Origin of the sequence: Ewingella sp. AOP8-B2-18 (assembly GCF_052376015.1) — a bacterium.
Taxonomy (GTDB): domain Bacteria; phylum Pseudomonadota; class Gammaproteobacteria; order Enterobacterales; family Enterobacteriaceae; genus Ewingella; species Ewingella allii.
Map to the genome: position 1 here is coordinate 343,624 of NZ_JBQSVB010000001.1, position 230,686 is coordinate 574,309.

207 protein-coding genes, 1 other RNA gene and 1 riboswitch (2 of these 209 running past the window's edge) are annotated in these 230,686 nt (G+C 54.7%); of the genes, 112 read left to right on the plus strand and 96 right to left on the minus strand.

Features of this window, described 5'->3' with window-relative positions; genetic code table 11:
- From modB to ACT3RR_RS01655, 3 genes are all read left to right on the plus strand, one after another.
- Positions 1 to 486: the 3' portion of a molybdate ABC transporter permease subunit gene (modB, locus tag ACT3RR_RS01645; protein ID WP_278880010.1), read on the plus strand. Its footprint begins 204 nt before the window's first position; only the last 486 of its 690 coding nucleotides appear in the window; its start codon lies beyond the left edge, outside the window; the stop codon is at positions 484 to 486.
- Positions 486 to 1,547, plus strand: a complete 1,062-nt coding sequence (modC, locus tag ACT3RR_RS01650; protein ID WP_496199605.1) for a molybdenum ABC transporter ATP-binding protein ModC — start codon at positions 486 to 488, stop codon at positions 1,545 to 1,547. The genes modB and modC overlap by 1 nt, the downstream gene beginning before the upstream one ends.
- Positions 1,548 to 1,621: 74 nt before the next feature.
- Positions 1,622 to 2,986 (plus strand): Fic family protein, encoded by a 1,365-nt coding sequence (locus ACT3RR_RS01655; protein WP_496199606.1) that lies wholly within the window; start codon positions 1,622 to 1,624, stop codon positions 2,984 to 2,986.
- Positions 2,987 to 3,001: 15 nt separating this feature from the next.
- Here the strand turns inward: ACT3RR_RS01655 and ACT3RR_RS01660 are convergent, their stop codons facing one another.
- The gene (locus ACT3RR_RS01660; RefSeq protein ID WP_353501388.1) at positions 3,002 to 3,823 is read right to left on the minus strand and encodes a pyridoxal phosphatase; all 822 of its coding nucleotides are present in this window, start codon (positions 3,821 to 3,823) and stop codon (positions 3,002 to 3,004) included.
- Positions 3,824 to 4,016: 193 nt separating this feature from the next.
- On the opposite strand from ACT3RR_RS01660, the gene pgl reads away from it, so the two are divergent.
- Positions 4,017 to 5,018 carry a 6-phosphogluconolactonase gene (gene pgl, locus ACT3RR_RS01665; RefSeq protein WP_396130247.1) on the plus strand — a complete coding sequence of 334 codons (1,002 nt, stop codon included), beginning with the start codon at positions 4,017 to 4,019 and terminating at the stop codon, positions 5,016 to 5,018.
- Positions 5,019 to 5,289: 271 nt separating this feature from the next.
- Entirely contained in the window at positions 5,290 to 6,810 is a 1,521-nt protein-coding gene (locus ACT3RR_RS01670; protein ID WP_496199607.1) for a methyl-accepting chemotaxis protein, read from the plus strand.
- Between the two features lie 72 nt (positions 6,811 to 6,882).
- On the opposite strand, the gene ACT3RR_RS01675 is transcribed toward ACT3RR_RS01670, so the two are convergent.
- The 4 genes from ACT3RR_RS01675 to ACT3RR_RS01690 form a co-directional block, all read right to left on the minus strand.
- A complete protein-coding gene (locus ACT3RR_RS01675) occupies positions 6,883 to 8,196 on the minus strand; it encodes a putative acyl-CoA thioester hydrolase (RefSeq protein ID WP_485902854.1) in 1,314 nt (437 codons plus the stop codon).
- 106 nt (positions 8,197 to 8,302) lie between these two features.
- Complete coding sequence (locus ACT3RR_RS01680; protein WP_496199608.1) at positions 8,303 to 8,785, minus strand: kinase inhibitor; 483 nt, start codon at positions 8,783 to 8,785, stop codon at positions 8,303 to 8,305.
- 57 nt (positions 8,786 to 8,842) lie between these two features.
- Positions 8,843 to 9,535 (minus strand): type 1 glutamine amidotransferase domain-containing protein, encoded by a 693-nt coding sequence (locus ACT3RR_RS01685; protein ID WP_353501393.1) that lies wholly within the window; start codon positions 9,533 to 9,535, stop codon positions 8,843 to 8,845.
- A 56-nt stretch (positions 9,536 to 9,591) separates the two neighbouring features.
- The gene (locus ACT3RR_RS01690; protein ID WP_496199609.1) at positions 9,592 to 10,635 is read right to left on the minus strand and encodes an NADP-dependent oxidoreductase; all 1,044 of its coding nucleotides are present in this window, start codon (positions 10,633 to 10,635) and stop codon (positions 9,592 to 9,594) included.
- A gap of 233 nt (positions 10,636 to 10,868) precedes the next feature.
- Here ACT3RR_RS01690 and aphA point away from each other — a divergent pair, with 233 nt between their 5' ends.
- Entirely contained in the window at positions 10,869 to 11,582 is a 714-nt protein-coding gene (gene aphA, locus ACT3RR_RS01695; protein WP_353501395.1) for an acid phosphatase AphA, read from the plus strand.
- Positions 11,583 to 11,723: 141 nt separating this feature from the next.
- Here the strand turns inward: aphA and ACT3RR_RS01700 are convergent, their stop codons facing one another.
- Positions 11,724 to 12,503 carry an ABC transporter substrate-binding protein gene (locus tag ACT3RR_RS01700; RefSeq protein WP_353501396.1) on the minus strand — a complete coding sequence of 260 codons (780 nt, stop codon included), beginning with the start codon at positions 12,501 to 12,503 and terminating at the stop codon, positions 11,724 to 11,726.
- An 18-nt stretch (positions 12,504 to 12,521) separates the two neighbouring features.
- Positions 12,522 to 13,676 carry a methionine aminotransferase gene (locus ACT3RR_RS01705; RefSeq protein WP_441656078.1) on the minus strand — a complete coding sequence of 385 codons (1,155 nt, stop codon included), beginning with the start codon at positions 13,674 to 13,676 and terminating at the stop codon, positions 12,522 to 12,524.
- A gap of 135 nt (positions 13,677 to 13,811) precedes the next feature.
- Between ACT3RR_RS01705 and ACT3RR_RS01710 the strand changes: the two genes are divergently transcribed.
- Positions 13,812 to 14,774, plus strand: coding sequence for a LysR substrate-binding domain-containing protein (locus tag ACT3RR_RS01710; RefSeq protein ID WP_353501398.1), 963 nt, complete (start codon positions 13,812 to 13,814; stop codon positions 14,772 to 14,774).
- A 9-nt stretch (positions 14,775 to 14,783) separates the two neighbouring features.
- Here ACT3RR_RS01710 and bioA read toward each other — a convergent pair whose 3' ends face one another.
- Positions 14,784 to 16,061 carry an adenosylmethionine--8-amino-7-oxononanoate transaminase gene (bioA, locus tag ACT3RR_RS01715; RefSeq protein WP_496199610.1) on the minus strand — a complete coding sequence of 426 codons (1,278 nt, stop codon included), beginning with the start codon at positions 16,059 to 16,061 and terminating at the stop codon, positions 14,784 to 14,786.
- A 129-nt stretch (positions 16,062 to 16,190) separates the two neighbouring features.
- On the opposite strand from bioA, the gene bioB reads away from it, so the two are divergent.
- From bioB to bioD, 4 genes are all read left to right on the plus strand, one after another.
- Positions 16,191 to 17,228 (plus strand): biotin synthase BioB, encoded by a 1,038-nt coding sequence (gene bioB / locus ACT3RR_RS01720; RefSeq protein WP_185690230.1) that lies wholly within the window; start codon positions 16,191 to 16,193, stop codon positions 17,226 to 17,228.
- 3 nt (positions 17,229 to 17,231) lie between these two features.
- A complete protein-coding gene (bioF, locus tag ACT3RR_RS01725; protein WP_496199611.1) occupies positions 17,232 to 18,383 on the plus strand; it encodes an 8-amino-7-oxononanoate synthase in 1,152 nt (383 codons plus the stop codon).
- The gene (gene bioC / locus ACT3RR_RS01730) at positions 18,367 to 19,158 is read left to right on the plus strand and encodes a malonyl-ACP O-methyltransferase BioC (RefSeq protein ID WP_353501401.1); all 792 of its coding nucleotides are present in this window, start codon (positions 18,367 to 18,369) and stop codon (positions 19,156 to 19,158) included. Before bioF ends, bioC begins: the two co-directional genes overlap by 17 nt.
- Positions 19,159 to 19,316: 158 nt before the next feature.
- Entirely contained in the window at positions 19,317 to 19,997 is a 681-nt protein-coding gene (bioD, locus tag ACT3RR_RS01735) for a dethiobiotin synthase (protein ID WP_496199612.1), read from the plus strand.
- On the opposite strand, the gene ACT3RR_RS01740 is transcribed toward bioD, so the two are convergent.
- Positions 19,987 to 20,697, minus strand: coding sequence for an ABC transporter ATP-binding protein (locus ACT3RR_RS01740; RefSeq protein WP_496199613.1), 711 nt, complete (start codon positions 20,695 to 20,697; stop codon positions 19,987 to 19,989). The two genes, bioD and ACT3RR_RS01740, sit on opposite strands and share 11 nt — an antisense overlap.
- Before the next feature lie 1,149 nt (positions 20,698 to 21,846).
- Here ACT3RR_RS01740 and uvrB point away from each other — a divergent pair.
- Complete coding sequence (gene uvrB, locus ACT3RR_RS01745) at positions 21,847 to 23,853, plus strand: excinuclease ABC subunit UvrB (RefSeq protein ID WP_353501404.1); 2,007 nt, start codon at positions 21,847 to 21,849, stop codon at positions 23,851 to 23,853.
- Positions 23,854 to 23,936: 83 nt separating this feature from the next.
- The gene (locus tag ACT3RR_RS01750; RefSeq protein WP_353501405.1) at positions 23,937 to 24,314 is read left to right on the plus strand and encodes a VF530 family protein; all 378 of its coding nucleotides are present in this window, start codon (positions 23,937 to 23,939) and stop codon (positions 24,312 to 24,314) included.
- Here ACT3RR_RS01750 and yvcK read toward each other — a convergent pair.
- Positions 24,311 to 25,219, minus strand: coding sequence for a uridine diphosphate-N-acetylglucosamine-binding protein YvcK (gene yvcK, locus ACT3RR_RS01755; RefSeq protein ID WP_353501406.1), 909 nt, complete (start codon positions 25,217 to 25,219; stop codon positions 24,311 to 24,313). The two genes, ACT3RR_RS01750 and yvcK, sit on opposite strands and share 4 nt — an antisense overlap.
- A 302-nt stretch (positions 25,220 to 25,521) precedes the next feature.
- Positions 25,522 to 25,691: riboswitch (molybdenum cofactor riboswitch) on the plus strand.
- Between yvcK and moaA the strand changes: the two genes are divergently transcribed.
- The 6 genes from moaA (at position 25,681) to ACT3RR_RS01785 (ending at position 29,214) form a co-directional block, all read left to right on the plus strand.
- Entirely contained in the window at positions 25,681 to 26,667 is a 987-nt protein-coding gene (moaA, locus tag ACT3RR_RS01760; protein WP_353501407.1) for a GTP 3',8-cyclase MoaA, read from the plus strand. It overlaps the preceding riboswitch by 11 nt.
- 21 nt (positions 26,668 to 26,688) lie before the next feature.
- Positions 26,689 to 27,201, plus strand: a complete 513-nt coding sequence (gene moaB, locus ACT3RR_RS01765) for a molybdenum cofactor biosynthesis protein B (protein ID WP_396130261.1) — start codon at positions 26,689 to 26,691, stop codon at positions 27,199 to 27,201.
- 7 nt (positions 27,202 to 27,208) lie between these two features.
- Positions 27,209 to 27,688, plus strand: coding sequence for a cyclic pyranopterin monophosphate synthase MoaC (gene moaC, locus ACT3RR_RS01770; protein ID WP_034788614.1), 480 nt, complete (start codon positions 27,209 to 27,211; stop codon positions 27,686 to 27,688).
- Entirely contained in the window at positions 27,685 to 27,930 is a 246-nt protein-coding gene (moaD, locus tag ACT3RR_RS01775; RefSeq protein WP_353501410.1) for a molybdopterin synthase sulfur carrier subunit, read from the plus strand. The genes moaC and moaD overlap by 4 nt, the downstream gene beginning before the upstream one ends.
- A gap of 1 nt (position 27,931) precedes the next feature.
- The gene (gene moaE, locus ACT3RR_RS01780; protein WP_485902831.1) at positions 27,932 to 28,384 is read left to right on the plus strand and encodes a molybdopterin synthase catalytic subunit MoaE; all 453 of its coding nucleotides are present in this window, start codon (positions 27,932 to 27,934) and stop codon (positions 28,382 to 28,384) included.
- A 119-nt stretch (positions 28,385 to 28,503) separates the two neighbouring features.
- Entirely contained in the window at positions 28,504 to 29,214 is a 711-nt protein-coding gene (locus ACT3RR_RS01785; protein WP_353501412.1) for a Bax inhibitor-1/YccA family protein, read from the plus strand.
- Between the two features lie 114 nt (positions 29,215 to 29,328).
- Here ACT3RR_RS01785 and ACT3RR_RS01790 read toward each other — a convergent pair whose 3' ends face one another.
- A complete protein-coding gene (locus ACT3RR_RS01790) occupies positions 29,329 to 30,531 on the minus strand; it encodes a multidrug efflux MFS transporter (protein ID WP_496199614.1) in 1,203 nt (400 codons plus the stop codon).
- A gap of 393 nt (positions 30,532 to 30,924) precedes the next feature.
- Here ACT3RR_RS01790 and rhlE point away from each other — a divergent pair, with 393 nt between their 5' ends.
- A complete protein-coding gene (rhlE, locus tag ACT3RR_RS01795) occupies positions 30,925 to 32,355 on the plus strand; it encodes an ATP-dependent RNA helicase RhlE (RefSeq protein ID WP_353501414.1) in 1,431 nt (476 codons plus the stop codon).
- A gap of 70 nt (positions 32,356 to 32,425) precedes the next feature.
- Here rhlE and ACT3RR_RS01800 read toward each other — a convergent pair whose 3' ends face one another.
- On the minus strand, positions 32,426 to 33,076 hold the full coding sequence (locus ACT3RR_RS01800) for a helix-turn-helix transcriptional regulator (RefSeq protein WP_353501415.1): 651 nt from the start codon (positions 33,074 to 33,076) through the stop codon (positions 32,426 to 32,428).
- A gap of 107 nt (positions 33,077 to 33,183) precedes the next feature.
- On the opposite strand from ACT3RR_RS01800, the gene ACT3RR_RS01805 reads away from it, so the two are divergent.
- The 4 genes from ACT3RR_RS01805 to pbpG all read left to right on the plus strand — a co-directional run bounded on the left by ACT3RR_RS01805 (position 33,184) and on the right by pbpG (position 37,304).
- Positions 33,184 to 34,614, plus strand: coding sequence for an MFS transporter (locus ACT3RR_RS01805; RefSeq protein WP_496199615.1), 1,431 nt, complete (start codon positions 33,184 to 33,186; stop codon positions 34,612 to 34,614).
- Between the two features lie 64 nt (positions 34,615 to 34,678).
- Positions 34,679 to 35,608 (plus strand): tRNA dihydrouridine(16) synthase DusC, encoded by a 930-nt coding sequence (gene dusC / locus ACT3RR_RS01810; protein WP_034788633.1) that lies wholly within the window; start codon positions 34,679 to 34,681, stop codon positions 35,606 to 35,608.
- A gap of 60 nt (positions 35,609 to 35,668) precedes the next feature.
- Positions 35,669 to 36,094 (plus strand): VOC family protein, encoded by a 426-nt coding sequence (locus ACT3RR_RS01815; RefSeq protein WP_154147532.1) that lies wholly within the window; start codon positions 35,669 to 35,671, stop codon positions 36,092 to 36,094.
- Between the two features lie 268 nt (positions 36,095 to 36,362).
- Positions 36,363 to 37,304: a D-alanyl-D-alanine endopeptidase gene (gene pbpG / locus ACT3RR_RS01820; protein WP_496199616.1), complete on the plus strand. Its 942-nt coding sequence runs from the start codon at positions 36,363 to 36,365 to the stop codon at positions 37,302 to 37,304.
- A gap of 90 nt (positions 37,305 to 37,394) precedes the next feature.
- Here the strand turns inward: pbpG and ACT3RR_RS01825 are convergent, their stop codons facing one another.
- The 3 genes from ACT3RR_RS01825 to ACT3RR_RS01835 all read right to left on the minus strand — a co-directional run bounded on the left by ACT3RR_RS01825 (position 37,395) and on the right by ACT3RR_RS01835 (position 39,331).
- On the minus strand, positions 37,395 to 37,478 hold the full coding sequence (locus ACT3RR_RS01825) for a small membrane protein YohP (protein ID WP_019105993.1): 84 nt from the start codon (positions 37,476 to 37,478) through the stop codon (positions 37,395 to 37,397).
- Positions 37,479 to 37,554: 76 nt separating this feature from the next.
- A complete protein-coding gene (locus tag ACT3RR_RS01830; RefSeq protein WP_396130269.1) occupies positions 37,555 to 38,217 on the minus strand; it encodes an aspartate/glutamate racemase family protein in 663 nt (220 codons plus the stop codon).
- A gap of 73 nt (positions 38,218 to 38,290) precedes the next feature.
- Entirely contained in the window at positions 38,291 to 39,331 is a 1,041-nt protein-coding gene (locus ACT3RR_RS01835) for an aldo/keto reductase (RefSeq protein ID WP_496199617.1), read from the minus strand.
- 287 nt (positions 39,332 to 39,618) lie between these two features.
- Here ACT3RR_RS01835 and ACT3RR_RS01840 point away from each other — a divergent pair, with 287 nt between their 5' ends.
- Positions 39,619 to 40,209: a Yip1 family protein gene (locus ACT3RR_RS01840; RefSeq protein WP_496199618.1), complete on the plus strand. Its 591-nt coding sequence runs from the start codon at positions 39,619 to 39,621 to the stop codon at positions 40,207 to 40,209.
- A gap of 69 nt (positions 40,210 to 40,278) precedes the next feature.
- Here the strand turns inward: ACT3RR_RS01840 and dld are convergent, their stop codons facing one another.
- The gene (gene dld / locus ACT3RR_RS01845) at positions 40,279 to 41,982 is read right to left on the minus strand and encodes a D-lactate dehydrogenase (RefSeq protein WP_485902819.1); all 1,704 of its coding nucleotides are present in this window, start codon (positions 41,980 to 41,982) and stop codon (positions 40,279 to 40,281) included.
- Positions 41,983 to 42,167: 185 nt separating this feature from the next.
- Between dld and phnC the strand changes: the two genes are divergently transcribed.
- The 4 genes from phnC to phnE (ACT3RR_RS01865) all read left to right on the plus strand — a co-directional run bounded on the left by phnC (position 42,168) and on the right by phnE (ACT3RR_RS01865) (position 45,972).
- A complete protein-coding gene (gene phnC, locus ACT3RR_RS01850) occupies positions 42,168 to 43,001 on the plus strand; it encodes a phosphonate ABC transporter ATP-binding protein (RefSeq protein WP_034788717.1) in 834 nt (277 codons plus the stop codon).
- Between the two features lie 90 nt (positions 43,002 to 43,091).
- Positions 43,092 to 44,024 (plus strand): phosphonate ABC transporter substrate-binding protein, encoded by a 933-nt coding sequence (phnD, locus tag ACT3RR_RS01855; protein WP_496199619.1) that lies wholly within the window; start codon positions 43,092 to 43,094, stop codon positions 44,022 to 44,024.
- A 164-nt stretch (positions 44,025 to 44,188) separates the two neighbouring features.
- The gene (gene phnE / locus ACT3RR_RS01860) at positions 44,189 to 45,052 is read left to right on the plus strand and encodes a phosphonate ABC transporter, permease protein PhnE (RefSeq protein ID WP_100937705.1); all 864 of its coding nucleotides are present in this window, start codon (positions 44,189 to 44,191) and stop codon (positions 45,050 to 45,052) included.
- Positions 45,052 to 45,972 carry a phosphonate ABC transporter, permease protein PhnE gene (gene phnE / locus ACT3RR_RS01865; protein WP_353501424.1) on the plus strand — a complete coding sequence of 307 codons (921 nt, stop codon included), beginning with the start codon at positions 45,052 to 45,054 and terminating at the stop codon, positions 45,970 to 45,972. The genes phnE (ACT3RR_RS01860) and phnE (ACT3RR_RS01865) overlap by 1 nt, the downstream gene beginning before the upstream one ends.
- A gap of 82 nt (positions 45,973 to 46,054) precedes the next feature.
- Here phnE (ACT3RR_RS01865) and ACT3RR_RS01870 read toward each other — a convergent pair whose 3' ends face one another.
- Positions 46,055 to 47,434, minus strand: coding sequence for an NAD-dependent succinate-semialdehyde dehydrogenase (locus ACT3RR_RS01870; RefSeq protein WP_496199620.1), 1,380 nt, complete (start codon positions 47,432 to 47,434; stop codon positions 46,055 to 46,057).
- 320 nt (positions 47,435 to 47,754) lie between these two features.
- On the opposite strand from ACT3RR_RS01870, the gene ACT3RR_RS01875 reads away from it, so the two are divergent.
- The gene (locus ACT3RR_RS01875; RefSeq protein ID WP_100937941.1) at positions 47,755 to 48,084 is read left to right on the plus strand and encodes a DHCW motif cupin fold protein; all 330 of its coding nucleotides are present in this window, start codon (positions 47,755 to 47,757) and stop codon (positions 48,082 to 48,084) included.
- Positions 48,085 to 48,131: 47 nt separating this feature from the next.
- Positions 48,132 to 49,229 (plus strand): D-alanine--D-alanine ligase, encoded by a 1,098-nt coding sequence (ddlA, locus tag ACT3RR_RS01880; RefSeq protein WP_496199621.1) that lies wholly within the window; start codon positions 48,132 to 48,134, stop codon positions 49,227 to 49,229.
- A gap of 195 nt (positions 49,230 to 49,424) precedes the next feature.
- Here ddlA and ACT3RR_RS01885 read toward each other — a convergent pair whose 3' ends face one another.
- The 6 genes from ACT3RR_RS01885 to ACT3RR_RS01910 all read right to left on the minus strand — a co-directional run bounded on the left by ACT3RR_RS01885 (position 49,425) and on the right by ACT3RR_RS01910 (position 51,899).
- Positions 49,425 to 49,721, minus strand: coding sequence for a TM2 domain-containing protein (locus ACT3RR_RS01885; RefSeq protein ID WP_353501428.1), 297 nt, complete (start codon positions 49,719 to 49,721; stop codon positions 49,425 to 49,427).
- 186 nt (positions 49,722 to 49,907) lie between these two features.
- Positions 49,908 to 50,171, minus strand: a complete 264-nt coding sequence (gene bhsA / locus ACT3RR_RS01890; RefSeq protein ID WP_353501429.1) for a multiple stress resistance protein BhsA — start codon at positions 50,169 to 50,171, stop codon at positions 49,908 to 49,910.
- A 36-nt stretch (positions 50,172 to 50,207) separates the two neighbouring features.
- Positions 50,208 to 50,465 carry a multiple stress resistance protein BhsA gene (gene bhsA, locus ACT3RR_RS01895; RefSeq protein ID WP_353501430.1) on the minus strand — a complete coding sequence of 86 codons (258 nt, stop codon included), beginning with the start codon at positions 50,463 to 50,465 and terminating at the stop codon, positions 50,208 to 50,210.
- A gap of 128 nt (positions 50,466 to 50,593) precedes the next feature.
- A complete protein-coding gene (gene bhsA / locus ACT3RR_RS01900; RefSeq protein ID WP_353501431.1) occupies positions 50,594 to 50,851 on the minus strand; it encodes a multiple stress resistance protein BhsA in 258 nt (85 codons plus the stop codon).
- Between the two features lie 80 nt (positions 50,852 to 50,931).
- Positions 50,932 to 51,189, minus strand: coding sequence for a multiple stress resistance protein BhsA (bhsA, locus tag ACT3RR_RS01905; RefSeq protein WP_496199622.1), 258 nt, complete (start codon positions 51,187 to 51,189; stop codon positions 50,932 to 50,934).
- Positions 51,190 to 51,644: 455 nt separating this feature from the next.
- The gene (locus tag ACT3RR_RS01910; RefSeq protein WP_353501433.1) at positions 51,645 to 51,899 is read right to left on the minus strand and encodes a hypothetical protein; all 255 of its coding nucleotides are present in this window, start codon (positions 51,897 to 51,899) and stop codon (positions 51,645 to 51,647) included.
- 156 nt (positions 51,900 to 52,055) lie between these two features.
- On the opposite strand from ACT3RR_RS01910, the gene ACT3RR_RS01915 reads away from it, so the two are divergent.
- From ACT3RR_RS01915 to ACT3RR_RS01925, 3 genes are all read left to right on the plus strand, one after another.
- The gene (locus ACT3RR_RS01915) at positions 52,056 to 52,715 is read left to right on the plus strand and encodes a TetR/AcrR family transcriptional regulator (protein ID WP_353501434.1); all 660 of its coding nucleotides are present in this window, start codon (positions 52,056 to 52,058) and stop codon (positions 52,713 to 52,715) included.
- A 234-nt stretch (positions 52,716 to 52,949) separates the two neighbouring features.
- Complete coding sequence (locus ACT3RR_RS01920) at positions 52,950 to 54,059, plus strand: suppressor of fused domain protein (protein WP_353501435.1); 1,110 nt, start codon at positions 52,950 to 52,952, stop codon at positions 54,057 to 54,059.
- Positions 54,060 to 54,230: 171 nt separating this feature from the next.
- Positions 54,231 to 55,151: a chitinase gene (locus ACT3RR_RS01925; protein ID WP_353501436.1), complete on the plus strand. Its 921-nt coding sequence runs from the start codon at positions 54,231 to 54,233 to the stop codon at positions 55,149 to 55,151.
- Between the two features lie 296 nt (positions 55,152 to 55,447).
- Here ACT3RR_RS01925 and ACT3RR_RS01930 read toward each other — a convergent pair whose 3' ends face one another.
- Complete coding sequence (locus ACT3RR_RS01930) at positions 55,448 to 56,926, minus strand: MFS transporter (RefSeq protein ID WP_496199623.1); 1,479 nt, start codon at positions 56,924 to 56,926, stop codon at positions 55,448 to 55,450.
- Positions 56,927 to 57,272: 346 nt separating this feature from the next.
- Between ACT3RR_RS01930 and osmF the strand changes: the two genes are divergently transcribed.
- The 4 genes from osmF (at position 57,273) to ACT3RR_RS01950 (ending at position 61,156) form a co-directional block, all read left to right on the plus strand.
- Entirely contained in the window at positions 57,273 to 58,217 is a 945-nt protein-coding gene (osmF, locus tag ACT3RR_RS01935) for a glycine betaine ABC transporter substrate-binding protein OsmF (protein ID WP_396130280.1), read from the plus strand.
- Between the two features lie 82 nt (positions 58,218 to 58,299).
- Complete coding sequence (locus ACT3RR_RS01940; protein ID WP_496199624.1) at positions 58,300 to 59,466, plus strand: ABC transporter permease; 1,167 nt, start codon at positions 58,300 to 58,302, stop codon at positions 59,464 to 59,466.
- Positions 59,463 to 60,407: an ABC transporter ATP-binding protein gene (locus tag ACT3RR_RS01945; RefSeq protein ID WP_353501440.1), complete on the plus strand. Its 945-nt coding sequence runs from the start codon at positions 59,463 to 59,465 to the stop codon at positions 60,405 to 60,407. The genes ACT3RR_RS01940 and ACT3RR_RS01945 overlap by 4 nt, the downstream gene beginning before the upstream one ends.
- Positions 60,404 to 61,156, plus strand: a complete 753-nt coding sequence (locus ACT3RR_RS01950; protein WP_353501441.1) for an ABC transporter permease — start codon at positions 60,404 to 60,406, stop codon at positions 61,154 to 61,156. Before ACT3RR_RS01945 ends, ACT3RR_RS01950 begins: the two co-directional genes overlap by 4 nt.
- 40 nt (positions 61,157 to 61,196) lie before the next feature.
- On the opposite strand, the gene ACT3RR_RS01955 is transcribed toward ACT3RR_RS01950, so the two are convergent.
- Entirely contained in the window at positions 61,197 to 61,370 is a 174-nt protein-coding gene (locus ACT3RR_RS01955) for a YohO family small membrane protein (protein WP_185688239.1), read from the minus strand.
- A gap of 224 nt (positions 61,371 to 61,594) precedes the next feature.
- Here ACT3RR_RS01955 and yedA point away from each other — a divergent pair, with 224 nt between their 5' ends.
- Positions 61,595 to 62,518, plus strand: a complete 924-nt coding sequence (yedA, locus tag ACT3RR_RS01960) for a drug/metabolite exporter YedA (RefSeq protein ID WP_496199625.1) — start codon at positions 61,595 to 61,597, stop codon at positions 62,516 to 62,518.
- A 648-nt stretch (positions 62,519 to 63,166) separates the two neighbouring features.
- On the opposite strand, the gene ACT3RR_RS01965 is transcribed toward yedA, so the two are convergent.
- The 9 genes from ACT3RR_RS01965 to ACT3RR_RS02005 form a co-directional block, all read right to left on the minus strand.
- Positions 63,167 to 63,703 carry a DUF3833 domain-containing protein gene (locus ACT3RR_RS01965; RefSeq protein WP_496199626.1) on the minus strand — a complete coding sequence of 179 codons (537 nt, stop codon included), beginning with the start codon at positions 63,701 to 63,703 and terminating at the stop codon, positions 63,167 to 63,169.
- 15 nt (positions 63,704 to 63,718) lie between these two features.
- On the minus strand, positions 63,719 to 64,240 hold the full coding sequence (locus ACT3RR_RS01970; protein WP_396131932.1) for a chalcone isomerase family protein: 522 nt from the start codon (positions 64,238 to 64,240) through the stop codon (positions 63,719 to 63,721).
- Between the two features lie 168 nt (positions 64,241 to 64,408).
- Positions 64,409 to 65,638: a class I SAM-dependent methyltransferase gene (locus ACT3RR_RS01975; protein ID WP_496199627.1), complete on the minus strand. Its 1,230-nt coding sequence runs from the start codon at positions 65,636 to 65,638 to the stop codon at positions 64,409 to 64,411.
- A 3-nt stretch (positions 65,639 to 65,641) separates the two neighbouring features.
- A complete protein-coding gene (locus ACT3RR_RS01980; protein WP_496199628.1) occupies positions 65,642 to 66,358 on the minus strand; it encodes a DUF1365 domain-containing protein in 717 nt (238 codons plus the stop codon).
- Positions 66,355 to 67,668 (minus strand): NAD(P)/FAD-dependent oxidoreductase, encoded by a 1,314-nt coding sequence (locus ACT3RR_RS01985; protein ID WP_496199629.1) that lies wholly within the window; start codon positions 67,666 to 67,668, stop codon positions 66,355 to 66,357. The genes ACT3RR_RS01980 and ACT3RR_RS01985 overlap by 4 nt, the downstream gene beginning before the upstream one ends.
- A gap of 7 nt (positions 67,669 to 67,675) precedes the next feature.
- The gene (locus tag ACT3RR_RS01990) at positions 67,676 to 68,392 is read right to left on the minus strand and encodes an SDR family NAD(P)-dependent oxidoreductase (protein ID WP_496199630.1); all 717 of its coding nucleotides are present in this window, start codon (positions 68,390 to 68,392) and stop codon (positions 67,676 to 67,678) included.
- Positions 68,389 to 68,844 carry a nuclear transport factor 2 family protein gene (locus ACT3RR_RS01995; protein ID WP_496199631.1) on the minus strand — a complete coding sequence of 152 codons (456 nt, stop codon included), beginning with the start codon at positions 68,842 to 68,844 and terminating at the stop codon, positions 68,389 to 68,391. Before ACT3RR_RS01995 ends, ACT3RR_RS01990 begins: the two co-directional genes overlap by 4 nt.
- A complete protein-coding gene (locus ACT3RR_RS02000; protein WP_496199632.1) occupies positions 68,825 to 69,604 on the minus strand; it encodes a MerR family transcriptional regulator in 780 nt (259 codons plus the stop codon). Before ACT3RR_RS02000 ends, ACT3RR_RS01995 begins: the two co-directional genes overlap by 20 nt.
- 282 nt (positions 69,605 to 69,886) lie before the next feature.
- Positions 69,887 to 69,968: non-coding RNA, RtT sRNA (locus ACT3RR_RS02005), on the minus strand.
- Between the two features lie 143 nt (positions 69,969 to 70,111).
- On the opposite strand from ACT3RR_RS02005, the gene ACT3RR_RS02010 reads away from it, so the two are divergent.
- Entirely contained in the window at positions 70,112 to 70,681 is a 570-nt protein-coding gene (locus ACT3RR_RS02010; RefSeq protein ID WP_353501451.1) for a helix-turn-helix domain-containing protein, read from the plus strand.
- A 31-nt stretch (positions 70,682 to 70,712) separates the two neighbouring features.
- A complete protein-coding gene (locus ACT3RR_RS02015; protein ID WP_353501452.1) occupies positions 70,713 to 71,249 on the plus strand; it encodes a GNAT family N-acetyltransferase in 537 nt (178 codons plus the stop codon).
- Positions 71,250 to 71,472: 223 nt separating this feature from the next.
- Here ACT3RR_RS02015 and ACT3RR_RS02020 read toward each other — a convergent pair whose 3' ends face one another.
- Both ACT3RR_RS02020 and ompC read right to left on the minus strand, forming a co-directional pair.
- Positions 71,473 to 72,279 carry a 5'-nucleotidase, lipoprotein e(P4) family gene (locus tag ACT3RR_RS02020; protein ID WP_496199633.1) on the minus strand — a complete coding sequence of 269 codons (807 nt, stop codon included), beginning with the start codon at positions 72,277 to 72,279 and terminating at the stop codon, positions 71,473 to 71,475.
- Positions 72,280 to 72,475: 196 nt separating this feature from the next.
- Positions 72,476 to 73,576 (minus strand): porin OmpC, encoded by a 1,101-nt coding sequence (gene ompC / locus ACT3RR_RS02025; RefSeq protein ID WP_185688226.1) that lies wholly within the window; start codon positions 73,574 to 73,576, stop codon positions 72,476 to 72,478.
- Between the two features lie 303 nt (positions 73,577 to 73,879).
- Between ompC and dinG the strand changes: the two genes are divergently transcribed.
- The 7 genes from dinG (at position 73,880) to ACT3RR_RS02060 (ending at position 83,072) form a co-directional block, all read left to right on the plus strand.
- Positions 73,880 to 76,051: an ATP-dependent DNA helicase DinG gene (gene dinG, locus ACT3RR_RS02030; RefSeq protein WP_485902789.1), complete on the plus strand. Its 2,172-nt coding sequence runs from the start codon at positions 73,880 to 73,882 to the stop codon at positions 76,049 to 76,051.
- A gap of 99 nt (positions 76,052 to 76,150) precedes the next feature.
- Positions 76,151 to 76,792 carry an FMN-binding negative transcriptional regulator gene (locus tag ACT3RR_RS02035; protein ID WP_496199634.1) on the plus strand — a complete coding sequence of 214 codons (642 nt, stop codon included), beginning with the start codon at positions 76,151 to 76,153 and terminating at the stop codon, positions 76,790 to 76,792.
- Between the two features lie 76 nt (positions 76,793 to 76,868).
- Positions 76,869 to 77,831, plus strand: a complete 963-nt coding sequence (gene ybiB, locus ACT3RR_RS02040; protein ID WP_496199635.1) for a DNA-binding protein YbiB — start codon at positions 76,869 to 76,871, stop codon at positions 77,829 to 77,831.
- A gap of 174 nt (positions 77,832 to 78,005) precedes the next feature.
- Positions 78,006 to 78,347 (plus strand): zinc ribbon domain-containing protein YjdM, encoded by a 342-nt coding sequence (locus ACT3RR_RS02045; protein WP_353501458.1) that lies wholly within the window; start codon positions 78,006 to 78,008, stop codon positions 78,345 to 78,347.
- Between the two features lie 112 nt (positions 78,348 to 78,459).
- Positions 78,460 to 80,322 (plus strand): M3 family metallopeptidase, encoded by a 1,863-nt coding sequence (locus tag ACT3RR_RS02050; protein ID WP_353501459.1) that lies wholly within the window; start codon positions 78,460 to 78,462, stop codon positions 80,320 to 80,322.
- A gap of 172 nt (positions 80,323 to 80,494) precedes the next feature.
- On the plus strand, positions 80,495 to 81,463 hold the full coding sequence (rlmF, locus tag ACT3RR_RS02055) for a 23S rRNA (adenine(1618)-N(6))-methyltransferase RlmF (RefSeq protein WP_496199636.1): 969 nt from the start codon (positions 80,495 to 80,497) through the stop codon (positions 81,461 to 81,463).
- 313 nt (positions 81,464 to 81,776) lie between these two features.
- The gene (locus ACT3RR_RS02060) at positions 81,777 to 83,072 is read left to right on the plus strand and encodes a methyl-accepting chemotaxis protein (protein WP_353501461.1); all 1,296 of its coding nucleotides are present in this window, start codon (positions 81,777 to 81,779) and stop codon (positions 83,070 to 83,072) included.
- Positions 83,073 to 83,178: 106 nt separating this feature from the next.
- Here the strand turns inward: ACT3RR_RS02060 and ybiO are convergent, their stop codons facing one another.
- From ybiO to rhtA, 11 genes are all read right to left on the minus strand, one after another.
- Positions 83,179 to 85,338, minus strand: a complete 2,160-nt coding sequence (ybiO, locus tag ACT3RR_RS02065; RefSeq protein WP_353501462.1) for a mechanosensitive channel protein — start codon at positions 85,336 to 85,338, stop codon at positions 83,179 to 83,181.
- Positions 85,339 to 85,583: 245 nt separating this feature from the next.
- The gene (gene glnQ, locus ACT3RR_RS02070) at positions 85,584 to 86,306 is read right to left on the minus strand and encodes a glutamine ABC transporter ATP-binding protein GlnQ (protein WP_353501463.1); all 723 of its coding nucleotides are present in this window, start codon (positions 86,304 to 86,306) and stop codon (positions 85,584 to 85,586) included.
- On the minus strand, positions 86,303 to 86,962 hold the full coding sequence (glnP, locus tag ACT3RR_RS02075; RefSeq protein WP_353501464.1) for a glutamine ABC transporter permease GlnP: 660 nt from the start codon (positions 86,960 to 86,962) through the stop codon (positions 86,303 to 86,305). Before glnP ends, glnQ begins: the two co-directional genes overlap by 4 nt.
- A 104-nt stretch (positions 86,963 to 87,066) precedes the next feature.
- Positions 87,067 to 87,810: a glutamine ABC transporter substrate-binding protein GlnH gene (glnH, locus tag ACT3RR_RS02080; RefSeq protein WP_034788847.1), complete on the minus strand. Its 744-nt coding sequence runs from the start codon at positions 87,808 to 87,810 to the stop codon at positions 87,067 to 87,069.
- Between the two features lie 409 nt (positions 87,811 to 88,219).
- The gene (locus tag ACT3RR_RS02085; RefSeq protein WP_496199637.1) at positions 88,220 to 88,486 is read right to left on the minus strand and encodes a DksA/TraR family C4-type zinc finger protein; all 267 of its coding nucleotides are present in this window, start codon (positions 88,484 to 88,486) and stop codon (positions 88,220 to 88,222) included.
- 102 nt (positions 88,487 to 88,588) lie between these two features.
- Complete coding sequence (gene dps, locus ACT3RR_RS02090) at positions 88,589 to 89,092, minus strand: DNA starvation/stationary phase protection protein Dps (RefSeq protein ID WP_034788867.1); 504 nt, start codon at positions 89,090 to 89,092, stop codon at positions 88,589 to 88,591.
- 549 nt (positions 89,093 to 89,641) lie between these two features.
- Entirely contained in the window at positions 89,642 to 90,424 is a 783-nt protein-coding gene (gene tam, locus ACT3RR_RS02095) for a trans-aconitate 2-methyltransferase (protein ID WP_485902781.1), read from the minus strand.
- Positions 90,425 to 90,580: 156 nt separating this feature from the next.
- Positions 90,581 to 91,273, minus strand: a complete 693-nt coding sequence (locus ACT3RR_RS02100; protein WP_496199638.1) for an anti-sigma factor — start codon at positions 91,271 to 91,273, stop codon at positions 90,581 to 90,583.
- Positions 91,270 to 91,851, minus strand: a complete 582-nt coding sequence (locus ACT3RR_RS02105) for a sigma-70 family RNA polymerase sigma factor (RefSeq protein ID WP_396131948.1) — start codon at positions 91,849 to 91,851, stop codon at positions 91,270 to 91,272. Before ACT3RR_RS02105 ends, ACT3RR_RS02100 begins: the two co-directional genes overlap by 4 nt.
- A 65-nt stretch (positions 91,852 to 91,916) precedes the next feature.
- Positions 91,917 to 92,477: a fasciclin domain-containing protein gene (locus ACT3RR_RS02110; protein WP_353501469.1), complete on the minus strand. Its 561-nt coding sequence runs from the start codon at positions 92,475 to 92,477 to the stop codon at positions 91,917 to 91,919.
- A 177-nt stretch (positions 92,478 to 92,654) separates the two neighbouring features.
- Positions 92,655 to 93,641: a threonine/homoserine exporter RhtA gene (gene rhtA / locus ACT3RR_RS02115; RefSeq protein ID WP_485902778.1), complete on the minus strand. Its 987-nt coding sequence runs from the start codon at positions 93,639 to 93,641 to the stop codon at positions 92,655 to 92,657.
- A 402-nt stretch (positions 93,642 to 94,043) separates the two neighbouring features.
- Here rhtA and ompX point away from each other — a divergent pair, with 402 nt between their 5' ends.
- Positions 94,044 to 94,571 (plus strand): outer membrane protein OmpX, encoded by a 528-nt coding sequence (ompX, locus tag ACT3RR_RS02120; RefSeq protein ID WP_353501471.1) that lies wholly within the window; start codon positions 94,044 to 94,046, stop codon positions 94,569 to 94,571.
- A 98-nt stretch (positions 94,572 to 94,669) separates the two neighbouring features.
- Here the strand turns inward: ompX and ACT3RR_RS02125 are convergent, their stop codons facing one another.
- From ACT3RR_RS02125 to ACT3RR_RS02135, 3 genes are all read right to left on the minus strand, one after another.
- Entirely contained in the window at positions 94,670 to 95,434 is a 765-nt protein-coding gene (locus tag ACT3RR_RS02125; protein WP_496199639.1) for a molybdopterin-dependent oxidoreductase, read from the minus strand.
- Complete coding sequence (locus tag ACT3RR_RS02130; protein WP_353503928.1) at positions 95,427 to 96,074, minus strand: cytochrome b/b6 domain-containing protein; 648 nt, start codon at positions 96,072 to 96,074, stop codon at positions 95,427 to 95,429. Before ACT3RR_RS02130 ends, ACT3RR_RS02125 begins: the two co-directional genes overlap by 8 nt.
- 160 nt (positions 96,075 to 96,234) lie before the next feature.
- Positions 96,235 to 96,849 carry a hypothetical protein gene (locus ACT3RR_RS02135; protein ID WP_353501473.1) on the minus strand — a complete coding sequence of 205 codons (615 nt, stop codon included), beginning with the start codon at positions 96,847 to 96,849 and terminating at the stop codon, positions 96,235 to 96,237.
- 188 nt (positions 96,850 to 97,037) lie between these two features.
- Between ACT3RR_RS02135 and ACT3RR_RS02140 the strand changes: the two genes are divergently transcribed.
- The 5 genes from ACT3RR_RS02140 to ACT3RR_RS02160 all read left to right on the plus strand — a co-directional run bounded on the left by ACT3RR_RS02140 (position 97,038) and on the right by ACT3RR_RS02160 (position 103,107).
- The gene (locus ACT3RR_RS02140) at positions 97,038 to 97,709 is read left to right on the plus strand and encodes a heavy metal response regulator transcription factor (RefSeq protein ID WP_353501474.1); all 672 of its coding nucleotides are present in this window, start codon (positions 97,038 to 97,040) and stop codon (positions 97,707 to 97,709) included.
- Positions 97,706 to 99,154, plus strand: a complete 1,449-nt coding sequence (locus ACT3RR_RS02145; protein ID WP_496199640.1) for a heavy metal sensor histidine kinase — start codon at positions 97,706 to 97,708, stop codon at positions 99,152 to 99,154. Before ACT3RR_RS02140 ends, ACT3RR_RS02145 begins: the two co-directional genes overlap by 4 nt.
- A gap of 240 nt (positions 99,155 to 99,394) precedes the next feature.
- Positions 99,395 to 101,062 carry a kdo(2)-lipid A phosphoethanolamine 7''-transferase gene (gene eptB / locus ACT3RR_RS02150; RefSeq protein ID WP_496199641.1) on the plus strand — a complete coding sequence of 556 codons (1,668 nt, stop codon included), beginning with the start codon at positions 99,395 to 99,397 and terminating at the stop codon, positions 101,060 to 101,062.
- A 6-nt stretch (positions 101,063 to 101,068) separates the two neighbouring features.
- The gene (locus tag ACT3RR_RS02155) at positions 101,069 to 102,196 is read left to right on the plus strand and encodes an endonuclease/exonuclease/phosphatase family protein (protein ID WP_485902772.1); all 1,128 of its coding nucleotides are present in this window, start codon (positions 101,069 to 101,071) and stop codon (positions 102,194 to 102,196) included.
- Entirely contained in the window at positions 102,193 to 103,107 is a 915-nt protein-coding gene (locus ACT3RR_RS02160) for a LysR substrate-binding domain-containing protein (RefSeq protein ID WP_485902770.1), read from the plus strand. The genes ACT3RR_RS02155 and ACT3RR_RS02160 overlap by 4 nt, the downstream gene beginning before the upstream one ends.
- Positions 103,108 to 103,185: 78 nt before the next feature.
- Here the strand turns inward: ACT3RR_RS02160 and leuD are convergent, their stop codons facing one another.
- Complete coding sequence (gene leuD, locus ACT3RR_RS02165; protein WP_353501479.1) at positions 103,186 to 103,794, minus strand: 3-isopropylmalate dehydratase small subunit; 609 nt, start codon at positions 103,792 to 103,794, stop codon at positions 103,186 to 103,188.
- A 10-nt stretch (positions 103,795 to 103,804) separates the two neighbouring features.
- Complete coding sequence (leuC, locus tag ACT3RR_RS02170; RefSeq protein WP_496199642.1) at positions 103,805 to 105,214, minus strand: 3-isopropylmalate dehydratase large subunit; 1,410 nt, start codon at positions 105,212 to 105,214, stop codon at positions 103,805 to 103,807.
- 188 nt (positions 105,215 to 105,402) lie between these two features.
- Here leuC and ACT3RR_RS02175 point away from each other — a divergent pair, with 188 nt between their 5' ends.
- On the plus strand, positions 105,403 to 106,281 hold the full coding sequence (locus ACT3RR_RS02175) for an alpha/beta fold hydrolase (protein ID WP_353501481.1): 879 nt from the start codon (positions 105,403 to 105,405) through the stop codon (positions 106,279 to 106,281).
- A 79-nt stretch (positions 106,282 to 106,360) separates the two neighbouring features.
- Here ACT3RR_RS02175 and ACT3RR_RS02180 read toward each other — a convergent pair whose 3' ends face one another.
- Positions 106,361 to 108,418 carry a choline transporter gene (locus tag ACT3RR_RS02180; RefSeq protein WP_353501482.1) on the minus strand — a complete coding sequence of 686 codons (2,058 nt, stop codon included), beginning with the start codon at positions 108,416 to 108,418 and terminating at the stop codon, positions 106,361 to 106,363.
- A gap of 236 nt (positions 108,419 to 108,654) precedes the next feature.
- On the opposite strand from ACT3RR_RS02180, the gene betI reads away from it, so the two are divergent.
- From betI to ACT3RR_RS02200, 4 genes are all read left to right on the plus strand, one after another.
- The gene (gene betI / locus ACT3RR_RS02185) at positions 108,655 to 109,254 is read left to right on the plus strand and encodes a transcriptional regulator BetI (protein WP_353501483.1); all 600 of its coding nucleotides are present in this window, start codon (positions 108,655 to 108,657) and stop codon (positions 109,252 to 109,254) included.
- Positions 109,255 to 109,287: 33 nt separating this feature from the next.
- The gene (gene betB, locus ACT3RR_RS02190) at positions 109,288 to 110,760 is read left to right on the plus strand and encodes a betaine-aldehyde dehydrogenase (protein WP_353501484.1); all 1,473 of its coding nucleotides are present in this window, start codon (positions 109,288 to 109,290) and stop codon (positions 110,758 to 110,760) included.
- Between the two features lie 24 nt (positions 110,761 to 110,784).
- Positions 110,785 to 112,470 carry a choline dehydrogenase gene (gene betA / locus ACT3RR_RS02195; protein WP_353501485.1) on the plus strand — a complete coding sequence of 562 codons (1,686 nt, stop codon included), beginning with the start codon at positions 110,785 to 110,787 and terminating at the stop codon, positions 112,468 to 112,470.
- Between the two features lie 105 nt (positions 112,471 to 112,575).
- Positions 112,576 to 113,058, plus strand: a complete 483-nt coding sequence (locus tag ACT3RR_RS02200) for a GNAT family N-acetyltransferase (protein ID WP_496199643.1) — start codon at positions 112,576 to 112,578, stop codon at positions 113,056 to 113,058.
- A gap of 720 nt (positions 113,059 to 113,778) precedes the next feature.
- Here ACT3RR_RS02200 and ACT3RR_RS02205 read toward each other — a convergent pair.
- Positions 113,779 to 114,735 carry a LysR family transcriptional regulator gene (locus ACT3RR_RS02205; protein WP_496199644.1) on the minus strand — a complete coding sequence of 319 codons (957 nt, stop codon included), beginning with the start codon at positions 114,733 to 114,735 and terminating at the stop codon, positions 113,779 to 113,781.
- A 101-nt stretch (positions 114,736 to 114,836) separates the two neighbouring features.
- Between ACT3RR_RS02205 and ACT3RR_RS02210 the strand changes: the two genes are divergently transcribed.
- The gene (locus tag ACT3RR_RS02210) at positions 114,837 to 115,271 is read left to right on the plus strand and encodes a DMT family transporter (protein WP_034788958.1); all 435 of its coding nucleotides are present in this window, start codon (positions 114,837 to 114,839) and stop codon (positions 115,269 to 115,271) included.
- Between the two features lie 2 nt (positions 115,272 to 115,273).
- Positions 115,274 to 115,723 carry a DMT family transporter gene (locus tag ACT3RR_RS02215; protein ID WP_100937662.1) on the plus strand — a complete coding sequence of 150 codons (450 nt, stop codon included), beginning with the start codon at positions 115,274 to 115,276 and terminating at the stop codon, positions 115,721 to 115,723.
- Positions 115,724 to 115,734: 11 nt separating this feature from the next.
- Here the strand turns inward: ACT3RR_RS02215 and ACT3RR_RS02220 are convergent, their stop codons facing one another.
- Both ACT3RR_RS02220 and parS read right to left on the minus strand, forming a co-directional pair.
- Positions 115,735 to 116,193: an RES family NAD+ phosphorylase gene (locus ACT3RR_RS02220; protein WP_496199645.1), complete on the minus strand. Its 459-nt coding sequence runs from the start codon at positions 116,191 to 116,193 to the stop codon at positions 115,735 to 115,737.
- Positions 116,190 to 116,651, minus strand: coding sequence for an Xre family toxin-antitoxin system antitoxin (parS, locus tag ACT3RR_RS02225; RefSeq protein ID WP_353501490.1), 462 nt, complete (start codon positions 116,649 to 116,651; stop codon positions 116,190 to 116,192). Before parS ends, ACT3RR_RS02220 begins: the two co-directional genes overlap by 4 nt.
- A gap of 448 nt (positions 116,652 to 117,099) precedes the next feature.
- On the opposite strand from parS, the gene ACT3RR_RS02230 reads away from it, so the two are divergent.
- On the plus strand, positions 117,100 to 117,987 hold the full coding sequence (locus ACT3RR_RS02230) for a nucleoside-specific channel-forming protein Tsx (protein WP_496199646.1): 888 nt from the start codon (positions 117,100 to 117,102) through the stop codon (positions 117,985 to 117,987).
- Positions 117,988 to 118,046: 59 nt separating this feature from the next.
- Here ACT3RR_RS02230 and ACT3RR_RS02235 read toward each other — a convergent pair whose 3' ends face one another.
- From ACT3RR_RS02235 to ACT3RR_RS02260, 6 genes are all read right to left on the minus strand, one after another.
- A complete protein-coding gene (locus tag ACT3RR_RS02235) occupies positions 118,047 to 118,403 on the minus strand; it encodes a copper-binding protein (RefSeq protein WP_496199647.1) in 357 nt (118 codons plus the stop codon).
- Between the two features lie 13 nt (positions 118,404 to 118,416).
- Entirely contained in the window at positions 118,417 to 121,584 is a 3,168-nt protein-coding gene (locus ACT3RR_RS02240; protein ID WP_496199648.1) for an efflux RND transporter permease subunit, read from the minus strand.
- Positions 121,581 to 122,840: an efflux RND transporter periplasmic adaptor subunit gene (locus tag ACT3RR_RS02245; protein ID WP_353501494.1), complete on the minus strand. Its 1,260-nt coding sequence runs from the start codon at positions 122,838 to 122,840 to the stop codon at positions 121,581 to 121,583. The genes ACT3RR_RS02240 and ACT3RR_RS02245 overlap by 4 nt, the downstream gene beginning before the upstream one ends.
- Complete coding sequence (locus tag ACT3RR_RS02250) at positions 122,837 to 124,078, minus strand: TolC family protein (protein ID WP_496199649.1); 1,242 nt, start codon at positions 124,076 to 124,078, stop codon at positions 122,837 to 122,839. The genes ACT3RR_RS02245 and ACT3RR_RS02250 overlap by 4 nt, the downstream gene beginning before the upstream one ends.
- 89 nt (positions 124,079 to 124,167) lie before the next feature.
- A complete protein-coding gene (locus ACT3RR_RS02255) occupies positions 124,168 to 124,557 on the minus strand; it encodes a hypothetical protein (RefSeq protein WP_496199650.1) in 390 nt (129 codons plus the stop codon).
- 74 nt (positions 124,558 to 124,631) lie between these two features.
- Positions 124,632 to 125,777 (minus strand): ankyrin repeat domain-containing protein, encoded by a 1,146-nt coding sequence (locus tag ACT3RR_RS02260; RefSeq protein ID WP_496199651.1) that lies wholly within the window; start codon positions 125,775 to 125,777, stop codon positions 124,632 to 124,634.
- A gap of 242 nt (positions 125,778 to 126,019) precedes the next feature.
- Between ACT3RR_RS02260 and ACT3RR_RS02265 the strand changes: the two genes are divergently transcribed.
- The gene (locus tag ACT3RR_RS02265; protein ID WP_072009864.1) at positions 126,020 to 127,615 is read left to right on the plus strand and encodes an ABC-F family ATPase; all 1,596 of its coding nucleotides are present in this window, start codon (positions 126,020 to 126,022) and stop codon (positions 127,613 to 127,615) included.
- 190 nt (positions 127,616 to 127,805) lie between these two features.
- Here ACT3RR_RS02265 and moeB read toward each other — a convergent pair whose 3' ends face one another.
- Both moeB and moeA read right to left on the minus strand, forming a co-directional pair.
- Entirely contained in the window at positions 127,806 to 128,567 is a 762-nt protein-coding gene (gene moeB, locus ACT3RR_RS02270; protein WP_496199652.1) for a molybdopterin-synthase adenylyltransferase MoeB, read from the minus strand.
- A gap of 2 nt (positions 128,568 to 128,569) precedes the next feature.
- Positions 128,570 to 129,814 carry a molybdopterin molybdotransferase MoeA gene (gene moeA, locus ACT3RR_RS02275; RefSeq protein WP_496199653.1) on the minus strand — a complete coding sequence of 415 codons (1,245 nt, stop codon included), beginning with the start codon at positions 129,812 to 129,814 and terminating at the stop codon, positions 128,570 to 128,572.
- Positions 129,815 to 130,056: 242 nt separating this feature from the next.
- Between moeA and ACT3RR_RS02280 the strand changes: the two genes are divergently transcribed.
- Positions 130,057 to 130,287, plus strand: coding sequence for a DeoR family transcriptional regulator (locus tag ACT3RR_RS02280; RefSeq protein WP_353503929.1), 231 nt, complete (start codon positions 130,057 to 130,059; stop codon positions 130,285 to 130,287).
- 89 nt (positions 130,288 to 130,376) lie between these two features.
- Here the strand turns inward: ACT3RR_RS02280 and tsgA are convergent, their stop codons facing one another.
- A complete protein-coding gene (tsgA, locus tag ACT3RR_RS02285; RefSeq protein ID WP_496199654.1) occupies positions 130,377 to 131,576 on the minus strand; it encodes an MFS transporter TsgA in 1,200 nt (399 codons plus the stop codon).
- Between the two features lie 397 nt (positions 131,577 to 131,973).
- On the opposite strand from tsgA, the gene ACT3RR_RS02290 reads away from it, so the two are divergent.
- The 5 genes from ACT3RR_RS02290 (at position 131,974) to gsiD (ending at position 138,431) form a co-directional block, all read left to right on the plus strand.
- The gene (locus ACT3RR_RS02290; RefSeq protein WP_496199655.1) at positions 131,974 to 132,975 is read left to right on the plus strand and encodes an isoaspartyl peptidase/L-asparaginase family protein; all 1,002 of its coding nucleotides are present in this window, start codon (positions 131,974 to 131,976) and stop codon (positions 132,973 to 132,975) included.
- Positions 132,956 to 134,836 carry a glutathione ABC transporter ATP-binding protein GsiA gene (gsiA, locus tag ACT3RR_RS02295; RefSeq protein ID WP_496199656.1) on the plus strand — a complete coding sequence of 627 codons (1,881 nt, stop codon included), beginning with the start codon at positions 132,956 to 132,958 and terminating at the stop codon, positions 134,834 to 134,836. The genes ACT3RR_RS02290 and gsiA overlap by 20 nt, the downstream gene beginning before the upstream one ends.
- A 58-nt stretch (positions 134,837 to 134,894) precedes the next feature.
- Positions 134,895 to 136,445, plus strand: coding sequence for a glutathione ABC transporter substrate-binding protein GsiB (gsiB, locus tag ACT3RR_RS02300; protein WP_353501502.1), 1,551 nt, complete (start codon positions 134,895 to 134,897; stop codon positions 136,443 to 136,445).
- A gap of 136 nt (positions 136,446 to 136,581) precedes the next feature.
- A complete protein-coding gene (gene gsiC, locus ACT3RR_RS02305) occupies positions 136,582 to 137,502 on the plus strand; it encodes a glutathione ABC transporter permease GsiC (protein WP_100937647.1) in 921 nt (306 codons plus the stop codon).
- A gap of 2 nt (positions 137,503 to 137,504) precedes the next feature.
- Positions 137,505 to 138,431 carry a glutathione ABC transporter permease GsiD gene (gene gsiD, locus ACT3RR_RS02310; protein WP_353501503.1) on the plus strand — a complete coding sequence of 309 codons (927 nt, stop codon included), beginning with the start codon at positions 137,505 to 137,507 and terminating at the stop codon, positions 138,429 to 138,431.
- A 754-nt stretch (positions 138,432 to 139,185) separates the two neighbouring features.
- Here the strand turns inward: gsiD and ACT3RR_RS02315 are convergent.
- Positions 139,186 to 140,085 (minus strand): SDR family oxidoreductase, encoded by a 900-nt coding sequence (locus tag ACT3RR_RS02315; protein WP_353501504.1) that lies wholly within the window; start codon positions 140,083 to 140,085, stop codon positions 139,186 to 139,188.
- A gap of 314 nt (positions 140,086 to 140,399) precedes the next feature.
- Here ACT3RR_RS02315 and ACT3RR_RS02320 point away from each other — a divergent pair, with 314 nt between their 5' ends.
- Positions 140,400 to 141,311, plus strand: coding sequence for a dienelactone hydrolase family protein (locus ACT3RR_RS02320; protein ID WP_485902732.1), 912 nt, complete (start codon positions 140,400 to 140,402; stop codon positions 141,309 to 141,311).
- A 166-nt stretch (positions 141,312 to 141,477) separates the two neighbouring features.
- Here ACT3RR_RS02320 and fghA read toward each other — a convergent pair whose 3' ends face one another.
- Genes fghA through ptrR form a run of 3 tightly spaced genes read right to left on the minus strand, consistent with a single transcriptional unit; the run spans position 141,478 to position 144,444 of the window.
- The gene (fghA, locus tag ACT3RR_RS02325) at positions 141,478 to 142,329 is read right to left on the minus strand and encodes an S-formylglutathione hydrolase (protein ID WP_353501506.1); all 852 of its coding nucleotides are present in this window, start codon (positions 142,327 to 142,329) and stop codon (positions 141,478 to 141,480) included.
- A gap of 12 nt (positions 142,330 to 142,341) precedes the next feature.
- Complete coding sequence (locus ACT3RR_RS02330) at positions 142,342 to 143,466, minus strand: S-(hydroxymethyl)glutathione dehydrogenase/class III alcohol dehydrogenase (RefSeq protein ID WP_353501507.1); 1,125 nt, start codon at positions 143,464 to 143,466, stop codon at positions 142,342 to 142,344.
- Positions 143,467 to 143,523: 57 nt separating this feature from the next.
- Positions 143,524 to 144,444, minus strand: a complete 921-nt coding sequence (ptrR, locus tag ACT3RR_RS02335) for a putrescine utilization regulator PtrR (RefSeq protein ID WP_496199657.1) — start codon at positions 144,442 to 144,444, stop codon at positions 143,524 to 143,526.
- A gap of 229 nt (positions 144,445 to 144,673) precedes the next feature.
- Between ptrR and ACT3RR_RS02340 the strand changes: the two genes are divergently transcribed.
- From ACT3RR_RS02340 to mglC, 9 genes are all read left to right on the plus strand, one after another.
- A complete protein-coding gene (locus ACT3RR_RS02340) occupies positions 144,674 to 145,825 on the plus strand; it encodes a YbfB/YjiJ family MFS transporter (protein WP_353501509.1) in 1,152 nt (383 codons plus the stop codon).
- Positions 145,826 to 146,252: 427 nt separating this feature from the next.
- Positions 146,253 to 147,155: an omptin family outer membrane protease gene (locus tag ACT3RR_RS02345; protein ID WP_496199820.1), complete on the plus strand. Its 903-nt coding sequence runs from the start codon at positions 146,253 to 146,255 to the stop codon at positions 147,153 to 147,155.
- Between the two features lie 211 nt (positions 147,156 to 147,366).
- The gene (gene folE, locus ACT3RR_RS02350) at positions 147,367 to 148,032 is read left to right on the plus strand and encodes a GTP cyclohydrolase I FolE (protein WP_034789049.1); all 666 of its coding nucleotides are present in this window, start codon (positions 147,367 to 147,369) and stop codon (positions 148,030 to 148,032) included.
- Between the two features lie 118 nt (positions 148,033 to 148,150).
- Positions 148,151 to 149,326: a DUF418 domain-containing protein YeiB gene (gene yeiB, locus ACT3RR_RS02355; RefSeq protein WP_496199658.1), complete on the plus strand. Its 1,176-nt coding sequence runs from the start codon at positions 148,151 to 148,153 to the stop codon at positions 149,324 to 149,326.
- Positions 149,327 to 149,472: 146 nt separating this feature from the next.
- Entirely contained in the window at positions 149,473 to 149,637 is a 165-nt protein-coding gene (locus ACT3RR_RS02360; RefSeq protein WP_496199659.1) for a hypothetical protein, read from the plus strand.
- Complete coding sequence (gene galS, locus ACT3RR_RS02365; protein WP_353501512.1) at positions 149,621 to 150,667, plus strand: HTH-type transcriptional regulator GalS; 1,047 nt, start codon at positions 149,621 to 149,623, stop codon at positions 150,665 to 150,667. Before ACT3RR_RS02360 ends, galS begins: the two co-directional genes overlap by 17 nt.
- Positions 150,668 to 150,921: 254 nt before the next feature.
- Positions 150,922 to 151,920, plus strand: a complete 999-nt coding sequence (gene mglB, locus ACT3RR_RS02370; protein ID WP_353501513.1) for a galactose/glucose ABC transporter substrate-binding protein MglB — start codon at positions 150,922 to 150,924, stop codon at positions 151,918 to 151,920.
- A gap of 201 nt (positions 151,921 to 152,121) precedes the next feature.
- Positions 152,122 to 153,672 (plus strand): galactose/methyl galactoside ABC transporter ATP-binding protein MglA, encoded by a 1,551-nt coding sequence (gene mglA, locus ACT3RR_RS02375; protein ID WP_353501514.1) that lies wholly within the window; start codon positions 152,122 to 152,124, stop codon positions 153,670 to 153,672.
- A gap of 18 nt (positions 153,673 to 153,690) precedes the next feature.
- A complete protein-coding gene (gene mglC, locus ACT3RR_RS02380; protein ID WP_034789056.1) occupies positions 153,691 to 154,701 on the plus strand; it encodes a galactose/methyl galactoside ABC transporter permease MglC in 1,011 nt (336 codons plus the stop codon).
- A gap of 110 nt (positions 154,702 to 154,811) precedes the next feature.
- On the opposite strand, the gene sanA is transcribed toward mglC, so the two are convergent.
- The 8 genes from sanA to ACT3RR_RS02420 all read right to left on the minus strand — a co-directional run bounded on the left by sanA (position 154,812) and on the right by ACT3RR_RS02420 (position 162,849).
- Positions 154,812 to 155,750 (minus strand): outer membrane permeability protein SanA, encoded by a 939-nt coding sequence (gene sanA / locus ACT3RR_RS02385; protein ID WP_353501515.1) that lies wholly within the window; start codon positions 155,748 to 155,750, stop codon positions 154,812 to 154,814.
- Between the two features lie 284 nt (positions 155,751 to 156,034).
- A complete protein-coding gene (locus tag ACT3RR_RS02390; protein WP_353501516.1) occupies positions 156,035 to 157,732 on the minus strand; it encodes an NAD-dependent malic enzyme in 1,698 nt (565 codons plus the stop codon).
- 285 nt (positions 157,733 to 158,017) lie between these two features.
- Positions 158,018 to 158,902 (minus strand): cytidine deaminase, encoded by an 885-nt coding sequence (gene cdd, locus ACT3RR_RS02395; RefSeq protein ID WP_496199660.1) that lies wholly within the window; start codon positions 158,900 to 158,902, stop codon positions 158,018 to 158,020.
- A gap of 231 nt (positions 158,903 to 159,133) precedes the next feature.
- Positions 159,134 to 159,802, minus strand: coding sequence for an arginine ABC transporter permease ArtM (gene artM / locus ACT3RR_RS02400; protein ID WP_353501518.1), 669 nt, complete (start codon positions 159,800 to 159,802; stop codon positions 159,134 to 159,136).
- Positions 159,802 to 160,518, minus strand: coding sequence for an arginine ABC transporter permease ArtQ (gene artQ, locus ACT3RR_RS02405; protein WP_353501519.1), 717 nt, complete (start codon positions 160,516 to 160,518; stop codon positions 159,802 to 159,804). Before artQ ends, artM begins: the two co-directional genes overlap by 1 nt.
- Positions 160,519 to 160,530: 12 nt before the next feature.
- Positions 160,531 to 161,262, minus strand: coding sequence for an arginine ABC transporter substrate-binding protein (gene artJ / locus ACT3RR_RS02410; protein WP_353501520.1), 732 nt, complete (start codon positions 161,260 to 161,262; stop codon positions 160,531 to 160,533).
- A 20-nt stretch (positions 161,263 to 161,282) separates the two neighbouring features.
- Complete coding sequence (gene artP / locus ACT3RR_RS02415) at positions 161,283 to 162,011, minus strand: arginine ABC transporter ATP-binding protein ArtP (RefSeq protein ID WP_396132075.1); 729 nt, start codon at positions 162,009 to 162,011, stop codon at positions 161,283 to 161,285.
- 262 nt (positions 162,012 to 162,273) lie between these two features.
- Entirely contained in the window at positions 162,274 to 162,849 is a 576-nt protein-coding gene (locus ACT3RR_RS02420; protein WP_353501521.1) for a lipoprotein, read from the minus strand.
- 214 nt (positions 162,850 to 163,063) lie between these two features.
- Here ACT3RR_RS02420 and ACT3RR_RS02425 point away from each other — a divergent pair, with 214 nt between their 5' ends.
- Complete coding sequence (locus ACT3RR_RS02425; protein WP_496199661.1) at positions 163,064 to 163,909, plus strand: N-acetylmuramoyl-L-alanine amidase; 846 nt, start codon at positions 163,064 to 163,066, stop codon at positions 163,907 to 163,909.
- 11 nt (positions 163,910 to 163,920) lie between these two features.
- Here the strand turns inward: ACT3RR_RS02425 and ACT3RR_RS02430 are convergent, their stop codons facing one another.
- From ACT3RR_RS02430 to ACT3RR_RS02460, 7 genes are all read right to left on the minus strand, one after another.
- On the minus strand, positions 163,921 to 164,955 hold the full coding sequence (locus ACT3RR_RS02430; protein WP_353501523.1) for an NAD-dependent epimerase/dehydratase family protein: 1,035 nt from the start codon (positions 164,953 to 164,955) through the stop codon (positions 163,921 to 163,923).
- A 157-nt stretch (positions 164,956 to 165,112) separates the two neighbouring features.
- Positions 165,113 to 166,555, minus strand: a complete 1,443-nt coding sequence (locus ACT3RR_RS02435) for a DUF2867 domain-containing protein (RefSeq protein ID WP_496199821.1) — start codon at positions 166,553 to 166,555, stop codon at positions 165,113 to 165,115.
- Positions 166,556 to 166,645: 90 nt separating this feature from the next.
- Positions 166,646 to 167,662, minus strand: a complete 1,017-nt coding sequence (ltaE, locus tag ACT3RR_RS02440) for a low-specificity L-threonine aldolase (RefSeq protein WP_496199662.1) — start codon at positions 167,660 to 167,662, stop codon at positions 166,646 to 166,648.
- Between the two features lie 98 nt (positions 167,663 to 167,760).
- A complete protein-coding gene (poxB, locus tag ACT3RR_RS02445; protein WP_396131989.1) occupies positions 167,761 to 169,482 on the minus strand; it encodes a ubiquinone-dependent pyruvate dehydrogenase in 1,722 nt (573 codons plus the stop codon).
- 239 nt (positions 169,483 to 169,721) lie between these two features.
- A complete protein-coding gene (hcr, locus tag ACT3RR_RS02450; protein ID WP_496199663.1) occupies positions 169,722 to 170,735 on the minus strand; it encodes an NADH oxidoreductase in 1,014 nt (337 codons plus the stop codon).
- Positions 170,736 to 170,780: 45 nt separating this feature from the next.
- A complete protein-coding gene (gene hcp, locus ACT3RR_RS02455) occupies positions 170,781 to 172,433 on the minus strand; it encodes a hydroxylamine reductase (protein WP_496199664.1) in 1,653 nt (550 codons plus the stop codon).
- A gap of 171 nt (positions 172,434 to 172,604) precedes the next feature.
- On the minus strand, positions 172,605 to 173,504 hold the full coding sequence (locus ACT3RR_RS02460) for a LysO family transporter (protein WP_396131992.1): 900 nt from the start codon (positions 173,502 to 173,504) through the stop codon (positions 172,605 to 172,607).
- A gap of 164 nt (positions 173,505 to 173,668) precedes the next feature.
- On the opposite strand from ACT3RR_RS02460, the gene ACT3RR_RS02465 reads away from it, so the two are divergent.
- Positions 173,669 to 175,402: a DUF2813 domain-containing protein gene (locus ACT3RR_RS02465; protein WP_496199665.1), complete on the plus strand. Its 1,734-nt coding sequence runs from the start codon at positions 173,669 to 173,671 to the stop codon at positions 175,400 to 175,402.
- Here ACT3RR_RS02465 and ACT3RR_RS02470 read toward each other — a convergent pair.
- Together ACT3RR_RS02470 and cspD are read right to left on the minus strand one after the other, a co-directional pair.
- Positions 175,399 to 176,376: a VirK/YbjX family protein gene (locus ACT3RR_RS02470; protein WP_496199666.1), complete on the minus strand. Its 978-nt coding sequence runs from the start codon at positions 176,374 to 176,376 to the stop codon at positions 175,399 to 175,401. The genes ACT3RR_RS02465 and ACT3RR_RS02470 overlap by 4 nt on opposite strands.
- 327 nt (positions 176,377 to 176,703) lie before the next feature.
- Complete coding sequence (gene cspD / locus ACT3RR_RS02475) at positions 176,704 to 176,925, minus strand: cold shock-like protein CspD (RefSeq protein ID WP_034789106.1); 222 nt, start codon at positions 176,923 to 176,925, stop codon at positions 176,704 to 176,706.
- Positions 176,926 to 177,313: 388 nt separating this feature from the next.
- On the opposite strand from cspD, the gene clpS reads away from it, so the two are divergent.
- Positions 177,314 to 177,634, plus strand: a complete 321-nt coding sequence (gene clpS, locus ACT3RR_RS02480) for an ATP-dependent Clp protease adapter ClpS (RefSeq protein ID WP_034789108.1) — start codon at positions 177,314 to 177,316, stop codon at positions 177,632 to 177,634.
- A 27-nt stretch (positions 177,635 to 177,661) separates the two neighbouring features.
- On the plus strand, positions 177,662 to 179,944 hold the full coding sequence (gene clpA / locus ACT3RR_RS02485; RefSeq protein ID WP_353501531.1) for an ATP-dependent Clp protease ATP-binding subunit ClpA: 2,283 nt from the start codon (positions 177,662 to 177,664) through the stop codon (positions 179,942 to 179,944).
- A 231-nt stretch (positions 179,945 to 180,175) separates the two neighbouring features.
- Here clpA and infA read toward each other — a convergent pair whose 3' ends face one another.
- From infA to trxB, 5 genes are all read right to left on the minus strand, one after another.
- Entirely contained in the window at positions 180,176 to 180,394 is a 219-nt protein-coding gene (gene infA / locus ACT3RR_RS02490; RefSeq protein WP_002211347.1) for a translation initiation factor IF-1, read from the minus strand.
- Positions 180,395 to 180,487: 93 nt separating this feature from the next.
- Positions 180,488 to 181,222 (minus strand): leucyl/phenylalanyl-tRNA--protein transferase, encoded by a 735-nt coding sequence (gene aat / locus ACT3RR_RS02495; RefSeq protein ID WP_353501532.1) that lies wholly within the window; start codon positions 181,220 to 181,222, stop codon positions 180,488 to 180,490.
- 31 nt (positions 181,223 to 181,253) lie between these two features.
- A complete protein-coding gene (cydC, locus tag ACT3RR_RS02500) occupies positions 181,254 to 182,975 on the minus strand; it encodes a heme ABC transporter ATP-binding protein/permease CydC (protein WP_496199667.1) in 1,722 nt (573 codons plus the stop codon).
- A 2-nt stretch (positions 182,976 to 182,977) separates the two neighbouring features.
- A complete protein-coding gene (gene cydD / locus ACT3RR_RS02505; RefSeq protein WP_496199668.1) occupies positions 182,978 to 184,750 on the minus strand; it encodes a heme ABC transporter permease/ATP-binding protein CydD in 1,773 nt (590 codons plus the stop codon).
- A gap of 313 nt (positions 184,751 to 185,063) precedes the next feature.
- Positions 185,064 to 186,029, minus strand: coding sequence for a thioredoxin-disulfide reductase (trxB, locus tag ACT3RR_RS02510; RefSeq protein WP_353501535.1), 966 nt, complete (start codon positions 186,027 to 186,029; stop codon positions 185,064 to 185,066).
- Positions 186,030 to 186,765: 736 nt separating this feature from the next.
- Here trxB and lrp point away from each other — a divergent pair.
- The 12 genes from lrp to ACT3RR_RS02570 all read left to right on the plus strand — a co-directional run bounded on the left by lrp (position 186,766) and on the right by ACT3RR_RS02570 (position 203,676).
- Positions 186,766 to 187,260, plus strand: coding sequence for a leucine-responsive transcriptional regulator Lrp (gene lrp / locus ACT3RR_RS02515; RefSeq protein ID WP_013574775.1), 495 nt, complete (start codon positions 186,766 to 186,768; stop codon positions 187,258 to 187,260).
- Between the two features lie 121 nt (positions 187,261 to 187,381).
- The gene (locus tag ACT3RR_RS02520) at positions 187,382 to 190,855 is read left to right on the plus strand and encodes a DNA translocase FtsK 4TM domain-containing protein (RefSeq protein WP_496199669.1); all 3,474 of its coding nucleotides are present in this window, start codon (positions 187,382 to 187,384) and stop codon (positions 190,853 to 190,855) included.
- A 180-nt stretch (positions 190,856 to 191,035) separates the two neighbouring features.
- Positions 191,036 to 191,647: an outer membrane lipoprotein periplasmic chaperone LolA gene (gene lolA, locus ACT3RR_RS02525; RefSeq protein WP_034789137.1), complete on the plus strand. Its 612-nt coding sequence runs from the start codon at positions 191,036 to 191,038 to the stop codon at positions 191,645 to 191,647.
- 7 nt (positions 191,648 to 191,654) lie between these two features.
- The gene (locus tag ACT3RR_RS02530) at positions 191,655 to 192,998 is read left to right on the plus strand and encodes a replication-associated recombination protein A (RefSeq protein WP_353501537.1); all 1,344 of its coding nucleotides are present in this window, start codon (positions 191,655 to 191,657) and stop codon (positions 192,996 to 192,998) included.
- Between the two features lie 106 nt (positions 192,999 to 193,104).
- Positions 193,105 to 194,397: a serine--tRNA ligase gene (gene serS / locus ACT3RR_RS02535; protein ID WP_485902693.1), complete on the plus strand. Its 1,293-nt coding sequence runs from the start codon at positions 193,105 to 193,107 to the stop codon at positions 194,395 to 194,397.
- A 286-nt stretch (positions 194,398 to 194,683) separates the two neighbouring features.
- On the plus strand, positions 194,684 to 197,137 hold the full coding sequence (gene ynfE, locus ACT3RR_RS02540) for a selenate/tellurate reductase subunit YnfE (protein ID WP_496199822.1): 2,454 nt from the start codon (positions 194,684 to 194,686) through the stop codon (positions 197,135 to 197,137).
- A 95-nt stretch (positions 197,138 to 197,232) separates the two neighbouring features.
- Positions 197,233 to 199,680: a dimethylsulfoxide reductase subunit A gene (dmsA, locus tag ACT3RR_RS02545; protein ID WP_496199670.1), complete on the plus strand. Its 2,448-nt coding sequence runs from the start codon at positions 197,233 to 197,235 to the stop codon at positions 199,678 to 199,680.
- 11 nt (positions 199,681 to 199,691) lie between these two features.
- Positions 199,692 to 200,309, plus strand: coding sequence for a DMSO/selenate family reductase complex B subunit (locus ACT3RR_RS02550; protein WP_100937623.1), 618 nt, complete (start codon positions 199,692 to 199,694; stop codon positions 200,307 to 200,309).
- A 1-nt stretch (position 200,310) separates the two neighbouring features.
- Positions 200,311 to 201,168, plus strand: a complete 858-nt coding sequence (locus ACT3RR_RS02555; RefSeq protein WP_496199671.1) for a dimethyl sulfoxide reductase anchor subunit family protein — start codon at positions 200,311 to 200,313, stop codon at positions 201,166 to 201,168.
- A gap of 54 nt (positions 201,169 to 201,222) precedes the next feature.
- Complete coding sequence (dmsD, locus tag ACT3RR_RS02560) at positions 201,223 to 201,831, plus strand: Tat proofreading chaperone DmsD (RefSeq protein WP_496199672.1); 609 nt, start codon at positions 201,223 to 201,225, stop codon at positions 201,829 to 201,831.
- Positions 201,831 to 202,391: a ferredoxin-type protein NapF gene (gene napF / locus ACT3RR_RS02565; RefSeq protein WP_496199673.1), complete on the plus strand. Its 561-nt coding sequence runs from the start codon at positions 201,831 to 201,833 to the stop codon at positions 202,389 to 202,391. Before dmsD ends, napF begins: the two co-directional genes overlap by 1 nt.
- Positions 202,392 to 202,530: 139 nt before the next feature.
- A complete protein-coding gene (locus ACT3RR_RS02570) occupies positions 202,531 to 203,676 on the plus strand; it encodes an MFS transporter (protein WP_485902683.1) in 1,146 nt (381 codons plus the stop codon).
- Between the two features lie 73 nt (positions 203,677 to 203,749).
- On the opposite strand, the gene pflA is transcribed toward ACT3RR_RS02570, so the two are convergent.
- The 4 genes from pflA to ycaO all read right to left on the minus strand — a co-directional run bounded on the left by pflA (position 203,750) and on the right by ycaO (position 210,275).
- The gene (pflA, locus tag ACT3RR_RS02575; RefSeq protein ID WP_034789169.1) at positions 203,750 to 204,490 is read right to left on the minus strand and encodes a pyruvate formate lyase 1-activating protein; all 741 of its coding nucleotides are present in this window, start codon (positions 204,488 to 204,490) and stop codon (positions 203,750 to 203,752) included.
- Positions 204,491 to 204,802: 312 nt separating this feature from the next.
- A complete protein-coding gene (gene pflB, locus ACT3RR_RS02580) occupies positions 204,803 to 207,085 on the minus strand; it encodes a formate C-acetyltransferase (protein ID WP_353501544.1) in 2,283 nt (760 codons plus the stop codon).
- A 75-nt stretch (positions 207,086 to 207,160) separates the two neighbouring features.
- Positions 207,161 to 208,018 carry a formate transporter FocA gene (focA, locus tag ACT3RR_RS02585; protein WP_353501545.1) on the minus strand — a complete coding sequence of 286 codons (858 nt, stop codon included), beginning with the start codon at positions 208,016 to 208,018 and terminating at the stop codon, positions 207,161 to 207,163.
- Between the two features lie 493 nt (positions 208,019 to 208,511).
- Entirely contained in the window at positions 208,512 to 210,275 is a 1,764-nt protein-coding gene (gene ycaO / locus ACT3RR_RS02590; protein WP_496199674.1) for a 30S ribosomal protein S12 methylthiotransferase accessory factor YcaO, read from the minus strand.
- Between the two features lie 283 nt (positions 210,276 to 210,558).
- Between ycaO and serC the strand changes: the two genes are divergently transcribed.
- The 13 genes from serC (at position 210,559) to ACT3RR_RS02655 (ending at position 225,768) form a co-directional block, all read left to right on the plus strand.
- A complete protein-coding gene (serC, locus tag ACT3RR_RS02595) occupies positions 210,559 to 211,644 on the plus strand; it encodes a 3-phosphoserine/phosphohydroxythreonine transaminase (protein WP_353501547.1) in 1,086 nt (361 codons plus the stop codon).
- 94 nt (positions 211,645 to 211,738) lie between these two features.
- Positions 211,739 to 213,022 (plus strand): 3-phosphoshikimate 1-carboxyvinyltransferase, encoded by a 1,284-nt coding sequence (gene aroA / locus ACT3RR_RS02600; protein ID WP_496199675.1) that lies wholly within the window; start codon positions 211,739 to 211,741, stop codon positions 213,020 to 213,022.
- A gap of 215 nt (positions 213,023 to 213,237) precedes the next feature.
- Positions 213,238 to 213,936: a (d)CMP kinase gene (cmk, locus tag ACT3RR_RS02605; RefSeq protein ID WP_485902678.1), complete on the plus strand. Its 699-nt coding sequence runs from the start codon at positions 213,238 to 213,240 to the stop codon at positions 213,934 to 213,936.
- Positions 213,937 to 214,094: 158 nt separating this feature from the next.
- Positions 214,095 to 215,768: a 30S ribosomal protein S1 gene (rpsA, locus tag ACT3RR_RS02610; RefSeq protein ID WP_100935605.1), complete on the plus strand. Its 1,674-nt coding sequence runs from the start codon at positions 214,095 to 214,097 to the stop codon at positions 215,766 to 215,768.
- 63 nt (positions 215,769 to 215,831) lie between these two features.
- Positions 215,832 to 216,116, plus strand: coding sequence for an integration host factor subunit beta (gene ihfB, locus ACT3RR_RS02615; RefSeq protein WP_034789191.1), 285 nt, complete (start codon positions 215,832 to 215,834; stop codon positions 216,114 to 216,116).
- A 244-nt stretch (positions 216,117 to 216,360) separates the two neighbouring features.
- Positions 216,361 to 218,622, plus strand: coding sequence for a ComEC family protein (locus ACT3RR_RS02620; RefSeq protein ID WP_496199676.1), 2,262 nt, complete (start codon positions 216,361 to 216,363; stop codon positions 218,620 to 218,622).
- Between the two features lie 38 nt (positions 218,623 to 218,660).
- The gene (msbA, locus tag ACT3RR_RS02625; protein ID WP_353503933.1) at positions 218,661 to 220,409 is read left to right on the plus strand and encodes a lipid A ABC transporter ATP-binding protein/permease MsbA; all 1,749 of its coding nucleotides are present in this window, start codon (positions 218,661 to 218,663) and stop codon (positions 220,407 to 220,409) included.
- Positions 220,406 to 221,389, plus strand: a complete 984-nt coding sequence (gene lpxK / locus ACT3RR_RS02630) for a tetraacyldisaccharide 4'-kinase (RefSeq protein ID WP_353501551.1) — start codon at positions 220,406 to 220,408, stop codon at positions 221,387 to 221,389. The genes msbA and lpxK overlap by 4 nt, the downstream gene beginning before the upstream one ends.
- Before the next feature lie 503 nt (positions 221,390 to 221,892).
- Complete coding sequence (locus ACT3RR_RS02635; protein WP_441656179.1) at positions 221,893 to 222,105, plus strand: cold-shock protein; 213 nt, start codon at positions 221,893 to 221,895, stop codon at positions 222,103 to 222,105.
- A 94-nt stretch (positions 222,106 to 222,199) separates the two neighbouring features.
- The gene (locus ACT3RR_RS02640; protein WP_496199677.1) at positions 222,200 to 223,429 is read left to right on the plus strand and encodes a winged helix-turn-helix domain-containing protein; all 1,230 of its coding nucleotides are present in this window, start codon (positions 222,200 to 222,202) and stop codon (positions 223,427 to 223,429) included.
- Between the two features lie 357 nt (positions 223,430 to 223,786).
- Positions 223,787 to 223,969, plus strand: a complete 183-nt coding sequence (locus ACT3RR_RS02645) for a Trm112 family protein (RefSeq protein ID WP_034789208.1) — start codon at positions 223,787 to 223,789, stop codon at positions 223,967 to 223,969.
- Positions 223,966 to 224,715, plus strand: coding sequence for a 3-deoxy-manno-octulosonate cytidylyltransferase (gene kdsB, locus ACT3RR_RS02650; protein WP_353501553.1), 750 nt, complete (start codon positions 223,966 to 223,968; stop codon positions 224,713 to 224,715). The genes ACT3RR_RS02645 and kdsB overlap by 4 nt, the downstream gene beginning before the upstream one ends.
- 159 nt (positions 224,716 to 224,874) lie before the next feature.
- Complete coding sequence (locus ACT3RR_RS02655) at positions 224,875 to 225,768, plus strand: YcbJ family phosphotransferase (protein ID WP_496199678.1); 894 nt, start codon at positions 224,875 to 224,877, stop codon at positions 225,766 to 225,768.
- A 2-nt stretch (positions 225,769 to 225,770) separates the two neighbouring features.
- Here ACT3RR_RS02655 and elyC read toward each other — a convergent pair whose 3' ends face one another.
- Positions 225,771 to 226,541 (minus strand): envelope biogenesis factor ElyC, encoded by a 771-nt coding sequence (gene elyC, locus ACT3RR_RS02660; RefSeq protein ID WP_496199679.1) that lies wholly within the window; start codon positions 226,539 to 226,541, stop codon positions 225,771 to 225,773.
- A gap of 173 nt (positions 226,542 to 226,714) precedes the next feature.
- On the opposite strand from elyC, the gene cmoM reads away from it, so the two are divergent.
- The 4 genes in view from cmoM to mukB are tightly spaced (each overlapping or abutting the next) and all read left to right on the plus strand, a layout consistent with a single transcriptional unit that may run on beyond the window.
- Positions 226,715 to 227,500 carry a tRNA uridine 5-oxyacetic acid(34) methyltransferase CmoM gene (gene cmoM / locus ACT3RR_RS02665; RefSeq protein ID WP_353501556.1) on the plus strand — a complete coding sequence of 262 codons (786 nt, stop codon included), beginning with the start codon at positions 226,715 to 226,717 and terminating at the stop codon, positions 227,498 to 227,500.
- The gene (mukF, locus tag ACT3RR_RS02670) at positions 227,497 to 228,819 is read left to right on the plus strand and encodes a chromosome partition protein MukF (protein ID WP_034789221.1); all 1,323 of its coding nucleotides are present in this window, start codon (positions 227,497 to 227,499) and stop codon (positions 228,817 to 228,819) included. The genes cmoM and mukF overlap by 4 nt, the downstream gene beginning before the upstream one ends.
- On the plus strand, positions 228,800 to 229,528 hold the full coding sequence (gene mukE / locus ACT3RR_RS02675; RefSeq protein WP_496199680.1) for a chromosome partition protein MukE: 729 nt from the start codon (positions 228,800 to 228,802) through the stop codon (positions 229,526 to 229,528). The genes mukF and mukE overlap by 20 nt, the downstream gene beginning before the upstream one ends.
- Positions 229,525 to 230,686, plus strand: the 5' portion of a protein-coding gene (gene mukB / locus ACT3RR_RS02680; protein ID WP_353501557.1) for a chromosome partition protein MukB. It continues 3,287 nt past the right edge of the window; only the first 1,162 of its 4,449 coding nucleotides appear in the window; the start codon lies at positions 229,525 to 229,527; its stop codon lies beyond the right edge, outside the window. Before mukE ends, mukB begins: the two co-directional genes overlap by 4 nt.

Here is a 230,686-nt window from a genome sequence, read left to right on the forward strand (position 1 = left end):
GTGATGGGGCGGCGCGGCGTGGTGGGCGAATGGCTCTACAATTGGTTCGGCTTTAGCTTTAGCTTCAGTTGGCACGGCGCGGTATTGGCCTCGGCGGTGGTGGCCTTTCCGCTGATGGTGCGCGCTATCCGGCTGGCGCTGGAGGCGGTGGACACCAAGCTGGAGCTGGCCGCCCGCACCCTCGGCGCGTCGCCGTGGCGCGTCTTCTTCACCATCACGCTGCCTCTCTCGGTGCCGGGGATCATCGTCGGCATCGTGCTGGCCTTCGCCCGCTCCCTCGGCGAGTTTGGCGCCACCATCACTTTTGTCTCCAACATTCCCGGCGAAACCCGCACCATCCCACTGGCGATGTACACCCTGATTGAAACACCCGGCGCAGAAGGCGCGGCGGCGCGGCTCTGCGTGCTGGCGATTATTCTGTCACTGGCTTCCTTAATGATTTCCGACTGGCTGGCGAAACGCAGCCGCATTCGGCTGGGGGGCTGATGCTAGAACTCGACTTCAGCCAGCAGCTTGGCGACCTGACCCTTCAGGTGACGCAAAACCTGCCTGCGCAGGGGATCACGGCGATTTTTGGCCTGTCCGGCGCGGGTAAAACCTCACTGATTAACGCCATCGGGGGGCTGACAAAGCCTGAAACCGGGCGCATCGCGCTGAACAATCGGCCACTGTTCGACGCCGACAAAGGTCTCTGCCTGCCGCCGGAAAAACGCCGCATTGGCTATGTATTTCAGGACGCGCGCCTGTTCCCGCACTATCGGGTGCAGGGCAATTTGCAGTACGGCATGGCGCCTTCCATGCGCGGGCAGTTCGACAGCATTGTGGCGCTGCTCGGCATTGGGCCACTGCTCAACCGTTTCCCATTGACGCTGTCCGGTGGCGAAAAACAGCGAGTGGCGATTGGCCGTGCTCTGCTCACCGCCCCTGAAATCTTGTTGATGGACGAGCCGCTGGCCGCGCTGGATTTACCGCGTAAACGCGAGCTGATGCCTTATCTGGAGAGGCTGGCGAAAGAGGTCAATATCCCGATTCTCTATGTCACTCACAGTCTGGATGAGATCCTGCGTCTGGCCGAGAAAGTGCTGGTGCTGGATAACGGCAGCGTGCTGGCGATGGGCGATTTGGAAGAGGTGTGGGCCAGCAATATCATGCGCCCGTGGCTGCCGCGCGAGGAGCAGAGCAGCGTGCTCAACGTCAGCGTGCTGGAGCACCATCCGCGCTATGACATGACCGCCTTGGCTATCGGCGATCAGCGCCTGTGGATAGGCAAAGTTGACGCCGCCGAAGGTACATCAATGCGCGTGCGGGTGAACGCTGCCGACGTCTCGCTGGTGCTGCAACCCACCGCCAACAACAGCAGTATTCGCAACATTCTGCCCGCCAAGGTGCTGGAGTGTCTGGAGATTGGTTCACAGGTGGAAGTGAAGCTGGCCATGGCCGATCATATCATCTGGGCGCGCATCACCCCATGGGCCAGAGACGAGCTGATGATCCGCCCCGGCCAGTGGCTCTACGCGCAGATCAAGAGTGTGTCGCTGAGTCGATAACACCCAGATTGCTTGCAAATTAAGCCAAAGCAGAACATCATTCATCTCAATAATTCAATTTTTTGAGGTGAAAGATGAAGGTCAAACGTCCTCCAGAGCTGCTCGCCGTGGGTCAAATACCCGGCGATGCGCTTACCGCCACCTTTCCCCTCGTCTCTATGGTCAATGAAAAGGGCCAATATCTGCATTGGGATGCCCTAAGGCATCGCGTTCCTGCTGGGATTAACCCGCAAATCTTCTGGTCACTCACCACCATTGTGCGTCGCGCCAACGGGCGTTTGCTGACCCTTAATGGTTACGATTTCAACCAGTTGGCTTTCCTCAATATCACGCCGCAAATGCAGCAGACTATCTCGATGGTCGATAGGCTGGCGACGTCGGGCGGCGAGAGCGAACTGCTGGAGCCCCTGTTCGCCTCGCGCCACTTGCTTGAGGAGCTGCGTGCTGAAGAGTCGATTTCATCCAGCCAGTTAGAAGGGGCGGCCACCACCAGCCGCGTCGCGCTAGAGATGATTAAAGTCAATCGCGCGCCGCGAGATGAGAGCGAAAAAATGATCATGGGGAATTTCCACATGATGGAATACGTCAATGCCCATTGTTCAGAAGATCTCAGTTTGGCAAATTTTAAGGAGTTACACGCCATCGCCGTGGGGGAGATTAATGACCAAAAATATCGCCCGGGGGAGTTTCGCCATTCAGACGACGTGGTGGTGGCGGATATTCAAAATGAAATCATTCATAACCCGCCGACCTATACCGAGGTCGAACTCAGGCTGTCGCTATTATTCAAATGGGCTAACCAGCCCCACGAGCGGCTGGAGGGGAAAGAGTACCTTCATCCGTTAATCAAAGCCTGCATCCTGCATTTCATGATTGGGTTTATTCATCCGTTTAATGATGGCAATGGCCGCGCGGCAAGGGCGCTGCTCTATTGGTACATGCTGCGCTGCGGCTATTCGGCCTTTCGCCATATCTCAATCAGCAAGCTGCTGAAAAATGCCTCAACGGCCTACGCCAAGTCCTATTGTTATTCCGAGACGGATGACATGGATTTGACCTATTTCGTTGATTATCAATGCAGCATTGTTGGGCGGGCTTTGAATGAGTACGTGGATTACATTCACCACATGGTGAAGGTGCGGGATGAGCTGAATAGGTTTTTGTATGAGTCAGAAATTGGCGCAACATTAAACGAACGCCAGAAAAACCTGCTCAACGTGGCTTTTGCCCGGCCGGAAAATATCTTTACCGTGGCGGAAGTCAGGGAGCGGCTGGGCGTGTCCGACAACACGGCGAGGAAGGATTTAACTGTCTTGGCTGAGCTGGGTTTATTGCGAACCCATAAAGACGGTAAAGAGACGGTTTACGTTTCGCCAAAAAGTCTGCCGCAGGTCAGTCAGTGGAAAAATCAGGCACGGCCCAAAGGCAGTGCCTGGTAATAGTCTGGAGCGGGATTAACCCAACACCTTCGTGCGAATCACCTCGGCGATACCGGGCTGTTCGTTGTCGGCGATGACCAGACCGGCACGCTGTTTGATAGCGTCGTCGGCGTTGCCCATGGCGACGCCGAGGCCGACATTTTCTAGCATGCTCAGGTCATTGTAGTTGTCGCCGAAGGCGATGACGTCGGCCATGCTCATACCTTGCGACTCCACCCACTCCTGCAAGCGGCGGCCTTTGCTGTTGCCCTGTTTCGCGACGTCTACCTGATCGTGCCACGACCATTCGCAGGCCAGACCTAAATCATCTTCTACCTGCTTGGCGAAGGCGCGCAGGGCGTCGAGATCTTCATGGGAGGTGGCGAATTTCCACACCGAGTTAGCCTGATCGGCGGCGTCACGCAGGCTGTCGACTTTGACGATATTCGGCCGCTGGCCCTGCGGCAGCGCTTCACCCCAAACGATAGAGCGGCTGACGTGGCCGTTTAAATGCTGATACAGCATGGCATCGTCCACGTAGAGCAGGCCGTGGATGCCGTGATGCTCGAGCAGATCCACCACTTTTTTGGCTTTGATTTTATCCATTGGGTCAGAGGTGATGACTTTGCGCGCGTGGTAATCGTACAGGTAAGTGCCGTTACAGCAGATGGCCGGAGTATCGAGCTGCAAGGCCTGATAGAACGGGTGGATCGCCACGTGATGGCGGCCGGTGACCACAATCACTTTCACACCCTGTGAGCGGGCTTCGGCCAGCACGGCCAGAGATTCAGGGAGAATACGTTTTTGACGGTCCAGCAGGGTGCCGTCTAAATCAAGCGCAATTACGCGATAGGTCATAGTTAGCTCGTAAGGTTTTCAGAGAATTGAAGAAATTTCACCCATGTTACACCTTAAAAACCGCTGATAAAACCTTGGAGAAGAGCATAAAGGCCACCTCCACAGGCTGGGTTATCGTGGTAACCTGAGCTACGCTTGAATGACTTAACGTATGCCCGAATAAAAATTAATCCGGTGTTAATAAGGAGATGTAATGAAGCAAGTTGTCTACGTTGCCAGCCCTGAGAGCCAGCAAATTCACGTATTTCGTCTGGGCGAAAACGGCGAGCTGAGCCCGCTGCAAATCGTTGACGTGCCTGGTCAGGTTCAGCCAATGGTTATTCATCCTGATGGTCATCGTTTATATGTCGGCGTGCGCCCAGAGTTTGGCATTCTGACCTACCGCATTGACCACGAAGGCAAGCTGGAACAGGCAGGCATGGCGCCGCTGCCGGGCAGCCCGACCCACGTCGGCACTGACCTACAGGGCCGCTTCTTGTTCTCGGCGTCTTACAGCTTCAACAATGTCAGCATTCATCCCATCAATGAAGAAGGCATCGTCACCGCGCCAATTCACGTGCTGGAAGATATTCAGGCGCCGCACTCGGCCAATATCGACCCGACCAACCAGTTGCTGATGATCCCGGCGCTGAAAGAAGACCGCATCCGCCTGTTTGATTTCAGCCTGCAAGGCGCGGCGACGCCGCACCACGTGGAAGCGCTGAAAACCAAGACCGGCGCGGGCCCGCGTCATATGGCTTTCCACCCGAATCAGCACTTTGCGTACTGCATTAACGAGCTGGACAGCAGCGTCGATGTCTATCAGAAAGACGTGACCAGCGGCGAATACCACAATGTTCAGTCACTGAACATCATGCCGGCTGATTTCAAAGACACGCGTTGGGCGGCGGACATTCACATCACGCCAAATGGCAAATTCCTCTATGCCTGCGACCGTACCGCCAGCCTGATCTCCGTGCTCAGCGTGTCCGAAGATGGCAGCGTGCTGGAGCTGTTGGGGCATCACGCCACCCAGACTCAGCCGCGCGGCTTCAACATTGACCATCAGGGCCAGTTTGTTATCACGGCAGGTCAAAAATCTAACGGCATCGAAGTGGCGAAGATTGACCAAACTAGCGGTGCGCTGACCACGCTGAAAGAGTACCCGGTGGGCAAAGGCCCAATGTGGGTGAGCATTCTTGACGTGAGAAGTTAAGCCCGCTAATGAGTCGCCATTTTTTCGGCGAACTCAAGTGCTGCAAAAAACTGCCCCGACCCTGACAAGTCGGGGTTTTTTATTACTTTTTTGTTAAAAATACACTTCGTGCCATTGATTAGAATTATTTTCATCTCCCTCTAAACATTGTGGCCTCCTTGTCGATAACTCTCCCCGTTACCAACACCGAATGTTCCCATCATATTTCGTGTCACAGGATAGGTTGGGCGCAAACAGTTATTTATTAACAATAATAAACAGGGAGAGCAGGATGAGTTTATTTTCAGGGATCACCCGCATTTTCAATAACGCCAACATCGCTACCAAGCTAGCCGCAGGATTCACGCTGGTTCTGCTGCTCGGTTCCTCGATTGCCGCCTCAGGCATTTACCATCTCACCAGCATTAGCGAGCGAGCCGAAAAGGCCACGCTGCTCAAGAAAGTGAATGATTTACTGGCCGAAGCCAAATACACCCGGCTTTCGTATATGGCGAATCATGATCAGAAGTTTGTCGAGCAAAACCGTCAGGCGCTCGACAAGTTAGAAGTGCGACTGGCAGAAGTGGCAACCTACCACTGGCAGCCGGTCGATCAGGCGCAGGTTGACGCCATGCCGGAGAATATCCGCCGTTACCGTGAAAACTGGCAGCACACGCTGAACCCGCCAGCGGGCAGCGATCCGCAGCAAATCAGCGACAGCCTGGCGGCGGCCGGACTGGCCCTGACCTCGGCGTCGGACCAGCTTCTCAACCACGAAATGGCCTACACCCAAGAGGAAGTCAGCCGAACCATCAAAGAGATGCTGATCATCATCACCATTGCCATTCTGACCGGGGCACTGCTGTCGTGGCGCATGACGCGCCAAATCACCGTGCCGCTGCGTCACACGCTGGACGTGGCCCAGCGCATCGCGGCGGGCGACTTAACCGCGCACATTCTCAGCCAAAGCAATGACGAAGTGGGGCAGCTCACCCGCGCCGTGGAGGGGATGAACCAGAACCTGCGCGGCATCATTGGGGATATTCGCAACGGCGTGACCCAAGTGACCCGCGCCTCGAGTGAAATCGCGGCGGGCAACATTGACCTTTCTGCCAGAACGGAGCAGCAGGCGTCGGCGCTGGGGCAGACGGCAGCCAGCATGGAAGAGCTGACCGCGACGGTGAAGCAAAACGCCGAAAACGCCAGTCAGGCCAGCAAACTGGCTTCTTCTGCCGCCGACACCGCAGGGCGCGGTGGCAAGCTGGTCAGCGACGTGGTGGGCGTGATGAAGGATATCGCCGTCAGCTCGAAGCAGATTTCTGAAATCACTTCCGTCATCAACAGCATCGCCTTCCAGACCAATATTCTGGCGCTGAATGCCGCGGTTGAAGCCGCGCGCGCCGGAGAGCAGGGGCGCGGCTTTGCCGTGGTTGCCAGCGAAGTACGCAGTTTGGCGCAGCGCAGCGGGCAGGCGGCGAAAGAGATTGAAACCCTGATTGGCCACTCAGTGAGCAAGGTCAACAGCGGCTCGGCGCTGGTGGGCAAAGCGGGTGATACAATGGAGGAGATTGTCCAGTCGGTGGGCCACGTGACCAGTATTATTCACGAGATTGCGTCGGCGTCGGAAGAGCAGAGTCGTGGTATCGGGCAGATTGCGCTGGCAGTGGCGGAGATGGACACCGTGACCCAGCAGAACTCGGCGCTGGTTCAGCAGTCGGCCAACGCCGCTGCGTCGCTGGACGAGCAGGCGGTGAATCTCGAGGAGACGGTGGCTATCTTCCGCCTCGGCAATGAGCCTGTCGCCCAAGCCTAATTTCTTCTGAATTCTTGCCAATAAAAAAGCCGCTGAGCATCTACTCAGCGGCTTTTTTCGATCCTCGCGGGCTTATTTAGCCGGCGCGGTGATCACGTTGTTGAACTGCCACAGACGGTTGAAGTTCACGTCATTCAGGTCACGCGCCTGCTTCTCATCTTTCGGCACGTTACCGGCGAAGGCGCGGCCAGACACGGCTGCATCGCCCCACGGGTTGACTTGGTTGTAGCCGCTGTCGATTTGGCTGTCGCGGATAACAACCTGGCTGTTTGGCGTGGTGCCCGGCACATAACCGCCGTTTTCAGCGCCTTGATCCCATGCACGTCCCAGCTGGGCTTTCGCCGCCTGACCTTCAAAACCGCGATCAGAGGTCAGGGTGCTGTTGGTCACCAGGAAGCCGTAAGGCACGTTGGCCGGGGTGTTTGGAGAGAAGATGGAGGCTTGCTTCACGCCACGGCTGCTCACGGTGTGGAACTCAACGCGATCGAATACCGCGCTTGAGCGACCAATCACGTAATCCACGTCACCTTCAATCAGGCTGTTATGCACGTAAGCACGGCTATAACGGCTGTTGTTCGGCTGGTTTTTGATGTTCGCGGTGGTCAGCATCAGGGTGTTCTGGCGGCCAATAATATGTACGTTATCCAGCACGATGTTGTCGCCGTCGGTGCGCAGAGCCACCGCCGGATGGTCACCCGCGTCTACTGTATCCAACAGGCTGTTGGTCACGGTCAGGTTCTGCAATTGCAGGCTGCTGCTCTGTGCCCAGACGGTGGCCGTACAGCCCGCGCCAATGGTTTCAGACTGCTGATCGCTACAATCTTTGAACATGTATTCGCTGCGGTTGCCCGGAATGAACTGGCCATTCGGGTTGACCGTCGCGCGGTACACCGCAGGGGTAGCCGATGCTTCCAGACCTTGCTGGATCACCACGTCGCCCGCGCTGTTGCCAGCACCGAACAGGGTGATTGGCGGTGAGCCAGCCGGGATGTAAACCGCGCCGGTGTAGGTGCCTGGCAGGATTTTGATGAACACGCGCTCGCCGTGGTTACGCACGCGCAGGGCGGCTTCTACGGCTTGCTGAATGCTGGTGTAAGCTGCGCCGTCGGTGCCCATCTGGGTGCCGACCACGAAGTTAGTTTTCGCGGCAGAGATATCGCTGACAGATGGGAACCAACCCTGCTGCTGAACCTGAAGAGAGCGCCCGCCGAAGGCCAGATAGTTTTTGGCGGTAAAGTTCGCCGCTTCGTCTGGGCTAAGAATTGGGTTGGCGGCTGTGCCCGGAGCAACTTGGGTTGAAACACCTTCGTGACTGCTGCTACAAGCGGCCAGAACCAGGCTGGCTGACAAAATAGCGCAGGCGCGCGACAGGGTAGTTAATTTCACTGGGTCTGACTCCTTGATAAAAGTTACTCATATTTTCTACCCGTCAACCTTCAAACTGCCTGATGCAAGTCGAGTGATTCTGGGCAACAGCGCAATGTACCATAATTCAGCTATATAACACCGTCAGAGAAGATTTGCCTATTGTATGGAAGTGTATATTGAAGCCGAGATAGGCGCCGCTGGCGTTTTCGTCCACTTCGAGCGAGTCGACGTCTAAGGCATAAATCGTGAACTGATAACGATGGCTCTCGCCCTGCGGAGGTGCCGCGCCGCCGTAGCCCGCTTTGCCGAAGTCAGTGCGGGTTTGCACCGCGCCGTGAGGCAATTCCGCTTTGCCGGAACCCGCGCCTTGCGCCAGTTCGTTCACGTCGGCGGGGATGTTCGCCACGCCCCAGTGCCACCAGCCGGAGCCGGTAGGAGCGTCTGGGTCATAACAGGTGATGGCGAAGCTTTTGGTGCCTTCCGGTGCGCCGCTCCACGCCAAGTGTGGCGAGATATTTTGTCCCTGATAACCCATGCCGTTGAACACCTGAGCTTCCGGCATTTTCTCGCCATCTTTCAGGTCGTTACTGGTTAGAGTAAAGGTCATACTTTCCTCCCGTTCTTGATGATAAAAAGCCTAAAAATGGCATGAACCGGCCTTGGCTCATTTAGCGATTTCGCCACCCAGCAGCTTCAATAGCGCCTGCGCGACACTGGCCGAGGAGGCCGGATTTTGCCCGGTGATCAGATTGCCGTCAGTCACCACGTAAGGCCGCCAGTCGGCCGCTTTGCTGTAATCGCCGCCGTTTTTCTTCAATTCATCTTCGACCAAAAACGGCACGATGTCAGTGAGGCCAACCGCGTCTTCTTCACTATTACTGAAACCGGTGACGCGTTTGTCTTTCACCAGCGGCAGCCCGTGCTGGTCTTTTACATCACGCAGCACGCCGGGCGCGTGGCACACGCTGGCAACGGGCTTGCCCGCCGCCCAAAAAGACTCAATCAGCTTCACGGAATCAGCATCTTCAGCCAGATCCCACAGCGGGCCGTGGCCGCCGGGATAAAATACTGCGTCAAAATCATCGGCTTTCACCGTGGATAATTTCACCGTATTACCCAGCGCGCGCTGGGCTGATTTATCCTGACGAAAACGGTCGGTGGTTTCTGTCTGCGCATCCGGCTCATCGCTTTTTGGGTCTAGCGGCGGCTGACCGCCCTTAGGTGACGCCAGCGTCAGCTCGGCCCCTGCATCCAGAAACTGGTAGTAGGGGGCGGTGAACTCTTCCAGCCAAAAGCCGGTTTTCTTGCCGGTATCGCCGAGCCTGTCGTGTGACGTTAATACAATCAGTAATTTCATGTTACCTCCTGCGGGTCCGGTCACGCCGTGGCCCGGCTATGGTCATTAATTCGCTATCACGCTTTATCTTTCGCGACGCGAACCACGAGTTTGCCGAAGTTTTTACCTTCCAGCAGGCCGATAAACGCCTGAGGCGCATTCTCTAAGCCATCCACCACGTCTTCGCGGAATTTCACTTTTCCGGCTTCAAACCATTCGCCCATTTGCTTGGCAAATTCTGGGTAACGATGGCCATAGTCATCAAAGATGATGAAGCCCTGCATGCGAATACGCTTTCTTAAAATCGTGCTGGCGAGCAGTGAAACGCGGTCTTTGCCATCAGGCAGCTCCGTCGCATTGTATTGGGAAACCAGCCCGCAGACTGGAATGCGCGCTTTGGTGTTGAGCAGGGGCAGTACGGCGTCGAAGACCGCGCCACCGACGTTTTCGAAATAGACGTCGATACCGTCCGGGCAGGCGGCTTTCAGGCGTTTATCCAGATCCGGTGCGCGATGATCGAGGCACTCATCAAAGCCAAAATGCTCGACCGCGTAGCGACATTTATCCTCGCCACCGGCGATACCAATCACTTTACAACCCTTAATTTTAGCAATCTGGCCCACCAGTGAACCCACAGGCCCGGTGGCGGCCGCGACGACCACGGTTTCGCCGGACTGAGGTTGGCCAATGTCCAGTAACCCCATAAATGCCGTAAAGCCTGGCATACCCAGAACGCCCAGTGCCAGAGAAGGGTGCTTCTCTGCCGGGCCTTCGAGCTTTTTCACCTCTTTGGCTTTGACCACCGGATGGTCTTGCCAGCCGGTGCTGCCCAAAACGATATCGCCAGGTTTAAAGTCAGGACTTTTCGAGCTGACAACCTCAGATACCGCGCCGCCGGTCATTACCGCATCGATTTGTACCGGCGCGGCGTAAGAGGGGGCGTCGCTCATGCGGCCGCGCATATAGGGATCGAGAGAGAGGTAGAGGGTGCGCAGGACCAGCTCGCCTTCTTTGGCCTCAGGTACGGGTTGCTCTTCCAGACGGAAGTTATCTGGCGTCGGGGCACCTTTCGGGCGCGAAGCCAGCACAAAGCGGCGGTTTACTGCTGAATTCTGAGACATACAAACTCCTATTCTGATGATTGTTTGGTGAAAACCACTACCAAATGGCAACAGGTCATGAGGAATAAGTATAGGCAGCTAACTGAACCTTAGGCTGAGCGGTTTATGCTTTGTTAAAATGTGCTGTCACAAAACCGTCACAATGCCCTTCCGCTCTTGGCTTTTCACGCGTATGTTTTGAATCGATGATGTTGCGTTAACTCACCGATAAATAAGCATAAAAGGAAAATAAGATGCAGAAGATTAAATTGGCACTCGGGGCGGTTTGTGTACTGCTGAGTCTGAACCAGAGCGCGCTGGCGAAAGAGTCCACCCCCGCGCCGCTCTATCCGGGCGTCAATGTCGCGCAGCTGGCGCAGCAGTCGCCGGTACACTGGGTGTCAGTGGCGCAGATTGAGAACAGCCTGGTGGGTCGCCCGCCAATTGCCGTGGGTTTTGATATTGATGACACCGTGCTTTTCTCAAGCCCTGGCTTCTACCGTGGGCAGAAAGAGTTCTCTCCGGGCAAACAGGATTACCTGAAAAATCCGCAGTTCTGGGAAAAGATGAACAACGGCTGGGATGATTTTAGTATGCCGAAAGAAGTGGCGAAGCAATTGATTGATATGCATCTCAAACGCGGCGACAGCATCTACTTCGTCACCGGGCGCAGCGAGACTAAAACCGAGACCGTCACCAAGACCTTGCAGGGCGATTTCCAAATCCCACAAGACAAAGTGAACCCAGTGATTTTCGCCGGTGACCAGCCGGGTCAGAACACCAAAACCCAGTGGCTGAAAGATAAGCAGATTAAGATTTTCTACGGTGATTCCGACGGTGATATTACCGCCGCGCAGGCCGTGAGCGCCCGTGGTATCCGCGTTCTTCGCGCCTCTAACTCCAGCTACAAGCCATTGCCGCAGGCCGGGGCATTTGGTGAAGAGGTGGTGGTGAATTCGGAGTATTGATTAGTGTGAGTTTTCGCGCCTTCTCCCCTCAGCGGAGAAGGCTGGGATGAGGAGTGATTTGAATTGTACTCAATGCGGCATACCTCGCCTCAGCCCTCTCCTTAAAAGGAGAGGGCGCAAAGACAAAACCAAAATCAAAACTTACTTCACTGTCACATCGATATCGCCGAAATACTTCTTCGCCAGCTGCTGAATCACGCCTTCCTGCTTAATCTTGGCGATGGCGGCGTCCAGCTTCTGCTTATTGGCGGTGTCGCCTTTGCGCAGGCCGAAAGCGATGCCGCTGCCGAGGATTTTGTCATCGCGCACGGCGTCACCGGCGAAGGCGAAATCTTTACCGTCCGGGCGGTCAAGGAAGCCGGTTTGCCCAGCCGGAGCCAGCACCAGCGTGCCGTCGAGGCGGCCGGAGGAGAGGTCCAGATAGACCTGATTCTGATCCTGATAAGAGACCACATCGACCCCTTTCGGTGCCCAGTGCGCCTGCGCGTAGCTCTCCTGAATCGAACCTTGCAGTACGCCAACGTGTTTGCCTTTCAGCGACTCAACCGTCGGCAGCAGGCCGGAGGACTTCTTGGCAATCAGCTGGCTCGGTACGCGGTAGATAACGTCTGTGAAATCAATGGCCTGACGGCGCTTCTCGGTAACGTTCATCGCCGAGTTAATGGCATCGAATTTACGCGCTTGCAGCGCCGGGATCAGGCCGTCAAAGGCGGTATCAAACCACTCACACTTCAGCTTGGCGGCGGCACAGACCGCGTTGCCGACGTCGATATCAAAACCCTGCAACTCGCCGCTGGCGCTTTTGGATTCGAACGGCGGGTATTGCGCTTCCAGACCAAATTTAAACGCGGTGCCCTCTGCCAGTGTTGAGAAAGAGGCCAGTGCGCAACCCAACAGTAATGCGATCTTCATTTTTTTCATGTCATTTCCTCGGAGAGATTAAACCCGGCTCAGGCGGCGGGCACCTTCGTACAGTGTGTCATCGTCTTTGGCAAAGCTCAGGCGAATAAGCCCAGTCGGCTGGTTGTGGCTGTAAAACGCCGACAGCGGGATGGTGGCGACCTGATAATCACGGATCAAACTCAGTACAAACTCGTCATCGGTCAGCGGGCTAAAGTGGCTAAAGCGCGCCAACATAAAGAAGCTGCCACGGCTTGGCAGCAGCTCAAAACGCGAGCCGCTCAGGGCATCGGCCAGCAGGTCGCGTTTGTGCTGGTAGAAGTCTGCCAGCCCCAGATAGCTTTGCGGATCGGCCATGGCTTCGGCGAAAGCCACCTGCATCGGGGTATCGGCGGAGAACATCATAAACTGATGTACCTTGCGGATTTCATTCATTAATTCTGCCGGAGCCAGACAGTAGCCCACGCGCCAGCCGGTGACGTGGTAGGTCTTACCGAAGGAGGAGACAATCACGCTGCGCTCGGCCAACTGCGGGTGGCAGGCCATGCTGTGGTGGCGCTCGCCGTCGAACACCACGTGCTCATAGACCTCATCGGACAAAATCACGATATCGGTATCGCGGGTGAGGGCGGTCAGGCGCTCAATGTCCACGTCGCTGAAAATCGCGCCGGTAGGGTTGTGCGGGCTATTAATGATGATCATCCGCGTTTTGCTGTTAATGGCGCTGGCGACCTGATCCCAGTCGATGCTGAAATCTTCCAGCGAAAGGCTAATTGCGACCGGCGTCGCGCCCTGCAAACGGACAATCGGCGCGTAGCTGTCAAACGACGGCTCGAAATAGATCACTTCATCGCCCGGATGTACCAGCGCGCTGATGGCCGAGTACAGGCCTTCGCTGGCGCTGGCGGTAACCGTCACTTCTTCATTGGCGTCATAGTGGCAGCCATACAGCGCCTCGACCTTGGCCGACAGCGCGTGGCGCAGCGCGGCGACGCCGCTCATTGGCGCATATTGGTTATGACCATCGCGCATGGCTTTGGTTACGGCGTCAATCAGCGAAGGCTGGCAGGAGAAGTTAGGGGCGCCCTGAGATAAATTCAGCGCGTTATGCTCAGCACTTAACTGGCCAATGACGGTGAAAATCGTGGTGCCGACATCAGGCAATTTGGATTGAGTCGATAAAGGGCTTTTCATGCATCACCTCGGGAGGGCATAAATATTTATATATTATGAATGATTAAGCAGTAGTTTATTTGTGCAGACAATGGATAATTTGTCATACTCGCCATGATCTAGATGCATGGCTGGCAGCAATTCCAAGAGGTGATCATGGCAACTCCCCCAGACCTTTCCTATCTGACGGCGCTCAATCTTCCTTCGCTTAACCTGTTGAAAACCTTCAGCGTGGTGGCGAAAACCCTTAACTTGACCCACGCGGCGGAGCTGTTGCACATCACCCAGGGTGCGGTGAGTCGGCAGATCACCGGGTTGGAGAATACGCTGGGCTACCCGCTGTTTTTGCGTCAGGCGCGAGGGCTAACCCTGACCCCACGCGGCGCGCAGTTGCTGCCGCCAATTCAACAGGCGCTGGAGCAGATGGGCGAAGCGATGAAGCGCGTCGGCTCGCACCCCGATACCTTGCGCATCAAGTGCCCGACCTGCTCCATGCGCTGGCTGCTGCCACGGGTCATTCAGTTGCAGAATGATCGCCCGGAGCTGCGCATCGAGCTGACCGCCTCCATTGCTCACGGCGTGGATTTCAGCACCGAGCACTTCGACGCCGCCGTGGTGTTTGGCCGCGCGCCGGACTCGCCGCGCCGGGCGCATCATCTGTTTGATGAGATCTTAACGCCCATCTGCACACCGGACTTCTTCGGCAAGAGCGCGGAGAGCACCACGCTTGAGGATCTGGCGGAGAAAACCCTGCTGCACCCGACGCGCGACCGCCGCGACTGGCTGCTGTGGCTGCGGGAATCCGGCGTCAAAGGGCTACCGTCGGCCAAGTCTCAGCACTTCGACACGCTGGATCTGGCCATCAATTCGGCCTTGCAGGGGTATGGCATCGCGATTGGGGATTTGACGCTAATAGAAGATGACCTACAGGCCAAGCGCGTCATGGCGCCGTTCCCACTCTGCGTGGCGAGCGGCGCGTCTTACACCTTGCTCTATCCGGATAACCCGACTCCTGCGCTACAGGTCGCTATCGACTATCTGAACGAGCAGGCCAGAATCAGCCGGAAGAAGCTGAGCACGCTGCTTTCCACCTCCCACCGGCTGGTGACCAGCAATTAATTGCCGGGATTAATAGAGCGACTCGAGCGCGCTGGCAATCGCGCCGGTCAGCTGGCTGAGCTGGGCGGGGGAGATACCATAAGGCGGCATCAGGTAAATCAGCTTGCCAAAAGGCCGAATCCACACGCCCTGATTGACGAAGTGCTTTTGCAACGCCGCCATGTTTACCGGCTCGCGCATCTCCACCACGCCAATCGCGCCCAGCACCCGCACGTCGGCCACTGCGGAGTGCGCCGCCAGCGGGGTAAGCTCGCTTTTCAACTGCTGCTCAATGCCAGCAACCTGTTGCTGCCAGCGATTTTCCGCCAGTAAACTCAGGCTGGCGTTAGCCACCGCGCAGGCCAGCGGATTGCCCATAAAGGTCGGGCCGTGCATAAAGCAGCCCGCCTCACCGTCGCTGATCACCTCGGCGACGTGGCGGGTGGTGAGGGTCGCCGATAGGGTCATGTAGCCGCCGGTCAGGGCTTTGCCCAGACACATAATGTCCGGCGAGATCCCCGCGTGGTCGCAGGCGAACGGCTTGCCGGTGCGGCCAAAGCCGGTGGCAATTTCATCGGCAATCAGCAGCACGCCGTACTGGTCGCAAAGCTGCCGCACGCGTTGCAAATAGGTCGGGTGATAGATGCGCATCCCGCCCGCGCCTTGCACCACCGGCTCGAGAATGACGGCGGCAATGGCGGATTGATGCTGCTCCAGCAGGGCGGAAAACGGTGCGATATCTTCTTCATTCCACGCCTCGCCGAAGCGCGACTGCGGCGCATCGGCAAACAGATGCTGCGGCAAATAGCCCTGATACAGACTGTGCATCGAGTTTTGCGGATCGCACACCGACATCGCGCCGAAGGTGTCACCGTGATAGCCGTTGCGCAGCGTCAACAGGGTCTGGCGCTTCTCGCCGCGCGCCTGCCAGTACTGCATCGCCATCTTCAGCGCCACTTCCACCGCCACCGAACCCGAGTCGGCCAGAAATACGCACTCCAGCCCGGCGGGCGTCATCTCGACTAAACGCCGCGACAGCGCCACCGCCGACGGATGGGTTATGCCGCCAAACATCACGTGGGACATCTTGCCAATCTGATCAATCGCCGCCTGATTCAGCACCGGATGGTTGTAGCCGTGGATCGCCGCCCACCATGACGACATGCCGTCGATAAGCTGCCGCCCGTCTGCCAGTTGTAGCTCCACGCCCTGGGCTGATTCCACGGGATAGCACGGCAGCGGGTGAGTCATAGAGGTGTAAGGGTGCCAGATGTGGCGCTGGTCGAAATCGAGATCGGCAGGGGTCATTGCGATATCCTGAAAGCTAACTTGTAAACCAAAAAATAATTTTAACGTTGACGGTAAACCAAAACAAATGAAAAATGGTTTACAGAATAGGTAAAAAACAAAACTCAGAATATTTTGGAGATGGCAACGATGTCGACCCGCACCCACTGGACGCTGGAAAAAACCCAAGCTTTGTTCGATAAACCCTTCCTCGAGCTGATGTTCGAAGCCCAGCAGGTCCACCGCCAACACTTCGATCCGCGTCAGGTTCAGGTCAGCACCTTGCTGTCGATCAAAACCGGTGCTTGCCCGGAAGACTGTAAATACTGCCCGCAAAGCTCGCGTTACAAAACCGGGCTGGAAACTGAACGCCTGATGGAAGTGAAGCAGGTGCTGGAGTCTGCCCGTCAGGCCAAGGCCGCCGGTTCCACTCGTTTCTGCATGGGCGCGGCGTGGAAAAACCCGCACGAGCGCGACATGCCTTACCTTGAGCAGATGGTGCAGGGCGTGAAAGAGCTGGGGATGGAAACCTGCATGACGCTCGGCACGCTGGACACCTCGCAGGCGCAGCGACTGGCGACGGCGGGTCTGGATTTCTACAACCATAACCTCGACACCTCGCCAGAATTCTACGGCAGCATCATCACCACCCGAAGCTATCAAGAGCGTCTGGATACCCTGTCAGAAGTGCGCAACGCGGGGATTAAAGTCTGCTCCGGCGGCATCGTGGGTCTGGGCGAAACGGTCAAAGACCGCGCCGGATTGCTGATGCAATTAGCCAACCTGCCGGTCGCGCCGGAGAGCGTACCAATCAACATGCTGGTCAAAGTGAAAGGCACGCCGCTGGCTAACAACGACGACGTCGATCCTTTCGATTTTATTCGCACCATCGCCGTGGCGCGCATCATGATGCCAAGCTCCTATGTGCGCCTGTCTGCCGGTCGCGAGCAGATGAGCGAGCAGACACAGGCGATGTGCTTTATGGCCGGTGCTAACTCGATTTTCTACGGCTGCAAGCTGTTGACCACGCCAAACCCGGCGGAAGACAAAGACCTGATCCTGTTCGGCAAGCTGGGCCTCAACCCACAAGTTTTCGAAACCGAAATGGGCGACAACCAGCAGCAAGAGGCGCTGGCCGAGCAGTTGGTTCACGCCGACACCGACCAGTTCTACAACGCAGCCGTCTAAACCATGAGCTGGGAAAGCCGAATTCAGGACGCCCTTCAGGCACGGCGCGAGGCGGCGGCGTTTCGCGTGCGCCTGCCGAACGCCGGAGGCAGCGCCTGCTGGCTGATACAGGGCGAGCGCCGCTGGCTGAATTTCTCCGGCAATGACTATCTTGGGCTGAGCCAGCACGAGGAGATTGTGGCCGCTTGGCGGCAGGGCGCGTCGCGGTTTGGCGTCGGCAGCGGCGGCTCGGGGCATGTTACGGGCTATAGCGATGTCCACGCCGAGTTCGAGCAGCATCTGGCGCAGTGGCAGGGCTACCCGCGCGCGCTGCTGTTTATCTCCGGTTTTGCGGCCAATCAGGCGATTTTGGCCGCGCTGCTGCAAAAAGACGACCGCGCGCTGGCAGACAAGCTGAGCCACGCGTCGCTGCTTGAGGCGGCGACTCAGTCTCCGGCCCAGTTGCGACGCTTCGCTCATAATCAGCCGGACTCTCTGCAACGCCTGCTGCAATCCTCATGCGACGGCGAAACTCTGGTGGTGACTGAAGGGGTGTTCAGTATGGATGGCGATGCCGCGCCTCTGGCTGAGATCCACCAACAGGCTCGCGATAACCACGCGTGGCTGTTGGTGGACGATGCCCACGGCGTCGGGGTGATTGGCGAGCAGGGGCGGGGCAGTTGCTGGCAGCAAGGGGTTCGCCCCGAGCTGCTGGTGGTCACCTTCGGCAAGGCGTTTGGCTGTAGCGGCGCCGCCGTGCTGTGCGACGACGACACGGCGGACTACCTGTTGCAGTTCGCCCGTCATCTGATTTATAGCACCGCCATGCCCGCCGCGCAGGTCTGCGCGCTACAGGCCAGCCTGCGCTGTATTCAGCAAGGCGATGCGCTGCGTGATAAACTGGCGGCCAATATTGCCCGTTTTCGCGCTGGCGCGGCGGAGTTGCCTTATCGGCTAACTTCGTCAGCGACCGCCATTCAGCCGCTGATTGTCGGTGAAAACCAGCCGACGCTCGACTTAGCTCAGCGTCTGCGCGAGCGCGGCCTGTGGGTGAGCGCCATTCGCCCGCCGACCGTACCGCCGGGCAGCGCAAGACTGCGCATTACCCTCACGGCTGCTCATCAGCCGGAAGATATCGATTTTTTGCTGGAGTCCCTTCATGGGTGCAGTCACTGAATTAGTGAACAAACAAGCCGTAGCCGACGCCTTTAGCCGCGCTGCCGGTCATTACGAAAACGCCGCACAGTTACAGCGTGACGTGGGCGAACACCTGCTCAGCATGGTGGCAGAGCAGCATCAAAGCGCCGGTAACCGCGTACTCGACGCGGGCTGCGGCACCGGCTATTTCAGCCGCCGCTGGCGCGATATGGGCAAACAGGTGACGGCGCTGGATTTGTCGCAAGGCATGCTGGACGTGGCCAGCGCGCTGAATTCCGCCGAAAGCTATATTCCCGGCGACATTGAACGCCTGCCGCTGGCGGATCAGTCAGTGGACATCTGCTACAGCAATCTGGCGGTACAGTGGTGCAACGCGCTGCCGCGCGCGCTGGAAGAGATGCACCGCGTGACGCGCATTGGCGGGCTGGTGGTGTTTTCCACGCTGGCCGAAGGCTCGCTCGGCGAGCTGGCTGCGGCATGGATGAAGGTCGACGGGCGTCGCCACGTCAATCAGTTCCTCACCCCGGACAAAATCGCCGAAGCCTGCGCGCCTTATCGCCACGACGTGCAGTTCAGCCAGCAAACCCTGCTGTTTCCCGACGTCATGAGCCTGATGCGTTCACTGAAAGGCATCGGCGCGACCCACATCAAAAACGGTCGCCTTGGCGGTCTGGGCGGGCGCGAACGCCTCGCCAAGCTGGAAAAGCACTACGCCCGTCAAGACGGCATGCTGCCGCTGACCTATAAGTTGGTGTATGGAGTGCTTCAGGTCGAAGAATTAATCCCACGCTAAAATCCGTCGTCCTTGACGCTGTCTCTGCGTTGGCTGCGCGTGCTCACCCGAATCACTGACCTATGTCAGCTCATCGGGCTGAACCCGCTTGTCGCCTTGATACAGCGCCAATGACTTTGGATTTCGATTTTGTTCGAGAAAGACATTGGCTATTTAAAATGAAAAAAACATTCTTCATTACCGGCACGGACACTGAAGTCGGTAAAACCGTGGCGACCACGGCTTTTTTGCAAGCTGCGGCGCAGGCTGGATTTTCTACGGCGGGCTATAAGCCGGTGGCGTCAGGCAGTGAAATGACCGCCGAGGGCGCGCGAAATAGCGACGCGCTGGCCTTGCAGGCCAATAGCTCGGTGGCCCTGAGTTATGACGAGGTGAATCCGTGCACCTTCCTTGAGCCGACTTCGCCACACATCGTCAGCCAACTGGAACAGCGACCTATCGCGCTGGAAACTCTGTCGGCGGGGTTACGCCATCTACAGCCGAAAGCTGACTGGACGGTGGTTGAAGGGGCGGGGGGCTGGTTTACGCCGCTCAGCGAGCAGCACACGTTTGCCGACTGGGTGGTGCGCGAACAGCTGCCGGTGGTTCTGGTGGTGGGAATGCGTCTGGGCTGCATCAACCATGCGCTGCTCACCGCGCAGGCGGTGGCGCAAAGCGGCCTAAAATTGGTGGGATGGATTGCCAATGATGTACAGGAAACGGGGAAGCATCATCAGGCCTATCTCGCGACGCTCGCGCGTATGCTGCCTGCGCCCATGCTGGGCGAGATCCCGTTCCTTGATAACACCAGCGATACCGATCTAGGGCAGTATCTCGACCTTTCGCCTCTCACACGCTGAGATAGTCTTTCACTAAATCGTCGTTAAGCTGGGCCAGCGTGCCCTGTGCCACGTTGCGGCCGCTATCGAGCAGGCAGAAGCGGTCCGCCACGCTGCGAATAAAGGGTAGGCGGTGACCGACCAGCAGCAGCGTCAGGCCTAAATCGCGGTTGAGGCGGTGAATGATATTGCCCATGTTGGCCGCCATCGCCGGGCTGGTGTGCTCGGTTGGCTCATCAAGGATCAATAACTCCGGCTCCAGCACCAGCGCGCGGCTGATCGCCAGCTGCTGCTGCTCGCTTTCATCCAGCTCTCCGGCCTTGTGTGACCCCATCTCCTTCAATGCAGGGAAAAGTTCGTAGACCTGCTCGGGGATGCGGCGATTCTTGTTGCGCCCGGCCATCATGGCAATTTGCAGGTTTTCATCGACGCTCATTTGCGAAAAAATCTGCCGACCTTCAGGCACATAGCCAATTCCCACTAGGGCACGCCCCTCGACGGGTAAATCTAATAGGTTCTGCGGTTCGGCATCCGCCGACTGCCACGAGATGCTGCCGCTTTTCACCGGCAAATGCCCCATGATGCAGTTGATCAGCGTGGTCTTGCCGACGCCGTTGCGGCCAATCAGGAAAGTGCACTGGCCGCGATACAGCTCCAGATTGATATCCCACAGAATATGCTTCTGGCCGTAATACTGATTTACCGACTTTATACTCAACATCAGACCTCCCTAAACTCCTGCCGCTGGCTGGCCTCATGGCTTTAGCTTGGCGGAGTCACTGTTTAACTGACCGTCACTGTCATATTTCTGACATTTATGTTTCGCAATTTCCGTAATTTCACAGAATTTTATGCGGCAGGTTAGCGAGTTTGCTAACAGCATCAATTGGCAATAAATAGCCTTTAGCCAGTGATAAAAGGCTGAAACGGCGGTTTCTTACGGCTTAAGCTAGCGAGAGCGACCCAAAAATAGCGTTTTCGTAAAAGCTGCGTTTTTAGGGCGATGCGCTGTAAACGACCGATATGAATAATATTGCAACTCTTAGGCCAAGTTTGGCGGGATAACTCCTAAAGAGGTTGTAACCAGACTGTTAATGGTTTGAAAGAGTGCCAAAGAGGCAAAATCATTAAATTGGGCAATCAGTGTGACGGGGAAGTGGCGAAATAGTGCACTTTACCAGTGCTGAACAGAGAGTTTGTGGTGCAATACTGGTGTGTGGATAAGACAAATCCGACTGTCGATATACAAATTTTTTCATTTTGCAATATCTATGGCACAGCATATCTAGGCAAAATCGGCATATATAAAGAAGTAAAAAAGGCAAAAAATAACTAAAAACCTTAGCCCGAAACCCATCGCGGGTGAAACTGCCTTTTTTGACAGGTCGCGCTGCGTGGGGCGTGCTGTGAGTTATCCACCATTCCTGTGGATAACCATGTGCATGAGAGTAAGAAAAGTTGCTACAAGCGAGTCTGGACGCGGCCTGCGCTCGGTTTGTCGTTAATCCCACCTTTTTAATCATAATGATATTTTTCAATGAGTTATGATAAATCAAGCGTTGTCAAATTGTGATCTGGCGCTTGTGTCAATTTTCGTCAGTCTGTGGTCAAAAAGTTAATTCGTAAAAATAATTGGGGATAAATGTTCTCTCATGGGGAAAAGTGGGTTAATGGAATAACCTAAAAAAGTGCAGCTTTCTTCGCATCTTAGAAACCACGCTATGGCCTGCGAACAAATCAACAGCACATCGCCATTGGAAGCTGGTTTTATATCCAGTACTATATAGCTGGCAAAATTCATGGAGTCTTCCATACTGAGTCTCCGCAGCCCGTGTTATGCGATTCTTCTCTTCTGTCAGGTAGCCCGTTCATGAGCAAAGTATTCAAACTGCATTCCGACTTTAAACCGTCAGGCGATCAGCCTGAGGCCATACGCGCTTTGGAAGAAGGGCTGGAGAATGGTCTGGCGCACCAAACGCTGCTGGGGGTGACCGGCTCGGGGAAAACCTTTACCGTCGCCAACGTGATTGCCGACCTGAATCGCCCAACCATGGTGCTGGCGCCCAACAAGACGCTGGCTGCCCAGTTGTATGGCGAGATGAAAGAGTTTTTCCCGGAAAACGCCGTCGAATATTTTGTCTCTTACTACGACTACTATCAGCCTGAAGCCTATGTGCCTAGCTCTGATACCTTTATCGAAAAAGACGCCTCGGTGAATGAACACATCGAGCAGATGCGTCTTTCCGCCACCAAAGCCCTGCTTGAACGCCGCGACGTGGTGGTGGTGGCTTCGGTTTCGGCAATCTATGGTCTGGGTGACCCAGATCTCTATCTGAAGATGATGCTGCACCTGACCAAAGGGATGATCATCGACCAGCGCGCTATCCTGCGCCGACTGGCCGAACTGCAATATGCCCGCAACGATCAGGCCTTCCAGCGCAGTACCTTCCGCGTGCGCGGCGAGGTGATCGACGTGTTCCCCGCAGAGTCCGACGACATGGCGCTGCGCATCGAACTGTTTGACCAAGAAGTGGAGCGCCTGTCGCTGTTTGACCCGCTGACCGGGCAGATTCAGCAAGAGGTTCCTCGCTTCACCATCTACCCGAAAACCCACTACGTGACGCCACGCGAGCGAATCGTGCAGGCGATGGAAGAGATCAAAGTCGAGCTGGCGGATCGTCGCAAAAATCTGCTCGACAACAACAAACTGCTGGAAGAGCAGCGCATTAGCCAGCGCACCCAGTTTGATCTGGAGATGATGAATGAGCTGGGCTACTGCTCGGGGATCGAAAACTACTCGCGCTACCTGTCAGGGCGCGGGCCGGGCGAGCCGCCACCGACGCTGTTCGACTATTTACCCGCCGATGGCCTGCTGATTGTCGACGAATCCCACGTCACCATCCCGCAAATCGGCGGCATGTACAAAGGCGACCGTTCGCGCAAAGAGACGCTGGTGGAGTATGGTTTCCGCCTGCCTTCCGCGCTGGATAACCGACCAATGCGTTTCGAAGAGTTTGAAGCCGCCGCGCCGCAAAGTATCTATGTGTCCGCCACGCCAGGCACCTATGAAATGGAAAAATCTGGCGGCGACGTAGTGGAGCAAGTAGTGCGCCCAACGGGCCTGCTTGATCCATTGATTGAAGTGCGCCCGGTGGCGACCCAGGTCGATGACCTGTTGTCGGAAATCCGCAAACGCGTGGAGATTAACGAGCGCGTGCTGGTGACCACGCTGACCAAGCGCATGGCCGAGGACTTGACCGAGTATCTGGAAGAGCACGGCGAGCGCGTGCGTTATCTGCACTCTGACATCGACACCGTCGAGCGCGTAGAAATCATTCGTGATTTGCGTTTAGGCGAGTTTGACGTGCTGGTGGGCATCAACTTACTGCGAGAAGGTTTGGACATGCCTGAAGTGTCGCTGGTGGCGATTTTGGACGCCGACAAAGAGGGCTTCCTGCGCTCCGAGCGCTCTCTGATTCAGACCATCGGCCGCGCGGCCCGTAACCTCAACGGCAAAGCCATTCTTTACGGCGACAAAATCACTAACTCGATGCGTAGGGCTATCGACGAAACCGAGCGCCGTCGCGCCAAGCAAGAGGCTTACAACACCGAGCACGGCATTACGCCGATGGGCCTTAATAAGAAAATCTCTGACATTCTTCAACTGGGCCAGCCTAAGACCAAGAAGAACAAAGACAAGCGCGATGCCGAAGCTTTCGAAACCGCCAAGCTGCTTACGCCAAAAGCGCTGGAGCAGCGTATTCGCGAGCTAGAAAGCAAGATGTACACCCACGCGCAGAATCTGGAGTTTGAAGACGCGGCGAGAACCCGTGATGAGTTGCAGTCTCTGCGAGATCAATTTATCGCCTTGTCCTAATCCTTCCTGCCCATCCAACATGGTCGCGCGCAGTGAAAAGATGCTAGACTGCGCGCCCTGTAAAATCGACTTGCGAGCGAACCATGACTGACACACCTTCACCGAAACCCGCTGCGGCGAAAGACCCTCTGCACGGCGTGACGCTGGAAGCACTGCTGACTAAGCTGGTGGACAGTTTTGGCTGGCCGGCGCTGGCGGCGCAGGTGAACATCAACTGCTTCAAAAGTGACCCGAGCATCAAGTCCAGTTTGAAGTTTTTGCGTCGGACGCCGTGGGCGAGAAAGGAAGTGGAAACGCTGTATCTGGATTTCGTGGAAGGGCATTTGCGTCCTGACATGACACGGAGCAAACGCCGCACGCCACTGTCTGCCGAGAAGCCGCAAAAGCCGAAAGTCAGCACCGCCAAACCGGCAGCGGACAGCCCGTGGAACAACCATCCGCTGGTGAACAAAAAACCTTAAATCATTTTTTGCAGGGCTTCTTCCAGCGCTTTGCGCAGTAATTCGCGGTCGTGGCGATAAGGAATGTCGCTGGCTTCGAGCTGGGTTTGAATGATCAACCGCTCGCTGGCATCGTCGATATTCACCTTCGGCCCGACAATCGCCGCATCCACCGCGCGGCGGCCAATCTGGTTTTCAATTAGCGAAAGCTTGTCATGCAGGGTCAGCGATGCCGCCGCCACGCTAAGCTCTTTGCCCAAATTACCAATGTAGACGATGTGCGCGCGGCTGCGGCGCAGCGCCTGAGTTAAGTCTTTCATCAACAGGAGAGGCATCAGGCTGGTGTAAAAGCTGCCCGGGCCAATCAGCACTAAATCCGCTTCTTTAATCGCCAGAATGGCTTCGCGCGTGGCACTCACCTCGGGTTGCAGCATCAGCTCGCGAGGGATTTGCGTCAACTTGTCGACATTCACTTCGCCATGAACCCACTCGCCATTGGCATCCAGCGCCGCCAAATCCACAGGATGCTCTGACATCGGGATCAGCTCGGCGTCTACTTTCAGCAGGCTGCGCACCAAGTTGATCGCTTCCAGAGGGCGCACGCTCAGGTGATCCAGCGCGCGCAGCATCAAGTTGCCGAGGTTATGCCCGGCCAGCTCGCCTTGCCCACCAAAGCGGAATTCGAACATGGCGGACGCCACGCTTGGCTCAGTGATCAGCTGATTGAGACAGTTACGCATATCGCCCCAGGCGATGCCGCCCTCGGCGCTGCGAATGCGCCCGGTGGAGCCGCCGTTGTCGGTGGTGGTGACAATGCCGGTCAAACGCGATCCAAGGGAGGAGAGGGATGACATAACGCGGCCCAGGCCGTGTCCGCCCCCCAGTGCTACTACGCGGTCGAGATCGGCTAACGTGCGATTGCGCATAAAGATCCTTGAAGCTGTCCAGAGAAAATTAAACCTGCCACTCGCGCGGCAGCAAATTAGGGTTTTGATGTCATTTCTTCGGTTGATTTTACCCAATTTTGCAACAAGGTGTTATTCAACTTATGTCTGAAATGCGAGGTAAACCCGCAGCATTGATGAGGTTTCTTGTCGTTATCGTGCTGAGAATTGCCTTTAAAATCCGCTATATATATAAATACATAGCGAAAACCGCCTTGGAGTTCCTTCCCGCGCGGCGTTACAATAGCCCTCGTAACCACGTTTTTTCCCCTGCGCTTGCAGCTGAAAAAATCAAACTCCTAGCCTTGCCGCCTAAGTTATCTGCCCGAATTGGTGAACTTTCTCACTGATTTTGCACAATAATACGGCGTCCTGGCCGTGGCTCAGCCACCAGGGTGCAAGGTAGAAATGCCTGCATCTCCCGTATTTGGAAAGGTGTTAAGGTGCTTCAACTTACCGATGCTTTTGCTCGCAAGTTTTATTACTTGCGGCTATCAATTACTGACGTGTGCAATTTCCGTTGCACCTATTGCCTGCCCGACGGCTATAAGCCGCAGGGACACAGCAATAAAAGTTTTCTGTCGCTGGACGAAATCCGTCGTGTCAGCCGCGCTTTTGCCCATCTAGGGACTGAAAAAGTGCGCCTGACCGGGGGCGAGCCGTCCCTGCGCCGCGACTTCTGCGACATCATTGCCGCCGTGCGCGAAAACCCCACCATCAAAACGCTGGCTGTCACCACCAATGGCTATCGCATGGCGCGTGACGCTAAACAGTGGCGCGACGCGGGCCTGACCGCGATTAACGTCAGCGTCGACAGCCTCGACGCTCGCCAATTCCACGCCATTACCGGGCAGGACAAATTCAACGACGTGATGCGCGGCATCGACGCCGCGTTTGAGGCCGGTTTCAGCAAGGTGAAAGTCAACGCCGTACTGATGCGCGACGTCAACCACGCCAGCCTGAATACTTTCCTCAACTGGATCAAACATCGCCCAATCCAACTACGCTTTATTGAGCTGATGGAGACCGGCGACGGCAGCGAGCTATTTCGCAAACACCACGTCTCAGGCGAAGTCCTGCGCGAACAGCTGGTGCAGCAGGGCTGGCAGCTACAGATCCGTGCGCGCAGCGACGGCCCGGCGCAGGTGTTCAGTCACCCGAATTATGTCGGCGAAATCGGCCTGATCATGCCTTATGAGAAAGACTTCTGCGCCAGCTGCAACCGCCTGCGGGTATCTGCCATCGGCAACCTGCACCTGTGCCTGTTCGGCGAGCAGGGCATTCCGCTGCGTGATTTGCTGGCGGACGATATGCAGCAAGATGACTTAATGGATAGAATTCAAGGCGGCCTGCGGCAGAAAAAGCAGACCCATTTCTTGCATCAGGGCAACACGGGTATTACCCAGAACCTGTCGTTTATTGGTGGTTGAAGTCATTCAAGGAGCAACAAGATGAGCAAGGCCAGCAAAGATTTCCTTCCCCTTTCTTTGGCAATTCTGACCGTTTCTGACCATCGTACCGAGGCAGAAAACACCTCCGGGCACTATCTGAAAGAGGTGGCCGAAGAGGCAGGGCACCGCGTTGCGGCGCAAACCATCGTCAAAGATAACCTGTATAAAATTCGCGCGGTGGTCTCGCAATGGATTGCCGATGAGCAGATCCAAGCCATTTTGATCAACGGCGGCACGGGCTTCACGCAGGGCGACAATACGCCGGAAGCACTCAAACCGCTGTTTGACCGCGAAATCGAAGGCTTCGGCGAGCTGTTCCGTATGGTGTCTTTTGAAGAGATTGGCACTTCGACCATTCAGTCCCGCGCCTTAGCCGGCATGGCGAATCAGACCGTAATTTTTGCCGTGCCTGGCTCGACCAGCGCCTGCCGCACCGCGTGGGAACACGTTATCGAGGCCCAGTTAGACGCGCGCAACGGCCCGTGTAACTTCACGCCTCACGTCAAGAAATAAGCCCATTATGACCACTTTTACTCACATTAACGCCTCCGGCGACGCCCATATGGTGGATGTCTCCGCCAAAGCCGAAACCGTGCGCGAAGCCCGCGCCGAATCCTTTGTCACCATGGCCGCCGAGACGCTGGCGATGATTGTTAACGGCAATCACCACAAGGGCGACGTGTTCGCCACGGCGCGTATCGCGGGGATTCAGGCGGCGAAAAAAACCTGGGATTTGATCCCCCTTTGCCATCCGCTGCTGCTCACCAAGGTTGAAGTCAATCTGGAAGCCCAGCCGGAGCACAATCGCGTGCGCATTGAGTCGCGCTGTCGCCTGAGCGGCAAAACCGGCGTTGAAATGGAAGCCCTGACGGCGGCGTCCGTCGCTGCTTTGACCATTTACGACATGTGTAAAGCCGTGCAGAAAGATATGGTGATCGGCCCGATTCGCCTGCTGGAGAAAACCGGCGGCAAGTCCGGTGATTTCAAGGTGGAGCCATGATCGACATTCTGTTTTTTGCTCAGGTGCGTGAAATCATCGGCGTCGGTTCGCTGCAACTGCCTGCCGAATTCATCAATGTTGAAGCGCTGCGCCAGTCATTGTGCCAGCGCGGCGATCGCTGGGCGCTGGCGTTAGAGTCCGGCAAGCTGTTGGTGGCGGTGAATCAAACTCTGGTCGACATCGACCATCCGGTGAAGGCCGGGGACGAAGTGGCCTTCTTCCCACCGGTGACAGGAGGCTGATATGGAAAACACGCGGATCGTGGTCGACAGCGCGGCGTTTAGCGTTGGCGATGAATACCAGTGGCTGGCCCAGTCAGACGCCGACGGCGCGGTGGTGACTTTCACCGGCAAGGTGCGCAATCACAATTTGGGCGACAACGTCAGTGCGTTGACCCTCGAACACTATCCGGGCATGACCGAAAAAGCCTTGGCGGAAATTGTCGCCGACGCCCGCCAGCGCTGGCCGCTGCAACGGGTGTCGGTGTATCACCGCGTCGGGGCGATGTATCCCGGCGATGAAATTGTGTTCGTTGGCGTGACCAGCGCTCATCGCGGCATGGCCTTTGAAGCCACCGAATTTATTATGGATTATCTCAAAACCCGCGCCCCGTTTTGGAAGCGTGAAGCCACCGAGCAAGGCGACCGCTGGGTAGATGCCCGCGACAGCGACAAAGAGGCCGCCAAGCGCTGGTAAACTGCAACTAAACCTTACGCTTAGCAACCGCGCAAAGCCGTGGTTTTGTGATACTGTTATCCCACAGGCGGGCTGTGTTTACGGCCTAAATTTTGTCCTCCATGCAAGAGGTAATCATCATGGATCGATATCCACGCAGTAACGGCTCGATTGTTGAACGCGCTAACTCCGGCATTCAAGCCTACATGGCGCAGGTCTATGGTTGGATGACCTGTGGTCTGCTATTAACCGCATTTGTCGCCTGGTACGCATCTCGCTCACCAGCCATTCTCGGTTTTATTTTCTCCAGCCAAATAACCTTCTTTGGTCTGATCATTGCCCAGCTGGCGCTGGTCTTCGTAATTTCCGGCATGGTGAATCGTCTGAGCGGCACCGTCGCTACCGGCTTGTTCATGCTGTATTCGGCCCTAACCGGGCTGACGCTCTCCAGTATTTTCATCGTCTACACCGGCTCTTCTATTGCCAGCACCTTCGTGGTTGCCGGGGGGATGTTCGGGGCGATGAGCGTATTTGGTTATACCACCAAGCGCGACCTAAGCCGTATGGGCAGCCTGCTGTTCATGGGGTTGATTGGTATCGTGCTGGCGTCGCTGGTCAACATCTGGCTGAAAAGCCCGGCATTGATGTGGGCGGTGACCTACATCGGCGTGGTTATCTTCGTTGGCCTGACAGCTTATGACACCCAGAAGTTGAAAAACATGGGTGAGCAGCTGGACGTTAACGATAAAGACAGCTTCCGCAAGTACTCTATCGTGGGCGCGCTGACGCTATATTTGGATTTCATCAACCTGTTCTTGATGCTGTTACGCATTTTTGGCAACCGCCGGTAGGGTTTTTGATTTCAAATTGAGGGGGCCGAAAGGCCCCTTTTTTGTTTTTGGGCGGCGGCCCAATCCTGCTGACACCTTGGGCGGCAGCGCACGACCTTGACCTTGAATTTGAATTTAAAATCTCGTCTGGCGTGTCGGCACATGCCTAAAACTCCACGCTACCTGTATTAAGTTGAACAACACCAAAATCGCCGTCACGAGGAACACCCACCGGAAGCCCATTAACGCCGAGACGCTGGAGCCGAGCAGGGGGCCGATGACGTTGCCGAGATACATAAACGATTGGTTGTAGCCGAAGATGCGGCCGGTGGTTTGGTCGCTGCTGTATTTCACTAACAATGCCTGAATCGCCGGCATCAGCGCGCCGTCGCAGAAGCCAAGCATAAAGCGCAGGATGCCGAGCTGGGTGGGTGAGCTGATGGTCGACATCAGACAGAACAGCACGAAGCACAGCACCAGCGCGGCGATAAGGATACGGTGTGCGCCGATTCGGTCGCCCAGCTTGCCCAGCTTAGGCGCGGACATTAGCGCGGAAACCCCCGGCACGGCGGCAATCACCCCGCTGATAAAGGCGATATTGCTGGTGTCGGAAGAGAGATCGCGGATGAACAGCGTCAAGATGGGGCTGATCGAACCGTTGGCCAATTGCACCATTAGGGTGGTGACGAACAGGCTGACAATCAGCCACGGGTAGGGCAGCGCGGTGAAGACCGCTTTGCCGCTCAGGCGATCGGCCTTGGCGACCGGCACCACGCGCTCTTTGATTAAGAATAGAGTGATGAGGAAACTGGTAAACAACATGCCGCCAGTGACGAAGAACACCGTGCGCAGGCCGAGGTGGTCGGCCATAAAACCGCCGAGCAGCGGGCCGATAATCACGCCAGCCACTTGCCCGGTAGACAGCGTGCCGAGCGCCCAGCCGCTTTTATCGCGCGGAACCTGTGAGGCCACTAAAGCCATGGCATTGGGGATATAGCCTGAGGTTAAACCCATCAGCGTGCGCAGGATAAACAGCTGCCAGACGTTGGTGGCGAAACCCTGTAACACCATCACAATCGCCATACCCAGCGCGGCGCGCAGCAGCATCAACTTACGGCCTTTGCGGTCGGCGAGACTCCCCCATAGTGGAGCCACAATGGCAGAAACCAAAAAGGTGCCGCTGAAGACTAAACCAGACCATAAACTCAGAGATGCGTGGGACGTGACGCCAAGCTGTTCAATATAAAGCGGCAGGAAAGGCAGGATTTGGCTCATCGCCATTCCGGTGAAAAAACACCCAAGCCAGACGGAGATTAAATTGAGTTTCCAAGTTTCCATTATGCTGCGGGTTTACCTTAACCATGAGTGTGTTGACTGCATAAAGCATAGCAACTCAGGGCGTTAAGGTGACGGCAAAAAGTGGGAAGGTATTCATCAAATCAATAATTGATGCTCTGTATTAGCCTTTTTACCTAAGTCCACACAATCTGTCGTCAGCGTTGAAAACTCGACAGTTAATGTGCTTTTCATGCTCTTATTACACCTGCTTACACCGATGGATGGCAGATAATTTAACGCCTTGACGCGTCTTGTGTTAAAATCTCGCTAACTGGCGCACTGCAGTTTGTGCCGAATCCTCGTGGTAATGCCTCATTTGCCTCGTCTGATCATCCACTCTTGAAACTGCACCGAACCCCGTTCGGGTTAGAGTGGACTGGAGCTTTTCCCTATATGTCATTTGATACTCTCGGCTTAAGTGCCGAAATTTTGCGTGCTGTTGAAGAACAGGGCTATCGTGAACCTACGCCTATTCAGCGTCAGGCTATTCCTGTTGTGATGCAAGGCCGTGACTTAATGGCAAGTGCGCAGACTGGTACCGGTAAAACCGCTGGTTTTACTCTGCCGCTGCTGAACATGCTGAGCCACTCCAACCCGCAATTCAAAGGACGTCGCCCGGTCCGCGCGCTGATCCTGACTCCGACCCGTGAGCTGGCAGCACAGATCGGTGAGAACGTGCAGTCTTACAGCAAATATTTGACCCTGCGCTCGCTGGTGGTTTTCGGCGGCGTGAGCATTAACCCGCAGATGATGAAACTGCGCGCCGGTGTTGACGTGCTGGTTGCCACCCCAGGCCGCCTGCTGGATTTAGAACATCAGAACGCGGTGGATTTATCCAAAGTAGAAATTCTGGTGCTGGACGAAGCTGACCGCATGCTGGACATGGGCTTCATCCACGACATCCGTCGCGTACTGGCCAAGCTGCCCGCTAAACGCCAGAACCTGCTGTTCTCCGCGACCTTCTCTGACGAAATCAAAGCGCTGGCTAGCAAATTGCTGACCAACCCTGCGTCGGTTGAAGTGGCGCGTCGTAACACGGCGTCCGAGCAAATCGAACAGAGCGTTCATTTCGTTGATAAGAAACGTAAAAGAGAACTGCTGTCACAGATGATCGGCGAAGGCGACTGGAAACAGGTGCTGGTGTTCACCCGTACTAAACACGGCGCGAACCATTTGGCCGAGCAGCTGAATAAAGACGGCATCACCGCCGCCGCTATTCACGGTAACAAGAGTCAGGGCGCCCGTACTCGCGCACTGGCGGATTTCAAAGACGGCGGCATTCGCGTGCTAGTGGCCACTGACATCGCGGCGCGCGGTCTGGACATCGACCAACTGCCTCACGTCGTTAACTACGAGCTGCCAAACGTACCGGAAGACTATGTTCACCGTATTGGCCGTACAGGCCGTGCGGAATCCACCGGCGAAGCGATTTCTCTGGTGTGCGTGGATGAACACAAGCTGTTGCGTGACATCGAGCGCCTGCTTAAGCGTGAAATCCCACGCTTCGCGCTGGAAGGCTACGAGCCAGACCCAAGCATTAAAGCCGAGCCGATCATCAATGGTCGTCAGGGCAGCGGCGGTCGCGGTGCTCCACGTCAGGGCGGTCAGCGTTCTGGTTCAGGCGCACCTCGCTCAAGCGCTCCGCGTTCTGGCGCAGCACCGCGCACCGGCGGCAATGGTCAACGTAGCGGCAACGGCGGCGGCGAAAGCCGTGGCGCAGGCGCGGGTGAAGGGCGTCCAGCACGTCCGGCGCGCGCAGCCAATGCGGGCCAACGTCGTTCAAACCCGGCTAACGCAGGGCGTCGTAAACCGTCAGGCGAATAATCGCTCCGGTTGAATAAACAAAAACCGCCTCTTCGCAGGCGGTTTTTTTATGTCTATTGTTCAGGAAATTCTACAGCCAGATGCGATATGCGCAGCGACGCGCGCCTTGCAAAATGTGCTCGGTACGTTCAACATTCGCCTCCAGCGTGGCGCTAAACACCTCCCGTTCGGCGCGGCAGAAGCCCTGACAGGCAGTGGCGGCGGCGCAGATAGGGCAGTGGTTCTCAATCAGTAGATAACTGCCATCTTCTTCCTGCTGCCAGTCCGCCATATAGCCTTCGCGGGTGCGGATGGCGGTGAGCCTTTGCAGGCGCTCTTCCAGCGTTTCTGCCCCTTCCATCGCCAGATGATAGGCATTGCGAGTGAGTTCTTCACGGCTGGTGATCAGCTGTTCCAGCGCATTTTCACCCAGCGAGCTGCGGATAAGTGTCAGCAGTTGTACGGTGAGATCGGCGTGGGCGTCGGGGAAACGGGCATGGCCCTGTGCCGTCAACTGCCAGAACTGCGACGGGCGGCCTACGCCCTGCGAAACGGATTTCGGCTCCACCAGACCTTCTTTCGCCAGCTTAACAAACTGCTGGCGCGCGGCTTCGCCCGTGGTACCTAAAATGTGGCCCGCGTCGCTGGCCTGCAATTCTCCACGAGTTTTAAGCAGCATGAGCAGGCGTTCGGCGACGCTTTGCTTAACCTCAGACGTATTTTCCAAGTGTTTGCTTGACATATTGCCTCGTCAGATCTTAGATTACGGAACCGTTAAGTATTCCAAGTTAATTCTTGTTTAATCTTATCACAACCTTAATAGACTTTAAAAACAAAAGGGATATACCGATGTCGGACAACGAAACAGGCTGGGGCGGCTTATTCAGTACGGAAAATCGCGGCAGCGCCATTGCCCTCAGCGCGGGTGTGGCGCTGTATGCGACCAACAGCTATATCGTCATCACCATTCTGCCTTCCGTTGTACAGGATATCGGCGGGCTGGCGTGGTACGCGTGGAACATGACGCTATTCGTGGTCTTCTCGATTCTCGGCTCGGCGCTGTCTGCCCGGCTGATGCGCAAAGCCGGACCGCGCGGCAGCTATCTCACCGCGACCGGCATCTTCATGGCCGGTGCCGCCATCTGCGCCATGGCACCTAGCATGCCGGTACTGCTGCTGGGCCGCGCCATTCAGGGGCTGGGCGGCGGTTTCCTCTTCGCGCTCTCCTACGCCATGATCAACTTGGTGTTTAAAGAATCCCTTTGGCCACGCGCTATGGCGCTGATTTCCGCTATGTGGGGGATCGCCACGCTGATCGGTCCGGCGGTGGGCGGAATTTTTGCCGAGCTGCACGCCTGGCGCTGGGCCTTCGGCCTGCTGGTGCCGGTCACGCTGCTGTTTGGCCTGCTGGTTTGGCGAACGCTGCCCGCCCAGCAAAAGGAAAAACGCGCCGTCGAGCCTCTGCCTCTCTATCAACTTCTGCTGCTTACCGGCTCCGTGCTGGTGGTATCGGCGGGAAGCTTGTCCTCCCACGGCTGGGTTAACTTCGCCGGGATTGTGCTGGCGGTGCTGATGGTGATTGCTCTGCGCCAGCGCGAGTTCAGCTCTAACGTTCGCCTGTTGCCGCGCAACTCGCTGTCGCTCTCTTCGCCGATTTGCTGGCTATACATGACCATGGCAACCCTGATGATTGCGATGGGCTGCGAAATCTATGTGCCTTATATGCTGCAACACCTGCACGGCCAGACGCCTTTGGCCGCGGGCTACATCACGGCGGCCGCTGCGGCGGGCTGGACCCTGAGCGAAATGGTCAGCGCCAGTTGGACCGGGCGTCTTGCCAACCGGGCGATCATCTCTGGCCCACTGGTGTTAGGCGCGGGCTTACTGCTGTTGCTGATTTCCGTGCCGGTGGTGTTTGCTCTGCACGCGCTGAATATTAGCGGCATCGTGCTTGGTCTGACGCTGGCGGGTTTTGGTATCGGGCTGGGCTGGCCGCACATTTTGACCCGCGTTCTACAGCAGGCGGATGAAGCGGAGAAAGAGACCGCCGGGGCTTCGATTACCGTGGTGCAATCCTTCTCGGCGGCGCTGGGCGCGGCGCTATCGGGGACCATCGCCAATCTGGCCGGGATGAACACCGGGCCGGAAAATGCCAGCAACGTGGCTTTCTGGCTGTTCGTATTCTTCTTAATTCCCGTCGGTCTGGCCGTGTTAACCGCCATCCGTTCGGTACGAAAACGGCGACTGTCGCACCCAGAAACCTTGGTCTGTAAGGGATAACGGCATTGCCTTGACGCATCGTTCAACCTTATCATTGCCCGTCATTTTTTAAGGGTTGAACCACATGCGTGTATTACTGGCTCCGATGGAAGGCGTACTGGACCCTTTGGTCAGAGAACTGCTGACTGAAGTGAACGATTACGACTTATGCATCACCGAGTTTTTGCGCGTGGTAGATCAACTGCTTCCCGCCAAATCCTTCTATCGACTCTGCCCTGAATTACTCAATCAAAGCCGCACGCCGTCGGGCACGCGGGTGCGCGTCCAACTGCTGGGGCAATACCCGCAGTGGCTGGCCGAAAACGCCGCGCTGGCGGTGCAACTTGGCTCTTACGGGGTGGATCTCAACTGCGGCTGTCCGTCGAAAACGGTCAACGGCAGCGGCGGCGGGGCGACGCTGCTCAAAGACCCTGAGCTGATTTATCAGGGAGCCAAGGCGATGCGCGAAGCCGTGCCCGCCGAGCTGCCGGTGACGGTGAAAGTGCGGCTGGGCTGGGATTCGTTGGCGCAAAGTTTTGAAATTGCCGACGCGGTTCAGCAGGCCGGAGCCACCGAACTGACGGTGCACGGGCGCACCAAGGAAGACGGGTATAAGGCCGAGCGCATTAACTGGCAGGCGATTGGCGAGATCCGCCAGCGGCTGACCATTCCGGTGATCGCCAATGGCGAAATCTGGGACTATGCCAGTGCCCAAGCCTGTATGCAGACCACCGGCTGCGACGCGGTAATGATTGGGCGCGGCGCGCTCAACGTGCCAAACCTCAGTCGGGTGGTGAAGTACAACGAGCCGCGCATGCCGTGGTCTGGCGTGATGACGCTGTTGCAGAAATACACCCATCTGGAGAAGCAGGGCGACACTGGGCTATATCACGTCGCGCGCATCAAGCAGTGGCTGGGGTATTTACGCAAAGAGTACGACGAAGCGACCGAGTTATTTAGTGAAGTGCGCGTGTTGCAAACATCGAAAGAGATCGCCGAACGCATTAACCGCTGATCGTTTTCCCTGATTTCTCCACGCGCTGCTTCAAGCACAAAAGCAAAATGGAGAAATATCATGGATAACAAAGATAAAGGTCTGACCCACATCGCTTTTTCCGTCAAAGATCTCGATACCAGCATCGCCTTCTATGAAAAATTTGCCGATATGCAAGTGATCCACCGGCGCGGGGAGCGTGGGACAGATGTCGACCCGGTGGCTTGGATGAGCGATATGACCCGACCTTTTGCCATCGTTCTGGCGGAAGACCCTGACTCAAAAGACACCAAGCTCGGCCCTTTCGGCCATCTCGGCGTGGCCTGTAAAACCAAAGAATATATGGACGCCAAGCTGGCTCTGGCTCGCGCCGACGGCGTGTTGCGCACTGAGCCAAAACAGAGCGGGGCACCCGTCGGTTACTGGGCCCTTCTCGATGACCCGGACGGCAACACCTTCGAGCTATCTTACGGCCAAGAAATCCGCTACCTGATTGAAAATACCTAACGTTCGCCTGTCTCTGTGAGACCACTTTACTCAGCCACGGCATGCTCCGTGGCTGATGTTGTTCATCTCTCGCTCGCCTCTTATCCTTCCATTCTCTACACTTCGCGCAAGTGTTCACTTACTCGTCAGCCCCTGCCATCAAAGGCGTTGTGACAGACTTTGTGACAAATGCACAGGAAAAATCCGAGTGCCAAGCCCATCAGCCTAACTTATAATTCGCCGGCAGTTTTGATGCTCCATTGATGACAACCTTCTTAAATACAGAGCAATGCATGTGAAAATTCGTCTTTTGGTTGTGAGCCTGTTGGCTCTTAATGCAGGCATGATGTCTGCCACTTCCGCCGTAGCTGGCGAAAAACATGCGCCGGTTGTCGCGCCTATCGTGCAAATTGCCTCCGGCAGCGCGATGGTGGTTGATCTTAAATCTCATGAAGTGATTTATTCCCGAAATCCAGACCAAGTGCGGCCAATCGCCTCACTCACCAAATTAATGACGGCGATGGTGACGCTCGACGCGAAGCTGCCGCTGGACGAAGTGATTTCGGTTGATATTCATAACACTAAAGAGATGCGTGGCGTGTTTTCCCGCGTGAAGGTTAACAGTGAAATTAATCGCCGCCAGATGATCCAACTGGCGCTGATGTCTTCCGAAAACCGCGCCGCCGCCAGTCTGGCCGCGCACTATCCGGGCGGCTACGAAGCCTTTATCCGCGCGATGAATGCCAAAGCCAAGCAGCTGGGAATGACCCACACCCGCTACGTCGAGCCAACCGGCCTGTCGCCGCAAAACGTCTCTACGGCGCGCGATTTAACCCGCCTGCTGCTGGCTTCGCAGAAATATCCGCTGATTGGCGAGCTGAGTACCACGCAGGAGAAAACCGCGGTGTTCAGCAGCCCGGCCTACGCCTTGCCGTTCCGCAACACCAATCATCTGGTCATGAACCCGAGCTGGAGCATTCAGCTAACCAAAACCGGCTATACCGATTTGGCGGGCCACTGTCTGGCGATGCGCACCACCATCAATGGTAAGCCTGTGACGCTGGTGGTGATGGACGCGTTCGGCAAATACACTGCCTTTGCGGATGCCAACCGCCTGCGCACATGGATGGAAACCGGCAAGAGCGTGCCGGTGCCGCAGATCGCCAAAACTTACCGTAAAACCAAGGACCAGCAGCGCACCCAGCCGAGCGTTGAAGAGGCCGACGACTAAGGTTGCCGAAGCCCGATTAGCCATAAAAAAAGCGGCGTTGCCATCCAGCAACGCCGCTTTTTTGTTATCAATGTCTAGCAGAACTGACGATCAGAAAATCAGTTTAAATACGCCAGTTAGGGTCAATAGGCCGACGATAAAGATAATGGCGATGATCCACAGAATAATTTTCATGCGCAGTCCCTCAAAAAAATAATGAATGTAAAGAAATCTCTAAACCGCTGATATCTTTCATTCAGTATAGACAGGATTATGAATTTTGCTCTGTTTGCGCGGTGCGTAAAAACTGAATTGCGTCACGCAACGCGCAAATTGGGCTGGAAAGCGGCGCGCCGAGTTGAGTCAGATTCCCCGCGCCAGCCATGGAAGCCTGCGCCAACGCCACGCGCTCCACGCCCTGTTGAAAGGCCAGATCGGCCTGTGCCGCAATGCGTTGCAAATACCCGGCAATATTTCCCGCTAAAAAGATTTCCCACGCACCTTTCACCTGTTGGAATTCCACTTCGGCCTGCGGATGACGCTCCACCTGTTCGAACAGGCGCTGGGTTGGCTCGAGGGTAGTTGGCGCGGCATACAGCACCCGGGTTTTGCCCGGTGCAGCCATGGATTGCTCTGCCAAGGCGCGATCAACGCGCCAGACGGGAATCTCGAGCAACGCGTTGGCCTCGGTGGCGGCTGGCCCCAGCGTCGAGCAGGTGAGCAGGATCAGGTCGGCGCCCTCCGCCAAACTCAGCAGCATCTCGCGGGTTTGCTGCTGAATCTCTGGCGTCAGCCCACCGGCTTGTCCGGCGGCGGCCAGCAGGTCAGGGCGCGCGTGGTGTGAGAGTTGGTCGGGTGAGATCCCCAGCGCGTCGGCGGCGGCATCAAAAATAGCGATATTACTTTCGGCAGTGTGTAAGCAGGCGATACGCAATTGAGGCTCCGGGGTAGGCAATATAAAAGGGAAAACCCCACCCGCGGCAAGCCACGGAGCGGGGCAGTGGGGCTTATTTATCGGACGAGGCTTGCCACAGATTCAGCTCGCCATCGGCCACATGCTTATCAATAGCGGCGAGCTCCTCGGCGGTGAAGTGCAGGTTGCCGAGCGCCGCGACGTTCTCTTCCAACTGCTCTGGTCGGCTGGCACCAATCAGCACCGAGGTCACGCGGTCGTCTTTCAGCAGCCAGCTCAGGGCCATCTGCGCCATGCTTTGGCCGCGTTTTTGCGCCATGTCGTTGAGTAGGCGCAGGCTATTGAGGTTCTCCTCGGTCAGCATTTTCTCTGACAGGCCGCGCGCCTTTTTGCCTTCGGTCTGCATCCGCGAACCGTCCGGGATGCCGTTGAGATATTTGCCGGTCAGCAGCCCCTGCGCCAGCGGGGTGAAGGCGATGCAGCCAGTGCCGTTCTCTTCCAGCACGTCGAGCAGCCCGCTTTTATCTACCCAGCGGTTGAGCAGATTGTAAGAAGGCTGATGGATTAACAGCGGGATTTTCCACTCGCGCAGCAGTTCGGTCATTTTCTGCGTGCGTTCCGGCGAGTAAGAGGAGATGCCGACATACAGCGCCTTGCCGCTCTGCACCGCGTGGGCCAGGGCCGACGCCGTCTCTTCCATCGGGGTTTTTTCATCAACGCGGTGGGAGTAGAAGATGTCGACATACTCCAGCCCCATGCGTTGCAGGCTTTGGTCGAGGCTGGACAACAGATATTTACGCGAGCCGCCGGAGCCGTACGGGCCAGGCCACATGTCATAACCGGCCTTGGTGGAGATGATCAACTCGTCGCGATAGGGGGCGAAATCCTCACGCAGCAGACGGCCAAAGTTCTCTTCCGCAGACCCCGCAGGCGGGCCGTAGTTGTTGGCTAAGTCGAAGTGGGTGATACCTAAATCAAAGGCTTTGCGCAGCAGGTTGCGTTGGGATTCCAGCGCGCTGATATGCCCGAAGTTGTGCCACAGGCCGAGTGACAGCGCGGGCAGTTGCAGCCCGCTGCGGCCGCAGAAGCGATATTGCATGTTCTCGTAACGGGAAGGGCTTGCCTGATACGGCATGATGTCTCCTTATCCTGATAGGTTTTTTGTAGGGTAGATTTGAAACATTGTTCCTATCTTAACGCTCATCAAGACAACGGCAACCTGAGGACGTGATATTTCTGCCTTATCTTGTTACGGATTTGTAAAAGGATTTGTTTAACCAGCAGGCAGAAAAAACAGGGCGAACTATAATTAACTCAGGCCGCCACCTTCTTAATGCGTGTGACACGCCCTGTGACGCTGCATCCCGGAAGGTCATTATCACCCGCGCCGTTGGCGGTTTCCGGCGTTTATGGGGGTGTACCATGGTCAATCATGTCTGGGGACTGATGTCCCGTCCCGGTCCAGAATTGCAACAAATCCAGCGCGAGCGGGAAACCGTCTCACACGTCTATTTTCATCACGTATTGCTTATGGCGCTGATCCCGGTGGTGTGCTCCTTTATCGGGACCACCCAGTTGGGATGGAACTTTGGCGACGGTCAGCGCCTGATTGTTTCCATGTTCACCGCCTCTTATATCGCCGTAATTTTCTATGTGCTGATGCTCGGCGCGGTCGCGCTGATGGGGCGGATCATCTACTGGATGGCTCGCCGTTATGACAGCCGGCCTTCGCTCAATAGCTGTATCGTCTTCGCCGGGTATGTGGCGACGCCGATGTTCCTCAGCGGCGTGGTGGCGCTCTATCCGATGGTCTGGCTGTGCCTGTTCGTCGGGCTGATTGGCCTGTGCTACAGCGGCTATCTGCTGTATCTCGGCATCCCTAACTTCCTCAATATTGACCACCGCGAAGGCTTCCTGTTCTCCAGCTCGACGCTGGCGATGGGCGTGCTGGTGCTAGAGCTGCTGCTGGCCCTGACCGTATTGATGTGGGGTTATGGCGCGAAACTGTTCTGACCTGAGTTAACGCGTTGAGGCAGGGAGAGGCGAATCCTCATCCCTGCCTTTTTTATGCCTGCGAAATGACTACTCCCGCCAGCCTTTCAGCTTGCTGGTTTTACCAATGCCGGGGTTGAAGCTATTGGTCGGGTCGGCTTGCTGATAGAAGGCTTTCAGATGCGGCTTGGCGATATAGAGATGCCCGACGTTGTGCTCGGCGGGGTACTCAGCACCTTTCGCGTCGAGGATTTCCAGCATCTGGTGCTTGAGCTTCTTGCTGTCCGCCCCTTTCTTGACGATGTAATCCTGATGAAAAACGTGACACATAAAGTGGCCGTAGTAGAGCTTGGCGACTAACTGGTTGTCGATTTCAGCAGGCAGCGTTTCGAACCAGTCGCGGTCGTTGCGGCGCAGGGCGATGTCCAGTGCCAAAATGTCTTCCACTTCCTTCTCGTGCACCGCGTGATAGCGCACGGCGGCCCCGGCGGCGGCAAAGCGATGCAGAAAGGCCTTCTTGCCCTCTTCGTCAGTACAGACAAAGAAGTCGCCTTCGTGCTGTTTAAAGAATTCGGTGAGGAAGCTTTGCGCCTCGGCGATGCCGTCGCCGGACATTTTTAACAGCAGGTGATGCTCGTAGCGGTCGCGGAATTTTTTCATGCGCGGCGGCAGGTGGTTCGGCAGCGCCTTGCTGATGCACTGCATCACGCGGTCGCTAAAGTTCTTCGGCAGGAAAGGCACCTTGCTGGCGTGGGCGTCAAACTTGCCCTTGGCGCTGAACATGTCCGGCATTTTGTCGGTGCCGAGCTTGTCGATCATCATGAAGGTATCTTTGCCGTAGACTTCGGTGATATCAAAAATGTCGCGGTGCATGTACTCACCGGCCACCGGCAGGTTTTTGAAATCACCCAGAATCTGGCGTCGCAGCTCGGTCAACACCGCCGTGCTGTTGGTGCCGATATAGAAAACTTGCTGCTGGCTTTCCGCCGGGAAGGTGTCCAGACGCACGGCAAACACCGCCAGCTTGCCCGCGCAGCCGGAGGCTTCGAACAGGCGGCGCTGGTCGGCGTTGAAGCGAGAAGGGGTGTCGGCATCCACGTCGCGCACGCGCTCGGCGTAGTCATGGTCAGAGGCCAAGCGCTGGTCGTGATGCACTTCGCTGGCGGTGAAATTGCCTTTCTCCAGCCGGGTGAGGATCTGCTCTGGCGTGTCGCCCAGCTCAATCCCCAAGTGGTTAATCAACTGCAGCTGGCCCTGTTCGTCAATCTGCGCGTAGAGCGCCATTTCGGTGTAAGCCGGGCCGCGTTTGACCAGCGATCCGCCGGAGTTATTGCAGATACCGCCGACCACCGACGCGCCAATACAGGAGGAGCCAATCACCGAATGTGGCTCGCGGCCGTAAGGTTTGAGGATTTTTTCCAGCTTATATAAGGTGCTGCCGGGGAAGCCAATCACCTGATTGCCGCCGTCGAGCAGTTCAATATGGTCGAGCTTGAGGGTGCTGAAGATGACGATATCGCGGTCATAATCATCGCCGCTCGGCGTCGAGCCTTCGGTCAGTCCGGTGTTGGCCGCCTGCATAATGACAATCTTGTCAGCCTCGACGCAGGCCTTGAGCAGTTGCCACTGCTGGAGCAGGGTCTGCGGAAACACTACCGCTAAGGCTTTACCACCGCCGGAGCGAAAACCCTTGCGGTAGCGCTCGGTGTTGCTGTCGCCGGTGAGTACATGGCGGTAGCCGACGATCTCTTTCAGACGTGTGATCAGCGTCTGATTATCCTGATGAATGCTCATGTCCTATTCCTCACTTATTACCCAGAGGGCCAAAATCGCTGCCCTGAATAATCATAGGCTTAAATGATATTAAAGGAAGGGTTCATATTTGAGCGTCATGGGATGGTTATTAAAGCATCATCAATGTGTCACAAAACTCCCGCTTAATGATTGCCAGAATCTGTAGGCAACCGAGAGAACGCACCATGGCGCAAGCTCAACTTAAGCTGGCACAGGCCGAATATCCACAGGCCCGCACGCTGCAACAGAACAAAGTTTTAGACGTTAAAGGATTGGTGAAATCCTACAAATCAGGACAGCGCGTTCTGAATGACATCAATTTTGATCTGCACGCCGGTGAGTTCGTGGCGGTGATTGGTCGCTCTGGTGCCGGTAAATCAACCTTACTGCACGTGCTGAACGGCACCATCCCTCTGTCTGACGGTAGCGTTGTCTGCCATTACGAAAATGGCGAACAGCAGCAGTTAGCAGGTTTGACTGGCAAGGCGCTGCGCCGCTGGCGTTCAGGCTGTGGCATGATTTTTCAGGATTTCTGTCTGGTACCTCGTCTAGACGTCTTGACCAACGTACTCTTGGGCCGCCTCAGTCAGACTTCTACTTTCAAATCTTTCTTTAACCAATTCGACGACGAAGACCGCGCCCGCGCTATCTCCTTGCTGGAGTGGTTGCATATGTTGCCGCACGCCTTGCAGCGCGCGGAGAACCTCTCTGGTGGACAGATGCAGCGCGTTGCTATCTGTCGCGCATTAATGCAAAACCCCAAAATTCTGCTGGCCGATGAGCCGGTGGCCTCGCTGGACCCAAAAAACACGCTGCGCATCATGAACGCGTTGAAAAAGGTCAGCGAAGAGAATATCGCCGTGATGGTCAACCTGCACTCGGTTGAACTGGTGAAAGACTTCTGTACCCGCGTAATTGGTATTGCCAAAGGGCAGATTATTTTCGACGGGCATCCTGATGATTTAAATGATTCAATTCTTCATCAACTTTATGGTGAAGACGGCGAATCATCTCATTGATCTTATTTATTCGTCACAATAAGTAGTTTGTAATATTCATTGTTTTTATTTATTTCAACTTTCTCTCCATCTACACAAGGTCATTATTACATGAAGAAGTTATTACGTCTGGCGGTATTGGTGGCAGGTACTTTTACCGCAATGCACAGCATGGCAGCAGATGCGCCAAAAGAATTAAACCTGGGTATTCTGGGTGGTCAGAATGCCACTCAACAGATTGGCGATAATCAGTGTGTGAAAGATTTCTTTGATAAAGAATTAAATGTAGATACTAAACTGCGTAACTCTTCTGACTATTCAGGGGTTATTCAGGGCTTATTAGGCGGGAAAGTTGACATGGTATTAAGCATGTCACCTTCATCTTACGCTTCGGTGTATATTAATAACCCGAAAGCCGTCGATTTGGTAGGTATTACTATTGATGACACCGATAAATCTCGCGGTTACCACTCTATCGTGGTGGTAAAAGCCGACAGCCCGTACAAAAAATTGTCTGACCTGAAAGGCACGGCTTTTGGCTTCGCTGACCCAGATTCTACCTCGGGTTATCTGATCCCTAACCAAGCCTTCAAGAAAGAGTTTGGCGGCAACACGGATAACAAATACAACAACTTCTTCTCTAGCGTCACCTTCTCCGGCGGCCACGAGCAGGACATTCTGGGCGTGCTGAACGGCCAATTCGCTGGCGCAGTGACTTGGGCTTCCATGATTGGCGACCGCGAAACAGGCTACACCTCTGGCGCGTTCAACCGCATGATCCGTATGGATCACCCGGACCTGATGAAGAAAATCCGTATTATTTGGGAATCTCCGTTAATTCCAAATGGCCCAATCTTAGTGCGTAGCGACCTGCCAGCTGATTTCAAAGCGAAACTGGTTGCCGCTATTAAGAAATTGGACACCAGCGATCACGCCTGCTTCGTTAAAGCAGTGGGCGGCACGATGCATATTGGTGAAACGTCACTGGCCGAATATCAACAGATTATCGACATGAAGCGTGAATTGACTAAGGGTTCTCGCTAACAGGCTATTTTACTTGCCACTTTGAATGCGGGCAGTGCTCGGATTCCTCACGTACTTTATGTACGCTGCGGATCCTGCGCGCTGGCCGCATCCAAATTGCCTGCGACAATAACGCCTGCATATATTTTACTCTTTAATATCGATAGAAATACGGAATCATTATTTTGAATAAAGACTTCAATCGTTATTATCAGCAAATTCGCGGCAAACAAAAACGTGAAGCGCTGGTATGGTCGGGAATAATGCTGCTGCTCTATTTATGGTCCGGCAATGTTTCTGAACTCAATCTGAAAACCGTATTTTTCTCTGCTCCACACTTCTTCGATTATATTGGCGAAACCGTGCCGGTATTGCACTGGTCAAAACTGTTTGCTGATGGTCACACTGAAGGTTCGCTGGCTTATTGGGGATACCGTCTGAATATTCAGCTGCCGCTGATTTGGGAAACCATTCAACTGGCGCTCTCATCGACGATTTTATCCACCGCGCTCGCCACCTTGCTGGCTTTTATGGCCGCCAGTAACACCGACTCGCCGAAATGGCTCAAATTTAGTATCCGCACTTTTGTGGCTTTCCTGCGCACCATGCCCGAGCTGGCGTGGGCGGTAATGTGCGTCATGGCGTTCGGCGTCGGGGCTATTCCGGGCTTTATCGCCCTGACCCTGCACACCGTGGGCAGCCTGACCAAACTGTTTTATGAGTCGATTGAAACCGCCTCTGACAAGCCGGTTCGCGGCTTGAAGTCTTGCGGAGCCGGGCGTTTGCAGCGCATGCGCTTTGCTCTCTGGCCGCAGGTCAAACCGATTTTCCTCTCCTACAGCTTTATGCGTCTGGAGATTAACTTCCGCCAGTCAACCATTCTGGGGCTGGTCGGGGCAGGGGGCATCGGCCAAGAGCTGATGACGTCCATCAAACTTGACCGTTACGACCAAGTCAGTATGACGCTGCTGCTGATCATTTTGGTGGTTTCCATCATGGACTTTTTATCCGGCAAGCTGCGTAAACTCGCGGTAGAGGGCACGTTCTGATGCTGACTGAAGCTCTGGCACCATCGGCTATCGCCAATATCAAGCGCGATAACCCAACACTGTTTTCCGCCCAGCGTCGCTATCTGCGCTACCTCGGCACCTTCGCCGTGCTGATCACGCTGTATTACATCTACTTTTTCACCTTCTACGGCATTCCGTGGACCGCCGTGGTGCACGGCTCATCGGAGATTGGTCGTTATTTCCTGCGCATGTTTGTGTGGCATAACTTCTCCGAATGGCCGCTGATGTATTACTTCGAGCAAATTGTGATGACGCTGGCGATTGTCTTCGCCGGGACCATCACCGCCTCCTTCCTCGCACTGCCGCTGTCGTTTTTGGCGGCGCGAAATGTGATGTCCACGCCGGTGCTGCGGCCGATTTCGCTGGTGGTGCGCCGCATTCTGGATGTCCTGCGCGGTTTGGACATGGCTATCTGGGGGCTGATTTTTGTCCGCGCCGTCGGCATGGGCCCGCTGGCCGGGGTACTGGCGATTATTCTGCAAGATCTTGGCCTGCTCGGTAAGCTTTACGCCGAAGGGCACGAAGCCGTGGAACGCTCGCCAAGTCGTGGTTTACGGGCCTTGGGCGCGAATCCGCTGCAAACCCATCGCTTTGGTATTTTCACCCAGTCATTCCCGACCTTCCTCGCGCTGTCGCTGTACCAGATTGAGTCCAACACCCGTTCTGCGGCGGTATTGGGTTTTGTTGGGGCAGGGGGGATTGGTCTGGTGTATGCCGAAAACATGCGTTTATGGAACTGGGACGTGGTGATGTTTATCACCCTGATTTTGGTGGTGATCGTGATGACGATGGATAAGATTTCCTCCATCCTGCGCGCGAAATATATTCATGGCGAAGATATCGATTTGTTCGAAGCGCCGCCGAAGCCTAAGCCGCCAATTGAGCTGTACAAACCTTAATAAAAGCCACGTCATCAAGGTCTTAGGCATAAAAAAAGCCCCTTCTCCGCGCGGAGAAAGGGCTTTTTTACTGACTACTAAACTAGGATTTTGCAGCCAGTACTACCAGTTTCTGGTTCACAAACTCTTTGATCCCCAAATCTGATAACTCGCGGCCGAAGCCCGAGCGTTTCACCCCACCAAACGGCAGTTCTGGCGCGGTGTTGGACGGCGAATTGACATACAGCATGCCGGTTTCGATTTGCGTCGCCAGCTTACGGGCGCGTTTCATGTCTTTGGTAAACAGGGAACCGCCAAGGCCGTAGTTGGAGTCATTCGCCAACTTCACTAACTCTTCATCGTTTTTTACCACGTAAATCTGCGCCACCGGGCCGAAGAACTCTTCGAAGTAGGCCGGATTGTCGCGGGTGATGTGAGTCAGAATGGTCGCTTCATAGAAGTTACCCGGATTGTTAGCCACGGCTTTACCGCCGACGTGGACTTTCGCACCGTTTTTCACCGCTTGATCCACCTGCTTGGTCAGGGTTTTCAGCGCGTCGGCTGAAGAGAGCGGGCCAAGGGTGGTGCTGCTGTCGAGCGGGTCACCGATCTTCAGCGCCTTGAAGTGTTCGGTGAATTTCTTCAGGAACTCATCGGCGACTTTCTCATGGAGAATAAAGCGCTTAGCGGCGGTACACACCTGCCCGGCATTGGCCACGCGGGCCTGAGCACCGGCTTCGGCGGCATGGTCGATATCGGCATCTTCCAGTACGGCGAAGACGTCATTACCGCCCAGCTCCAAGGTCGATTTCTTCAGTTTGCTGGCCGCTTTGGCGGCTACCACGGCACCGGCTTTTTCCGAGCCGGTCAAGGCAACGCCCTGCACGCGGTCATCTTCAATGATATCGGCCACCTGATCCTGAGAAATAAACAGGTTGGTGTAAGCACCTTTTGGTGCCCCGGCTTCGCTGACCAATTTCTCAAAGGTTTCGGCACAGTGCGGAACAATACCGGCATGCTTGACGATGACGCTGTTACCGGCGGCCAGGTTCGGCGCCAACACGCGCATCAGCTGGTAGAATGGGAAGTTCCACGGCTCAACCGCCATGATAACCCCAATCGGGCTGTGCTCGACCCAGGCTTCGCCCAGGCTGGACTTGTAGGGAACGGGCTTGAGGAACTCTTCGGCGTTGTCGGCGTAATACTTGGCAATCTCCGCGCAGAGCTTCACTTCATCGCGGCTTTGCTCAATCAGTTTACCCATCTCAATGCTGACGATTTTCGCCAGCTCTTCCACTCGGGAAGACATAATATCGGATAATTTATGCAGCACTTTCAGGCGTTGCTGCATATCCCCTTGACCCCATTCGGACTTATACAGGTCATGGGCTGCACTCAGCGTTTGTTCAACCTGCTGATCATTATGTGTTTGATATTCTTTGATAAGCTTGTTGTTGAAAGGATTAATCGTTTGATAAGGCATAAATAGCTCCTTGTTTATAACGCTTTTGCGAACGTAACTTAAGCCTAGTTGATAAAAACGCGTTTTGGGACGGGAGTCACCTTTGGCAACACTCTAGAATCGGCAGTTTTTGCGCCAAGCCCCACAGCCCGCGCCGCGCCAGCCCTGTGGGCTGTCCTTCGGATAATTCGGCTTTACTTAACTTTGCAGCCACGGCATTGATAGACGCCATGAACTCTTTTTCAGCTCATATTCATCCCGCCAATCAACATTGATTGATAAAAACCGCGCTCACTTTTATGCTGGATTTCCTTTTTGATCTGACAGATAGCGAGAAGTCGATGAAGCTTGCTGCAATTCCGTTTTGCACCACCGACTGGAGCCAGATAGAGCCAACCGAGCACGCGGGAGAAACCGGCGTAGCCCTGTGGCGCACCCAGCATTTCGGCGATATTCGCGTGAGGATCGTCGAGTATTCGGCGGGCTATTTGGCGGACCACTGGTGTAGCAAGGGGCACGTGCTGTTTTGTCTCGAGGGCGAATTACAGACTCGTCTCGACGACGGCCGCACCTTCACCCTAACACCCGGCATGAGCTATCAGGTGGCGGATAACGCAGAGGCGCACCAATCCTCGACCGCGTTGGGCGCAAAGCTGTTTGTGGTTGACTGATTTTTCAGTCCTAACAACCCTTTAGATACTGTTTTTGAGGAGCTTTGGTGAGTAAATTACGCGTAGGCATCATTTTTGGCGGGAAATCGGCAGAGCACGAAGTCTCGTTGCAGTCGGCAAAGAATATTGTGGATGCCATAGATAAGCAGCGTTTTGACGTCACGCTGTTAGGCATTGATAAAACAGGCGAATGGCACATTAACGACGCCAGTAACTACTTGATCAATGCTGAAAATCCGTCACTGATTGCGCTGAATAAGTCCAACAATCAGGTGGCTCTGATCCCCGGCCAGACTGAAAACCAGCTGATTGAAACCCGCAGCGCCAGCGTGCTTTCCCAACTGGATGTCATTTTCCCGATTGTACACGGCACCTTGGGTGAAGATGGCTCGCTGCAAGGGCTGCTGCGCATGGCGAATATTCCCTTTGTCGGCTCTGGCGTGCTGGGATCGGCGGTCAGTATGGACAAGGATGTGACCAAGCGCCTGCTGCGCGACGCGGGCCTCAGTGTGGCGCCTTTTGTCACCGTGACGCGCAGTAACCGCGCCAATCAGACCTTTGAGAAAGTGGCGCAAGAGCTGGGGCTGCCGCTGTTCATCAAGCCTGCTAACCAAGGCTCTTCGGTAGGCGTCAGCAAGGTCAGCGATCAGGCTGGATATGCCCGCGCATTGGACTTGGCCTTTGATTTCGACCATAAAGTGCTGGTGGAGTCGGCCATTGTCGGGCGTGAAATCGAGTGTGCCGTGCTGGGTAACGCGCAGCCGCAGGCCAGCGTCTGTGGCGAAGTTATCCTGCACGATGAGTTCTACTCTTACGACACCAAATACATCAACGAGCAAGGCGCCTCGGTGGCGGTTCCGGCGGATTTATCCCCTGAAATCAATGATCGAATTCGCGCCATCGCCTTGCAGGCGTTTGAAGTCTTAGAGTGTCGCGGTATGGCGCGCGTGGACGTGTTCCTCACCCAGCAGGGCGAGGTGGTGATTAACGAAATCAACACCTTGCCGGGATTCACCAATATCAGCATGTATCCAAAACTCTGGGCCGCCAGCGGCTTAAGCTATAGCGATTTGATCACCAAATTGCTGGAACTGGCTCTAGAACAGCACCAGCAAGACAGCCAGTTGAAAAGCTCCGCCAACTAATTTTGCAGCAAAAACCTCCCCTGATGACCGGGGAGGTTTGCCCGACTTAGCGGCGATACTTCCACAAAATGCCAACCGCGGTGCTCAATATTAATCATTACCAGCGGCGCTAAAGGCCACGCGGACATGGGCGGGATCAGCAGAAAGCAAAAAGGCAGAAATCAGATTCTGCCTTTTCCATTTTTACCGCCGGTCTTAGCCATACTTTCTGGCAAAATCTTCGTCCGACATGCAGAGATAAATAATAAATTCTACAAATGCGACGATCGAAGGAATAAAGGTCCAGCAGAAGAGTAAGTACAGGAAACCTTGCCCGATTTTACCCAAATAGAACTTATGCACCCCAAAGGCACCGAGGAAGAAGGCCAGCAAGGCCGCCGCGATGCGGTTCTTCGAACCCGGCACGCTGTTGGTTGCGCCACAGTGAGGGCAGTTTCTGGCAGTTTCGTGGATCTCTTTGCCGCAGCCTCTACAAAAAACCATATTAGACATCGTTATTTCATCCCATGAAAATTCTTATAAATTGTGCAGCAGCATTATAGAGGCTGTTGATAGCGGCGATATAGCCTTTCTCTAAACGAGGGATGAAAATAATTACTTTAGCGGGGGATGGGCGAGAGGCAGGCATGAAAAAGGCGGCCAAAGCCGCCTCTTCTTCATATTTCTACTGCTTAACGCTTACTTGTACAACTCAGCCGTGCCGTAAGTGTGGTTATCGCCGTCACCGGAAGTGAAGATGATGCGATAAGCACTTGCCCCGCGGGCCTGGGCTTCATTAGCGAGTTCACTCTTCAGGCCAGATAAGTCGGTACCAGCCTGTGCGCTAATCACCCCGATGGACTGCGAGTTAGCGGGTGCAGATTGCACCTGAGTCGCCGCCAGCGTGGTAAAAGAGGCCGTTGCCAGTGCGATGGCTGCCAGAGTCTTTGTCAGGTTTTTCATGATGTCTTGCCCTCAGTCGTCGTATAGCTGCGACGATTATTTGTACAGCTCAGCAGTCCCGTACAGGCGGTTGTCGCCGGATGCGGAGATGATGCGATAAGAGGTAGCACCATTAGCTTCTGCTTTGGCGGCCAGTTTATTTTCCAGACTAGACAGGTTAGTGCCGGCCTGTGCGCTGATCACGCCGATTGGCTGTGAGTTAGCAGGAGCAGACTGAACCTGGGTGGCGGCCATGGTGGTGAAAGAAGCCGTTGCCAGTGCGATGGCTGCGAGGGTCATTGTCAGGTTTTTCATAATATATTGTCCTATTGATTCGTCGTTTATCAGACTTTGTTAGCTGGGCGCTCTTCGCGCGCTCTTTCTGGGCAACAAAGCCACTCTTCTGTCCGTTCGGTACCCTTTAAAACTCAATACTTCAGGACTTATTTGTACAGCTCGGCAGTCCCGTACAGGCGGTTGTCGCCGGAAGCGGAGATGATGCGATAAGAGGTTGCACCATTAGCTTCTGCTTTAGCGGCCAGCTGGTGTTCCAGGCTAGACAAGTTGGTACCGGCCTGCGCGCTAACTACGCCGATTGACTGGGCGTTAGTTGGAGCAGACTGAACCTGAGTCGCAGCCAGAGTGGAGAAAGAAGCCGTGGCCAGTGCGATGGCAGCAAGAGTCATTGTTACGTTTTTCATGATAAGTACCTTTAATTATGAATCATTATTATTAATCGTTAACTAATTTAGTGCGATAACGCTTTAAAAGCGGCTCGCTGTTATTTGTACAGCTCAGCAGTACCGTGCAGGTAGTTGTCACCAGAAGCACCGATGATGCGGTAAGAGCTGGCACCTGCTTCAGTGGCTTTGGCATTCAGTTCACGCTGCAAGCTAGACAGGCCATTGCTTGAGTTCGCGCTGATCACGCCAATTTTTTCTTGGTTAGCCGGAGCTGAATCAACCAGCGTTGCCGCCATGGAAGAGAAAGATACGGTAGCCAGAGCCAGTGCTGCGATAGTCATTTTTACGTTTTTCATGATGTTAGTTCCTTATCTCTATTTGTTTATCGTGCTGTCGAAAGTCTTTATGATTTGGTCAACGTTATTAATTAACGTTCGATAATTAAATGTTAGTCGTTGACAGAATCTTGTGCAACTTATTTTTTTAATAATCGTTAACTAAAAGTGCTGTGAGCCAGATCACGTTAACAAGAGGGATATGTATCTCAATTGTTAAATCTTCACGGCAAGTTAATTAATTAACGGTCGATAACTAAATGCTAGTGGGTTTTTATGACACAAGCAAGAATTATTTAATGAGTGATAACTTAATGGTTGGAGTGAAGGGCGAAGGATGGTAAAACCGTTGGGTGGTTTTCAGAAGTCTCGCTCTGCTGAGAATCAGAAAGGCGACCTTTATGTCGCCTTTCTATTACATCCCCTTTCTGCGTTGGCGTCTAAAGCGACGGTGCAATAAGGGGTCAGGTGATCACCTAGTAATAAACGGGAGGGTGATTGCCTGAGCCCGCTGGGGCAGGTGGCATGGTTGGAGAAGTTGGAATGCGCTGTTGTGACGATTTGCCGTTGACGAAGCGGGCAGGGTGACAAAAGTTACTGTCCCCAGTCACATTGACCATGGCAACTTCCTGACTCTGTGTTGGCATCATGATAACCTGCTGTGCGGCGACATTGGCAACCGGGGCAGCGGTTAAAGCCATAACGGCAAGAAGGATTTTTAAAGCACGCATGATGGTTTGTCCTGAGATTCTAGATGCTAAGAGTGATTTACTTATCGCTCGATAATTAAATAATAATCTCTGCTGGACTTGTGCGCAACTATTTTTAATAATGATCGTTAAATTATTCTGATAACCAGAACCAATAAGGTGATGGAAGGAGGGTGTATGAGCACTGAACACACGGCTTTGGTCCGGAAAAGTCGCGGTCGCCCAAAACAGTTCGATCGTGGAACTGCTCTGAGCAAGGCCCTGAATTTATTCTGGCGTCATGGCTATGAGGCCACTTCTTTAGCGGACTTGGTCGAAGCCACGGGTGCGAAAGCTCCTACCTTATATGCCGAGTTCGGCAATAAAGAGGGGTTATTCCGCGCGGCCGTTGAACACTATCTGGCAACCTTTTACGAAAAGAGTTTCTGTTTGCTGAGCAGAACAGATTTGTCCGTTGAACAGGCTATCGAACAGTATCTGCGCACCACGGCAGAGATGTTCACCGACTGCGATACGCCGAGCGGCTGCTTTATGGTTAGCGCCTCATCCGGCATGTCTTCCTCTTCGCAAGACATCGCGGAAATGCTGCGCAACCGCCACTTGTCGCAGGAACGCACTTTGTTTGAGTACTTCGAAAAGAAAAAACTCAGCAACGAGCTTCCACAAACGACTGACAGCGCGCTGTTGGCGAAATATCTGGCATGTACCGTTCAGGGGATGTCAGTACAGGCCCGCGATGGGGCCAGCACCGAGCAGCTTAATCGCTTGATTGATATGGTCATTCATCTGTGGCCAGAGCTGAATAAAGCCACGGCGGCGAAACCTCTGGCTCACTAAGCTCGATAGCCACGCCGTTATGCTATAAACCAACACGCCAGACGCCGAGATTCGGGTCTGGCGTTATTTTTCCCGCTGGTTGCCTGCTGTTTACTCAATTTCGCCTCTGTTTTCCCCGCTATCACAAGGATTTTTGGGACTTTTGCCCGTTATCCTCACTTGCTAATCGTTCTACACTGACTGGAAAGCGACCCAGACGCTTCAAATCCTATTGAGGCCCACCGTTGAGGTTTTATGCGCCAGTCAGACATTCTCGTCGAAGTCAGTAACGACAAACAAACCCTGACCGCGCTGGTCGAGCAGGATGACCGCGTGGCTTATCTCTATATTTACGCCCGCGAAGATTTACGCGATCGCTTCCCGCGCATGCGCGCCTGCTGGATCCGCAATCTTTCTCCCGCCCCGCAGCACGACGACCATGCCGCCATGGAGAGCGGGAAGGCGCCGATGCTCGCCGCGCAGTATTGCCGCAGCCTGGAGGCAGAAGCACCGCTGGATCCGGCACAAATTCAAATTTTATGGAATGAAAGCGACGACGGCGCGGCCCTCTGGTATCAAGGGTTGCTGCTGGCGGTGATCCCCGGCTGGAGCCTGTATATCGACCATTCGGTCTGCTATTCGGCGGGCTGTATCAAGCAAAACCCGCTGACTTTCCCATTGGGATCGGCGTCGACCAATACGCAATATGAGTTGGCCGACAAGACGCGCCAATTCTGGCGCGACTGGCAGCAGGAAGAGCACAACCCGTGGCCGAAAATTCAGCGTAAATTCCTCGCCAGCTATGAGGAGCGCTTCGGGCCATCGGTGAAATATTACGGCATTGATCAGGGCAACTGGCCGCCAATGGCCATTTCCCAGCACGAGGATGAGGAGAATTACTACTTCTTCACGCTGGGCATGAGCATCCGCCCAATGCCGCAAATCGACATTATTTTCAATGACGAAGCCCGCGAACACCGGCGCATCGAGCTGGCTTTCGCCGTCGGCAAAGAGTATGTCACCGAAGAGAACGCGGTGCAGATGGCCAGCGCGCTTTCTGGCTATGCGCAGCTGCCGTGGACCACGCTGAGCTGGCTGGGAGAAGGGCATACGCTGATTTCACCGATGGCGCCGCTGGGCTATGAGGGACACGTGGTCTCTTCCGCGCTCTGTTCGCCTTCCAGCAAAATGACCCTGCCAGATAACTATGGTGACCCGGTAAACCAGTTCTGGATCAGCCCGATTTTCACCGCCGAACGGGAGTTTGCGCTTTCCCGCCCCAATGGCGGATACGATTTGGTGGCGGCGATGATTGAGCAGGGGGCGCGTCACGTCTTTGCACCGCGTTCACCGGTAATGGGATAAATGTTTAAATCTATCTAACTGTTTTATATCGTTTTAATTTTGATGCTGTTGTGCCAGCGGTGCTACTACCCTGATCGAATGCATCAAAAAAGGTTGTAGGAGAAGATGACTTTGCCGCCGGAGAAGGCCCCGGCGTAAACGTTCTTACCTACATAAAAAAGGATATAAAACATGGCTACTTTATATACCCCTTATATTGATGTGTCCCTGAATGCGCTGTGGAGTGACTGGCAGAATTACCCTAACGGTCGCCCAAACCCGCTTTACTCTCAACAGGCTATTTCTTACGGCGTTGACGGTCTGGTGCTGGGCTTCCTGACACTTTCCCCGTCGAATAAAGCCTGCTGGGCCGCCTCCGACGCCATGCCGCTGGAATGGGCGCTGCCGCTGGCAAACGACCTGAACGCGGCAAACCGTCAGGTAATTGTCTCCTTCGGCGGCGCGTCCAACGCCGATATCTCCACCAAGTTCACTGTTGACCAACTGGTACAGACTTACACCGACGTGGTACAGAAGTTTAAAGCCAAACAGCTGGACTTCGACTTGGAAAACGGTCAATACGACTACGGTAAAATCAGCTCAGCCCTGGCGATTTTCCAGAAGAGCAACCCATCGGTTCGCATCAGCTTTACACTGCCAACCATGCCAGCAGGTTTGGTGACTGAAGGTCTGAACATCATTCAGAGCGCCAAAAATGCCGGTGTGAAGTTCAGCGTAAACGGTATGGCGATGGACTATAACGACGGCGTTTCCAGCCAAGATATGGGTAAAGCAGCGACCAACGCGGCAACCAGCATCAAAACTCAGCTGGGCAAACTCTATCCGGGCCAGACTGACGCGCAGCTCTACCCACTGGTAGCCATCACCCCGATGATCGGTCTAAACGACGACACCACCGAGATGTTCAAACTGCCAGACGCGACCACGGTTGCCGCTTTCGCCAAGCAGAAGAACATGGCGTTTATCGGTAGCTGGTCGTTTAACCGTGACAACCCATCGAGCTACACCTACGTTGATTTGCAGACCAGCAGTAACCCGGCGCAGAAAGCCTCAGGTGATTATGCGAAGACGTTCTTAGCGGGTATTCGCTAAGGGGAAATAGTGGGCAGGGAGGCCCACAGCTCCTTTAGATCTTTAAATTCAAAACCGTGGGCTCGCCGCCCACATTTAGGTCTTTAAATTCAAAACCGTGGGCTCGCCGCCCACACTGGCCCAAAGGGTTTTAAACGAAACCCTTTGGAATCCTGCGTTTTTTTGCTGTTGTAAGATCGAGGCTTCGCAGGGTTCCAAGGGAGGCGCGTTTACGCCTCCCTTGGTCGGTGTGGGCCGACGCCCACGACCTTGACCTTAAAAAAAAGGTTTGCTCAGCTTTCCCCAAAAGCTGCCCCCTAAAAATCTTCTGCATCAACATCATACCCTGAGGGTTCCCAGCGAATCGCCGTCAACACGATAAGCCCTGCCAGCGGCGCTAATGCGATCACCCAGAATACGCCGGTTCCGAGGGCGGCGGCTAATACGGGGAACAGGAACAGCGAAACCGTTGAGCTGCCGCGCATTAACGTTTGGTTGAAGCCTACGCCCATGCCGCGCAGCGAGGTCGGGTAGCTCAGTGAGGCGAAGGTCATGGTGTGGGAGCCGGGGCCGAAACCTTGGCCGAACAGGAATAGCGCCAACATGCCGATGGAAATCGCGGCTTCTGCGCCGTCGGTTGGGCGACCAATGGCAGCGAGGACCACCAGGGCGATCAGCTGACAGGCATATCCGGCGACGGTCATCTTCCATGCGCCGAACTTCGACACATAGCGCACCGCAATCAGCCCGCCGACAAAGGCAAACAGCAGATTAAGCGCCAGCGACACCAGAATGGTGCTGATCATCGACTGGGCCAAAAACGTCGACAGGATCACCGGCAGGCCGAAGGCCACGGCGTTATAGGCGAAGGAGGAGGCCACGGCGGTCACCGTCGCCAGCACGGTGCGGCGCAGATAAACCCCTTGCAGCAGCGTGCCGTAGTTGCGCCACGCGGCTTTGCGCACTTTTACCGCCGGTTCCAGATCGGCCTCGTCGGCCACCACGGCATTAATATTGTATGACTTACGCAAAATCGCGGCGGCACCTTGCAGGTCGCCCTGATTGGCGGCCCACACCGGCGACTCATTCATATAACGATGGCGGATGGCGATGATCAGCAGAGCCGGAACCGCGCCGAAGCCAAGGATTAAACGCCACAACCAGTCGGTGTGCGTGGCAGGCAATACCGCGTAAAGCAGCAGTACGAGCAGATAGGAGATGCTGATGGCGGCGTACCACGTCGGGCACCACATCGCCACGCGCGAGGCTTTATTGCCGCGCCCGGACAGCTTGGAGAACTCAGCTAAAAACGCCATCGCCACCGGCAAATCAATGCCGACTCCGAGGCCCATCACAAAGCGTGAGCCGCCCAGCACCCACTCGTTTGGGGCAAATGCACAGGCCAGCGCGGCAAAGACGAAGAAGAACATGTCGGCCATAAACACCCGGTAACGGCCAATTTTGTCGGTGAGATAGCCGCCGAACAGCGCGCCGATGATCGCCCCGAAGGTGATTGCGGAAGCCACCATGCCGGTACCCGACGGCGTCAGGCTAAATTCGCGCGTGATGTCTTTAATGCCGAAGGCCAGCGCGCCGAGGTCATAGGCGTCGAGGAAAACGCCGCCGAGTGCGATAGCAATCACGATGCGTGCGTCGCTGAGCTTCGCGGCCCCACGGTTGACGAGCTGGGTGATATCGGCGGCGGAGCGGATTAAAACCGGCGCGTCGCTGGAGGATGAACTGACTGAACCTGTATTCCCTGAACCGGCGGGAGCCGCCGCAAATGAATCTGACATAATTATTTTTACGCTTTTAGACAAAAAATCAGCATAGAAGGGGCGTGACCTTAGTCACAACTGATTTTTATTCATGAGGTAAATGAAATAGTTATAACTTAAAACATTTTCATCTGAGAGGAGGGGCGCGTCGGCTAGGCTAGCCCTGTTACTTTAGGCGCTGAGTGGCAAAGCTTTTCACAAATAAGCATTTTACTCAAAAATCCAGCCTTGGTGTGATGACCCGCCATTTTGTCCGAATTTGCAAAATTGAACTATTCTTTATCACACCGTATGTGTATACGAATTAATGTTGTTGGTGATATCAAAGCCTTAACATAAAAGTAACCCGATAAGAGGAAATAAGATGGCTTTCATGACAGGACGTGGGCGAGTGCGGGCAATAGCGGCAGCAGCGACGTTGGCAATGGTTTCTACTTTTAGTCTTTCTGCGCAAGCCGCAGACAGCGTGCGCGTCGGCTCGAAAATCGATACCGAAGGCTCGCTGCTGGGCAATCTGATTGTGCAGGTGCTGGAAGCCAACGGCATCAAGACCACCAATAAACTGCAACTGGGGACCACCAAAGTGGTGCGCGGCGCAATCACCGCCGGCGAAATCGATATCTACCCTGAGTACACCGGCAACGGCGCGTTCTTCTTCTCTGATGAGAAAGACCCGGCGTGGAAAGATGCCAAGGCCGGTTTCGAGAAAGTGAAAAAGCTCGACTATGACCAGAACAAAATTGTCTGGCTGGATGCTTCCCCTGCCAACAACACCTGGACTATCGCGGTGCGTGACGACCTCGCCAGTGCGCATAACCTGAAAAGCCTTGAAGATTTGGGCAAGTGGATTAAAAGCGGCGGCGACTTCAAACTGGCGGCCTCTGCCGAGTTCATCGAGCGCCCGGATGCTTTACCGGCGTTTGAAAATGCTTACGACTTTAAGCTGAAACAGAACCAGCTGCTTTCGCTGGCGGGCGGGGATACCGCAGTGACCATCAAGGCGGCGGCGGAAAAAACCTCTGGCGTGAACGCGGCGATGGCGTACGGCACCGACGGCCCGGTTGCGGCATTGGGTCTGGTAACGCTGACTGACCCGAAAGGGGTGCAACCGATTTACGCTCCGGCACCGATCATTCGTGAATCCGTGCTGAAGGCGCATCCCAACATTCCAGAACTGTTGAAGCCGGTCTTCGCCTCCCTCGATGGCCCGACGCTGCAAAAGCTGAATGCTAAAATCGCGGTTGACGGTCAAGATGCCAAAAAAGTGGCCGCGAAATACCTGCAAGACAAAGGTTTCGTCAAAAAATGATCCTTGCCATATCGGTGAGGAGATAACTCAAGCCCGCCCGGTTCGCCGCGCGGGCTGAACTTTTTAGATTTAGGTGACTTTTTTGACCCGGGACTTCGTTAAAAATCGCGTACTACTGACGCTGGTTATTCTGATTGTTGCCGCCGGAAGCGGCCTGGCCTTTCTGAGCCATGCCCCGAACCGACTGGTGTCTGGCAAAGGGATCTCCCTCGCCAGCCTGCTCGACGGGCAGAGCCTGTGGCTGCTGCTGCCGGTGCTGCTCCTGCTGCTGCTCTCCTTCTTTACCCCTTCGCGCCGCAACATGATTGTGGTGATGCTGCTGGCGGAAATCTTGCTGTTTGGCCTGACGGCGTTGACCGGCCACGCGGCTATTGCGCTGACCGGCGGAGATGAAGATAGCGTGGCGAGAACCTCGCTCGGCGGGGCATTCTGGGCCAGCGCGGCGCTCTCTCTGCTTATCGCCTCTGATGCCATTTCCCGCATTACCAAGAGCCCGACGTGGCGCATCCTGCTCAACGTGCAGGTGGTTATTCCGGTGATTGCGCTGATTGTCACCGGCCAGTTGAGCGAACTGTCGCTGCTCAAAGAGTATGACAATCGCTCCGACGTGTTCAATGACGCGCTGTGGCAGCATCTCGGTATTCTGTTTGGCACACTGGTTCCGGCCATTCTGCTCGGCCTGCCGCTGGGCATTATTTGCCATCGCTCGGCTCGCTGGCAGACGCCGATCCTCTCGGTGCTCAACATCATTCAAACGGTGCCTTCGATTGCGCTGTTTGGCCTGCTGCTGGCGCCCCTTGCCGGGCTGGCGAAGGCGCTGCCGTGGCTGGCGGAGCACGGTATCAGCGGCATCGGGCTGGCCCCGGCGATTATCGCGCTGGTGCTCTATTCGCTGTTGCCGCTGGTGCGTAGCGTGATTGCCGGGTTGGATTCGGTCTCTCCGGGCGTGATTGAGTCGGCACGCGGCATGGGGATGAACCGGCTACAGGTGTTTTACAAAGTACAAATTCCTATCGCGCTGCCGGTGATCCTCACCGGTATTCGTATCGTCGCGGTGCAAACCGTCGGCATGGCGGTGGTGGCCGCGCTGATTGGCGCAGGCGGCTTCGGCGCCATTATGTTCCAGGGGCTGCTGAGCAGCGCACTGGACTTGGTGCTGCTCGGGGTGATCCCAGTGGTTCTAATGGCAGTCATCGTCGATGGCATCTTTAAATTTTTAGTCTCAATGTTGGAAACCTCACGCAGATGATTCATTTCAATCAGGTAAGCAAACACTTCGCCGGAAAAGCGGTGGTTCGGGATCTGACGCTGGAGATGTCCAAGGGCGAGTTTACGGTGCTGATTGGCACCTCCGGCTCGGGCAAATCCACGACGCTGAAGATGATTAACCGTCTGGTGGAGCACGATCAGGGGCAGATCACCTTTGCCGGGGAGCCTATCAGTCAATTCCGCGCGCAGGATCTGCGCCGCCGCATGGGTTACGCCATCCAGTCAATCGGCCTGTTCCCGCACTGGACGGTGGAAGAGAATATCGCCACCGTGCCGCAACTGCTCAAATGGCCGAAGGCCAAAATTCGCGATCGCGTGACAGAGCTGATGGAGCTGCTGCACCTCGACCCAAACCAGTTCCGCCATCGCTATCCGCATCAGCTTTCTGGCGGCCAGCAGCAGCGCGTGGGCGTGGCTCGCGCACTGGCCTCTGACCCCGAAGTGCTGTTAATGGACGAACCTTTTGGCGCCCTTGACCCAGTCACTCGCGCCACTTTGCAGCAAGAAGTGGCGCGAATTCATCAGCTTACTAATCGCACCATTGTGCTGGTGACGCATGATATTGATGAAGCGCTGAGCCTGGCGGACCGCATTGTGTTGCTCAATGAAGGGCAGGTGATTCAGCAGGGCACGCCGCTGGAAATGCTCACCAAGCCCGCCACGCCGTTTGTGCGTGACTTCTTCGGGCGCAGCGACATGGGCATCAAGCTGCTCTCTTTAGGGCTGGTGGGCGAGCGCACCCGTCGCGGCGAAACCTTGCCAACTTCCCTTGAGCCGATTGCCGCCTCCATGACGCTGCGTGAAGCGCTGTCGGTCTTTGTCGCCCGCCACGTCGAGCAGCTGCCGGTGATTGATGACGCCGGGCAGCCGCTGGGCGTGCTGCACTTTGGCGATTTGGTGGCCGAAAGGAGTGAAGCATGACCTTGCGTTGGCTGAAAGATCCGCTGCCATGGGTGATCCTGCTGCTGGTCGCGCTGGTGTTCGGCATGACCTCGCTCGGCGGCTTATTCCACTGGATGTTTCCAGCGCTAGACCGCCCGGTGTATCTGCAAGAGAGCTTTGCCTCTCTGGTGCGTGCGCACTTGCTGCTGGTGGGCATCTCTAGCCTGATTGCCGTGGTGATTGGCGTGGCGGCGGGGATTGGCGTTACGCGCCACGCGGGTAAGGAGTTTCGCTCGCTGGTGGAAACCATTGTGGCGATGGGTCAGACGTTCCCGCCGGTTGCAGTATTAGCCGTGGCGGTGCCGGTGATGGGCTTTAGCGAGAAACCGGCGATTATCGCGCTGGTGCTGTACGGGCTGCTGCCTATCCTGCAAGGGACCATTGCCGGGATTGAGTCGGTTCCGGCCTCGGCGCGGGAAATCGCGCAGGGCGTCGGCATGAGCCGCTGGCAAATTCTGCGCAAGGTGGAGATCCCACTGGCCGCGCCGGTGATTGTCTCCGGCATTCGCACCTCGGTGATCATCAATATCGGCACCGCGGCGATTGCCTCAAGCGTCGGTACCCAGAGTCTCGGCTCACCGATCGTGATTGGCCTGAGTGGGTTTAACACGGCCTATGTGTTGCAGGGGGCGATCATTGTCGCCTTGCTGGCGATCATTGTGGATATGGCTTTCGAACGCTGGAGCCGTCGCCTGCAATGCTGGCAGGTGACTCCGCCGCAGGAATAGCGCGGCAGAAAAGCGGGGGAGTTTTGAATCGAAACGCGTCTTAGGACGCGTTTTGTGTAGCTGGTGCAGGAACCACGGAAGGAGCGGAGCTGGTATCTGGCGCTTTATCTTCCTGAATCACCACTGCGTAACCTGCCACCATCACGCCGCCGATTGCGCCAATAGCCATCAGGCCGAACAGGGCGATAAGACATTTTTTGCCGAACGTATTCATTTGCGAACCTCTTAAATAATTGCCCGGAATTATAAGTCGTTTGCCCCCACCTGCAACAGTCTATTGATGCGCTTGTTACCTCGCGGAGAGGTTTTCGGTGCAAACCGCGTGCTAAAGAAACTTTTTCGTAACATCTGGACGTAATAGCACATATTTACTTGCCGCTCTGCTGAGCAATAGCGTTAACTGTTCGCCTTCTAACTAATTCTAAAAAAGTACTTACCATGACCCGAACAGCCTTTCGCTCCCTGCTGCCTTTAATCGGTGCACTTTTCGCGTTGTATTTTATCTGGGGTTCGACCTATTTTGTCATTCGCATCGGCGTAGAGAGCTGGCCGCCGCTGATGATGGCCGGCCTGCGCTTTTTCATCGCGGGCTGCGTGATGTTCACCTTTTTGCTACTGCGCGGCTATAAGTTCCCGACGCTGAAACAGTGGCTGTCGGCGGGGGCCATCGGCATTCTGCTGCTGGCGGTGGGCAATGGCCTGGTGACCGTCGCCGAGCATTTGGACGTGCCCTCCGGCATTGCCGCCGTGATGGTCGCCACCGTGCCGCTTTTTACTTTATGTTTCAGCCGCCTGTGGGGGATGCCGAACAGCCGACTGGAGTGGACCGGCGTCGCCATCGGCCTGTTTGGCATTGTGTTGTTGAATACCGGCAGCAGCCTCGGCGGAAATCCCTGGGGCGCGGTACTGATTTTGATCGCCTCCATCAGCTGGGCTTTTGGCTCGGTATGGAGTTCACGCCTGACCTTGCCAACTGGCCTGATGGCCGGTGCCGCCGAGATGATTGTCGCGGGCGTCGTGCTGCTTGCCGCCAGCTATTTGAATGGCGAAAAGCTCGCTGCCACGCCGTCGCTGAGTGGTTTTCTGGCGCTCGGCTACCTGATGGTGTTCGGCTCGATGATTGCCATTAGCGCCTATATGTTCCTGCTGAAAACCGTCCGCCCGGCCATCGCCACCAGCTACGCCTACGTCAACCCCATCGTCGCCGTACTGATCGGCATCGGGTTCGGCGGCGAATGGCTATCCCCAGTAGAGTGGGTGGCGCTGGTAGTGATTTTGTGCGCGGTGCTGTTGGTGACCCTTGGCAAGTTTGTGTTTGGGAGGAAACCGGCGGTGATTCAGGAGGTTAAGACTAACCGGTGAGTCTTTAAATCTTCAAATTCTAGTTCAAAACCGTGGGCTCGCCGCCCACACTGGCCCAAAGGGTTTTAAACGAAACCCTTTGGAATCCTACGTTCTTTGCTGTTGGAAGATCGAGGCTGCGCAGGGTTGGAATGGACGTGTTTCAGCGGCCACGGTGATCGTCGCGAAGTGCCGCCGCTTAGGCGGTTCCCGAATTTCAGGCTTCGAGCCTTTGGTCTCGAACCGTTCATTCGGCGTCACTTCTGAACGCGACCTACTGGCATTTCAACCGTGCCGTTTCAGTGGGAGGCTGGGAGGGAGCAAGGCAAAACTAACTGAAACGGCTCGGTTTAGATGCCTCAAAACCGCGCTCAAAAATGGCGCTGAGCGAATGGTTCGAGACCAAAGGCTCGAAGCCTGAAGCGAAGGCACCGCCTAAGCGGCGACATTTTGCGGTGGATAATTGAAGTACCTGAAACACGTCCGCCCAACGAGCGGAGCGCGCAGTAAAGAGCCGGGGAGTCTTGAGGGGCGCGGCGATAGGCGCCCCTCAAGGCCGGTGTGGCGGCAGCGCACGGTTTTGACTTTAAAAACGGTGTGGGCCGACGCCCACGACCTTGACCTTAAAGATGCAATTGAAAAGAAAGCGCACATGAGTCGCTCAACTCATCATTTCTTCTCAAAAAATAGAGTCACCTTCGCCACTTCCACCCCGAATTTCTTCAGTGAAGTCACATTAAACAGATGCTTATCATCCTGCTGGAAAATCCAGTCGTCGAAGGTCAGGCGATAGGTGCTGCCGCTGGCTTTCACATCCATGACGTATTTCCAGTTGAAGGCGTTGCCTGCCGCGTGGCCGGTGGCGGTGCCGATGATATCGCCCGCGGTGCCGCTGTAGCTGCCATCGTCCAGTTTGCGGATATGCCAGACGCGGGTCTGCTTCTCGCCGTCGTCATAGACGAAATCTTCATGCAATGTCAGGGTAGGGCCGACCACGTCGCCGCGAATCTTCACCGAAAAGCGCCGAGTCTGCTTGTTGGTGTAGTCCTGCACCATCCCGTAAGCCACGCTGTCGCCCTGGAAATAGCTAAAGATATCCAGCTTGGGCTGGGACTGCTGGTAATCCTTGATATCGGCGCTACAGCCGGCGAGAAAAATCAGGGTGAGCAGCATCAATCCTTTCAGAGCATTGCTTAATCTGAGCATGATAAATCCTCAAGGTTATGGCGTGGTGTCGCCAATCAGGTCTTTGCGTAAATCGGGATATTGCGTAGCGGGCGACAACCAAATGGCGAGAAAGGCGTCGCGAAAATCTGCGCTGAAATGCTCGCCAAGAGGCTCGGTCAACACGCTGTCGGGGGCGCGATAGTAAAACTGTCCGCCATCGGCATCCGCCAGAAAGGTGATTTGGCTGCCTTCGCTGACGTCAGGCCAGGTTTTTGCCACCTGTTCAGACCAGCCGTTGTGCTGCGCCTTGGGCAATAACCCGAGTTTTTCCCACTGCTCGCCCGTCGCTTTTACCAACTCTTCCCGACTTATGCTGCGCAGATATTCAATGCTCAGCGCCTGCGGCCACTGCGCCGCCTGATAATGGCCATTCGGCGTGCGCAGCTGCGAGTGATAAACGTCAAACGGCCCCCAGGTCAGGGTGGCGTGACCCACCTCCGGCCATGAGCTCCATGCAGGCGTGGCCTGCGCGGCGAACGCCATCAGCGACAGTAAACAGGCAAAAATCAGCTTCATGCGTGATCCTTTGAGAGGAGTAAAATCAAATCCACACTGAAAGCAGTCCTGCTCCCTCCCCTATTTAGGGGAGGGTTGGGGTGGGGTATTTCTCACATAAGCCACTGAGTTTTCTGCAATACCCCCTCCCAGCCTCCCCCTTTTCAGGGGGAGGAGCGAAAAAGATAATTATCGCCTCTCAACCGTCATCTGTACCGTGCTAATGGTCCTCGCCCTGAACCCCGCCTCGCAGTAGCAGAGATAAAACAGCCACAGGCGGCGGAAGCGATCGTCGCTGTCGGGGACGGTTTGGCCATTCCAATAATTGACCACCCGCTCGCGCCATTCGTGCAGGGTGCGGGCGTAGTCGGAGCCAATATCGAACAGATCGCGAACCACTAAGCCGGTGTGGCGCGTCATGGCCTCGCTCATGGCGGTGATCGACGGCAGGAAGCCGCCGGGGAAAACGTAGCGCTGGATAAAATCGACGTTGCGGCTGTAATACTTGTAGCGCTGGTCGGCGATGGTGATGGCCTGCAAGGCCATGCGACCCTGAGGTTTCAGCAGCTCGTTACAGCGTTTGAAGAAGGTTGGCAGGTAGCGTTTGCCAACGGCCTCGATCATTTCGATGGAAACCAGCTTGTCGTACTGCCCGCGCAGGGCGCGATAGTCCTCGAACAGTACGGTGACGCGGTCGCTCAATCCGGCCTGTTCAATGCGTTTCACCGCAAAATCGAACTGCTCGCGGGAAATGGTGGTAGTAGTAACCCGGCAGCCGTACTCGCGGGCGGCGAATTCGGCCATCGCCCCCCAGCCAGTGCCGATCTCCAATAAATGGTCTTCGGCACGCAGCTGTAATTGCTCACACAGGCGGCGCATTTTGGCCTGCTGCGCCTGTTCCAGCGTCATCTGCGGGTCTTGAAACCACGCCGACGAGTAGAGCATTTGGCTATCAAGGAAGCCCTGGTAGAACTCATTCCCCAAGTCGTAATGGGCCGAAATGTTCTTACGCGCCTGCTTGCGGCTGTTACTGCGCAGCAGGTGAATCAGGCCGTTGACCGGCGTACTTAACCAACTCAGGCGGGCTTCGATTTTATCCACCAGACCCAAGTTCTCAGCCAAGAGTTGCAAAACGGCAGTCAGGTTGGGCGTCGTCCAGTCGCCATCGATAAAGCTTTCACCCGCCGCGATACTGCCACCGAGCAAAACGCGGCGATAGGCGCGCAGCCGTTGCACTTCAATCACCCCTTGTAAGGGCGCGTGCTCCTCGCCAAAGAACAGCGTCTGGCCGCCCGGCTCCTGAATAGTCAGGCCCGCGCCGCGTAGCTGTTTCAGCACGCTGAGGATCAAACCCCGCGCCGCTCGACTACGACGACTGTCTGCGCCCTCACGGGCAAGCTGCATATCTGGATGGCTCATGGGTCAGTCCTTATCAGCAGGAGGGTGAGCGTAAATAGGGGCGCGTTTCAGCCACAGTTTCAGGGCCTGCCAGTAAATGGTGACGGCGGTTTTCATCGTCATCAGCGGCAACTGCCATAGCTGTTTACGCAGAGTTTGTCGGGTCAGCGGCTGCGCCCTGAGAGTCAGGGTGGCGTCGAATTCCCGGGTTTTGCGATGGTTCTCAATATGCACCAACAACTGCTTGCCCGGCGGGGTTAGCCGCCAGTGGTACACCATGTCCATCGGGTTGAAAGGCGAAACGTGAAAGGCTTTCGCCACGGGCTGGCTGCCATCGGGTAGCACGGCGTAGGTATGGCGCTCGTTCCACGGCGTGTTGCGCACTTCGGCCAGCATCCAGCGCAGTTCACCCAGATGGTCATACAGGTAATAAAAGTTGACCGGATTAAAGTACAGGCCGAAGTAGCGCAGCTGGCAGAGCAGCATCACGCGGCCAGTCAGGCGTTCACTGGTCAGTTCGGCAATGCGTTCCTGCGCTTTGGTTTTGATGTCGCCGCCGCCCAGATAGTCGCTGCGCTTAAAGGTCGCAGAGGAGAACTTCTCCAGCCGAATCCCTGCCCGATGTAACTCATCCAGCTCATCGAGATCGATAAGCGGCATAAAGATCCCATAGTTGAATGCGTGATCGACCGGCGTAAACCGCCGATGACGCACATTGCCAACATACAGGGTGCTGTTCATGATGCGGCCCGCTCGGCGCGAGGTTGCAGCAGCGCAGGATGGGTTTTCAGCATCTCTTCCACCACGTCTTTGGCGCTGTTGACCCCATCTTCATGGAAGCCGTTGTACCAATACGCGCCGCAGAACCAGCTGCGATGGTGGCCGTTAATCCAGCCGCGTTGCAGCTGGGCGCAGTGGCTAGCGAGGTTCAGCACCGGGTGCATATAGTGGGCGCGGAACAGGATTTTGCTTTCGTCTACTGGCGTCGTCGGGTTGAGCGACACGCAGAAGGTGTGCGGCGCGTCCAGCCCTTGCAGAATGTTCATGTTGTAGGTGACGCTGGCGCGGCGGGTGTTAGCGTCCGGGAATTCAACTGGCAATTGATAATTCCAACTGGCCCAGGCGCGTTGCTGTTTCGGCAGATGGCGGCGGTCAGTGTGCAGAATCACCTCATTTGACTGATAAGGCAGCGCGCCCAGAATGTCTTTTTCATCCTCGGTGGCATTTTCCCCCAGCAGTCTCAGGGTTTGGTCGGCGTGACAGGCGAAAATCACCTGATCAAAATGCTCTGCCCCGCGCGAGGTTTGCAGGGTGACGCCCGCCCCGTGGCGCACCACGCTGTGAACCGGCGTGGAGGTCAATACCTCGACGCTGGCGGGTAACTTTTGCTGCATGCGGCGGACATATTCCCGCGAGCCGCCCGGCACCACCATCCACTGCGGGCGGTTGGTGACGTCCAGCAGGCCGTGATTCTCGAAGAAGCGCAAGAACAGCGACAGCGGGAATTTGGACATGTCGTCCAGCGACGATGACCAGATCGCCGCGCCCATCGGCAGAATGTAGTGCAGGGCAAAAAAGTCGGAAAACTGGTTTTGGTCCAGCAAATCGCCGAGTGTCACTTCATCATTGGCCGGGTTATTCAGGCGCATTTTGCACAGCTTGTTGAAGCGCAGAATTTCCCGCAAGAAGCGCCAGAACTTAGGCTTAAACAGATTGCGCCGCTGGGCAAACAGGGTGTTCAGAGTGTGGCCGTTGTACTCCAGCCCGCTGGCCGGGTTATGCACCGAAAAGCTCATTTCAGTTGGCTGGCCCTGAATGCCCAATTCGCGCAGCAGCGCGATGAAATTCGGATAGGTGCGGGTGTTGTACACGATAAAGCCGGTATCAATGGCGTAATCGCGCCCGTCGAGAGACACGTCCACCGTGGCGGTGTGCCCGCCCAGCGTGTCGGCGGCTTCAAACAGGGTGATATCACAGTTTTGGGACTGTTTGGACAGCATCCACGCGCAGCTAAGCCCGGAAATTCCGCTGCCGATAATGGCGACTTTCATCGGTTTTCTACCTCACCAGTCGTTGAGTCAGGCGCTTTTGCAGCGCCAGTGGCAGCAATGCGATAGTTTTGAGCAGCAGTGACAGGCGGGGAGGAAAAGCAATTTCACTCGCGCCTTTCGCCAGCCCTTTACGGATATAGGCCGAAGCTTGTTCAACGGTAATCATCATCGGCATTGGGAAATCATTGCGATCGGTGAGCGGCGTTTTCACAAAGCCCGGCAAGACAGTGGAAACGTGAATATTGCGCGGCCCTAAATCCAAAGCCAGCGAGCGGGAGAAGTAGGCCAGTGCGGCTTTCGACGCGCCATAGGCTTCGGCGCGAGGCAAGGGCACCAGCGAGGCGGTTGAGCCGACCAGCGCCACGCGGCTGCCCGCTGCCATGCCCGGCAAAATCGCATCCAGGCAGTTAACCGGGCCGATAAGATTGGTGTTAATAACTCGCGTCACGCTTTCGGCATCCACCACCCCGTTATCGAGATATTCGCAGGTCCCGGCATTCAGAATCACTAAATCGGCCTGCACCCATGCCATCGCCTGACGGGTGAGCGCCAGATCGGTCATATCAAAGCTCAGGGTTTCGATGTTGCTGTGCAAGCGCGTCAGGGCTTCCAGCTTTTGCGGGTCGCGCCCGCAGGCGGTGACTTTCCAGCCGTCGGCGGCGTAGTCCAGCGCAAGTTGTTTGCCAATGCCTGAACTGGCACCGGTTATCAGAACATGATTCATGCTTTTAACCTCGCCTTCAGCGCCTTAACGGCTCGCCCCAGAAGTGGCACGTGCTCATAGAGCATGGCCCCCAAATCGTAATAATCTCGCTGATAAATCACCTGATCTTCAGCCAGTTTTAAATGGCTAATGCCATCCAGATAGAGCGTCTCACCCTTTTTTAACGAGGGATGAGAGTAGGCCATACACCACACCAGCGTGGCTTCATCGCCACTCACTAAGGTTTGCTGAATATCGAAACGGCAGTCGTTAACGCTTTTTAGCAATTGGCGAAAGTAGCCCTCGAGGGCGGCAATGCCGTCGTGCTGGCCCACCGGGTCAATAAATATCACCTGCGGGTGGTAGATTTGCGCCAGTTGGGGCAGCGAGCTTTGGTCGAGCTGGCGATAAACTTCCGCCAACTGCGCTAGCGTTTTCTGTACCGATTCAGACTCAGTGACCTTCAGTGTCATGGGATTCTTCTGCCTCGTTCAATAGCACGCTGCTGCCGAGAAGTTGCACCGGGATCCCCTGTGCATGCCACTGCGCCAGCTTGTTTTTCTGCACGCGCGTCAGGCGGCCTTCCGACCACATTAAAATCTGATGCACGTTCAGGTTTTCCAGATAAGGCTCGTCCACCGGCTGCGGCAGCAGGTCTATCTGCACGCCTTCTTCGCTACGAATAATGGCTTCGAGCCACAGTTCGGTGCTGTCCATCTCGCCCCAGCCCATCAGCACTACGCGCACGCCGGGCTTTTTGCGCGCGGCGTTGAGGCACATTACCGCATGCTCGATCAGCATGCCGTCGAGCAAATGGCGCAGCAGGTGCAGAGAAGGGCCGCCAGAGCCGAGGCGTTTTCTCAATGGGCGAATGACGTTGTTGATGAGCGCCATTGCCGGATATTCACGGCCCAGTTCGGCCAGCAGTTGGCGCACCTTATGCATGCTGCTCTCTTGCAAGGCGGTGAGCAGGCGCTGTTCCGACTGAACCCAGCCGCTCGGCAGCGGCGCGACAGTGCCTTCGAGCAGCGCTCTGACTTGCCCGACCGGCACGCCGCGGTTAATCCAAGACAAAATGGTGCGAATGGTGTCGATGTCGTTATCGTCGAACAACCGATGACCACCTTCGCTGCGCTGTGGCTTGAGCAGCCCGTAGCGCCGTTGCCACGCCCGCAGCGTGACAGGGTTGATACCGCAGATACGCGCCACTTCCCCTATGCTGTACAGAGACATAGATCCCTCCTGAATATTCGTACTTCTTCTCTTCACTCTAGCCGTTATGGGGAAAGTTGTACAAGTTTATTATTGTTGTACAAGTTGAGGGCGGCTGCCCACACAAAACCTTGCGTTGCCACGCAAACTGGCCCAGAAGGCGCGAAAGCGCGCGCCCTCTGGACTCCCGCGCTTTTTATCGCTGCGTGTTCGAGGCTTCGCAGGGTCGGAATGGACATGTTTCAGCAACTCCAGTGATCGTCGCGAAGTGCCGTCGCTTAGGCGATTCCCTCAGTTCGGGCTTACTCGGCCTCTGGCCTCGCCCTTCGGGTCGTTGCTATGCAACGCTGTCTCGCTTCGCTCGGCTCGAGCCTCAGGTCTCGAACCACTCCCTCGGCGTCACTTCTGAATGCGACTTACTGGCTTTTCAACCGTGCCGTTTCAGGGGAGGATTTTTGCTTTATCCATATTGCTTAACTCCCATATATGGAATAAGTTCTCGATATTGAGAATTTAAGGTGCGTGGCGATGGACGATGAAAACCTAAATGATGATATGCGGTTGGCGGAGCGATTGGCTTGGCTAAGGGTGAATCAGGGCTGGTCGCTGGAGGTGCTGGCAGCGCAAACGGGGATCAGCCGCGCGACGCTCTCGCGCATCGAGCGGGGCGAGACCAGCCCAACGGCGTCGCTGTTGGGTAAGTTGAGCGCGGCTTATGGCTTGACCACTTCGCGGCTGTTAATGGCGTTGGAGGATAACCCGCCGGAGCTGATTCGCCACGGGCAGCAGTCGGTGTGGCGCGACACGGCGACCGGGTTTGAGCGGCGTTCTGTGTCGCCACCGGCTCATGGCTATCGAGTTGAACTCATGACCGGCAAGTTGCAGGCTGGCGCCACTATCTCCTATGACTCGCCGCCGGTGGCGGGCCTTGAGCAACATATTTGGGTGCTGGAGGGCGTGCTGGAACTGACGCTCGACCAGCGCCAGTTCAGGCTGGAGAAGGGCGATAGCATGCGATTCCTGCTGTTCGGCACCTCGGCTTTCCACGTGCCCGGCCCTGATGACGCCCATTACCTGATCGCTATTTCCCGGCCTTAACCTTTAAACCATCCTGAGGAGGAAGCTCTGTATGTCGAAAATTCACCAAGTGGCAGTGACGGAAGTGTTTGATGGCGCGTTGAGTGAAACGGACCTCGACCAATTGGCGGAAACCCTGAATTTGGCGGTAGAGCAGGGGGCGAGCATTGGTTTTGTTCCGCCGTTCGCACATCCGCAGGCTGTGGCGTTTTGGCACAAACTCATTCCGGCATTCATCTCCGGCGAGCGTCGGCTGCTGGTGGCCCGGCTGAACGGCAGGATTGTCGGCACGGTACAACTGGCGGTGAGCCAACCCGCCAATGGCGCACATCGGGCAGAGATCAATAAGCTGATGGTGCATCCCGCAGCCCGTCGTTTGGGGATTGCGCGTTCGCTGATGGTGGCGATTGAAGAAGTGGCACGCAGCGCGGGTAAGCAACTGCTGGTGCTGGATACCATCACCGACGGAGCCGCCGAGGGGCTTTATCGCTCGTTAGGGTATGAGGTGGCGGGGCAGATCCCACAGTATGCAATGTCAACGCAAGGACAACTTGAGCCGACCACGGTGATGTTTAAGGTATTGGGGTGAAAGAATTAACGAATGGTAGAGAACAAGCCTAAATCCAAAAGCCCACTGAAACGGCACAGCTGTAACAAGGGTGCCTGAAACACGTCCATCCCAACCCTGCGCAGCCTCGATCTACCAGCAAGAAAAAACGCAGGGTTCCAAGGGAGGCGCGTTTACGCCTCCCTTGGTCGGTGTGGGCCGACGCCCACGACCTTGAACTTGACCTTAAGGTAAACCTAAAAGGTTATTTCCCGTTCCACGCCTTCAAGTTTGTATCACGCACTTTCAGCTTCTGTTCTGGCGTCAGCTTGTTGTATTCCGCAGCCAGGCCGCTTTCCCAGTCGCCGTACAGTGGGTTTGGCAACACGATGAACTGGGTGCCGAACTGCTTGTAGTTCTGGTTTACGAAGGCGCGACGCTGGGTGTTGTCTTTGTGATAGGTCGCGGCACCGAAGTCGTTCAGGTTGTCACCGGCGTAAATCACGATGTTATAACCCGCGGCTTTGATGGAGTCGAAACGCGCCTGTTTGTTCGAAGTGTCGCTGCTCAGTAACAGGGTTTTCTCGTTCACGCCGGTGAAGCCCAGACGGTTCAGGTTTTCCAGCGTGGCGGCGTATTCGCTGGTTTTACGGTTTGACACATAGAACATGGTGCCGCCGTGGGAGTTAACATAGTTGGCGAAATTCACCGCGCCCGGCACGGCGGTTGCCTGCTTGGCGGCGGTCCATTCAGACCAGGTTTTGCTGTCGAATGGCTTGTTGGCTTTAACCTGCCACGCGCTGTAGGCGCTGTTATCAATCATGGTTTCGTCGAGATCGACTACCACGGCTTTAGGCTTGCCATCCAAAGGCTTAGCATTGTCAAAGGCGGCGGTTGCTGCGTTGAAAGCCTGATAAGTCAGCGCCTGATATTCACCAGACTGTTGGAACCAGTTGAGGGCCATCACCGATTGGTCGTTCAGCTTCTGTTGGTCTTGGGCAGCTTTTGGCGCACAGCCCGTCAGAGCCAGCATAACCAGCGCAGCGGTGGCGCACAGCGTCATCTTTTTCATTCACTATCACCTTTGATTTTTAGTATTAGTAAGAAAATCCTCCAAAACTGTAGCAGATTCATAGGATTAAGGAAGAGTGAAAAGTCAGTTACGGGAGACAGGCAATAAAAAAGCCGGGGGATGAGCCCGGCGAAGTGTTCACAGAGAATTTATGACAATGAGGTCTTATTTGATGAAGGTTACTTCTTACTACAAGTTAGAACTGGTAAACCAGGCCTAACGCAACAACATCGTCGTTGTTCAGTTTCAGTGTATTATTATCGTTCAGCTGGTTGATTTTATAATCAACAAAGGCTGACATGTTTTTGTTGAAATAATAATAGGTCGCTACGTCGATATATTTCGCCAAATCTGCATCGCCAATGCCTTCAATATCCTTAGCTTTGGTCTGAACATAACCCAATGATGGACGCAGACCCCAGTCGAATTGATATTGCGCAACGGTTTCGAAGGTCTGAGTTTTATTTGCGAAGCCGCTCACTGATGCAGGAGTACCAGCCAGGCTGCCCGGTACGGAAATAGCGTACAGGTTGCGAGTTTCAGCATAAATAGCTGCTAAATAAACGCTGTTATTGTCATATTTCAGACCGCCAGTCCACGCGTCAGCTTTATCGCCTTTACCGTAACGAACCGCAGTTTGTGCTGAAGTACGGTCAGAAGAAGAGTAGGCACCGCCGACGCTCACGCCTGAATCACCGAAGGCGTAAGTGGTAGACAGCGCGTAGCCGTCGCCGTTAGCCGTGTTCAGAGAGCGGCCGTCGTTTTCGTTCTTACCTTGGTACTGAACGGCGACGTTCAGACCATCAACCAGGCCGAAGAAGCCGCGGTTACGGTAGGTTGCCACGCCGTTAGCACGGCCTGTCAGGAAGCGGTCTGCCTTGGTGTAACCGTCGCCACCGAACTCTGGGAACATATCGGTCCAGGCTTCTACATCGTACAGCGCGCCGTAGTTACGGCCGTAGTCGAATGAGCCATATTGAGCGAATTTCAGACCGGCAAAGCCCAGACGCGTTTTGGTGTCTTGGGTGCCTTGAGCTTCTGAATGGTTTGCAGCGACTTGATATTCCCACTGGCCATAACCGGTCAGAATATCGTTAATTTGTGTCTGGCCTTTAAAACCGAAACGAACATAAGTCTGGTCGCCATCAACACCGGCATTATCAGAAATATAATGTTCGGCTTTAACTTTTCCGTACAGGTCCAGTTTGTTACCGTCTTTATTATAAACTTCGGCTGCGTGTGCCCCGGATGCAATCAGTAAACCAGGAATTAATAATGCCAGAATCTTATGTTTCATTTTATATACCCTGCTTTCCCATTATCTCTATTGATATAAAAAGAGACTAAAAGGGTTTTATTTAAAGGACGCGAGTCATCTCATGTACTGTGCTTTCAATGTGTGCCTGAAATTTTCACAGCGAGGATTTTTTACCTTATGTTTGTGATCGATTTATGACAGAAAAAAATGAACTTTCTTTTTGTTTTACAAATGCACCTAGATTTACATCTTCCGAAACAGGATTTGCAGGCTGATCCGCAGGCCGGTCTGTGGGACAATGGGTAGCAGAATTTCTCGATAACTCAATTTTATAAGGGATGAATGGCGCTTTCCCCCGCAGTAAAAGATCAGATAAGCCAGTGGTACAAAGCCCTGCAACAACAAATTCCGGATTTTATCTCCCGAGCGCCACAGCGACAAATGATCGCTGAGGTTGCCAAGGCGTTTTCTGGCGATGCTGCACGTCATTTGGCGATTGAAGCGCCCACCGGCGTGGGCAAAACCCTGTCCTATCTGATCCCCGGCATTGCTGTAAGCCGTGAGGAGGAGAAGCCGTTAATCGTCAGCACCGCTAATGTGGCGTTGCAGGATCAGATCTACAGCAAAGACCTGCCGCTGCTGAAAAAGATTATTCCTGACCTCAAGTTCACCGGTGCCTTTGGCCGCCGACGTTACGTCTGCCCGCGCAACCTGTCGATGATGAGCAACGAGAATGCGCAGGGCGATTTAGGGCTGTTCCTCGGCGACGAGCTGGCACCTTCAAACTCAGAAGAGCAGAAGTTTTCCAAGACGCTGGAAACCGCGCTGGCGCGCTACCAGTGGGATGGCCTGCGCGACCACTATCAGCAGATGATTCAGGACTCCTTGTGGGAAAAAATTAGTACCGACAAGGCTAACTGCCTGAACCGTAACTGCCATTACTATAAAGAGTGCCCCTATTTTGTGGCGCGAAAAGAGATTGAAACCGCCGACGTGGTGGTGACCAACCACGCGTTGGTGATGGCCGCGCTGGAGTCAGACATGGTGCTGCCCCCGGCCAAAGACCTGCTGTTAGTGCTCGACGAAGGCCACCACCTGCCCGACGTCGCCCGCGACGCCCTGGAGGTCGAGGCCAATATCTCGGCGGTGTGGAACCATCTGCAACTCGATAACTTTGTTCGCCAGATTGAGCAGTGCCTTGGGTTATTCACCCCGAAAAACCCGCCGCCGCTGACCAACGCCGAGCGGCTGCACAACCACTGCGCCGAGATGCGCGAGCTGTTGTTGTCGATTGAGCAGCAGATTAGCCAATATCTGCCGCCCGACGCGCCGGAGGCCGAGCACCGTTTCGAGATGGGCGCGCTCTCTCCTGAGCTGACCGAGCAGTGCGCGCGGCTGTTTAAACTGACCGACGCGCTGCGTGGTTTGGCCGAGTTCATGCTCAATGATCTCAGCGAAAAGACTGGCAAACACGACATTGGCCGTCTGCATCGGGCGATTTTGCACATGAGCCGCATGCTGGGTTATCTCGAAACCATGAGCAAGCTCTGGCGGCTGGCGGCGATGGAAAAAGCCTCCAACGCGCCAATCAGCAAATGGGTGACGCGGGAGTTTTTCGACAATCAAAGCCATCTGATGCTGCACTGCGTGGGCATTCGCGTCAGCGAACAGTTGGAAAAACTGCTTTGGCGCAAGGTGCCTCACGTGGTGATCACCTCCGCCACGCTGCGCTCGCTGAACAGCTTCTCCCGCCTGCAAGAGATGACCGGTTTGAATGAAAAGGCGGGCGATCGCTTCGTCAGTCTGGATTCGCCGTTTAACCATATTGAGCAGGGCAAGCTGGTAATTCCGCAGATGAAAAACGAGCCGATGATGGCCAATGAGGCGGCTCATTTGGAAGAGATGGCCGACTTCTTCCGCGCCGAGTTAGCCAAAGGTGAACACAAAGGCCAACTGGTGCTGTTTGCCAGCAATCGGGCGTTGCAGCAGTTTGTCAGCCTGATGCCCGACCTGAGACTAATGCTGCTGGTGCAGGGCGATCAGCCACGCTACCGTCTGGTGGAGGAGCACCGTCGGCGGGTCGAGGCGGGCACCACGAGCGTGCTAATTGGTCTGCAATCCTTTGCCGAAGGCTTGGATCTCAAAGGGGATCTGCTCACTCAGGTGCACATCCATAAAATTGCCTTTCCGCCAATCGACAGCCCGGTGATTTTGACCGAGGGCGAGTGGCTGAAAACCCTGAAACGCTATCCGTTTGAAGTACAGAGCCTGCCGAGCGCGTCATTCAACCTGATTCAGCAGGTAGGGCGTCTGATCCGCAGCCACGAATGCCGGGGCGAAATCGTGATTTACGACCGGCGGCTGATCAGCAAAAACTATGGCTCGCGGCTGCTGGCGGCGCTGCCGATTTTCCCTATTGAGCAGCGAGAAATGCCCGCGCCCGGCTCGGTTAAACGCCCGGACCGACTAAAAAGCACCACTAAAATGGTCAAACGCCGCCGCAAAGCGCGCTAACCAAGCTGTACCACGCCTTTTCCGCAAAACTGTGTCTTTACTGTTCTCTTAATCGTGGTTATCAATAGATTCATAACTGACGGTTAAGAGACTTCATCAATGTATTTACCCGCTGCATTTAAACAACAAGACGTTCAGGCTCAGGCGGAGCTTATCCGCCAGTATCCACTGGGACTGTTGATTTCCAACGGGCCTGAGGGTTTTGAAGCCAACCCGATCCCTTTTTTGGTGGATGTCGACGCCGACGGCCAGCTGACGCTGCGCGCCCACCTTTCGCGCGGCAATGCCCAGTGGAAGTCGCTGGCCGAAAACGGACATTGCATGGTGGTGTTTCAGGGCGTTGAGGGCTATGTCTCGCCGTCCTGGTATCCTTCGAAGCAGCAAAACGGCGGGAAAACGGTGCCCACCTGGAACTACGCCACGGTGCAGGTCAGCGGCGAAGCCAAGATTATCGACAGTCCCGGCTGGTTGCTAACCCTACTCAAAGGACTGACCACCCAGCATGAAGCGGGGCAGCGAGAGCCGTGGGCGGTGAGTGACGCCCCTGATAACTTCATCGCCGCGCAGTTGAAAGGCATCGTGGGCTTTGAGCTGGTGGCGCGCAAAGTCGAGGGGAAATGGAAGCTGAGCCAGAACCGTAGCGCCGAAGACGTTAATGGCGTAATCGATGGCCTGAAAGAGCTGCAAGGCGACGCCAGCCCGCTGGCGCAGGCGATGGTCAACGCCAAATCCGACAAATGACCGGCGCGTTGCCGTTTTCCCTGATTGCTGGCTGAGTTATGCTGGCCTTATTCGATTTTCATCACATGGCAGACCAATGGATTACACCAAACTGATTAAAGAAGTGGGCCGTGGAAAGAACCACGCCCGTGACTTGGACCGCGAGCAGTCGCTGGCGCTGTATCGCGAGATGCTGGCGGGCGAAGTGCCTGATTTACAGCTCGGCGGCCTGCTGATTGCTTTGCGCATCAAGGGCGAGTCGGAAGAGGAGATGCTCGGTTTCTATCAGGCGATGGAAGAGCAGGTGATGCAGCTGCAAGCCCCTGCCGACAGGCCGATGCCGATTGTGATCCCCACTTATAACGGTGCGCGCAAGCAGGCCAACCTGACGCCATTGTTGGCGATGCTGCTAAGCAAGCTGGGCTTCCCGGTGCTGGTTCACGGCGTCGATGAAGACCCGACGCGCATCACCAGCGCGGAGATTTTCCGCCAGCTCGGTGTCGAGCCCGCGCAGGACCAGCAGCAGGCGCAGCAGCAGTTGGATGCAGGCCAGCAGCCGGTTTTCGTGCCGGTTTCCGTGCTCTGCCCGCCAATGGACAAGCAGCTGGCACTGCGCTGGCAGATGGGCGTTCGCAACAGCGCTCACACCCTAGCCAAGTTGATCACGCCTTTCGGCAAGCAAGATGTGCTGCGGCTGTCGAGCGTGTCGCACCCGGAATATATTCAGAAAGTTTCATCGTTTTTCCGCCAGGTGGAAGGGCGCGCGCTGCTGTCGCAAGGCACCGAAGGCGAGGTGTACGCCAACCCGCAGCGCTGTCCGGCCATCTATCTTCTCGCTAACGGCGAGCAGCAGGTGCTGGCCGACAAGCAGGAGTTCACCGATGTCGATCTGCCTGACAGTAAAGACGTCGCCACCACCGTCGCCTTCACTAACGCGTGTTTGCGAGGGGAGCGTGCTATCCCGCAGGCATTGCTCAATCAGCTTATCTGTTGTCTGGTCGGGGCGGGGGTCTCGGCAGATATGGCGGAGGCCAAGATGATTATTGAACAGGTGTTTTAGGGGGCTTTTCTCCTCCCCTAATTAGGGGAGGAGCAGAACAGCTTTCGACTTAGATTTTGCGTTTCTGCCCATAAATCTACCCATCTCCATCCTGAAAAGGTAAAATACTCGTTATTAATCATTTCTCTTATGATTTTACTCATTTTTTTAAAAATAATTTAACGAGATAAATACATGGAAAAGTTACCCAATTGCCCGGCTTGTAGTTCTGAATTCACATGGCAGGACGGCGCGATGCTCAATTGCCCTGAATGTGGACATGTTTGGTCTTTGGAAGGGGATGCCGATGCTCAGGACGACGCGCTGGTGGTAGTTGATGCCAACGGTAACACGCTGGTGGACGGCGACTCGGTGACCGTCATTAAAGATCTCAAAGTAAAAGGCAGCTCGTCGATGCTCAAGATTGGCACCAAAGTGAAAAGCATCCGTTTGTGCGAAGGTGACCACAATATTGACTGCAAAATTGACGGATTTGGTCAGATGAAACTCAAATCTGAGTTCGTGAAGAAAAACTAAGCTTTCCTGCCTCACATCCTCGTAACAACCGCGGTTCTCTCATGTCGACAGAACCGCCGTCTAAACATACACTCAATGCATAATCTCGTTACCTATCAATAGAGAAGACTGCATGAAAAAGGCTCAAGACTATTTTAATGCCCTAAATCACGATTATCTGCAGGTGCACAAGGCCAAAGAAGAACTTTTCTGGCAGAACTACATGGGAACTGGCGATGAAAACGTGTCGGCAGACTTCGCGGCAGCAGAGACTGCTCACAAGCGTTTTATCTCTGAATCCCGCCGGTTGGGCGAATTGCGCGAGCATATTGCCTCGCTGGAAAAACTGACTCTCGACGAAGAGGGCAAGGCGCTGCTGCACGGCCTGCAGGGCTGGTATCGCTTCTTTGACTGCAACACTATTGAAGACCCACAGGCGCAGGCGCTGCTGGATGAAATCATTCAGGCCGAATCCGCGCTGTTCGCCAAGCGCAAGGCGCACCGCCTGACCCATATCAATGCCAAAGGCGAGCGGGTGAATGCTTCTCTCGGCGAGCTGTTAACCAATCAGGCTAACAACGAAAATGAGGCTTACCGCCGCAGTTCCCAGACCGCGCTGCGCGAGTTGGAAGAGTGGCTGCTGCACAACGGCTTCCCAGAGCTGGTTGGCCTGCGTAACCGTTTTGCCCGCCAGTTGGGCTACCGCAACTATTTCGATTATAAGGTGAACAAAACCGAGCGTATGACGCCGGAACAGCTGTTCGCCATTCTGGATCGCTTCGAAGAGCAGACCCGCGAAGGCAACGTGCGCAGCCTGAATGAGCTGGTCGCGCGTAAGGGCGATGGCGCCCTGCTGCCGTGGAACATTCGTTTTGCCAGCGCCGGAGACGTCACTCGCCAGCTTGACCCTTATTTCCCGTTTGCCGACTCGCTGCGCCGCTGGATTGATAGCTTTAAACGCCTGCATATCGACTTCCAGGGTGCCGAAATGCAGCTCGACCTGCTGGTGCGCGAAGGCAAGTATGAAAATGGCTTTATGCACAGCCCGGTGCCAACCTTCTATGACAACGGCGACTGGGTTTCTGGCGTGATCAACTTCACCAGCCTCGCCAAGCCAGACCAAGTGGGCAGCGGCAGCAGCGGCCTGAACACGCTGTTCCACGAGGGCGGCCACGCGGCGCATTTCGCTAATATTCGCCAGAACGCGCCGTGCTTCTCGCAGGAGTTCCCGCCGACCTCCATGGCCTACGCCGAAACCCAGTCTATGTTCTGCGACAGCCTGCTGGAAGATGCCGACTGGCTAAAGCGTTACGCGAAGAATGCTCAGGGCGAGTCGGTGCCGGATACCCTCATCCACGACAGCATCGCGGCCCGCCAGCCAATGCGCGCCTTTAATGAGCGTCACATTCTGCTGGTGCCCTATTTTGAATGGCAGCTCTACCAGTGGCCGGACGAAAAGCGCACGCCGGAAGCCATTCTGGCGCTGGCGCGCGATGTCGAAACTCACATTTTGGGTGTCACCGGCAGCCCGCGGCCTACCATGGCTATTCCTCACTTGTTATCGATGGAATCTGCCTGTTCCTATCAGGGCTACCTGTTGGCGCTGATGGCCGTCGAACAAACCCGCGCCTTCTTCCTTAAACGCGATGGTTATCTGACCGACAACCCGGCCATCGGCCCGGATTTAGCCAAGCACTACTGGACGCCGGGCAACAGCATTAGCCATGACGAAACCCTGCGTAACCTGACCGGCGAGGGTTTCAACCCTGATTATCTGGCTGAAGCTTGCAACCAAACCGTGGCGGCGGCGTGGGAAGAGGCGCAGCAGACCATGAAAGCCGCGGCGCAGCGCGAACAGCCGGCGGCGGATTTCGATCTGAATGCGCATATTCGCGTAGTGGACGGCAAACGCGTGTTAGCTGACAGCGCCGACGGCGACGAAGCCATGTGCCAGGACTTTGCCGATTTCGTGCAACAGACCTATTTTCATAAGTAAGGCTTCGCGATAGACAACCGCCATCGGTCGCTCGGCTGATGGCGGTTTTTTTACGTCCGGCAGAGAGGGGCAGTTTGTGGTATCTTACGCGCCAGAAATTTTTAATCCTTTGTGAAAGCCATTCGTTTTCAGAAATAGTTCGTTTATCAAACAATACCGGAGAGTCATTCAGGTGGAACAAAAGAAAATCTTCCCGCAGGAAAAAAGCGGCCTGCACCCGCGTAACCGCCACCGTAGCCGCTATGACTTCCCGGCCCTGATTGCCAGCAGCCCGGAGCTTGGCCCGTTCGTTTCTGAAAACAAATGGGGCGATTTGTCAGTAGACTTCGCCGATCCGCAGGCAGTCAAAGCGCTCAACCGCGCGCTGCTGCGTCACTTCTATCAGATTGAAAACTGGGATATCCCTGCTGATTATCTCTGCCCGCCAATCCCAGGCCGCGCGGATTACATTCACCATTTGGCTGATTTGCTGGCAAGCAGCAACAATGGCGAGATCCCGAAAGGCAAGGATCTGGCGATTTTGGATATCGGCGTGGGTGCCAACTGCATCTACCCAATCATTGGTTTGCGCGAATACGGATGGCGCTTTACTGCCAGTGAGATTGACGCCACTTCCATGGCCGCCGCCAAGAAGATTGTTGCTACCAACCCGCAGCTGACCAATCAGGTGCGTTTCCGCCTGCAGTCTAAGCCGCAGCGCATTTTCGATACCATTATTCGTCACGACGAGCGCTACGACTCGGTGCTGTGCAATCCGCCATTCCACGGTTCTGCCGAGGAAGCCGCAGGTAGCAGCCAGCGTAAACGCCAAAATCTTGGCCTCGATCGCCGCGCCGGAAACAAAGCTGAACTGAACTTCGGCGGCCAGCACAACGAGCTGTGGTGCGAAGGGGGCGAAGAAGCTTTCGTGGTGCGCATGGCGGAAGAGAGCGCCGAGAAGCGCACTAACTGCCTGTGGTTCACGGTCTTAGTGTCGAAGAAAACCACCTTGCCACTGCTGTATGAAGCTTTGGAAGAGCTGGAAGCGACGGACGTTCGCACCATAGAAATGACTCAGGGGAATAAAATCAGCCGCTTCGTGGCCTGGACTTTCCTCACCCCTTGGCAGCAAAAAAGCTGGGCAGGAAAGCGTTGGGGCTAATCTAACGCCTTGTTTCTTCCCCGCATTTAATTAGCCTGATACGGATTAATGTGTCAGGCTAAAAAAAATCCTAGCGACCCCTTCCTTTTTTAGTAGTTTAAATTATGATTAATTCATAATAAGAACAGTTCACTTTGTCACCAGTGAAATTATTCATCGCGTTAGGTTTTTACTTTTATCTTTTTTTCTAGCAGCCTCCCAATACACCGACCCAGGGCGAAGCTAAATGTAAATTTACAATCTTTGTAGATTTTAACGTTCAGCGCACGTGTTATTTCCTTATTCACGTAATCAGCCACAGGGTCTCTGCACTATGCAACTTTTCACTCATCAATTCAGCACGGCATGGCGTGATAAATTCTCTGCACTCTCGCAAGCCGTTCCCATGATCGTCTTCACCCCGCAGGGTATTGTTACCGAGGCAAATAGCCTATTTCTCAACACCATAGGTTATACCCGTGATGAGGTGGTTGGGCAGCCCCACAAGATATTCTGCACCCCGGAGTTCGTTGCCAGTGATGCTTATCGGCTGCACTGGCAAGGGCTACAGCAGGGCAAGTCTGTCAGCGGCAATATTAAACGCCTGCATAAAAACGGCTCTCTTATTTGGTTAGAAGCGACGTACGTCCCCGTTTTAAATAAACAAGGGAAGGTGGTTGAGATAATTAAAATAGCCAGTGATGTGACTGATCGTATTAACGAATCGCACGATCATCATGGCTTATTAGAAGCAATCGACCGCTCCATGGCTTTGATAACCTTTACCCCTGAAGGCAATATTCTTTCCGCCAATGCCAACTTTATAAAAGTCATGGGATATTCACTGAACCATATTCAGGGAAAATCCCACGCGATGTTTTGCCTGCCCGATTGGCGAGACTCCAACGATTACCGTTCACACTGGCAGCGCCTGAAAAAAGGTGAGTTTATCCTCGGCCGTTTCGAGCGAGTGAATAGCCGTGGGCAGAGCGTATGGCTGGAAGCCAGCTACAACCCGGTGATGGACGATGAAGGCAAAGTGGTGAAAGTGGTAAAAATCGCCCAAGACATCACGGTGCAAATGAACCAGCAGCGCCAGCAGGAAAATATGATGACTCACGTCCACGAGTTGTCGCTAAATACCGATAAAACGGCCGCGCAGGGCGTGACTATCGTGCAAAAAGCGGTAGAGGATATGCAGGAAGTTGAAGCACTTGCCAAGCGCACGGCGGACATTATCAGCCAGCTGGGTCAAACCTCTGAACGCATTGGTGAGATGGTCGATACCATACGCCGAATCTCTTCACAGACCAATTTATTGGCGATTAACGCCACTATCGAAGCTGCCCACGCCGGGGAACAGGGCCGCGGATTCGCCGTGGTAGCAGGCGAAGTCCGTTCGCTTGCCGACCAATCACGCAAAGCCGCCGTTGAAATTGATCAACTCACGCAAAGCATCCGCGACGGCGTGATGGCCGCCATCGACGGCATGGGGAACTGCGTGAGTCGCGCAGGTGGCGGAGTAACGCTAAGCCGCAACGCCGGTGAGGTCATCAATCAGGTGAATCTCGGCATGCAGGATTTGGTAAGGATGATGGCGGGAGTGGGGGCAAGCCCCAAAGCCCACTAATACCTCGTGTTGCCACACGATCTCAAGGTCAAAACCGTGGGCCGACGCCCACGGTTTTGACCGTGCCTTTAAGGCCAGTTTGCAAGCCTAAGAATAATAAAAGTTTCTATGGCTTTTCAAAGCCATCCCCCACAGCTTTAGGAGGCTCCTCCGTAAACACCCTCATTGCTTGCTTCGGCATGCTAATCCCCGCCTTCTGGAAGTGGATCTTCACCAGCCGGTCAAGCGCATACTGCACGTTCCACTGCTCCAGCGCTTTAGTGCGGATCAGCACGCGGACGCTGAAGGACTGGTCGCCTAGCTCGACTACGCCCTGATAGATTGGCTCGCCGAGCAGGGAGCCTTTAACACTCTCATCCTGCTTCAAGGCTTCTACGGCTTCGGCCAGTACGGCATTGACCTGGTCGACATCTTCATCGCGGCCTACGCGGTAGCTGGCGCGGTATACGCCGAACTCGCGCTCGTAGTTCGACAGCGTGGTTATCGAAGAGTAAGGGACAATGTGGTACACGCCATAAATGTCGCGCAGGCCGATGGAGCGAATGGTCATGCGCTCCACCGTGCCGCTAATCCCCATTACCGTGACGTATTCCCCAGTATTCATCCCATTCTCGAACTGAATGAATACGCCGGTGATCACGTCTTTCACCAATGTCTGGGCACCGAAGCTGATGGCTAAGCCGAGTGCCCCAGCACCGGCAAGCAGGGGCGCGATGTTTAACCCTATTTGCGACAGCATGATCATAATGGTGATGGTGCAAATTACTATGGCCAGCACGTTGCGGAACAGCGTCAGCAGGGTGCGTTCGCGGGCGCTTGGGCGTGAGCCGTTACTCAGCTCCAGCGCCAGGCGGTGCTCGATAATACTGGCGAGCAGGGTCCATGACACGATGGCGAAGAACAGAATAAACAGAATATGGGTCACGCCACCCACCACTTGTTGCCCGCCCTCGGTGGCCAGCCAGTGGTGAAGATTGAATATCTGCCACGCATCCAGCAGGGAGAGGGTGACGGACAGTACGACCAGAACGCGGAGGATTTTCAGCCCGCTGGGAATATAGGAGTTGATGCGCTTTTGCAGCATCGGGTAGCGGCGGTTGATGTCATCGGGCAGGGTGATACGTTTTAAAATCCAGCGCGACAGCAGGCCGGAGATTAAGGCACCCAGCGCGATGATAATCAGGCTCTTCACCGTGGCGGCCATCATAAAGGTCAGGCTGCCAGCGAAGTCGAACTGCGACAGGAAGAACAGCACCAAAAAGTAGCTGACGGCCAAAATATGCCAAATATGGCCCAGCGTTCTCAAGATCACGCTGAAAAAGGCCATCGAGCGTTCGGCCAGCAGATTGAATTCCTGATGAATATTTTTGCGATTGTGCAGAATCAGCCAGCTGGCGTAGAGAGTCAGAGCCAGCATCACGACAAAGTTCACCACGGCGGCGGCCGGGTAGTTAATCTGCGTGGCAACAATCGGCACGGCCACCATCAGAGCGTAACCAATCAGGCCGCTGACCCACGCCAGGCGGGTGTTCCAATAGCTGGCAGTCTTGTCGCGCAGCGGGAAGGGGCGCAGATAGTCGAAGTTGGGCGCGAAGAGTAAACGCAGTACCGCCTTGAAGAATTCAATTACCGCGAAGGCGCTGAGGAACAGCGCCTGCTGGCGAGCAATCAGCGCGCTGCCGCCATTCACATATTGAGTGAACAGGTTTCCGGCGGCCACGGTGAGCAGCAAAATGGCAATATCTATCGCAAAGGCACTCAGAATACTGGCAGGCAGTTGATACCAGTGCGCCTCTTTCAGACGAGCGTGGTGCCCCCATCGCCCCAGCCTTTTATACAGCGGGCTAACCAGAAAACGGATTAAGTGGAACAGGGCGAAGGTCACCACCACGGTCATCAGGAAATAGGAGAGCGCGTGAATAAAACGTTCGGCGTTGAAGGTGCGCTTTGGCCCGGAATCGATGGTTTCTTTGAGCTGCTCCACGCGCTGCATCACCTGTGAGGCATAGCGCTGGCTGGTGTCCACCAGACCATCAACCAGCGACACTTGCTCGGATTTTGGCTCGGCGGCGGGCTGTTGCTGCTCGCCAGACTGAGGCTTGGCGGCGTCGCGCAGGTGAGCAATCAGCTCGGCGCGAGATTTATCATCTTGCAAAATATCCGCCAGCGCAGCATAGGAGGCTTTCTGTTTATCAGCATCGCTGTTGGCAGCAGGCTGCGGGGCGGCGGCTTGTGTGGCGCTGCTGAACAGCGTCAACATCAGCATTAAGAAGGGCAAGACAAGCAATAAAGGGTTTTTATGTCTCTTGGATAATGGTCGTTGCGATAACGCGTTCCAGTCGTTATTCGGCATTGTTCCTCACTTTTAAAGCTGCGGTTTATCGATGGATCTCATACAAGGAGCCGTTGGTGTTACAACAGTGTAGGGAATTTATGTCGTAGAGGGGGAGAAAGGGGGTAAAAAAAACGGATATCCGAGGATATCCGTTTATTCATTGAGCTTTGGTTGAATCAGGAAACGTGCTGCAGGAACTCGCGCAGACGTTCGCTTGGCGGATTGTTCACCAAGTCAGCAGGTTTGCCATCTTCAGCAATGCGCCCTTTGTCGATGAAGATCAGGCGTGATGCCACTTTCTCGGCAAACCCAACTTCGTGGGTCACGATAACCATGGTCATGCCTTCGTCCGCAAGCTGCTTCATGACGGTCAGAACTTCATGACGCAGCTCTGGGTCCAGCGCCGAGGTTGGTTCATCAAACAGCATCAGCTTAGGTTTGACCGCCAGCGCACGGGCGATAGCCACGCGCTGTTGCTGACCACCGGAAAGCTCGGAAGGGTAGTGATGGGCGCGCTCGGACAGGCCGACCTTCGCCAGCAGCTCTTTTGCCAACTTGTTAGCTTCTTCCTTCTTCGCACCACGCACGCGGATCGGGCCAAAGGCCACGTTTTCCAGCGCGGTCATGTGCGGGAACAGGTAGAACTGTTGGAACACCATGCCCGCTTCTTGGCGGATCAGGCGCTCGTCGACTTTCGGATCATTGACCTTCAGGCCGTCGACAATCAGGTCGCCGGAGGTGATCTCTTCCAGCTTATTGATGCAGCGCAGCAGGGTAGATTTACCGGAGCCTGACGGCCCGATGATCACGACCACTTCACCCTGAGAAATCTGCAGATCGATGTCGTGGAGCACTTGGGTTTTACCAAAGTGTTTTGAGACGTTCTTAAATTCAATCATATAATTTTCAGTTTGCGTTCGAGGCGGCGCAGAACAAAGCTCAGAGCCAGCGTGATAATCAGATAAATAATGGCAACCGCACTCCAGATTTCCATCGCGCGGAAGTTACCGGCAATGATCTCCTGGCCCTGACGGGTTAGCTCGGCCACGCCGATAACGATGAACAGTGAGGTGTCCTTGATGCTGACGATCCACTGGTTGCCCAGCGGTGGCAGCATGCGACGCAGTGCCAGAGGCATGATGATGTAACGCAGCGTGTCACGACGCGAAAGACCCAGCGCCAGACCTGCTTCGCGAAAGCCGTTGTGAATCGACAACACGGCGCCACGAGTAATTTCAGCGATGTACGCACCGGAGTTGATGATGATAGTCACCACCGCGGCGGTAAAAGGATCGATACGTAAATCAGGAACCATCATTGGCAGGGCGAAGTAAATAAACATTACCTGCACGACAATCGGGGTGCCGCGAATAAGCTCAATAAATACCAGTGCAATGTGGCTGCTGAACCAGCCGCCAAACGCGCGAGCAAAGCCCGCAATCACACCGATAATCAGACCGCCAACCAGACCGAGGACCGAGATCCACAGGGTCATCTTGGCGCCTTCGAGCAGGATTGGCAGAGCGGGCCAAATAACGCTCCAATCAAACTGCATGTAATCTCTCCAGATAAATCTATTACTTTTAACGCCTGCTCAGCCTGTTGTGCTGGCAGGCGTTAACTTCTCAATCACTTAACGTCTGTTGCGCGCAACAGATATTATTTTGGCTCGGTATCAAACCATTTTTTGTAGATTTTCGCGTAGGTGCCGTTCTCTTTAATGGTTTTCAGAGCGGCGTTGGCTTTTTCACGCAGGTCGCTGCCCTGTGGGAAAGCGATACCGTATTGCTGGCCAGCCAGCGAGTCACCCACGGCTTTGAACTGGCCGTTACCGGCAGTTTTGATGAAGTACAGGATGTTTGGCGTGTCGTGCATGACCGCGTCAGCGCGGCCAGTGCCCAGCTCCATGTAGGCGCTGTCGATGTTCGGGAACTGGCGCAGATCTTTGGTCTGTACGTTGGCTTTCATGTAGTCAACGGAGCTGGTGCCGCTCTTCACTGCCACAGTTTTCCCTTTCAGGTCAGCGACGCTTTTGATGCTGTCGTTGTCTTTCTTAACCATTACCATCAGGCCGCTGTTGTAGTAGCCGTCAGAGAAGTCGATCGCTTTCTTACGCTCAGGGGTGATGGTGATACCCGCCAGCGCCAGATCGATGTTGTGAGTTTGCAGAGCAGGAATGATACCGCCAAAGTCCATTGGTTTCAGTTCGTAGGAGACTTTCATCTCTTTGGCGACGGCGTCCCACAGGTCAATATCGAAACCGACATATTTATCGCCTTGTTTGAATTCAAAAGGAACGAATGCGGTGTCAGTTGCAACGATTAATTTTTTGTCTGCAGCGTGGGAGCTAACGGCAAAGGCCAGCGTCATCGCGGCCAGGGAAACTTTCAACAGTGACTTCATCAGTTAATTTCCTTTATACGTATTATGGGAACGGCATTTGTTGCGTCGATTTTAATGCAATTAGCGTGCCACAGAGCAAGTCGTATAGAATTCAGTGGGTTAATATCTTGCTGAACCGTTAAGGCTTGCTTAATAACTCGGATCGCACTTTTTTGGTGCGTCGTTACAAATTGACATGGATCGTTATGGTGCAACGGTTCATCATTAACCAATTGGCGGCTGTTAAACAATCGCTAATTAACAGTTACGCTGCGTTATTGCTATCAAACTCTAACTTTTACAACTAAGTTCTGAAACAGTTGCCTAATAATGAAGCAATCGGTTGCTTGCTGGGGGGTAAATATGGCGGAGAAAAGGGGCGGGTTGTTCCAATTTGGTGCAATGCAATTGTGAGGCGATATATAAGATATTACCGCAGCTGGCTATCTTTACTCCCCCGACGGTTATAACCCGCACTGGCCTGATGTTTTTTGTCGAGCGCTGTCTGGCAGGCAATGCAATATTGCACTCCAGGCAGGGCTTTGCGACGCGCCTCGGGAATAGGTTCGCCACATTCGTGACAGAATTCTGCACTTTCGCCGTAGCCCAGTGCCTGACGCGCGCGGTTTACAGCGTCTTCGACGGTTGAGTCAATTTGATCTTGAACGGCGCCGTCTTGTGCCCATCCACTTGCCATAAATCCTCCAAATCAATAGAAAACGGGCCAATGATTTTCACCATTGGCCCGTTACGTTCTTAAAGGCTAGAAGTTGATTAAGTCGAAAGCTGGACCCTGATATTATTCAATATTGGATTCAATGAACCACAGGAACTTATCCAGATCTCGTGATGCCGCAGTCAGAATATCTGCAGTATCTTCATCTTCTACTTTGGTTGCCGCTTTGCGTGTGTCGTTGGCAACTTGCCCATAACGATCGGCCAAGGCTTTCAGATGCTCTTGAACGGTGTGAATGTTAGTTGGGTAGCTTTTCAGCGGAGTTTTGTCATTAACCACTTGCACTGTACCCAGTGCTACACCACCTAATTGCACCACGCGTTCTGCGATGTTGTCTTGATGCTCAGTGATGGCAGTGCGGAAACCGTCCAACATTTCGTGAACTGCGATAAAGTTCGCGCCGCGCATGTTCCAGTGAGCTTGCTTAGTGATCAGCGACAGGTCGATGTATTCAGCTACCAAAGGGTTCAGCACTTTGATGGTGTCCAGCTTCACGCCTTCTTCAACATCATTACGTGTGTAGAGAAGCTCAGAAGATTTCGTTTTTACCAATTTAGCGGTACTCATAATAGATATCCTCTTTAGTTATCTTTAGTTTAAGCGTTATACGAATTCGGTATGGGAATAAGTATAGCAACCTTTTTACATTCTGCCTTAAATCATCAGCTATCAATGAAATCGTTAAAATCTAATGGTGATAGCCAGCGTTTTAATATTTTTTTCTCTTTGTGTGCCTCATGCTTTTTACATGACCAGATATACACAAAGATAATTAACGTCGCATTGTCTCGTTGCTGTTAAATACACTAGGGGCGAGCAGGGGTGATTTCAACCCTAAAATTTTATTTAAATCACAACTTATTGTTTTAAATGAATTTTAATGGTGATTATTTGCGATGTAGCAAACTGATAATATTTATCATTTACATTTCCATTGCAGTTTTATGAGGTTTTTTAAGAGCTATCTTAATTATCCATTCAGTTTTACTTATCAGTGATAATAACCCCTAGTGACAGTTGGCCTTTAGCCAGTGAATGGCGGAAAAGGAATTGGTAATATTTTATTTCACGGCTGAGTGAATATATTCTCAGCCGTGAAAGGAAAGGAGTGAAAAATTAATGGCGCGCGCTTTTACGGGCGATTAAAAATAGCCGTGGGAAGGCCAGAAGCACGCTGCGGTCGGCGCGTGGCAGGTAGACCTTCTCCAGCTCTTGCAGGTAGCTGGCGAGAAAAGCTTCTTGCTGGGTTTCATCCAGCGGAGCCAGGAAAGGCCGCAGCCCGGTGGCACTTAGCCAGTCGACAATCGCCTTGGCCGAAGGCATCACGTGGTAATAGGTGGTGCGCCAGATATCCACCAACGCCCCCTGACTTGCCAGCAAATCATAATATTGTTCGGTGGTGAGCAGCTGCTTGCGCGAGTTATCCACCCCGGCAATCGCATTCCTCCACTCCGGCTGGTCGGCCACCTTTTGCATTAACTGGTGCGAGGGCTGGGACAGGTTGTCCGGCATCTGCACGGCAAATACGCCTTCGGGCGCGAGCTGCTGCATGAGATGGGGGATCAGCTCCTCGTGCCCTGTCACCCACTGTAGTGAAGCATTGCCATAGATAATGTCTTGCGGCTGGGTCGGCTTCCATTCGCGAATATCCACCTTTTCAAAGCGGCAGGAAGGCAGGCGTTCGCGCGCTTTTTCCAGCATGGCTTGAGAAGTATCGAGGCCGGTAAGCAGGGCTTGAGGGTAGGCGTGTTGCAGCAGTTCGGTGCTATTCCCCGGCCCACAGCCCAAGTCGGTGATGAATTTGGCGTTAGGATGCAGTACACGGGCAAGGAGTTCAGCGGCGGGGCGTGTGCGTTCGGCTTCGAACTGGCGATAGAGATCAGGATTCCAGTCTTTCATGGCGGTTCCTTAACAGCGTAGTCGGGGTGTTGCCCATAATCCTAGACCGAGTTGATGACGCTGGCGAGTCAGAGCGCAAAGATAAAAAAACGCCGGGCAAGCCAAGCCGCCCGGCGAAAAATGATGAAGACTTCTTTTCAAGCTAGAGGGTACTGATTAAAGCGCAATCGCGCCGCTGTAGAGAACAGCGCCGGTCGGTTGCCCGGTTGGGGAGCCGCCCTGAGGTTCAAGGCTGATAGCCAGCGTCGAGCCGGGGTCAGGCATTCTTGCCGCCAGTGAAAGCTGGGTTGGCGACGCCACATTTAACAATCCGAGCGAGCGCGGTTTGCCGCCCGCCGGAATGGTCCACAATTCCAAGCTTCGGTCCTTGGCTATCTCCTGCAAATGCAGCGGAGTGAGGGTCAACCGGTTGGCGTCTTTATCTACGCTGACCACCCATTGTCCGCTTCCAGCGCTGCTGTTAGCCAAAATGGCCACTGGCGTGATAGGCGAAGGCTGCACCAGCAGCTTAGGTACCAGCAGTAATGCAGCCAGCCCCGCCGCCAGCGCCCAGCCAAGATAGCCGCGCCACGGCATTTTGCTTGGTGTTGGAGCGTTGTCGGTATGCTCCGCTGCCTGAGGCACAGGCCCCAGTTGCAGCTGAATGCGTTTCCACACTGATGACGGCGGGCTGACCGGCGTGAGCCTGTTGTCGAGCTGGGTAAAGGCTTCCTGCCAGCGAGCCACTTCGGCCTGCAGCGCCGAATCATTTTGCATGGCTATCTCAAACTGGCGGCGCGCCGCACCGCGTAAGGTCCCCAGCGCATATTCCGCCGACAGAGCGGCATGGTATTCCCGTCTGTTTTTCATAGGCCCACGCAGCTCTTTAAATGCTCAAGGGCGCGACGGATCCAGCTTTTGATCGTGCCAAGAGGTTGTTGTAAATGGTCTGAGACTTCGCCATGCGAAAGTCCCTGATAGTATGCCAGCACCAAACTTTGCCGCTGTTCATTCGGCAGGTGCGCCATGCAGTCGGCAAGCACTTTGGCCTCGGCGTTGTGCTGCAAATGGCGCAGCGGCTCGTCATTATCCCCGGACAGGCTCTGTTGCAGGCTGTCGTCCAGTTCATCAAGTTGGTTGTCGCTGCCGCGCATCCAGTCAATGGCGCGGTTACGCACGATATGGGTCAGCCAGGTCATCGGGGAACTGAGTGCGGCATTATAAGACGCAGCGCGATTCCACGCGGTGATAAAGCTGTCATGCAGTACCTCTTCGGCCCACGCGTGGCGTCGCAGCATGCGAAGCGCGACGGCAAACAGGCGCGGCGAAGTTAAACGGTACAGTTTTTCGAAGGCCTGACGATCCCCGCCAGCCATGGCGTGCATCAGGTCGCGCAGGGGATCCTCGGACGGATCCGGCATCGTTTTTATTGTTAAATTCTCATGCATTCGCCAGCCCCAAAACCGAAAGTGTGCAGTGGGATTTTTCGCCACTGCACCCAGTATAGACGGTTTTATTTCGGCATCAGCACGGTATCAATCACGTCGATCACGCCATTTTTCTGCTGCACATCATAGGTACTGATGTTGGCCACGTCGCCCTTGGCATCTTTCAACTGAATATTGTGCGGACCATTGCCAATCAGCCACAGCGCCTGACCATTCACGGTTTTCAGCTCGGCTTTACCGCCACCTTTTTTGATCAATTTCTCCAGATCTTTCATCTCATATTTCCCGGCCACCACGTGGTAGGTGAGGATGCTGGTCAGCGTGGCCTTGTTCTCCGGTTTTACCAGATTAGCCACAGTACCTGCTGGAAGCTTGTTAAAGGCGGCATCGGTGGGAGCAAACACGGTAAACGGCCCTTTGCTTTGCAGAGTATCTACCAGACCTGCGGCTTTCACTGCCGCCACCAACGTGGTGTGGTCTTTAGAGTTCACGGCGTTCTCGACGATATTTTTCGACGGGTACATGGCCGCGCCGCCCACCATGGTGGTGTCGGACATCATTGCTGCCATTGACGCGCTGCTGAAAAGAATCGAAGCACAGATTGCGGTACGAATAAGCGTTTTCATGATGTGGTCCTTTTAGGGTAAGTAGACAAGGTCTTGTCTCACATCTGTACATACGAACCAGGGCGGGATTTGGATGCAGAAAAATCAAAATAAAATGCAGATATTTTTAACTGGCTGAATTTAGGCATAAAAAAACCACGCTCGGCGACGTGGTTTTAATGTGAAAGGGTCAGGAAGTCACTTCCCCGAGGGATTATTGCCCGGCACTTCTACCGTCTCCAGCTTGGTTTTGCGCTGAATAGTCAGCGTGGAGCCCGCCGATGCGGCAATAATCGCCGCCAGCGCCAGCCACTGTGTGCCGGTGAGGAACTCGCCGAGGAAGATAATGCCGGACAGCGCGGCCATCGCCGGCTCCATGCTCATCAGCGTGCCGAAGGTTTTGGCGGGAAGCTTGGTCATGGCGACCATTTCCAGCGAATACGGCACGGCGGAGGTTAGCAGGGCAATCAACAGGCCCAACGGCAGGATGGACAGCGAGAAGATTGAGCTATGAGCCTGAAACGCGCCAATCGGAAAGAAGATCAGGGCGCCAATCAATGAACCCAGCGCCGCTGTGCCGGGGCCGTAGCTGCTTCCAGCGCGCTGGCCCGCCAGAATATAGATGGCCCAGCAGGTGCCGGCAAACAGCGCCAGACAGGCCCCTTTCAGGTCGATGCTGTCAGTCGATTGTCCGAGCGGCAACAGGAACCACAGGCCGATCACCGCCAGAATCACCCAGACAAAGTCCACCGGGCGGCGCGAAGAGAACATCGCCACGGCCAGCGGCCCGGTGAATTCTAGCGCCACGCCGACGCCCAGCGGGATAGTTTGGATGGCCAGATAGAAGCTGTAGTTCATGCTGCCAAGCGCCAGTCCGTAAATCAGCAAGGCTTTCAGGTTGCCGCCGCGCATTTTAATCCGCCACGGCCGAAACCACGCCAGCAGGATCAAAGAGCCGATACCCAGACGCAGCGCGGTGACGCCCTGCGGGCCAACCACCGGAAATAAGGTTTTCGCCAGCGACGCGCCACCCTGTAACGAGAGCATGGCAATTAACAGCAGCAGTACAGCAACGAGTGGCGAAGCTGACTTAGCAATCGCGGGCAGGGCAGGTGCCGGGTCTGCAGAAATATGATGAGATGCGGTGTTTCCGTCCGCAGGTGAATTTTTATCTGACTCGGTCATCCTTCGCGCCTTAAATGTGATCCCGATTCCGCGGAATTCTTGTTTTATCACTAAAAACTGTGAGCGATGTGTTGTTGTGGGTTCAGTGTAGAGGGAAAAGAGGGGCGAAAAAATCCAAAAAAAATAATTTTTCGGGTCAGCTTTCGGAAAATCCTGCTCTTTTTTGATTGAAAAGTGCGCAAAACTTTAGGAATTTTCTGCTAATCAGAAAAAGTTCAATAAGTTTCACTTATACTTTTAGGGCCAAAAAATCATTAATAATCATTAAGATATATCGTATTGGAAACTTCTTGTTACACCATATGATGCTTTGGACATCTTATATCAGGCAGAGTTTCACACTGCTTTTTGTTATATTTTCGTGGTGAAGGTTACTTTTGTTTCCCATTTGAGGTGGTTGTTATGAAAAAAATTGCATGTCTTTCCGCATTAGCTTGCGTAGTAGCACTGGGCGCTTCTAGCGCATTCGCAGACACCAGCACCGTAACTGCAGGTTACGCGCAGGGTGATATGCAAGGCGTTGCTAACAAAGCAAACGGCTTCAACCTGAAATACCGTTTCGAGCAAGATAGCAACCCACTGGGCGTTATCGGCTCTTTCACTTACATCGAGAAAAACAGCTACCCAAGCGCTGACAACTACAACAAAGGTCAGTACTACGGTGTGACTGCTGGTCCAGCTTTCCGTCTGAACGACTGGGCTTCCATCTACGGTGTAGTGGGTGTGGGTTACGGTAAATTCGAAGGCACCAACGGTGTTAGCACTGTTGATCGTCAGAAATCTGACACTAGCGACTACGGTGTTTCTTACGGCGCTGGTATGCAGTTCAACCCAATGGAAAACGTTGCAATTGACGTTTCTTACGAACAGTCCCGTATCCGCAGTGTTGACGTTGGCACCTGGATCGCTGGCGTGGGTTACCGCTTCTAATTATTCGAAAAAGTTAGCGTTCAATCGCTACACGGTTTCGAAAATAAAAACCGCCTCTCGGGGCGGTTTTTTTATGCCTGCTTTTTAGCCATTCCTCGTCAAATCCCGCTATACCAGTTGTAACCCTGATCTTCCCAATATCCCCCCGGATATTCATTGGTGACGAATATCGCCCCGATGTGCTTGGCGTTCTTGAAACCGAGCTTGGTAGGCATGCGCAGACGCAGCGGATAGCCAAAGTCTGGGGGCAGGGGCTTACCATCGAAATCCAGCGCCAGAATGGTCTGCGGGTGCAGCGCCGTCGCCATGTCGATGCTCGAGTAATAACGGTCGTCGCACTTGAAGCCGACATATTTGGCCGTCAGATCCGCGCCAACGTGCTGCAAGAAGACTTTCAGCGGCACGCCGCTCCACTGGCCGATGGCGCTCCAGCCTTCAATACAGATAAGCCGGGTGATTTGGCTCTCCTGCGGCAGGCGCTGAAGCTGCTCTAGCGTCCACGGCGCTTTCTTCTGCACTAAGCCCGACACTTCCAGCCGATAGTTAGGAATATCGATTTCCGGCACGTTGTATTCGGGATAATAGGCATTGAAGCGGAACGGCGTGGTGATTTGGTCGGCGCGATAAGTTTGCGCCAGCTTCTGCCCGCCGAACAGCCAACCCTGCACGCGGTCATTCCAGCGCGACATGGCCCACAGCACCTTGTCCACATTGTCGCCATCCTGCAAATTGCAGCCGGTAAGCATCGACACCGCGCCAAGGGTCAGTCCCGAGCGTAACAGCAGGCGGCGCTGGATATTCACCAGCTGCTTGCGCTGATCCGGCTCAAGGATAATTTTCGGTTTGTCAGCGTTGTCACTCATCGGCGTGCTCCTTAAAGGCCGTTTTTTTGCCGCCGGTGACCATGGCGACAAAGGTTTTAGGCACCAGAAGCACCATCAAAACGTGGATCACCACAAACAGCATCACGCCGCTCATGGCAAAGAAATGCACATAACGGGCGATGTCGAAACCGCCGAACAGCCAGACCAGCCCGCTAAACTGCACCGGCTTCCAGATAGACAGCCCTGAGAGCACCAGCAGCGCGCCGAGCAGCAGCACCCCGACATACATCACTTTCTGCACCGCGTTATATTCACCCAGCTTATGAGGCAGCTTGAAGGTGATGGCTTTGACGATGTCACGCCAGATGGAAGCTGGCGTAAAAGGGAAAAAGTCGTGCTTGAAGTGTCCGCTAAAGGCGCCCCAAAGCAGATAAATCAGCGCATTGACGGCCAGCAGCCACATCACCGCCAGATGCCAGGCAATATTGCCACCCAGCCAGCCTCCCAGCGTGCTTTGCTGCGGGAAGGTAAGAAATTCGAACAGGGGGTCGGCGTTATAGATACCCCAGCCGCTCATCACCATGCCAATCATCGCCAGCAGATTAATCCAGTGGCAGAGGCGCACAGGCCAAGGGTGGATTTTTCGTGGCTTAGGTTGGGCTGACGAGAGAGGTTTCAGCGAAGGTTGATGGCTCACAAGAAAGCTCCTGTGCTATCAAGCAGAGTGAAAAAGAGTGAGGCCAAACGGCGCGAAAAGAGGGGGTTTCGCACCGCCTGGCCTCTTAGTATGGCGTTATCGTCAGTAAAAAGTTAGACACAGGAGACTGACGAAATCGCCGTTACATTGGTGGCGCGACGCCGTCTTTGCCAGCGGCGATACCACGAGCAACCAGGTTGCCTTTATCGTCTTTGGCGGCGAACAGCACGATTTTCACGCCTGGTTTCAGCAAGCTGCGGTCGCCCGGCGCTAACAGCACCACGGGTACATCATCTGGCACCACTACGGTTTTCTGTGCGTCGTGGTACTTCACGGTCAGCGTGCGGCCATTGCTGTTGACCAGCTTGCCGACGGTGCCGTTGGTCATGGTGTTGATTTTGCCATCGGCAGATTCAAACGGGTTGAAGCCTTCGCCGCTGCCGCGCAGGCTTGGTGCGAAGACGTGAACTTCCAGCGCTTTCAGCGTGCCGTCGGCCTGTGGAACGGCGGCGGTACCGATAAAGCTGTCAGCTTTAATATCGGAAATCTGGCCTTTAGACACGCTGTTAACTTTGGTTTGGTCATTGATTTGCACATCAAGCTTGTCACCTTGACGGGTGGTGATTTGCATGGATGAATCATTCACCGAGTCGATGGTTCCGCGCGTCGGTTTAATCACGTTATCTGCTGCGAATGCGCCGGTACACATCAGAAGCGAGCTGAGGACTAAGCCCGCCAGGCGTGTTGAAGTCGTCATGTTAACTCTCCATATTTTTGCAGGTTGATCAAAGTGATAGTGTTATTGCTATAGGGTATAGCTTAGTTAAGAGTGGACGATAAACCCGAACAGTGAGATGACAACTTGATGACAAAATTGTCATCAAACATGACAAACAAAACTGCTAAAGTATTCGCCCAAGAGTCTCTCATTGATAGGTAGCCCGCATGCGTATACTGGTAATTGAAGATGACGTCAGCACCGGCGACTACCTGAAAAAGGGGCTGGGCGAGGCGGGATATCGCGTCGATTTAGCCCGCAACGGCGCTGACGGCCTGTTTTTGGCGCTGGAAGAAGAGTATGACGCGGTGATCCTCGACGTGATGCTGCCGGGGCTGAATGGCTGGCAGGTGATGGAAGTACTGCGCAAGAAAAGCGACGTGCCGGTGCTGTTTCTCACCGCCCGCGATGAAGTGCAGGATCGCATTCACGGGCTGGAACTGGGCGCCGACGACTACCTAATTAAACCATTCTCTTTCACCGAGCTGGTGCTGCGCATTCGCACCCTGCTGCGCCGCCCGTCGGCCCGCGAGGCGGACACCTATTCGTTGGCGGATTTGCATCTCGACGTGCTGCGCCGCCGGGTCACTCGCCAAGAGCAGGTCATCCCTCTGACCAATAAAGAGTTCATGCTGCTGCATTTGCTGATGCGCCGCGAAGGCGAAGTGCTGTCGCGCAGCATGATTGCCTCGCAGGTGTGGGATATGAATTTCGATAGCGACACCAATGTGGTCGACGTGGCGGTAAAACGGCTGCGGGCCAAAGTCGATCGCACCTTCGATCTCAAGCTGATCCACACCGTACGCGGCATCGGCTATGTGTGCGAAGCACGTCCATGAATTTGAAAACTAATGCCAAAAGGCCGAAACGCCCGACCTCGCTAACCCTGCGCGCCACTCTGCTGTTTGGCCTGATTGCCGCGCTGGTGGTCAGCGCGGTGGGGTTCTACCTCTATTATTCGATTGAAAAAGAGCTGATTCGCCGCGCGGATTATCAAGTCAGCGGTCGCGTTCAGTATTTTCGCCAGCTGCTGGCGACAGACTTCCCGCTGACCCAGCTCAGCCATAGCCCGCAATTGTTTGAAAACATGCTCGGCAATGAGCAGGACGTGTTGCAATTCCGCCTGCAAAACAGCGCGCCGATCATCAACGTCAATCCGTCCCATCTGGCGCTTCCTGACACACCGCCGGTGGCCGACGGCACCCAGCTGACGCTGGCTGATATTCAGCGACTCACGGCGGCCGATGGCACGCCGGTGCGCTATATTTCTGCGGCGGTGCGCATGCAGGATGGTCGAACCGTCATCATCTCTGCGGCGCATTTTATGGATGCCGAATCGCAGATGCTGGCGGCGTTTCGCCTCGAAATCATGGGGGCGGTGCTGCTGGCTTACCTGCTGATTGCCGCCTTGGGTTATAGCGTGATCCGCCGGGGCCTGCGGCCGCTGCGTAAGATGGCGCAGGAGGCGGCCAGCATCCATCCGACCAGCCTGGGCACCCGTCTGAGTCGAGAGGGCGCGCCGCAAGAGCTACAGCCGCTGATCCTGTCGTTCAACGCCATGCTAGACCGTCTGGCTGACGGCTATGAGCGCCTGACCCAATTCTCCGCCGATTTGGCTCATGAAATCCGCACCCCGGTGGGCGCGGTGATGGGGCATTGTCAGGTGGCGCTGTACCAGCCGCGCAGCACCGAAGAGTATGAAACCCTGCTGGCCAATAACATGGAGGAGCTGGAGCGCATCTCGCGCATGGTAGAAAACATTCTGTTTTTGGCCCGCGCTTCTCATGCCCATTCCGTCCTCAACATTACGCCGCTGGCGCTCTCCTCCGAGACAGAGCGAGTGGCGGATTATTTCGAAGGTTTGGCCGAAGAGCGCGACATGCGGCTGGTGTGTCAGGGAGGGGGCACGCTCTACGCCGACGCTATCCTGTTCCAGCGCGCATTAAGCAATCTGGTGGCGAACGCCATTCGCTATGGCGACGAAGGCACGGAGATCCGCGTGCAGGTGGAGCAGGTGGCGGCCAATACCCTAATCCACGTCGAGAGCCAGGGGGAGCCGATCCCCGCCGAAAAACGCAGCAAGCTGTTTGACAGGTTTTACCGCGCCGATGCGTCGCGCAGCGAAGGGGGAAGCTCCAACGGGTTAGGGCTGTCTATCGTGCAAGCCATTATGGCGTTGCATCAGGGAAGTGTGTCAGTCAGCAGTATGGCCCAGGGCAAAACGCGGTTTACATTGCAATTTCCGACGGAATATCAGGAGAAAAAAGCACCACTTTCTCAATAATTCCTCAATAAGGTGAAAAAAATACGAAAAATATTTCTTTTCATCTTATTGAAATACATGGATTTAACTAATATTGTTACGTTATTACATTCACTGAAATGATTGAATCTGAACTAAAAGCATTTTTTGCCGGTCAGATTTAGTTATCGAAGTGCACTCTAACGCGTCATTTTTACTCTTCACTTCGGCACGCGCGGGCAGCATACGCATTTGATTATCTAAAAAGAGCTTCACAGACTGATGCAAAAACTACGTTCTCTTTCGCAACAGAAAATTTCACTGTTTATTGCGCTATACCTGGGGATACTACTTAACCTTCCTATTTTCTTCCGACGCTTTGGCCAACTCCATTACGACAATGTGCTATCCATTGCCGTCGAAATGGTGGCGTGTTTCGCGCTGGTTTACTTCCTGACTCAATTGCTCTCCTTTACAGGTAAAACCGTATTCCGCGTGCTGCTCAGCGTGATTGTGGTGTCGTCCGTCGCCGCCAGTTATTACATGATCCTGTTTAATGTCGATATTGGTTACGGCATTTTGGCGGCCGCGCTGGCGTCTGATTCCATCGACCTGTCGAAAGAGTCGATTGGTACCCATTTCGCTGGTTGGGTGGTGCTGTTCAGCCTGCTGCCGCTGGTACTGCTGTGGGCGAGCAAGATGCCGGGATCGGCTCTCAAAGAGACTCGCCCTAAAGGCGTGTTGAAGAAGGTCGTGCTGCTGATTGCGGCGGGATTAATGTGCTATCTGCCGCTGCGCCTGATGGGTAAAGTGCAGGACAAGCATGATGTGATGAACAACCGCATGATGGCAAGTTATGACGGCGTAGTGGCCGGGACTTACTCGCCGTCAAACTGGCTGTCGGCCTTTGGGCTGTTTGTTTATAGCTCTTACAGCCAGGCCGAAGACACCAAAAACCTGTTCGACCCCGCCAAGCATTTCACTTATACACCGCCAAAAGATGTCAAAGACCTGTACGTGGTGTTTGTGATTGGTGAAAGCGCCCGCCGCGACCACATGGGCGTCTATGGCTATGACCGTGACAACACGCCGAATCTGAGCAAAGAGAAGAACCTTGCCGTGCTTCAGGGCTACTCGTGCGATACCGCCACCAAACTCTCGCTGCGCTGCATGTTTGTGCGCGAAGGCGGGGCGTCCGAAGCGCCGCAGCGTACGCTGAAAGAGGCCAACGTCTTCTCCGTGCTGAAGAGCAATGGCTGGAGTTCTGAGCTTTACTCTATGCAGAGTGAGGCGTGGTTCTACAACAAGACCCGCGTCAACGACTACTCGCTGCGTGAAAACATTGCCTCTGAAAAGCGCAACGCCGGTAAGCCTGTGGACGACATGCTGCTGGTGGATGAGATGAAGGACTCGATGGACCATTATCCGCAGGGCCAGCATCTGATCATTCTGCACACCAAAGGTTCGCATTATCTCTATTCCGACCGTTACCCGCGCTCTTTCGCCAAATATCAGCCTGAGTGTATGGGCATTGATGACTCCTGCTCGACGCAAGAGATGATTAACGCTTACGATAACTCGCTGTTGTATACCGACTACTTCCTCGAGCAGGTGTTTAATCAACTGCGAGACAAGAACGCCATCGTGTTTTATGCTTCTGACCACGGCGAATCTATTTCAAAAAGCATGCATTTCCACGGTACACCGCGTGACCACGCGCCAATAGAGCAACGTACGGTGCCGATTATGGTGTGGGCTTCTGACAAGTTCCTGTCTGATGACCACAACCGTGCCGGTTTCGACCAGCTGCAAAAGCTGGCGGCAGATAAAACGCCGGTGTTCCATGAAAAGCTGTTTGATTCGATTTTAGGCTGTATCGGCTACACCTCGCCAAATGGCGGGATTGTCGAGCAGCGCAACTGGTGTCATGTGGCAGACGGGAAGGGCTAAGCATCAATGGATTCACTGCGAATTATCGTCAGCGTGCTGACCGTTATTATGGCACTGCTGACGTTACTGCCGTTGTCGAAGAATCAACGCTGGTGGGTGAGAGTTTGGGACTTCCCGCGACTGCAAATGGCAACCTTGTCATTGCTGTTTTTACTCACCGAACTGTGGGTTTTGCCATTTGGGGGCCCACTCGCCACGCTCATTATCCTGCTGTCGCTGGCCTGTATGGTTTATCAGGCATGGTGGATATTGCCTTACACCCGACTCTATCCGGTGCAGGTGAAGAAAACCGTGCCGAATGGCCATCCGCGCATCAAAATCATTAACTGTAATGTGTTAATGACCAACCGCAACAGCGCCAAACTATTGGAAATAGTCGAGAAAAACCGCCCGGACATTCTGGTGCTGTTGGAAACCGACCTGTGGTGGGAACAGCAGATGTCGCCGCTGGAAGGTGACTATCCGCACAGCATCAAATGCCCGCTGGATAACCTCTACGGCATGCACGTCTATTCTCGCTTGCCGTTGTTTGACGCGAAAATTCAGTATTTAGTGGCTGAAGGTATCCCTTCAATGCATTTCCGCGCTGAATTAACCTCTGGTCATCAGGTGGTGCTGCACTGCCTGCACCCGATGCCGCCAAGCCCGACCGAAGATGATGAATCCACCAATCGCGATGCCGAACTGGTGGCGGTGGGCCACACGGCTTCACGCGCCAGCTACCCGACCATTGTGACCGGCGACCTGAACGACGTGGCCTGGTCGCGCACCACGCGGCTGTTTATGAAGGTTAGCGGCCTGCTTGACCCCCGTCGCGGGCGCGGCATGTACAACACCTTTCATGCTAGCTATCCCTTCCTGCGCTGGCCGCTGGACCACGTTTTCCACAGTAAAGAGTTCACCCTGATTGACCTTCAACGCCTCGAGGCGATGGGTTCCGATCACTTCCCGATTATGGTGGAACTGGCATTAACGCCGGAGCAGGGGAAAGATCAGGAGAAGCTGCAAATCGACAGCGGCGACATTCAGGAAGCACGCGAAAAAATGGATAACGCCGGTGTTAAAAGCCGCGATGTCCACCACGCCGAGCACCTTAATGGGCAGCCTCAGCCCGATTTTGGGCTCTCCTCGTGACCAGCGAACGCGACAGATTGCCCTTAGCGGAAGACCTGCGAGTCTTTCTGGCGGTAGTGAATAAGCAAAGCTTTGCCGCTGCCGCCACCGAGCTAGGGCAGTCTCCCGCCTACGTCAGTAAGCGAATTCAGATCCTTGAAGAGGCGCTGAGTGCGCGCCTGCTGCACCGATCCACGCGTGGCATTCGCCTGACCGAGGAAGGGGAGCGCGCCCAGCGCTGGGCACTGCAAATCCTGGATAACTTCGACCAGTTTATCGGCGACCTGTCCGACTCTCGCACCGAACCGCGTGGCAATGTGCATATTTGCAGCTCGTTTGGCTTTGGCCGCTGCCACGTCGCGCCCGCCGTGGCGGAGCTGGCGGAACACTATCCGCAGCTTAATTTGCGCCTCGACCTGTACGATCGGGTGATTGATCTAGTGGCCGAAGGCGTGGATCTGGAAATTCTAGTCGGAGACGACATCCCCGAGCAGCACATTGGCAAAAAGTTAGCCCAGCATCAGCGCATTCTTTGCGCCTCGCCTGACTATCTCCAGGCCCACGGCGTGCCGGAGTCGTTGGAGGATTTAACCGAACATCAGTGTCTGGTGCTCAAAGAGCGGGATAACCCCTTTGGCATCTGGTCAGTGACGGCAGAGGGCGAAGAGCAGCGCATTCGCGTTAAAGGGGCGCTCTCGTCGAACAGTGGCGAAGTGGTGCTGCAATGGGCGTTGAAACACCACGGCATCATTCTGCGCTCGCAGTGGGACGTCCAGCCCTACCTCGACAGTGGCGAGCTGGTGCAGGTTTTACCGGCTTACTCGCAGCCTGCCAGCGTGTGGGCGGTCTATCCGACGCGTTTGGCGGAGTCCGCCAAGCTGCGGGTCTGTGTCGAATTCTTCCAGCAAAGATTCAGTCAGCTGCTCGGCTAGCGCCGCGATCGTCACGGCGCAAATCACCTGCTTAATTCAACATTCAACATTAAGAACTTAACACTCACCGAGAGTGCTTCACGCCAACCACGGATTGTTTTGCAAATGCCTCTGCTGGAACTGGCGAATGTCGTCGCTGTAGCGCAGGGTATTGCCGATAGCATCGAGACCGTTGAGCAGTGACAGTTTACTCAGCTCATCAATAGTGAAATCAATCAGCTCGCCGTTGCTCAGGCTAATTTTCTGCTCAGGCAGGTCAACGGTGATCTCATTGGTCTGCGGCTGTGCGACCCGTTCCGCGATTTTGGACCACTGCTCGGGCGAAAGTTGCACGGTCAGCACGCCGTTACGCTGGCAGTTGTCGAAGAAGATCCCGGCGAAGGTGGTGCCAATCAGCGCCCGAATGCCCAGCTGTTTCAGCCCCCACACCGCGTGCTCGCGGCTTGAGCCACAGCCAAAGTTTGGCCCAACTACCAGAAACTTGGCCGACTGCCACTCAGGCTGATTGAGAATAAACGCCGGGTCCGGCGCGCCGTCGGTCAAAAAGCGCAAATCAAAGAACACGCCTTTATCTAAGCCATTACGGTCAATGCCTTTCAGAAACTGCTTTGGCATGATCACGTCGGTATCGACGTTGGCCGCGGTAAGCGGGGCGGCAACGGCGGTTAATACGTTAAAAGCTTGCATGGTTCTCTCCTCACACTTCGCGAACGTCGGTCAGATGGCCGCGAATGGCGGCGGCGGCGACCATCGCCGGGCTCATCAGATGGGTACGGGCTCCGGCACCCTGACGACCTTCAAAGTTACGGTTGGTGCTCGACGCGCAGCGATCGCCCGGTGACAGCACGTCGTCGTTCATCGCCAGACACATTGAGCAGCCTGACTGGCGCCACTCGAAACCGGCCTGAATAAAGATCTCGGCCAAGCCTTCTGCTTCGGCCTGCGCCCGCACTTGGCTAGAGCCGGGGACAATCATTGCCCGCACTGTCGCTGCCACGCTTTTACCGCGAACCACCTCCGCCGCCGCGCGCAAATCTTCAATACGCGCATTGGTACAGGAGCCTATAAAGGCGTGGCTGATATTGATGCTATTGAGCGGCTGACCTGCGCGCAGGCCCATGTAGTTCAGGGCACGCTGCAAATCTTTGCGGCGAGAAGCATCCGGCTCGGCTGACGGGTCCGGCACTTGGCCGTTAATCGCCAGAGCCTGATCCGGGCTGGTTCCCCAGCTCACCATCGGGGCAATCTCAGCGGCGCTGAGTTCCACTTCGCGGTCAAACACGGCGTCGGCGTCGCTGTGTAACTCTTTCTTCCACAGGGCAACGGCGTCGAGCCACTGCTGGCCTTTCGGCGCGCGCGGTTTGTCTTTCAAATACTCGAAGACCTTTTCGTCTGGTGCCATAAATGCGCCACGCGCACCGGCCTCGACCGCCATATTGCAGATGGTCATCCGCCCCTCGACGCTGAGCATGTCGATGCCTTCGCCGCAGAACTCAATGGCGTAGCCGGTCGCACCCGCCGCGCCGATTTTCGCCACCAGCGCCATCACCACGTCTTTGGCGGTAATGCCGTTTGCCAGCTTACCGTTGACCGTCACGCGCATTGTTTTCAGCTTTTTGTACACCAAGGTTTGGGTCGCCAGCAGGTGTTCAATTTCTGAGGTGCCGATGCCGAAACCAAACGCGCCCAGCGCGCCATAGGTAGTGGTGTGGCTGTCTCCGGCGGCGATAACCATGCCCGGCAAGATAAAGCCCTGTTCAGGCGCCACCACGTGCTCAATGCCCTGACGTTTGTCTAAAATATCAAACAGCTCAATGCCAAACTCTTGGCAGTTTTCCGCCAAATAGGAGACCTGCCGCGCTCCGCCCGCGTCCGGCATTTGGCGGGTACGCACTGGCGCAGTTGGGTTGACGTGGTCAACTACCGCGAGAGACGTCTCAGGCCGCCACACGCGGCGCCCGGCGTCACGCAGCCCGCTAAAGGCCTGCGGGCTGGTGTACTCGTTAATCACCTGACGGTCGATGTAAAGCAGCACGTGGCCTTTGTTATCCAGCGTGCGCACGCTGTGACTGTCGATATGCTTTTCATATAGCGTTCTTGGTTTCATTTTATTGTCCTGAGAAACTATTATTGCCCTGAGAAACTCAGTGGATAACCCAGCGTCGCAACTTCCAGGTGTCCGAGCAATGGCCTAAGCGTGGTGCTTCAAAACACGATCCGTGAATAGCCGATCTCCAGTTGTGAGCTTGTTGCCAACGGGGCAAAGACTAAGATGGGTAAAAAAGGAGAAAACCCATGCTTGAACATTTTACCCAAGGTCGGATTGCCGTTAATGGAACTGACATTGCCTATCGAATAGCCGGTCAAGGCGAACCCTTGCTACTGCTGCACGGACACCCGCAAACGCAGGCCATTTGGCATAAAATCGCGCCGTACCTGACTTCACAATACACAGTGGTACTAGCCGATTTACGCGGCTACGGCGACAGTGGCAAACCTGAGCCGGACGCCGACCATTATCTCTACAGCAAGCGCGAAATGGCGCAGGACCAGTACGAGCTGATGCTAGCGCTGGGCTTCAAGCAATTTAGCGTGATAGCCCATGACCGCGGCGCTCGCGTGGCGCACCGTCTGGCCCTCGACCACCCGCAGGCCGTAAAACGCATGGTGCTGATGGATATCGCGCCGACGCTATCCATGTACCAGCAAACCAATGAAGAATTTGCTCGCGCCTACTGGCATTGGTTCTTCCTGATTCGCCCCGCGCCGCTCCCTGAAGCCTTAATCTCTCATGATGCTGACCTGTACCTGCGCAGCGTAATGGGTAGCCGCAGCGCCGGTATGCAGCCCTTCACCGACGAAGCATACGCAGATTATTTGCGCTGTCTGCAACTTGATGGCACGGCGCGTGGGATTTGCGAGGACTATCGAGCCTCGGCGTCGATTGACCTGCAACACGACCAGATTGATCTCGAGGCGTCTCGCAAAGTGCAATGTCCGCTGTTGATCCTGTGGGGCGAGCAGGGCACCGTCGGCAAATGTTTTAAGCCGCTGGAGGAATGGGCGAAGGTGGCTGAACAGGTAACAGGCGAGGCGCTGCCCTGTGGACACTACATTGCAGAAGAACAGCCGGAGCTTCTGCTGGAGAAGGTTTTGCCTTTCTTGCGCCAATAAACGGAGCAGGTTTTTGAATAGCCAACAAAAAACCCGCCGAGGCGGGTTTTTATTATCGTACTAACGGAGCGATTGAGGATTAAATCGTCTGCTCAGGGAAGGTCAGGGTGTTGCCCGGCGCTTCGCGATTAATGTGCAGGAAGTTCAGATGACGTTCGTACTGATCCAGAATGTCATTGATCACCTGATGCTTGGTGAAGTCCATCAGGTCATTACCCTGCGTACCTTCCAGCAGGAAGGTTTCCAGACGGTAGTAGTGCGATTTACCCGCACGAGCGCGATAGGTAAACGCCGGAACGGCATAGCGCACAGGCCAGATCTGATAGACAAAGTTCTGCTCTTCGCCCAGCGCCACGATAAGCTCGAGATGGTTGATTTTCTCATCGTCCTCCGGCTCATGCTCGCTGAACTCGACTTTGGCACCGCGCAGCTCCAGCTCTTGAGCCACGTCCAGCATTGCCGGACGGCAGACGTTATCCATCATTTTCTGCGTATGGGTGGTACCCGGATAGTTCATCACGCGTGATAAACGCTGTTTCCAGTTAAGCACCGCGTCGCCGCCGCTGACCGCAATCGGGGCCAGAGACTGCTGGGTACTGGCGCGGCGATAATCTTCCAGCCGCAGCGATTTATACAAACCGGCCATGATGAAGAAGATAACGAAGCTAAACGGCAAACCCATGATAACCGTGGCGTTTTGCAGCGCTGAGACGCCGTCGGTCATCAACATGCCCAGCGTTAACACGCCGATGGTGACTGACCAGAAAATGCGTAACCAGTTCGGGGCATCGTTGTTGATGTCCGCCAGCTTCGAGGTGAAGTTACCCAGCACCAGAGAGCCGGAATCCGCCGACGTCACGTAGAACAGCAGGCCGGTAATGGTGGCAACCGAAGCACTCAGGGTAAAGCCCGGATACTGCGCCAGCAGGCTGTAAACGCCGCGCTCAGGGTGGGCGATCACTTCATTGGCGAAGCCCAGATTACCGTGAATGATTTGGTACAGCGCGCTGTTACCGAAAATCGACAACCACAGCAGGGTAAACACAAACGGAATGATCAAGGTACCCAGCACGAACTCACGGATGGTACGGCCGCGTGAGATACGCGCCAGGAACAGGCCAACAAACGGCGACCAGGCAACCCACCATGCCCAGAAGAACAGCGTCCAGCTATTCATCCACTGGGTTGGACGGTCAAAGGCAAAGGTGTTGAGGGTCATGCCCATAAAGCGGTTGATGTAATCACCAATGTTGAGCACCAGCGCGTTAAGCAAGAATTCGGTATTACCGAAGAACAACAGGAACAGGATCAGACCCAGCGCCAGCAGCACGTTCAGCTCGGACAGAATTCGAATACCTTTGTTCACGCCAGAGGTCACAGAGACTGTCGCCATAATCACCGACAGCAGGATAAGCGAGGCCTGCACCGTCAGGTTTTCCGGGATTTTGAACAGCACGTTGAGGCCGTAGTTCAGCTGCACCACGCCGATACCCAGCGTGGTGGCGATACCAAAGATGGTGCCGACCACCGCCGCGATATCCACGCTGTGGCCGATGGGACCATTAATGCGCTTGCCGAAGATTGGATATAGCGCAGAACGAATGGTCAGCGGCAGGTTGTAGCGATAACTAAAGTAAGCCAGCGCGATGCCCATCAGCGCGTACATTGACCAGCCGGTCAGGCCGTAGTGGAACAGCGTCCAGGTCATCGCCTGACGCGCAGCTTCCAGCGTCTGGCCCTGACCTTCCGGCGGCAACATATATTGCGTTACCGGCTCGGCCACGGAGAAGAACATCAGGTCGATGCCTATCCCGGCGGCGAACAGCATCGCAGCCCAACTCATCATGCTGAATTCGGGTTTGGATTGTTCAGGGCCGAGTTTAATCGAGCCGAAGCGCGAACAGGCAATGAACACTACAAACACGATGTACAGCGTAGCAGCCAACATGTAATACCAGCCGAAAGTTGCTGATACCCAATTCAGTGCACTACTGAGCCATTTCCCCGACAATTCGGTATAAAAAATAGACATCAGCGTGAAGGCTAAAATTAAACCGGCGGACGTGAAAAACACCACGCCGTTCAATTTATCCCGTGGTTTCTCGGACAGTTTATCCGTCGTATCGACAGCAGCCATCGTTTCCCCTGTTAGGTTATTAATGAACTTATTTTCAGATAGTTAGCAGGTTACTTCATCCATTTATAATGCATTTCTCATACAAATTACTAACGTATTGGTAATAAAATATATGCATTTTTGATTGAACGTTCAATCAAAAAAAAGTTAAATAGAGTCAGCAACAAGGTTAAGAACGTCCGAAATCATGGTTAAAAAATAGGTTTCGGAAGACCGATTTTTCAGGAGTTGTACCCATGCCCAAAGTAGGAATGCAGCCAATTAGACGGCAGCAATTGATTGAGGCAACGCTGGCAGCAGTGAACGAAGTGGGGATGCATGAAGCATCGATTTCGCAAATTGCCCGCCGCGCTGGCGTGTCCAACGGCATCATCAGTCACTATTTCCGTGACAAGAATGGTCTGCTGGAAGCCACCATGCGTTATTTGCTCAGTCATTTGGGGGAAGGGGTGCAGGCGCGACTGGCGCAGCTGGACGACGACGCACCAACGGCACGTTTGCACGCAATTGCTCAGGCCAACTTCGACGACAGCCAGACCAATGGCGCGGCGATGAAAACCTGGCTGGCTTTTTGGGCCAGCAGCATGCATCACCCGCAGTTGCACCGCCTACAGCAAGTGAACAGTCGCCGACTCTATTCAAATTTATGTTCTGAGTTTAGGCGGTTTTTACCGAAAGACGCGGCGCGCGTTGCCGCGAAAGGTATGGCCGGATTAATCGACGGCCTGTGGTTGAGGTCAGCCCTGAGTGGCAAGCCGTTTAACCGCGAAGAAGCGCTACAAATTACTTATCGCTTCATTGAATCACAAATTTCGGCCCCCGCGCCGAAGGCCTAAATTCAGACCGCACTGACCGAGGAGAAGTTAATTATGTCCCGCTACGGCACACAAAAACTGTATATCGATGGACGCTATCAGGAAAGCACCGGCAACGAGACGTTTGACGCCATCAACCCGGCCAATGGCGAAGTCATTGCCACCTTGCCAAACGCGACTGCCGAAGACGTTGATCTGGCAGTTAACGCGGCGATTAAAGGCCAGAAAGAGTGGGCAGCAATGACCGCGATGCAGCGTTCGCGCATTTTACGTCGTGCAGTGGATATTCTGCGCGAGCGGAATGACGAGCTGGCAGCTATCGAAACCGCAGACACCGGTAAGCCGCTGTCTGAAACCACCGCCGTGGATATCGTCACTGGCGCTGACGTGCTGGAGTACTACGCCGGGCTTATCCCTGCGCTCGAAGGCCAGCAGATCCCACTGCGCGACTCTTCCTTCGTCTACACCCGCCGCGAGCCGCTGGGCGTAGTGGCAGGCATTGGCGCATGGAACTACCCGATTCAAATCGCACTGTGGAAGTCTGCTCCGGCGCTGGCTGCGGGTAACGCGATGATTTTCAAACCGAGCGAAGTGACTTCGCTGACCGCGCTGAAACTGGCTGAAATCTTCACCGAAGCGGGCGTGCCGAATGGCGTGTTTAACGTGGTAACCGGCAGCGGCGCGAGCGTCGGCCAGGCCCTGACCGACCATCCGCACATCGCTAAAGTCTCCTTCACCGGCGGCGTAGCGACCGGCAAGAAAGTGATGGCCAGCGCATCGGCCTCCACGCTGAAAGACGTGACCATGGAGCTGGGGGGTAAATCTCCGCTGATCATCTTCCCAGACGCTGATCTCGATAAAGCCGCAGATATCGCCATGATGGCGAACTTCTACAGCTCAGGTCAGGTCTGCACCAACGGCACCCGCGTGTTTGTGCCCGCAACCCGCAAAGCTGAGTTCGAAGCCAAAATTCTGGAGCGCGTACAGCGTATTCGCCTCGGCGACCCGACTGACGAAAACGTCAACTTCGGGCCACTGGTCAGCTTCGCACACATGGAATCCGTGCTGCGCTACATCGAAAGCGGCAAAAGCGAAGGCGCGCGTCTGTTAGCGGGCGGCGAGCGCATCATCATCGGCGATTACGCCAAGGGCGCTTACGTCGCACCGACGGTATTCACCGACTGTAAAGACGACATGAAAATCGTCCGCGAAGAGATCTTCGGGCCGGTAATGAGCATTTTGTCTTACGAGAGCGAAGAAGAAGTGGTGCGCCGCGCCAACGATACCGAATACGGTCTGGCAGCGGGCCTGGTGACACAGGATCTGAACACCGCACACCGCGTTATCCACCAGTTGGAAGCCGGTATCTGCTGGATCAACACCTGGGGCGAGTCTGACGCTGCCATGCCAGTGGGGGGCTACAAGCACTCTGGCGTAGGCCGCGAAAACGGCGTGAGCACCCTTGAGCATTACACTCAGATTAAATCCGTGCAGGTTGAGCTGGGCGAATACAGTTCGGTCTTTTAATCCGCCACCGCATAGGAGAATTGAATGGATTACGATTACATCATCATTGGTGCCGGTTCAGCCGGCAACGTATTAGCGACCCGTTTAACCGAAGACAGCAGCGTCAACGTGCTGCTGCTGGAGGCGGGCGGCCCAGATTATCGTCTGGATTTCCGCACGCAGATGCCTGCGGCGCTGGCTTTCCCGCTACAGGGGAAGCGTTACAACTGGGCCTACGAAACTGACCCAGAGCCATTTATGAACAACCGCCGCATGGAGTGTGGCCGTGGTAAAGGGCTGGGCGGCTCGTCGCTGATTAACGGTATGTGCTACATCCGTGGTAACGCGATGGACTTCGACAACTGGGCGAAAGCGCCGGGTCTGGAAGACTGGAGCTACCTCGACTGCCTGCCGTACTTCCGCAAAGCTGAAACTCGCGACATCGGGCCGAACGATTTCCACGGCGGCGATGGTCCGGTGAGCGTTGCGACGCCGAAGAATGGCAATAATCCGCTGTTCCACGCCATGATTGAAGCAGGCGTGCAGGCCGGTTATCCGCGCACCGACGACTTGAACGGCCATCAGCAGGAAGGCTTCGGCCCGATGGATCGCACAGTGACGCCAAAAGGCCGCCGCGCCAGTACCGCGCGGGGTTATTTGGATCAGGCGAAATCGCGCGCTAACCTGACGATTGTCACTCATGCGATGACCGACAAGATTCTATTTGAAGGCAAGCGCGCCGTGGGCGTGAGCTACTTCAAAGGCGACGAGTACAATGCCAAAACGGCGAAAGCCAAACGCGAAGTGCTGCTGTGCGGCGGGGCGATTGCTTCTCCACAGATTCTGCAACGCTCCGGCGTCGGCCCGTCCGAACTGTTAAATAGTCTGGATATTCCTGTGGTGCATGACTTGCCGGGCGTTGGCGAGAACTTGCAGGACCATCTGGAAATGTACTTGCAGTACAGCTGTACTCAGCCGGTGTCACTCTATCCGGCGCTGCAATGGTTCAACCAGCCGAAAATCGGTGCCGAGTGGCTGTTCAACGGTACTGGCGTGGGTGCCAGCAATCAGTTTGAGGCCGGCGGCTTTATCCGCAGCCGCGAAGAGTTTGAGTGGCCGAACATTCAGTACCACTTCCTGCCAGTTGCCATTAACTACAACGGCAGCAACGCGGTGAACGAGCACGGCTTCCAGGCTCACGTTGGCTCAATGCGCTCGCCAAGTCGCGGCCGCGTGCAGGTGAAGTCGAAAGATCCGCGCCAGCACCCGAGCATTCTGTTCAACTACATGTCGAGCGAGCAGGATTGGCACGAGTTCCGCGATGCGATCCGTATCACCCGTGAGATCATGGCCCAGCCAGCGCTGGACCCGTACCGTGGCCGAGAAATCAGTCCGGGCGCAGATGTTCAGACCGACGAGCAGCTCGACGCCTTTATCCGTGAACATGCCGAGACGGCGTTCCACCCATCTTGTTCATGCAAAATGGGTAGCGACGAGATGGCCGTGGTAGACGGGCAGGGGCGCGTGCACGGTATGCAAGGCCTGCGCGTGGTGGATGCGTCAATCATGCCGCAAATCATCACTGGTAACCTGAATGCGACCACCATCATGATCGCCGAGAAAATCGCTGATAAGATCCGTGGACGCGAAGCCTTGCCGAAGAGCACGGCGGATTATTATCAGGCCAACGGCGCGCCGGTAAGAAAAGAAGCGGCTAAACCATTACTCTGATAAATAGCTAGACTGTCTTTATCGTCTGGACATGATAAAAAGAGATAATCTTCGGGTTATCTCTTTTTTTTGGCTACGGCACTGTGCGGCAGGAGCGGGAATTTTATGACGGATTCAAACAAGGACATTCTTTGGCAGGATGTACACCACAGTAAACTCAATGTCGCCCAGCTTTACGCCATTCTGGCCCTGCGCAGCGACGTGTTTGTGGTGGAGCAAAACTGTATTTATCAGGATATTGATGGCCGCGATTTGGTGGGCGAAAACCGCCACATCATTGGCTGGCAAAACGGCCAGCCGGTGGCATATCTGCGCATCCTCGAACTGGACGGCGAAGTGGCGATTGGCCGCGTGATCATCGCCCCTGCCGCCCGAGGTTTAAAGCTGGGTTATCAGCTGATGGAGCGGGCGCTCAACTCCTGTAAAAAGCACTGGCCCGACGCCGAGGTTATCCTTTCCGCACAGGCGCATTTGCAGAAATTCTACGGCAGTTTCGGGTTTGTGGCTTACACGGATATTTATGATGAAGATGGGATCCCGCATATAAGTATGAGGTTAAAGGGGGGCGGCCTGAGCGGTGAACTTTAAAGTCAAGGTCAAAACCGTGGGCTCGCCGCCCACACTGGCCCAAAGGGTTTTAAACGAAACCCTTTGGAATCCTGCGTTTTTTGCCACTGGAAGATCGAGGCTGCGCAGAGTTGGAATGGACATGTTTCAGCAGCCATCGTGTTCGTCGCGAAGTGCCGCCGCTTAGGCGGTATCCTCGCTGCGGGATTCCAACCCGCGTAAAAAACACGCGGTTTTCCACCTCTTGCTCGGCGTCACTTCTGAACGCGACTTACTGGCATTTAGACCGTGCCGTTTCAGGGGAGTGATGCTCTGCTTCTCCCCCTGAAAATTGGGGGGTTATTGCATTAAAATCAGTAGCTTATGTGATAAATACCCCACCCCAACCCTCCCCTAAGTAGGGGAGGGAGCAAGACAAACCCCACTGAAACGGCTCGGTTGAGATGCCAGTAAGTCGCGTTCAGAAGTGACGCCGAGGGAGTGGTTCGAGACCTATGGCTCGAACCCGAACTGAGGGAACCGCCTAAGCGGCGGCACTTCGCGACGATCACTAAGGTGCCTGAAACACGTCCATTCCAACCCTGCGCAGCCTCGATCTCCCAGCAATAAAAAGCGCGGGAGTCCAGAGGGCGCGCGCTTACGCGCCTTCTGGGCCAGTTTGCGTGGCAACGCAAGGTCTTGAACTTGAACTTGAACTTGAAGCTGAACTTGAAGTTTAATTTAAAAAGGCCCAGTAATTCCTCAATTACCCCCCTCCCAATAAGGCTTCTCCCCATATTTCTCTACCAGAAAATCAATCACCGCCCGAACCTTCAGCGACAGCCGTTTCCCCTGTGGGTAGAGCGCGGAGATGGTTGGAGTTTCAAGCTGGGTTGAGACTTGATACTCCTCTAGCACGCTGACCAGTCGACCGTCGTGCAGTGCCTCACCAATGAGCCATGTAGGGAACACCACCAGCCCCATGCCGTTGATGGCTGACTGAGTCAGGGTCTCGGCGTTGTTGCCCGTGAGTACCCCGCGCAGGCTGTAGGCTTGCCATTCTGTAGACGAGCGTGCTGAAGAGGACTTAGGGCGGAAGAACCAGCGCTGGGAGCCTACGTAGCCTTTAAAAACCAAACAGCTGTGTTGCAGAAGATCTTCAGGCGAGGTGGGCATCCCGGCTTTTGCCAGATAGTCGGGGCTGGCGGCGAGACTGTATCGCTGCACGGCCAAGGTCCGGGCTTGCAGCGAGGAGTCAGCCATCACGCCAATGCGGATCAGCAAGTCCGTGGCGTCATGCAGTGGGTCGATAAAATCATCGGTCTGCATCAGCTCAATCTGCAACTTGGGGTAACGGGCGCACAGCTCGTGCAGCCAAGGGGCGATGTGGCGCTGGCCGAAGACAATCGGCGCGTTAATCTTAACCAGGCCGCTCGGCTCCAGATCTTGCTCCTGCAAACCGCGCTCGGCTTGGGCGATTTGGTCCAGCACCTGTCGAGCATGGTGGCCTAACAACTTGCCCGACTCGGTGGGGCTAACGGCACGGGTATTGCGGTAGAGCAACTGGGTTTGCAGGGCTTGCTCCATCTGCTGAATAACCCGCGATACGCTTGATGGCGAGAGGGCTTCGCGTCGCGCTACTTCTGAAAAACTCCCTAAATCCAATACGGCGACAAACAGCTTTAGAGATTTGAAATTGATCTGATTAAAACCTTCCATCTGTGCGTTTCTCGCAAAGGTATTTTCGAGATTGTCCTGTTTTTTGCAATGAAATGCCACGCTATAGTCCGCATCTTTGCCAATTGATTAACAGGAAAACCATGAATCTGTTGTTAATACCGCTGGTAGTGCTGGCGGGAATGGGGTTGTCGATGGAGGCGGGGCTGATTGGTCCGCTGGGGACAGAGGTGGGGCACCTATGGGCCACGCTGAGCATCTTTGGTGTCGGCACTGTGCTGACCGGCTTGTTGGTGCTGTTCTTCGGCCCGCGCAACGCGGTGTCCTACAACCAGCTGCCGGGCTGGCAAATGCTCGGCAGCGCGCTAGGGCCGGTTTACGTCATCGTGCTGACGCTGGCGACGCCGGTGATTGGTATCGGCTTAACCATGATTGCCGTGCTTTCTGGGCAGGTGGCGAAAAGCCTGTTAATTGATCATTTTGGCTGGTTCGGCACCACGGCCAAGAAGGTTGGCGGTGAGCGCCTGCTGGCGCTGGTGTTTATTGTCGCCGCGCTAATTCTGATTGCCTGGAGCTGAAGATGACTGAATTGATTATGATTGTGTTGGCGGTGATCGCCGGTGCTGCGCTGAGCATGCAGGCGGCGGTTAATGGCAAGTTAGGTGAGCAGGTTGGAGTATTAAAAAGCGCCTTTCTGACCTTCGGCGTGGGTGCCGCCATTACCGCGTTGCTGGTGCTGTTTTTGCAAACTCCGCAATCCGCCACGCTGCTGACCGTGCCGAAGTGGCAGCTTATGGGGGCGCTATTTGGCGTGCCTTACATCATCATCATGGTGATTGCCGTTCCGCGCATCGGCACCGCCGCCGCGACGGTGGCGGTGATCCTCGGCCAGCTGGCGATGGGGATGCTGATTGATAACTTTGGCTGGCTGCACAACCCCACCATTGGGCTTTCATGGCATCGTCTTGCGGCGATCCCTTGTCTGGCTATCGCGCTGTGGCTGATTTATCGCAGTGACCGTTCGCGTTAAAACCGTTTGCGTCAAATCAGGCGCGGATCGAAGGCCATCGGCTGCTTTTCAACACTCGCCAGCAGTGGCGAAAAATCAGGGTGCAGCGGATTCACAATGACGTTGAATTCGCTGGGCACGATCACCGACGGCACGCGCAAACCCACGCTGCTGGCAGACTGTAGCCACGCTTCGCCGAGGCTCTGAGTGCTGTCCGGTGGCGAAGGATCTTTCCAGTCTTCGCTCAGGTTGTCGAGATTCAGCTGCTCCAGTTTTTCATCAGGAATATCAATGCTCAGCAGGGTGTAAGACTGAAGTAATAGGCTGCTTTGCAGATGGACCATGATCTCAAGGATCGCCAGTGAGATGCTGGTGGCGAGATAGACCACCGGCTTGCCGGGAGGGTTCCAGCGCCCGCCGTAAAGTTGGGCGCCGGTTCCTGACCAGGCGGTGGAGAGGTGTTTGGTCTTGACGATGCGGTACAGCCTCACCCAAAGACCCCGTATTCCAGACGGCCAATCAGGCGGTTGACTTCTAACGCACCGGCTTCTGAAGCCAGCATCTCTACCGGCGGCACGCCGCCGAGTGCGGGAGCAGGGCGACGTATCCAATCAAGGGCGGCGCTGCGGTCGCCTTCGAAGAGATCGGTTGCTGCGTCAACGATGCGTATCAGGCGGGCTACGCGCTCACTTTCATCCGTTTTCAACAGCCCATTTTCGGCTTTACGACGAGCAAAACTGCGCTCGTTGATCCCCATTATTTCCAGTAGTGCCATTTTTGACCATCCCAGTTCGGCATTCAGACGGTTGATACTATCAACTGAAAAACCTTTCTGTATGGCGTTAATCAAACTGATTCCTCCACTTGCGGGAAGCCCCGCAGATTGCCACAAACGCATTGCAGGAAGTGGGGCGTTTTTGGAATGCAGCTCTGAAATTTTACTCTCCATAACAGACTCCTTTTATCATTCGGCTAATTGTCATTACTATAGCACGACAAATGGCAGGTGTACGTATTTGGCACAATTTGCGAAGCTTTCTTTGCACTCCCTTATCATCCATTTATGAACTTTGTGTGACGGCAATCACACAAAGTGTGTATGAAGATGAAACAGAAATTGACAAACATTGACCAAATCTATTTATTAGCTAACAAAATTTGAACCTGAACTGTGGCGACTGGAAATTTCAGCGCCTTTGTAATAAAGGCTCGCAATCGGTTGCGGATCACAGTTTTGAATTCTTTTTTATGCGTAGTGATGTGGCACGCCAATTACGGTTTTAAACATTTAGTCAGATATAGCAGGACAATAACCTGTAAATCCGACCTGACTGTTTCGTAAAAATTGTCTCCTTCTGGCAAAAGGAGTTGCTCTCTAACCGCTCCCTGGTAAATCAATGAACAATAAAATAATTGCAGCTGGCGCACTTTTAGCTTTGTCTTACAGCGCGACCGTACTGGCTGACGACACACAAGGCGAATTCGTTTCTGACTGGTGGCATCAAAGCGTTAACGTGGTGGGCAGCGCGGATACGCGTTTCGGACCAACCATCCGTAACGACGTCTACCTCGAATATGAAGCTTTTGCACACAAAGACTGGTTCGATTTCTACGGCTATATCGATATTCCTAAGACTTTCGGCGCGGGTAACGGTAACGACACCGGTATCTGGGATAAGAACGGTTCTCCGCTGTTTATGGAAATCGAACCTCGCTTCTCTATCGACAAGCTGACCGGCACTGACCTGAGCTTCGGTCCGTTCAAAGAGTGGTACTTCGCGAACAACTATATCTACGATATGGGCCCGAACAGCGATAACCGCCAGAACACCTGGTTCATGGGTCTGGGTACCGATATCGATACTCACCTGCCAATGAGCCTGTCCCTGAACGTGTATGCGAAATACCAGTGGGAAAACTACGGTGCGGCGAACGAAAACAGCTGGGACGGCTACCGTTTCAAAGTGAAATACTTCGTTCCATTGACCCCACTGTGGGGCGGTAACCTGAGCTACATCGGGTTCACCAACTTCGACTGGGGTTCAGATTTAGGTGACAACGACTTCACAGACGTGAACGGCCGTAAAGCGCGTTCAAGCAACTCTGTTGCGTCAAGCCACATTCTTTCTCTGAACTACACCCACTGGCACTACTCGTTCGTGGCGCGTTACTTCCACAACGGCGGCCAGTGGCAAGATGGCGCAGAGCTAAACTTCGGCAACGGCAACTTCGACGTGAAGTCTACCGGCTGGGGTTACTACGCGGTTATCGGTTACAACTTCTAATCAGATGCCTCGCGCACATTGTTAAAAACCCGGCCTTGCAGCCGGGTTTTTTTATGGGCTTATTTCTTGGCAGCAATCACCACCACCACCTGATTGCCGTTCTCCGGCTTCAGGCTGAAATCCACCTCTTCTCCTTCTTTAATATTGTTCAGCAGCGCCGGATCGGCGACTTTAAAGCCCATGGTCATGGCTGGCCACTGGATAGCCGGGATCGGACCGTGCTGCAAGGTCACCATGCCGTTAGCGGTGTCGATTTTCTTGACCACGCCGCTGGCTTTGGCGACATCACTTTTGGCGCTATTGCCCGACATATCCATTCCGGCCATGTCGCCCGACATGCTGGTAGCAGAAGCAAACTGCGGCGCAGCGGCGAAAATGACGGCAGAGAGTGCGAGGGTTTTGATGAGTTTAGACATGTTATTTCCTTCCTTATTTGTGTTGAATGATTGAGGTGTTTTCAGTTGGGGTGGTGCGTGCAAAGCGGCGCGCGGCAAGCAGGCGCCAGAGTGCGGGGATAATAAACATCGACAGCAGCGGGGCAGTTATCATGCCGCCGACCATCGGCGCGGCAATTCTGCTCATCACTTCAGAACCGGTGCCGCCGCTCCAAAGAATCGGTAGCAGGCCTGCAAGAATAACCGCCACGGTCATGGCTTTCGGCCTGACGCGCAGGGTCGCGCCTTCGCGGATAACTTCATCCATTTCTCGCGCTGAGATTGGCAAGTTGTTCGGGTTGTGGGCCTGCATTGCTTGGCGCAAATAAACCAGCATGATCACCCCAAACTCCGCCGAAACCCCCGCCAGCGCGATAAAGCCGATGCCGGAGGCAATCGACAAGTTATAGCCGAGCAGGTAGAGCAGCCAGATACCGCCGACCATGGCGAACGGCAGGGTGAACATCAGCAGCAGGGCCTCTTCGACCCGGCGGAAAATCAGATACAGCAGCAGGAAGATGATGGCTAAGGTGGCTGGAACCACCAGTTTCAGGCGCTGTACCGCGTGTTGTAGGTATTCGAATTGCCCGGCGTACTCAACGCTAAGCCCCGGCGGCAGGTGCAGTTGCTGGTCCACCGCGTGGCGCAGTTTTTCGACCACCGAGGTTACGTCGCGGCTGTTCGCGTCGATATATACCAGCCCCGACAGGCGGGCATTTTCAGTTTTCACCATGGTTGGGCCAGAGCTAATGCCCAGCGCGGCGACCGTGCCGAGGGTGATTTGCTGGCCGGACGGCGTGTAAATCGGCAACTCGCGCAGCCCGTTGAGCGAATCGCGGATCTCGCGCGGATAGCGCAGGTTGATGGGGTAACGCGCCAGCCCTTCGACGGTTTCGCCAATGTTCGCGCCGCCAATCGCCGAGGAGACAATCGCCTGCACGTCGGCAATGTTCAGCCCGTAGCGGCTGGCCTCGGCGCGGTTGATGTTCACGTCGATGTAGTGGCCGCCGTTCAGGCGTTCCGCCAGTGCCGAGTTCACCCCCGGCACGCTTTTCGCCAGCTTTTCGATGGCCTGCGCGGTGTGGTCGATGGCCTCCAGCGAAGGCCCCAAAATACGCACGCCGATCGGGCTTTTAATTCCGGTCGCCAGCATATCGATGCGGTTACGAATTGGCGGCACCCAGATGTTTGCCAGCCCCGGCACCTTCACCACGCGGTCCAGCTCTTGCACCAGTTTGTCCGGCGTCATGCCTTTACGCCACTGGTCGCGCGGCTTGAACTGAATGGTGGTTTCGAACATTTCCACCGGCGCGGGGTCGGTGGCACTTTCGGCGCGCCCGGCTTTGCCGAATACGCTTTGCACTTCCGGCACAGTTTTAATCAGCCGGTCGGTCTGTTGCAGCAGTTGCGAAGCCTTGGACACCGACAGCCCCGGCAGCGCCGACGGCATATACAGCAGGTCGCCCTCGTCAATGGCTGGCAAAAACTCCGAGCCAATCTTGTCTAGCGGCCATACCACGGTAAACAGCGTCAGCGCCGCCAGCAGCAGCGTCAGCTTAGGCCAGCGCAGCACCCAGTCGAGCATTGGCCGGTAGACCCGGGTCAGGCCGCGGTTAATCGGGTTGCGGGTTTCATCGGGAATTCGGCCACGGATCCAAAAGCCCATCAGTACCGGCACTAGCGTGATGGAGAGCAGAGCAGCCCCGGCCATGGCGTAGGTTTTGGTGAAGGCCAGCGGGCCGAACAACTTGCCCTCCTGCGATTCCAGCGTGAAGACTGGAATAAACGACAGGGTGATCACCAGCAGGCTGAAGAACAGCGCCGGGCCGACTTCCGTTGCCGCATCGCTAATCACCGCCCAGTGCGCCTGACCTTCCAGCTTCTCGCCGGGATGCTCGGCGCGCCAGTGCTCAATCTTCTTATGGGCGTTTTCAATCATCACGATGGCGGCATCGACCATCGCGCCAATGGCAATCGCAATGCCCGCCAGCGACATCATGTTGGCGTTAATGCCCTGAATGCGCATCAGCAAAAAGGCAAGCATAATGCCAAGCGGCAGGGAGATGATCGCCACCAGCGCCGAGCGGAAGTGCCACAGGAACAGCGCGCAGACCAGCGTCACCACCACAAATTCCTCAATTAATTTATGGGTGAGGTTGTCGATGGAGCGATCAATCAGCTTGCTGCGGTCATACACCGGCACCACTTCCACGCCGTCCGGCAGGCTGCGCTGCAACTCGTGCAGTTTCTGCTTCACGCTGGCAATGGTCGCCCGGGCATTTTCGCCGGAACGCAGCACGATCACGCCGCCGACGCTCTCTCCCTGACCATTAAGATCAGCCACGCCTTGGCGCAGCTCCGGCCCCACTTGCACCGTCGCCACGTCGCCCAGCGTAATTGGAATGCCGTTCTCAACGCTGAGCGGGATTTTCCTGAAGTCGTCGAGGGTCTTCAGGTAGCCCGAAGCCCGCACGATATAGTCGGTTTCCGCCAGCTCCAGCACGGAACCCCCGGCTTCCTGATTGGCCTGCTGCACGGCGTTAACCAGGGTTTGCTGAGCAATGCGATAAGCCGCCATCTTCACCGGGTCGAGCACAATCTGGTACTGCTTGACCATGCCGCCGATGCTGGCAACCTCCGCCACGTTCGGCAGGCTTTTCAGCTCGAAGCGCAGGAACCAGTCCTGTATGCCGCGCAGCTGGCTGAGGTCGTGCTTGCCGCTTTTATCCACCAGCGCGTACTCATACACCCAGCCAACCCCGGTGGCGTCTGGCCCGAGAGCCGGTTTCGCCCCCGCCGGTAAGCGTGACTGTACCTGGCTGAGATACTCCAGCACCCGCGAACGCGCCCAGTAGAGGTCAGTGCCTTCCTTGAAAATCACGTAGACGAAGGAGTCGCCGAAAAACGAATAGCCGCGCACCGTCTGCGCGCCGGGCACCGACAGCATGGTGGTGGTCATTGGGTAGGTGACCTGATTCTCGACGATTTGCGGCGCTTGCCCCGGATAGCTGGTGCGCACGATCACCTGCACGTCGGAGAGGTCCGGCAGGGCGTCGACCGGCGTGGTATTAATGGCCCAGATCCCGGCGGCGGCGATAAACAGCGTCGCCATTAACACCAGAAAACGGTTGGCGATAGACCAGCGGATCAGCAGAGCGATCATGGCTGCGTCCCTCCGTTTTGTGCCGTGTCCATCTTGTCCAGAACGCCCTGCAGGCTGGCTTCTGAATCAATCAGGAATTGGCCGGAAGCCACCACCTGCTGGCCCGCTTGCAGGCCGGAGAGCACCTGAGTGCGGCCTGCGGATTCAGCTCCAAGCTGGACTTCTACCGGCGCGAAGTGGTGGTTAGCCTCGCTGACAATCACCACGTTGCGCAGGCCGGTGCGAATAATCGCCTCGCTCGGCACTGACAGGCTGTCAGCCTGAGTGCTGCTTTGCAGGCTAACCTGCGCAAACATCCCCGGCCTGATCAGTTGCTGCGGGTTGGCAACTTCAATCCTGACGTTTAGGGTCCGGCTCGCCGCGTCGGCCACCGGGAGAATGGCGCTGACTTTGCCGCTAAAGGTTTTTCCGGGATAAGCCGGGAAGCTGATTTGCGCCATTTGCCCGTTTTGCACCTGTGCGGCCTGCGCCTCGGGAACCGCCACTTGCAGCCAGACGCTGGAGATGCCGTTGAGCTGCAACAGCGTGCTGCCGTTGGCGACCGTCATACCTTGGCGAATGTCGAGTGACTGGATCACGCCGCTGATGGGCGCGGTGAGGGTGTAGACCGGCTGGGCCTTGCCGCTGCGCGTGACCTGATTAATCAGCGAGGCGGGCATGCCGAGCAGCACCAGACGCTGTCTGGCTGCGGCGCGCAGTGCGCTGTCACCGCCGTGCAGCAGGGCCAGATACTCCCCCTGAGCGCCCGCCCAGTCTGGCATCAGTAAATCCACCAGTGGTGCACCGGCGGCCACTACGTCACCCGCCGCCAACGGGTAGCTGCGCTGCACAAAGCCGTTGCTGCGCGCCTGCACAATTGCCACGTCGCGGTCATTGAGCACCACGTTAGCCACGGCGCGAATGCTGGAGGTGATTGGCCCTTGGGCCACCGGCGCTAAACGAATCGCTAAGTTCTGCACCATGCCGCCGTCAATTTTCACGCCGCTGTCCGCAGTGGTTGCGTCTGCCGCGTCGGCGTATTTCGGCACCAGCTGCATGTCCATAAATGGCGACTTACCCGGCTTGTCGAAATGCTGGGCTGGAGCCATTGGGTCATACCAATAGAGGGCTTTCGGCTCGGCCGCCGTGGCGGTTTTGGCCGGATCTTGTTGCGCCGCCGAAGCTTGGCTTTTCGCCAGCCAATAGCCCGATGCGCCGCCAGCCGCGATGCAAAGCAGTGCCAGAGCCGCCAGCTTGAAGGATTTACTTGTCATCATTGAACTCCAGCAAAGGTGTAATAGAGGGCGGCGGCCAGCTGGTCGCGCTGGCTTTGCAAACCGGCTTTTCTCAGCTGCTGCTCAAGCACCGCGCTGCGGGCATTAATCAGGGCCGCGCCGTCGCTTGTGCCGCGCGAATAACCGGCGGTGAGCAGAGAGACTTTTTGCCGGGCGAGGGGCAGCCACTGCTGGTCGATGCGCGCGATCTGCCGTCCGAGGGTGGCGTAGTCGGCGAGATCGTTGTCCAACTGGTTGGTTAATTGGCGAATGGCGGCGTCGCGCAGTTCGCCGACTTGGGTGAGGTCGAGGGTTTTGGCGGCGATGATCGGGTCTTGGCGGCTGGCGGCAAACAGCGGCAGGCCGACGGTGAACTGCACCGACACCATGTTGCCGTACATCGGGTCACGACGCTGATAATCCAACTCCACGCTCCAGTCCGGCTTTTTCTCCGCCTCGGCGGCGCGCAGTTCGGCTTTAGCCTTGGCTGTGTCGCTGTTGAAAGCCTGAATTTTGGCGGTTTTTTGCAAGGACTTGAGGTAGCTCGCGCCATCCACCGGCAGGTCCGGGGCGTGGCCGACCAGCGGCTGCTCGGCATCCTGCCCGATATAGCGGCTGAGGGTGGCGGTGGCAACGCGCAGTTCGCGGCGCAGCTGGTCTTCGCGATCCGCCAAGTCTGCCCGTTTTTCATCGGCATTCAGCGAGTCGGCAAGGCCCGTGCGCCCAGAAACCACCTGAGCCTGTAGGGCTTTGCCCAGCGCGTCATTTTCATGCTCAAGCTGCTGCAATAGCCCGAGCTGTTCTTCGAGGTAATAGCGGGTTATCCATGCCACGGCCGCGCCCTGTGCCACGTCGACTTGCAACACATGGTGTTGTGATCCGGCTTGCTGGATTTGCGCGCTGGCGACATCTTCCCGCGCGTCGCGCTTGGCGGAGTTAGGGAAATCCTGCATCACGCCGAGCTTCTCCATGGTCATGGACTCTTCGGTGAAGGAGTTGGCGGCAGGGCCGGAGATGGGAAAGTTGTCGATGCCAGTCACCAGTTTCGGGTCAGGCAAGGCACCGGCCGGAATAGCCGAGGACTGCGCCGAGCGCACGGCGGTTTGGCTGGCAGAGAGTTCGGGTGATTGCTGTAACGCGCTGCTCACCGCATAGCTGAAGGTCAGCGGCGCGGCGTGAGCCAAGGGCGCAAGTCCCACCAGCAAAAGCTGGGCAGGAAGATAGAACGATTTGAAGGACATCGTGGTGATCCCATGAAAGTAACGGCACGCGCGATGGCATACCTATTCCGCCAAGCCACAGGCTGGACGGCGTTAACAGTCGTTAAGAATCACGCAAGCCGAGGAGGGCGCCACTGGCCTTCAAGAGGAGGAGAAAAGGGAGTTTCCGGGGTAGGTTGAGCCTCTGCGTGGTAAGGCGCAGATAAATTCAGCGGAGCAAAGGAGGTCAAAATGGTGTTGAGGTTGCAGTTAGAACCAAACTTACAGTTTTGGCCGCTCTGCTGTTTGCCGTGCGAAGAGGACAGGGCGTTTTTGCTCGCCATGCAGTCATCAGGCATCCCCTCCATGCCGCTCATGCCCGCCATGGAGGGCATAGTCGGAGCGCTGGACGAGGTTTCCGTCATCAGATTACATTGCGCCATCAAGTTCATCGACGCCAGCCCCAGAGAGGGCAGCGTAATGGACAAAATCAGCAAAATAAGCAGACGGATCTTTTTCATGAACCGGAGTGTAAGTTAAGTGTTTGAAATTTGCATCTGCTGATAATTAACAAAACGTGACAGCAGCTACCAAACTAGATCTTCCAGTTTTTCACTTTACTCATCAACGAATTATCCTGCTTTAACATCTGGGAAATCTCCGGGTTTTTATAGCGTTTTGCCACGTCGCGGGCCGTCTCACCCTGTCGATTCTTTACATTCAGATTGATATTTGGGTGGCTGAGCAGCAGGGCAATCCCTTGGCTGTTACCGGATTTGGCGCAGATGTGCAGCGCCGTGTCGCCCTTGTGATTGTCCTGCAAATTGACGTCAACGTCGGGGCGCGACAGCAGCAGCTTCATCGGTTTCATGTCGGGCTGGGAGAGGGTTTTCACATACTGATTGTGCATAAAAGTCACGCCGCTGAACCGGCTGCGCATATGCAGCGGCGACTGGCCGCTGGCGTTCTTCTGGTCGGGGTCGAGGCGTCGGTCGTTGAGCAGGCTCTCGGTCATGCTGCGGCTCGGCAAGTCCTTACTCAGCACAATATGCAGCGGCGTGTTGCCTTGGCGGTCGCCTTTGTTGACATCAATGTTGGGTGAGTTGAGCAGCGCGCTGACGCTCTGCTTGTCCCCGCGCTGAATCGCCCGGCTCAGCGGTGGCGTCTGGTTGCTATCCGCCAGCGTATTATTGATATCCACCCCGGCGTGTTGGATGAGCGACGAAATGAGCTCATGCTTCATCTGCCCAATCGCCGAGTTGAGCAAGCCGGTGCCTTCCTTCTGTAACAGGTTCGGGTTGGCGCTCAGGGCTTTGTTCAGCATGATGGGGAATAGGGATGAGTCATAATGCAGCAAAGCCTGACGCAGATTCTCCGCCGTCGGCACCGCGCCGGGGTAGGACGCCAGCATGTTGACGATCTCTTTCCGCGAGCCAGAGACCGCGCAGGCCCAGGCATTATGCGAGCCGTGCTGGAAATGCGTCGGCTTATTAATCAAGTCAGGATTAATGCGGCTGGAAAGAATAAAACGCACGGTTTTTTCATCCCGCCCCAGCACGGCTTTAAGCAACTGTTGCTGCTTCTCGCCCTCGGGGAAGGTGCTGAAGGTGTAGAGCGCGTTGGCGCGGCTGTGCTTGTCCGTCTCTGACATCGCCGCCAGCGACTTTGCATCATCTTTCAGGTTTGAAAAAACGTTGTGCAGCAGCTCGCTCGGCAGATGTCCGTGTTTTTGAACTTCCATGACGTCTCGCTTAGTTGACCAGTTAATGCCAATAGAACCCCGCCTGTCAGCAGGGGATTTCCCAATAAGTGGTCTTGAAACGGCTTCGGTTCCGAAAATAACGCAAATTAGCGCCGCGTCATGCCCTTCCTCGGACAAATACCTACCACCTGCCTGAAAAATGACCACGCCAGGAGGCGATCTCCTTGTGGCGTTGTGGCATAATGCGCGCCAAATCACATTCCTAATTAAGAGCGAGCGTTGTGTTAAGTACTTACAACATCACCATGCAATTCGGCAGCAAGCCGTTATTTGAAAATATTTCCGTGAAATTTGGCGGCGGCAACCGTTATGGCCTGATCGGCGCGAACGGCTGTGGTAAATCCACTTTCATGAAGATCCTCGGCGGCGACTTAGTGCCTTCCGGGGGTAACGTCGTGCTCGACCCGAACGAACGTCTGGGTAAGCTGCGTCAGGACCAATTTGCGTTCGAGAAATTCTCCGTTCTCGACACCGTTATCATGGGCCACACCGAGCTGTGGGCCGTGAAAGAAGAGCGTGACCGTATTTACGCCTTGCCAGAAATGAGCGAAGAAGACGGCTATAAAGTGGCCGATCTGGAAGTGGCTTACGGCGAGATGGATGGCTACAGCGCGGAATCTCGCGCCGGTGAGCTGCTGCTTGGCGTGGGTATTCCGGTTGAGCAACATTATGGCCCGATGAGCGAAATCGCCCCGGGGTTTAAACTGCGCGTATTGCTGGCTCAGGCGCTGTTCTCCGACCCAGAAATTCTGCTGCTCGACGAACCGACGAACAACCTGGACATCGATACCATTCGCTGGCTGGAGCAGGTGCTGAACGAGCGTAACAGCACCATGATCATCATTTCGCATGACCGTCACTTCCTGAACATGGTCTGTACTCATATGGCGGATCTGGACTACGGCGAACTGCGCGTTTATCCGGGCAACTACGACGAGTACATGACAGCGGCCACTCAGGCTCGTGAGCGCCTGACTGCCGACAACGCCAAGAAGAAAGCGCAAATCGCTGAGCTGCAATCTTTCGTGAGCCGCTTTAGTGCCAACGCCTCTAAATCTAAACAGGCGACCTCGCGTGCCCGTCAGATTGATAAAATTCAGCTCGACGAAATCAAAGCGTCCAGCCGCCAAAACCCCTTCATCCGTTTCGAGCAGGATAAGAAGCTGTTCCGTAACGCGCTGGAAGTGGAAAAACTCACCAAAGGTTTTGATAACGGCCCGCTGTTTAAAAATCTGGGTTTGATGCTGGAAGTGGGCGAGAAGGTCGCCATTCTCGGTGCCAACGGTATCGGTAAATCGACCTTGCTGAAAACGCTGGTAGGCGACCTTGAGCCAGACAGCGGCAGCGTGAAATGGTCCGAAAACGCCAAAATCGGTTACTACGCGCAGGATCACGAATATGAATTCGATGAGACGCTGAACGTATTCGACTGGATGAGCCAGTGGAAATCCGAGAAGGATGACGAGCAGGCAGTTCGCGGTATCTTAGGCCGTTTGCTGTTTGGTCAGGACGATATCAAGAAGAAAGTAAAAGTGCTTTCTGGTGGTGAGAAAGGCCGCATGCTGTTCGGGAAACTGATGATGCATCGTCCAAACATCCTGATTATGGATGAGCCAACCAACCACATGGATATGGAATCCATCGAATCACTGAACATGGCGCTGGAGATGTACGAAGGCACGCTGATCTTCGTTTCCCATGACCGCGAGTTTGTGAGTTCCTTGGCAACGCGCATCATCGAGATCACGCCGAACAAGATTGTCGATTTCTCAGGTACGTACGAAGATTATCTGCGTAGCAAGGGCATTGATAACTAAATCCTCTGCATCCTTCGCGCTGCCTCGGCGTTGGCTGCCCGCGCTCGCCCCGGTCACATACTTGTGTATGCTCCCGGGGTCTCGCTTAGTTGCCGCCTTGATGCAGCACGAATGATTTTGAGGATTACAAGCTAAATGCTCCACAAAAAACCGCCCCGAGAGGCGGTTTTTTTATGCGTGAAATTAGCGTTTATGGATTGCCGCAGACTTCGCATCCGGGGTGTTTGGTCAGTTTCATCTCTCTGAACTGCATGGTCATGGCGTCAAACATCAGTAATCGGCTGCGCAGGGTTTGGCCGAAGTGGGTGAGCAGTTTGATGGCCTCCATGGCTTGCAGGCTGCCAATGGTGCCGACCAGCGGGGCCATAACGCCGGCTTCGACGCAGGTCAGGGCGTTTTCGCCAAACAGTCGGCTGAGGCAGCGATAGCAAGGCTCGTCCGGCTGATAGGTAAACACGCTCAGCTGGCCTTCCATGCGGATGGCGGCCCCTGATACCAAAGGCGTTTTGAGCTGGAAACAGGCGCGGTTTAGCTGGTCGCGAATGGCCACGTTGTCGGTGCAATCCAGCACTAAATCACAGCGACCGATGACGTCCTGCAACTCGCTTTCGTCCAACTGGTGGTCAATCTGCGTCAGCGCCACGTGCGGGTTAATTGCCGCCAGAGCCTCGGCAGCAGAGGCTACTTTAGGCATGCCGATGCGCGCGTCGGTGTGCAGAATCTGCCGTTGCAGGTTGGAGAGCGACACGGTGTCGAAGTCCAACAGCGTCATTGAACCTACGCCCGCCGCCGCCAAATATTGCGCGGCGGCACAGCCTAAACCGCCCAGCCCAACTACCAGCACCTGGCTGGCTTTCAGCTTCTCCTGCCCGTCGAAATCAAAGCCCTTCAGCACTATTTGGCGGTTATAGCGCAGGGTTTCGGCGTCAGTCAGTTCAGGCAGTGTATTCATCGTTAGCCTCTCAGCAGGGCGTTAAAAGGTTCGACATCCACCCATTCGCCAGCGGCTACGCGGCCACGTTCGCGCTCCAATACCACAAAACAGTTGGCTTGGCTGAAGGAGCTAAATACGTGCGAACCCTGATGCCCCGTGCTGCGCACCTCTAATTCACCCGTGGCGCTGGTGGTGAAAATTCCGCGCTGAAAATCCAAACGCCCCGGCGATTTGCCAAACGGCGTCACGGCTTTGGCTTTAAAGCGCGGAGGCAGCGACCAACTGCTGTAACCACTTAGCCCGGCGATAAACGGCTGCACCATTTGATAGAAGGTGAGGGCGGCGGAGACCGGATTGCCCGGCAGGCCGCAGAACCAGGCATTTTTCAGTTTGCCGAAAGCGAAAGGCTTGCCCGGCTTAATCGCCAGTTTCCAGAAGCCAATCTCGCCCAGCTCGTCGAGCATCTTTTTGGTGTAATCGGCTTCGCCCACCGAGACGCCGCCGCTGGAAATCACCAGATCCGCATAGTCATCGGCCTGCTCAAACGCGTGGCGCAGCGCCTGCGGGTCATCGCGAATAATGCCTAAATCCAGCACCGCGCAGCCCATTTGCTCCAGCATCAGGCGAACCGCAAAACGGTTGGTGTCATAGATTTGGCCTTCCTGTAAAGGCGTGCCGACGGGCTGTAGCTCATCGCCGGTGGAGAAAATCGCCACTTTCAGCGGCTTGAATACCTCGACTTGCTCAATGCCCAGCGAGGCCAGCAGCGGCAGCTCCGCCGCGCCGAGACGCACGCCTTTGGCTAAGACGCTATCGCCCTGTTTGATGTCGTCACCAATCAGGCGGATGTTCTGGCCCGGCTGAACGTCGGCGGTGAAGCGCACGCCCGCATCGCTCACTTCGGCCTGCTCCTGCATGATGACGGCGTCCGCGCCTTGCGGCACCGGCGCGCCGGTCATGATCCGAATGCAGCTTCCCGCAGGCCAGTCGCCGTTAAAAGGCGCGCCGGCGAAGGCTTTGCCCGCCACCGGCAGCACCGCGTCATCGTGTAGGTCGGCGCAGCGCACGGCGTAACCGTCCATCGCCGAGTTATCAAAGGGCGGCACGAAGACCGGGGAGCGCACCGGCGCGGCGGTAATGCGGCCCGCGGCGGCGGTCAGCGGCACGGATTCAGCGTCTGACGGGGGTTTCGAGGCGATGTGCCCCTGCATTTTGTCCAGTGCGTCTTGCAGCGAAATAAGACCTGCGGTGTTGAATTCCATCATAAATTCCTTGTGTGCCTGCCGACGTGTTGACGGCTGAGTGGGGCAAAAGCATGGGATCATTATGTCAGACTACGCAAAGGAAGAGAAAATGGCGGGCAAAAAATCGATAGTTAGCGTGAATAACTTTTACAGAAAAATTGAGATCGATCCCGAAATTAATATGAAAACCTAGGTATTATTACCGACAGTTTTGTGATGTAGCGCACAAATTAATGTCTATTGCCGTTGGGAGTTGCATTGTGATGAAAAAAAACCGCCATCAAGCGATCCTTCGGTTGGTGGACGAACATGAGGTAGTTCAAGTCAGCGAATTGGCCGAATGGCTGAATGTCAGCTTAGAAACGATTCGCCGCGACCTCAGTGAAATGCAGGATCAGGGGTTAATCTTGCGCCGCCACGGCCGCGCTCGCCGCCTGATCCAGCAGCCGACCACCGGCTGGGTAAACAGCCTGCAACAGGCACCGCGGCTTTAACGCGAAAACCAAATCTGTTGCGCAGAATGCAAAAAGGGAAGACATCGCTGTCTTCCCTTTTTTATGCTTCATCCACGGTTAGCGGGCGATCAGTGCCCCGACGCGTTGTGGTGAATCTTTTCCGCTTTACTCTTAATCCCGGCAATCACCACCGCAATCACCAGCAGCACGTAGGAGATGCTGGCGATATTCAGCGCCCAGAACAGGCCGAATTCGCGGTGAATAAAGGAGGAGAAAGAGGCGAAGATCAAGGTGCCGACTGACGCCGTGGTCAGCAGCGCCGAGGTCAGCGTCGGTGGCGATTTCTTCACTTGCAGGCTGCCGTAGCTCATCAGGCCAGAGAACATGCCGGAGTTACAGAAGCCGAAGACGCCCACGCCAATCATCACCAGCGTAGTGGATTCGCTATGTGTTACGACGCTCAGGCTAATCAGGCCAACAATGGCGGAGATCAGCAGGAAGGTGCGCAGCTTGACGAAACGCACGGTGAACTGGTTGAGGAACAGGCCAATCGCCTTCACCGTCCAGTAAATGGTGATGTAAAACGCCGAGCGGTCAGCATCCAGATGGAAGTGCTCGAGCAGCCAGCTTGGCATCCACAGGGTAAATACCAGCTCGCTGAAAACAAACGCGAACAGCGCGAAGCACAGCACGTAGGCCGCGATGCCCCAAGGCTCTTTCGCCACATCTTGGTTAGAAACGCTTTTTTCCGGCTGCGGAACGGACGGGAATTTCTGCCCAACGCACAGCAAAATCATCAATAGGCTCAGCGTCCCCATGATGCCGTACATCGCCAGCCAGCTCGCGCCATGCTTGAACAGGAAACCGAGCAGCAGGGAGAGGGTCATACCGGAGAGGGCGAAGAAGAAGTCGGTGAAAATCAGGTTGGCAGAGCGCTTTTTCGGGTCGTCATTGATACGCACCACCAGATAGCTGCCAATCGACATCATCAGGCCCGCGGTGGAGCCAATCAGGAACACGCCAATGCCGAACAGAGTTATAGAAGGCATCAGGAATAGGGCGATACAGGTCAGCACGGAAATCACCGAGCCGGTGATCAGCTGCTTGCCCAAATCGAATTTACGCATCAGCAGGCCGCTGACCATAATCGGCAGGAACAGGCCGATGTTCATCAGGGAGAACATCAAACCAATAAACGCCGGATCTTTATTGAACGCGGTCGCAACCGGCCCGATAACAATACCTAGCGTGGAAACCAGTCCGCCGGTAAAAAAGTAACTCAGCCACGAGATAACGTTAATCCGGCGGCGGTTGTACACAGTATCCATAACCTATTTCCTAAGAGTACTCTTCATCCTTCGCTGTCCGGCGGGTTGCCATCCTACGAAAACTTGAGCATTTGAGTATGTAAAAGCCGTTTTAAGAGAGTGGGAAGCCTTGCCAGAGACACCTTGCACCACGAAATCCCCTCTATGCTACGCATCAGCGGGGCATTTGGCACCCAGCCGTAACGTAAATTATTTTGGGGATAGGACGTTTATTATTCCTGTTATTTAGACGTTTGTCTCGCCTGTTTATACGATCCCATTATTTAATTTTCCTAAATATTCTAAGCAATTAGCTTATTAATTCTGGTTATACATTTCTGCTTTACATACTGTAGCGGGCTAAATATAGTCAAAAAAAGCTCGATCTAACCTTTTATTAACACAGGGTACAGCGCGAATGAGTTCTACGACTCCTGCTCCTGATGCTTCTATTTTGGACAAAAAGCGTCCGGTTATTGCGATACATGGTGGTGCCGGGGCTATTACCCGATCCGCCATGAGTGCTGAAAAAGAGCAGCGCTATCTTCAGGCGCTGGAGAGCATTCTCGCCAGCGGACAGCAGATTTTGGCGGCGGGCGGCAGCGCTTTAGATGCCGTGACCGAAGCCGTGCGCCTGCTCGAGGAGTGCCCGTTATTCAACGCCGGAACCGGCGCGGTGTTTACTCATCAAGGCACCCACGAGCTGGACGCCAGCATTATGGATGGCCGCACTTTGGACGCGGGTGCCATTAGCTGCGTTAACCATATTCGTAACCCCATTCTTACCGCCCGCAAAATCCTTGAAGTCAGCCCGCACGTGATGTTCACCGGCGAGGGTGCCGAGCGTTTTGCGCGTAACCACGGGCAAGAAATGGTGGCAGCCGACTTCTTTTCGACCCAAGACCGCTATGACCAACTAACTCGCGCCATTGCCAGCGAAAGCGGCGTGGTGCTCGATCACGACGGCGCGGCGGCGGGATCTGACGATCCTCTCGATGCCGATCGCAAATTCGGCACGGTAGGTGCCGTGGCCCTCGACGCTGAGGGTAATCTGGCTGCCGCGACTTCAACCGGCGGCATGACCAATAAGCAGGCCGGGCGCGTGGGCGACTCGCCGATTATCGGCGCGGGCTGCTATGCCAATAACCAGACGGTGGCAGTCTCTTGCACCGGAACTGGCGAAGTCTTTATGCGCAGCGTCGCAGCCTATGATGTGGCGGCTTTGGTAGATTACGCGGGGCTAACCTTGCAGCAAGCAACCGACAAAGTGGTGATGGAAAAGCTGGTCGCCCTCGGCGGCTCCGGCGGCCTGATTGCCGTGGATAGCTTGGGCAACGTGGCTTTGCCGTTTAACAGTGAAGGGATGTATCGCGGCGTGGCTTACGTGGGAGAACGGCCAAATGCAGCCATCTACAAATAAGTCGCTAATTCTGCCGGACAACCAGGTGCTGTCCGCGCGCGACCTCAGCGTGCGCTTTCACCATGAAGGTCAGGCAATTGAAGCCGTGCGTAATCTCAGTTTCGACGTGCATCGTGGCGAAACGCTGGCGATTGTTGGCGAATCCGGCTCGGGGAAATCCGTCACCTCGCTGGCGCTGATGCGTCTGGTGGAGCAGGGCGGCGGGCAAATCACTCAGGGTCAGGTGCTGTTCCGTCGGCGCAATGGCGAAGTTGTGGACACCACCGCGGCGTCGCAATCGTCAATGCGCTCGCTGCGCGGTGCTGATATCGCGATGATTTTTCAGGAGCCGATGACCTCACTCAATCCGGTGTTCCCGGTGGGCGAGCAGATTGCCGAATCCATCCGTTTGCATCAGGGAAAAGATCACCGTACCGCGCGCGCCGAAGCCCTGCGCATGCTGGATTTAGTGCGTATTCCCGAAGCGAAAAACATTCTCGACAGCTACCCGCACCAGCTCTCCGGCGGGATGCGCCAGCGGGTGATGATTGCCATGGCGCTGTCGTGCAAACCGGCGCTGCTGGTGGCCGATGAGCCAACCACGGCGCTGGATGTGACCATTCAGGCGCAAATTTTGCAGCTGGTCCGCGTGTTGCAAAAAGAGATGAATATGGGAGTGATTTTTATCACTCATGATATGGGCGTGGTGGCGGAAATTGCCGACCGCGTGCTGGTGATGTATCGCGGTAATAAGGTGGAAGTTGGGGATGTCAGCACGGTTTTCCGCGCGCCCCAGCATCCTTATACCAAGGCGCTGCTCTCCGCCGTGCCTAAGCTGGGGGCGATGACCGGCAAAAACCTGCCGGCCCGTTTCCCGTTGCTGGTTCACGACGAGGCGGCTGGCGAATCGCTGGCGAATTTAACCCAAGACACGTTGAAGCCGGGCGCGCAGCCTGTGTTGCAAGTTCGCGACTTAGTCACCCGTTTCAACCTGCGTGGCGGCATCCTCAACCGCGTCACGCGTCAGGTTCACGCGGTGGAAAAAGTCAGTTTTGACCTCTACCCGGGCGAAACGCTGGCGCTGGTGGGCGAGTCCGGCTGTGGCAAATCCACCACCGGGCGCTCTCTGCTGCGGCTGGTGGAAAGTCAGGGGGGAAGTATCACCTTCAACGGCCAGACCATTACCGACCTGAAGGGCCCGGCGCTGCAACATTTACGCCGTGATATACAATTTATCTTTCAGGACCCTTATGCCTCGCTCGACCCGCGCCTCACCGTCGGCTACTCCATTATGGAGCCGCTGCTGGTGCACAACGTGGCGCGCGGCAAAGAGGCCGAGGCGCGAGTGGCGTGGTTGCTGGAGAAAGTGGGGCTGCTGCCGGAGCACGCGCAGCGCTACCCGCACGAGTTCTCAGGCGGCCAGCGGCAGCGAATTTGCATTGCCCGCGCCCTGGCGCTGAACCCGAAAGTGGTGATTGCCGATGAGTCCGTCTCGGCGCTGGATGTGTCGATTCAGGCGCAGATCGTCAATCTGCTGATGGATTTACAGCGCGAGTTTGGTATCGCTTTCCTGTTTATTTCCCATGACATGGCGGTGGTGGAGCGTATTAGCCACCGCGTGGCGGTGATGTATCTTGGGCAAATTGTTGAAATTGGCCCAAGACGCGCGGTGTTCGAGAATCCTCAACATGCTTACACCCGCAAGCTGATGGCGGCCGTGCCGGTCGCCGATCCTGCCCACCGCAGCAAAGAACACGCGCTGCTGGTGGATGATATTCCAAGCCCGATCCGCGCACTGCATGATGAGCCTGTGGTTTCGCCATTAGTGCGAGTCGCAGAAGGGCATTATGTTGCAAGGCACGCCGTTGGCGGCCTGTACTGATTCTGGTGTAGTCATAAAGATAAGTCACTTTGACAGCAATTATAAAAAGGAAAATTGGATGCAAACATTGAAGGGTAAGGCAGGGCTTCGCAAAGCCATCCTCGCGGTCGCCGTGGTTGGCGGACTGGCTTCCGGCTCTGCATGGGCAGCAAAAGACGTCACTATCGCCGTTGGGTCGAACTTCACTTCTCTTGACCCGTATGATGCTAACGACACCTTGTCGCAGGCAGTGGCAAAATCGTTCTATCAGGGCCTGTTCGGCTTTGATAAAAACCTGAAACTGGTCAACGTGCTGGCTGAAAGCTACACCGTGAGCAAAGACGGTCTGGTTTACACCATCAAACTGCATCCGGGGATCAAGTTCCAGGACGGCACCGACTTCAACGCCGAAGCAGTAAAAGTAAACCTTGATCGCGCCAGCAACCCTGACAGCCACCTCAAGCGTTACAACCTGTTCAAAAACATCGATAAGACCGAAGTCGTTGACGCCAACACGGTGAAAATCACCCTGAAGACGCCATTCTCGGCCTTCATCAACAACCTGGCGCACCCGTCTGCGGTGATCATCTCCCCGGCGGCGCTGACCAAGTACGGCAAAGACATCGGCTTCCACCCGGTGGGTACTGGCCCGTACGTGCTGGACCAGTGGAACCAGACTGACTTCGTAAAAGTGAAGAAATTCGACGGTTATTGGAAGAAAGGTGAGCCGAAGCTCGACTCTATTACCTTCCGCCCGGTGGTGGATAACAACACCCGCGCCGCGATGCTGCAAACCGGTGAAGCTGATTTCGCCTTCCCGGTGCCTTACGAGCAAACCGCGCTGTTGGAGAAAAACACCAAGCTTGATGTCGTGACCGCGCCGTCAATCCTGCACCGCTACATCAGCTTTAACGTGACCCAGAAGCCGTTTGATAACCTGAAAGTTCGTCAGGCGATCAACTACGCCATCAACAAAGACGCGCTGATTAAAGTCGCCTTTGCCGGTTACGCCGTGCCGTCTGAAGGCCCGCTGCCGCAGGGCATCGAGTATGCTGCCAAATTCAAACCTTGGCCTTACGACCCGGCTAAGGCTAAAGAGCTGCTGAAAGAAGCGGGCTACCCGAACGGTTTCACCACCACTTTGTGGTCTTCGCACAACAGCAGCACCGCGCAGAAAGTGATTCAGTTTGCTCAACAGCAGCTGGCTCAGGTGGGTATCAAAGTGACCGTGACCGCGTTTGACGCCGCGCAGCGTGCCGCTCAGGTGGAAAACGTCGGCCAGAAAGATGCGGGTGTTCGCCTGTTCTACACCGGCTGGTCAGCCTCTACGGGGGAAGCAGACTGGGCATTGACGCCGCTGTTCGCCACTCAGTCAGCACCGCCTAAGCAGTTCAACACCGCGTTCTATAGCAACCCAGCGGTGGATAAAGACTTGGCCGATGCCCTGAAAACTACGGATAAAACCGAGAAAGCCAAGCTGTATCAAGATGCGCAGACCAAAATTTGGGATGACGCACCTTGGGCCTTCCTGGTCACCGAGCGTCTGGTTTCTGCTCAGAACAAGCGCCTGAGCGGCTTCTACGTGATGCCGGATACCTCATTCAACTTTGACGATGCGGACGTGAAGTAATCACTTTCGACTAGCTCAGTTCATTAGGGGAAGCAGGGAGTGGGGTGCTCAAAGAGGGCCTCACGTCAGGCTTCCCCGTGAATTTGTTTCTTGCTAACGTCTCAGAGGTTTTTTTAATGGGCGCAGTTAATCTGTCATGCTGAATTACTTCCTAAAACGATTACTCGGATTGATACCAACCCTGCTCATTGTGGCAGTGTTGGTTTTTCTGTTTGTACATTTGCTACCAGGCGACCCGGCGAGACTGGCGGCGGGGCAGGATGCTGACCAGAGCGTTGTTGAACTGGTTCGCAAAGATCTGGGCCTCGATAAGCCGCTTTACCAGCAATTTTTCACCTTCTTCAGCCACGCTCTGCGCGGCGACTTCGGCCACTCAATGGTGTCGAAGCGCCCGGTGATTGATGAGATTGGCTCGCGATTCCTGCCCACCCTGTGGCTGACGCTCACCAGCATGGTCTGGTCGGTGATTTTTGGGCTGGTGATTGGCGTGGTGTCTGCCGTTTGGCGCAATCGTTGGCCTGACCGCGTGGGCATGGCGCTGGCGGTCTCCGGCATCTCCTTCCCGGCGTTTGCCCTCGGTATGCTGCTGATGCAGGTGTTCTCGGTGCAGCTCGGCTGGTTGCCGACTATCGGCGCAGACGGCTGGCAGCACTACATTCTGCCTTCTATCACGCTAGGCGCGGCGGTGGCGGCGATCATGGCCCGCTTCACTCGCGCTTCTTTTGTCGAGGTGATGCAAGAGGACTATATGCGCACCGCGCGTGCCAAGGGCGTGCGCGAAACGCTGGTGGTGGTGAAACACGGCCTGCGTAACGCGATGATCCCGGTGGTGACCATGATGGGCCTGCAGTTTGGCTTCCTGCTCGGCGGCTCTATCGTGGTGGAGAAAGTCTTCAACTGGCCGGGGCTAGGGCGTCTGCTGATTGATTCGGTAGAAATGCGCGATTACCCGGTGATTCAAGCCGAAGTGCTGCTGTTCTCACTGGAGTTCATCCTGATCAACCTGTTGGTCGACATGCTTTATGCAGTCATCAACCCTTCAATTCGTTACAAGTGAGCATGCGCATGAAAAACTGGCGGCGTAATGCCGTGCTGGCCTCGATGCCGGTGATAACCGCGGAGTCGGTGCAAAAGCAGCAGGTGCGCACACCCTGGAAGGCGTTCTGGCGGCGTTTTCGCCAACAGCACATTGCCTTGGCGGCGGGTGTCTTCATTTTATTGATGATTGCGGTGGCTGCGCTGGCCCCGTGGATTGTGCCATTTGATGCTGAAAACTATTTTGACTACGACCGCCTGAATGAAGGTCCTTCACTGATTCACTGGCTGGGCGTTGACTCTCTCGGGCGGGATATTTTCAGCCGTATTTTGATGGGTGCCCGTATTTCTCTGGCGGCGGGCGTGCTGTCGGTGGTGCTGGGCGGCATTATCGGCACGGTATTTGGGCTGCTGGCGGGCTACTACGAAGGCTGGTGGGATCGCATCACCATGCGCGTCTGCGACGTGCTGTTTGCTTTCCCCGGTATTCTGCTGGCGATTGCCGTGGTAGCCGTAATGGGCAACGGCATGTCGAACGTGATCATCGCGGTGGCGATTTTCAGCATCCCGGCCTTTGCCCGTCTGGTGCGCGGCAATACGCTGGTGCTGAAACGCCAGACCTATATTGAGTCGGCGCGCAGCATTGGCGCTTCTGACTTCACCATCCTGTTCCGCCACATTCTGCCCGGCACGCTGTCAGCCATTGTGGTCTATTTCACCATGCGCATCGGCACCTCAATCATCACCGCCGCCAGCCTGTCGTTCCTCGGCATGGGCGCCCAGCCCCCGACGCCAGAGTGGGGCGCGATGCTCAACGAAGCCCGCGCCGACATGGTTATGGCCCCGCACGTGGCGATTTTCCCCAGCCTGGCGATATTCCTGACGGTGCTGGCGTTTAACCTGTTAGGGGATGGGTTGAGGGACGCGTTAGATCCGAAATTAAAAGGGTAAGAAGGGAGGGCTTTTGGAAAAGCCCTTCAAAACCGTGGGCGCCGGCCCACACCGGGCAAAGGGGGCGTAAACGCGCCCCCTTGTGCAATCCCGCGTTTTTTCTGTTGGGAGATCGAGGCTGCGCAGGGTCGGAATGGACATGTTTCAGTAGCCACAGTGTTTGTCGCGAAGTGTCGCCGCTTAGGCGGTTCCCTCAGTTCGGGTTTCGAGCCATAGGTCTCGAACCACTCCCTCGGCGTCACTTCTGAACGCGACCTACTGGCTTCTCAACCGTGCCTTTTCAGTGGGTTTTGGTTTGTTTTGCTCCTCCCCCTGAAAAGGGCTGGGAGGAGGTATTGCAGAAAATTCAGCGGCTTATGTGAGAAATACCCCACCCCAACCCTCCTCTAAATAGGGGAGGGAGCAAAGCAAAATCTATTGAAACGGTACGGTCGAAATGCCTCAAAACCGCAGTCAAAAATGGCGCTGAGCAAGAGGTTCAAGACCTGAGGCTTGAATCCCGCAGCGAAGGCACCGCCTAAGCGGCGACATTTTGCGGTGGAGAACAGGTGTAACTGAAACACGTTCGCCCCACGAGCGGAGCGCGTAGTAAAGAGCCGGGGATTCTCAAGGGGCGCGGCGATAGGCGCCCCTTGAGGCCGGTGTGGCGGCAGCGCACGGTTTTGACCTTAAAACGGTGTGGGCCGACGCCCACGGTTTTGAAGTTGAATTGGAATTTAAAAGGCGAATATGGGTCGCCCAACCCATTAACCCATCAACTAATAGGTTTGCCGCCTGTTACCCCTATCACTTCGCCAGTAATGTAACTCGACTCCTGCGAGGCAAGGAAAACGTAGCTTGAGGCCAGTTCGGCGGGCTGCCCGGCGCGTTTGAGTGGGGTATCTGAGCCAAAGTCGGGGATGTTCTCCTGAAGCTGCCCGCCGCTGACTTGCAGCACTGACCAGATTGGGCCGGGAGCGACGACGTTGACGCGGATACCTTTCTCGGCGACCTGCTTCGCCAAGCCTTGGCTGTAAGTGATGATGGCGCCTTTAGTCGACGCGTAGTCGAGCAGGAACTCACTCGGCTGATAGGCCTGAATTGACGAGGTGGTGATGATCGTCGAGCCAGCGGGCAGATGCGGGATAGCCGCTTTGGTTATCCAGAACATGGCGAAAACGTTGGTTTCGAAGGTCTTTCTGAACTGCTCGGTGGTTAATTCCGTCACGTCAGTGACCGCCACCTGCTTGCCCGCGACCAGTGCTAACACATCTAAACCGCCCAGCTCGGAACGGGCTTTCTCCACCAGACGTTTACAGAAATCTTCATTGCTGATATCGCCCGGGATCAGCACGGCTTTACGGCCAGCCTCAATAATGTATTTCGCCACCTCTTCGGCATCCACCTGCTCTTCGGGCAAATAGGAGAGGGCGACGTCGGCCCCTTCACGGGCATAGGCAATGGCGGCGGCGCGGCCAATGCCGGAGTCGGCACCGGTGACCAAGGCTTTACGCCCTTCAAGTCGCCCTGAGCCACGATAAGTCTCTTCGCCATGATCGGGTTTTGGCTGCATTTTGGCATCAAGCCCCGGCGCGGGTTGCTTCTGCTTAGGGAAGCCATCGCTGCTGTACTGCGTCACAGGGTTTTGCATGGTGTATTGATCGCGCTTACTCATTATTCGTCCTCTCTTCACCGGTTGATGCATTAAATGTGCATGAATCATTAAGGCTAGTTGAGTGAGGTGAGATAACAACGCAGATTCATCTGATTCAAAGCTGAGGTGGGATCGAAAGTGTAATAACGAAAGAATAGAGGCGGATGTGGCGAATTTACCGCCGGTTACAATGCGGGGTTGTTAATCAATGTTTACCACTTGATCCAAAAATAACCCTCTCCTTATATAGTTGCGGGGCGTTATCTCATGCCTCACTCTGCGGCGTAAAACGCCAGCTGAAATTAATGAAAAATAATTGAGGTATAGAGCAGCTTATGGGGCCTTTCTTACCGAATTCCATCCAGCGTTTTTCTCTGACATGGCTTCCCGCCGCGGCGCTTTCTCTGGCGCTGGGCGGCTGTTCAATGGCCAGGGCCGTGCAGAGCAGCGCTGAACCGCCACTCGACACGCGGCTTAATGAGCAGGTGGTGATGCTTGCGGCGCACCTTGGCGATCGCACGGTTGAGCTGCAAACCACTATTTTCAAACCTTCGGGGCCGGGACCTTTCCCGATGGTGGTGCTCAACCACGGTAAAAACCCCGGCAAGGCCCGAGATCAAAAACGCTCGAGACATCTGCGAGTGGCGGCAGCTTTGGTGGAGCGCGGCTATGTTGTCGCCATCCCCATGCGCGAAGGCTTTGCGGGTTCAGGAGGGCGCTATCCAGATGATCACTGCGATACCTACAAGCATGGCTTAGACGAGGCGCGAGACGTTGCGGCGGCGATTAATGAATTGGTGAAACTGCCTTATGTCGACAGAAAACGCATGGTGATTGCAGGGCAGTCAGATGGCGGCTTGACCACTATCGCGCTCGGCACCCAGCAGATCCCCGGCGTGCTGGGCTTGGTGAACTTCTCCGGCGGGCTGCGGATGCGCACCTGCAGCGATTGGCCGCAAAGGCTGGTCGCCACCTACGCGGCCTACGGCAAACAGGCCCGCTATCCGTCACTGTGGTTCTATGGCGACAACGATCAAAACTGGCCGCAGCCTATGCCACAGCAGATGTTCTCGGCTTATTACAGCCACACGATAGGCGCCGCGCATGAAGCGAAGATGGTGGATATCGGCGTGTTCGGTAAAAACTCCCACGTATTCTTCGACACTAAAGACGGCGTGAAACTCTGGCTGCCGCAAGCCACGGTATTCTTCCACTCTCTAGGCCTGCCGTTTGAGCCTGTGAAGTGAAATAGTAATTAGAACGCATTCCCACCCTGCGCAGCCTCGATCTATCAGCAAGAAAAAACGCAGGGTTCCAAGGGAGGCGCGTTTACGCCTCCCTTGGTCGGTGTGGGCCGACGCACACGACCTTGACGTTGAACTTAAATAAAGCGGATTTGGACGCCTTCCGAATTTACCCGTGTAACCACTGCGCGTGGAACCTCAGATGCTCCTCGATAAAAGTCGCAATCGTGAAGTAGCTGTGGTCGTAGCCCGGCTGAATGCGGATCTGCAACGGCCAGCCTTGCTGACGCGCCAGCTCAACCAACTTGGATGGCTGGAGCTGATCGGCAAGGAACTGATCGTCGTCGCCCTGATCGATCAAGATCGGGAAGGGTTTCTGATCCTTGGGCAGCGTATTCAGCAAGTGGCAGCTGTCGTACTGCAACCATTGGTTCTCGTCATCGCCTAAATAGGCGCTGAAAGCTTTACGCCCCCAAGGCACCTGACAAGGGTTAACGATGGGCGCGAAAGCTGATACTGAGCGAAAACGCTGCGGATTGCGCAAGGCTAACACCAATGCTCCGTGGCCGCCCATGGAGTGGCCGCAGATTGACTGTTTATCACTGACGGAGAAGTGCCCGGCGATGATTTGCGGCAGCTCATCGATAATATAGTCATACATACGGAAGTGGGCATCCCACGGCGCGCGGGTGGCGTTGAGGTAGAACCCCGCGCCCTGACCCAAATCGTAATTTTCGTCATTGGGCACATCGTCGCCCCGTGGGCTGGTGTCTGGCATCACCAGCACCAGTCCCAATTCGGCGGCAATGCGCTGCGCCCCGGCTTTCATCGTGAAGTTTTCATCATTGCAGGTTAAACCTGACAGCCAATAGAGCACCGGCGGCGGATTATCATCACGCGGCGGCGGCAGATAAATGCTGAATGTCATGCTGCAATTTAAACTGCTGGAGGTGTGGCGGTAGCGCTGTTGCCAACCGCCAAACATTCGGTGTTCTTCGAGTAGTTCTATCGAGCTGCTCACCGTTAGGCTCCCTTATTTATTAAAGTGGATAACGGAACGAATGGACTTCCCATCGTGCATCAAATCAAAGGCTTCGTTAATGTCGTCCAGACCCATGGTGTGGGTGATGAAGTCATTTAAAGCAAACTCGCCGTCGAGATAACGCTGCACAATGCCCGGCAGCTGGGTGCGGCCTTTGACGCCACCGAAGGCAGAGCCACGCCATACGCGGCCTGTGACCAGTTGGAAGGGACGAGTTGAAATCTCTTCACCCGCGCCTGCGACGCCGATAATTACCGATTCACCCCAGCCTTTGTGGCAGCACTCAAGCGCAGAGCGCATTACATTGACGTTGCCGATGCATTCGAACGAGAAGTCCACGCCGCCGTCGGTCATTTCAACAATTACGTCCTGAATCGGCTTATCAAAATCTTTTGGATTGATAAGATCGGTTGCACCCAGTTTGCGCGCCAGGTCGAATTTGCTGGTGTTGAGATCGATACCGATGATGCGACCCGCGCCCGCCATCACGGCCCCAATAATTGCCGACAGGCCGATACCACCGAGGCCGAAGATAGCAACGGTGTCGCCTTTCTTCACTTTGGCCGTATTCATCACCGCGCCCATGCCGGTGGTGACGCCACAGCCCAGCAGGCAGACTTCTTCCAGCGGCGCTTCTTTGTTGATTTTGGCGAGGGAGATTTCAGGCACCACGGTATATTCAGAGAAGGTGGAAGTGCCCATGTAATGGAAGATTGGCTTGCCGTCTTTGAAGAAACGGGTGGTGCCGTCTGGCATCAAACCTTTACCCTGCGTGGTGCGAATCGCCTGACACAGGTTGGTTTTGCCAGATTTACAGAACTTACACTCGCCACATTCTGGGGTGTACAGCGGAATGACGTGATCGCCTACCGCGACGCTGGTGACACCTTCGCCCACGGCTTCGACTACGCCGCCGCCTTCATGGCCCAAAATCGCCGGGAATACCCCTTCAGGATCCTTGCCGGACAGGGTGTAAGCATCGGTATGGCACACGCCAGTAGCGACGATGCGCACCAGAACTTCGCCTTTTTGTGGCGGCATTAAATCCACTTCTTCAATGGAAAGTGGCTGGTTAGGGCCCCATGCAACGGCTGCGCGAGTTTTGATCATTTCCATGGTATTGCTCCTGTTTTATAAATTGTCGCCCTTGATACAGCTTCAATGACTGTGGGCTCATATTGCTGGTTGTTCTAACTCGCCAGCAATGGGGTGTTTGAGTAACGGCACGACGCCGCCGTTTTGCGCGATGATCAGCTCTTTAAGCGCCCGCACGTTAGGGGTGAAAGCGTCACGCCGCCAGATAAGCCACGTCGCGGTATCGGCGAAACTGTCTTCGATTTCATGGGCTTGCACCCGTTCATTGCCCGGCAGCTGATCCAGCACGCTGCGCGGTACCATGGCAATGCCCGCCCCGCTGGCGACGCAGGCCACCATCGAATGATAGGACTGAATTTCCATAATATTGCTGACAGCCAGCCCGGTGTGTTTAATCCACGACTGCAGGCGCGTGCGATAAGAGCAGGTGGCGCGGAAAGCAAAAACCGTATGGCCGCTGCGCCCTGGCGGAGTGTCGAAAGGGGATTCCCCCTGCGGCGAGATAATCACCAGATGTTCGCGAAAGGCGATACAGCCGTTGATGTCGTCATAATCAATCGGCCCATCGACCAGCGCGGCGGCCAGTTTGCCATCGCGCACGCCATCAATGGTTTCTCCCGACGTAGCGGTATTGAGTGATAACGACACCTGAGGGTAATGCTGATGATAAGCCGCCAGCAGGCTGGGTAGACGGGTCGCCGCCGTGCTCTCCATCGAGCCGAGCGCAAAACCCCCGGCAGGCTCACCGGCGTGGGTGATACTCATGGCTTCATCGCTCAGGGCCAAAATGCGCTGGGCGTAATTAAGAAAATTGTGGCCCATCGCCGACAGGCGAATTCTCTGCTTCTCGCGAATAAATAAGTCACAGCCCAACTCGATTTCAAGCTGGCGCAGGCGAGTGGTCAGGTTGGAGGGCACGCGATGCAGCTGCTCGGCAGCGCGCGCCAGCGAGCCGGTTTCCGCTACGCTGCAAAACATACGCAATTGTGTCAGGTCCATCGCCACCCTCTTGATGATGAAATGCCGAGATTGCCTTCTGAGTGAATTCTCTAAGAAGAAACAACTTGGTCATTATTATTCACTTTTCGTGATTGTATCCGCAAGGCATGATGATCCACAACTTAGTTTTAACACCTATGCACAAAAGAGGGTGTTTAGTCGTTACACTTTCTCTATGTTTGTTAGATGTTGCGAAATTGTAAAAAACAATAAAACAGGGCGGAACATTATGGCATTTCGTGTAGCACTCAGCGGTTTTCTGGCATTTGTCGTCGCCATGGGGATAGGCCGTTTTGCCTTTACGCCTCAGGTGCCATTAATGATAGCTGAACATCAGTTCACGCTAACGGGCGCGGGCTTGGTCGCGGCATTCAATTATTTGGGCTACCTGTGCGGCGCTTATGACGCCATGAAGGCGAGTCGGCATCTTGAGCGCCGCCTGTGGCTTGGGCTTTGGGGCGCGGTGGCGCTGACGCTTATTTCGGCGGCGGTCACTGGTGAAGTCTTCCACAGCGTGATTCGTTTTATGATTGGCTGGACCAGCGGCTGGGCGATGGTGTTGGTGTCCGCGTGGTGCAATGAGCGTCTGCACCACTTTGGCCGTCCGGCGCTGGGCGCGGCGGTCTTCGCCGGGCCGGGGGCGGGTATCTTCCTCAGTGGGATTCTGGCCGTGGTGATTCATAGCTTGCAGCTCAGCTCGGCCGAGGCCTGGGCGGTGTATGGCGTTCTGGCCTTTGTGTTTATTGCGTTGATCAGCGTCAACTTGCCGCGAACCGGCGAGTTGCACCGGACCCACGTGGCGACTGAGCCGTTGAAAATGACGCCGACCCTGAAGCGTCTGGTGTGGAGCTACAGTCTGGCCGGATTCGGCTATATTCTACCCGCCACCTTCCTGTCGCAGATGGCCAGCGCGCGTTTCCCCGAAAGCCTGTTTGCCCAGTTCGTCTGGCCGGTGTTCGGCGGAGCGGCGGTGATTGGGATTATCATCGGCATTCTGACCCGTCACTGCCTGACCACCCATACTCGTCTGGCACTCACCCTGTGGGCACAGGGGTTAGGGATTCTCTCTGCCGAAGTGATCCCAGGCGTCAGCGGACTGGTGATAGGTGCGGTGCTGGTGGGCGGCGGCTTCCTGAGCGTGGTGCAGCTGAGCCTGCAATATGGCCGCGAATTGGCGCCAGACCACAGCCGTTATCTGGCAGGGCTGTTAACCACCGGCTACGCGGTGGGGCAGCTGTGCGGGCCGATTCTTTCTGCTATTTCGACTGCGATGACTCACCGTCTTGAACCTGCGCTGTATGTCGCGCTGGTAGGCTTTATTATTGCTGGTGCATTAGTGGTCGGGCGTCCGGGGCAACGCGTTGCCAGCGCCAAAGCATAATATATATTAGGGGAATGTTTATTTATTAAATATTCCCCGTAATTATATAATTAGCTTTATCAGTAATAATTTATAAATCAAAGATAAATGATTGAGTAAAAATATACTAAGAATATATTTAGGTTTGAGTTTGGTTGTTCTGATTTTTGAGTTTATATAAGCGAATAGTCTAAGGTATTACCCCGGTAAATACTTTCTCGAAATAATTATCTACACATCCTCTTTTTTGTGGTTTTTCCCACACAGAAGAATCTTGGCTACTGGCTATTGAGTTGTGCCTTGGTGCCGATATAGTGATTAAAAGCCGCAAGGTTTTTAACAACGGGATATCACTATTTAGATGAATTAATAACGCGTTTGTTTATTTAATCTAATGCAAGGAGCAACAATGAAAAAGGCCACTTATTATACAGCTTGTGTTCTGTCTATGACTGCCGCCCCCTCTTTGGTGCTGGCAGAAACCGACCCTTCTTGGTTTACCCCGGAGAAGGTCACTGTTGGGCTTTCATTAGGCCAGCTACAAGGGGAAGCCAAAGAGCGGGTGTATGATCCAGAAGAGGGGGGACGCAAAGTGAGCCAACTGAATTGGAAATATAATAATGCCGGCATTGTTAAAGGGGATTTTGCGTGGGACTTCTCGCCATGGGCCTCTCTCGGCTTTAACGGCTGGACCACGCTGGCCTCTTCCGGCGCGTCAATGGATGACTATGATTGGCTGGATACCTCTAAATCACAGTGGACCGACTGGTCAAGTCACCCAAATACCAAGCTTAATTATGCCAACGAATTTGATATCAATATTAAAGGTTGGTTGTTAAATGAAGAGCAATATCGGCTGGGGCTGGTGGCGGGTTATCAACAAAGCGCATTTAGCTGGCTGGCGAAAGGCGGCAGTTACAATTACAACAGTGGTAAGGACATCGGCAATTGGCCTCGTGGAGAGCTCTCTATTGGTTACAAGCAGAAGTTTAAACTGCCTTATATCGGGCTGGTGGGCCGGTACCAATATGAGAAATTCGAAACTAACCTGGTGTTTAAATACAGCAATTGGGTCAGTGCCAATGCCAATGACGAACATTATTCACGAAATACAACATTCAAAGATGATGTCAATAATGCGCGCTATTACGCCGTCGTGGCAGATGTCGGCTATTACGTCACGCCACAGGCAAAGGTTTATCTGGAAGGAAGCTGGAATCAGTATCAAGAGAAGCGCGGCTCCGTGAATTCCCACGATCGCTCTGACGGGACCTACACGACATATAAAGATTCAGGCAGTATGGAAAACGAGTTTTATACTGTGACTCTGGGAGTAAAATACAGCTTCTGAGTTCCCAGTCCGTCCGGCTTCCCCTCTGGGTGCCGGACGGAATGCCTCGTCCTGCCCCCATTTGTGCAATATTGATAAGTTGCAGCTATTTCACTCATCATGAATCACAATCACTGGATTATGAATCCGCACTCCACTACAGTAAGCCACCTCATTTTGGTGTGATCTGCGTCAACTTGACGACACTTGCGGGACCTGCTGGAGAATAACTATGTCAACTTTGAGTAAAGAAGCCATTCTGGTACACGAGGCATTGCTGGCCCGTGGACTGGAAACCCCCCTGCGTGAGCCTCTGCCAATCGATAATGAAACGCGTAAACAGCGAATCAAAGAGCATATGACCGGCATCATGCAGCTGCTCAATCTTGACCTTGCAGACGACAGTTTGGCGGAAACGCCGCACCGCATCGCCAAAATGTATGTCGATGAGATCTTCTCCGGCCTGGATTACGCCAACTTCCCCAAAATCACCGTCATCGAAAATAAGATGAAAGTGGATGAAATGGTGACCGTGCGTGATATCACCCTGACCAGCACCTGTGAGCACCACTTTGTGACCATCGACGGCAAAGCCACCGTGGCTTATATCCCGAAAGATAAAGTGATCGGTTTGTCGAAAATCAACCGCATCGTGCAGTTCTTCTCCCAGCGTCCGCAGGTTCAAGAGCGTCTGACCCAGCAGGTGTTGTTAGCCCTGCAAACCCTGCTTGGCACCAACAACGTGGCGGTGTCGATTGATGCCGTGCACTACTGCGTTAAAGCGCGCGGTATCCGTGATGCGACCAGCGCCACTACCACCACGTCACTCGGCGGCCTGTTTAAGTCGAGCCAGAACACGCGTCAAGAATTCCTGCGCACCGTGAGACACGCCAGCTAATCGCGTTTTTACTCATTCGAAAGACAGTTGAAAGCTTTAAGTTGCGGCACCTTTTAGGTGCCGCTAGTCTATCTGGCATACTCATTTTCTGATGTCATCCACTTTGCAGCCAACTTTCATGACAAAACCTTCAGGAACCCACCCGCGCATTGCCACCCTCGATTTTGCCCGTGGCATCGCCATCCTTGGCATTTTATTGCTCAATATCAGCGCGTTTGGGCTGCCGAAGGCGGCTTATCTCAATCCGGCCTTTAACGGCCAGCCGTCGAGCAGCGACGCATGGACCTGGGCGGTATTGGATCTGCTGGCGCAGGGCAAATTCCTCATGATGTTCGCCATCCTGTTTGGCGGCGGTCTTTACTTGCTGCTGCCTCGCGGCAAACATTGGATTCAGGCGCGGTTGTCACTGTTGCTGCTTTGCGGCCTGTTACACGCGGCGTTCTTTTGGGATGGCGACATCCTGCTCTCCTACGGATTGATTGGTCTGGTGTGCTGGCGTCTGGTCAGAGAAGGGCGCAGTAGCCAGTCGCTGATTAATACTGGCATTATGCTCTATTTGATTGGCGTCGCGGTGCTGCTGATGCTGGGGTTTATCAGCAATCCACAGCCTGGCAGCTTCTGGTTGCCCGGACCGGCGCAGCTGCAATATGAGCAATATTGGAAGTTAAAAGGCGGGATGGAAGCTATCACTAATCGCCTCGACCTGTTGTCATCAAGCCTGATCGCCATTGCCGTACAGTACGGCTGGGAGCTGGCAGGCGCTATGCTGCTAGGGGCAGGGCTGATGCGCAGCGGCTGGCTGCGCGGAGCCTATAGCCAGCGTCACTACCGCCACCTTTCGGCGCTACTGTTACCGTTTTCATGGCTGATTCAAATCCCGGCCATCACCTTGCAGTGGCAGTTGCAATGGGACTATCGCTGGAGCGGCTTTTTGCTACAGGCCCCGCGTGAAGTGGGCAGCCTGATACAGGCGGTGGGCTATTTGTCACTTTGTTACGGCTTCTGGCCGCGGCTTTCTCGCTTGCGCCTGGCGCACTGGATTTCACAAATTGGCCGCATGGCCCTCACCAACTACCTGCTACAAACTCTGATCTGCACCACTTTCTTCAACGTATTTGGCTTCTACCAGCACTTCGACCGCCTACAGCTGGTGGCGCTGGTGCCTGCCGTGTGGGCCATTAACCTGCTAGTGACCTTAACCTGGCTGCGTTATTTCAAGCAGGGGCCGATGGAGTGGATCTGGCGCAAACTGGCGGTTCGCGCCTCCGGTGTTGAGGAGAACAGCCTGAGTTGATATTCACACAAATTATAAATATGAGAGAAACGTTGCAAAATTGTATGTAAACGTTTTCTTTCCTGTGACGAGATTCACGCAGGTGTTTTCACAAAATGTTTAGGATATCGCTCGTGCAGCGTTAGCCGATAAAAACAGGAAACACCATGATCACTGTACTGCTGTCTGTTTTCACCTCTTTGTTCTCCACCTGGGCACGAACTTTTTCATTTCCTCCTTATTCTTTTCAATCAGTTAGCTTAATTAATCTGCCCACGCAGGCGCAGCCATTATTGCCACAATCTGGAGCGACCCATGGTCACCATTCGTGATGTGGCGAAGCTGGCCGGTGTGTCAGTGGCGACCGTTTCCCGCGTGTTAAACAACCCCGCGATCGCCAGTAAAGAGGCGCGTGAGTTGGTGTTACAGGCCGTGGCTGCGTTGGGTTACAGGCCGAATGCCAATGCGCAGGCGCTGGCAACTCAGAGCAGCGACACTATCGGCGTGGTGGTGATGGACGTCTCCGATCCTTTCTTCGGCGCGCTGGTTAAGGCCGTCGATACCGTGGCGCAGCGCCACCAAAAATATGTGCTGATTGGTAACAGCTATCACGAGGCGGAGAAAGAGCGCCACGCGATAGAAGTGCTGATCCGCCAACGCTGTAATGCTCTGGTTGTGCACGCGAAAGCGCTGGGTGACGACGAGCTGTCCCACTTTCTCAATCAGGTGCCGGGCATGGTGCTGATTAATCGGGTGATCCCCGGCTATGAGCACCGCTGCGTGTCGCTCAACAATGTCACCGGTGCTGAAATGGCCACGCGATTACTGCTATCGCAGGGGCATAAGCGCATCGGTTACATCGGTTCCAACCATGGGATTGAAGATGATTTGCAGCGCCAGCAGGGTTATTTGACGGCGATGATGCAGGGCACGTCAGCCGTCTTGACGCAGACACGTCAACCGCCGCCGGAAAGCTGGCGTGCGCAGGGCTCACCTGACCTGCAGGGCGGTGAAGCTGCCATGGTGGAGCTGCTGGGGCGCAACCTACAGCTGAGCGCGGTGTTTGCTTATAACGACTCCATGGCCGCAGGCGCGCTGGCAGTGCTGAAAGAGAACGGCATCAGCGTTCCGCAAGATTTCTCATTGGTCGGCTTCGACGATATTCCCATTGCGCGCTACACCAGCCCAAAACTCACCACGGTGCGCTATCCCATTGTTTCCATGGCGACATTGGCCACTGAGCTGGCCTTAAAAGGGGCAGCCAACCAGCTTGAAACCGGCGTGTCGCACTGTTTTATGCCGACGCTGGTCCGGCGCCATTCGGTGGCACCTTGGCAAAATGTGGCACCGGTCACTTATTGACTAATTAGCGCTGTGTAACCGTTTTCAATCTGTGAGAACTTTCACAGATTATTAACATTGACGCCATTATGATTCATTCGTTTTCGACATGATTCATTTTGTGTCCTTGCTACAGGACAGGTTTTCACAGCGAGTCAGGAAGTCATACGTCAAGGAAGGCAGGCACCGTTTCATTGTTGAGGCGCGGACGCACTGCTCCCGCAGGATTGCCGGTGCCACACTCTGTACCACCCTACACAAAACCGGAGATATAAATGAATAAGAAGGTCTTCACCCTGGCTACTCTGGCTGCAAGCATGATGTTTGGCGCTGCTGCTCATGCTGCTGATACCCGTATCGGTGTCACCGTTTATAAATATGATGACAACTTCATGTCCGAAGTTCGCAAAGCCATTCAGGAAGATGCGAAGAAAGCGCCAAACGTACAGTTGCTGATGAATGACTCACAAAACAGTCAATCCACGCAAAACGATCAGGTTGACGTCATGGTAGCAAAAGGCGTGAAAGCGCTGGCTATTAACTTGGTTGACCCAGCCGCGGCTCCGGTGATCATTGCTAAAGCCAAAGGTGCTGGCATCCCGGTGGTGTTCTACAACAAAGAGCCATCACGTAAAGATTTGGACAGCTACGACAAAGCCTATTATGTCGGTACTGACTCTAAAGAGTCTGGCGTGATTCAGGGCGAGTTGATTGCTAAACACTGGAAAGCGACTCCAGCTTGGGACCTGAACAAAGACGGCGTGATCCAATACGTGCTGCTGAAAGGCGAGCCGGGCCACCCGGATGCAGAAGCTCGTACTAAGTATGTAGTGAGCACGCTGAATGACAAAGAAGGTCTAAAAACTCAGCAATTGCAGCTCGACACGGCCATGTGGGATACCGCTCAGGCTAAAGACAAAATGGACGCGTGGTTATCTGGCCCAAACGCTAACAAAATCGAAGTGGTTATCGCCAACAACGATGCAATGGCAATGGGTGCTGTAGAAGCGCTGAAAGCTCATAACAAAACCAGCATTCCTGTATTCGGCGTTGACGCCTTGCCAGAAGCTCTGGCTTTGGTGAAATCAGGCGCAATGGCCGGTACCGTGCTGAACGATGCTAAGAATCAGGCTCAGGCGACATTCGATCTGGCGAAGAACTTGGCTGACGGCAAACCAGCCGCCGACGGCACTAAATGGAAAGTTGAAAACAAAGTGGTACGTATTCCTTACGTAGCCGTAGACCAATCTAACTTGGCTGACTTTACTAAATAATCCAAAGATTACGGACAGACGAGTAAATAGCTAAATATATAGCTAAGCAGTGGCATTAATTAGCAGTGAAGTAATATCACGTTAATACCTGCATAACAGGAAGTGATGTCTTTATACCGCCGGTCTATTACTGACCGGCGGTATTCATGACGTCAGGTATTAATATAATCAGTTTCTCTTAATATTTAGCCAGGTATAATTATGGCCGATATTCCAAAGCCTGACATCACGCAGACTGACGCCGTGGCTCCCCAGCCGCGTGAGTTTCTGCTGGAAATGAGCAATGTTAATAAATCATTTCCCGGCGTTAAGGCATTAGATAATGTGAATTTGAAAGTTCGACCGCACTCTATTCACGCGCTGATGGGCGAGAATGGGGCGGGTAAATCCACCTTATTGAAATGTCTTTTTGGCATCTACAGCAAAGATTCCGGCACCATTCTTTTCCAAGGTCAGGAAGTTAATTTTAAAAGTTCTAAAGAGGCACTTGAGCAGGGCGTGTCGATGGTTCATCAAGAGTTAAACCTGGTGTTGCAGCGCACGGTCATGGACAACATGTGGCTGGGGCGTTACCCAACCAAAGGCTTCTTCGTTGACCAGGACAAAATGCTCAAAGACACGCAGGCTATCTTCGATGAGCTAGATATTGATATCGACCCGCGTGAGAAAGTCGCCAAGCTTTCTGTGTCCCAGATGCAGATGATTGAGATTGCTAAGGCTTTCTCCTATAACGCGAAAATCGTGATTATGGATGAGCCAACCTCGTCTCTGACTGAGAAAGAGGTGAATCATCTCTTCACCATTATCCGCAAGCTGAAAGATCGCGGTTGCGGCATTGTTTACATCTCTCACAAGATGGAAGAGATTTTCCAGCTGTGTGACGAAATAACCATTTTGCGCGATGGCCAGTGGATCATGACCCAGTCACTGGAAGGTCTCGACATGGATAAAATCATCTCCATGATGGTGGGGCGTTCACTGAGTCAGCGTTTCCCAGACCGTCAGAATGTGCCGGGAGAGGTCATTCTGGAAGTCCGCAACCTGACCTCGCTGCGCCAGCCTTCAATCCGCGATATCTCCTTTGATTTGCACAAAGGTGAGATTCTGGGCATTGCCGGTCTGGTGGGGGCGAAGCGTACTGATATCGTCGAAACCCTGTTTGGTATTCGCGAAAAAGTCGCCGGAACCATCAAGCTGCATGGTAAGAAAATTAATAATCACAGCGCCAACGAAGCCATTAATCACGGTTTTGCTTTGGTGACTGAAGAGCGCCGTTCCACCGGTATTTATGCTTATCTCGATATCGGTTTTAACTCACTGATTTCAAATATTCGTAATTACAAAAACAAGATTGGCCTGTTGGACGTCAACCGGATGAAAAGCGATACCCAGTGGGTTATCGACTCCATGCGGGTGAAAACGCCGGGGCATCGCACCAGTATTGGTTCGCTGTCCGGGGGCAATCAGCAGAAAGTCATTATTGGGCGCTGGTTATTAACACAGCCGGAAATATTAATGCTTGATGAACCTACGCGCGGTATTGACGTCGGGGCCAAGTTTGAAATTTACCAGTTAATTACCGAGCTGGCGAAAAAAGAGAAGGGGATCATTATTATCTCCTCTGAAATGCCAGAGCTGTTGGGAATTACAGACAGAATATTAGTTATGAGCAATGGGCAGGTTGCGGGTATTGTTGAAACAAAAAATACTTCGCAGAATGAAATTTTACGCCTTGCATCCTTGCACCTCTAATTTTTAAGGGTTCTTATTATGAAAGCATTAAATAAGAAAAGTATGCTCACTTATTTAAAAGAGGGCGGGATTTACGTTGTGTTGCTGGTGTTACTGGCAATTATCATTATTCAGGACCCGACCTTCCTCAGCCTGGTCAACTTGAGTAATATTTTAACTCAGTCTTCAGTACGCGTAATTATCGCCCTCGGCGTGGCGGGGCTGATTGTGACTCAGGGCACAGACTTGTCAGCGGGTCGTCAGGTCGGCTTGGCGGCGGTGGTTGCAGCCACCCTGTTGCAGGCGATGGATAACGTTAACAAGGTGTTCCCGCATCTTGAAGTCGTCCCTATTCCAGTGGTTATTCTGACCGTGTGCGTGATTGGCGCGCTGATTGGCTTGGTGAACGGTATTATCATCGCCTACCTCAACGTGACGCCATTTATCACCACCTTAGGCACCATGATTATCGTTTACGGTATTAACTCACTGTATTACGACTACGTTGGCTCCTCGCCGGTGGCAGGGTTTGACCCAGGATTCTCCAGCTTTGCGCAGGGCTTTATTCAGCTGGGCGGCCTGAAGATCTCCTACATCACCTTCTACGCGTTGATTGCCATTGGCTTCGTTTGGATCCTGTGGAACAAAACTCGCTTCGGTAAAAACATCTTTGCTATCGGCGGCAACCCAGAAGCAGCCAAGGTTTCCGGCGTAAACGTGCCGTTAAACCTGATTATGATTTACGCGCTGTCCGGCGTGTTCTACGCCTTCGGCGGCTTGCTGGAAGCCGGGCGTATCGGCAGTGCTACCAACAACCTCGGCTTTATGTATGAGCTGGATGCCATCGCGGCCTGCGTGGTGGGCGGGGTATCCTTCGCCGGTGGTGTAGGGTCAGTGGCGGGCGTGGTGACGGGGGTGCTTATCTTCACCGTGATCAACTACGGCCTGACCTACATCGGGGTGAACCCGTACTGGCAGTACATTATCAAAGGTTCGATTATTATCTTCGCGGTGGCGCTGGATTCACTGAAGTACGCCAAGAAGAAATAAGAGTGGGGAGCAGGAAGAACCAACAACTAAAAAATCAGCAGTAAACAAATCAGCAGTAAACAAATAAGTAGTACTAACAAGGGCGCTTCGGCGCCCTTGTTGTTTTATAGTCAATGAGATTCCCGCGACTGCGAGAACGGGTTGCGGCCCGGCACCATTGGCCGCGAAGGCGGTGGTGGAGGTGCGTCACCATCCACACTCTGTTCCTCGGTGTCGTTAGCTTCTTGCTCGGCTTTGAGTCTGGCGGCTTCATCGGCCGCCGCTTTGTCCGCCGCGGCTTTCTCTGCGGCTGCTTTAAGCTGGGCGGCTTTCTCTTCCGCCGCTTTCTTCTCATCGGCCAATTTCTGTTGCAGTACCAGCAGCTGCTCAGGCGTTACGGCCGGGTAGCCCTGCGCGTCATCCGGGATGTGATGGACGGCGGGGATCGGGATCAGCGGGCCAAGGAAGCGCGGCTCGCGTTTAAGGATATACAGGTCAGTCAGCGCACCAAGGCGGGCGAAGATTTCACGCACGCGAACGGTCATGATGTCTTTCGGCGACGGCACGGCGAAGCACTGGGCCTGAATCCCCATGTGCAGCGCAATATACAGGGCGCGCTCGCAGTGGAAACGCTGGGTGATGATCAGGAAATCATTAGTGTCGAACACCTTGCGGGTGCGCACGATAGAGTCCAGCGTGCGGAAACCGGCGTAGTCGAGCACGATATCGCTGGCCGGAATGCCCGCTGCCATCAGGTCACGGCGCATGGTCATTGGCTCGTTATAGCTTTGCTGGGCATTGTCGCCGCTCAACAGCAGGTATTTTACTTTGCCGCTGTTATAGGCATTGATGGCACCCTGAATGCGGTAGAGATAGTACTGATTGGGGACGCCGGTGCGGTAATACTTGGCCGTGCCGAGCACCACGCCGACCTGACGATGCGGCAACTCTTGCACTTCGTCATAGACATAATCTTTGGTTTTCCAGCTGATCCACCGGTCAAGCCCAATAGCGACAACCAACATCAATACTATGATGCTGATGAAGCCTACTATCAGTCGCTTAATCATAAACTCGTCATCCTTCAGGTTGCAGCGGCCTTAGCGGCTAACGCTATGCTCTCTCGCTTCCCTGAGTCGCTGCTGGAAATCAGGAATTCAAGGCTACTTGACCTATCGAAACCATGCAATAAGCACGGCTCCGTATCTCGGGGCTTCGCGGAATATTTCAGCAACAATGGGGTAATTACTTCGTGCTGTGGAAGCTGTATTCCAATTTTGGTGTAAAACAGCATAAAAAAGGGCCAGTGCAGAAGCTGCCTGGCCCGATGATCTCTAGCGTGAGTCCGCGAAGATTAGAACGACGTGCGTTTGTAATCGCGGTACTGCGGTGACCAGAAGTTATGCTCAATGGCTTTTGACAGCGCATCTTCAGAGGTCACCATCGCCACACCTTGCAACTGCGCGGCTTTACCCACTTCCATGGCGATGCACTTAGACACGCCCTGAATGTCATTGACGTCTGGCAGCAGGGAGCCCACGCCATCCGTCGCCAGCGGCGAACACTCTGCCAGCGCGCGGCTGGCGGCCATCAGCATCTCGTCAGTCACGCGGGTTGCACCCGATGCCACGACACCCAGGCCGATGCCAGGGAAGATGTAGGAGTTGTTGCACTGGGCAATCGGGTAGACAGTCTCTTTGTAGGTCACTGGAGAGAACGGGCTGCCGGTCGCGACCAGCGCGTTGCCGTCGGTCCAGGTGATGATATCCACCGGCTGGGCTTCCACGCGAGAGGTCGGGTTGCTCAGTGGCATCACGATTGGGCGCTCGCAGTGCTTGTGCATTTCGCGGATAAGCTCTTCGGTGAACAAACCAGGCTGGCCGGAAACGCCAATCAGCACGGTAGGTTTTGCATGGCGAACCACGTCCAGCAGGGAGATGCTGTCGTTATCCAAGCCCCAGCCGGAGAGGTCGGCGCTTTTTTGCGTCAACTTGCTCTGGAAATCTAACAGGTTTGGCAGTTTGTCGGTCAGCAGGCCGAAACGGTCAACCATGAAGATGCGCGCACGGGCTTCTTCGTCGCTCAGACCTTCGGCTTTCATGCCGGCGATGATCTGCTCGGCGATACCACAACCGGCAGAACCTGCACCCAAGAAGGTTACGGTCTGGTCGCGCAGGCGGCAGCCCGCGGCTTTACTGGCGGCAATCAGGCTGCCCAGCGTTACGGACGCGGTGCCCTGAATGTCATCATTGAAGCAGCAAAGCTCGTCGCGGTAGCGCGTCAGCAGCGGCATGGCGTTTTTCTGCGCGAAGTCTTCGAACTGCAACAGCACGTTCGGCCAGCGCACTTTCACGGCTTCGATGAACATGTTAACGAATTCGTAGTACTCGTCACCGGTGATGCGCGGATGACGCCAGCCCATGTACAGCGGGTCGTTCAGCAACTGCGGGTTGTTGGTGCCCACGTCGAGAACCACCGGCAGGGTGTAAGCCGGGCTGATACCGCCACAGGCGGTGTACAGGGAGAGTTTACCGATTGGAATACCCATGCCACCGATGCCCTGATCGCCAAGGCCCAGAATGCGTTCGCCGTCAGTCACTACTACCACTTTTACGTGCTGTTTGGTGGCGTTCTGCAACATATCGTCGATGTGAGCGCGGTTTGGGTAGGAGATAAACAGGCCGCGGGCGCGACGGTAGATATCAGAGAAATGCTCGCAGGCTTCGCCAACGGTTGGGGTGTAAATCACCGGCATCATTTCACTGAGGTGGGAATCAATCAGGCGGTAAAACAGGGTTTCGTTGGTGTCCTGAATGTTGCGCAGATAAATGTGTTTATCGATATCGCTTTTGAAGTCTTGAAACTGGCGGTAAGCACGTTCGGCTTGTTCTTCTATGGTTTCAACGGCTTCCGGCAGCAGTCCATGCAAGTTAAAGTTGTTACGTTCTTCTTCTGTGAAGGCACTACCTTTATTCAGCAGCGGGAATTCAAGCAGGATTGGGCCAGCATGTGGAATATACAGCGGGCGTTTACTCTCGTATTCAAGTTCCATTGATTTTACTCTTCGGCTATCGGAGCGGGTTGCTGTTTTCTTATTATTTACTATCTCAGGGAGCTGATCCTAAAAGATAAAGTAAATATGTACAGTATTTGTTATCAGCCTATGACGAAAGGCAGAGGAAATGTGATTTGTGTCCTATTTCTGCACAGAAGGGTAACAACGGAAAATAACTATTTCAAATGCCAGACGGGGAAAGGGAATTAGGTAACTAAAAAAAGTGATTTCCGACGACAGAGGGTGGGTTTAATCCCTGCCGTCGGGGGAACAAATAATAATTTACAGCGTAATTGCCGTTAATTGCTGGCAGCCCAACGCGGCGAGGGTGGCGCGGGTGGCATCGAGCTGGCTGACCAGCGGCTGGTGGCGTTCGACGATCACCGCACGGCGGATTTTCAGGCAGTCTTCACCGGACAGATTCAGCAAAATCAGCGCCCCTTGCAGCGGCGGCAGGCTCGGATTAAATGCGGCGTTCTCCGCGTAGCGCCCGGCGAAAATCTTGCCAGTTTCCGTTTCCAGCGCGACGCCGCTGTGTGACTGGCTATAAGGTGCATGGCTCTGGTTACACGCATCTAAAGCCTGTTGGCTCAGGGCGTCTTGCTCGGCAATCTGATAACCGTGATTGACCTTGTCCATCAGCAGCGTGGTGATATCCAAGTCTTTCGGGCCGAAGGAGTAGGGCAGGTAGTCGCCCAGTGTGGCGACATCGCGGTCCGGTAGATGGATATTCAACTCAGTGCCGCTGTTCAGCTCATTCATAAACTGACGGCAGTGGCCGCACGGCGTGTAGTTGACGGTGATCGACGCCAGTTTGGCCTCTCCGCGCAACCAGGCGTGCGTCACCGCAGACTGCTCCGCGTGCACGGTTTGCTGCATGGAAGCGCCACTGAACTCCATATTGGCACCGAAGTACAGGTTGCCAGAAACACCTCGCGCTACGGCACCCACGTGGAAATGGGAGATAGGCGTTAGGGAGCAGGCGGCGGCCAGCGGCAGCAGTGTAAACGCCAGTGCATCATCATCCAAGCTCGTCTGCGCTTTGACATTCGCGACCTGATCGGCTGTCAACATGGCCGGGAAGTCGTCACGGCTGAGCAACGGTTCGAGTGCGGTCTGAAGAGTGGCGGGCAGTGTGGCGAATGCGTCGAGGAAACGAGAATGCATGGGTGTGATCCTTCAGGATTTACGGGAAATCATTCTATGAGTCTTTTGGGGAATATTGTGTGACTTTCGTCACTATTTTTATGAAATGAGGTGATGTTGTTGCAGTAATGCGAGATATCTCGCAAGTTTCGGCTATGCCCACGAGGAATTGCATTGCATTCGGCATAAAAAAAGCGACCCGCAGGTCGCTTTTTAATCAAGGCAGAGCTTGCCGTGCAGTTTAGCTGCGGCTTAGTTGCGGCGTTCAAACGCCAGCGCGCGGCGCTCGATCAGGCGCATCATCAGCGTCAGCAGGCCGTTAACACACAGATAAACCAGACCCGCCGCGCCAAACACCATCACATCATAGGTTCGGCCATACATTAATTGGCTGTGGCCCATCACGTCCATCAAGGTAATGGTGTACGCCAGCGACGTACTTTTAAACACCAACACCACTTCGTTCGAATAGGACGACAGGGCGCGTTTAAAAGCAAACGGCAGCAGAATGCGCAGCGACTGTTTCTTCGACATGCCCAGTGCTTCGCAAGATTGCCACTGACCCGACGGAATAGCGCGCATGGCACCGGCAAACAGCTGGGTAGTGTAAGCCGCGCTGTTCAGCGCCAGCGCAAACATCGCACAAAGCCAAGGCTGTGACAGCAAGTCCCACAACCAAGGGATTTCGCGAATCGAGGGGAACTGGCCCGGCCCGTAATAGATAAGGAAGATCTGCACCAGCAGCGGCGTGCCGGTGAACAGCGTGATGTAACCTTTCACTATTTGGCTGAGTACCGGCACTTTGAGTGTCAGCACCACGGTAAAAATCAGCGCCAGCAGCAGCGCGACGATCAGCGCCGCAATGGTCAGCGTCAGGCTGGTGTGCAGCCCTTTGACAACTTCGGGTAAGTAATCCCACATCAGGAAGCACTCCGTTCAAAGCGGGTGGTACGGAGTTCGATGCGTTTGATGACAAACTGGCTGAACAGGGTAACTAACAGATAAATCGCGGCGGCAATCATGTACCAAGTGAAAGGTTCTTGAGTGCGGGTCGCGATGCTCTTGGTTTGCAGCATCAGGTCGTTGACGCTAATCAGCGACACCAGCGCGGTATCTTTCAACAGCACCAGCCACTGGTTGCTCAAGCCCGGCAGGGCGTGACGCCACATTTGCGGCATGATTAAGCGGAAGAAAATTGCTGTTTTCTTCATGCCCAGCACTTGTCCTGATTCCCACTGGCCTTGCGGCACGGCTTTCAGCGCGCCGCGCAGGGTCTGCGAAGCATAGGCCGAATAGAGCAGGGAGAGGGCAATTACGCCACAAACAAAGGGGCTGACTTCAAAGTTATCAATAGGCAGCTTCACCGGGATTTGGAACAGGCCCAAGTTGATGTTGAAGCCGTCGGCCAGCACCACTAATAGCTGCGAAGAGCCGAAATAGATAAACAGCACCACCAGAATTTCCGGCAGGCCGCGCAGAATCGTCACCCACGCCGTACCCAGCCAGCTGACGGGTTTCCACGGTGCAGATTCCCACACCGCAAAAATCATCGCCAAAAACAGGCCGAGGACCAGCGCACAAACGGCAAGGCCGACGGTCATCCCGGCGGCGCTTGCGAGAGGTAGAAGTTCAGTCATTGATGGCAAAACTTACTGTTGGAACCATTTTGAATACAGAGTCTGGTAAGTGCCGTCAGCCTTCACTTTTGCCAGTCCGTCATTCAGTTTTTTCAGCAACTCGGTGTTGTTCTGGCGAACAGCAATGCCCAGACCCACGCCGAAGTAGTCTTTATCGGTGATTTTGTCGCCGACGGATGAGAGGTTAGGATTCTGTTTCAGCCACTCGTTCACCACGGCGGTGTCACCGAATACGGCGTCAAGACGGCCATTTTTCAGATCCAGCACGGCGTTCTGATAGCTGTCGTAAGGCACGGCGGTGATCTCAGGGTGTTTTTCCATCAGGTATTTCTGGTGGGTACTGCCGTTTTGCATCCCAACGCGTTTGCCTTTCAGCGCGGCGAGGTCAGCGAACTTACCTTTCTCAGCGATGAACAGCGCGGAGTTTTCATAGTAAGGCGTGGAGAAGGCAACCTGCTTTTCGCGGTCAGGCGTGATGTCCATGCCGGAGATTACCGCGTCAAAACGGCGGAACTTCAGGCTTGGGATCAGGCTATCGAACGCCTGATTGGTGAAGGTACAGTTAGCCTGAATCTCTTTACAGACGGCATTCGCCAGGTCAACGTCAAAGCCCTGAATCTTGTTGCCGGAGTCCACAAATTCAAACGGAGGATAAGAGGCTTCCATCGCGAAACGAATGTTTTCAGCTGCGCTGGCAGACAGAGTGACGCTCGCCAAAACAGCAGCAATTAATAATTTTTTCATCGCAAACTCCGTAGTAAACATCAATGAGACAGATAGCTGGCAAACTCTTTGGTTTGCGGCTGGGTAAAGCAGGTGGCATCGCCTTGTTCAACGACGCGACCGTTTTCCATGTAAACCACGCGGCTGGCGGTTTTACGCGCAACTTCCACTTCGTGGGTCACGATAACCTGAGTAATGCCGGTACCGGCCAGTTCGCGAATAATGCTGACGATTTGCGCGGTGATTTCTGGATCCAGCGCGGCGGTCGGCTCATCAAACAGCAGCACCTGCGGCTCCATCATCAGGGCGCGGGCAATGGCAACGCGCTGCTGTTGGCCACCGGAAAGATGCAGTGGGAAGCGCGACGCGTAGTCAGTCAGGCGCAGGCGGGTCAGCAGCTTTTCTGCCCGCTTCATGGCGACATCTTTGCTTAAACCCAATACGCGGATTGGCGCTTCAAGCAGGTTGTCGAGCACCGTGCGGTGCGGCCATAAGTTATATTGTTGGAAAACCATCCCGACGTTTTGGCGCAGTTCACGCACCGCCTTTTCGTCAGGTTTTTTGGTGAAATCGAAGGTGTTCCCGGCTATCTGCAACGTGCCTGAACGCGGCATTTCTAGCAGGTTTAACACGCGCAGAAGAGAACTTTTCCCGGCACCGCTTGGCCCGAGCAACACGAGGGTTTCTCCGGCTGGGCAGTCGAGCTGAATGTCGAACAACGCCTGATGTGCGCCGTAGAAGCAGTTGATGTTATTTAGTTGAATACTCATGCGCAAATAGTGAATAGCCATTGATGCCGCGGATGTTAACTTCTGTAGCATAGTTATGCAACGATCGCGGCTTAAAATTTATGAGTGAGGTGCTTTAGTAGTAAACCATAGCACATCATATTGTCTCCCCTTCATCCTTCAAGCCGTTTCTGCGTTGGCTGCCTTCACTCACCCCGGTCACTTACTGGAGTAAGCTCCCGGGGATTCGCTCAGTTGCCGCCTTGATCCAACTCGAATGATTTAGGGGAGCTACTCATCGCGATTATTGATTTTCCAGAACCTGACGCAGGGTACCGCTGGAGGCGAAGTCGAGGTCGGCCATGTAGCGCACGTCGTCGACAGTCCAGCATTGGCCTTCGCGCACCATCAACACTTCATCTTTCCAGGTTGAATTCGCGCCGTTGTCTTTGGCGTGGGTCATGGTCACGCGCAGCGGGATGTTGCGGGCGTCGGTATTCGGAATAGTGGAGGCATCATCAACCCAGGCCGAAGTCGGGCCGTCGAACAGGCTGGAGAACACGTCGCCGTCGCTAGCACCCTGTTTTTCATTCGGCGTGGCGGCGATATCTACTTTACGTTCAGACTGTGCCTTGAGCAGCGCGTTATACAGGCCGGTGCTCAGGTAAGGGCGGTATTGCGCCAGCTGGCTGCTATTCGGCAGGCCAGAACCGCCATTTTTAATGCGTAAATCATAGAATTTCTGCGCGACGGTGTCCGGGCCTCCATCAACGCAGGGCGCAGTGCGGCTGCCAATATCCTTAAAAGCCGGTTCAACCGTAGTACATGCGCTGAGGGTCAGCACCAGGGGGATCGCGGCGGCAAGTGTTTTATATTTCATCGTATTCCTTACTGAAAGATTGAACGTTTTCACCATGACTTTCTTTAGCATACAGTATAAAACCGATTTGGATTGATGCACGGTGCGGTGCGAAATCAACCTTAGCTCATAAGCTATACTCAAGGCTTTGGCCGATGACTGGCTGGCAAACGGACGAAAACTAATAAGGAATACTTATGCAAAATTTCCTCACTGCTTCCTTTGAATTCTGCTTATGAAGGCGTTATGGCGCAACGGCGGAGCGATGATTGCCGCCATAATGCTGCTGACGGGCTGCCAAACCTCGCCGTCTTCCGAGCAGAATTTACCCTATCGGCTAGAAAGCCAGCGCCAGGCGCAGGGCGCTGACCAGCGCGTGCGTTTTCTGGTGATCCATTACACCGCCGAAGATTTCCACAACGCATTAAATACGCTTACTGATGAGCACGTCAGCGCACATTATTTAATTCCGGCGCACCCGCCGGTGGAAAACGGCAAACCCGTGGCGTGGCAGCTGGTGCCAGAGTCGCAGCGCGCCTGGCACGCCGGGGCCAGCGGCTGGCGCGGGCGCACCAATCTCAATGACACCTCTATTGGCATTGAGCTGGAAAATAAAGGCTACAGCCGCCATCTGCTGGGCAAGCATTTTTACCCATTCCCGCCCGCGCAAATTGACCTGCTTGCCGATCTCAGCCAGCAAATTATCCAGCGCTACCAGATTGAGCCGCGCAACGTGGTCGGCCATAGCGATATCGCGCCGCTGCGCAAAGACGATCCGGGGCCGCTGTTCCCATGGCGTGAACTGGCGAAGCGCGGCATAGGCGCGTGGCCCGACGCCCAGCGAGTCAGGGATAATCTGGCGGGGCGCGATCCGCATCAGTCAGTGGATAAAGCCGACCTGCTAGCGAAGCTTCAGCAATACGGCTATCCGGTGACGCCAGACATGAACCAAGCCCAGCAGCGGCGGGTGATTGCCGCTTTCCAGATGCATTTTCGCCCGGCGGATTATCGCGGCGAGGCCGATGCTGAATCTGACGCCATTATCAGCGCGCTGTTACAACAGTATCCGGCAGGGAATTAAGAAGGGTGGGATTAGTCGCGCTTATTACCGACGCCCTGCAAACCTTGCAGACGGCCGTGGTCGCGCAGCCAGTTGGCGGTGCGGATAATGCCCTGATCGAGTGAGATCACCGGGCGATAGCCCAATTCATCCTGCGCGCGCTGCGTGTCGAGGGTGAGATCGAAATTGAGCTTGGCGACGCTGTAGTGGGTCAACACCGGCTCTTTGTGCGAGTTCTTGCTGATCTTCTCCATGCCGCGCGCCATCATGTCCAGCAGCGGATAGGGCACCGAGCGAATGCGGTAATTCATCTCCAGCGCGTCCATCAAATGCTCCACCATGGTTCGCAGCGGTCGCGGCTGCTGGTTGGTGATGTTGAAGGCGCGGCCGGATTCGGTCTTTTGGGTCTGCGTCGCCAGCCACATGGCGTGCACGGCGTTTTCCACATAAGTCATGTCGACCAGCGCTTCACCACCGCGCGGCAGCATCAGCGTCCCGCCGTATTTCAACATTTGCAGCAGGCGCGGCAGCAGCACATTGTCGTGCGGCCCAAACACCCCCTGCGGGCGTAAAATCGTGAAGTGAGTCTGTGGATTGGACAGCGCCAGCGTGGTGATCACCTGTTCGGCCGCTGCCTTGCTGCGCGCAAAGGAGTTAGCAAAACGGTTGGGGCGAAAATCTTCTTTTATATTGCGATGATGGTGGAAGTCGAAGTAGATCGCGGGCGAAGAGAGGTGGACGAAGTTTTCGACACCGTAGGCCGTGGCCCATTCGCCAAGGCGGCGCGTGGCGCGCACGTTGGCCAGTTCGAACTCCTGCTCGCTGCCCCACGGGGAAATCATCCCCGAGCAGTGCCACAGGGTGTCCACATCCGCCAGCAGCACTTTGGCCTGCGATGAGACCAGGCTGGTGAGGTCCGCATGAACGAACTCCGCACCCATTTTTTGCAACAGCGAGCCCATTGCAGCGTTACGCCCCGTCGCCCTGACGCTAATGCCTTTGTTACGCAGAAATTCTACGGCATTGCGGCCAAGACCGCTGCTGGCGCCTGTCACGAGTACTTTCATAAATAGGTCAATTCCAACGCTTTTTTACGGGGCTGAGGTTCAATCCAATACCCATGAGCAATAAGGGTGCCATTCTTTCGTGAAATTGTGCTACTTGCAATCGGAAAGGCGGAAAGCGTGACGCCAGCCGGTGCGACTGCGCGGGAAATAATCCGCGTCACAGGCCGCAGCGATCTTTTTGCCGGGCGAGGCTGGCAATGCGCTTCGCCATGCCACGAAAAATAAACTGATGAGCGGGCATCATGCTGAACCAGTAGAGCAAACCGCTAAAGCCCGCCGGGTGCCACCATGCCCGGACGTCGATGCTGCGGCTGTCGCCGTGATCGGTAATGGTGAAGGTGAGCCGCCCCAGCCCCGGCGCTTTCATGCCAAACAGCAGCGACAGTTCGCGCTGGGGTTGCAGCCCAATCACTTTCCAGCCGTCAATCTTGTCACCCAGCCGCAGCTGCGGGCGATCCGGTCGGCCATACTTCACGCGCCCACCGAGCAAATCATCGATTCTGGCGCGCAGCCGCCACAGTTTGTTGGCGTAGAAATAGCCCTCTTTGCCGCCTAATTGCTGAATGACCTGCCACAGCGCAGCTTTAGATGCCGTGGTTTCCAGCTTAAATCCGGCCTGCTTCGGGTAGTAGCCGTAACCCGGACGCCAGCGGGCGCGGGCGTCGGCATCATAATGCCAGTCGGAGGAGTCGAGCACCTGCTGCTCTTCCTGCGCCAGCGTGGCGCGAATCGACTCGTTTACCGTGATGAGCTTCTGCGGAATAAGCTGGCGCAGCGCCGCGCTATCGGCGGGTAAATCATGTTTCAGCCCCTGGATCAGCGCCTTCGCCAGCGGCGTCGGCACCGAGGTAATAAGACTCAGGAAGTAGACTGAAATCAGCGATGTCGGCAGAGGTAACGGCAGCAGCCAGCGGCGTTTACCACTGATGGCGATAAAGCGTTCAAACAGCGTCTGGTAGCTCATATATTCCGGGCCGCCCGCGTCGAAATGGCGGTGCGACTGCGGGGGAAGGGCAATCAGCCCGCTGAGATAATTCAGCAAGTTTTCCAGCGCCAGCGGTGATGATTTCGAGCGTACCCAGCGCGGCGGCGTGAGAATGGGCAGGTTATAGACCATGTCGCGCATCACTTCGAAGGCCGCCGAACCCGCGCCAATCACAATCCCCGCGCGCAGTTCCGTCACCGGAATATCGCCACGGCGGAGCAGGTCGCCGGTGAGTTTTCGCGCTTGCAGATGGGCGGAGTGGCTGGCTTGCGGCTGCATCGAGCCGAGATAGACAATGTGTTTGATGGAGGACTCTTTCAGCGCCAGCAGGGTGTTCTGCGCCGCCTGTCGCTCTTTCTCCAGCAGGTCGTCATCCTCGCTCATGGAGTGAACCAGATAGACCAGCACGTCGGCGCCTGCGAACGCTTCTTTCAAACTTTTGCTGTTATAAACATCCGCGAAGCAGCAGCGCACATTGGGCCATTTCTGCTGCTGTAGCCACTCGACGCGCCTTGCTGCCGCAGTGACCTGATAGCCCTGCTGGCTAAGATGTGAGGTCAGATGCTGGCCGATGTAACCGCTGGCCCCAAGCACCACGACCCTTGTGGTTGGTATTGACACTGGCATCATCCATTTCGCTCATTGAGGAAAAAATCGATGATAAAAAAGCGGCGCTTAAGCCGCTTTGTTTATTCATCGCAAAGCTTACTTGGCGTGATGTTGCAGGAAGTCTTGCCACAGAGACACGACTTTTTGCAGATCAGCCCGACTAATGTCGATATGTGTGATCAGACGAGTCAGCGGACCGGCGCTGAGGATCACCCCGCGCTCGCGCATCCACGGGCCAAGTTTGGCGGCCAACTCGGCAGATTGCTTGATGTACAGAATGTTGGTCTGCGCGCCCGGCGCGGCGATTTCCACGCCAATCGCCCGCAGTTGCTGCTCAAGCCAGACCGCGTTGTCGTGGTCTTCTCTTAGGCGTTCAACGTTGTTTTCTAACGCATAAATCCCCGCGGCTGCCAGAATGCCCGCCTGACGCCAGCCGCCGCCGGTCATCTTGCGCCAGCGATTGGCGCGGGTAATGTACTCGCGGCTGCCGCACAGCACCGAGCCGACCGGCGTCCCCAGACCTTTCGACAGGCAGATGGTCAGGGTGTCGCAATATTGGGTTATCTCGATCAGCGGCACGTTGAGCGCGACGCAGGCATTCATGATGCGTGCGCCGTCAATGTGCAGCGCCAGCCCTTTTTCGCGGGTAAATTCAAAGGCTTTTTGCAGGTAATCCAGTGGCAGTACCTTGCCGCTGTGGGTATTTTCCAGACTCAACAGACGAGTCCGCGCGAAGTGAATGTCGTCCGGCTTGATGGCGGCAGCCACTTTGTCGAGAGGAATGGAGCCATCGGCGTCCATCTCCAGCGGCTGGGGCTGGATACTGCCGAGCACGGCGGCACCACCGGCTTCATACATATAGTTGTGGGCTTTTTGGCCGACAATGTACTCGTCGCCACGCTGACAATGGGTCAGCAGAGCCACCAAATTGGCCTGAGTGCCGGTCGGCATAAACAGCGCGGCTTCTTTGCCGGTAAGCCTGGCGGCCAATTCTTGCAATGCATTAACCGTCGGGTCATCCCCGTACACATCGTCGCCCACTTCTGCATGAGCCATAGCCTGACGCATTGCTTCGCTCGGGCGAGTCACTGTATCACTGCGTAAATCGATCAACGTCGGAGTCCTTTTGAAAAGTGGAGAAGGGGCGGAAGCTGCGCGGGCCGTTTTGCAACAACCCGCGCAGTACTCACAGCACTATATCCCCGACGGGGTTATCGCAGCCAGTTGGTTTTCGCCAGTTCTACCACTTCGTCGCCACGGCCGTTGATCACCGCGCGCAGCATATACAGGCTGAAGCCCTTGGCCTGCTCAAGTTTGATTTGCGGCGGCATCGCCAGCTCGTCGGTGGCGGTCACCACGTCAACCAGCACTGGGCCTTCATAGGCAAAGGCGTCTTGCAGCGCGGCGTCAACGTCGGAGGCTTTCTCCACGCGAATGCCTTTGATGCCCGCGGCTTCAGCCATGGCGGCGAAGTTCGGATTTTTCAGCTCGGTGCCGTCGGTCAGATAGCCCCCGGCCTTCATCTCCATCGCCACAAAGCCCAGCACGCTGTTGTTGAAAATGACGATTTTCACCGGCAGCTTCTGCTGCGCCAGCGTCAGGAAATCCCCCATCAGCATGGTGAAGCCGCCGTCGCCGCACATGGCGACCACTTGACGGTTACGGTCAATGGCCTGTGCGCCCAGTGCCTGCGGCATGGCGTTAGCCATCGAACCGTGGTTGAAGGAGCCAATCAGGCGGCGCTGGCCGTTCATCTGCAAGTAGCGGCAGGCCCAGACGGTCGGGGTACCCACGTCACAGGTGAACACCGCGTCGGCATCGGCAAAGCGGCTAATCTGTTGCGCCAAATACTGCGGGTGGATCGCCTGTTTGTCATTCATCGTGGCGAGGCCGTCGAGGTCTTTGCGCGCCTCTTGATAGTGTTTCAGCGCCTTGTCGAGGAATTTACGGTCGCTTTTCTCCTGCAACTTCGGCAGCAGTGCGGTCAGCGTGGTTTTAATATCACCCACCAGCGCCATGTCCACCTGACAGTGCGCCCCAATGCTGCCCGGATTGATATCAATCTGGATGATAGTGGCGTCTGTTGGGTAGAAGGCGCGGTAAGGGAACTGGGTGCCGAGCAGGATCAGCGTGTCGGCATTCATCATGGCGTGGTAGCCGGATGAGAAGCCAATCAGGCCGGTCATCCCGACGCTATAAGGGTTGTCCCACTCAATATGCTCTTTGCCACGCAGGGCGTGAACCACCGGCGCTTTGAGGGTTTCTGCCAGTTTCACCACTTCATCATGGGCACCGGCACAGCCACTGCCGCACATCAGGGTGATGTTTTTCGCACCCTTGAGCACTTCCACCAGCTTTTCCATTTCGGACAGATTTGGCAGCACCAGCGGCAGCTGCGGCGGATACCATTTGGCCGTCGCGTCTTCCGGTGCAGGCTTTAGCGCCACGTCGCCCGGCAGCACTATCACCGACACGCCGCGATTGAGAATGGCTTTGCGCATGGCGATGCCCAGCACCTGCGGCAACTGGTCGGGATGGGTGATCATCTCACAATAGTGGCTGCACTCGCGGAACAGCTCGGTAGGGTGAGTTTCCTGAAAATAGCCGGTACCGATTTCGCTCGAAGGGATGTGGGCGGCAATCGCCACCACCGGCACATGGTTGCGGTGGCAGTCAAAAAGACCGTTGATTAAGTGCAGGTTGCCCGGCCCGCAGGAGCCGGCGCATACCGCCAGTTCGCCCGTCAGCTGGGCTTCCGCGCCGGCGGCAAAGGCGGCCACTTCTTCATGTCGGGTGCCCATCCATTCGATGGTTCCCATGCGGTTTAAACTATCGCTAAGCCCATTAAGGGAATCGCCGGTGACGCCCCAAATCCGTTTAACGCCAGCCTCTTCAAGTGTTTTTGCCAGCAACGAAGCCACGGTGTGTTTCATAGATCCCTCCAGATAGACTGTTTAATCGATCGCATCGATAAGTTAAAAGCTCCGCTAATCATAGTTCATGATGCAAATGTGATTTGTTTCGAGAATGCTTTTAAGATTTCGATAGATTTCCGTATTGGTCTTCAACCTTACAGAAAAGGTCAGGGAGTGGGGTTGTAGTTTTGTAAATCTACCCGGCCTAACTGTAAATCTAGATGTCTACAGGCAGGCCGGGAGTCTGGGAAAGGGGATTAGGCTAAGGTCACGTCGCCATGCAGCTGGCAGCTACAGGCCAAGACGTAGCCTTCGGCTATCTCGGCGTCGGTCAGGGTCATTTGGCTGGTGGTCGTGAAATCGCCGCCGATCACGCGGGTTTTACAACTGCCGCAGACACCGGCGCGGCAGGCGGCATTGACCGGCAGTTGGTGCTGCTCCATCGCCGCCAGCAGGGTAGAACCGACGGGCACCTTGTAGTGGGCAAGCGGCGTCAGGCGAGTCATCGTCAGCAGCTTATTGCTTTGTGGCTCGGCAATCGGCTGGTGGAACTGCTCGGTGATGACGCTATTGTCCGCCGCGCCCAGGGCTTTAACCCATTGTTCAGCTAGCCGCATATAAGGCGCCGAGCCGCAAATCATCACCCGTCGCGCCGCCATGTCCTTCACACCAGTCTCCAACAGGTCTTGGCTCAGTCGCCCGGCGATAAAGCCCTCTGTTGCATTGTTCTCGGATAATAAAATTAAGCTTAACTGCGGGTGACGTGCGGCCAACTGCTGCCATTGGGTAGCGAAAATCACATCCTGCGGGCTGCGCACGCTGTAAAACACCGTCACGGGTCTGGCGGGCGTTTGCTGTAGAACTGCGCGACAAATCGACATAATCGGCGTCACGCCGCAGCCCGCCGCCAGTAGTAGCAGGGGCTGGTCGCCGTCGCAGACAAAGCTGCCCTGAGCATCTGAAAGCCAGAGATAGTCGCCAACTGTCACCTCTTGAGTCAGCCAATTCGAGCCTTGGCCGTCGGCAATTTGGCGAACCGTCAGGGTGATAAACGGACTGACGCCAGGCGTGGAGGAGAGGGTGTAAGCCCGCTGCACCTGGCCGCTAGTGCCAATATTCACCAGCGCAAACTGGCCGGGCTGGTAGTCATAAGGCACATGGCTGAACAGAGATAAAGTCCAGACATCGGCGGTTTCTTGTTGAATGTCATGCACCTGCAGGCGATTGGGGCACAGCAGCGTGGGTTGGTCGGCAAACAGAGGGAAAGTCATGGCGAGTTCCTCAAGGGGCCGGTGGGGCGCACCGGCCGGGTGAAATTATTGTGGCAACATCTGGCGCAGGTCGTCCTCAACCGAGGTGATGGCGCGCAGGCCGAATTTTTCATTCAGCACGTTCAACAGGTTTTCTGTCAGGAAGGCCGGAGCCGTCGGGCCGGTGGCAATATTCTTCACCCCGAGCGAGAGCAGAGTCAGCAAAATAACAATCGCTTTCTGCTCAAACCATGACAGCACCAGACTCAGCGGCAGGTCGTTGACGCCGCAGCCCAGCTTGTCCGCCAGATGCACCGCCAGCATGATGGCCGAATAGGCGTCGTTGCACTGGCCGACGTCCAGCAGGCGCGGCAGCGGGCCTAGGGTGCCGAAGTCCAGCTTGTTGAAGCGATATTTGCCGCAGGCCAGCGTCATGATCAGGCAGTCGTCGGGCACGGCGCGGGCTAAGTCGGTGAAGTAGCTGCGTTCGCCACGACTGCCGTCACAGCCGCCAATCAGGAAGATGTGGCGCAGCTGTTTGCTGGCCACCAAGTCAATTACCGTGTCGGCCGCGCCGAGCAGGGTTTCGCGGCCAAAGCCGACGGTGATCTCCTGCTCGATTTCACTGTATTTGAATCCCGGCTCGGCCAAGGCTTGGGCAATCACCGGCGTAAAATCTTCCCCTTCCAGATGCTTCACGCCCGGCCAGCCGACAATGCTGCGGGTCCAGATCCGGTCACCGTAGTTGCCGACATTCGGGTCAATAATGCAGTTGGAGGTCATCACCACCGGCCCCGGGAATTTGGCAAATTCAATTTGCTGGTTCTGCCAGCCGCTGCCGTAGTTGCCCGCCAGATGCGGATACTTCTTCAACTCCGGGTAGCCGTGGGCGGGAAGCATTTCACCGTGGGTATAGATGTTAATGCCAGTGCTGGCGGTCTGTTCGAGCAGCATCTGCAAATCTTTCAGGTCATGGCCGGAGATCAGAATGGCTTTCCCGGCGCGAGGCTTGACGTTCACCGCCGTCGGCTGCGGGTGCCCGTAGGCGTCCGTTTCGCCTTTATCGAGGATCTCCATCACGCGGAAATTCATCTTGCCGATGCCCATGGCATTTTCCAGCAGGGTGGCCATGTCGGCGGGCTGGGTGCCGAGCCACGCCATGAGGCGGTGATAATCGGCATAGATATGGGGGTCTGACTGGCCCAGCACGTGGGCGTGTTCCATATAGGCGGCGGCCCCTTTCAGGCCATACACGCAGAGCAGGCGCAGGCCGTGGATATCGTCACCGACTTCGGCTTTATCGCTGTTTAAGGCAAACTGCTGGGCCTGAATCTGTAGCTGGTCGATGGCGTCGCTGGTCAAAGTCAGATTTGCCAAAGGGTGCGGGTTGCTGATGGCCGGATCCATCAGGCGGCAGCGGCTGGCAAGGGATTCGCGATAGCTAATGGCTTCGCGGGCATAAGCCACGATGCGCGCCGAGTCAAAGTTAACGTTGGTTAAGGTTGAGAAGAAGGCGCGGGGCGCAAAGGCGTCAATTTCGGCATCAATGATGTCATAGCCCCGGGCGATGAGCGCCCACGAGGATAGGCCCTGTAGCACCGCCACCAGCAGGTCTTGCAGGTCAGAGGTTTCAGCCGTTTTGCCACACATCCCCTGCGCATAGGCGCAGCCGCTGGTGGTCGGGGTTCTCACCGTTTGTTCACATTGCACACAAAACATTATCCACTCCTTTTATAAGTTGCATTTATAATGCATGTTTTAAGTTAAGCCTAAGACGCAACAGGCAAGAATTGAAGTGCTTTGTGGAATAAGTGCAGATGGGTTGATTTAGCGCAATTTCTGAAGAAAGGCCGTCGCGCTGGCGCAGAGGCCAGCGCGAGGTAAAACAGGTCAGGCGGAGAAGAAGGCCATCAGGATTGGAGCGATCAGGCTCAGCAAGAAGCCGTGCACCACCGCCGGTGGCACCATGTCCAATCCACCGCTGCGTTGCAGCACCGGCAGGGTGAAGTCCATGGAGGTTGCGCCACACAGGCCCAGCGCCGAGGAGCGGCTGGAGCGCACCAAGGTTGGGATCAGCATAATGGCGCACAGCTCGCGGGCTAAATCGTTAAAGAACGCCGCGCTGCCGACCACCGGGCCGAAAGCGTCCGTCAACACAATGCCGGAGAGGGAGTACCAGCCGTAGCCGGAGGCCATCGCCAATCCGGTATTCAGCGGCAAGCCGAGCAGCAGCGCGGCCAGCGCGCCGCCGACCAGTGAGCTGACGGCCACCACCGACGCCACTAATATGCCACGGCGGTTAAGGATGATTTGGCGCAGCGTCATGCTGCTATTGCGTAGCTGCATCCCCACCAGCGCCAGCAGGAAAATCAGCGCCACTTCGCTGGCTTCTGAGGCGTAAGTCAGCCAGTGCCACTGGGTCAGGCCGAGCAAGAAACCGGCGATCACCACGCCGCACAGCTTGAGTGAATCAATCGCCATATTCAGGCGAGAAGGCAGGGACTCTTGCTGATGATTGGATTTCCAGGGTTTACGCTTTTCCAACAGCCAAAGTGCGACAAGATTGAAAATGAAAATGCACAAGAAACAGACCGCCGCGTATTTGAAAATCAGCAGCAGATTCGTACTCAGATTATCGAGAAAGGCTAAGCTGACGCCCATGATGAATAGGATCACATACACCATCCAACTCAGCAGGCGGTTAATGGCATAAAGCAAAGCCGATTTTTTTAATGGAATGAGATAGCCGATGATCAGCGGCAAAAGAATGATCAGTAAACCTGAATACATGAAGCTTTCCGTGTAGTTGCGAGTCCTGAAGGGGCGGTCAACACGCTAACCAAAAGCCGTGTCGCTGTAAAGTCGCTTTAACCAGCAAATGGCGCGGCAATATCTTGACCAAACAGCATTTTTAACGCCATGCTGAACACAGGTGAAGCAGAAGGGAGCGCCCGATGTATCTGGAACATATCGATATTGCAGGATTTCGTGGTCTAAATCGGTTATCGCTAACCTTGACCCAACCCACGCAGCGCGGCGCCTCCATCAGCGGCCCGCTGGGCGAGGAGGGCGTCTCTTCCGTCACCACCAATACCGTGCTGGTGGGGGAAAATGCTTGGGGTAAGTCCAGCTTGCTGGATGCCCTGACGCTGCTGCTTTCGCCTGAACCCAAACTCTACTGCTTCAAAGAGGAAGATTTCTATTTCCCCGCCGGGGAACAGCAGTCCAAATCGAAATATCTGCACGTGGTTTTCACCTTCTGCGAGAATCAGGCCGGGCACCACACCTCGCCGCGATTCAACCCGCTTTCTCCTTTATGGGTGAAGTGCGCGGACAAGCTCACGCGCATCTATTATCGGCTAGAAGGGGAGCTGGACGATGACGGCAGCGTGCTGACGCTGCGCAGTTTCCTTTCCGCCAACGGCCAACCGCTGAACTTGCAAACTATTGATCCACTGGCGCAGGCGTTAATCACTTTAAATCCGGTGCTGCGGCTGCGCGATGCGCGGTTTATTCGCCGTTTGCGTAGTGAAACGCTGGCCCCGCGCCTTGCTAAAAATAATGAAGAAATGGCGAAGCAGCTCGACGACTTGACGCGCGGGCTGATCCATAACCCACAGAACCTAACCAACAGCGAATTGCGCAGCGGGCTGGCGGCGATGCAGCAGCTGTTAGAACACTATTTTGCCGAGCAGGGCACCAGCAGCAGCGCGCCGTGGCAGCAAAAGCGCCACGGCCGGGCCGAGAGCCGCCGCGCGTGGCGCTCCCTCGACAATATCAACCGAATGATTGCCGAGCCGAACAGCCGCAGTATGCGCGTTATGCTGTTGGGGATGTTTTCCACATTATTGCAGGCTAAGGGTTCGGTGGTGCTGCATCCCGATGCTCGCCCGCTGCTATTAATAGAAGACCCGGAAACCCGTCTGCATCCGATTATGCTGTCGGTGGCGTGGGGGCTGCTCGACCAGCTTCCCTTGCAGCGCATTACCACTACGAACTCCGGCGAGCTGCTGTCGCTAGTGCCGGTAGAGCAGATATGCCGATTGGTGCGCGAGTCGGGGCGAGTCGCGGCTTACAGTATCGGGCCGGAAGGGCTAAGCTCGGAGGACAGCCGCCGCATCGCGTTTCATATTCGTTTCAACCGCCCGTCGTCGCTGTTTGCCCGCTGCTGGCTGCTGGTCGAAGGGGAAACGGAGGTGTGGCTGCTCAACCAGTTGGCGCGGCAGTGTGGCTACCACTTTGAGTCGGAAGGTATCAAGGTGATTGAGTTCGCCCAGTGCGGCCTTAAGCCCTTGCTGCGCTTCGCCCGCCAGATGGGAATTGAGTGGCACGTGCTGGTGGATGGCGACGAAGCCGGGAAAAAATATGCCGCAACGGTGATCGGCAACGTTGAGAAATACGACGACACGCTGCGCTACCGGCTGACGGCGCTGCCTTCGCAGGATATCGAGCATTTCCTCTATCGCGGCGGCTTCGAAGATGTCTACCGGCGCAACGCGGCACTGCCAGACACGCTACCCATGTCGCCACGGCGTATCATCGACAAAGCGATTCACCGCACGTCGAAACCCGACTTGGCCATCGACGTCGCGCTGGCGGCGTCTCAACGCGGCGTGGGGTCTATTCCACCATTGCTGCGGCAAATGTTTTCCCGCGTCGCGTGGCTGGCGCGGGGCAGGGCTGACTAATCGTCGGTTTTACGAGGTGCGGCAAAACCCTGCGAGAAGGTTTGGCGAATTTGCGCTTCCAGTGAATCCAGCAGCTGGTAACGACGGCGGTACTCAGAGCGGCGCTTGCTGGCGATCTCTTCCAGCGGACGGTGTGGGATCTGACGAGGCAAATGGTAATAATCGTCTTCCTCTAGCTCGCCCTGCAGCGTTTCCCAGAAGCTGTCGTAATCAGCGAAGATCATGCCCCTGCGTTTCTTATAGCGGGCATTTTCATAGATGTGGGTTTTATTGGCGACGGCAACAATTTGCGTCATTTGAGTCAGCTCGGCCAGCAGCAGGGTGGCCTCCATCACCAGTTTCTTCGGGAACAGGCCGTGACAGGCTTTGGTCGCTGATTGAATCTGCGAGTGCTCGACGTGGGCGCGCGGGCCTTGGATTGCTCCAATAAACAGCGTCGGCTGATCCCGGTAGTTAATCAACGCGAAGGTGACGGTAGCCAGCGGCTCGCCGTTTTCCAGCGTGAACATCAGCGTGGCTTCGCCTTCTTTATCTAAACGCCCGGCGGCGTTGAACTGAATAAAGTAGCGCTGGCCTTCTTTACCTTCTAACGTGGCAATGTGCAGCGGCTGGTCGGAGAAATGCGCATGCCCCAGCGCGGGCGGCACCTGCGCCGCGAAGTGGTCGTAGTGGGCAATAATATTTTTCAAGGCTGTCTCGCGGTTCACCTTCACCGACTGATAAACGCGGTGCAGCTTGCAAGGCAGAGACGGCGCTGCGCGCAGCATCTCGTCGCGCATCGGGTGGCTTGCCAGATAATCCAGCAGCGACAGCGTGGATTTCGGCGCCAACAGCGTGCGCAGTAAAAACTTCAAGCGATAGCTGGTCCGGTTCCAGGCAGGGCCAGGCACCATGCGGCGGGAAACCAATGCGGATAACATCTGCATACCAGAGTGTATTTTTCTATTTTCGATTGGGTAGCTGATTGCACTCATCGTTATGTACCTGCTCTTCACAAGCCTCCAAGGCTGAATGACGTTATTTGAGCAGTTGGTGAATAAACCAAATATCAACGGTGATTTTGATCACAGCGGAATACTTACAATTGTTTGGGTTCTGTTTAGCTGAAGTTACAAAGTGTAAATCGTTAGCCTGCGAGGGATAAACGGTGGGTCAAAACTGACAATAATGTGCTTTTTTATTTTTCGGGGCTTGAAGGCCAATCGTTTCTCCCCCATAAATAAAAATGCCAGTCAAGATGAGACTGGCATTTGGCAAAGAGTACGCAACATGATGGTGCGGCAAAAAGGCAATGAGTACGGTCAGGCGACCGCTTCACTTTCCACCGGAATAATGAGGCTTGCATGATTTCCTTTTGGCCCTTCATGGACATCGAAGCTGACTAGCTGCCCGGCTTTGAGGGTGCGATAACCCTCCATCTGGATAGTGGAATAATGAGCAAAGATGTCTTCACCGCCGTTTTGCGGACAGATGAAACCAAAGCCCTTAGCATTATTGAACCATTTAACAGTACCCGTCTCCATGCTTCTACTTCCCTCTCAAGACTATTTGGTGAGTTGAAGAGATTGAGCTAATAAGTGAGCACGAATGCCCGTACGTCGCTGAATACAGGCACTTATCGCCGGTATTTTGCACACGAAATTACACTCTAGTGGAATTGATTTGGACGTCAAGGGAAGGGCATTTGTCATGCCTGAGCAGATAGCCAAACTTTGAAGCAGGTAACGATCCTGAAATAATGTGGTCATTATTTCAACGATTTTACCGATAGCAAAGAGTGGAAGATGCGCGGGGGCATGATGCTTTAAGAGATGGTAAAATGAATGTTAAACGTCATGACGAAAGCTAAGGCGCAAGGGTGCCAGACAATGCTGACGTCATAACAGACCTTCAGAAGGTGATGGACAGGCAATGGGTAACAATCAAGACTGGCTAAATTTCGAACACTTGGCGGCGGATAAGCTAAAGGATGAGGTAAAACCGCCATCTATGTATAAAGTTATATTAAACAACGACGATTACACTCCGATGGAATTTGTGATTGACGTTCTGCAAAAGTTCTTTTCTTATGATATTGAACGTGCAACGCAACTGATGCTCCAGGTGCACTATAAAGGCAAAGCTATTTGCGGAGTCTATACCGCTGAAGTAGCCGAAACCAAAGTCGCACATGTGAATAAGTACGCCAAGGAGAACGAGCATCCGTTGCTGTGTACGCTGGAAAAAGCCTGATTAAGGCAATCTATTTGGGAGGTGCCTATGCTCAATCAAGAACTTGAACTCAGTCTCAACATGGCTTTCGCAAGAGCCCGTGAGCACCGGCATGAGTTTATGACCGTGGAGCACCTGCTGTTGGCGTTGCTAAGCAACCCTGCAGCCCGTGAAGCGCTTGAAGCTTGTACCGTTGACCTGGTGGCGTTACGCCAGGAACTGGAAGCGTTCATCGAACAAACCACGCCCACCTTACCTGCCAGTGAAGAAGAGCGCGACACCCAGCCTACGCTGAGTTTCCAGCGCGTTCTGCAACGTGCGGTATTCCACGTGCAATCTTCCGGTCGTAGTGAAGTGTCTGGCGCAAACGTTCTGGTCGCGATCTTCAGCGAACAGGAATCCCAGGCCGCATATCTGCTGCGCAAACATGACGTTAGCCGTCTCGACGTGGTCAACTTCATCTCTCACGGTACCCGTAAAGATGAGCCAGGTCAGGCGCCAAATAACAACGCAGAGAACCCAGTTAACGAAGAGCAGTCGGCGGGGGAAGATCGTATGGAGAACTTCACCACAAACCTTAACCAGTTGGCGCGCGTGGGTGGTATTGACCCGCTGATTGGCCGTGACAAAGAGCTTGAGCGTGCGATTCAGGTTCTCTGCCGTCGTCGCAAAAATAACCCACTGCTGGTGGGCGAGTCAGGCGTCGGTAAAACCGCTATCGCCGAAGGCCTTGCTTGGAGAATCGAGCAGGGCGACGTGCCTGAAGTGATGGCCGACTGCACGCTGTACTCACTCGACATCGGCTCACTGCTGGCGGGCACCAAATACCGCGGTGACTTCGAAAAACGTTTTAAATCACTGCTCAAGCAGCTTGAGCAAGACAAAAACAGCATCCTGTTTATCGATGAAATCCATACCATCATCGGGGCGGGCGCGGCGTCTGGCGGCCAAGTTGATGCAGCCAACCTGATTAAGCCACTGCTTTCTAGCGGCAAAATTCGGGTTATCGGCTCAACGACCTATCAGGAGTTCAGCAACATCTTTGAAAAAGACCGTGCCTTGGCGCGTCGCTTCCAGAAGATTGATATTACTGAGCCAACCGTCGAAGAGACCGTGCAGATCATTAATGGTCTGAAAACTAAATACGAAGCTCACCACGACGTGCGTTATACCGCGAAAGCCGTGCGCGCCGCGGTTGAGCTGTCAGTGAAATACATTAATGACCGTCATCTGCCGGACAAGGCGATTGACGTGATTGACGAAGCGGGCGCGCGCAGCCGGTTGATGCCGGTCAGCAAGCGTAAGAAAACCGTTAACGTCAGCGACATCGAAAGCGTGGTGGCGCGCATCGCGCGTATTCCAGAGAAAACAGTATCGGCCACCGACCGTGACGTGCTGAAGAATCTGGGCGATCGCCTGAAAATGTTGGTATTCGGGCAAGATCCGGCGATTGAAGCACTGACCGAGGCGATCAAAATGAGCCGCGCCGGTCTGGGCCAGGATCACAAACCTGTCGGTTCCTTCCTGTTCGCAGGTCCGACCGGGGTCGGTAAAACCGAAGTGACCGTACAGCTGGCGAAAGCGTTAGATATTGAGCTGCTGCGTTTCGATATGTCCGAATACATGGAGCGTCACACCGTCAGTCGTTTGATTGGTGCACCTCCGGGCTATGTCGGCTTCGACCAAGGCGGTTTACTGACCGACGCCGTGCTGAAGCACCCGCACGCGGTTGTGTTGCTGGATGAAATCGAGAAAGCGCACCCGGACGTCTTCAACCTGCTGTTGCAGGTAATGGACAACGGTACGCTGACCGACAACAACGGCCGTAAAGCGGATTTCCGTAATGTCATTCTGGTCATGACCACCAACGCCGGCGTGCGTGAAACTGAGCGCAGATCTATTGGTCTGGTGCATCAGGATAACAGCCCGGACGCGATGGAAGAGATCAAGAAAGTGTTCACGCCAGAGTTCCGTAACCGTCTGGACAACGTGATTTGGTTCAACCACCTGTCTACTGAAGTTATTCAGCAGGTTGTCGACAAATTCATCGTTGAACTGCAGGCGCAGCTGGATGCGAAAGGCGTGTCTCTGGAAGTCAGCGACGAAGCGCGCGACTGGTTGACAGTCAAAGGCTACGACCGCGCCATGGGCGCACGTCCAATGACCCGTGCCGTGCAGGAAAACCTGAAGAAACCGTTGGCTAATGAACTGCTGTTTGGTTCGCTGGTTGATGGTGGTTCAGTCTCCGTGGGCCTCGATAAGAGTGCCGATAAACTGACGTACCATTTCATGAGTGCGCAGAAGAAAAAAGCGGAAGGCGCGGTGCACTAAGCATCAGCAGCAGTAGCTGAAAAGTAAAAAGGCGATGGAGATATCGCCTTTTTTTATGCCTGTTTTCCGCCGAGTATCAGTGGGATGGGGTAGATAACCTGAAGCTGATACCAGAGGGAAATAGCAGAAATTGCCGAATTGCGGATACCACAAAACGCCCTTGCAAAAGCAGGAAGGGCGAAGAGGGTATCCTCGGGTATCGCTGGAAATCAGCGATGAGTGAGCCGCCTGTTAGCGGCTACGGAAGACAATGCGGCCTTTGCTCAGGTCGTAAGGAGTCAATTCTACAGTGACTTTGTCACCCGTCAGGATGCGGATGTAGTTCTTACGCATTTTACCGGAGATGTGTGCGGTGACTACGTGCCCGTTTTCCAACTCAACGCGGAACATAGTGTTTGGCAGCGTATCAAGTACGGTGCCCTGCATTTCAATATTGTCTTCTTTGGCCATCGAATCCTCTAGGTCTAACTACCATAGTTTTTAACCGGCGTGATAATGCCGAAAAACCCACATTATGTAAAGAAGTATGGTTGACGATCGCATCTATTCCCTATCCATCGGGACTGTCGGCAGGTCTTCATAACGTGGGGATAAGTCTTGGGGCAGCCAGCATTCCGGCGGTAATTGTTGCTGTGAAAGCCGGGAAAGCGACTGCAAAAATTGGCGGCGTGGGATCTCTCTCGCACCCAGCGACGCAGTGTGAGGGTTGAGCACCTGACAGTCAATCAGTTCTCCACCATAGCGGGTAAAATGTTGGCAAAAAATCATTACGGCGCACTTTGAGGCGTTGTCTCGGCGGCTGAACATTGATTCTCCACAGAATAATCCGCCGACGTTTACGCCGTACATGCCGCCTACCAGCTCGTCGCCATCCCACACTTCAATCGAATGTGCATGGCCCGCTTCGTGCAGCTCCTGATAACCGCGCTTCACCAGCGGGCCAATCCAGGTGCCTTCATCGCGCTGCTGAGAGCACGCGTGAATCACCTCAGCGAACGCTTTGTTAAGCGTGAAGCGATAGGGTTCCCGACGCATAAAACGGCGCAGGCTGCGGCTGATATGACGTTCTTCGGGGTAGAGCACGGCCCGTGGGTCAGGGGACCACCAGAGAATGACTTCCCCCGGCTCGAACCAGGGGAAGATACCGCTGCGATAAGCCGAAAGCAGGCGAGGGGAGGTTAAATCCCCGCCCAGCGCCAGCAGGCCGTTAGGTTCATGCAGCGCCGTCTCCGGGTTAGGGAAGACGACGGAATTCGCTTCAAGCTTGACTAACCGCATAGGGTCCTTATTCATTGGTCAAAAGAGTTTGTCAGCCGCGCGCACGAAAACGTGCATAGCGACCCGCCATGCCGATCAGCGCTTGGTGAGTCCCTTCCTCAACTATTTGACCCTCTTCCATCACGCAGATCTTATCCATATTTTCCAAGCCGTAGAGGCGATGGGTAATTAAGATTAGCGTCTTTTTTTCACAATGTTGGCGCAACAGCGCCAGAATATGACGTTCGGTTTCTGCGTCGAGACCCTCTGTCGGCTCATCCAGCAGCCACAGCGGGGCGTCGTGCAAGATGGCGCGCGCCAAGCCAAGGCGACGCTGTTCGCCGCCTGAGAGCTGCCTGCCGCCTTCTCCCAGCCAGCTGTTTAAGCCATCACCGGCCAGCAAAGCTTGAAGATCAACGGCTTCCAGCGCCTTGACCAGCTGCTCGTCGCTGCTGGCCGGGGCTACCATACGCAGGTTTTCCCGCAGCGTGGTGTTGAAGATATGCACCCGCTGGCTGACCACGGTCATCATCTGGCGCAGCGTGGCTTCATCGTAATCCGCAATGGCCGCGCCGTTAATGTTCAGGATGCCCTGGTTGCTGTCCCACGCGCGGGTGATGAGCTGTAACAGCGTCGACTTACCGCAGCCGGTTTGGCCGAGCAGCGCCACGTGCTCACCAGAATTAACCCGCAGATTGATGCCTTTGAGCACTGGCAGTGGCTGATCGGGATAGGTGAAGCTGAGATTTTCAATTTCCAACGCGACCTGATGTTCAGCCTGTGGGCCGTGGGCCGGGAAGGTGACGGCGGGTTGCTGCTCGATGATCTGCGTTACTCGCTGGGCGGAGGCAATCACTTGCCCCAAATGTTGGAAAGCCGCCGCGACTGGGCCGAGTGCCTCAAAGGCGGCCAGCGGGGTGAAGACAAACAGGGCAATCAGCGCGTCGGGCTGGGCGATATCACCAATGCCACCGGCAGCCAGCCACAGCATCAGCGTGACGGTTAAACCGGCGCTGGCAATGATCATCGCCTGCGACAAACCTGAAAGCTTGGCTTGCTGCTGTTGGCGGCTCACCCAGCGGCTTTCCGTCTCATTCATGCTCTGGCGAAAACGCGCCTGTGCGCCAAATACGGCTAATTCCGACTGGCCCTGCAACCATGAGTTGAGCTGAGTGCGGTACGCGCCGCGCAGCTCGGTTAATTCACGGCCAATCGGCTGGCCCGCGCGGTAAAACACCAAGGGAAGCAACAGCATCAGTAACAGCATGATGCCGCCGAGTGTTAAGGCCAGATGCAGGTCGAGGAAGCTCAGGCCGAAGGTGACGACCAGAATAATCACCAGCGCGCTGACCAGCGGCGAGATAACCCGCAGATAGAGGTGGTCGAGGGTGTCGACGTCGGCCACCAGCCTGTTAAGCAAATCTGCCTGACGGAAGCGCGCCATGCCACCCGGAGAGAGCGGCATAATTTTGGTGAAGGTAAACACGCGCAGGTGCGCCAGCACGCGGAAGGTGGCGTCGTGGCTCACCAGACGCTCCGCGTAGCGCCCGGCGGTGCGGAAAATCGCCGCGCCGCGCACGCCCGCAGCGGGCAGCATGTAGTTGAAAGTATAAAGCCCCGCGAGGCCCGCCAGCGCCGACGCCGCGAGGAACCAGCCCGAAAGAGTCAGCAGGCCAATACTCGCCAGCAGGGTGATGATCGCCAGCACGATGCCGAGCGATAAACGCAGCCAATGGCGGCGATAAAGCGCCAGATAAGGCAGTAGAATTTTCATGTTTATAGCTCCTGACTGCGCTGAGCTAACAAACGGGAAAATGCGCCATTCCCGCTCGCCAATTGTTGATAGCCGCCTTGCTCGATCAGCTGGCCTTTATCCATCACCCATACTTCATCGTACTGTCGGGTGTCTTCCAGCTGATGGGTCACCAGCAGCGTGGTTTGTGCTTGAGAGGCGTCGCTCAGCGCCTGCATCACCCGTTTTTCGCTGTGGGCGTCAAGGCTGGCTGTCGGTTCATCTAACAGCAGCAGGTGGCAAGGCGAGAGCAGGGCCCGAGCCACGGCCACGCGCTGAGCCTGCCCGACGGAAAGGCGCGCCGCGCTGTCGCCAAGCTCGGTGTCCAAGCCTTCGGGCAGTAGAGGGAGAAACTCGCTGACATAGGCGCGCTCGATGGCCGATTGCAGCTGCGCTTCGCTGGCATCCGGCCAGCCCAGCAAGATATTAGCCCGCAGGCTCTGCTCCGGAAGGTGCGGGTTTTGTCCCACCCAGCTGAGCTGCTGGCGCCAGTCCGCGCGGGCTATTTCCTGCAACTCTATGCCATTGGCTTTCAGCGAGCCTTGATAAGGCAGGAAGCCGAGCAGGGCGTTGAGCAGCGAACTTTTCCCAGCGCCGCTCAGGCCAACCAGCGCCACGCGTTTACCCGCGGGCAGGGTGAAATTAAGTGGGCCAGCCAGCGTTTTGCCGTCCGGCGAGCGGATAATCAGGTCGACGGCTTCCAGTGAAATGGCGCTCTCGGCTGCCGTCGGCCAAGGCTGGGTGCCTTCTCCCTGACTTTCCGCTTCAGCACTCAGGAAGGTCAGCAGGCTCTCTGCCGCGCCCACCGCCTGTGCTTTAGCATGATAGAAGGTGCCTAAATCGCGCAGCGGCTGGAAAAACTCGGGAGCCAGTATCAGCACCAGAAAACCGGCAAACAGCGTGACAGGCGTGCCGTAGCTGCCGAAATTCAGTTCACCAAGATAGGAGAAGCCAAAGTAGACCGCGACCACGGCAATGGAGATTGAGGCGAAGAACTCGAGCACGGCGGAAGACAAGAACGCCAGTCGCAGCACGTCCATAGTGCGGGCGCGGAAACTTTCGGTAGAGCGTTGGATCTGCGCGGTTTCGGCCTGAGCGCGGTGGAACAGGCGCAGCGTATCCAAGCCGCGCAGGCTGTCTAAGAAATTGCCGCTCAGGCGGGCGAGGGCGGTAAAGTTGCGGCGATTGGCATCGGCCGCGCCCATGCCGACCAAGGCCATAAAAATAGGAATTAATGGCGCGGTGACCAGCAGAATCATACCCGCGGCCCAGTTGATTGGGAAAATACTCACCAGAATCAGCAGGGGAATAATCCCCGCCAGCGCAATCTGCGGCAGATAGCGGGAGTAGTACTCCTGCATCTCTTCAATTTGCTCGATAATGATGGTGGCCCAGCTTCCGGCTGGCTTGCCTTGGATCCACGCCGGGCCAAGCTTCTCCAGCCTGTCCAGCACGAGCTTGCGCATTCCGCGACGAATAATCTTGCCGCAAATAAAGCCCACCTGTTCACGCAGCCAGGTCACTACGGCGCGAAGAATGAAGGTCAGCGCCAAGAGCAGGAAGCTTTGCACCAGCTGGTCGCGCGGCGTGTTTTGAATAATTAAGCTGTGGAGCAGGCCCGCCATTAACCAGGCTTGGGCAAGAATTAATAAACCAGAGAGTAAACCCAGCATCATCGACAGGCGTATCCAGCCTTTGGCGCGTGAGCTTTGTTGCTTTAACCAGCGGGTGAGTTCTTGTTGTCGTGTTTTATTCATCAGGCAATCAGTCTGCGCAGCAATACAGAAATCACAGGGGTATTTCCGTATAGAGTGACATGCGATTGAACGGAGAGTCAGGATGACGCTGAAGAAGCCCGCTCGCAGGTCGCATGATCCAAAAAAGCGCCGCCACGGCGGTGCTATTACCCGTTGCATTCCGAGCTGAGTCGAAAGCTCGCTCATGTTACATGTTCGGACTTACGCTGAAAAATCTATTTCTATAAAAACGGTTATTTCCATAAAAAACAAAACAATGAGGCGGCCAATTGGCCGCCTCATGAGGAGTTAATACTTGTCTGGCATTCAGCGATTATACAGCAGGTTTCGCCAAGCCGTCCAGATAGCGTTCTGCATCCAGCGCGGCCATACAGCCGGTGCCCGCAGAGGTGATCGCCTGACGATAGATATGGTCCATCACGTCGCCAGCGGCAAACACGCCAGGAATGCTGGTCTGAGTGGCATTACCCTGGATGCCGGATTGCACCTTGATGTAGCCATTTTCCAGCTCCAACTGACCGTCGAAAATGGCAGTGTTAGGGCTGTGGCCGATGGCGATGAACACGCCCGCGACGTCCAGCTTGCTCAGCTCGTCGGTGCGCGCATCGCGCAGGTTAGCGCCGGTTACGCCCATCTGGTCGCCCAGAACTTCGTCCAAGGTCTTGTTGGTGTGCAGCACCACGTTGCCCTTGGTGGCTTTCTCGTTTAGACGGTCGATAAGAATTTTTTCAGCGCGGAAGCTGTCGCGACGGTGAATCAAATGCACTTCTTCGGCAATGTTCGCCAGATAAAGCGCTTCTTCAACCGCGGTGTTACCACCACCGACTACCGCGACTTTCTGGTTGCGATAGAAGAAACCGTCACAGGTCGCACAGGCAGAAACGCCTTTGCCTTTGAACGCCTCTTCAGAAGGCAGGCCGATATAACGTGCAGACGCCCCGGTGGCGATGATTAACGCGTCACAGGTGTACTCTTCGCTGTCACCGAACAGGCGGAACGGGCGGTTCTGCAAATCAACTTTGTTAATGTGGTCGAAGATGATCTCGGTATTAAATTTCGCAGCATGTTCGTGCATGCGCTCCATCAGCCCCGGACCTGTCAGCCCCTCTGGGTCGCCCGGCCAGTTTTCCACTTCTGTGGTGGTAGTCAATTGACCGCCTTTTTCCATACCGGTGATCAATACCGGATTCAGGTTGGCGCGCGCGGCATAAACCGCTGCCGTGTAACCTGCTGGACCTGAACCTAAAATCAATAGTTTACTGTGTTTAACCGTACTCATGAGCAATTCATCTCCGTGATGGCGACTAGCAATGAACCGATTGTAGGGAAAACCGCGCAGTAAAAAAAGCAAACTCAGATGTTGTTAACGATTTGTCTGATAGTTTTTAATTTCAAACCCACGTACAACTACACCCCGGTTAGCTCTCATTTGAGGTAACCGATTGAAGATTGGACAAATAACCGGCAATGAATATGTTGTGAGCTTGTTATTTTTCCATCAAACGCTGGCCTTTTCGCGGCAAATCCCGACTTTATGTAGGCTTTAGCACGAAAAAGTAGGTTAATTGTTTTGTTATTATTGGTCGTTGAAAGATAGGTAAAAACGAGGCCGTGAGATTTCAATCTGGCACGTTCTTCTGATTTTGCTTCTTTTACTTTGACAATCCGCTGTGCATTTGCGAAAACATCTAGGGACGAAGAAATTAATCGCCTGCCTGTGACTTGAAATTCTACGATCAGCTGCTACCTGACTTGTTCAAGGTGTTGTTTCGCTGGTTTTTTCTTGTGCAGGATTTAGTGAAAACAGCGAGCGTTGCGCAAGCTATTCATTTCACAGCGATATTTCTTCTCGGTATAACGTCATTGAAAGCGTTTTCTTTCGACAGGGGACTCACGCAATCAAACGGCATACTCAAACCTAAAACTATCGGGTCTTCGCTTGGGACAAACCCTGACACATTGAAGTTGGCTAGGGTATGGCAGGTGCAGGGAAGGACAGCAGAGAGACAATAATAATGGTAGACAACAAAAAGCGTCCGGGAAAAGATCTCGACCGTATTGACCGTAACATCCTCAACGAACTGCAAAAGGATGGCCGGATCTCCAACGTCGAGCTTTCCAAACGAGTGGGATTATCTCCAACACCGTGTCTGGAGCGCGTTCGTCGTTTAGAACGTCAAGGCTTCATTAACGGATATACCGCGTTGCTCAATCCACACTATCTGGATGCATCGCTGCTGGTGTTTGTTGAGATAACACTCAACCGTGGCGCACCGGACGTGTTTGAGCAATTCAATGCAGCAGTACAAAAACTTGAAGATATTCAGGAGTGTCATTTGGTTTCTGGGGATTTCGACTACCTGTTGAAAACCCGCGTGCCTGACATGTCAGCCTATCGTAAGTTGTTAGGTGAGACATTACTTCGACTGCCGGGCGTTAACGACACCCGCACCTACGTGGTGATGGAAGAAGTAAAACAAACCAACCGTCTGGTTATTAAGACCCGGTAAAGGTTCAGGTGCAAAACCTTATAAATTTAGCTACACTCCTGTGTATCTATACAGCCCCGGCGCCGAGGCCCGTTCTCGGCGCTGTTGCTTTTTCAGCCCACAGGAACCTGGAGAGCCTTTCTTGAGCCAGGAATATACAGAAGATAAAGACGTTACCCTGAAAAAACTGAGCAGTAGCCGCCGCGTGTTGGAAGCTGTTCTGGTAGTGGTAGCCGTTTTCGCCGTTTACCTTATGGCGGCGCTGGTGAGTTTTAACCCCTCAGATCCAAGCTGGTCGCAGACCGCATGGCATGGACCTATTCATAACTGGGGTGGTGGTGTAGGCGCGTGGATGGCCGACACCTTGTTCTTCATTTTTGGCGTATTGGCTTACGCTATTCCCCCTATCATGCTTTGCCTGTGTTGGGCGGCGTTTCGTCAGCGTGATAATCAGGATTACATCGACTATTTCTCTTTGTCGCTGCGACTTATTGGTACGCTGGCGTTGATTCTTACGTCTTGTGGACTGGCAGCCTTCAATATTGATGACCTTTATTACTTTGCCTCAGGCGGCGTGATTGGCAGTTTGCTGACCACGGCGATGACCCCTTGGTTTAATAATGTCGGCGCAACCATGGTTCTGCTCTGTATATGGGCGGCCGGGCTGACACTCTTTACCGGCTGGTCATGGCTGACAATTGCCGAGAAAATCGGCGGCGCGGTGTTGGGCGTGACGACATTCATGACCAATCGTTCGCGCCGTGACGATGATTATGACTACGAAGATGATCACCATGAAAATGGTGCTCATGATAGCCATGACGATCCGTTACTCGACTCTGATTACGTGCCTTCCGCAGCCGCTAAAGCCGCCGCGGCTGCGACCGCCAGTGCCAAAGTCGCACCGGCCAATGCCGCCGTGGATGATGAAGATGACGTACTGTTCTCCGCGCCGTCGCTGCATGACAATGCCGAGGCTAAAACTCAGCCAGAAACTGCGCCAGTTCAAACACCTGCTCCAGCGCCAGAGGTGACTCAGCATGCTGCGAGTGAGGTGAGGGCGCCAGCACCTGAAGTTGAGATGCCTGCTGCGCCGGAGCCAACTATTGCTCCCGCACCGCCGCTCTATAGCTTTGAAATTCCGCAAGAAACGCCTGCTCCGCAGCAGCCAACCAAATCGCCATCTTATGATGACGATGAGCCACGCTTAGGCAATTGGCAGGCCAGCGCGCCTTCCGAGCCGGAACGTTCACCTTTTGACTTCAGCACCGCCCAGCGCGACAGCAGCGAAGTCAACAGTCTGGCGGCCACTGCGGCATTGGCGACAGGTTTGGCACAGGCCGGGCAGTCAGCCAGCTCTGCCAGCAATACCTTTATGCCTGCCTTCAGCGCGGTCAGTGACGGCAATTCGCAGGTCAAAAAAGGCGTGGGTCCCGAGCTGCCAAGGCCGAATCCGGTGCGTATTCCAACGCGACGTGAGCTGGCTTCTTATGGCATCAAGTTACCTTCACAACGCATTGCCGAGCAGCAGGAGCAGCTTGCTGCCCAGCAACAGCCCGTTATAGATGAAGCGGATAGCGAGCAGGGCGATGATCAAGCCGCATTACAAGAAGCGGCGTTGCGCCAGCAGTTTGCTGAGCAGCAGAGTCAGCGCTATGGCGATGAACACGTTGCTTCAGAAGAAGATGAAGAGGCGGCCTTGCAAGAAGCCGAGCTTCGTCAGGCTTTCGCTGCCCGTGAGCAGAACCGTTATCAGCAGGATGAGCAGCAGGACACTCAGCCTGCTTACTCTCAGCACAGCGCGCCACAGCAGAACCCAGTCTCTTCTGCGGCGGCGGATGCACTCGCGGCTGCCGCGATGAACATCAGCACGCATGATGCTTTCACCTTCTCGCCGATGGCGGATTTGGTGGATGACACGCCAACCGAACCTCTGTTTACGCTGTCACCGCACAAAGAAGAAGATGAGCCAGAAGTGCCGACCTTCGGCCAAAGCTATCGACAGACAGCGCCGAAGCACCAGCCAATCGAACAATATGAGGCGCCGGAGCAATCTCAACCTGCTCAGCCGAATATGGATAGCCTGATCCATCCATTCCTGATGCGTCACGAGCAGCCGTTGGTGAAACCGACCACGCCGCTGCCGTCGCTCGATTTGTTGACCTCCCCGCCAGCCGAATCTGAGCCGGTGGATGAGTTTGCACTGGAACAGATGGGCAACCTGATTGAAGCGCGTCTGAACGATTACCGCATCAAAGCCGATGTTGTCGATAAGCTGCCAGGGCCGGTGATCACCCGTTTCGAATTGGATCTGGCGCCGGGCGTGAAAGCCGCGCGTATTTCGAATCTCTCGCGCGACTTGGCGCGTTCGCTCTCGGCGGTTGCCGTGCGCGTGGTTGAGGTTATCCCTGGAAAACCTTATGTCGGGTTGGAGCTGCCAAACAAGAAGCGCCAGACCGTTTACCTGCGCGAAGTGCTGGACTGTGACAAATTCAAAGACAGTCCGTCGCCGCTGACCATCGTGCTGGGCAAGGATATCTCTGGTGAACCAGTCGTGGCTGACTTAGCGAAAATGCCACACTTGCTGGTGGCCGGTACGACCGGTTCCGGTAAGTCGGTCGGCGTCAACGCCATGATCCTCAGCATGCTCTACAAGGCAACGCCGGAAGAAGTTCGCTTCATCATGATTGACCCGAAAATGCTCGAGCTTTCGGTCTATGAGGGCATTCCACACCTGTTAACCGAGGTGGTAACTGACATGAAAGACGCCGCCAATGCGCTGCGTTGGTGTGTCGGCGAAATGGAACGCCGTTATAAGCTGATGTCGGCATTGGGTGTGCGTAATCTGGCGGGTTATAACGAGCGGGTTGAGCAAGCCGAAGCCATGGGCCGTCCGATCCCCGATCCGTTCTGGAAACCGGGTGATGGCATGGCCGCTGAGCCGCCTTATCTGGAAAAAGAGCCATTTATCGTTGTGTTGGTCGATGAGTTTGCTGACCTGATGATGACGGTAGGTAAAAAAGTTGAAGAACTGATTGCGCGTCTGGCCCAGAAAGCCCGTGCGGCCGGTATTCACTTGGTTCTGGCGACTCAGCGCCCATCGGTAGACGTTATTACCGGCTTGATTAAGGCCAACATTCCGACCCGTATCGCCTTTACCGTGTCGAGTAAAATTGACTCCCGTACCATTTTGGATCAAGGCGGAGCCGAGTCCCTGCTGGGCATGGGTGACATGCTTTACATGGCTCCAAACTCGTCGATTCCGGTTCGTGTTCACGGCGCATTCGTCCGTGACCAAGAAGTCCACGCCGTGGTTCAGGACTGGAAAGCGCGCGGGCGTCCTAAGTACATCGACAGCATCCTTGCGGGTGGTGAAGATGGCGAAGGGGGCGGCGGTGGTTTGGACAGCGATGAAGAGCTGGATGCGCTGTTTGATCAGGCCGTAGCCTTTGTGGTCGACAAGCGTCGTGCTTCGATTTCCGGCGTTCAGCGCCAGTTCCGCATCGGCTATAACCGCGCGGCGCGTATCGTTGAGCAAATGGAAGCGCAGGGCATTGTGAGTACGCCGGGCCACAACGGTAACCGTGAAGTCTTAGCCCCACCTTCTCACGAATAATATCGTCGAATGCACAAAGGTCGCCATGGTGGCCTTTGTGCAAAGAAGCGTAAACCCCTAGTTTTTCAGACGAATGAGCTACCTTTGTGCCAACGCCTCGGCTAGAGTTCGCAACATGGGCCTGTGTATTAACACAAGGCAACGTCTGAATCAAAAATGGTTTCTGAGGTAGAGATAAGAATGAAAAAATTGTTAGTTGTTGGTTGTTTATTGACAGCATTTACTTCCGCCTCGGTTTTAGCCGATGCCAGCAGTGACCTGAAAAGTCGCTTGGGCAAGCTGAATACTTTCCATGCCAGTTTCACGCAAACCGTTACCAGTGATGACGGCGCCGCCGTGCAGCAAGGTGAAGGTGAACTGTGGGTTAAACGTCCTAACTTGTTTAACTGGCACATGACCTCGCCGGATGAAAGCATTCTGGTTTCCGATGGTAAAACCCTGTGGTTCTATAACCCATTTGTTGAGCAAGTCACGGCAACCTGGCTGAAAAACGCCACCGGTAACACGCCGTTTATGCTGATCACGCGTAACGACAGCAGTGACTGGGCCAAGTACAACGTTAAACAAAAAGGCGATGATTTCGAATTAACGCCAAAAACGGCAGCCGGTAATCTGAAGCAGTTTGCGATCACCGTGACACCAACCGGCACCATCAAAAGCTTTACCGCGGTGGAGCAAGATGGTCAGAAAAGCGCGTATAGCCTGAAAGGCGAGCAGAACGCGTCGGTTGATGATGCCAAATTCAAATTTACACCGCCGAAAGGCGTGACGGTGGACGACCAGCGTCAGTGAGGTCCCTTTGAGTAATCTGTCACTCGATTTTTCTCATAATGAGTTCCAGCCACTGGCCGCAAGAATGCGGCCAGTTTCACTTGCAGAATACATCGGCCAGCAGCACCTTTTAGCCGCTGGCAAGCCGCTACCGCGCGCGATAGAAGCGGGGCAGCTGCATTCGATGATTTTGTGGGGGCCGCCGGGCACCGGGAAAACGACGCTGGCGGAGCTGATAGGGCGCTACGCCAACGCCGACGTCGAGCGTATCTCGGCGGTGACTTCAGGCATCAAAGAGATCCGCGAAGCCATTGAACGTGCGCGGCAGAATCGCGACGCGGGCCGTCGCACCATCCTCTTTGTGGACGAGGTGCACCGTTTCAACAAAAGCCAGCAAGATGCTTTCTTGCCGCACATTGAAGATGGCACCATCACCTTTATTGGCGCGACCACCGAAAACCCCTCTTTTGAGTTGAATTCGGCACTGTTATCCCGTGCCCGCGTCTATTTGCTCAAATCGCTGACTGCCGAAGATATTGAAAAAGTCATCGAGCAGGCGCTGACCAACAAAGAGCGCGGCTACGCCGATCAGAAAATTGTGGTTCCCGCTGAAACTCGCCGCATGCTGGCCGAGCTGGTCAACGGCGATGCGCGGCGTGCGCTAAATAGTATCGAGATGATGGCCGACATGGCCGAAATTGACAAAAAAGGCGTGAGAACCCTGACGCCTGAATTGTTGAAGGAGATCTCTGGTGAGCGCAGCGCGCGTTTCGACAATAAAGGTGATCGATATTACGATTTGATCTCCGCGCTGCATAAATCAGTGCGCGGCTCATCCCCCGACGCTGCGCTGTACTGGTATGCGCGTATTATCACCGCCGGTGGTGACCCGCTCTATGTGGCGCGCCGCCTGTTGGCTATTGCCTCAGAAGATGTTGGCAATGCCGACCCGCGCGGCATGCAGGTAGCAATTGCCGCCTGGGACTGTTTCACCCGCGTCGGCCCGGCCGAGGGCGAGCGGGCGATTGCGCAGGCCATCGTCTATCTTGCCTGTGCGCCAAAAAGTAATGCTGTTTACACTGCGTTTAAAGCCGCGATGCGCGATGCCCGCGAACAGTCTGACTACGACGTCCCAGAGCATTTACGCAATGCGCCGACCAAGCTGATGAAAGAGATGGGACTGGGCGCAGAGTACCGTTATGCCCATGATGAACCCAATGCCTACGCTGCCGGTGAGAACTATTTCCCGTCACAAATGGCTAACACCCAGTACTATTATCCTTCTTCTCGCGGTCTGGAGGGTAAGATTGGTGAAAAGCTGGCATGGTTGACTGAACAAGATCAAAATAGCCCGACAAAACGCTACCGCTAATATTGCTGTTGCGGTAAGGTTACTTCTGATAACTCTTTGACATGCTGCCTATTCAGGCGGCGTGCTTCATCTAATTCACATTCAAAACAACACGTACAGGATTAGCATGCTCGATCCCAATCTGCTGCGTAATGAGCTAGACGCAGTTGCAGAAAAACTGGCTCGCAGAGGTTTTAAACTCGATGTGGAAACGCTGCGTTCTCAAGAAGAACGTCGCAAAGTCTTGCAAGTAGAAACGGAAACTCTGCAGGCAGAACGTAATGCACGATCGAAATCGATCGGTGCAGCGAAAGCCCGTGGCGAAGACATCGAGCCCCTGCGTCAGGAAGTTAATGAGCTGGGTGAGAGATTGGATGCGGCGAAAGCAGAACTTGATGCTTTGCAGACGGCTATTCGCGACATCGCTTCTGCGATCCCGAACCTGCCAGATGACTCTGTTCCAGCCGGCAAAGATGAAAACGATAATCAGGAAATCAGTCGCTGGGGCACTCCGCGCCAGTATGGCTTTGAAGTTCGCGATCACGTTTCACTGGGCGAACTGGCCGGTGGGCTTGATTTCGCTTCCGCCGTTAAGCTGACGGGTTCGCGCTTCGTGGTGATGAAAGGGCAGATCGCTCGCATGCACCGTGCACTGGCCCAGTTTATGCTGGACCTGCATACTGAGCAGCATGGCTACAGCGAAACTTACGTACCTTACTTGGTAAACCAAGACACGCTGTTCGGCACCGGTCAATTACCGAAGTTTGGTGAAGACCTGTTCCACACCAAGCCTTTGGGAGAAGAAGCGGGGAGCAGCAACTACGCGCTGATCCCAACGGCTGAAGTCCCGCTGACCAACCTGCTGCGCGACGAGATTGTTGAAGAAGAGTCACTGCCAATCAAACTGACTGCGCATACTCCGTGCTTCCGTTCCGAGGCTGGCTCTTACGGTCGTGACACCCGTGGTCTGATCCGTATGCACCAGTTCGACAAAGTTGAGATGGTGCAGATTGTTCGCCCGGAAGACTCCATGCAAGCTCTGGAAGAGCTGACTAGCCACGCTGAAAAAGTGTTGCAGCTGCTCAACCTGCCATACCGCAAAGTGCTGCTGTGTACTGGCGATATGGGCTTCGGCGCTGTAAAAACTTACGACTTAGAAGTCTGGTTGCCAGCGCAGGACACTTACCGTGAAATCTCTTCTTGCTCAAACTGTGGGGATTTCCAGGCTCGTCGCATGCAGGCTCGCTGCCGCAGCAAAACTGAGAAAAAGCCGCGTCTGGTTCATACCCTGAACGGTTCTGGCTTAGCGGTTGGCCGTACTCTGGTTGCCGTGCTGGAAAACTATCAGTTGGAAGATGGCCGCATTGAAGTGCCAGAAGTTCTGCGTCCGTATATGCGTGGACTGGAAGTGATCGGCTAATAGCGCTATATATTTTATAATATAGCGAAAGGGCGCCTTCGGGCGCCTTTTTTACGTTTTAAAGTGTGCGCCACTCGAAACAATTCACTGCTCTGCTTAAGTAAAGCCCTCCTTTCTTGATAGCAAACAAAGTTTGCTAACCACTAATGAGTAATATCCCCTGCGTAAGAGTGGGTATAAATCATCTGATCATAACGTCTTAGCCCGCTCTCCCTTACCTGATAACTGATCTTCAATGCCCGTGTCGACATGGACTCGCTATCAGGAAAATCACATGGAGCAGAGCATGCGGGATAAAAAGCCAACACAACCTGTCGAAAAAGGCGGTATCAGCCGCCGTACCCTGATGAAATCATCAACTCTTGCCGGGCTAGCGCTGGCTTCGGGGAGTGTCAGTTTACCATTCAGCCGCAAAGCCGTCGCCGATGCCATCCAACCCGCTGCCCATCAGGCAGCAGAGAAAGTGGTTTGGGGCGCGTGCTCGGTCAACTGCGGCAGCCGCTGCGCTCTGCGGCTGCACGTGCGCGACGAAGAAGTTTATTGGGTTGAAACCGACAACACCGGCAATGACCAATATGGCGACCATCAGGTGCGCGCCTGCCTGCGCGGGCGCTCTATTCGCCGCCGCATGAACCACCCCGAGCGACTCAACTACCCGATGAAACGGGTAGGGAAGCGTGGTGAAGGGAAGTTCAAACGCATTAGCTGGGACGAAGCCTTCGACGAAATTGCCAATAATTTAAAGCGAATCGTCGCCAAGTACGGCAATGAAGCGGTTTACATCAACTATACGTCCGGCATCGTCGGCGGCAATATTACGCGCTCCTCGCCTTATGCCTCTTTAGTGGCCCGTCTGATGAACTGCTACGGTGGCTTCCTCAGCCATTACGGCACCTACAGTACCGCGCAGATCAGCTGCGCCATGCCTTACACCTACGGCAGCAACGACGGCAACAGCACCTCAGATATTGAAAACAGCAAGCTGGTAGTACTTTTCGGCAATAATCCGGCGGAAACGCGCATGAGCGGCGGCGGGATCACTTACTACCTCGAACAGGCCCGCGAGCGATCTAATGCGCGCATGATTGTCATCGATCCGCGCTATACCGACACCGCCGCCGGGCGCGAAGATGAGTGGATCCCTATCCGTCCGGGCACCGACGCCGCCTTGGTCGCCGGCCTGGCGCACGTGTTAATCACAGAAAATCTGGTCGATCAAGCCTTCCTCGACAGCTATTGCATCGGTTATGACGAGAAAACGTTGCCAGCAGTGGCACCAGAAAATAGTCATTACAAAGCCTATATTTTAGGGACAGGGACAGACGCCACGGCGAAAACCCCGGAGTGGGCTTCGCATATCACCGGTATTCCGGCCGAGCGAATTATCAAGCTGGCGCGTGAGATGGGTCAGGCGAAACCGGCCTATATTTCTCAGGGCTGGGGGCCGCAGCGCCAAGCCAACGGCGAGCTGACTTCGCGGGCTATCGCTATGTTGCCAATCCTGACCGGCAATGTGGGCATCAACGGCGGCAACAGCGGAGCGCGTGAGTCCACTTACACCATCACCATTGAGCGCATGCCGGTATTAACCAATCCGGTGAAGACGCAGATCTCCTGCTTTAGCTGGACCGACGCTATCTTCCGCGGTCCGGAAATGACGGCCGAAAAAGATGGCGTTCGCGGCAAAGCCAAGCTGGACGTGCCGATCAAGTTCATCTGGAACTATGCCGGTAACACTATCACCAATCAGCATTCGGACATCAATAAAACCCACGACATTCTGCAAGACGACAGCCAGTGCGAAATGATTGTCGTGCTGGAAAACTTCATGACCTCCTCGGCGAAATATGCCGACATCCTGCTTCCAGATCTGATGACCACCGAGCAGGAGGACATCATCCCGAATGATTACGCTGGCAACATGGGGTATCTGATCTTCATTCAGCTCGCCACCAAACCCAAGTTTGAGCGCAAAGGCATTTATGAGGTGATGAGTGAAGTGGCCCGTCGCCTTGGTCCAGAGGTACACAGCAAGTTTACGGAAAACCGTACCCAGCGCGAATGGCTTCAGTATCTGTACGCCAAAATGCTCGCCAAAGATCCGACATTACCGGCCTATGAAGAGCTGCGCCAGATGGGTATCTATAAGCGCAAAGACCCGAATGGCCACTTTGTCGCGTATAAAAAATTCCGCGAAGACCCACAGGCTAACCCGCTGAAAACCCCTTCCGGCAAGATTGAAATCTACTCCTCGGCGTTGGCGGATATCGCCTCGCGCTGGGAGTTGGAGAAGGACGAAACCATCAGCCCGCTGCCGGTTTATGCCTCGACCTTTGAAGGCTGGGACGACCCGCTGCGCAGCCAATATCCACTGCAAATGTTCGGCTTCCACTACAAGGCGCGTACCCACTCGACCTACGGCAATATCGATATTTTGCAAGCTGCCTGCCGTCAGGAAGTGTGGATCAACCCACTGGATGCGCAGGGTCGCGGCATTAAAAACGGCGATGCGGTGCGCGTGTTTAACGGGCGCGGAGAAGTGCGCGTGGCCGCCAAGGTGACGCCGAGGATCATGCCGGGCGTGGTGGCGATGGGGCAGGGAGCCTGGCATCAGGCCAACATGGCAGGAGATCGCGTCGATCACGGCGCCTGTATGAACACCCTGACCACGCATCGCGCCTCGCCATTAGCCAAGGGCAATCCGCAACATACCAATCTGATTCAAATAGAAAAAGTGTAAGCCGAGGCAATGGACCAAGAGATCCATTGCCCATTTTGCCATACCCAAGTTTTGCCTCTGGGCAATTTCCACTAGAGGATATTTAGGAGCAAGTAATGTCGATAAACAAACAAGGAAAATCATCAACGGGTGAGGGTTTAAGCCGCCGCACCCTGATGAAGAGTTCCGCACTGGTTGGCCTGGCCGCCGCTGCCGGTGGCATCTCGTTGCCATTCCGACAGGCACGCGCCGACCAATCGCCAGCCACGGCTGCCGCTCAGAATGAAAAAGTAGTCTGGAGCGCCTGTACCGTGAACTGCGGTAGCCGCTGTCCGTTGCGGATGCACGTGGTCGATGGCGAAATTCGCTATGTGGAAACCGATAACACCGGCGATGACGATTACGAAGGGCTGCACCAGGTCCGAGCCTGCCTGCGCGGTCGCTCCATGCGCCGCCGCGTGTATAACCCGGACCGCCTGAAATATCCGATGAAACGAGTCGGCGCGCGCGGCGAAGGCAAATTCGTGCGCATCAGCTGGGAGGAGGCTTTCGACACCCTCGCCGGCAGCATGAAGAAGATCATCAGCCAGTACGGCAACGAAGCGATTTATCTCAACTACGGCACCGGCACGCTGGGCGGCACCATGACCCGTTCATGGCCACCGGGCGCGACGCTGATTGCCCGTCTGATGAACTGCTGCGGCGGCTACCTCAACCATTACGGCGACTACAGCTCGGCGCAGATTGCCGAAGGGCTGAACTACACCTACGGCGGTTGGGCGGATGGCAACAGCCCGTCGGATATTGAAAACAGCAAACTGGTAGTGCTGTTCGGCAACAACCCTGGCGAAACGCGCATGAGCGGCGGCGGGGTGACTTACTACATTGAACAAGCGAGGCAAAAATCCAAGGCGCGGATGATTATCATCGATCCGCGTTACACCGATACTGGTGCAGGCCGCGAAGATGAGTGGCTGCCGATCCGCCCAGGCACCGACGCCGCGCTCGCCGCCGCGCTGGCCCACGTGATGATCAGCGAAAATCTGGTAGATCAGCCCTTCCTCGACAAATACTGCGTCGGCTACGACGAGACAACGCTACCCGAGGGTGCGCCGAAGAATGGCCACTATAAGGCCTATATTCTCGGGCAGGGCGCCGACGGTATCGCCAAAACCCCAAGCTGGGCGGCCAAAATTACCGGCATTTCGGCTGATAAAATCATCAAGCTAGGCCGCGAAATTGGGCAGGCCAAACCGGCATTTATCACCCAAGGCTGGGGGCCACAGCGTCACTCGAATGGCGAAACCGCCACTCGCGCAATAGCCATGCTCGCCATACTGACCGGCAACGTGGGCATTAACGGCGGTAACTCAGGGGCGCGTGAAGGCTCTTACAGCCTGCCTTTTGTGCGCATGCCGACCTTCGAAAACCCGGTTCAGACCAGCATTTCCATGTTTATGTGGACCGACGCGATTTTCCGCGCCAAGGAAATGACTGCCACCCGCGACGGCGTGCGCGGCAAAGAGAAGCTGGATGTGCCGATTAAGTTCATCTGGAACTATGCCGGTAACTGCCTGATAAACCAGCACTCCGACATCAACCGCACTCACGATATTCTTCAGGATGACAAGAAGTGCGAGATGATTGTGGTGATTGATAACCACATGACTTCCTCGGCCAAATACGCCGATATCGTGCTGCCGGACTGTACCGCCTCTGAGCAGATGGATTTCTGCCTTGATGCCTCGGCGGGCAACATGTCCTACGTGATTTTTGCCGATCAGGCCATCAAGCCGCGTTTTGAATGCAAAAACATTTATGAAATGACCAGTGAACTGGCCAAGCGCATGGGCGTGGAGCAGAAGTTCACCGAAGGGCGGACGCAGGAAGAGTGGCTGCGCCATCTCTACCTTCAATCCATGCAGGCTATTCCGGCGCTGCCGGATTTCGACACTTTCCGCCAGCAAGGCATGTTCAAACAGCGCGACCCGCAGGGCCATCACGTGGCTTATAAAGCCTTCCGCGAAGACCCAGTGGCCAACCCGTTAGCGACGGCGTCCGGCAAAATCGAAATCTATTCTGCCCAACTGGCAGACATCGCCGCTACGTGGCAGTTGGAAAAGGATGATGTGATCGATCCTCTGCCTGTCTACGCCGCCGGTTTTGAAAACTATGACGACCCGCTTGCCAGCACCTATCCGCTGCAATTAACCGGCTTCCACTACAAGGCCCGCGTGCACTCTACCTACGGCAACGTCGACCTGCTCAAAGCGGCCTGCCGCCAAGAGATGTGGATCAACCCATTAGACGCCGCGGCGCGGGGTATCAGCAATGGCGACATGATCCGCATTTTCAACGCGCGTGGTGAAGTGCAGATTGCCGCCAAAGTGACGCCGCGCATGATGCCGGGCGTGGTGGCTCTCGGGGAAGGGGCCTGGTACTCGCCGGACAGCAAGCGCATCGACCGCGCCGGCAGCATCAACGTTCTGACTTCACAACGGCCTTCCCCTCTGGCGAAAGGTAATCCTTCTCATACCAACCTTGTGCAAGTGGCGAAGGTTTAAAGGACTAAATTATGACAACCCAATACGGTTTTTATATAGATTCAAGCCGCTGCACCGGGTGCAAAACCTGCGAGCTGGCCTGTAAAGATTTCAAAAACTTAACGCCGGACGTCAATTTCCGCCGCATTTATGAATATGCCGGCGGCGACTGGCAGCAGGACGGCGACGGCTGGCATCAAAACGTCTATGCCTACTACCTCTCTATCTCCTGCAACCACTGCGAAGACCCGGCGTGCACCAAAGTCTGCCCGAGCGGCGCGATGCATAAACGCGAAGATGGCTTCGTGGTGGTCAATGAAGAGGTGTGCATCGGCTGTCGCTATTGCCACATGGCCTGTCCTTACGGCGCGCCGCAGTACAACGCGGCTAAGGGGCACATGACTAAGTGTGATGGCTGCTACGAGCGCATTGCCGAAGGCAAAAAGCCGATTTGTGTCGAATCTTGCCCGCTGCGCGCGCTGGATATGGCACCGATTGAAGAGCTTCGCGAGAAATACGGCACGCTGGCGCAGGTCGCTCCACTGCCGGGCGCGCACTTTACCAAGCCGAATATTGTGATTAAGCCGAACGCGAACAGCCGCCCGGTGGGCGACACCACGGGTTACTTAGCTAACCCGAAGGAGGTTTAAGATGGGAAACGGATGGCATGAATGGCCTTTGATGGTCTTTACGGTGTTAGGTCAGTGCGTGGTCGGCGGTTTTATTGTGCTGGCGATCGCGCTGTTGGGGAATAGAACGCGGGAAGAGACGCGCCGCATTCACCTTTCTATGTTCTTTCTCTGGGTGCTGATGGCGGTGGCGTTTATTGCTTCAGTGCTGCACTTGGGGTCGCCGCTGCGCGCCTTCAATTCGCTAAATCGCCTTGGCGCATCGCCGCTGAGTAATGAGATTGGCAGCGGCTCGCTGTTCTTCGCTTTGGGCGGCATTTACTGGCTGCTGGCGGTGTTAAATAAGATGCCGCAGGCGCTGGGCAAGATTTGGCTGGTGGTCACCATGCTGGCGGGCGTTGGCTTTGTTTACGCCATGTGCCGGGTGTATGAAATCGACACCGTGCCGACCTGGGACAATGCTTTCACGGCACTCAACTTTGCTCTTACTGTGCTGATTGGCGGCCCGCTGCTGGGCTATTTGCTGCTGCGCGGCGCGAACATCCAAGGGTGCGGACTCAGGCTGCTGCCGATGATTAGCGTGGTGGCTCTGGTGGCAAGTATCGCGGTGATGATGATGCAAAGCGCTAGTCTGGCAGGCATTAACAACTCGGTACAGGCCGCTTCGGCGCTTATCCCGCAATACGGCGCGCTGTCGGTATGGCGCGTGGTGCTGGTGGTACTCGGGCTGGGCTGCTGGATTTGCCCACTGGTGATGCGTAAACGCCCGGCGGTGGCCTCGCTGGTTCTGGCCTTCGTGCTGGTATTTGCCGGTGAGCTGATCGGACGCGCCATTTTCTATGGTCTGCATATGACCGTGGGTGTTGCCATCGGCAGCTAAGCTTCACAGGGCCCGCGCCGTCTTGAGGCCGCGCGGGCTAAAAACGAGTCAACTATGTCTACTGAAACTATCGCCGTAACTGGCAAAGTGCTGGGCGCACTGCTTTACTTCCCGCCCGATTCACCGCAGGTTTTCCCGCTGATCCAATGGCTGCAAGAGGGGGCGTGGAAAAGCGAATGGCCCTATTTAACGGCAGAGTCCGCGGCGGAAATCGAGACTTTGTTGCAGCAGAGTGTGGCTGAGGAAGAGTCCTGCGAAGAGGCGTTTCAGCGGCTGTTTGTCGGGCCGTACGCCTTACCGGCTCCGCCTTGGGGCTCAGTCTATCTGGATAAAGAGAGCGTCTTGTTTGGCGATTCAACCCTCAAACTGCGCGAGTGGATGCGCCAGCGCGGCATTGAAAATCAGCTTGTTCAGGCCGAACCCGAAGATCACATTGGCTTAATGCTGATGATGGCCAGCTGGCTGGCGGAAAACGATCATCAGCACCTTGACGCGTTTTTGGCCGAGCACCTGCTGCCTTGGTCATCGCGCTATTTGTCCTTACTCGAGCAAGGCGCGGTGCATCCGTTTTATCAAGCCGTAGCGCGTCTGGCGCAAGTCACGCTGGATGGCTGGCAGCAGTTCTGCCCATTGGCCGTGGTTGAGCAGGAGCTTTACCGTTAATGAGCGATTCGCGTGATGCCAATTACTATCGGGCGTGGATGAGTTCGCGGGAAGTTAGCCGTCGCGGGCTATTTCGCGGCTTCTTCGCCTCCGGCCAGCGCGCCGTTGAAGACAATCGCGATGCCGGCGTGTTAGTTCGCCAGTGCGCTCGCCCGCCACAGGCCATCGCCGAGCCGCTTTTTTTACAAGCGTGCGATGGCTGCGGGGCGTGCCGCGATGCCTGCCCGATGGGCATCATCGCCGTGGAACAGGGCAAGACCAGGCTGGAAATTGAGTACGCCGAGTGCGACTTTTGCGGCGCTTGCACTCACGCCTGTCAGCGCGGGGCATTAGAGGCGACGGTGGTGATGGATACCGGGCTGCGTCCGGTTATTTCTCAGCAGTGTCTGGGACGCCTCGATAACTTGTGCAGAATGTGTGAAATAGCCTGCACGCGGACGGCAATATTTTTTAATCAACATAATCAACCGGCGATAAATAACGATAACTGTAACGGCTGCGGTAAATGCAAACTCGTTTGTTATCATGGTGATATTAGTTTGTCATTACAGCCTTCATGAGTTCTTAGCGTTGGATTGATTAGCGTTTTAAATCATCGACTCACAGTTTGTGCTGATACCGATTTTCAGCCAATTGACTTTTAAATCGCCAGTGGCATGATGCGCGCAATTTCTTCGCTTCTTGGTCGCCAACTTCCCTATGTCCGCCTACTCTCGCCCGGTAATTTTATTATTATGTGGGCTACTTTTGCTGACGGTTTCTATCGCTGTACTCAGTACACTAGTGCCGCTTTGGCTCAGCCATGAAATGCTGCCTACCTGGCAGGTCGGACTGGTGAGTTCATCCTATTATTCGGGCAACCTGGTGGGCACGCTGATCGCCGGGGTGGTGATTAAAAAGCTCGGCTTCAACCGCAGTTATTACCTCTCCTGCATGGTGTTTGCCGCCGCGACCGCCGGACTGGCACTGTCAATGAGCTTCTGGAGTTGGATCAGCTGGCGCTTTATGGCCGGTGTGGGCTGTGCGCTGATTTGGGTCATTGTGGAAAGTGCTCTGCTGCGCAGCGGGACAGTGCGTAACCGTGGTCAGCTGCTGGCGGCCTACATGATCATCTATTATATCGGTACCGTGGTCGGACAGCTGATGCTCGGCATAGTCTCGACCGAGCTGTTCAGCGTGCTGCCGTGGGTGACATCGCTTATCGCCATTTCCATCCTGCCGCTGCTGTTCACCCAGATAACCAATCAGGACAGCGAGCTGCCGCGCACCTCTATTTGGCCGATGCTAAAACGCCGCAGCGCGCGCTTGGGTATCAACGGCTGCGTGATTTCAGGCATTATTCTCGGCTCGCTGTACGGCTTAATGCCGCTGTTCCTTAACCATCAGGGCATGAGCGATGCTGACGTGGGATATTGGATGGCGTTGCTGGTCAGTTCGGGGATCATCGGGCAGTGGCCGGTAGGGCGTTTGGCCGACCGTTATGGTCGCCTGATTGTACTGCGTGTGCAGGTGTTTGTGGTGATCCTTGGCAGTATTGCGATGCTCAGTGGCTATGCGATGGCGCCAACTCTGTTTATCCTCGGCTGCGCGGGCTTTACTCTCTATCCGGTGGCTATGTCATGGGCCTGTGAGAAGGTCAATCCGGAAGAGCTGGTGGCGATGAATCAGGCGCTGTTGATGAGTTACACCATCGGCAGCCTTGCCGGGCCAACCATGACCGCGATGCTGATGCAAAACTATTCCGACCGTCTACTTTTTGTGATGATTGCCGCCGTGGCTCTGGTTTATCTGGTAGTTCTGCTGCGTAAAGCTGACAAACATCAGACTCCGGTGGCGACGGCCTAAAGCCAACTCACGGTAAACAGACATAAAAAAGCCCGAACCTTCGGGCTTTTTTATTTGTGCGGATACGGAAGGGTTAGTACATCACTTTGTGGCCGTAGCCTTCAAGAATGCCTTTCACTCTGTCCATGATCTCTTTAGTCGGCGGGTTGACGCCGTCTAAACCATAGGTCTCGCCCATGGCGGTCCATTTGTGTTTACCCAGCTCATGGTAGGGCAGCAGTTCAATCTTCTCGATGTTGGTCATGTCTTTGGTGAACTCACCGAGCAGATGCGCCGATTTGTCATCATCCGACCAACCCGGAACCACTACATAACGGATCCAGGTACGCTGATTGCGTTTTGCCAGATAACGGGCGAATTCCAGCGTGCGGTGGTTCGACACGCCAACCAGATTCTGGTGAATATCGTCATTCATCTGTTTGAGGTCGAGCATGACTAAGTCAGTCACGTCGAGCAGCTCATCAATTACCGGGTCATAGCGACGAACAAACCCGTTGGTGTCGAGACAGGTATTGATGCCTTCTTTCTGGCACGCGCGGAACCAGTCGCGAACGAATTCGGCTTGCAGGATCGCTTCGCCACCCGAAGCCGTGACCCCGCCGCCCGAGGCGTTCATAAAGTGGCGATAGGTGACCACTTCACTCATTAAATCTTCAACATTGATCTCTTTGCCTCCATGGGTGTCCCACGTATCGCGGTTGTGGCAATACATGCAACGCATCAGGCAACCCTGGAAGAACACAATAAAACGTATGCCTGGGCCATCTACCGTGCCACAGGATTCATAAGAGTGGATGCGACCTTGAACTGACATTGCGGGTTTTTCTCCAATATTGACCAATAAGTTGCAGTCTAAATGCGCGGATGCTGGCCTGGCAGAGATAAACTGAAAGTAACCCCATATCCTTGAGGATTCTCTGGTTGCTACTTGTTAATAATAACAGACAATTAGTAAGGTTGATTGCTATAGCATCGCGGATTTGCTTTGCCAGAAGCCTCTGTCACTAAGACTCTGGCAAAGCAGACTTATTCTATAAAGTCTTCATCAAAGAGCAGGGCTTGATGTTAAAAAGGCTCCACGGTTGTGGAGCCTTTATGTTTTGCGGCTAACTTACCGCTGTATTACTTACAGCGTTTTGGTGAAGGTACGGGTGATCACGTCTTGCTGTTGTTCTTTGGTCAGCGAGTTGAAACGCACTGCGTAACCAGATACACGGATGGTCAATTGCGGATATTTTTCCGGATTTTCCATCGCATCTAACAGCATTTCACGGTTCATCACGTTGACGTTCAGGTGCTGACCGCCTTCGATGTTTGATTCGTGGTGGAAGTAACCATCCATCAAGCCAGCAAGGTTGGCTTTACGGACATCATCATCTTTACCCAGCGCGTTTGGCACGATGGAGAAGGTGTATGAAATACCGTCTTTCGCGTAAGCAAACGGCAGTTTAGCGACGGAGGTCAGAGAGGCAACGGCACCTTTCTGGTCACGACCGTGCATTGGGTTAGCACCCGGACCGAATGGAGCACCGGCGCGGCGACCATCTGGCGTGTTACCGGTTTTCTTACCGTAAACCACGTTAGAGGTGATGGTAAGAACAGACTGAGTTGCCACAGCGCCGCGGTAGGTACGCAGTTTCTGAATTTTCTTCATGAAACGTTCTACCAGGTCACAAGCGATGTCATCTACACGAGAATCGTTGTTACCGAACTGCGGATATTCACCTTCGATTTTGAAGTCAGTCGCCAGACCGTCTTCGTCACGAATGGTCGTCACTTTGGCGTATTTGATTGCAGACAGGGAGTCAGCAGCCACGGACAGGCCTGCGATACCACATGCCATTGTGCGATAAACATCACGGTCGTGCAGCGCCATCAATGCAGCTTCGTAGCTGTATTTGTCGTGCATGTAGTGAATGATGTTCAGGGCAGTCACGTACTGTTTTGCCAACCAGTCCATGAAGTGGTCCATGCGGTCCATGACTTTGTCATAGTCCAGCACTTCATCCATCATTGGCGCTTCTTTCGGGCCAACCTGGATTTTCATTTTTTCATCAACGCCGCCATTGATGGCGTACAACATGGTTTTCGCCAGGTTGGCACGTGCGCCGAAGAACTGCATTTGTTTACCAACAACCATTGGGCTTACGCAGCAAGCAATTGCGTAGTCATCGTTGTTGAAGTCAGGACGCATCAGGTCATCGTTTTCATACTGTACGGATGAAGTATCGATTGAGACTTTCGCTGCGTATTTTTTGAAGTTCAGTGGCAGTTTTTCTGACCACAGGATGGTCATGTTTGGTTCCGGTGAAGGACCCATGGTGTACAGCGTGTTCAGGAAGCGGAAGCTGTTTTTGGTCACCAGAGTACGGCCGTCAACGCCCATACCTGCCAGAGATTCCGTTGCCCAGATTGGGTCACCGGAGAACAGTTCATCGTATTCAGGAGTACGCAGGAAGCGAACCATACGCAGTTTCATAACCAAGTGGTCAATCAGCTCTTGTGCAGCTTCTTCAGTCAGGGTGCCAGCTTTGATATCACGCTCGATGAACACGTCAAGGAAGGTAGATACGCGGCCGAAGGACATTGCTGCACCGTTCTGAGATTTAACCGCGGCCAGGTAGCCGAAGTAAGTCCACTGAACAGCTTCTTGTGCGTTAGTTGCAGGACCTGAAATGTCGTAGCCATATTTCGCTGCCATTTCTTTAATCTGGCCCAGTGCGCGGTGTTGCTCAGAAATCTCTTCGCGCAGTTGGATGGTCATTTCCAGATTTACGCCATTTTCCAGGTCATTTTGCAGAGACTGGAACTGTGCGTATTTGTCAGCCATCAGGTAATCAATACCGTACAGCGCAACGCGACGGTAGTCACCGATGATACGGCCACGGCCGTAGGCATCTGGCAGACCGGTCAGAACACCGGATTTACGGCAGTTCAGGATGTCTTTGGTGTAAACATCGAAAACGCCTTGGTTGTGAGTTTTACGGTATTCGGTGAAGACTTTTTTCAGCGCTGGATCCAGTTCACGACCATAAACTTTACATGAACCTTCAACCATCTTAATGCCGCCGAATGGGATCAGGGCACGTTTCAGAGGAGCGTCAGTCTGCAGACCGACGATGGTCTCGAGAGATTTGTTGATGTAGCCCGCATCGTGAGAGGTGATAGTTGCCGCGACATCGGTATCAAAATCAACTGGAGCGTGGGTGCTGTTCTCCAGTTTGATGCCTTCCATCACTTTTTCCCACAGGGTAGAAGTCGCTTCAGTTGCGCCAGCTAAGAAAGACTCATCACCTTCATATGGGGTGTAGTTTTTCTGAATGAAGTCACGGACGTTAACTTCATTCTGCCATTCGCCAGCACTAAAACCTTGCCATGCGTTGGTCAATTTTTCATTGAGCTTGGACATTATGCACCTACCTTCTAATTTGGCTTTCTTTATAAATCGGTTTGTAAACTTGTTGTGACCAGCAATTCACAGAACTTAGTGTTTTTGCTCATCACGGAGATAAATTACCCAGTACGTCAATCCGACCATTAAACCGCCACCAATGATGTTGCCGATGGTGACTGGGATCAGGTTGTCGATGATAAAGTTACTGATATTCAACTCTGCAAACTGTGCAGGTGTGGTACCAATCGCCTGCCAGAACTCAGGGGAAGCGAAGTTTTTAATCACGATACCGAGAGGGATCATAAACATGTTGGCGATGCTGTGTTCGAAGCCGCTGGCAACGAACATGCCGACAGGGAGGATCATGGCGAACATTTTGTCCATCAGGCTGCGGCCTGAGTAACTCATCCACACCGCCAGACAGACCATCAGGTTAGCCAGAATGCCGAGGCATACGGCTTCAATGAATGTGTGATGCATTTTATGGTCGGCGGTTTGTAGGACATTAAGCCCCCACAGGCCGTTATCAACCATATATTCACCCGAGAACCAGATGAGGGCGACAAAGAACAACGCGCCAATCAAGTTACCAATATAGACATTGACCCAGTTACACGCCAATTGGCCCCATGTGATTCGGCCGCTGGCCTTGGCTATCACAATCAGTACCGTAGAAGTGAAAAGGTCAGCTCCGCACACCACGACCAACATTAGGCCGAGAGAGAAGCAGATACCGCCGACTAATTTAGCCAGACCGAAAGGGACGGCTGCAGTGCCTGTGGTAGAGGTGATATAGAAAACAAATGCAATTGAGATAAAGACACCAGCGGTTATCGCTAAATAGAATGTTTTCAGCGGTTGTTTAGTGGCTTTATAAACGCCAGCATCTTCGGCGACTTTCGCTGTAGCTGCGGGTAACAATAAATTGAAGGGGTTGTCAGCTTTCACAGTAACTCTCTCTGTAAGGGTTATCTACTGCACAACGAGATACTAGCAAAGCAGTATAACGTAAAAATTGACTTGGATCATAAGGGGGGGTTATATCCGAGCTGGGAGCTTATACCAAAGGAGTAAATTATGCCTTATCTTTTTGAAAAACAAAGAATAAAAACATTTTAAATCTTACAAAAAAAGTTGAATTGCCTTTTTGGTGGTGAGAATGAAATGTTAAAGTTTGAGGGGCAATGTAATGAAATCATTTCTTATTGTGCATATTATCTGCGATATTTTTTAATGGTTAGCAGAAGTGAAATAAAAAAAAAGCGGGGAAATTAAAAATAGTTAAGGCATAAAATTAAGCAGCAAATTGAATGAGTAGTCAAATAATCATATCGATGGTTTTTAATGCAAAAAAACGGTTCCAGATTTTTGGTATTTAGGATTAAAAAAACCGGCAGACAGGGCTACCGGTTTGGATTTGCTCAAGAAAGAGTGAAGCGAATTACTTCTTCAGCCAGTAACGGCGTTTAGCCGCCTGCAGCTTCTCATAGGCCGCCAGCAGTCCTTGATGGGACGGCAGGGCTTTCAGGTCAGCATCTACGGCAAACAGCCCATAGAAACGCTCTTCACCGCTGATGGCAGCCGAGGCGTGATCGACAGCATCCTGACCGTACATTTTGACGAAGGCGCCATAATACTGGGCCGGGTCGCGATCTTCTTCCAATGAGAGTTGCAGCAGGGTTTGCAAGCAACGGTAATAGTTGTTGCGCTCATCGCTGTACACGGACGAGTTAAACTCGTGCGCCCACTCGGCCCAGGTCAGTGCCTGATCCAAGTCGCCGCCGGCCAAGGCCAGCATGGATTTCAGCTCGCCTACGCGCAGGGTGTACCAGCCGTTATCTTTGCCGCTGGCAATGCCCAGCAACTCGCGAACGCGGGTGAAGTCGTCCAGACCTTCGTCGTCCATCTGGGTGATCATTTCCAGATAGGTTTCCTGTGAGAAATCACTGTCTGGCAGAGCCAACAGCTGCTCGCGCAGGTGAGCGCCCATGCTGTTGTTGGCTAACAGCAAGTCTTCCGCCGGGTAGATGTCTGACATGCCAGGCACGATGATGCGGCACGCGTAAACGTCTAAGTGCTCGTAATCAGCGATATACACTTCAGCATCTTCTTTATCGAAGATTGCCATCAGCGTGGCGAACTCTTCTTCGGTGGTGCCGCTGAAGCTCCAGTCTGCAAACGGATAGTCCGCATCTTGCTTGAACATGTCCCATGAGATCAGGCCGCTTGAATCGATGAAGTGAGTTTCCAAGTTGGCGTGTTCAGCCACTTCTTCATCATCAAAGGTGGGTGCAGTAAACACATCCAGATCTTTCAAGCTACGACCTTGCAGCAGCTCGGTCACGGTACGTTCCAGCGCCACGCCAAAGTCCGGGTGCGCGCCGAAAGAGGCGAAACAGGTACCATTGGATGGGTTGAACAGCACTACGCAGATAACCGGATAGTTGCCGCCCAGAGAGGCGTCATAAGAAAGGATTGGGAAACCTTCTTCTTCCAGCTTGGCAATGGCTTCAACCACGCCCGGATAGCGTGCCAGCACCTCAGCAGGAATTTCCGGCAGGCTGATTGACTCAGCAATAATGCGGTTTTTAACGTAACGCTCGAAAACTTCGGACAGCCCCTGAACGCGCGCTTCGTTAGCGGTGTTACCCGCAGACATGCCGTTGGAAACGTATAAGTTGCCGATGATGTTCATTGGGATATAGACGGTTTGCAGGTCAGATTGGCGAGTGAACGGCAGGGCGCAGATCCCGCGCTCCGGGTTGCCGGACTGCAGGTCTACCAAATCGCTGCCGGTAAGCTCTTTATCAGCATCATAAAAATCATGCAGACGCTCATCCAAAATCCCCGCTGGCAGGCTGTTATCTGCTGGGATTGGGAACCATTTCTCGTTTGGATAATGCACGAAATCGCCATTGGCAATCTCTTTACCCAGATAGAAATCGGCGAAGAAATAGTTGGTCGACAGACGCTCGAAATATTCACCTAAGGCAGAAGCCAATGCCGCTTTTTTACTGGCACCTTTACCGTTGGTAAAGCAGAGCGGGCAGTCGCGATCGCGAATATGTACCGACCAAACGTGGGGTACAGGATTCAGCCATGAAGCCTCTTCAATATTGAAACCGAGGTCGGCGAGTTTTTGTTGGAAGCGGGAAATAGAGTCTTCCAGCGCGGCGTCTTTACCAGGAATAAAAGTTTGAGTCATTGAGTTCACTTTTGAGCGTTCTAAAAACGCGCAATGATACGGGGTTTTGGCCTATAGCTCCACGTATTCATACAGCTACTGCGTGCGCGGGATAAAGCATCAGCAACATAGTCTTTATTTTTCATTTTTTAACGATTTAAACGCGGTGAATGGGGCGATATTCGGGTGACAGCAATGTGATCCTGCTCTCAGGAACAATAAGCGTTGCAGACTGCTTGTTTCGAATGATAAAACCGTTAAATTGATTGTATCGATGGTTAGCTCAGTGGAGTGGTGAGGGGAAATGACTCAGGTTTATAATTTCAGTGCAGGTCCGGCAATGATCCCGGCAGAAGTGTTACGTCGTGCGCAACAAGAATTATGTAATTGGCATGGTTTGGGCACGTCGGTGATGGAAATCAGTCACCGTAGTAAAGAGTTTATTCAGGTTGCCGAAGAGTCGGAACGTGATATCCGCGAGCTGATGAATATCCCCTCGAACTATAAAGTCCTGTTCTGCCACGGCGGCGCGCGCGCGCAGTTCGCTGCGATCCCACTGAACTTACTGGGTGATAAAACCACTGCTGACTATATTGACGGCGGCTACTGGGCACACAGCGCGGTCAACGAAGCACAGAAATACTGCACGCCAAACGTTATTGATGTGACAACCACCGTCGACGGCAAACGCGGCATTTTGCCGATGAGCCAATGGGCGTTGAACAAAGATGCCGCCTATGTTCACTACTGCCCGAATGAAACCATTGATGGCGTCGCTATTGATGAAGTGCCTGACTTTGGCGACAAACTGGTCATTGCTGACTACTCGTCATCTATTTTATCTCGTCCGGTAGACGTGAACCGTTTTGGCGTGATTTATGCCGGCGCGCAGAAAAACATCGGGCCGGCTGGCCTGACACTGGTGATCGTGCGCGAAGATTTGCTGGGCCGTGCTCGCAAAGAATTGCCTTCGATTCTTGATTACACCGTGCTGGCTGAAAATGACTCCATGTTTAACACGCCGCCGACCTTCGCCTGGTATCTGTCTGGCATGGTCTTCAAATGGCTGAAAGAGCAGGGCGGCCTGCGCGAAATGGAGAAGCGTAATCGGGCGAAAGCTGAATTACTCTATGGCACTATCGACCGTTCTGATTTTTATCGTAACGACGTGGCTCAGGCCAACCGTTCGTGGATGAACGTTCCTTTCCAAATGGCGGATGCGTCTCTGGACAAACTGTTCTTAGAGCAGTCGCAGAAAGCGGGCCTGCATGCTCTGAAAGGGCACCGCGTTGTTGGCGGAATGCGCGCATCGATTTATAACGCGATGCCGATTGAAGGTGTTAAAGCATTGACCGATTTTATGGCTGATTTCGAGAAAAGCCACGGTTAATCATCTGTAATAATCGCCGTGCGCAGCATGGCTTGAAAATGACCCCGGCCTGAAATCCGGGGTCATTTTATGAATAAAGAATAATGGAGAAAGCGTGGAATCCCTGACATTACAACCCGTTGCATTGGTTAACGGCACTATCAATTTACCGGGCTCAAAAAGTGTTTCCAACCGTGCACTTTTGCTGGCGGCCTTTGCCCAGGGTACAACCCGCTTAAATAACTTACTCGACAGCGACGACGTGCGTCACATGCTCAACGCGCTGACCAAACTGGGCGTGACTCACCGCCTGTCAGCAGATCGCACGCATTGTGATATTGACGGCTTAGGGGGAGCTTTCCAGCCTTCTGAAGCTTTAGAGCTGTTTTTAGGTAATGCGGGCACCGCGATGCGTCCTCTGGCCGCAGCCCTGTGCCTCGGCGCGCATGACGTGGTGCTGACCGGCGAGCCGCGCATGAAAGAGCGCCCAATTGGCCATCTGGTTGATGCTTTGCGTCAGGGCGGAGCGGAGATTGAGTACCTCGAACAAGAAGATTACCCACCCGTGCGCCTGCGCGGTGGATTCAAAGGCGGCGAAGTTACGGTCGATGGCAGCGTTTCCAGCCAGTTCTTGACCGCGTTGCTGATGACCGCGCCTCTGGCGGCGGCAGATACTACTATTCGCATCAAGGGTGATTTGGTTTCCAAGCCTTACATCGATATCACTCTGAATCTGATGAAGACTTTCGGCGTGATGGTAGAGAACCAGAACTACCAAGAGTTCCGCATCAAAGGCCAGCAGACCTATGTCTCTCCGGGCACCTATTTAGTCGAGGGTGACGCTTCTTCAGCTTCTTACTTCCTGGCTGCGGCAGCCATCAAAGGCGGCACCGTTCGCGTGACCGGCATTGGTAAAAACAGCATGCAGGGCGACATTCGCTTTGCCGACGTGCTGGAGAAAATGGGGGCGAAAATCACCTGGGCCGAAGATTATATCGAATGCACCCGTGGCTCTCTGACCGGGATTGATATGGATATGAACCATATTCCTGACGCCGCCATGACGATTGCCACCACCGCGCTATTCGCACAAGGCCCGACCACGTTGCGCAACATCTACAACTGGCGCGTAAAAGAGACTGACCGTCTGGCAGCGATGGCAACCGAGCTGCGCAAAGTGGGCGCCACAGTGGAAGAAGGTGAGGATTACATTCGCGTTGAGCCGCCGCAGTCTCTGACTTTCGCCGAGATTGGCACCTATAACGACCACCGCATGGCGATGTGCTTCTCGCTGGTGGCCCTATCGGATACGCCGGTGACCATTCTTGACCCGAAATGCACCGCGAAAACTTTCCCTGACTATTTCGACAGACTAGCTGGCATTAGCACTCTGGCGTAATTCCCAAGCTGTATCTGGGTTTCAGCGATAACGGGCATCAGTCGATGCCCGTTTTTTTATGCAGTAATGAACTATTCTTCTTCAGACATAGTCTGCTTTTTCGCCAACTGGATGATGTGGGGTAACAGTTGACGCAAAGGCAGCGTATAATGCCGCTCCTGAATTAGCCTTATCGGGTTAATGATGAGGGTTTACCCCACCCAAAGGAGACAGAAATGACGGCTTTAGCCCCGGTAATTACCGTTGATGGGCCAAGTGGCGCAGGTAAAGGCACCTTGTGCAAGGCGCTGGCAGAGGCTCTGGAATGGCGTTTGCTGGACTCTGGTGCCATTTATCGCGTTTTAGCACTGGCTGCTTTACATCATCAGGTTGATATTGTCTCTGAAGATGCTTTGGTGCCGCTCGCCGCACACCTTGATGTGCGTTTTGTGGCTCAGGATGGGCAATTAAAAGTGATTTTAGAAGGTGAGGATGTCAGTAATGAAATCCGCACCGAAACCGTAGGAAACACGGCGTCGCAGGCGGCCGCTTTCCCTCGGGTTCGCGAAGCGTTATTGCGCCGTCAGCGCGCATTTCGCGAGGCCCCAGGGCTGATTGCCGATGGCCGAGATATGGGCACCGTGGTGTTCCCCGACGCGCCGGTAAAGATATTCTTAGACGCCAGTGCGGAAGAACGTGCAAACAGAAGAATGCTACAGTTGCAGGAAAAAGGCTTTAGTGTTAACTTTGAACGTCTTTTAGCCGAGATAAAGGAACGGGATGACCGTGACCGTAATCGTGCTATAGCGCCTTTGGTCGCTGCTTCTGACGCGCTTTTGCTGGATTCAACCAGCATGTCGATCGACGAAGTTATCCAACGTGCGCTGGCTTATGCCACTGAAATTCTAGGATCGCCGCAAAAACAAACCCGGTGATCGAGCTTGTTAACTGGTGCTGAATAAAGGTTCAGCGCCAGTTTTAGCTATAGTTTTTTTTAACCTCGCCGCAAGGATCTGTAGCGGGGCATTTGAAACAACCCCATCCAGCAGGATGCCAGATGGACGTTAAACTTAAGAACCTAAAGATTATCAACATGACTGAATCTTTTGCTCAACTCTTTGAAGAATCCTTAAAAACAATCGAAACCCGTCCGGGTTCCATCGTTCGTGGCGTTGTTGTGTCTATCGACAAAGACGTAGTACTGGTTGACGCCGGTCTGAAATCTGAGTCCGCTATTCCAGCAGAGCAGTTCAAAAACGCACAGGGCGAACTGGAAATCCAGGTTGGCGACGAAGTTGATGTTGCGCTGGACGCTGTTGAAGACGGCTTCGGTGAAACTCTGCTGTCCCGTGAAAAAGCTAAACGTCATGAAGCATGGCTGATGCTGGAAAAAGCTTACGAAGAAGCTGCAACTGTTACCGGTGTTATCAACGGTAAAGTTAAGGGCGGTTTCACTGTTGAGCTGAACGGTATTCGTGCGTTCCTGCCAGGTTCACTGGTAGACGTTCGTCCGGTACGCGACACGCTGCATCTCGAAGGCAAAGATCTTGAGTTCAAAGTCATCAAACTGGACCAGAAACGCAACAACGTTGTTGTTTCTCGCCGTGCAGTAATTGAGTCTGAGAACAGCGCAGAGCGCGATCAACTGCTGGAAAACCTGCAGGAAGGCATGGAAGTTAAAGGTATCGTTAAGAACCTCACTGACTACGGTGCATTCGTTGATCTGGGCGGCGTTGATGGCCTGTTGCACATCACTGATATGGCTTGGAAACGTGTTAAACACCCAAGCGAAATCGTCAACGTTGGCGACGAAATCACTGTTAAAGTTCTGAAATTTGACCGTGAGCGTACTCGTGTATCCCTTGGCCTGAAACAGCTGGGCGAAGATCCATGGGTTGCTATCGCTAAACGTTACCCAGAAGGTACTAAACTGACTGGTCGCGTTACTAACCTGACTGATTACGGCTGCTTCGTAGAAATCGAAGAAGGCGTTGAAGGTCTGGTTCACGTTTCTGAAATGGACTGGACTAACAAAAACATTCACCCATCTAAAGTTGTTAACGTGGGCGATGTAGTTGAAGTTATGGTTCTGGATATCGACGAAGAACGTCGTCGTATCTCCCTGGGTCTGAAGCAATGTAAAGCTAACCCATGGCAGCAATTCGCAGAAACTCACAACAAAAACGACCGTGTTGAAGGTAAAATCAAGTCAATCACTGACTTCGGTATCTTCATTGGTCTGGACGGCGGCATCGACGGCCTGGTTCACCTGTCTGACATCTCCTGGAACGTTGCAGGCGAAGAAGCAGTTCGTGAATACAAAAAAGGCGACGAAATCGCAGCTGTTGTTCTGCAAGTTGACGCAGAGCGCGAGCGTATCTCCCTGGGCGTGAAGCAACTGGCTGAAGATCCATTCAATAACTACCTGTCTGTTAACAAGAAAGGTACTATTGTTACTGGTAAAGTCACAGCAGTTGACGCCAAAGGTGCTACAGTTGAATTGGCAGGCGGCGTAGAAGGTTACCTGCGTGCTTCTGAAGCTTCTCGCGACCGTATTGAAGACGCAACTCTGGTTCTGAGCGTTGGTGATGAAGTTGAAGCTAAATTCACCGGTGTTGATCGTAAGAACCGCGTAGTAAGCCTGTCCGTCCGTGCTAAGGATGAGTCAGACGAGAAAGAAGCAATCGCCGTGGTTAACAACAAACCAGACGAAAGCAACTTCTCTAATGCTATGGCTGAAGCGTTCAAAGCGGCAAAAGGCGAGTAATGACGGGGGGCGGTATTTATATCGCCCCGAAACGGTAGTTTAGCTGCAAAGCTTGGAGGTAATATGACCAAGTCTGAACTTATTGAAAGACTTGCTGGCCAGCACTCTCATGTCCCGGCGAAAGCCATTGAGGATGCAGTGAAAGAGATGCTTGAACATATGGCTGCAACTTTAGCTGATGGCGAACGCATTGAGATCCGTGGGTTTGGCAGTTTTTCTCTTCACTACCGTGCTCCGCGTGTTGGTCGTAACCCAAAAACTGGCGACAAAGTGGAGTTGGACGGTAAGTACGTTCCGCATTTCAAGCCGGGCAAAGAGTTGCGCGATCGCGCGAATATTTATGGTTAAGACTTCGGTCTGACATAAATTATGCCTATAGCGAACCAAAAACGGTGTCTTTTTAAGACACCGTTTTTTTATTTGTGCTTATCTCGCTCCACAATTGCGTGACGTCTCGCATCCTTCCTCTCTGCCTCTTGTTCTCCCCATCCCGCAAAACCATACTTCCGCCAACCTATTTTGCTGGAAAAAACAGCAACGAGTTTTTATCTCTCGCCAAATAATGCAGTAAGGACGCCACATCAAAATCTCAATGGATGAGATAGCGCTGGCTGCGATCGCCGGAATGCTGCCACTGATTTTTCTTCCCCAACTGCCGGGCTTCTATGCCTGTCTTTTCATGGCCCTTGGCGTGATAGGCGGTGGGAGGATTAACCGTAGATTGTCGCTACTTGTCGCCATTATTTTGCTGAGCCTGCTGTGGGGGACGCACAATGGACACTATTTACTTAAGCAAACCGAGAGCCTGAGTCTGGGCAAGAAAGAGGTGATTGCCGAGCTAAAAACGATAAATTTGCATCAATCAGGTAGTCAGTTAGTCATCTTTAAAATCGAAAGAGTCGACGGGGAGTTACTCTTTCCTCCGATTTATTTTCGCAGTCGTTGGGAGGGGGAGGGTAACTTCTGCGCTGGCCAAAAGTGGCAGCTAAGCGTCAATTTACGCCCAGTCCACGCCCTGCTAAATGAGGGTGGGTTCGATAGCCAGCGCTGGGCATTAGCCAACCGCTGGCCTTTAACTGGCAGGATCAGCAGCAGAACGCTCATCAGCCCCGAATGCAGTCTGCGCCAGCGTCTAATTTCCCACGTGCAACAGGTTATCACTCCCTTGGGGAACAGCCCGGTGCTAATGGCTTTAGCCTTTGGCGAGAAGGGGCTGATAAAAGCCGAAGACAAAATGCTGATGCAGCGAACAGGCATTGCTCATCTGATTGCTATCTCAGGGCTGCACATCGGCATAGCGGCCTGGTTTGGCTATGTGTTGGCGCGAGCGCTGCAATTCTTATTACCGATTAAATATATCGATTATCGCTTCCCACTCATCGCCAGCGAGTTATTCCTGCTGACCTACACCTGGTTGGCAGGAGGTAACGCCCCCGCCGTGAGGGCCGCCGTGGCGCTTTCACTATGGCTGCTATTGCGATTCATGCGAGTTAAATGCCATCCGTGGCAAATATGGCTGTGGTGCGTCGCGCTAATAGTGATTAGCGACCCGATGAGTATTCTTTCGGATAGCTTCTGGCTCTCCTGTTTCGCGGTGGCGGCCCTGATCTTCTGGTTTCAGTGGGCGCCTTTACCGCAGCGAGTAGGGCACTCATGGCGCTGGGCTGCGGTGCGCTGGGCCCATTTGCAGCTGGGAATGACGATTTTGCTGCTACCTCTCCAAGTCGGCCTGTTCCACGGCGTCAATCTCTCTTCTTTCGCCGCGAATATGTGGGCCGTGCCTATCGTTTCGCTATTTACCGTGCCCTTGGTACTGCTAGGCGTAATTTGCTCAGGTGCACTGCCAGCCCTTGTTACAGAGAAAATGTGGTTAATGGCAGACCAGAGCTTGTCGCTGGTATTTTGGGGCGTGCAGAGATTCTCAGGTGGCTGGTTCTATTTAAGTGAGCCAGCCGTCGCACTCACTTTGGCAGGGTGGGGGAGTGTGATTGTCTGGCGCCTGGGGTGGCTTAGGATTTTCCCCGCCACCGTAATAGGCCTGGCCTCGGTGCTAATGGTCTGGTTCTACAGAACGGATGGAGAGAATTGGCGTGTGGATATGGTGGATGTCGGCCATGGCCTTGCCATGTTGATCAGCAAAAACGGCAAGGGGGTGTTATATGATACTGGGAACCGCTGGGAGACGGGTTCGGCGGCCGAGATGAATATTCTACCCTTGATCAGATGGCGCAATATTCAGCTTGAACAGATCATTATTAGCCATGCTCACGCCGACCATCGCGGTGGTTTAGACGCCATAATGCGGGCATTTCCTTCGGCGACTCTAAGGGAAAGCGTGATAGGTTCACCACTGCCTTGCCATGCTGGTATTACTTGGGAGTGGCAAGGGCTGTCCTTTGCTGCGCTTTGGCCGGAAAGGGCGGGAATCATGTCCGGCAATGATGACAGCTGCGTCGTGAGGGTCAGTGACGGGAATTTCAGTGTTTTACTGACCGGAGATATTGAATCAGGCGCTGAACGCAAAATTGTTTCAAGATATCGCGGGGCCTTAGGCTCGACGGTGTTGCAGGTTCCTCATCATGGCAGTAATACGTCATCAACACCGCCGTTTTTGCGCGCTGTCGCACCGGAACTGGCGATTTCTTCCTCTTCTCGCTTCAATAAGTGGCATCTCCCCGCGCAAAAAGTGATGGCAAGGTATCGAAATGCCAGACTAGCCTGGCGCGATACCTCACGCTCAGGTCAGTTATCTGTTCATTTTTATGACAAATATTGGCGCGTGGAAGGATTCAGAGAGCAAATATTTCCTCGTTGGTATCATCGTCGGTTTGGCGTATCAGGCGATAATGAGTAGAATGGGCCGCTGTTTCTTTCGCTGCTGGTTAATAATGCATTATGAATGATAAAGATCTCTCCACCTGGCAGACATTCCGCCGCCTTTGGCCGATGATTACCCCTTTCAAAGCAGGGCTTATCGCGGCGGCTGTTGCGCTGGTGGCGAACGCCGCCAGTGACACCTTCATGCTGTCTCTGTTGAAACCTCTGCTGGATGATGGTTTTGGCAAAGCCGATCGCTCTATCTTGCTTTGGATGCCGCTGGCGGTAATCGCATTAATGATTGTGCGAGGGATCAGTGGCTATGTTTCTAGCTACTGCATTTCATGGGTATCCGGCAAAGTGGTGATGCAGATGCGTCGCCGTCTGTTTGGCCACATGATGGGCATGCCGGTCGCCTTCTTCGACCAACAATCGACGGGCACATTGCTGTCACGTATTACTTATGATTCCGAGCAGGTTGCCTCTTCTTCTTCAAGCGCGCTGGTAACAGTGGTACGTGAAGGGGCATCAATTATTGGCCTGTTCATCATGATGTTCTACTACAGCTGGCAGCTTTCGATCATTTTGGTGGTGATTGCGCCGGTTGTCTCGATTGTTATCCGTCTGGTTTCAAAGCGTTTTCGCGATATCAGCAAAAACATGCAGAACACCATGGGTCATGTTACAACCAGCGCCGAGCAGATGCTCAAAGGTCATAAAGAAGTGCTGATCTTTGGCGGGCAGAAAGTGGAAACTGAGCGTTTCGATTCTGTCAGCAACCGCATGCGTCAGCAGGGTATGCGTTTGGTGTCGGCATCATCGATTTCTGACCCGATTATTCAGCTTATCGCCTCTCTGGCGCTGGCATTTGTTCTTTATGCAGCCAGCTTCCCGTCTGTGATGGAAACACTGAGCGCCGGTACTATCACTGTCGTGTTCTCTTCCATGATCGCTTTAATGCGCCCGTTGAAATCACTGACCAACGTTAATGCCCAATTCCAGCGCGGTATGGCAGCTTGCCAGACGCTGTTCTCTATCCTCGATATGGAGCAGGAAAAGGATGAAGGTAAACGCGTCGTTGAGCGCGCCAAAGGCGATATTGAATTCAAAAACGTCACCTTTACCTATCCTGGGCGCGATGCGCCAGCGCTGCGCGATGTGGCTTTCACCATCCCTGCGGGCCGTACTGTTGCTCTGGTAGGGCGTTCTGGCTCGGGTAAATCGACCATTGCCAGCCTGATGACGCGTTTCTACGACATTCAGGAAGGCCAAATTCTGATGGATGGCCATGATTTGCGTGAATACACGCTGTCATCGCTACGTAATCAGGTGGCTTTGGTATCGCAAAACGTTCACCTCTTTAACGATACTATTGCTAATAACATTGCCTATGCGCGCACCGACGTCTTCAGCCGCGAAGAGATTGAGAAAGCCGCCAAAATGGCCTATGCCATGGACTTCATTAATAAAATGGATAACGGTCTCGATACGGTAATTGGCGAGAACGGCGTGCTGCTGTCTGGCGGCCAGCGCCAGCGTATTGCAATTGCCCGTGCTCTGCTGCGGGACTCGCCGGTGCTGATCCTCGATGAAGCAACCTCGGCGCTGGATACGGAGTCAGAGCGTGCGATTCAAGCCGCGCTTGACGAGCTGCAAAAGAACCGTACTTCGCTGGTGATTGCGCACCGTCTCTCAACCATTGAAAAAGCCGATGAAATTCTGGTAATTGAAGATGGCCGAGTGGTTGAACGCGGTTCCCACGCCGAGCTGCTTGAGATGCGCGGCGCTTATGCCCAGTTGCACCGGATGCAGTTTGGCCAATGATAGAGCGAATCTGGTCAGGTAAGTCGCCACTTTATCTACTATTACTGCCTCTTTCATGGCTGTACGGGTTGATAACCTGCGGGTTACGGCTCTGCTATAGAAAGGGGTGGAAAAAGAGTTGGCGCTCGCCTGTCCCGATTATCGTGGTCGGTAATCTCACTGCCGGTGGCAATGGGAAAACGCCGGTGGTGATTTGGTTGATTGAACTGTTACAGCGTCAGGGTTTACACGCAGGCGTAGTTTCTCGCGGCTACGGCGGTAAGTCAGAGACTTATCCGTTGGTGCTTGATGCAAATACCCAAACGGCCGAAGCGGGCGATGAGCCTGTGCTGATTTATCAGCGCACCGGCGCCCCGGTGGCGGTATCCCCAGTTCGATCCGATGCGGTAAAAGCGCTGCTCAAGAATCATCAGCTCGACGTGATTGTCACCGACGACGGCCTGCAGCATTACGCTTTGCAGCGTGATTTAGAAATTGTGGTGGTTGATGGCATACGTCGTTTCGGCAACGGCTGGTGGTTACCCGCCGGGCCAATGCGCGAAAGAGCATCGCGCCTGCGTTCTGTTGACGCCGTTATCACCAATGGCGGACAGAGCGAGCCGGGCGAAATCGCCATGCACTTGCAGCCGGGAATGGCCGTCAACTTGCTAACGGGTGAACAGCGCGATGCCACCTCTTTGCCACAGGTTGTTGCCATGGCGGGTATTGGGCACCCTCCGCGCTTCTTCGCCACGCTGAAAAACCTTCAAGTAACCACCCAAGCCGAGTTCGCCTTTGCCGATCATCAAGATTACCAATCCGAGCAACTGAGTGCTCTGCTCGGTGCTGAACAAACTCTATTGATGACGGAAAAAGACGCTGTCAAATGCAGAAGTTTTGCCCAGCCAAATTGGTGGTATTTGCCAGTTAATGCCCACGTTTCCGAGGCTGATACAGCCCGCCTGTTGGCAAAAATCGACCAAGTTATTGCGAAAAAATAGCCTATTGCTTCTCAGGGCAGGCCTTGTTTACATTTCTTCAAATTAAAAAAATAATAAAATTCCCAGCTAATGAGCTGATTTATATGGAATATAATTCAATGTTGGCGTTTTAAATATTTATTTAATTTATAGGTGTTGCTATTACATTTGAGTTGTGAGTAAATGCAGTCCGGCCTGTGATGCAGAGCTATTTATGTCCGAGTTTACAATCTAGCAGTTCCTCCCAAGACGTTATCTTTGATAAAACGATTCCTCTTCAAGTCGAACCTTCTAAGTACCTCCCCATAAGTAATCAATCTACTCGATTGGCCCTAAACGTTTTATGGCAGAAAATCTTAATCAAAGAATTAAGATGCTGAACCCTAAGGCGAAAAAAACTAATAAATTATTTCACAATCGCTCATTAGAGGTTTTTATAAAAAAATAACTTTAGAGTGGGCAAGCGCATCCGAACAATAATAAAAAGCGTGTTCATGGATGCCCAAAATAAAGGATCTACAATTATGATGTTAAAAATGGGTTTAGTTAAATGGTACAACCAAGCTAAAGGCTATGGTTTTATTTGCCCTCTCGACGGTACGTCTGAAATTTATGTTCAGCGCGCCTCTATTGCTAATACAGGCAATAAATCTTTGAATGCTGGGCAGCGCGTAGAGTTCACCACCTACCGCAGCGTGGCTCACGGTCCGTCAGCAGCCGATGTGATCGCGTTCTAAGTTTGACCTGTCCCCCAGACCTTGGCGCGTAAATTTACGCTCAGGTCAAAATGTGTTATCGGTATCTGTAATGCTTTCATCAACGGATACCGATATGTCTCACCCGGTTATATCTCTCTCTGCCGCCCGCACTTTGCACCTCGCTGCTCAACAACTTCAACACCCACTCAAGCGCAAGCCCCAGCGGGACGATCTCCTCACAGCCATTACTCAGATGGGTTTGCTGCAAATTGATACCATTAGCGTGGTCGCCCGCAGTCCGTATTTGGTGCTTTTTAGTCGCCTCGGGCACTATCCGCAGGAGTGGCTGGAAGACGCACTGGCGTCGGGTAAACTGTTTGAGTATTGGGCTCACGAAGCCTGTTTTATCCCCATCGAAGAGTACGCTTTGCTACGCCACCGCATGCTTCAGCCTGAGAAAATGGGCTGGAAATACTCAACCGAGTGGGTCGAAAAGCATCAGGAAGACATTGACGGCATCCTCAGCCATATTGCGGAAAATGGCCCGGTGCGTTCGGCGGATTTCGCCGGAGAGAAGCGTTCAGCTACCGGCTGGTGGGACTGGAAGCCGCACAAGCGGCATCTGGAGACGCTGTTTACCTCAGGCAAGCTGATGGTGGTGGAGCGTCGCAGTTTTCATCGCGTTTACGACCTCGCAGAGCGCGTGATGCCCGGCTGGAATGATGCCACCCAGGCTCTGTCACAGCAGGATGCCGAAGAGATCATGCTGCGCCGGTCGGCGCAAAGTCTGGGCTTATTCAAACCTGAGTGGCTGGCAGATTATTATCGCCTGAAACGCATTAAAGCGCAGGAGGTGATATCCCGCTGGTTAGAAAGTGGTGAGGTCAGGCCGGTCAATGTAAAAGGGCTGGATGGCCTGTTCTATGTGCATCAGAGTCAGTTTTCCCTGCTGGAACAAGCCATTAACGGCAAAATTAGCTCGACGGTTACCGCGCTGCTTTCGCCATTCGACCCCGTGGTATGGGATAGAAAACGGGCGCTGGCGCTATTTAATTTTGATTACCGACTGGAATGTTACACGCCGGAGCCGAAGCGGCAATATGGCTATTTCACGTTGCCTATTTTGCATCGCGGAGAGCTGATCGGGCGCGTGGACGCCAAGATGCATCGCAAAGAGAAAACCTTTGAAGTGAAAACCTTGCACCTTGAGAGTGGTACTAAACTGAGCCCAAGACGCATCAAAGATATCACTGATGCCGTCAGTCGTTTTGCCTTATGGCACGAGGCTGATCGGGTGCTGATAGGGAAGGTACCAGAAGCGTTGCGGCTGCACTGGGAAGCGGGCTGGTCATTGCTCAAATAAACAATCGGCTGCCATTGGCAGCCGTTTTTCGCTGGGTGAGAATGTCAAAACAGCCTTAGTTGCTGTAGTTGGCAAACATCGCGATGATTTTGTGGATCAGTTTCATTTCAGTGCTCGTCAGTAGAAATTTAATGTGACTTGTGTCACAAAAAAATACTACGCCGACCTCCGGCTTTTATCAATCTCTGTTTCGGCCTCTTGGCGATTTATCCCACTAGGCAGCCTATATTGCCGATGTCAGATTAACCTTGGCGGAAGGGTTATGGTATTCTTTGCCACCGTAGAGGTTTGTCAAAACACGCATTATTGCAGCTGCTTGGCCTTCAAGCGTGCAATTCACATGCCCCGGGAGAATGTATGGATCATCGTTTACTCGAAATTGTTGCTTGCCCTGTCTGTACCGGTAAGCTTTATTTCAATAAAGAGTCGCAAGAATTAATTTGTAAAGTGGACGGACTGGCTTATCCGGTGCGCGACGGCATTCCGGTGTTGTTAGAAACTGAAGCCCGTGCGCTTTCTGCTGACGAGACGCATCCATGAGTTTTATTGCCATCATTCCTGCCCGCTTTGCTTCCAGCCGCCTGCCGGGGAAACCTCTGGCGGATATCGGCGGCAAGCCAATGGTCGTTCATGTGATGGAACGCGCGAAAGAGTCCGGTGCCGATCGCGTTATCGTCGCCACCGACCATCCTGACGTTTTTGCTGCAGTAGAAGCGGCTGGCGGCGAAGTTTGCATGACCCGCGCTGACCACCAGTCAGGCACTGAGCGTCTGGCCGAAGTCATCGAACTGTACGGCTTTTCCGACGAGGACATTATCGTCAATGTGCAGGGCGACGAGCCTCTGGTGCCGCCGGTGATTATCAAGCAGGTCGCTGATAATCTGGCCTCCTGTGAAGCCGGCATGGCGACTTTAGCGGTGCCTATTGAAACGGCAGAAGAGGCGTTCAACCCTAACGCGGTAAAAGTGGTGATGGACGTCAACGGCTACGCGCTCTATTTCTCGCGGGCAACCATTCCGTGGGAGCGCGAGCGTTTTGCTAAATCCAGAGAGACTGTCGGTGATACGTTCCTGCGCCACATTGGCATTTATGCCTATCGCGCCGGTTTCATTCGCCGCTATGTCAACTGGGCGCCAAGCCCGCTTGAGAATATCGAGCTTCTGGAGCAGCTGCGCGTGCTGTGGTACGGCGAAAAAATCCACGTGGCCGTAGCGAAAGAAGTGCCGTCGGTGGGTGTCGATACGCCAGAAGATTTGCAGCGCGTGCGCGAGTTTCTGGCCCACTAATTAGCCTTTCCCCGCTTTGCGCCTTGCAACGCTATACTGATACGGAATGTCATTGGGCATTCCGTTTTTTATTCTGCGACTTTCATTGATCTGCCACCGAGAAATCGTCGGGCAATGCTTTCATCATAAACCTCATCACTTCTTCACTGTGTAACCGTCATGGAACAGCTGAAAGCCGAATTAAGTATTGTGCTGGGCGAACGCCTGTCTCGCCTTGAATGCGTTAGCGAGCAACCTTATGCCCATCTCTATGCGATTTATGATGAGCAGGGGCACGCCGTGCCGCTAATGGCCAAAAGTTACGTCTGTTCGGGCATTGCCAGCCAGGAGGCGTATAAATTGTCGATGCTGGCGCGCGAGGGCGTGGTGCGCGTGCCGACGGTATTTGGTTTAGTTACCACCAGCCAATCGCCTTTTAAGGAGGTCTTACTGATCGAGCGCCTTCGAGGCGTTTCTGCCGAAGCTCCGACCCGCACGCCGCAGCGCGGCGAGATGCTGATAGAGCAGATTATCGAAGGGCTGCTGGCGTGGCACCGCATTGACAGCCATGGACACGTGGGCATGGTGGATAGCACGCAGGAGAATAAGTGGTCGCTGTGGTATCAGCAGCGCGTTGAGGCACTTTGGGCTTCCATCAGCCATTTGCAGTCAGCGCAGCTGACGCAGGAAGATCGCACTTTGCTGTTCCGTTCTCGCGCCAGCCTGCCCAGCCTGTTTACTGACTTTAATGATAATTCCGTACTGCTTCACGGCAACCTCTCACTGCGCAGTCTGTTAAAAGACCCGCGCAGCGACCAGCTCTTAGCCATGATCAACCCCGGCACGCTGCTGTGGGGGCCAAGGGAGTTTGAGCTGTTCCGCCTGTGGGAGAAAGGGATGAGCGAGCAGCTGCTATTTCGCTATTTACAGCGTGCGCCGGTCTCAGAAAGCTTCCTCGCCCGGCGCGGTTTATATCTTCTGTGGGAATCTGTCTCCCACTTGCTACACACCGGCAAGCTGGACCGCCCGGCGTTTGAACACGCTAAACAGCAGCTGCTTCCATGGCTTAACTGAGGTCAGTCGCCACTGCCGCCAATTCGTTGCCAGATTCGCCCCAGAGTTTCATACCAAATTCGTTCGCTGTGTCCTAAGAACAGCGAGCTTGGCAATATTTTTTCCCAAGGATTGAGCGGCGAGTCGATGGCCAGCTGATTGGCCGGAGCAGGAGTAGGGTGCAGACCCTGCTGCTCGAAGAAAATCATGGCGCGCGGCAGGTGATTGGCAGAGGTCACCAGCGCCATAGGCTGATCTCCAATATGTATTTTCACCTGCTCGGCCTCTTCGTGAGTATCACGCGGGGTGTCGAGCATGATGATATCGCTCTGCGGCACGCCGAGGCTGATGGCCACTTTCGCCGCCACTTCTGCTGTACTCACCGGGTTGCCAATGGCTTTTCCGCCGGTGAAAATCATCTTCGACCCCGGATTCTCCCGATAAACCCGAATGCCTTCTGCTACTCGTGGCAGGCTGTTATTGATCAAATTGGAACTGGGTGCCCAGTCTGGGTTATAAGTGTACCCGCCGCCTAACACCACCACATATTTTAACGGCTGCGCGCTATTGGCGCGGTAAGTGGGATAGGTTGATTCTAGCGGCCGCAGCAAAGCATCAGCCACAGGTTGCAGGCTTAAAAGGGCCAGAGCGAGCCAACTCAGTAAAAAGCAGACTTTTCCTGCTTTCTGCCAGCGAGTAAACCACAGTAAAACCAGCGCTACCGCCATGATCATTAATAAAAAGGGTAGCGGGAGCAGCAGCCCCCCAATGGCTTTTTTGAGAATAAATGGCATCGAAAATAGGTCCTTTTGAGCGAAAAAACGACATCCAGGCACGAATCCACATTGGGATGATTTATTCTACGTCAGCCTGTGCCAAAATAGCAGGCTCGGCCGTCCCGCAATGCTCAGTATTTCGGTTATGATTTCATTCAACAAAATGCGCTATCAGGAACAGGTATCATTTCATGCAGGATCGTAATTTCGACGATATCGCCGAAAAGTTCTCACGCAATATTTACGGTACGACCAAAGGCCGTATTCGTCAGGCCGTGCTGGGACAAGATCTTCGCGAACTGATCGCCACGCTCCCCCAGAGGCCGCTGCGCATTCTGGATGCCGGGGGCGGCGAAGGGCAGATGGCGTGCGAACTCGCCGCTTTGGGACATCAGGTCTTGTTGTGCGATCTCTCTGGTGAGATGATCCGCCGCGCCAAAGCGGCCGCCGAGGAAAAAGGTGTGAGCGACAACATGCAATTTGTACAATGTCCTGCTCAGAACGTCGCTCAGCATTTGGAACAGCCTGTTGATCTGATATTGTTTCACGCGGTGATTGAATGGCTGGCAGAACCTCAACAGGCGCTGCAGGCATTAACCGATTGTTTGGCGCCGGGTGGTGCCTTGTCGCTAATGTTTTACAATATCCATGGTCTGGTGATGCGTCACATGATCTTGGGTAACTTCGGTCACGTCGAAGCAGGCGTGCCAAAAATTAAAAAAAGCTCGCTGTTGCCGGATCATCCTCTGGAACCTCAACAAGTTTATGCATGGCTTGATGCGTTGGGGATGGTGATCACGGGCAAAACCGGTGTTCGCGTTTTCCATGATTACTTGCGTAACCGGCAACAACATAAACAGGATTTCGACGAGCTTCTGGCGCTGGAACAGCGTTATTGCCGACAGGAACCTTTTGTTAGTTTGGGACGTTACATCCACGTGATGGCGCACAAACCCAATCTGAAGGACGAATCATGAGTGAATTTTCCCAGACTGTACCCGAACTGGTCGCCTGGGCGCGCAAAAATGACTTCTCCATTTCTCTGCCTACCGAACGTCTGGCCTTTCTGCTGGCAATCGCCACGCTGAACGGCGAGCGTCTGGACGGTGAAATGAGTGAGGGTGAGCTGGTCGATGCTTTTCGCCACGTAAGCAAAGGCTTCGAGCAAACTCACGAAACGGTCACCGTGCGCGCCAACAACGCCATTAATGACATGGTGCGTCAGCGTTTACTCAATCGTTTTGTCAGTGAACTGGCTGACGGCAATGCCATTTATCGCTTAACGCCGCTGGGCATTGGCATCACCGACTACTATATTCGCCAACGTGAATTCTCGACGCTGCGCCTCTCCATGCAGCTGTCCATCGTGGCCCAAGAGCTTAAGCGCGCCGCGGATGCCGCCGAAGAGGGTGGTGATGAGTTCCATTGGCATCGCAATGTTTTCGCGCCATTGAAATACTCCGTGGCGGAGATTTTTGACAGTATCGACATGACGCAGCGCATCATGGACGAGCAGCAGCAGGGCGTGAAAGACGATATCGCCGCGCTGTTAAACAAAGATTGGCGCGCGGCCATTTCCAGCTGTGAAATGCTGCTGTCCGAAACCTCAGGTACGCTGCGTGAATTACAGGATACGCTGGAGGCAGCGGGCGACCTGCTGCAAGCGCACTTACTGCGGATTCAGGACTCGACCATGGGCGAAAGCGAACTGAGCTTCGTCGATAAGTTAGTCTTTGATTTGCAAAGCAAGCTTGACCGCATTACCAGCTGGGGCCAGCAAGCGATTGACCTGTGGATCGGTTATGACCGTCATGTTCACAAATTTATTCGTACCGCGATCGATATGGATAAAAACCGCGTCTTTGCTCAGCGTCTTCGCCAGTCCGTCCAAAATTACTTCGACAATCCGTGGACGTTAACCTTTGCGAATGCAGAGCGTTTACTGGACATGCGTGATGAAGAGCTGGCGCTGCGCAGTGAAGAGGTGACCGGTGAACTTCCGCCGGACCTGGAATATGAAGAATTTAGTGAAATACGTGAGCAGCTTGCCGCAATGATTGAGCAAGCGCTGCAAGTGTATCAACAACAGAAGACGCCGCTTAATCTGGGCACCGTGATGCGCGATTACCTTGAACAGTACCCGCGCGCGCGGCATTTTGACGTAGCGCGAATTGTGGTCGACCAGGCTGTACGCCTTGGTGTGGCTGAAGCAGATTTTTCAGGGTTGCCAGCCGAATGGCAGGCAATCAATGATTTCGGAGCCAAGGTGCAGGCCCATGTCATCGACAAATATTGAACACATAATGCCAGCTAAGCTGGCGCAAGCGTTGGCAAATTCCGTATTTCCTGCTCTGGACAGTCAGCTGCGTTCTGGCCGTCACATTGGCATTGACGAATTGGATAACCACGCTTTCCTGATGGACTATCAGGAAGAACTCGAGCTGTTTTATAGCCGCTACAGCGTTGAATTGATCCGAGCGCCGGAAGGTTTCTTCTACCTGCGCCCACGCTCAACCACGCTCATCCCGCGTTCGGTGCTGTCCGAGCTGGACATGATGGTAGGAAAAATTCTCTGCTATCTGTACCTCGGCCCGGAGCGTCTGGCGCATGAAGGCATTTTCACCCAGCAGGAACTTTATGATGAACTGCTCAGCCTTGCCGATGAAAGCAAGCTGCTGAAATACGTCAATCAGCGTTCTACCGGCTCTGACCTTGACCGCCAGAAGCTGCAAGAGAAAGTCAGAACCTCGCTGAACCGCCTGCGCCGCTTGGGCATGGTGTGGTTTATGGGTGCCGACAGCAGTAAATTCCGCATTACCGAAGCCGTGTTCCGCTTCGGGGCAGATGTACGCAGTGGCGATGACGCCCGCGAAGCGCAGTTGCGAATGATCCGCGACGGTGAAGCAATGCCAATTGAAAGCGCGTTATCGCTGAATGACGAAAACGAAGACAGCGAATCGCCAACCGAACAAGGGCATGACAGCGCAGAGGACGAACAGGAATGATTGAACGCGGTAAATTTCGCTCACTAACGCTGGTTAACTGGAACGGCTTCTTTGCGCGTACTTTTGACCTTGATGCTTTGGTTACCACGCTATCGGGCGGCAACGGGGCGGGGAAATCGACCACCATGGCGGCCTTCGTTACGGCGCTGATCCCTGACTTAACCTTGCTGCACTTCCGTAACACCACCGAAGCGGGTGCGACCTCCGGCTCTCGTGACAAAGGTCTGCACGGCAAGCTGCGCGCCGGTGTCTGCTATTCCACCCTCGACGTGGTGAACTCGCGCCATCAGCGGGTTATTGTCGGCGTACGTTTGCAGCAGGTTGCCGGCCGTGACCGTAAAGTGGATATCAAACCTTTCACCATTCAAGGTCTGCCCACTGCGATCCAGCCAACGGAAATCTTGACCCAAACAGTGGGCGATCGTCAGGCGCGCGTGCTGTCGCTGCAAGAGCTGAAAGACAGCGTCGAAGCGATGGAAGGGGTGCAGTTCAAGCAGTTCAACTCGATCACTGACTATCACTCGCTGATGTTCGATCTGGGCGTGATCCCGCGCCGTCTGCGCACCGCGTCCGATCGCAGCAAGTTCTATCGCCTGATTGAAGCCTCGCTGTACGGCGGGATTTCCAGCGCCATCACCCGCTCTCTGCGCGACTACCTGTTGCCAGAAAACAGCGGTGTGCGCAAAGCCTTCCAAGACATGGAAGCGGCCCTGCGCGAGAACCGCATGACGCTGGAAGCTATTCGCGTCACCCAGTCTGACCGCGATTTGTTCAAACACCTGATCTCCGAAGCCACCTCTTACGTTGCCGCCGACTATATGCGCCATGCCAACGAGCGTCGCATCCATCTCGACGGTGCCTTGGTGCTGCGCAACGACTTGCTGACCAGCCGCAAACAGCTCTCCAGCGAGCAGTATCGCCATGTTGAAATGGCCCGCGAGTTGGCCGAGCAGAGCGGCTCGCAAAGTGATTTAGAAACTGACTATCAGGCGGCCAGTGACCACCTGAGTCTGGTGCAGACGGCGATGCGTCAGCAGGAAAAAATCGAGCGCTATGAGAGCGACCTCGAAGAGCTGACTTATCGTCTCGAAGAACAAAATGAAGTGGTGGCCGAAGCCAGCGAGCTGCACGCCGAGCACGAAGCCCGCGCCGAAGCCG

Coding starts and splice junctions, on each gene's coding strand:
- modC (WP_496199605.1), top strand. CDS start 486: ATGCTAGAACTCGACTTCAGCCAGCAGCTTGGCGACCTGACCCTTCAG.
- ACT3RR_RS01655 (WP_496199606.1), top strand. CDS start 1,622: ATGAAGGTCAAACGTCCTCCAGAGCTGCTCGCCGTGGGTCAAATACCC.
- ACT3RR_RS01660 (WP_353501388.1), bottom strand. CDS start 3,823: ATGACCTATCGCGTAATTGCGCTTGATTTAGACGGCACCCTGCTGGAC.
- pgl (WP_396130247.1), top strand. CDS start 4,017: ATGAAGCAAGTTGTCTACGTTGCCAGCCCTGAGAGCCAGCAAATTCAC.
- ACT3RR_RS01670 (WP_496199607.1), top strand. CDS start 5,290: ATGAGTTTATTTTCAGGGATCACCCGCATTTTCAATAACGCCAACATC.
- ACT3RR_RS01680 (WP_496199608.1), bottom strand. CDS start 8,785: ATGACCTTTACTCTAACCAGTAACGACCTGAAAGATGGCGAGAAAATG.
- ACT3RR_RS01685 (WP_353501393.1), bottom strand. CDS start 9,535: ATGAAATTACTGATTGTATTAACGTCACACGACAGGCTCGGCGATACC.
- ACT3RR_RS01690 (WP_496199609.1), bottom strand. CDS start 10,635: ATGTCTCAGAATTCAGCAGTAAACCGCCGCTTTGTGCTGGCTTCGCGC.
- aphA (WP_353501395.1), top strand. CDS start 10,869: ATGCAGAAGATTAAATTGGCACTCGGGGCGGTTTGTGTACTGCTGAGT.
- ACT3RR_RS01700 (WP_353501396.1), bottom strand. CDS start 12,503: ATGAAAAAAATGAAGATCGCATTACTGTTGGGTTGCGCACTGGCCTCT.
- ACT3RR_RS01705 (WP_441656078.1), bottom strand. CDS start 13,676: ATGAAAAGCCCTTTATCGACTCAATCCAAATTGCCTGATGTCGGCACC.
- ACT3RR_RS01710 (WP_353501398.1), top strand. CDS start 13,812: ATGGCAACTCCCCCAGACCTTTCCTATCTGACGGCGCTCAATCTTCCT.
- bioA (WP_496199610.1), bottom strand. CDS start 16,061: ATGACCCCTGCCGATCTCGATTTCGACCAGCGCCACATCTGGCACCCT.
- bioB (WP_185690230.1), top strand. CDS start 16,191: ATGTCGACCCGCACCCACTGGACGCTGGAAAAAACCCAAGCTTTGTTC.
- bioF (WP_496199611.1), top strand. CDS start 17,232: ATGAGCTGGGAAAGCCGAATTCAGGACGCCCTTCAGGCACGGCGCGAG.
- bioC (WP_353501401.1), top strand. CDS start 18,367: ATGGGTGCAGTCACTGAATTAGTGAACAAACAAGCCGTAGCCGACGCC.
- bioD (WP_496199612.1), top strand. CDS start 19,317: ATGAAAAAAACATTCTTCATTACCGGCACGGACACTGAAGTCGGTAAA.
- ACT3RR_RS01740 (WP_496199613.1), bottom strand. CDS start 20,697: ATGTTGAGTATAAAGTCGGTAAATCAGTATTACGGCCAGAAGCATATT.
- uvrB (WP_353501404.1), top strand. CDS start 21,847: ATGAGCAAAGTATTCAAACTGCATTCCGACTTTAAACCGTCAGGCGAT.
- ACT3RR_RS01750 (WP_353501405.1), top strand. CDS start 23,937: ATGACTGACACACCTTCACCGAAACCCGCTGCGGCGAAAGACCCTCTG.
- yvcK (WP_353501406.1), bottom strand. CDS start 25,219: ATGCGCAATCGCACGTTAGCCGATCTCGACCGCGTAGTAGCACTGGGG.
- moaB (WP_396130261.1), top strand. CDS start 26,689: ATGAGCAAGGCCAGCAAAGATTTCCTTCCCCTTTCTTTGGCAATTCTG.
- moaC (WP_034788614.1), top strand. CDS start 27,209: ATGACCACTTTTACTCACATTAACGCCTCCGGCGACGCCCATATGGTG.
- moaD (WP_353501410.1), top strand. CDS start 27,685: ATGATCGACATTCTGTTTTTTGCTCAGGTGCGTGAAATCATCGGCGTC.
- moaE (WP_485902831.1), top strand. CDS start 27,932: ATGGAAAACACGCGGATCGTGGTCGACAGCGCGGCGTTTAGCGTTGGC.
- ACT3RR_RS01785 (WP_353501412.1), top strand. CDS start 28,504: ATGGATCGATATCCACGCAGTAACGGCTCGATTGTTGAACGCGCTAAC.
- ACT3RR_RS01790 (WP_496199614.1), bottom strand. CDS start 30,531: ATGGAAACTTGGAAACTCAATTTAATCTCCGTCTGGCTTGGGTGTTTT.
- rhlE (WP_353501414.1), top strand. CDS start 30,925: ATGTCATTTGATACTCTCGGCTTAAGTGCCGAAATTTTGCGTGCTGTT.
- ACT3RR_RS01800 (WP_353501415.1), bottom strand. CDS start 33,076: ATGTCAAGCAAACACTTGGAAAATACGTCTGAGGTTAAGCAAAGCGTC.
- ACT3RR_RS01805 (WP_496199615.1), top strand. CDS start 33,184: ATGTCGGACAACGAAACAGGCTGGGGCGGCTTATTCAGTACGGAAAAT.
- dusC (WP_034788633.1), top strand. CDS start 34,679: ATGCGTGTATTACTGGCTCCGATGGAAGGCGTACTGGACCCTTTGGTC.
- ACT3RR_RS01815 (WP_154147532.1), top strand. CDS start 35,669: ATGGATAACAAAGATAAAGGTCTGACCCACATCGCTTTTTCCGTCAAA.
- pbpG (WP_496199616.1), top strand. CDS start 36,363: ATGCATGTGAAAATTCGTCTTTTGGTTGTGAGCCTGTTGGCTCTTAAT.
- ACT3RR_RS01825 (WP_019105993.1), bottom strand. CDS start 37,478: ATGAAAATTATTCTGTGGATCATCGCCATTATCTTTATCGTCGGCCTA.
- ACT3RR_RS01835 (WP_496199617.1), bottom strand. CDS start 39,331: ATGCCGTATCAGGCAAGCCCTTCCCGTTACGAGAACATGCAATATCGC.
- ACT3RR_RS01840 (WP_496199618.1), top strand. CDS start 39,619: ATGGTCAATCATGTCTGGGGACTGATGTCCCGTCCCGGTCCAGAATTG.
- dld (WP_485902819.1), bottom strand. CDS start 41,982: ATGAGCATTCATCAGGATAATCAGACGCTGATCACACGTCTGAAAGAG.
- phnC (WP_034788717.1), top strand. CDS start 42,168: ATGGCGCAAGCTCAACTTAAGCTGGCACAGGCCGAATATCCACAGGCC.
- phnD (WP_496199619.1), top strand. CDS start 43,092: ATGAAGAAGTTATTACGTCTGGCGGTATTGGTGGCAGGTACTTTTACC.
- phnE (WP_353501424.1), top strand. CDS start 45,052: ATGCTGACTGAAGCTCTGGCACCATCGGCTATCGCCAATATCAAGCGC.
- ACT3RR_RS01870 (WP_496199620.1), bottom strand. CDS start 47,434: ATGCCTTATCAAACGATTAATCCTTTCAACAACAAGCTTATCAAAGAA.
- ACT3RR_RS01875 (WP_100937941.1), top strand. CDS start 47,755: ATGAAGCTTGCTGCAATTCCGTTTTGCACCACCGACTGGAGCCAGATA.
- ACT3RR_RS01885 (WP_353501428.1), bottom strand. CDS start 49,721: ATGTCTAATATGGTTTTTTGTAGAGGCTGCGGCAAAGAGATCCACGAA.
- bhsA (WP_353501429.1), bottom strand. CDS start 50,171: ATGAAAAACCTGACAAAGACTCTGGCAGCCATCGCACTGGCAACGGCC.
- bhsA (WP_353501430.1), bottom strand. CDS start 50,465: ATGAAAAACCTGACAATGACCCTCGCAGCCATCGCACTGGCAACGGCT.
- bhsA (WP_353501431.1), bottom strand. CDS start 50,851: ATGAAAAACGTAACAATGACTCTTGCTGCCATCGCACTGGCCACGGCT.
- bhsA (WP_496199622.1), bottom strand. CDS start 51,189: ATGAAAAACGTAAAAATGACTATCGCAGCACTGGCTCTGGCTACCGTA.
- ACT3RR_RS01910 (WP_353501433.1), bottom strand. CDS start 51,899: ATGCGTGCTTTAAAAATCCTTCTTGCCGTTATGGCTTTAACCGCTGCC.
- ACT3RR_RS01915 (WP_353501434.1), top strand. CDS start 52,056: ATGAGCACTGAACACACGGCTTTGGTCCGGAAAAGTCGCGGTCGCCCA.
- ACT3RR_RS01920 (WP_353501435.1), top strand. CDS start 52,950: ATGCGCCAGTCAGACATTCTCGTCGAAGTCAGTAACGACAAACAAACC.
- ACT3RR_RS01925 (WP_353501436.1), top strand. CDS start 54,231: ATGGCTACTTTATATACCCCTTATATTGATGTGTCCCTGAATGCGCTG.
- ACT3RR_RS01930 (WP_496199623.1), bottom strand. CDS start 56,926: ATGTCAGATTCATTTGCGGCGGCTCCCGCCGGTTCAGGGAATACAGGT.
- osmF (WP_396130280.1), top strand. CDS start 57,273: ATGGCTTTCATGACAGGACGTGGGCGAGTGCGGGCAATAGCGGCAGCA.
- ACT3RR_RS01945 (WP_353501440.1), top strand. CDS start 59,463: ATGATTCATTTCAATCAGGTAAGCAAACACTTCGCCGGAAAAGCGGTG.
- ACT3RR_RS01950 (WP_353501441.1), top strand. CDS start 60,404: ATGACCTTGCGTTGGCTGAAAGATCCGCTGCCATGGGTGATCCTGCTG.
- ACT3RR_RS01955 (WP_185688239.1), bottom strand. CDS start 61,370: ATGAATACGTTCGGCAAAAAATGTCTTATCGCCCTGTTCGGCCTGATG.
- yedA (WP_496199625.1), top strand. CDS start 61,595: ATGACCCGAACAGCCTTTCGCTCCCTGCTGCCTTTAATCGGTGCACTT.
- ACT3RR_RS01965 (WP_496199626.1), bottom strand. CDS start 63,703: ATGCTCAGATTAAGCAATGCTCTGAAAGGATTGATGCTGCTCACCCTG.
- ACT3RR_RS01970 (WP_396131932.1), bottom strand. CDS start 64,240: ATGAAGCTGATTTTTGCCTGTTTACTGTCGCTGATGGCGTTCGCCGCG.
- ACT3RR_RS01975 (WP_496199627.1), bottom strand. CDS start 65,638: ATGAGCCATCCAGATATGCAGCTTGCCCGTGAGGGCGCAGACAGTCGT.
- ACT3RR_RS01980 (WP_496199628.1), bottom strand. CDS start 66,358: ATGAACAGCACCCTGTATGTTGGCAATGTGCGTCATCGGCGGTTTACG.
- ACT3RR_RS01985 (WP_496199629.1), bottom strand. CDS start 67,668: ATGAAAGTCGCCATTATCGGCAGCGGAATTTCCGGGCTTAGCTGCGCG.
- ACT3RR_RS01990 (WP_496199630.1), bottom strand. CDS start 68,392: ATGAATCATGTTCTGATAACCGGTGCCAGTTCAGGCATTGGCAAACAA.
- ACT3RR_RS01995 (WP_496199631.1), bottom strand. CDS start 68,844: ATGACACTGAAGGTCACTGAGTCTGAATCGGTACAGAAAACGCTAGCG.
- ACT3RR_RS02000 (WP_496199632.1), bottom strand. CDS start 69,604: ATGTCTCTGTACAGCATAGGGGAAGTGGCGCGTATCTGCGGTATCAAC.
- ACT3RR_RS02010 (WP_353501451.1), top strand. CDS start 70,112: ATGGACGATGAAAACCTAAATGATGATATGCGGTTGGCGGAGCGATTG.
- ACT3RR_RS02015 (WP_353501452.1), top strand. CDS start 70,713: ATGTCGAAAATTCACCAAGTGGCAGTGACGGAAGTGTTTGATGGCGCG.
- ACT3RR_RS02020 (WP_496199633.1), bottom strand. CDS start 72,279: ATGAAAAAGATGACGCTGTGCGCCACCGCTGCGCTGGTTATGCTGGCT.
- ompC (WP_185688226.1), bottom strand. CDS start 73,576: ATGAAACATAAGATTCTGGCATTATTAATTCCTGGTTTACTGATTGCA.
- dinG (WP_485902789.1), top strand. CDS start 73,880: ATGGCGCTTTCCCCCGCAGTAAAAGATCAGATAAGCCAGTGGTACAAA.
- ACT3RR_RS02035 (WP_496199634.1), top strand. CDS start 76,151: ATGTATTTACCCGCTGCATTTAAACAACAAGACGTTCAGGCTCAGGCG.
- ybiB (WP_496199635.1), top strand. CDS start 76,869: ATGGATTACACCAAACTGATTAAAGAAGTGGGCCGTGGAAAGAACCAC.
- ACT3RR_RS02045 (WP_353501458.1), top strand. CDS start 78,006: ATGGAAAAGTTACCCAATTGCCCGGCTTGTAGTTCTGAATTCACATGG.
- ACT3RR_RS02050 (WP_353501459.1), top strand. CDS start 78,460: ATGAAAAAGGCTCAAGACTATTTTAATGCCCTAAATCACGATTATCTG.
- ACT3RR_RS02060 (WP_353501461.1), top strand. CDS start 81,777: ATGCAACTTTTCACTCATCAATTCAGCACGGCATGGCGTGATAAATTC.
- ybiO (WP_353501462.1), bottom strand. CDS start 85,338: ATGCTGATGTTGACGCTGTTCAGCAGCGCCACACAAGCCGCCGCCCCG.
- glnQ (WP_353501463.1), bottom strand. CDS start 86,306: ATGATTGAATTTAAGAACGTCTCAAAACACTTTGGTAAAACCCAAGTG.
- glnP (WP_353501464.1), bottom strand. CDS start 86,962: ATGCAGTTTGATTGGAGCGTTATTTGGCCCGCTCTGCCAATCCTGCTC.
- glnH (WP_034788847.1), bottom strand. CDS start 87,810: ATGAAGTCACTGTTGAAAGTTTCCCTGGCCGCGATGACGCTGGCCTTT.
- ACT3RR_RS02085 (WP_496199637.1), bottom strand. CDS start 88,486: ATGGCAAGTGGATGGGCACAAGACGGCGCCGTTCAAGATCAAATTGAC.
- dps (WP_034788867.1), bottom strand. CDS start 89,092: ATGAGTACCGCTAAATTGGTAAAAACGAAATCTTCTGAGCTTCTCTAC.
- tam (WP_485902781.1), bottom strand. CDS start 90,424: ATGAAAGACTGGAATCCTGATCTCTATCGCCAGTTCGAAGCCGAACGC.
- ACT3RR_RS02100 (WP_496199638.1), bottom strand. CDS start 91,273: ATGAAAAACAGACGGGAATACCATGCCGCTCTGTCGGCGGAATATGCG.
- ACT3RR_RS02105 (WP_396131948.1), bottom strand. CDS start 91,851: ATGCATGAGAATTTAACAATAAAAACGATGCCGGATCCGTCCGAGGAT.
- ACT3RR_RS02110 (WP_353501469.1), bottom strand. CDS start 92,477: ATGAAAACGCTTATTCGTACCGCAATCTGTGCTTCGATTCTTTTCAGC.
- rhtA (WP_485902778.1), bottom strand. CDS start 93,641: ATGACCGAGTCAGATAAAAATTCACCTGCGGACGGAAACACCGCATCT.
- ompX (WP_353501471.1), top strand. CDS start 94,044: ATGAAAAAAATTGCATGTCTTTCCGCATTAGCTTGCGTAGTAGCACTG.
- ACT3RR_RS02125 (WP_496199639.1), bottom strand. CDS start 95,434: ATGAGTGACAACGCTGACAAACCGAAAATTATCCTTGAGCCGGATCAG.
- ACT3RR_RS02135 (WP_353501473.1), bottom strand. CDS start 96,849: ATGACGACTTCAACACGCCTGGCGGGCTTAGTCCTCAGCTCGCTTCTG.
- ACT3RR_RS02140 (WP_353501474.1), top strand. CDS start 97,038: ATGCGTATACTGGTAATTGAAGATGACGTCAGCACCGGCGACTACCTG.
- ACT3RR_RS02145 (WP_496199640.1), top strand. CDS start 97,706: ATGAATTTGAAAACTAATGCCAAAAGGCCGAAACGCCCGACCTCGCTA.
- eptB (WP_496199641.1), top strand. CDS start 99,395: ATGCAAAAACTACGTTCTCTTTCGCAACAGAAAATTTCACTGTTTATT.
- ACT3RR_RS02155 (WP_485902772.1), top strand. CDS start 101,069: ATGGATTCACTGCGAATTATCGTCAGCGTGCTGACCGTTATTATGGCA.
- leuD (WP_353501479.1), bottom strand. CDS start 103,794: ATGCAAGCTTTTAACGTATTAACCGCCGTTGCCGCCCCGCTTACCGCG.
- leuC (WP_496199642.1), bottom strand. CDS start 105,214: ATGAAACCAAGAACGCTATATGAAAAGCATATCGACAGTCACAGCGTG.
- ACT3RR_RS02175 (WP_353501481.1), top strand. CDS start 105,403: ATGCTTGAACATTTTACCCAAGGTCGGATTGCCGTTAATGGAACTGAC.
- ACT3RR_RS02180 (WP_353501482.1), bottom strand. CDS start 108,418: ATGGCTGCTGTCGATACGACGGATAAACTGTCCGAGAAACCACGGGAT.
- betI (WP_353501483.1), top strand. CDS start 108,655: ATGCCCAAAGTAGGAATGCAGCCAATTAGACGGCAGCAATTGATTGAG.
- betB (WP_353501484.1), top strand. CDS start 109,288: ATGTCCCGCTACGGCACACAAAAACTGTATATCGATGGACGCTATCAG.
- betA (WP_353501485.1), top strand. CDS start 110,785: ATGGATTACGATTACATCATCATTGGTGCCGGTTCAGCCGGCAACGTA.
- ACT3RR_RS02200 (WP_496199643.1), top strand. CDS start 112,576: ATGACGGATTCAAACAAGGACATTCTTTGGCAGGATGTACACCACAGT.
- ACT3RR_RS02205 (WP_496199644.1), bottom strand. CDS start 114,735: ATGGAAGGTTTTAATCAGATCAATTTCAAATCTCTAAAGCTGTTTGTC.
- ACT3RR_RS02210 (WP_034788958.1), top strand. CDS start 114,837: ATGAATCTGTTGTTAATACCGCTGGTAGTGCTGGCGGGAATGGGGTTG.
- ACT3RR_RS02215 (WP_100937662.1), top strand. CDS start 115,274: ATGACTGAATTGATTATGATTGTGTTGGCGGTGATCGCCGGTGCTGCG.
- parS (WP_353501490.1), bottom strand. CDS start 116,651: ATGGAGAGTAAAATTTCAGAGCTGCATTCCAAAAACGCCCCACTTCCT.
- ACT3RR_RS02230 (WP_496199646.1), top strand. CDS start 117,100: ATGAACAATAAAATAATTGCAGCTGGCGCACTTTTAGCTTTGTCTTAC.
- ACT3RR_RS02235 (WP_496199647.1), bottom strand. CDS start 118,403: ATGTCTAAACTCATCAAAACCCTCGCACTCTCTGCCGTCATTTTCGCC.
- ACT3RR_RS02240 (WP_496199648.1), bottom strand. CDS start 121,584: ATGATCGCTCTGCTGATCCGCTGGTCTATCGCCAACCGTTTTCTGGTG.
- ACT3RR_RS02245 (WP_353501494.1), bottom strand. CDS start 122,840: ATGATGACAAGTAAATCCTTCAAGCTGGCGGCTCTGGCACTGCTTTGC.
- ACT3RR_RS02250 (WP_496199649.1), bottom strand. CDS start 124,078: ATGTCCTTCAAATCGTTCTATCTTCCTGCCCAGCTTTTGCTGGTGGGA.
- ACT3RR_RS02255 (WP_496199650.1), bottom strand. CDS start 124,557: ATGAAAAAGATCCGTCTGCTTATTTTGCTGATTTTGTCCATTACGCTG.
- ACT3RR_RS02260 (WP_496199651.1), bottom strand. CDS start 125,777: ATGGAAGTTCAAAAACACGGACATCTGCCGAGCGAGCTGCTGCACAAC.
- moeB (WP_496199652.1), bottom strand. CDS start 128,567: ATGAATACACTGCCTGAACTGACTGACGCCGAAACCCTGCGCTATAAC.
- moeA (WP_496199653.1), bottom strand. CDS start 129,814: ATGATGGAATTCAACACCGCAGGTCTTATTTCGCTGCAAGACGCACTG.
- ACT3RR_RS02280 (WP_353503929.1), top strand. CDS start 130,057: ATGAAAAAAAACCGCCATCAAGCGATCCTTCGGTTGGTGGACGAACAT.
- tsgA (WP_496199654.1), bottom strand. CDS start 131,576: ATGGATACTGTGTACAACCGCCGCCGGATTAACGTTATCTCGTGGCTG.
- ACT3RR_RS02290 (WP_496199655.1), top strand. CDS start 131,974: ATGAGTTCTACGACTCCTGCTCCTGATGCTTCTATTTTGGACAAAAAG.
- gsiA (WP_496199656.1), top strand. CDS start 132,956: ATGCAGCCATCTACAAATAAGTCGCTAATTCTGCCGGACAACCAGGTG.
- gsiB (WP_353501502.1), top strand. CDS start 134,895: ATGCAAACATTGAAGGGTAAGGCAGGGCTTCGCAAAGCCATCCTCGCG.
- gsiC (WP_100937647.1), top strand. CDS start 136,582: ATGCTGAATTACTTCCTAAAACGATTACTCGGATTGATACCAACCCTG.
- gsiD (WP_353501503.1), top strand. CDS start 137,505: ATGCGCATGAAAAACTGGCGGCGTAATGCCGTGCTGGCCTCGATGCCG.
- ACT3RR_RS02315 (WP_353501504.1), bottom strand. CDS start 140,085: ATGAGTAAGCGCGATCAATACACCATGCAAAACCCTGTGACGCAGTAC.
- ACT3RR_RS02320 (WP_485902732.1), top strand. CDS start 140,400: ATGGGGCCTTTCTTACCGAATTCCATCCAGCGTTTTTCTCTGACATGG.
- ACT3RR_RS02330 (WP_353501507.1), bottom strand. CDS start 143,466: ATGGAAATGATCAAAACTCGCGCAGCCGTTGCATGGGGCCCTAACCAG.
- ptrR (WP_496199657.1), bottom strand. CDS start 144,444: ATGGACCTGACACAATTGCGTATGTTTTGCAGCGTAGCGGAAACCGGC.
- ACT3RR_RS02340 (WP_353501509.1), top strand. CDS start 144,674: ATGGCATTTCGTGTAGCACTCAGCGGTTTTCTGGCATTTGTCGTCGCC.
- ACT3RR_RS02345 (WP_496199820.1), top strand. CDS start 146,253: ATGACTGCCGCCCCCTCTTTGGTGCTGGCAGAAACCGACCCTTCTTGG.
- folE (WP_034789049.1), top strand. CDS start 147,367: ATGTCAACTTTGAGTAAAGAAGCCATTCTGGTACACGAGGCATTGCTG.
- yeiB (WP_496199658.1), top strand. CDS start 148,151: ATGACAAAACCTTCAGGAACCCACCCGCGCATTGCCACCCTCGATTTT.
- ACT3RR_RS02360 (WP_496199659.1), top strand. CDS start 149,473: ATGATCACTGTACTGCTGTCTGTTTTCACCTCTTTGTTCTCCACCTGG.
- galS (WP_353501512.1), top strand. CDS start 149,621: ATGGTCACCATTCGTGATGTGGCGAAGCTGGCCGGTGTGTCAGTGGCG.
- mglB (WP_353501513.1), top strand. CDS start 150,922: ATGAATAAGAAGGTCTTCACCCTGGCTACTCTGGCTGCAAGCATGATG.
- mglA (WP_353501514.1), top strand. CDS start 152,122: ATGGCCGATATTCCAAAGCCTGACATCACGCAGACTGACGCCGTGGCT.
- mglC (WP_034789056.1), top strand. CDS start 153,691: ATGAAAGCATTAAATAAGAAAAGTATGCTCACTTATTTAAAAGAGGGC.
- sanA (WP_353501515.1), bottom strand. CDS start 155,750: ATGATTAAGCGACTGATAGTAGGCTTCATCAGCATCATAGTATTGATG.
- ACT3RR_RS02390 (WP_353501516.1), bottom strand. CDS start 157,732: ATGGAACTTGAATACGAGAGTAAACGCCCGCTGTATATTCCACATGCT.
- cdd (WP_496199660.1), bottom strand. CDS start 158,902: ATGCATTCTCGTTTCCTCGACGCATTCGCCACACTGCCCGCCACTCTT.
- artM (WP_353501518.1), bottom strand. CDS start 159,802: ATGTGGGATTACTTACCCGAAGTTGTCAAAGGGCTGCACACCAGCCTG.
- artQ (WP_353501519.1), bottom strand. CDS start 160,518: ATGACTGAACTTCTACCTCTCGCAAGCGCCGCCGGGATGACCGTCGGC.
- artJ (WP_353501520.1), bottom strand. CDS start 161,262: ATGAAAAAATTATTAATTGCTGCTGTTTTGGCGAGCGTCACTCTGTCT.
- artP (WP_396132075.1), bottom strand. CDS start 162,011: ATGAGTATTCAACTAAATAACATCAACTGCTTCTACGGCGCACATCAG.
- ACT3RR_RS02420 (WP_353501521.1), bottom strand. CDS start 162,849: ATGAAATATAAAACACTTGCCGCCGCGATCCCCCTGGTGCTGACCCTC.
- ACT3RR_RS02425 (WP_496199661.1), top strand. CDS start 163,064: ATGAAGGCGTTATGGCGCAACGGCGGAGCGATGATTGCCGCCATAATG.
- ACT3RR_RS02430 (WP_353501523.1), bottom strand. CDS start 164,955: ATGAAAGTACTCGTGACAGGCGCCAGCAGCGGTCTTGGCCGCAATGCC.
- poxB (WP_396131989.1), bottom strand. CDS start 169,482: ATGAAACACACCGTGGCTTCGTTGCTGGCAAAAACACTTGAAGAGGCT.
- hcr (WP_496199663.1), bottom strand. CDS start 170,735: ATGACTTTCCCTCTGTTTGCCGACCAACCCACGCTGCTGTGCCCCAAT.
- hcp (WP_496199664.1), bottom strand. CDS start 172,433: ATGTTTTGTGTGCAATGTGAACAAACGGTGAGAACCCCGACCACCAGC.
- ACT3RR_RS02460 (WP_396131992.1), bottom strand. CDS start 173,504: ATGTATTCAGGTTTACTGATCATTCTTTTGCCGCTGATCATCGGCTAT.
- ACT3RR_RS02465 (WP_496199665.1), top strand. CDS start 173,669: ATGTATCTGGAACATATCGATATTGCAGGATTTCGTGGTCTAAATCGG.
- ACT3RR_RS02470 (WP_496199666.1), bottom strand. CDS start 176,376: ATGAGTGCAATCAGCTACCCAATCGAAAATAGAAAAATACACTCTGGT.
- cspD (WP_034789106.1), bottom strand. CDS start 176,925: ATGGAGACGGGTACTGTTAAATGGTTCAATAATGCTAAGGGCTTTGGT.
- clpS (WP_034789108.1), top strand. CDS start 177,314: ATGGGTAACAATCAAGACTGGCTAAATTTCGAACACTTGGCGGCGGAT.
- clpA (WP_353501531.1), top strand. CDS start 177,662: ATGCTCAATCAAGAACTTGAACTCAGTCTCAACATGGCTTTCGCAAGA.
- infA (WP_002211347.1), bottom strand. CDS start 180,394: ATGGCCAAAGAAGACAATATTGAAATGCAGGGCACCGTACTTGATACG.
- aat (WP_353501532.1), bottom strand. CDS start 181,222: ATGCGGTTAGTCAAGCTTGAAGCGAATTCCGTCGTCTTCCCTAACCCG.
- cydC (WP_496199667.1), bottom strand. CDS start 182,975: ATGAAAATTCTACTGCCTTATCTGGCGCTTTATCGCCGCCATTGGCTG.
- cydD (WP_496199668.1), bottom strand. CDS start 184,750: ATGAATAAAACACGACAACAAGAACTCACCCGCTGGTTAAAGCAACAA.
- trxB (WP_353501535.1), bottom strand. CDS start 186,029: ATGAGTACGGTTAAACACAGTAAACTATTGATTTTAGGTTCAGGTCCA.
- lrp (WP_013574775.1), top strand. CDS start 186,766: ATGGTAGACAACAAAAAGCGTCCGGGAAAAGATCTCGACCGTATTGAC.
- lolA (WP_034789137.1), top strand. CDS start 191,036: ATGAAAAAATTGTTAGTTGTTGGTTGTTTATTGACAGCATTTACTTCC.
- serS (WP_485902693.1), top strand. CDS start 193,105: ATGCTCGATCCCAATCTGCTGCGTAATGAGCTAGACGCAGTTGCAGAA.
- ynfE (WP_496199822.1), top strand. CDS start 194,684: ATGCGGGATAAAAAGCCAACACAACCTGTCGAAAAAGGCGGTATCAGC.
- dmsA (WP_496199670.1), top strand. CDS start 197,233: ATGTCGATAAACAAACAAGGAAAATCATCAACGGGTGAGGGTTTAAGC.
- ACT3RR_RS02550 (WP_100937623.1), top strand. CDS start 199,692: ATGACAACCCAATACGGTTTTTATATAGATTCAAGCCGCTGCACCGGG.
- ACT3RR_RS02555 (WP_496199671.1), top strand. CDS start 200,311: ATGGGAAACGGATGGCATGAATGGCCTTTGATGGTCTTTACGGTGTTA.
- dmsD (WP_496199672.1), top strand. CDS start 201,223: ATGTCTACTGAAACTATCGCCGTAACTGGCAAAGTGCTGGGCGCACTG.
- napF (WP_496199673.1), top strand. CDS start 201,831: ATGAGCGATTCGCGTGATGCCAATTACTATCGGGCGTGGATGAGTTCG.
- ACT3RR_RS02570 (WP_485902683.1), top strand. CDS start 202,531: ATGTCCGCCTACTCTCGCCCGGTAATTTTATTATTATGTGGGCTACTT.
- pflA (WP_034789169.1), bottom strand. CDS start 204,490: ATGTCAGTTCAAGGTCGCATCCACTCTTATGAATCCTGTGGCACGGTA.
- pflB (WP_353501544.1), bottom strand. CDS start 207,085: ATGTCCAAGCTCAATGAAAAATTGACCAACGCATGGCAAGGTTTTAGT.
- ycaO (WP_496199674.1), bottom strand. CDS start 210,275: ATGACTCAAACTTTTATTCCTGGTAAAGACGCCGCGCTGGAAGACTCT.
- serC (WP_353501547.1), top strand. CDS start 210,559: ATGACTCAGGTTTATAATTTCAGTGCAGGTCCGGCAATGATCCCGGCA.
- cmk (WP_485902678.1), top strand. CDS start 213,238: ATGACGGCTTTAGCCCCGGTAATTACCGTTGATGGGCCAAGTGGCGCA.
- rpsA (WP_100935605.1), top strand. CDS start 214,095: ATGACTGAATCTTTTGCTCAACTCTTTGAAGAATCCTTAAAAACAATC.
- ihfB (WP_034789191.1), top strand. CDS start 215,832: ATGACCAAGTCTGAACTTATTGAAAGACTTGCTGGCCAGCACTCTCAT.
- ACT3RR_RS02620 (WP_496199676.1), top strand. CDS start 216,361: ATGGATGAGATAGCGCTGGCTGCGATCGCCGGAATGCTGCCACTGATT.
- lpxK (WP_353501551.1), top strand. CDS start 220,406: ATGATAGAGCGAATCTGGTCAGGTAAGTCGCCACTTTATCTACTATTA.
- ACT3RR_RS02635 (WP_441656179.1), top strand. CDS start 221,893: ATGATGTTAAAAATGGGTTTAGTTAAATGGTACAACCAAGCTAAAGGC.
- ACT3RR_RS02640 (WP_496199677.1), top strand. CDS start 222,200: ATGTCTCACCCGGTTATATCTCTCTCTGCCGCCCGCACTTTGCACCTC.
- ACT3RR_RS02645 (WP_034789208.1), top strand. CDS start 223,787: ATGGATCATCGTTTACTCGAAATTGTTGCTTGCCCTGTCTGTACCGGT.
- kdsB (WP_353501553.1), top strand. CDS start 223,966: ATGAGTTTTATTGCCATCATTCCTGCCCGCTTTGCTTCCAGCCGCCTG.
- ACT3RR_RS02655 (WP_496199678.1), top strand. CDS start 224,875: ATGGAACAGCTGAAAGCCGAATTAAGTATTGTGCTGGGCGAACGCCTG.
- elyC (WP_496199679.1), bottom strand. CDS start 226,541: ATGCCATTTATTCTCAAAAAAGCCATTGGGGGGCTGCTGCTCCCGCTA.
- cmoM (WP_353501556.1), top strand. CDS start 226,715: ATGCAGGATCGTAATTTCGACGATATCGCCGAAAAGTTCTCACGCAAT.
- mukF (WP_034789221.1), top strand. CDS start 227,497: ATGAGTGAATTTTCCCAGACTGTACCCGAACTGGTCGCCTGGGCGCGC.
- mukE (WP_496199680.1), top strand. CDS start 228,800: ATGTCATCGACAAATATTGAACACATAATGCCAGCTAAGCTGGCGCAA.